The organism is Evansella clarkii, assembly GCF_002019695.1.
GTDB lineage: Bacteria > Bacillota > Bacilli > Bacillales > Salisediminibacteriaceae > Evansella > Evansella clarkii.
Window position 1 is genome coordinate 1 of sequence record NZ_KV917376.1, and the last position, 216,107, is coordinate 216,107.

Below are 216,107 nucleotides of genomic sequence, written 5' to 3' on the forward strand. Positions count from 1 at the left end.
CCGTTTGTTTCTGTAATGCTTTAAACAATTCCTTATAGAAATTAAAGGACTACATACTAAGAAGTCCAGGTGTATTAAATGTATTGTATCAGAAAATATTTACAATTTTTTATACAGTTAGTTATAATGTTAAATACCGATGTACCTTTGACTTAAACGTGGGATCTCTTAATAAGTGAAGCCTTGCCGTTTGTTTGAGGACATTGGTTCTTTTATTGGTACAAATATTGTAAAATAGAGATGTGCAGTGACCTTTATGGTGATTCCGACCTTAACTGGAATGGGGCTAGAACAACTAGACCTCTAATATTGGTGTGAGGCACTCCACAATTTATTGGCACTGCACTTATATAAAAAAGGAATCTACTCCTGTCATTTTAGGCAGGATTTTTTTATTTTCTAGGAGGATTTTTGAATATTTTGTCTTATATAAAAAATCAAAAAAAAGACTATATAGAGTCAGAACAAAAAAACAATATCAATTAAGCAGTTGAAACTCTACCGTTGATTGGGGCTATTACTAGACTCCTGTGTTAAATTTGAGATTTAATATCTGGCGATATAATCCTGACATACTACATTGGGCATAAGCTCTCACAGAAACTTGGATAGTCAGATATGTCATACTGCTGTACTAGGAGGAGAAATGACAAAAGATACCATTACTCCATTTAGTTATGGAAATGACGCACAAAACAGGCAAGAAGAACAACGTAAGTTTTATCAGTTTTATGTTGGTATTGATATTGGAGCGAGTTTTCATGTGGCTTCGTGTATCCAGTTTGATGCTTTTTTAGATCCAAAGGGGATTGCTTGGAAACGGACGAAAACCATGAAATTTAACTCTGATAGTGCTGGAATAGCCGATTTTCTAATGGCATTAGAAAAGATTGAAAAACAATTTAACCTTACTAAAAAAGACTTTTTAGTTTTACTTGAGCCAACAGGTGGACATTATTCTTATCTCATTCAACAAGTGCTTTTAAACAAAGGATATGATTTGTATCAAGTAGAAAATAGAGCTGTTGGAGAGTTTCGTAAGAATAATTTAGGTATCACTGAAAAGACAGATTCCATGGATGCGAAAGTAATTTCCTACATGGGGTGGCATAAGCAGTTACATCCACATATGCAGGGTGTATCCCTTATTCGCCCACAATCTGTTCTTCAATCCTTGTTTCGGACGGTAATGCGTGACCGCTGGTATTTAAATGTCCAATTAACACGTAGGAAAAATCAAGTCCAACAACTATTAAAGGTGACTCACCCAGACTTAAATAAGGCGTTTAAAAGCTTATCCAGTCCGTCTGTAATGAAGTTAGTTTTGGAATACCCTACTGCCCTTCACTTGAAGGAAGCTTCGGCTGAAGAGATTTACAATACATTATTAACGGCTGGTGCTAAAAGTGTAGCTAAAAAAGCAGCCAATGTATTGGCTAAGGTTACGCCTTATACGGTCGCCGTGCCAGTTGAACACCTTGTAGGAAGACAAAAATGGCTGATAGAAGAAGCCTTACGACTTGAGGAAAGCATTAAACTTATAGACGAAGAGATTCATACTCTCCTTTGGGGGAACGTTGAAAAGGGGATTGACCCCCACCCATATACCGAAATCCTTATGTCGCTTCCTTTCATAAGTGAAAATATTGCTTGTACACTAATTGGTGTTATTGGAGATATTGAACGATTTAACACATATAAAGAGTTCAAGAAATACCTGGGCGTTTCTTCAGAAAATAAGCAGTCTGGCACTTCAGTAACTGGAACTAGGCAAACGTACAGTGGTGTACGGGACGCACGTAGAGTTCTTTATCAAATCTCTTTAATTATATTGGCAAATGGTCAAAAAAAACCAACCGTTTTTAAAGCATATTATGACCGCAAAGTAGAGGAAGGAATGAATAAGAAGAAAGCTATCGGACACCTTTGTGGTAAAATAGCTGCCCTTATTTATACTCTTCTAAAAAATGGAGTGAAGTATGATCCTATAATACATGCGAAAGCATGTGGTATTAAGGCTGAGCAGTTATATGGCGATAATTTAGATAAAGAGCCACAGTTATTGAAATAGGTGAAAAGAGTTATATCTAACATTATTGTTTATGGATATTTATGTATATTTATGTATTTATTATACAGTTCTCTAAGTCTTTTAAATTGTAGAAACCCCTAAATTTTTGCATGGAATTAGGGGTTTTTCATTATTAATTTTTTATTTTTAATTTCCTAAAGGACTACACTACATTTAAGTGCCTTCTTTCACATGTTACTCCTATGCCTTATTATTAAGTACCACTTGGGCAATTTGTTTTTCTCCATTCTTCTCAAATATCTTATATGTATGCATACCTATTTTCTCTGCAACCTTCTGTGATGGGATATTTTTAAGTGTGGTGTATGAAAATATCTTGGAATAATTCAACACTTCAAATGCATAATTCTTACAAGCGTTCGCCGCTTCTGATGCATACCCTTTATTCCAATAGTTTTTTATAATATGAAAACCAATCTCTGGTACTAATTCATTTTCTATTTCTTGCATTGTAATGCCACAATCTCCAATTAATTTTTCTCCATCTTTTAGAATAACTGCCCATAACCCATGGTTATATTTTTTATAATTATCTATATTCCATTGAATCCAATTTTCTACCTTCTTCTGATTAAAGGGTTCAGGGTAATATTGCATTGATTCAGGGTCAGAAAGAACCTTACATAACTCTCGTGTATCTCCTATTACCAATTCCCTTAAATATAGTCTCTCAGTCTCGATTATTTTCATAGTTTTCACCCTTGTATTGTAATAAATGCTTTTTACTGAATATTCTATTCCAATTTTTTGTATCTCCTGCTTCGTTGGATTTAATAAAAAAATAGGATTGTTACTTATTATTTAAACTCCAAATCCTTTAATTATAGGAATGCTCCCTTTTGGAACAAGAGCAGCGAGAGCTTACTGAGCTCTTGCTACCCGATAGTTGAATAAGAGAAACGACACATTCTTATGCTATCGCTCCTCCATTTGTTTTCAACAACGTTAACTAAACTGCCATCCATACTCCTTAACATTATATATTTTCTATATTTGTCATTTATAAATTACAGACATTGTGTTTCACCGTTTACCGCAATACTTTAAGTAATTTCCTCACAAATTGATTATTTTAATTAAATATACTTTAACATAAAATGCCAACTAATAAGTTAAAAAATTCTGCAACTAGAATGGTTTGGGGAATTATTCAACAAAACAAAAAGACTGGATCACTTACTCTTTTCCAGCCCAAAATAAACTCATTCGAAATCTCGCCCCTTAAACCCCCATTCCACCGTCGCTTATAAAGTAAAGTTTTGCTGCCGAATCCCCGTTTTGGAGTTTTTCTGATTCAAAAATGCCCGTTTCCCCCCGCTTTTTTCAAGTTTTTTTGGGCAGTTAAAATAAAGTTTACCGATAATGGAAGGAAGAGAAAATCGAGAAAAGATAGATGGGGCAAGGGCTGGGCATGAAAAAGACCTGGAAATCGGAAATGTTTATTTTACCGAAAACCAGGTCTAAATCGGAAATGTTTATTTTGGTTAAGTAGTTTACTTTTTAATTAGACATTTACAAAGCAAGCTCCGAGACTACTTCCACTTGTGCAGTTTGTGGGAACATGTCCACTGGCTGGAGGGATTTTAGTTTGTATCCGCCCTTTGCCAGGTCGTTGACGTTTTTTGCTAAGGTAGACGGGTTGCAGGAAACATATACAATACGCTTTGGCTTCACACGGAGCAATGTTTCGATGAACGACCTGTCCAGTCCTGTCCTCGGCGGGTCTACTACAACCACATCCGGGTGCCAGCCTTCCTTCTCCCATTTTGGCAGCCATGTTTCTGCTTTGCCTGTCACATAGTGAGCATGGTGTACACCGTGCGCCTCGGCATTCTTCCTGGCATCCTGGATCGCTTCATCGATGACATCCATGCCTCTCAGTTCAGTCGCTCCATCTGCGAGCCAGAGTCCAATCGTCCCAACACCACAGTATGCATCAACGACTTTCTCTTTTCCTGAAAGTTTTGCTGCTTCTTTTGCCGCGTTATAGAGCTTCTTCGTCTGAACAGGATTGAGCTGAAAAAATGCCCTGGGAGACAGGTTAAAACTGAATTCGCTCATTTTTTCTTCAATTTTATCCTTCCCGAATAGGGTCACTGTTTCATCGCCAAAAACAAGGGATGTTTTTTTCGGATTAATGTTTTGCATAATAGAAGTCACATCCGGAAAGCGCCGTTTTATCTCGTCGATGAGTAATTTACCTTTCGGGATGTCTTTTTCTTTCGTTACGAGCACCACCTGGTATTCCCCAGTTTCAAAACCAACTCTCGTTACGATCGTTCTGATGACACCGCTTCTTTTTCTTTCATTATAAACGGGTATCTTCAGATCCTCGATGATCTGTTTTACTGTATTTGTCACTTTATTTGTCTGGGGGTGCTGAACGGCACAGTCCTCCAGGTCAATGAGCCGGTGGCTGTTTGTGCTGTACAGACCGGCGATAACTTTACCTTTTTCCGTTCCAACCTGGAGCTGGCTCTTGTTCCGGTAATTCCACGGGTCGTCCATGCCGATTGTATCCTTGAAATTGATTTTATCAAGATTAATCTTCGTATATCTTTCAAATGCCTGGCGGACGATATCCTTCTTTGATCTGAGCTGTCCTCCGTACGCCATATGCTGCAGCTGGCACCCGCCGCACTCTGCATATACAGGACAGGGGGGAGCTACTCTGTCTTTTGATTCTTTCCTGATTTTAACTATCTTTCCTGTTGCAAACTTGCCTTCCGCTTTCGTCACTTCACAAACGATTTCTTCGCCGGGAAGCGCACCGGGAACGAAGACAACCTGCCGTTTAAAAAAGCCTACTCCTTCTCCGTCAATGCCCATTCGTTTGATTGTGAGCGGGAAGCGCTGACCTTTTTTGATTTTCAGCTGGCTATTGTCTTTCCCGGTGTCTTTTCGCTGCTGCTTCACTCATTTCACCTCATTGATTAATCAGACTCTAAACTTTCCCATAAATATAATGAAGCATACGTCCTGTATGGCTTCCATGCTTCGGATTTATCTATCATTACCTCTTTAGATGGCTTTTTATCAAGTTTATAATACTTCTTCATCCCGTTCTGTATACCTATATCAGCAACCGGGAATAAATCCAGCCTCCCCAACCCGAACATCAGGAAATTTTCCGCAGTCCAGCGCCCGATTCCTCTAATGGCTATAAGGCGGCTTATTACTTCCTCATCATCCAGACTCTTTAAGCTTTCAAGGTCAAGAAGACCGTCAGTAATGAGCCGGGAAGTATCTATCACATATTCCGCTTTTCTGCGGCTGAATTGCAAGGCTATCAAGTCTTCCGGCTCAAGCCTGCTTACTTTATCTGGAGACGGATAAAACCAGACACCTTCGATTTCTGTACCAAAATTTTGTTTGAATCTGTTAGAAAGAACGAATGCAAAAGACATGTTCAGCTGCTGATGTATGATTGTTTTCATTAAACAGCCATATAATTGAAAATCACACACGAACGGCGTGCCCCGGAACTGGCTGAACAGCTGGTCTAATTCTGTATCCTGAAAGTACTGGTAAATTGTTTCAAGGGGAATATCCCAGTGGAATATTTCATTTAACCTTTTGAAAAGTTTGTCCTGGTCAACCTTGCTATCTGTCACTATTTCAAAAACAGGTTCCTCAAAGCTCCCAGTCTGTGTGACATCCACTACCGCTTGTTTTTCATCTATAAGAAGGGGGATCCTCAATGTTTGCTCTTCCACATTCGTCAGGGCAAGAGGATCAACTGTTAACCGCTTTAAAGCTTGTTTAAAGTTGTACGGACCTTGTACTTTTATTTGTTCGCGCATGGCTGCACCCACCTTTCCATTATACATATTACCATACATAGGCCTCTTCCTTAACTTGGCAGCCCAAAACTCCTTGTGTGTTTGTTAAAATAGAGTGCGACAACGTTATTTAGGGAGAGATGTGTAGTGTCAATCGCGACGGATATTGCCTCGCTGCAGATTATGGCAGAGGTGTATAAGAAAAAAAACTTACAGGACATTCTCGAGAAGACTGTAAACAGTCTTGTGGAACAAGTGCCTTATATTGACTGGTCCGGAATTTATTTTTACGAGAACGGAAAGGAAGTAAGCCTCCTCGCTGCTTCAGACAGTGAAGATGATCTGGCATGGGAATCAAACGGGGAACTGAAATTTCCAATTAAAAATTCTAAAAATGAAAATATCGGGATAATGATCGTACGGACACGGGAAGTGATTGCGTTTGATGTAACTGATGTGAGCACTTTGGAAACAATCGCATCAGCTATCGGTGAGCTTAGTCTCGCTAACTAAACATTTATGTTTCACTGCTGCAGTGCATTGATAAACCCCTGAGCCATTGTTCATGGCGCAGGGGTATTTTTAATCAATAAATCCTTTTTTAATCATCAAATCATCCAGGCTTTTAAATGTATATCCCTGGCTCTCCAGATCATCAATAATTTTAGGCAGAGCTTCCGCATTATCGCTGGAGACAGAATGAAGAAGCATTACCGCTCCAGGATGAATCCGGTTCATTACTGAATCATATGCATGCTTCCAGCCCTTCTGCTGATTTGTTTCCCAGTCTTTATAAGCGAACGACCAAAAAACATTTGTATAACCGAGCTCTTCCGATTTAACGAGTGTTCTTTCACTGAAAATTCCTCTTGGCGGCCGAAGATACCTCATGTCATCGTCACCTGTTACATTTTCATACTCTGTTCTTAAGCTTTCCAGCTCACGTACGAGCCGCTCATCGGACACTTCCGGTAAGCTCGGGTGGTGGTAAGAATGGTTCCCGACAATATGCCCTTCTTCCACCATTCTTTTAACTAAGTCCTCTTCTGTCTTTAAATAATGCCCTGTGATAAAAAAGGCTGCAGGCACTTGTTTATCTTTAAGCACATCCAGTACTTTCTCTGTATATCCATTTTCATAGCCGTTGTCAAACGTAAGATAAATTTCCTTTTTTGTCGTATCGCCGATATAAAATCCGCCATACGTTTTCAGTAACTCTTCAAAATGGGCTTCTGTCGTTGCCGGCTGATTATTTTTTGACGGATTAAAACTCCAGTTATAAGCTTCATTACTGTAGGCCATTACCTGGGAAATAAGCGACAAACTGAATAAACATAAAAGCACTGAATATACGATTGCTTTTTTCATTTAACACCCTCACCTTATTTCTCTTTAATATGTGATAGTGTTATTTTTCAGTTATTCTGGTGTTTTCATACATACCTTATATGTTACCAGCATATTTTTTTACTGCCTCACTCAGTTCGTCTTCAAGTTCTGTAAGGGTAAGTTCATATAAATGCTGATCTCCCTTTTTAAATATTCCTTGCTGGATAAGCTGGCTGATCAGATAATTCTTCCTTGCTCTTATGGCGATTTGAATGTATTTAGACATTTCGCCTTCCCTCCCTTTACTCAACAATGGTATTTTACAGGTCGAAGCTTAGGTCATATTTAAAATAACAAATGCTTCGCAGTTGAACAGTAACTTTGTCAGAAAGGCTGACGGAGAAATTTTACCGGCCTCCTGCAGAGACAAAAAAGAAGCAGTGCCCGTATAGGAGCTCCTGCTTCTTCTGCATATACTCAGACTTAAGAAAATACTTTTTCGCTGTATTGCTGCAGACGTTCGAACGACGTTTTATCCACGTCTTTATGAAGGCTGTTGCCGTGGGAATCCATCGTTACAATTGCTCTGAATCCTTCTACTTTCAGATGCCACATTGCTTCCGGAATACCGAATTCCATAAGATCAACGCCGTCAACTTTTTTAATGCACTCCGCGTAATACTGAGCAGCACCGCCGATTGCATTAAGATAAACTCCTCCATGTTCCTTAAGTGCTTTCAACGTTTTTGGACCCATACCGCCTTTACCCATGACAGCACGAATACCGAATTTTTTCATAATATCGCCCTGATAAGGCTCTTCCCGAATACTCGTTGTCGGACCGGCAGCTTTCACATGCCATTCCCCTTCTTTGTCCTTAAGCATTACCGGACCGCAGTGGTAGATAATCTGTCCATTAAGGTCGATTGGTGCGTCATTGTCCATAAGATGGTGATGAATAGCATCTCTTCCAGTATGAAGGTCGCCGTTAATTACTACCACATCCCCAACCTTAAGCTCACGAATCTGTTCTTCTGTAACAGGAGCCTGGAGGACAACTTCTCTTACCGGCTCTTCAGATGCGGCTGCTGTTTCTGTATCTTCTTTAAAACTGATTTTTTCTCCTTCTTTGTAAAGCCAGTTTTGGATTGTACCGGATTCAGCATCCAGTGTCACTCCGAGACGGCGGAATGCCCAGCAGTTGTATGCAACAGAGACGAAGAAGCTTGCTGGCAGACGGTTAGCTGCGCCGATTTTACAGCCGAGAAGTGTTGCTTCCCCGCCAAAGCCCATCGTGCCGATTCCTAGCGTGTTACCTTTTTCCATAATATAATTTTCCAGCTCAAAGAGTTTTGGATTGTCGTTTATATCGCTTACATCTCTTAGCAGCTGCTTCTTTGCAAGCTCATAGCTGGAGATTCGGTCTCCTCCAATTCCAACTCCGATAAAGCCTGCGCTGCATCCCTGGCCCTGAGCCTGGTAGACAGAGTGAAGGATACATTTGCGGATGCCGTCAAGGTCCCTGCCTGCACGGCCAAGGCCTTCGATTTCCATCGGCAGACTGTACTGAATATTTTTGTTTTCACAGCCGCCGCCTTTAATAATTAGTCTTGCGTCTATGTAATCATTTTCCCACTGTTCAAAATGAATGATCGGTGTCCCGGGACCGATATTATCGCCGCTGTTTTCTCCAGTAAGTGAATCCACAGAGTTCGGGCGAAGTTTTCCGTCCTTAGTCGCCTGGCGGATCGCCTCATAAATCTCCTTTTTCATCTCAATCTGGTTAGCACCAACCGGCACCTTGATTTCGAAAGTAAGCATTCCAGTGTCCTGGCAGATCGGCAGTACATTGTCATCTGCCATATCGATATTCTGTGTGATAGTCGCTAGAGAAAGCGCCGCTCTTGTGCCGGCATTTTCCCGCTCTTTAGCCGCACGGATCGCCCGTCTTACATCGTACGGAAGGTTAGTTGATGTTTCTGTTACGAGTTCATACATACTCTGGCGAAAGTTTTCCAAGTGAAACACTCCTTATATTTCTTCTGTCAACGATTACTATTATACTATGAAACCACTTTCAGTTGGCAGATAATTTCGAAACAGGAGGAAACATGGCAAAAGCACATTAAATCATTTTGCCGCTATCTTCAGTAAAGCACCGTTGAAGTCAGTGACTCTTCTTTTTCCTCGAGGTGCGCTGTCTTGTTTATATAATGAAATTTTGCCTTTCCTGTATCGTCTATTTCAACTTTAGTAATGCTTGTATTGCCAATGATAAAAGGCCGGTCCATTTTTGGCCACTCGTCTCCCGCCATTAAAAAGGTAAGAAGAATGCTTATAAAACCACCATGGGAAACGAGGACTGTCGTTTCATTCTGGTGTTTTTCCTTCAGCAGCCTGATAACTTCCCTGCATCTCTGTGTGATATTTTCTGCAGTTTCTGTGCCCTCCACACCGGAGGTAAGGAGTGACTCATGCTTCAGGTTAGGGTATTTTTCCAAAATATCGATTCTCGTCCGGCCTTCAAATGGCCCCAGACCAACTTCTCTGATTTCCGGCCAGGTTTTTACCTCGAGGCTCCGCTGATCAGCTATCGCCTCAGCTGTCTCTTTAGCACGAACAAGGTCTGAACTGTAAATATTGTCTGCTTTCAAAGAAGCTGAATATTCTCCTAAAATAGCTGCCTGCTTTTTCCCAAGACCGGAAAGAGGATAATCTGCATGCCCTTGAATAATTCCGTGAAGATTTGCTTCCGACTGGCCATGCCTTATAAGATAAAGTTCCATTTCGCCACCCTCTTCTATTTATTCAAGAATAATTGATTTTTTGAGGCTCTGTCAGCAACATAGCTAATAGACCCCTTATGAAAAAAGGACCACCTCTACCGGAGCCCTTTTGCTGGATATATAACTATTTTAACAGCTTACTTCCCATTGATGAAGCAGGGTTTAAGTGGGGGGGATGTTTATTACCAGGGTGGGTAAAAACTGAAAACAGATACAGCTGATTTTGGAGAGCGAATCCAAGCTGGAAAAAAAGGATGAAAACAAAAATTTACAGCAATGCGAAGATAATAACCCGTAAATCGATCTCCCCTTTTAATTTAAGATTATCAAGCTTCTCCTCTAACTCTCTCACTCTTTTTTCAAGCTTTGAAGATCTCGTTTCTGCAAATTATGCTGTTGTTAAGGCACCTGCTGCAACACAGAAAGCAAACAATCCCACTGGACCCACCTCATTTACCTTCAGAGTACGAAAAATTTCAATGCAGCGACATAAAGACTTACCATTACTGTTACAAGGCTGATTAAAAATATAAAGACAATTTTCCCTTGCCCTCTGTTCAGACTGCACAGATTAATTGCCTGGAGACCCATAATCCCTCCACCAACTATCCCTATAATCCCTAAATACGGGTTGACTGCAGACAAGGCAATCCCGCTTATAAACATCAGAAGGCCAAACCAAAAAAATACGTCAAGGCTGGCCACAGCTTCTTTCAGAACCATTTCTCTTGTTCACCTCGTTCCCTATCCATAAAAACCAAGACTGCTGAATAAAAACACACCAGCAAGCACAACGGCCGCCCCTGCTAAAAACACATACATTACTGTTTTCAGGTCTCTCTCCTCAATCCATACAAACACTATCACTATTAAAACAATAATTAACCCGAGAACTATTGCAGCATATGGATTCGACGGTGAAATCCAGTCATACCAGTTTACAGCATCCACTTTTCTGTCCTCCTGCAGTAAAGATTTGTGTTACAGCTTTTGTGTTATCTTCATCTTGTTAATAATCTGCTGGCTACCACATAAAGCCTATTCGCTCTTTTCATAATCATAACTTTATTATAAATTAAACGGTTCTGTACTGACTGAATCTTTATAATTAGTTAATAACTTTGGAAGCTGGATTCGGTAACCTGCTTAAATAGGGGGGTTTTAGTGAAATAACGTATTGAGGTCCTCTTTGACGGGAGGAACGGTTCCTCATTCCGTTATATTGCATATAAACACATCAGCTAAGAAGAAAGACAAGACAATAAACAAACAGAACGCCTGGATAATCCATTCCTGGCGTTCTTGTTTATATTAACTGTGTTTATTTCGATTGTTAATCAATCGTTTACTCATATTCCCGGCGATACTGCCTGCATTTTTCCTCAAGTTCATCAAGCATTGATATAATACGATCAATCTCTTCTACACCAGTTTTTTCCGGGTCGAGGGAATCAAGTGTAGAAACCAGATGGTCAATCCTCTCATTCAGGAGCGCCATTTTATCTTCTTTCCCTGCATGTCCTGCTTCTCTCATTGCCTTCCCCTTTCAAATATCCAATGAAATTTTCCATTATTTACGGTTTTTAATGCTATCCCATTTTAACAAATCTCTTCTCTGTGTCAAATAAAGGCAAACAGAGCCTGCTTTTCCGAACACAAGCCCTGCTCACAGCTTTTAGCTGTTTTCAAACCACTGAGAAGATTTTGTTCGTGGTACCTCTAAAATACCATACTGTGCGGGTTCATTCATTTGCAGTATTAAACTTCAGGTTTATATGATCCTGCAGTGGTATCCATGCTCCGATTCCCTGCTGTGTTACATTTTTTACTTCAAGCCATTTTTCTCCGCCTTTAACGCGAAGGTAAACTTCACCGTATGTTACTTTCCCTTTTTCATTAACAGCTGGCGCATATGCCGATAAGTACCCTACAGAGCCGGGAGCTACATTATAAACACGGTCTGTCTTTGTTCCATAACCAATGACAGTAGAAAAACTCAGCGGCATATTCAGCTTTTCCCTTGCCTTAATCATCATCATTTTCTGAACCATATCTCCGCTTTGCACTTCCGCTGTCAGGCCGCCTTTAATTCTCTTCTGCTGCTCCTGGTTGTAGTTAATCCGCTTCGCTTCCTGTCCGCCCCGGTTATCCACTCTATTCGTGTTTACCTTTTCAAAATCCCAGTTAATTTTTGTTTCGTCTGACTCGTATGCCAGAGGCCACTGTCCCAGATAGATGGATACATTCATGCCTATGGCCATTTTGGAGCTCCGGATGTCTGATTCATTAAACATTTTAATCAGCTCCGGATTCTCAATTTTAATCTCTGTGGACTCGAGCAGTTCACTCGCTAATTCACCAGGATGTAACTTAGGAAGGTCCTGGGCAGGGTTTGGATAGGTGTTATCTTTAGAAATATCCATGGCAGAGTCAGGGACAGAATTCTCCTCAGTCTGCTTTCCATCTTCAGCTGCTTCCACGCTGTACGAAACCAGTCCGCAAAAAAACAATAATGGAAGAAGAAGATATACAAGGGCCTTTTTCATTTTATCACAGCCTCCTAAATGCGCTATTTGAGTGTTAAGTTTCGCTTTTAATTGTAGTTTTACTTGAAAAACCAAAAATTATCCTGTGGAGAGGAAAAATTACCTTTGGAAGCTTCTCATTCAAATTTTGCTGGTCACAAATATTATTTTTGAATTAGACAAGCCCCCTCTGCAACGCTATAACAAGTGTTCGTTCAAAGAAAGGAATACTTATTTTGTCTCGTATTCTGTTCCCTTTAAATACATAACACACTTCTTTCTTAATATTTTTCTTCATTATTAATAGGCCGCCCATCCTGAAGCAGACAGACTGAACCATCTCCACAACACTGATCCCCCGTATAATAAACTATACTTTCTATACAAAAATGTATAATATCTTCAATTATATATTTTTTAGTAAATTCAGAAAAATTACTTTTTAAGTCTATTATCTTTTGATATAATGAACTCGTTAACACGTTTTTGAAACGTGAACATAAATTCGCATCATATAAAAGGGGGATTTTGGATGTTCTGGAGAATGATTGGAAGTAAGAAGTTTATGTTAGCAGCATTTGTAAGCGCATTCTTCATTATGCTGGCTGCATGTGCAGAGGATACTGGCGGAAATGAAAATGGCGCTGAGGCATCGGAAAATAACAACACGGCAGAAGAAGCTGGCAATGACAACGATAATAACAATGAGGCAGCTGCTAATAACAATGATGGTGTTGTTACCTCTGATGATGGAGGCGATCACAACCTGACTGTTTCACACTTCCTGCCGGCTAATCACCCGATTCATCAGAATGTACTTACAACACTTGCAGAGGATATGGAAGAGCGGACAAATGGAAGGATTACTTCAGACATATATGACAATAACCAGTTAGGTGCACCTGGTGCCCATTACGATATGGCTGTTACTGGGGAAGCAGACCTTAGTTTAAGTGTTCATGCTTATTCTTCCGGAAGATTCCCTATCGCTACGGTAATTGATCTTCCGTTCCTTGTAGAATCAGCAGAAAAAGGCGGCGAGATCTTCTGGACACTTTATGAAGAGTTTGAAGAACTGCAGGAGGAACATAATGATACAACTCCTCTCTTCTTATTCTCTGCAGAACCTGCCCAAATTTTAAGCCCGGACAAGAAAATCGAATCTCCTGAAGACTTACAGGGACTCCGGGTGAGAACACCATCACCTGCAGGAGCAGAAATGCTTGAAGCACTTGGAGCAACTCCGGTAACAATGCCAATGGGAGAAGTTTATGAAGCGCTGGAAAGAGGAGCTATCGACGCTGCTATGGCACCGTTTTCCACTCTCGCTGACTATAGTTTCTATGAAGTAGTGGATTATGTAACTGTAGGCAACTTCTCTGCTACCCCATTCTTTGGTGTCATGAACACTGATGTATATAACAGTCTGTCCGATTCTGACAAAGCAGTGCTTGATGACCTCACTCAGTTAGATATGTCCATGCATGCAGGAGCGGTATTCGATCAGGCGGGAGAGAATGGTTATAACGCCGGAGCAGAAAACGGTGTGGAATTTATCGAGCTTTCCGGCGATAACCTCGCAGCATGGGAAGAAGCGTTCCAGCCAATTGTTGATAAATGGATTGAAGATATGGCTGCCCAGGGAGTGCCTGCGCAGGAAATGTATGACAGAGCTGTAGAAATCAGAAACAACTAAACTGATAAAAGAAGTGATAAGTATGAAGAAACTAGTTCATATTTTAAGCAGCGGGCTACATTTAGTAGCCCAGCTTATTTTAATAGCCATGATGCTGATGATCACCTTTGATGTAGTAGGGCGCTGGCTGTTTAACATCCCGGTGACAGGGACTTATGACTTTACTCAGTCAGGACTTTCAATGGTTATATTTCTCGGCCTTGCATACACACACCAGGTAAAGGAGCATATAACAATTGATTTCCTCGTGGAGAAGTTTTCTGACAAAACGCAAACTATTTTTAACAGTGCTGTTAATTTCTTCATTGCTGGTTTAATGCTGCTGTTAACCTGGCAGCTATGGCAAAACGCCCTGCGTCTTTACCAGTCCAATACTGTGACAGGCGATCTTAATCTGCCAATATTTTTGTTTGCAATCCTGGCAGCTGTGGGAACTTTTGTTTTCTCCCTAACCGCAGTAATGAACGGAATTATAGACGCACAAAAGGTGGGTAAGAACAATGAGTCCTGAATTAATCGGAGTCCTGGGCCTGATCCTTTTGCTCATTTTATTTCTGCTGAAAATCCCTGTTGGCATCGCTCTGCTTCTCGTCGGTTTAGTCGGGACAGGGTTAATAAGAGGCTGGGATATCGCCCTTTTGCAGCTTGGGAGAACACCCTTTGATACAGCGTTCTCTTATTCTTTGAGTGTTATTCCATTATTTATTTTAATGGGTATGGTTCTGTCATATTGCGGACTTGGCAGAGACCTGTACAAGGCGGTGGATAACTGGATTGGCCATGTCCGCGGCGGCCTTGCTATGGCCACTATTGGTACAGCCGCTATTTTTTCAGCGATTTCCGGTTCCGTTAACGCCACAACTGCGACAGTTGCGAAAATAACATTGCCGGAAATGGAGAAATTCAATTACAAGCCTACCTTATCCACAGCTTGTGTGGCGGCAGGCGGTACATTGGGAATCCTGATCCCCCCAAGTGTAATTTTAATACTTTACGGAATTTTAACAGGTGAGAATATCGGTGCCCTGCTCATCGCAGGGATAATTCCTGGTATTCTGCAGATTATTTTATTCGTTATTACTATCGCTATTCTTATCCGCCGAAATCCGGACTTAGCTCCTGCACGGGCTGAAAAAGCGACAATGTCTAAAAGGTTTACAAGCTTAAAGCCTGTCTGGCCGATTCTGGCTTTGTTTATTATCAGTGTTGGCGGAATTTACGCTGGTATCTTTACTCCTACCGAGGCGGCCGGTGTAGGCGCATTCGGTGCCTTTCTTTTCGCTTTCGTCACAAGGCGGCTTACGTTTAAAAATCTGAGGGACTCTCTCGACGATACTGTCCGCCTGACAGCAATGATCTTTCTCATTTTAATTGGCGCTAACCTTTTCAGCCAGTTTCTGACAATCAGCCGAATCCCTGTAGAAGTTACAAATTATGTGAGCGGCCTGGATGTCAGCCCTTATATCATTTTGTTTCTGATTCTTGTTGTCCTGTTTATTTTAGGGCTCTTTATCGAGGGTCTGTCCATATTTGTTTTAACTTTATCCATCCTCCATCCTATCGTTACATCTCTGGGGTTTGATGGGGTGTGGTTCGGTGTTATCATGGTTATGGTAGTGAACATCGGCTTGTTAACGCCTCCACTTGGTGTCAGTATCTTTGTTATTAAAGGGGTGGCGAAGGACGTACCAATACAGACGATATTCAGAGGCGTAACCCCAATGGTTATCGCGATGATTGTCTGTACTGCAATCTTGATAGCGTTCCCTCAGATTGTCACATTCCTTCCTGAGCTTATGCGGAATTAGGTGTGTGAGGAGTCTGAAGTTGGGATTAAAAAAGTGTCCCGGGTATCTTACACCTGGGACACTTTTTTATTTTATTTATTTAATTTGGGGGAATGTTCTTGCACTCCCTGAGTGTGGGGTTCTCCTTCTCAAGTAACGAAAGGCATTCTTGCACCACTTGAGAGTGATAGTACCGCCTTCTCATGTACCGCAAGACCTCCTTGCACCCCCTGAGTGGCATGATTTCTCTTTCAAGTAACGCAAGGCCTTCTTGCACTCCCTGAGTGTGGGGTTCTCACCTTCTCAAGTAACGCAAGACCTCCTTGCACCCCCTGAGTGGCATGATTTCTCTCTCTCAAGTAACGCAAGACCTTCTTGCACTCCCTGAGTGTGGAGTTCTCACCTTCTCAAGTAACGCAAGACCTTCTTGCACCACTTGAGAGTGACAGTACCTCCTTCTCAGGTAACGAAAGGCATTCTTGCACCACTTGAGAGTAACAGTACCTCCTTCTCATGTACCGCAAGACCTTCTTGCACCACTTGAGGGTAACAGTACCTCCTTCTCTTGTGCCGCAAGATCTCCTTGCACTCCCTGAGTGGCATGGTCTCTCCTTCTCATATACCGCAAGACCTTCTGGCCTCCCTTATTTCCTCGTTTTTTCCTCGAGCTCCTCAAGCAGTTTCTCTTTTTCATCGTCCTTCCCGTCAAGGAGTTTGATTTCCCGCCATTTGCCATATTTGAAATAGCCGATCGCAAAGAGACTGCTAATAACAAAGCTGGCAGCCATCCCAACCGCAATACCCTCTTCCCCCATCCAGCTGGAGAACAGATATGTAAGAGGGTAGCGGAGGATCCAGAAGGAAATTGTATTCAGTACAAAAATCTGCATCATAGCCCCTGCGGCACGTACTACTCCATTTAAGACAAAATTGATTCCGAGGAACGGGTAAAAGAATGCAATAGTCTGTACATAAGTTTTTCCAAAGGCAATCGTCTCCTCGTCCTGAACGAATAAAGAGATTAAGAATTCCGCACTGAAAAAAATAATTGCACCAATAGAAAAGGAAACAAGTAAAATCAGGACCACTCCGTTTTTCGCCACTTCATTTACTCTGCCCCATAAATTTGCCCCGATATTCTGGCCTGCAATACTGTTTACTGCCGAGCCAAGGGTCATCGCTGGTATCATAATCAGACTATCCAGCCGCTGGGCAGCTCCAAACCCTGCAGTTACCTCTTCACCAAAGGAAGTAACCACTGTCATAATGGCGAGCACTCCACCGGAAATCACCATCATACTCAAACCAGACGGAAGTCCAAGGCGAAAGATCACTTTCATAAAAATGGCGTCAGGCCATTTTGGCATGGAGAAAGGGACATTCGCTTTATAAATGGAATAGAGAAGGCCATATACAAACGCTGTTCCCTGAGAGACGATTGTCGCGTACGCAGCACCAGCAATCCCCATATCGAACACCACAATAAAGACCGGGTCAAATATCGCGTTCAAAATAACCGCCAGGAGCACAAAACGAACAGGAGTTTTACTGTCGCCCAGTGCTCTCAAAACAGTAGCAATGAAATTATAGCCAAATAAAAAAATGATTCCGATAAAATTTATTTGCAGATAAGTGGTTGCAAGGGGAAGAATCTCATCAGGTGTTCCCATCCACTGCAAAATAGATTCTGACATAAGAAAACCAAAAAGACCGAGAGCCACAGTCATTATTCCTAGAATAACCACAAAAGCATTCAGTGATTTCTTCAGTCCCTCTTCGTCTTTAGCCCCCTTATGCTGGGAAAGTATTGTGAGGGCAGCGGTATTAATCCCGATAATAAATGAGAGAATGGTAAAAACCACTGTTCCTGAAACAGCGATTGCTCCAAGGGCATTGGCTCCCAGAAGGTTCCCGACCCATAACGAATCAATCAGCTGATAAGATGTCTGCAGCAGATTCGTAAGGAAGATTGGCGCCGAAAAGAAAATCATCTTTTTAGTTATACTTCCCTCTGTAAAATCATGCTGATTATTACTCATATAGACCCCTCATTTAAACTCCATATTATTTAAAAGGCAGCCTGCTGCTGGTCAGAAAATGCCTGAATAAGAAAAAGGAAGCTGTGCACTTCCTCATTCTCTCCTGCTGTTTATTCAGCTTACTTCTTAAACAATTTCAAAGCTTTCTGTCAGTTCCACAGATGCGATTATTGTCTGAGCCATTGGGCAGTTTTTCTGAGCCAGCTCCATCGCTTTATCTATTTTCTTCTCGTTCAGGTTCTCTCCGGAAATTGTATAATGAAGATGTATTTTCGTCAGTCGGTTAGCTTCCTCAGGATTTCTTTCTACATCAGCTTCCACTGTCAGCTCACTGATTGTCATTCTTTGTTTTTCAAGTACTTTTCTTAACACACCACCGCTGCAAACTGCCACAGAGCTGACCATCAGCTGATATGGGCGGAAGCCATACTGCTCGTCTCCTGAAACATGAAGCTTTCCATATTCAAATTCTGTTTCAAATTTGTTTTCATTAAATGTAAATTTCATAATCAAGTCACTTCCTTTTTATGCTTATGATATTTATTCTACCCCTTTGGTTTTGCCCAGTCATCCATTTTACTCAGAATGGCGTTTCTATCTCCCCCGGAAATGTTTTCTTCCCATAAATAAGTAAACGATTTACAATATACAGTGAATACTAATTAGTCTGATGCCCCGTAGGAGGAACTTTGTATGTCTGCTGCTTTAATTAACAGAGAAAAAAACAATCCGGTTTTCAGGTACTGGGTGCTGGTCGGGATGGTCCTTATAGCCGGTTTTTCGCAGGGAATGCTGCTGCCGGTTCTTGCAGTTATGCTGGAAACCTCCGGTGTATCGGCCTCAGCAAACGGTTTAAATGCTGCTGCTCTTTATATCGGGATTCTTCTTATATCTCCCTTTATTGAGAAACCAGTAAGAAAATATGGTTATAAACCAGTTATTATTATCGGTCTTATACTTGTTACTGTTTCATTAATTCTTTTTCCATTTTGGCAGGCTTTCTGGTTCTGGTTCATTTTGAGAATTATTGTCGGAGTGGGAGATAACTTAATTCATTTTTCAACCCAGGTCTGGATCAGCTCGACTAGTACTAAAGAAAAAAGAGGCCGGCAGTTATCTATATACGGTCTCGCGTTCGGCCTTGGATTCGGAATTGGCCCGATGATGACGAGGCTCCTTGAAATAAACGAGTTTCTTCCTTTTATCATCGCTTCCTGTTCCGGTGTAATCGCATGGGTGTTTATTTTGTTTCTCCGTAATGAATGGCCGGAAAGCGATTTTGAAACTGCAGGTTCGTTAAATACTTTCGAGCGTTATAAACAGGTAATTAAGTTAGCATGGTTTGCCCTGCTTCCTGGTTTTTGCTACGGCTACCTTGAAGCTTCATTGCATGGGAATTACCCTGTATATGCTATAAGAATGGGGCTTGATATCGAGTTTGTTACCATGCTCCTTCTCCCAACATTTGTGTTCGGAAGTCTGATTACTCAGCTGCCATTAGGCATATTGAGCGATAAGGTCGGCAGGAGTAAAGTGCTGCGGGCTCTTTTATTCGCCGGACTGCTGCTGTTCTTTTCCATGACGTTTGTGGAGCATATTAACTGGGCTCTCTGGTCATTATTCGCTATTTCCGGCATGCTACTCGGATCTTTATTTTCCCTTGGCATTGCCTACCTGGCGGACCTCGTTCCTGCAAACCTGCTTCCCACAGGCAATGTGATGACAGCCGTCCTCTTCGCTTTGGGAAGCATGATCGGCCCTCCCATCAGCGGCTGGCTTATCGGAGTAATTGGCCAGGGGGCGGTATATTATTCTATTAGCGGCATGCTGCTGCTGATTTTTATCGCCGGAACTGTCTTTGAGAAGGTTAACAAAGGGCAGCTTCAGAAAAAGCAGGGCATTGCGTAAAAAAACAATCAAACAGCAAAAAGGCGCCCTTTCAGCCTGGCCTGGCCGAGGGCGCCTTTTACTAAATATTAATTGAACACCTGTTCAAGTACTTTCGAAGTATCAACATTATTCAGATTCTTTTTCACTGATTTGTCTACAGGGACCCGCAACTGCGATTCCAGCGTATTTACTGGATCAGCCTCTCCAACAAGGTAGAGAGCTTCCCAGTTCCTGTCCTGCTTCAATCTTTCAATATTGCCAGCCATGTCCTTGTAAAATCTGTTCAGATTTTCCTGGAAACGCTGATCATATTTATCTGTGTGAGTGGCTCCGGACATAATTTTGTCCTCTGCGCCCATACCTTGTTTATAGTTCCAGTTCCCGGTATCTGGATCAAAAGAATAAATCCGTGTATCCTGTATTTCTCCAAGGTCCGTCTCAAGGATTTTAACTTCATCCATATTAGGAAGCACGATACCACTTTTCGGGAAGTCCTGCTGAAGCTTTGTCAATTGGTCCAGAACAGGAGCTTCTTCCCAGTGAAAGCTTGTTTCAACAGGGAGCTGCATGTAATGTACAGACCAGAGGTCATCCACATCGGAGGCAAAAATAACAACGCTTTTCTGAAGCTGGGACTGGTTTCCATTAACCTCGTTCTCAACTTTCTTCCTCAATTTACGGAAAGATTTCAGCTGATCTTTATTTTCTGAGGCCTCTAAGTATTCCTCATGCCGTTTGAGGCCGTTTTTGAGTCTGATTTTCCATTCGCCTTTTTGCTGTTCTGAATCTGCCCTGTCCGTGTTCAAATAAACAGACAATACACACTTGCCTTCTTCACAACGGAACTCCCTTAAAGCCTTCAATTCATCTGCCAAAGCCATCTGCGACATTCCTCCTTTGATTAGCATGTACAGGATATGTAACCTTTAAGAGGCTGTTTCAAACCTTCTTTTACAGCTTCCCGATGCTGACCTTGTCTTTGGCGGAGTTGTAAAAAAACAGCACAGATCCCTCCGTCCTGCTTATTGGCCGGCTAATAAAAAAATGGCCTGCATTTTTGCGGCCATTTTTCTGCGTGCCAACTGGAACCTGCAGCTGACAAATATAATTAAGTAAGCTTCTGGCGTTCTGCGGTAGGCAGTTCTTTCTGTAATGGAATGGTGCCTTCTGCTGGATCCGACAGAGGTGGTGCGCTCTCGGGCGCTTCAATTTGCGCAGTTGTTTCAGTCTCCTTTTCAAGACCTTCGGCAAGTTCCTCAAACTCTTCCTTCGTTTCCTGCAGTGCTGCGATAATAGCCTGGGAATGCTCTTTCATATGCTTAGAGACAGTAATTAATTTCTCTATATCATCAGAAGCATTTTCAACAATAGACTGGATTTTCTGCCCTGAAGTTTTTAGCTGCTCTATAAAGGGCTCGCGGTTTTCCTGCATAACCTCGATGAGCTGTTTTACTTTTGTCGCTCCTCCATCAAATGTCTCCGTAATCTTTGTGCGGCTTTTCCTGTTGGCAAAGGCATAAACCGTTCCGGCAACGGTGCCGATGACCAGTCCTCTTTTAAGCCACTTCTTGCTGCTGGATTCTCTTTCCATAATTGATTCCTCCATCCTGATTCACGATATGGTTGTCTCTTCCCTTATTTTACCCGTATTATTCCATACAACAAACTAAAAAGTCTGACTCCCCAGTTCATACGTATCTGGTCCGGACATTTTAAAGTAAATCAGAATCAGGAGATTGCGGTGTAATAAACTAATCCGTCTTGATAAAAATGCTTTATTTCCCCCCTGGATTCCAAAAGGTCAAGGTGCCCTAATGTCTCGGACAGGGTTAAAGCAGGCTGTTTTTCATAAATGTGGCTATATCTTTTTTTACAAAGCTCGAAACAAGTAACAGGCTCGTCCCCCATCAAATTTTTAAACTGCTTTGCTTTATGGTCCTGTTCCAGGAGCCTGTTTTCGATAAGTTCTCCAGGGTTCATCACTGGTCCTCCATGCCCGGAATAAGCAAAATTTACATGGCGGCATTTTTTCAGAGACTCCCTGTATTGCAGAAGCGTTTTTGGACGCTCCGTTTCTCCTTCGTACGGTGCTTCAATAATAGCGTTAGAAGATATATGCTCGATAATGTGATCTCCAGCAATGAGCACCCCGTCGCTTTCCCTGTATAATGAAATATGGCTCTGAGCATGACCTGGTGTTTCTATCACATTCCACCCATAGAGTCCCGGGACTTCTCTTCCTTCAGACAATTCCACATCGATATCTCCCTGTGCAGAAAGTGAGAGATAACCAGTATTTGTTTTATCAATATCTTCTATAAGTCTTTCCGGTACTCCGTGTTCTTTGTAGAGCTTCTCAAAAAAAGCATTTTTTTCAGCAATGAAGCTGCTGTCCATTTTAAGCCATGGCCGTACCTTTTTATGGGCGTATACTTCAGCATGAGGAAGAAACTCCCCGAGTAACCCGATGTGATCCGGATGATGATGTGTAAGGACCACTACCTCAATATCACGTATCGTTACGTTCTGCTCCTTTAACTGCTGCTGCAAAACGTTAAGCCCCTGCTCGTATTTTGCCCCTGTATCTACAAGAGTTAATGCGTCCCCTTTAATAAGATAAGTATTTACAGGGCCAACCTGAAAGGGAGTAGGTAATGTAATTGGTATAATATCTTTTGTCAGCTGCTTCATACTGGCGCTCATTTTGCTCTCCTTCCAACAGAAAATGAATGATCATTCACTCGGTTTTTCTATTATTTTAACTTATTTTTCCCAGGTTGTCATGAAACGATAGCCTGATTATACATATCCACAACATTGTGGACAATGTTAATAACTTAATTCCACCCTTTATTTGGCAAGCATTTTTTTCATCTTCCTGTTAGTAAGTTCTGATCTAAATATTTGTGGATAATGTGGAAAAACGAAACAAAAGCAAATAACACAGAGCATAACTCTGTGTATAATTCTGTGGATATTGTGGAAAAGCAGAAAGATTATTCACTGGAGGCCTTTATCAGCAAAAAATTGATCAAATTCATGTGCACATGTTCATCATTGATAAATGAAAATAGAAATAGAGTGTAGTTTCCAGGGAGATAATTAATCAGCTGTGTATAAAGCTTTATTTTCTTTGCCTTTCTCATCATAATACCTGAAAGACCCTCTTTTAATGTTTCAGGACGTATAAAGGTCAGGGCCTGCACCTGTAAAGGTACTCCTGTCAGATGCTTATACAGATTCTTTAGCATACTGAACTGTGCCCGTTCATCCGATAACACAGAATGAAGAATCCGTTCCGTTTCCGGATCACCCGAAATTACCTTCAGATAATCGTACAGAAGCTCTTCAGTACTCTCTCTTCTCGCGAGCTGCCTTATTACAGACAAAGCATATTCCCCGGAAGCCCCGTAATTAATATACTCAATCCTTTTACCAGACTGGAACACAGTTAAACCTCCTGATCCTTAAATTTTTTCGCTGAATTTCTTTCACATTTAAGTATATGCGTCCTGATTCGGTACATGTCCGACAAAGTTCGCAAAATTGTAACAAAGTAAGGCAGTTATCCATAGTAAAAAGTTATATAATTGAATTGAAAGAAAATTATGATTAATTATCGAAAAGGATGATATAAATGAGGAAAAAATTTAAGAAAAGTTTTGAAGAGCTTGTAAATGAGAATAAAGAGCAGCTACTTAGGGACAACAAGGAGCTGGAAAAAATAGAGGAAAAAGTAGATGAGAGATATCTGGAAAAACACCTCCAGAAATCATAAGCTTCCTTTTAAAAAACGTGACCAGGCTGCTGGTCACGTTTTCTTATTACTGATACTTTTTTAATAAAGAATGCAGCTTTAAGGCGAGAGAAAGGTCTCCCTTTACTTTAAGCTTCCCGCTCATATAAGCCATCGTCGGGTTGAGATCGTTCTCAGCCAGTTTCAGAAAATTTTTATCGCTCATATCCAGCGTAATCGTTGGCTCATACTTATCTTCCAGAGTATATTCCGCTTTCTTGTCTGCAATTCTCAGCTGATACGTACCTTCTTCGTCTCCGGTTAAATTAAACTTGTACACTGTGTTTAAGCCTTCCAGGTGACTCGGGTCTTCATTCATTCTTGTTGTCAGTACCTCGAATTTTTCTTTAACAGCCATCGTTCTCCACCTTCCAAAAAAATGATTAGTCATTCATTTTTAATAAATTAGCTGTTAATTTTAAAATTCCTGCTTTTTTTTGTAAAATTACTTAAAAATTTCCCGAACCAGGAGAAGTTCTGATCTGCAAGATTCAGTCAATATTCTGCATTTATCTACATATTCTGCTACCCTTAAATTTTGCCAGCCTTTTTCTGAGTGCCGGCCAGTGCCTCTTCAATCTGCCCTTTTACGATGTCAGCAAGCTGTTCCAATTCCATCCCGGGATACTGCTGATGTATTCTCACTGGCGGCAGAATCGTCAGATGGACTTCAGCAGGACGGATAATATTTTTATTCGATTCCATGGCCTTGTATGACCCGTTAATTGCTATTGGAAGAATAGCCGCTCCGGACTTGGATGCGAGCTTAAAGCTTCCTTTTTTAAACATCCCCACAGGGCCCCCTTTACTTCTCGTCCCTTCTGGAAAAATAACAATATTATGTCCCTCTTCAAGGTTTCTGGCACCATCGAGAATTGCTTTAATAGACTGGCGTCTGTTTTTCCGGTCCATAAAAATACAATGCATATGTTCCATCCATCCTGGAATAATAGGAATTTTTTTTACTTCAACTTTTGAAATAAAGCCTATTTTTCTTTCCAGGTTCGCCAGTAAGACAGGAATATCAAAATTCCCCTGATGATTGCTTACAATTAGGCAGTTTTCCTGATCAGGAAGGTTTTCTTTCCCATGTACATGTACTTTTACGCCTGCAACCTTTAACAAAGCAGCTGCCCAGTCTGAAGTGATTTTCTCCACATGTCTTTCGTGTTCTTCTGTTTTTCCCTGCTTTTTCAGCCTGTCTGCTTTCCAGAGAGATGGCATTGCCCAGACAAGATAGCTGAAAAAGTAAATAAACCAGAAAATAGTTCTCAGCATATTACCATTCCATTCTGTTTCTTTGTTTTATGATTGTAAAAAATAGTCGGATAATAATAAATTTCTCAACCAATATAATTTACCACATATTGTTTATTTCAGGGAGTCTCTTTTTTTCAATAATTTAGTCCGATTTAACTAGTTATTTTTGGCATTAAAAAGGGAAAAACGCGGAAGAGAGAAACAAAAGGCATTAGGACTGACTGGCAAGGAGGGTAGAGATTGCAAAGAATTCTTGGAGTAGTTAAAGGACGTGTTCAGGGAGTTGGTTTCCGATACTTCACACATAATCTGGCAGCTGACCATAACCTCAGCGGCTGGGTCAGAAACCGGAGTGATGGACTGGTGGAGTTTGAAATACAGGGTAAGGACACACAAGTAGACAGATTTATAGAGCGGGTAAAACAGGCAAAATACCCTGCAAAAGTGACAGATCTTCACCTTACTGAACTTGAAGTAGACGAATCCAGCGATTCCTTTCAGATAATAAAGTGAGCCTTCAATCCGCAGAGGGGGATTCACCGCCACTGAATATAAGCTGAACCAATCGGGATGTTAGCGTCCGTTACCTCCTGCCAAAGCATCTTTGCTTCAACTCATGTTTTGGCGCGGCAGTTATACGGACACGTTTTCTAGCTGCAATAGAGCAGAATAAAGCCTGTAAGCATGAGCTTACAGGCTTCTTTTAATATTCTTAATCTCTGAAGGTAAATGACTGAAACACCGTGTTATCCTGTTCCTGATAAACTTGTTTCCCGGCAATACTATTGATAATCGTTACATTTCTTCCTACAGAAAGTGCCAGGTTAGTTGCCCCAGCCCCATGGGAGTGTTCCAGATTAGTGAGAGAATATATTTTATGTGGCCTCTCTCGTTTAAAGGAAAGCTGATTATCTCTGGTCACTTTAAATCGTTTTTCATCCTCCCACTCTATCTCATCCCTCAGTTTATTAAGCCATTCCGGTATATTCGGTTTATATCCAGTTGCTAAAATGACTTTATCCGCTTTGAAAAGGTATTTCTGTTCTTCTTTCTTATGTTCAAACGTTAGTCTGTATGCTTTCTGCTCTCTTTCTATTTCTTTTAGTTCCATATTGGCCCCGATCGTAATTCCAGGGTCAATGTTTTGCACCGAGTAATGATACAGAAGATCATATATTTTATGAAACGTCTTCTGTTCTACCCCTTTCCTCAAATGATTCAGGTGTGGAAGCTCCTCCTGTCTTTTTTCAAACGGCAACGGGTGGAAATAATCTATATAATCATGGGAGAAAATTTCCTGTCCCAACTTTCCTGATTCAAGCTGAAAAAATCCAGGTGATCTGGTCAGCCATGTAAGTTTCTGATCACGTTTCTTTTTTTCCAGAAGATCCAGAAATACTTCCGCCGCACTCTGGCCAGAACCGGTAACAAGAATAGATTCCGCTTCTGAAATTTCCTCTTCTAAGTACTGATAGCTAGCCGTATGGAATACATCCTCTTCAGGAAAGTCACTGAAATTCCCTGGCACCATCGGCGTGCTACCTGTCCCCAGCGCAATATTTCTCGATGCAAATTTCTTCTTTTCCTTTGTCTCCCGGTTTTCAGTAACCACTTCATAATGAGGAGTTTCACTATCCTTATTATCAATGATATCAATTACCCGCTCCCCGAACATGCAATTGCTCAGCTGTTCAGCCACCCACTGGGCATAATCGTTATATTCACGCCGCGGGATATCGAACCTGTTAAAAAAATAAAATTTATAGAGTCTGTTATGTTTATGAAGATAATTCAGAAAGCTGAACCTGCTTGAAGGGTCTGCAAATGTTACAAGGTCTGCCAGAAAAGGGACCTGTAAATCAGTTTCTTCAATAAGCATCCCCGGATGCCATTGAAAGGAAGGAGACTCATCAAAAAATACAGCTTCCAGTTCATGATTATCCTCCAGCAAAGCCGCCATGCTAAGGTTAAACGGCCCAATCCCTATTCCTGCCAAGTCATATATTTTCTCTTCTTCAGCCATCATATCACCTTTGTTAGTAATTTTTTATTAAGCTATTACAATCAATAATACTTCTTTTTCTCGTTTTCTTTGTTTCCGAAACATACCTCATCTGTTTTTTTCTGATAAAATCAAATATTATAGTGACAGACTAATATTTTTTAAAAACAGGGGTGGGGTTTATGTACATAAGAAGACTGCGGGAAGAGGAAATGGAATACAGTATCCGTATGTCGGAGTTTGCATTTCAGTATGAACTTACTGAGAAGGAAAGGGAAGAACGTAAAGCGTGGGTTGCCCCGGAAAACACCTGGGTAGCTGAAGAAAATGGGGAAATTCTCGCAAAAAGCACTACCTTGCCCCTTTCTGTTTATATTTTCGGAGAAAAGGTGCCCATGGGAGGAGTATCAGGCGTAGTTACCTGGCCTGAGCACCGCCGTGGCGGCCTTGTTAAACATCTTCTCCTTCACAGCCTTGAAGAAATGAGGAAAGAAGGCCAGATCTTATCCTTCCTCTACCCTTTTTCCATTCCGTTTTACAGAAAGATGGGCTGGGAGCTCTTCGCCGAACAGCAGATCATAACATTAACAAAGGAGCAGCTCCCTGCTGGTAAGAAAGGCAGCGGTAAGGTGCGCCGGGTGGAGAATGACCTTTCACTAGTAGATGATGTGTACCAGACTTGGGCAAAACGCTACCTGGGAACACTCGCCCGGGATGAGCGCTGGTGGAATATCAATATATTTAAGCGTAAAAAAGGGACACTTGCTGTTTATTACAATGAAGGTAATGAAGCAAAGGGCTATATGATTTACCAGGTGAAAGAAAATAAGATGACAATAAAAGAGTTAATATGGCTGGATACAGAAGCACGTGACGGCTTGTTTGCTTTCATTTCAGACCACGATTCCATGCTGGATAAAGTGGAATGGAACACCATGCCCCACAGCGGCCTGCCGTTTATATTAAGAGACCCTAAAGTGGAGCGAAAACTAGTTTCATACTTTATGGCCCGAATCGTGGATGTGAAAGAGTTTCTTAAAATATATCCGTTTAATTTAGAGAAGGGGAGCGAACCGCTTGTGCTTCATGTTTCCGATGAATTTTGCTCCTGGAATAACGGCACGTACTTTCTTTCAGGCGGGAAAGATGATAAAGAGCTTAAATTTTTCCCGGCAAAAGAGTCAGGTGCCTGCCAGCACCCGCCTAAGAAAGGCCTAAGTCTGAGTGTGCAGACGCTCACGGCTGTTTTGATGAACGCGCAATCAGCCAGCACCCTATATGAGGAAGGGCTGCTCCTGGGGACTGAGGAGGAGGTACAGCACCTGGAAAGGGCCGTACCGGCGAAACAGCCGTTCTTTTACGATTTCTTTTAGAACTCTTTTTTGCCATTTAACGGCATGATAATCCGCTTGCATTGTTGCTGTTTTAAAAACACAAAAAAACACATGCGACTGCTGTATAATCGCATGTGTTTTTTAACTATTAATGGCTTATATCTGGCCTCTGGCATAAATTATCGCCAAATTCAGCCAGCCCGCTTTTTCTGTATTATTCCCACATTTTTTTCAATGCTTTTAACGATGTTTTTGATTTACTGTACCGCAATGGAATATCAAAAGTGGTGGTGGATTTCAGCACACTCTTTTGATGGGTAAAAGTATCAAAACTGAACTTTCCATGGTAAGCACCCATCCCACTTTCCCCAACGCCGCCAAACGGCAAATACGGCGTGGCAAGATGCATAATCGTGTCATTTACACACCCGCCCCCAAAGGAGAGGCTTTCAAGGATATACTGTTCCGTTCCCTTGTTCTCCGTAAACAAATAAAGAGCCAGTGGATTAGGTCTGTTCCTCACCTGTTCAATAACTTCATATTCATCTGAATAAGTAAGGATAGGCATGATAGGGCCGAAAATCTCCTCCTGCATAACCTGATCGTCCTGTGTGACATCGATCATTACCGTAGGCTCCATAAAGCGGTTTTCCGCGTTATATTCACCACCATAATACACTTTATCATTATCAAGGAGCTTTGCCAGACGCTCCACATGCTTTTCATGGACTATTTTTGGATAGTCTGCATTTCTGCCTGGATCCTCTCCATAAAACTTCTGAATATAATGAACGACATACTTAAGGAATTTCCTGCGCTTTTTTTCATGGATTAGAATATAGTCTGGCGCCACACATGTCTGTCCAGCATTAATGAATTTTCCCCAGACAATCCTTTTAGCTGCAAGCTTTATATTTGCATCCTTTGCCACAATCGCAGGACTCTTGCCTCCCAGCTCAAGGGTCACCGGCGTTAAATGTTTTGAGGCGGCTTCCATTACTTTCTTTCCTACCTGAACACTTCCGGTAAAGAAGATGTAATCAAAATTTTCGTCCAAAAGGTCCTTTGCCGTCTCAGCATCTCCTTCAACGACAGCAACATACTTTTCATCAAAGGTATCAGCAATCAGTTCCGTGATAACTGAACTTGTGTTCGGCGTCATCTCCGAAGGCTTTATGATCGCTGTGTTTCCTGCTCCAAGAGCACCAATCAAAGGTGCGATCGCAAGCTGGAACGGGTAGTTCCACGGAGCGATAAGAAGGGTAACACCGTACGGATCTTTATGAATAATACTTTTCGTCCCTGTATGAGTTAATGGGGTTTTCTCCTTTCTTGGAGCCGCCCATAAATCAACATTTTTGAGCATATCTTTTATTTCTGCGTAGAGGAAGCCGATTTCAGTGAGGAAGGCTTCATGCTCGGATTTATTTAAATCTTTTTTTAATGCGTCCAGTATATCCTGTTCACGCCTCTGTATTGCTTCTTTAAGGCGGTGGAGCTGCTTCTGGCGAAAGGATATATTTTTTGTTTCCCCGCTGTAAAAATAGTCCCTCTGTTTTTGTACCAGTGAATGAATTGCTTCGTTCATCTGTCCACTCCCCCTTTAGTAAAGGCAGCATTCAAAACTAACACAGCGTTAATGTGCTGCTTCTTTATATATAATTCAATTATAGGCGTTTACCGTGATTTATACAAAATAAGTTTTCCAATCGGCGTGGGATTTTGCTGGAAAAATGCCTTGGTTATCAGTCTAAGGGATCTTTGTTAATTCCATGTTTTAACACATCATATATAGCTTTTCCATCGGTTGGATTTCCTTTCCCTACTTCAACTGGAATCAGAGCGTAGACCATATAATACAGGGAAAAATAAACAAACTGATAGAAAAAAATATGCTCCTGGAATATCCCAAGATGGAGCAGGCTGTTCACAATCAAGATAGACAGTAAATTGAATAAAACCCCACCTGCATAAACAAGAGCATGGGAAAACTTATTACTTACATTCAACTCTTCAACCTGGCACCAGGAATCGAGAAAGAATACCCGGCGCACCTCAAAATCACCTGACTGGAAAATGACTTTCCCTTGCCCTATAGTAAACTTCAGTTTCCCTCCGAATATTCTGGCGGTCAGGTAATGTCCGGCCTCATGAATAAGTGATACCACAGGGAGGGAAATGAAAATCGCCCATATAAAAGTTGGTATATCCGATAAACCGAACATAAAGCCACCTCGTTTCCCATGGAGAGTCACTGCCTCTAGATGCTTTTCCTCCAGGGCCCCAACATAAAACATTTTTATTAGCTGGTTACCACGGATCGCGGTTGTCGATACGAGAAGTCTTCGACAAGGGCCAGACCCCCGAACTTTTTGTGAATATTTTCAGAAACTCTTGACTTTACCTGCAAGGCTGTTCTTTATAAGTTTAATTGTTTTACCGGGGGGATATAAAAGATTAGAATGATATCAGTAGATGTAACAGGCTGTAACAGGAGGATATTTTATGTTGTGGGAAACATTGTGGCAGTACATTTTGATCTTTGTTATGGCTGCAACGCCGTGGCTTGAGATATTAATAGTAATACCTATCGGAATAGCCATGGGCTTAAACCCATACATGGTTGGAATTGTATCATTTATAGGAAACTTTCTTCCGATTATCTTAATCGTATACTTGTTAAAATGGTTCCAGCAGACAAAATGGTATAAGGGCTGGCAGGAAAAGCGCCGTTCCAAAAAACTGCAGAAGCAAAGAAAAAAAGAAGCGGCCGGTACGAACGGGGATATGCAAAGTGACACCTATGAAACAATCCATATTGAGAGCCCTGTTAGCGGCCAGGATCTCAATCGGGAGAAGAATGAACAGGAAACAGATATGGATGACCAAGGCCCGGGTCAGAATCCAGCTGCAAGTAATTTACCGGCAAAGAGAAAGGCTTCTAAAAAAGAAAAAGCCGCAGCTATTTTCCACAAATATGGCCTGCCAGGTCTTGCATTTGTAGGGCCGATCATCACCGGCATTCATTTGGCAGCGGTTATCGCCCTGTCCCTTAAATCGGATAAGCTGAAAACTGCCGTATGGATGGGGGTCAGCCTCCTGATCTGGACTATAGTGATCACAGCAGCTTCTTATTATGGAATTGACTGGATTACAAGATGGTTTTAAAAAACAGGCGCAGCTTCTTAGTACCGAAGCTGCGCCTTTGTTTTTGTGGTAGTTTATCGGCGAGTCGCCGATAAAGTCTGGATTTCGCCGATAAAATCAATTTTTCGCCGATAAATTAGAGAGTATCGCCGATAAAATTAAAATTTAGCCGATAACCGCCCAACCTCCCCTAAAAAAATAATAAACCTACTGTGATTTACCCCTCGCATCTACTGCAAGAACCTCAATCCGGCCGTCCTGCAGCAATAAATTGTAATGATTAAATAAATTTACAGATACACACGCATGATTTGGGACAATTTCCACCTTGTCATTAAGCGCCAAAGACCCTGAAATGCCTTCAAAGCTCTCTGAATTATCCTCGTAATCTATTATGCCGTGTTCCTCTGAAACTCTGCTTACATAAAGTTCCCCGTTTTCTGTAATAACTCTTCCAAAACCTTTAACCGCCTCATTCCCGTGGGCGCCTTTTTCTGTGGTGAGAGCCTTGCTGCCTGCATCAAGTATGAGCCGGTCACCTTTTTTTGAAACTACTGAAGCCACAATAGTAAGAGCTGTTTCCTCCCATGATGCCACCCCTAAACCAGCCTGCATCGCATCGAAAAACACCGCATTTCCAGGCCTTACTTCGGTAATTCCTTTATACTTTGCCGCTTTTTCAAACGTAGGTGTGGAGCCGACACTTAGATGCTTCAGTTTAATGCCTGCTTCGCTGCAAAGCTCTGCGGATTTCAGCACACTTTCCGCTTCTTCTTCTGCAATTGCGTCAAGCTCCTCAGGACCAGAAGCTTTATATGAATGCCCCGCATGGGTGAACATTCCTGTCAGCTGCAAATGGGCACACTTTTTCACTAGAAATTCCGCCAGTTCCGCCGCTTCCTGACCAGGTTCTGTCCCACAGCGGTTCAATCCGGAATTTATTTTTATCCAGACTTCCGCACTAACCGATCTTTTTGCCGCTTCCTCTTCCACGATGCTCCCCTGCTCTATGCTGTCGATAGTTAATATAATTCTTGCCTTTTTTGTCCAGTCGAGCATTCTGCCGATCCTTTTAGGGTCTGTCACTGGAAAAGCAAGCAGTATATCGTCTACCCCGTTTTCAAGGAGCACCTCCGCTTCAGACACTGTTGCAACAGTTATTCCGCAGGCTCCTGCTTCCAGCTGCCGTTTGGCAATCATTACAGATTTATGTGTTTTAAAATGAGGCCTGACCTGAACACCGTATGTATCTCTGACTTTCATCATTCTTTCGATATTCCTGTTTAATTTCATCTTGTCCAGGAGTAGTGCAGGTGTTTCGATTTCATTAATATTTCGAACCATTTAAAAAGCCTCCTTTCCCGTTCCATTATAAAGCTTTTCATACAGGAGTTGTGGAAAAATAATAGGCATTCTAATTACCGGTAAGCGAGAAGTTTACCTACGGAATTCGAATTCACCCGCATAAACCATCTATCTCCCCCGTTTCAAATACATAAAGCTACTTCCCTCAAGCCACTTGTTTACCCTACTCCATCATCTTCCATTGTTCCTTTTCCAGCCAGATTGTGAGACGTTCAATATCCTCCGAAAATACCCTGTCTTTTGTTATGGAAGGGACAATTTTTCTTCCTTCTTCCCAAAGCATCCTTGTCGTCCCGCCCATTTTTACTTTCCCACGGATCTCTGCAGCCTGCATGGCACAAATCATCTCAATAGCAAGCACCCGCCTTGTATTTTTCACAATCTGCGCCCCATGCCGTGCTGCTATGGTTCCCATACTTACATGGTCTTCCTGGTTTCCGGAGGAGGGAATAGAATCCACACTTGCCGGGTGTGCCAGTGTTTTGTTTTCGGAAACGAGGGAGGCGGCAACATACTGCATGATCATCGCCCCTGATTCCAGGCCAGGCTGCGGGCTCAGAAAAGGAGGCAGGTCATTTAGCTGAGGATTTACGAGACGTTCAATCCGCCGTTCAGAAATATTGCCGATTTCTGCAACAGCGATTCCGAGATAGTCCATTGCAAGTGCAACGGGCTGTCCATGGAAATTTCCTCCTGATAAAATCTTTCCTCCTTTTTCAAAAATAAGCGGGTTGTCTGTCGCTGCGTTCATCTCTGTTTCCAGTACCTGTTTTACATATGCGAGGGTCTGCCGGGATGCTCCATGCACCTGAGGAATACACCGAAGAGAATAGGCATCCTGAACCCGCAGATCTCCCTGCCTCGTCACGAGCTTGCTGCCACGTAAATAGTTCCTCATCCTCCTTGCAACTTCAATCTGTTCCTCATGGCCTCTCGCAAGATGGATGTCTTCATCAAAAGCATCAATAATTCCCTGCAGCCCCTCCATTGTCATAGCGCTGATATAGTCTGCCTGTTCGGCTGCTTCTTCAGCATCCAGGTAGGCAAGGGCTCCGGCAGCGGTCATTGCCTGCGTTCCGTTAATAAGCGCAAGTCCTTCCTTCGCCTTCAGTATAACCGGATCTGTATTTGTTGCTGTCAGTACCTTGCATGTTGGTTCCCTTCGCCCGCTGTAAAACACTTCCCCTTCGCCCATTAACGCCAGTGCCAGATGCGCAAGAGGTGCCAGGTCTCCGCTTGCTCCCAGTGAACCTTGAGAAGGAATTACAGGATGAATTCCTTTATTTATAAACTCAATCAGTTTATCAACAAGCTCTTTCCGCACACCGGAATAACCTTTCAGGAGAGCATTTGCACGGAGGAGAAGCATAGCTCTTGAGACTTCCTCGCTAAAAGGATCCCCGACACCGCATGCATGGGAGAGAATCAGATTTTTTTGCAGAATTTCCACATCTTCACTGGCAATCTTTACATCACTTAGCTTTCCAAAGCCTGTATTAATGCCATAAATGATCTTTCCATTGCTGACAATCGCTTCAACCGCTTCTCTCGTTTCCTCCACTCTTTTTATTGCTTCACTGCCTGGTGCTACTTCCTCTCTGTCCCGGACTACCTGCTTAAGATCATTTAACGTCAGTGTGTCCCCTGTTAAAATAATCATTTTTTCTGCCACCTTTCCCCGTTCATTGTGATAAAGCAATAAAAAAGCAGTGGAGTGAAATCTGTTTACAGATCTCTCTCCACTGCCTTCGATTTTCGTTTTAACATAAATCCCATGCATAATACATTCATAACTCATCACTCATTTATATTTTTTCTGTTACCATTCTCTTCTTCCATTACCGCTTCTCAACTAAACACTCTGCTAAACAGCACCAGCTGCCAGGTCACTCCCACTCACCTTCTCTTCATCGTACTTACAGGAAGATCCCAATGTCAAGAACTTTCAGACTCCTCTGTTAAATACGCATCTATTCAAGTAAAATGAACTTAACAATCAAGCTGACAGGGATGTGGTAGAAATGGGAGCAACGGTTTTAATAGCTGACAGAGATAAAATGGAATGCCAGGGGACAAAATGGTTTCTTTCCCGCTCCTCTGCAGCAATAGATGCTGTTTATACTTCTTCCTGTGAACAGGAAAGTATTGAACTAATGGACAATTTGCAGCCTGACATTATAGTAATGGAAATTGAAATGTTTTCTGATGAGTCTATTAAAAGAATTTATGCTCTCGGGGAAAGGCCGGACATACAGTTTATTTGCACAACTGCCGAAGCCACCTTCGAACTGGCAATGAAAGCCGTCAAAATTGGAGCTGCAGATCTCCTTTTAAAACCTCACACTCCTGCACGACTCTACGCTTCAATTAAAAAGTCTTTAAATAAACTAAGCAGCCCGCCGCGGCAAAACAGCCATTCCCATAATAAAAATTCCCTCGGTAATGATCTGTTTTCATACGCTAAGCTATTTGGCAGAAATATGGAACCACTGCCCACCGGCTGCCTTATCTCTTATATTCCCGGCGATAAAAAAGCTGTTTTTTCCACAGCAGAACAACTGCAGTCCTTTTACTCCCCTGAAAAAATAAATATGCTGCCTCTTTCAGGAAAAGTACTTGTTTATTTACCGAAGAAAACCAAGCAGGAATGGGAAAAAGAGGCCAACCAGTTTCTCCATTTCTGGGAAGAAAAAAATGACACTCCTTTATCCTGTATTATTTGTGAAAATACCGCTCCTCCGTTAAAAACGTTGAAGGCACTCTATAAAGAATCGGAAGATATGGCTGAGATGGTCTTTTATCAGGGACAGAGGAAAGTTCTCTCTTTTCACGAACCGGTGAAATGGAAAACATACGACCCTTTTCTGTCTCCTGCTGAGCAGAGAAAATGGATTGATATGCTCAATCAGCAGGACCTTACAGCCATTAAAGAAGTTTTATACAGCGGTTTCCTGAAGATCAGAGAACCGTATCCTTCGCCTAATATTATAAGAACGAAGCTCACAAGCATACTTGCTCAGATTCGCCGTTTTATGCACCTTTTTAATTTGACAAAAGGAACCATTGAAACGCAGTATGAAGCCACCTATGAAACAATACTCAACCGGCCTGTCCTGTACAGTATTGTGCAGGAATTATACATATTCATTCAAAACGTTTTTGAGGAAGCACATTTGAAAGAAAAACAGTTAATTTTTGATGCAGTAGAACATGCTGTCTTTTATCTGGAACGAAACTACTGGAACAGCGAACTTAAATTAGAGGACGCTGCAAACTCGGTAAAGCGCAATCCTTCCTACTTAAGCCATTTGTTTAAAGAAAAAACAGGCTTGTCATTCCGGAAGAAATTATTAAATATCAGGCTGCAGGAAGCAAGACGTCTTCTTGCAGAAACTCCTTTAACTATTAAGGAAATCACTGTCCTTTGCGGCTTCAGGGAAGCCAGTTATTTCAGCCGTTGTTTTCACCAGCAGTTCGGTGTATCACCAAGCGCTTATCGTTTAAGTAAGGGGGCCATCTCCCAATCACCTTCCCAGAACAAAAATCATATCAATACCTGAAATTTTTACACTAACCTAAAATTTTTATCACTTTTACCAAGTCCTCTAATGATTCGTTTCTCGTCCCCTAAAATAATTCTGCTATTTCTCTGGTTATTCATCTGTAAACAGCTATGAAACTCCATTACGATGAAGGCAAATCAATAAAGGGGTGGCCAAAGATGAGTAAAAGAGTTATCCGGGCAAGTCATGGAACGGATCTGGAAACGAAAGGCTGGGTACAGGAAGCAGCACTCAGAATGCTCCGCAATAACCTCGACCCTGATGTTGCGGAAAACCCTGATGATCTTGTTGTTTACGGAGGCATCGGGAAGGCAGCGAGAAACTGGGAAAGTTATGAAGCTATCATTGAAACTCTGATAAACCTTGAAAATGACGAAACCCTTCTCATTCAGTCAGGCAAGCCTGTCGCTGTGTTTAAAAGCCATGAAAACGCGCCAAGAGTACTCCTCGCTAATTCAAATTTAGTACCGGCATGGGCAAACTGGGACCACTTTCATGAACTGGAGAAAAAAGGGCTCATTATGTACGGGCAGATGACTGCAGGAAGCTGGATTTATATTGGCAGCCAGGGGATTGTCCAGGGAACGTATGAAACATTCGCAGAGCTTGCCCGACAGCATTTCAGCGGCACTCTCAAAGGAACAATTACACTCACTGCAGGTCTAGGCGGAATGGGCGGTGCACAGCCTCTTGCAGTGACGATGGCTGAGGGAGTCTGTCTGGCTGTGGAAGCTGACCCTGTACGAGTTCAGAGGCGGATAGATACAAAGTATCTCGATGTGATGGCTGAGAGCCTTGATGAGGCTCTTCGCCTCGCGAAATCCGCCAAAGAGGAAGGACGCCCCCTCTCCATCGGGCTCGTGGGAAATGCCGCTGAAATTCTGCCTGAAATGCTTAAAAGAAAGTTTATCCCGGACGTTCTGACAGACCAGACCTCTGCTCACGATCCGCTGAACGGCTATATTCCGGAAGGGTACTCCTTATCAGAAGCAGAAAAGCTGAGAAGCCAGTTCCCCGGTGAATATGTAAAAAAAGCAAAAGCAAGTATGGCAAAGCATGTAGAGTGCATGCTTGATATGCAGCAAAAGGGTGCCATCACCTTCGATTATGGAAACAATATCCGGCAGGTTGCCTTTGATGAGGGTGTAGAAAATGCCTTTGATTTCCCTGGGTTCGTCCCCGCCTATATCCGGCCTCAGTTTTGTGAAGGAAAAGGGCCGTTCCGCTGGGTTGCTCTTTCCGGTGACCCTGAGGATATTTATAAAACAGACGAAGTTATTTTAAAAGAATTCGCCGAGAACGAAGCATTATGTAAGTGGATCCGTATGGCCAGGGAAAAAATCCAGTTTCAGGGACTGCCTTCCAGAATATGCTGGCTCGGATACGGGGAACGGGCTCGTTTTGGAAAAATCATTAATGACCTTGTTGCAGCAGGTGAGATTAAGGCTCCCATCGTCATCGGCCGTGACCATCTTGATTCTGGCTCAGTAGCTTCGCCAAACCGGGAAACGGAAGCGATGAAGGATGGAAGTGACGCGGTAGCTGACTGGCCAATATTAAATGCGCTCATCAACAGTGTTGGCGGAGCAAGCTGGGTTTCCGTCCATCATGGCGGTGGTGTCGGAATGGGTTATTCACTCCACGCTGGCATGGTAATCGTTGCTGATGGGACAAAAGAGGCAGAGGAAAGGCTTGAGAGGGTCCTTACCACAGACCCTGGAATGGGGATAGCACGGCATGCTGACGCTGGTTATGAAAAAGCGATTGAAACTGCTGAAAAAAAAGGGATTCATCTCCCGCTGATCACCAGGAAAGGAGCAAAATAAAATGGGTTATGTATTTATAAAAAACGCAAATGAACTTTTGACAGTAAAAGGACATTCGGAAAAGCCTGCACGGAAAGAAGCAATGAACGACCTTGGAATCATTGAAAACGGTGCCCTCCTTATTAAAGACGAGAAAATAGAAGCTGCCGGGGAAACCGAATTTTTAAAAGAAAAGTATTCCGATGAAATAAGACAGGCGGAAATCATTGATGCAAAAGGAAAAGTAGTAGCTCCGGGATTTGTTGACCCTCATACCCACCTTGTTTTCGCAGGTACACGAGAAAACGAATATAACATGAGGCTGCAGGGAGCTTCCTATATGGAAATCATGGAGCAGGGCGGAGGCATTCATGCCACAACAAGAATGACCCGCGAGGCATCCTTTGAAGATTTGTACGACCAGAGTTTTCGCAGACTCGATAAATTCCTTGAGCACGGGGTGACCACCCTGGAAGCAAAAAGCGGTTATGGGATGGAATGGGAAGTTGAAAAGCGGCAGTTAGAGGTGGCCCATGAACTGGATAAAAAGCACGCTGTTGATATTGTCCATACCTTTATGGGAGCCCATGTCATTCCCCGGGAATATAAAGACAGCCCTGATGAATTCGTACGGATTGTCACAGATGAAATGCTGCCAAAAGTAGCGGAATCAAATCTAGCTGAGTTTAACGATGTTTTCTGCGAGCGGGGAGTGTATACTCCTGAGCAGTCAAGGAGGATTTTAGAAGCGGGAAAAAAATACGGACTCCTTCCTAAAATTCATGCAGATGAAATTGAGCCGTACGAAGGGGCGGAACTTGCAGCAGAAGTAGGAGCAGTGTCTGCAGACCATTTATTAAAAGTTTCCGACCGTGGTCTGGAGATGATGGCAGAGCAAGGGGTAGTCGCCGTGCTTCTTCCTGGTACAGCCTTTTTCCTTATGGCGGAATCCGCAAATGGAAGAAAAGCCATTGATGCAGGTGTGCCTGTTGCTCTATCCACAGACTGTAATCCCGGTTCATCACCAAGCGTTTCCATGCCATTTATGTTGAATCTGGCGAGCTTAAAAATGGGGATGGCACCTGCAGAAGCCATCACGGCAGCAACGATAAATGCAGCACATGCAATTAAACGAGGGTCAACTATCGGAAGTCTTGAACCTGGAAAAAAAGCAGACGTAGTGATCTGGGATATTCCCCACCACCTGCAGTTTACTTATCATTATGGCGTCAACCATACAGAAACTGTTATTAAAAATGGAAGAATAGTTTATTCGAAAGGTGATAAACTATGAAAATAAGTCACGAGGGATTAACCCCTCCCTCCTTCACCTGGACAAGTGACAGGGAAAATACCGCAAAAGTCCACGAGTGGATTAAACCTGTAACGGAAATAAAATCAGAATCTGATTTAAACGAGGCGGATGCCCTTCTTTTCGGCATCCCTCTCTCCCGCTCTTCAATCAGCGCATCTGCAGCTTCAGAGTTCCCTGATTTTTTCCGGAGATCCTGGAAAGGCTTTGCAACGTATAATATAGATGCCGACCTGGATTTATCACAGCTTTCAGTGATTGACCTTGGAGATACGGTTCAGCATGTAACGAATATAGAAATATGCCACAGCAACATTATAAAAGCGATGAGAGATATAAAATCCAGGCACAGTCGTCCATTGCCCATAGCTATTGGGGGAGATCATTCCGTTACCGCTAAGCTGATTCAAGGATTAAAAGAAGCTGAGCCTGAGACCAAGATCGGTTTGCTGCAGTTTGACACCCATTTTGACCTCAGAGATCCTGCAGAACTTGGGCCGGCAAACGGGACTCCTGTAAGGCTGATGATTGAAAAAGGTCTTATTCAGGGAAAGCATGTTCACAATATTGGCCTCCATGGTTTTTTTAACACTATGGATCTAAAAGAATTTGCTGATACTCACAATGTGAACTATACAACGATGAGAACTGTCCGGAAAAAGGGGATTGAAAAGGTCGTCACCCAGGCTTTGGATGACCTCTCGAAAAAAGTGGATGTTATCTATTTAACTTGCGATATGGATGTGCTGGATATGACGTACGCCCCGGGAGTCCCAGCAGCAACACCAGGAGGAATGCGAACCGATGAGCTTTTCGAAGCTGTTTTTACAGCGGGACAGCACCAAAAAGTATCGGCCATGGATATTGTATGCCTGGATCCCCATAAGGATTTTGGACAGATGACGGTGAAAGCCGGTACCCATGTTTTCCTGAGCTTTTTAACAGGGTATGCGTTAAGAAATAAGCAAGTCTGAAGAAAAGGAAAGCCCCGTGAAAAAACGATAGTTCCAGTTTTCTCACGGGGTACTGTATTGTAATGCCTCCATGGCTTTTTTATAGTATAGCGAGGAAGATTGGTAGTCACCGCTTTTTTCATAATACCTGGCAAGTTCCCCGGCTGCTTTGGGCAAAAAGCCGTCCAGATCCATGTTTTCAAAGAAAGGTATAACTTCATGGGAAATAACCTTCCCAGCGTCTTTTTCGCCACTTGGATCAGAAAGCACCTGATAATAAATCAATTTATGCAGCGAAACTTTTTCTTTTACAGACAGCTCCCGCTCAGACCTGATGTTCCGGATAATCTCCATTCCATGTTCCACCCAGCTGACCATTTCCGGTTTGTGCCCTAAATAATTTAATTCTTCCAGGATAGCACAGATCGTAACTAACCGCTCTTCTTTTTCTCTTAGTCTGTAACTTAACTGGTACTGGTGGACAGCACCTTTGTGCCGTCCCATCGCAGAATACATTTCTCCCACTAACTGCTTGATTTCAGCTTCGAGCTTCTGGTCTTTCAACTGGCTGGCAATCCTCGAGGCGAGGCTGTAGTTTTCTTCGGCTTCTTTAAATTTCTTCAGCGCTTTATACGCTTTTCCAAGATGAAGCCTGCAGTCACCGCTTTTTATGTAATCATAGGAAGAATCAAAGGCATCAACAACCTGAGAAAGATAATAGATTGCAAGAGTGGAATTATTCAGTTTAGATGCACACAGCCCTGCCATATAGTACAAGTCTGTTGTTTCAAACCTTGGGTGAATAAAAATATCTATTTTTCCTTCAGCAAGTTCAAGCAGCTCTCCGGCAATAGCATAATTATTAATATAGTATTCCCTGGCCGCTTTAACTTTCAAGAAATAAAAGAAAAGCTCTGAATCATTTATGTCTCTTATTACATTTTCATTTTGAAAGATGATTTCTTTAGCACGAGCACCCTCGTTTATTAGAAGGCACATTCGCGCAAAAAACAGCTCGAATAATACAGAAAGCTTCCGGCGTTTTAAGGAGGCGACTTTTTGCTGCAAATCCACAAATTTTTCCTCAGCGTTATGTACTTCCCCATTAATGATCAGCCTGTGCCATTCGTGTAATTCTTCCTTTAGTTTTTTCTCATCATACAGATGAATTTGCTGCTGGTTAATGTTGAGTCTTTCCATGAGCATGTCAAGAACTTCGGGACTGGGATTCGCCGTGTCATTCTCTATCTTGCTGTAATAGGAAACAGAACAAATACCTTCACAGACTTCTTCCTGTCTTTTTTGCTGTCTCAGCCGGTTATATTTTAATACTTTGCCAAGCACTCAATACACCTCCGCAGCAATTAGTTAGTACAGGCCTTTTTCAGAAGAATAAACGACATGAAAAGTGCCTGTCCCTTCCTCGATAATCATCCTAGGACAAAAGTACCTTTATATAATAATATACAATATTAAACAATTAATAAATAATGTTAACTAAAGAAATTTTTCACATATTTCGTATTTATTTTCCTGAAGGGTTATTTTCTATTTTCTTAACCGCTCTTTTATTGTTATGACAAGGACTTTGCACCAGTAACTAACAAGTTAGTAAATTATTTTTGGTGAAAGTTGTCGAAATTTTTTTGTTAGTTTAACTGCTGGCGATTAGCAAATTGACCTGCATTCGTAAGTAAATAGGATCGGACTTCAAGAATTGGACGCTCGATTTCGAGAATAGACCATTGACTCCCCGGTTTCGAGAATTGAAACTGACTTTTTAACTCCAAGACCCTGCTTACAAGCATATTTGACCCTGAAAACCTGAAAAAAGAAAAAACTGCTGAGAACAATATCTCAACAGCCTTCTTTATCCACTTGCTGTTTTTCCAGCACCAGGCTAATCATCCCTGACTTTAACGAGAAACCATTTTTCATAAAACGAGCCTCTTCGTTCAGCTTTGTCTTCCCTTAAGCTTTCCAGTTCTTCCCTTGAATAGCCGTGATGTTCGCTGAGGCAGTATATGAGCTCAAGCAAATCCGCCAGCTCTTCCAGTGCCTGTTCTGCATTCCCCGCTTCTAAATATTCTTCCAGCTCTTCCTGCAGCTTCTTTTTAGCCTCCGTTTCAAACTCCCCTGTTTCCAGACGCCTGACGTCACACTCCGCTCCATTTTTTTCTATAATCTCCGGTATCCTGTCTCTCACAAGCTTGTTATATACTGGCATCTTTTCCCCTCCTTTTTTTCGCTCCGGTCAAACGGCAATCTGCCTCTCATGTTTATCAGTCAGTAAAACAGCGATTATATAAGACGCAAAAGAGATCAATATCGGCAGGACCACGGAATGCATTCCGAGTGGATTTGGAAAAAACTGATGGATAATGATATAGCTCGTTACCCCTGTAATCATGGAGGCTAGTGCTCCCCATTTGTTTCCTCTTTGCCAGTACAGTCCGAAAATCAGCGGCCATATAAAAGCAGCCTCAAGACCGCCAAAAGCGAAAAGGTTCAGCCATATGAGCAAATCAGGCGGGCTGAGAGCTAATGCGAACACTAGTACACCTAAAACAGCTGTCACAGAAAAACTTGCTCTTTTTACCTGCTTCTCTGTTGCCTCGGGCTTTATATAGTTTATATAAACATCTTTTACGACAGCGGAACTGACCAGAAGCAGCAGAGAATCAACGGTACTCATAATTGCTGCGAGAGGTGCCGCAAGCACTATCCCCGCAAGCCATGGCGGGAGAACCTCCATTGTAATCAGCGGCATCACCTGATCTGCAACCTCAAGTCCGGGAAGAATCGGGCGTGCAAACACGCCGATTAAATGCATTCCGAGCATAATCACTCCGACTACGATGGTCCCTACAATCAGCGCCCGGTGCATCGCCTTAGCATTTTTGTAGGACATGGCCCTGACAGCAACCTGAGGAAGAGCGACTACACCTACGCCGACGAGGATCCAGAAAGAAGATACATAGGCTGGAGTAAGGCCCCCGTCATGCCCGAAAGGAGTAACAAGATTAGGGTTTTCCGCTACCAGGTCATTCATTATATTGGTAATGCCCCCTCCGGCAATGATTGTTCCGATCAGGATAATTATCGTCCCGAAAAACATGACCACACCCTGGACCGTATCTGTAACAACTACGGCTCTGAAACCGCCGATAATCACATAAATAAGAACAGCTACTGCAAAAATAAAAAGTGCGCTCGTATACGTAAGGCCTGTTAATGACTCAATGAGGTAAGCTCCGCCTACCCACTGGGCTGCCATGGCTGAAAATAAAAATATAATAATACTGGCTGCTGAGATAAGCACTACTGCTTTGGATTCGTATCTTTTCTTCAGGAAATCAATAAGTGTGACAGCGTCATATTTTCTCGCCATAATCGCAAATTTTTTCCCAAGGATAAGAAGTACAAAATACCCCGTTGCCACCTGGGACATAGCGAGAAGCACCCAACCCAGCCCCTGTGTATACGCGGCACCTGGGCCTCCCAGAAAGCTGCTCGCGCTTCCGTATGTAGCAACCATTGTCATGGCCAGTATAAAGCCCCCAAGTTCTCTGCTTCCCAGGAAATATTCGTGGAGAAAAGAACCCTGTCTCCGGCTCATCTGTCTCGAAGACCAGAAACCGATAATAAATATTAATACAATAAAAATGAGTAATGACATAAGTACAGGTGTATTCATTTTTTCTGTCCCCAGTCGTCTTCAAAAGAGACTTCTTTCAGGAAACCTTTAACAATGATGATTACAAGAATAATCATTACAGCAAGCCCGAGAACACAACTGTAAAAAAACCAGGCAGGCAGTCCTAATATGTAGCTGTATTCTTCCACAGGGCCGGAGCCTAATCCATAGGCAAATCCATACCACCAGAGAAAATTAAAGACAACGAGTGCTACCCCGATAATAGCTTCGCGATTCGCAATCTTAAACCGGGGGTCCTCCATTTTTGGTTCTTTTTTATCATCCATTTGCTAAGCAACCTCCTCATCATATTTGGGCAGGAACTTCGGAACGCTGCTTTGTTAAAGAATTCCTTACTTTTACGGAAAATCCTTCAAAAAGAGTTGAAATGTTTTATAAAACCTGAGGTTTATTCCCTGTATCTTTCAGTTTTCCGCTGCAGACCGGTGATGCGGGACGACCCCGCCTCACCTTTCTCCAGTTAAATTTCTTATTCGTCAGGGGTGCGGGACACATCCATAATGGAAAAGAACAAAAGCCATCTTGTTTCGATTTATAAGAAAAATAAACAGACCAAATCCAAAGATTCGGTCTGTTTATTAGTTTTCATCTAATTCTCCACGGAAACGGATCTATTTCCTCCGCACGCCGTGCCTTGTTCTGTATCTTGCTAGACTTTAAAAGTATATGCTGCTTTTTCGGTCTCCACTTTTATACTATCGCCTTCTTTTGTAACTGAAACCGCTCCTGCCAGGGGGATTTCATACATATCGTTAGGGATCTGCGCCTCACCATTATCGCTTTTTATGCTGCCCGTTCCCTGCAGGATAAGTTCCTGGTTCTCCAGATAGTCGTCAATGTGCTCGTCCATGGATTCCCTCAAAGTTACTCCTTCCAGGCTAAGCTTTACTTCATCTGTATCCATCACTTCATTTAAGCCCGTGGAAAGCTCTTCCTTCTTTATAAAAACAGTGCTGCCTTTTATCTCCTGTAGCCAGTCCGTTAGTTCAGTAATAGAGTGTCCCATAATATTCCTCCTGTGTTTCATTTCTAGAGGTACTATTCCCATATTTTCGAAAATCATGCTGGTTTTTAAGTTTTTACCCACTGCCAACAGAATGGGCTGCTGTCCTGAATACTCCGATGGCATTTTCGCCTTCTGAGAAATCATTCCATTGCAGGGCATGCTATATATGAGAGAAAATCTGCGAAAAAAAATGATCGCTATCTTTGGTACTTTCCTGATATAATTTAAAAAATTACTTTTAATTTAAATTTAAAAATTTAACATGAGAGGTAACTAAATGGAACAAATAATAGAAATTGCGTACGCTAATTTATTTTCCCCAATGATTCTGTTTTTTCTATTAGGTATAATCGCAGTGCTTGTAAACTCTGATCTCAAAGTGCCAACGGCTTTTTATACAGGATATACAATGATTATCCTTTTTACTATCGGTATTAAAGGCGGAATGGAACTACGGTCTGTTTCCTTTACCGACATGCTGCCTTCTATAGGGGCAGCCATAATGCTGAGTGTCCTGATGCTGTTTATCTCGCTTGTAATCTTAAGAAAACTATATAAGTATGATATGGAAAATGCTCTGGCAATTTCAGCTCATTACGGTTCGGTCAGCGCTGTTACTTTTGTTGCCGGTCTTGCTTTTCTGGATAAAATAGGTGTTTCCTATGAATCATATATGTCAGCCATTCTTGTAATAATGGAAGGACCGGCAATTATCATTGCCATCATCCTGTATAAGATTTCTGCGAGAAAGCACCAGGATAAAATTAATAATCCACACACCAGCCTTGGATTTGTAGTGAAAGAAGCATTCTTTGGAAAAAGTATTTTCCTCCTCCTTGGCGGTATCTTTATCGGCATGACTGCTCATACAGACGGCCTGGCAAGTATTCAGCCTCTGTTTGGAGATCTTTTTTACGGTATTTTATGTATTTTCCTTCTCCATATGGGAATGATTGCAACTCAGAGCATGAAAAGGCTGGAGAACTTTAATCCACTTTCCTTTACATTCGCTGTTATACTCCCGTTAATCGGAGGCACGATTGGAGTATTAACTGCCAGCTTTATCGGCTTGTCAACGGGAGGAGCAATGATGTTTGGGGTACTGACAGGAAGCGCCTCATATATTGCCGCACCGGCAGCAATTGAGCATGCTATACCTAAAGCTAATTCAGGCCTGTATTTAGGATCCGCGCTGGGGATCACTCTTCCGTTCAATTTGATTTTAGGCATCCCGCTATATTACTGGATTGCAGTAATCCTCTGACAGGATGTTTTAACAATACAAAAACAGAGTGAAGATTATTCACTCTGTTTTTTATTATATTCACGCTAACTGTTTCTGGATACTTTCCCGCCATTTAGCTGCCAGTTCAGGTATGCTGCTGATCTCTTTCAGCGCTTCCTCGTTATGGCGGTCCTCATAATAAATATGGTTAACATAAGCTATAGATATTTCAGAATACCTCTTTACAAACTGAAGCGGGTTATCTGCCGAAACATAGCCTTCCTTTAATACCCTCATATAAAAACCAGTGTAACCTGTTTCTGCTATTAACTTGGGTAGTTCCTTTACACCAAAACGCATGCCTACTTTATAGCACGGCACCCTTGGCTGGCTTACCTGAACCTGCGCCTCTCCCCATTGGAAAACATCGCCTATATGCACCGCTTCTTCCACCAGGCCTTTAACTGTCAGATTTTCGCCGAATGCCCCAAGCGGCAGGCTTTGCCCAAGCTCTTCTTCCCAGAAAGGATAGTGGTCATAAGCGTATACGCAAACTGCTTTATCCTCTCCGCCATGGTTAGTTAAATCAGCCTGTCCATCACCTGCCAGATTCAGCCTCGACAAAAATATCGTTCCCTCTGCCGGAGTCTTTTCCAAAGCGGAAGTAACTGACTTCTCACCCCTCGACAGTGTTTGCGGCTTTCCAACATTGACTGAAATTATATTAGCCTTTAACCGTTTCATACGTGCACTCCCCTTTCAATCAAAAACACCCGGTTTCACAGCATGTACATTACTTATATATTTATATTTTTCTATGTATGCTGACATCGGCCAGCTAGTGTATCTGTTAAATAAAATAACCTGGCACTGGATTTCTGTGCTCTATTTAAGACTGCTATATCTTTCGCTCTGTATGAAGCCTTTATGGGGCATAATCCTTCATTTTACAAAATATTACTATTGGTTTTATAATACTGCTATGTTTTCATAGTGGCAATGTCTTTTCGTCAAATTTTTTGATTTATCTAAATATTATAGGAAGGTAACTTACTGTAACATGACTTTCCTACTACATGTTTTTCCTCTTTTTAATATCGGTGACTGAAAGTAAACCATTAGTCCTGTTAATTCGATTTAGTATCTTACAAAAAAACGCAAAGTGAAGTACACTTTGCGGCAGTTAAACTATTCGTATGCTTTTTTTCCGAGAATCTGCATTGTTACGTCATCTGGAGGCGGATTATGTAACCCGGCTCTCACATCACGATAATATCTTTCAAACGCATTCTTTTTGTGTAAACTTTGTCCTCCCGCTATTCTGAGAGCCAGGTCAACTGCCTTTACAGCTGAATTGGTGCACACTGTTTTAACCGCTGCCAGTTCTGCTCCCATTGCCGTTCTTTTTTCAGGGAACTCGTCCCACAGAGATGCAGTATAATACATAAAGTAACGAGCTTGAATAAGTTCCAGGTCGATTTCGGCGGTTTTCCTCCTCACTTCGGAGGTTTCCGAAACAGGATGCGGCAGGCTGGAAGGCTGATAGTTTTTTGCAAATTCAACCGCTTCGTTCCGGGCGGCTATAGCTATACCTAAATAGCAGGCTGGAATATGAAGCAGCCAGCCTTGTGGTGTCTGTCCGTGGCCCTGATCCCTGGTCGCAACCAGCGAATCTTCATGTATTTGCACGTTTTCAAGGATTAAGTCGTCACTCCTTGTAGCCCTCATGCCGAGCGTATTCCAGGTTTCATCGAAGCGGATCCCTTCTGTGTCTGTATCCAGAAGAAATTCCCCGATATATTCTATACTGCCTTCCTGTACCGTGGCGGTGATAATTACACGGTCGAGCACAGGTGCCAGGGATGTAAAGGTTTTCTTTCCGTTTATTAACCATCCGTTCTTATTTTTCACTGCTGTTGTAGCCGGCTTTCCACCCCTTGCCGGACTGCCTGTGCCCGGTTCTGTTGCAGCAGCGTTTACGAGAAGTTTTTTCTCGATAGTTTCTCTTGCAAGGTTTTCAAATTTATCCTGCGGCCATTTGCCAGTGTCTCTTAACTGCATAATAATCCCGTTATGCCAGCCAAGTGACAAAGCTGTAGCACCATCTCCCTGAGCGAGAGTCTCCTGTACGAGGAGAAATTCATATAAAGAGATACCTTCTCCTCCCAAATGCCTGGGGACTGTTAGAGCAGTCATTCCCTCCTCTTTTAACTCCTCAAAGTTTTCACGGGGAAACTGAGCAGTCTCATCATATTCAGCAGCACGCCGGCTGAAGCTGTCCAAAAATGATGCAGCACGGGAGTATAGTTGTTTATGCTTATCTGTTTTTATGAGTAGATCGTTGGTTGAAAACATTATTTCTCTCCTTTTTAACACGGGATTCGGGCATTAATCTGTCTGTTTTGTGCTATCTTATATCCCGGTATTTTCCATTTTAACAGACCTTTGGAGTGTTTTCATTTAATTGAAATCACCGTGTTTTAACGGCGGGAATAGTGGGAATGGGCAATAAGGGAGTTTTTTATATTCTATACTTAATTAACCTTGTTTTTACAACCATGAACATAATTTCGACGAAAGACGTAACAAAGTTTCACGAAAGCTACAATTGAATAAATTACCAGAAATTATCTTTGGTTTTCCCCCTATAAACTGGCTTATAATATAGAAGTTTATTATATAGTCAGGAAAACGAATGAAAGTTGGAGGAATTTAAATGTTTTCAAACACTCAAATTGGGATTGATTTAGGTACTGCTAATATCCTTGTATATACGAAAAATAAAGGGATTGTTTTAAATGAGCCCTCTGTTGTTGCTATCGATGTAAATACAAAACAGGTGCTCGCCATTGGAAATGATGCGAAAAATATGGTGGGAAAGACCCCGGAGCATATTGTTGCCATCCGTCCCCTAAAAGATGGAGTAATTGCTGATTACCAGGTGACGATTGATATGCTGAAGCACATTATGAGAAAAGTGAGTAAAACGGTTAATTTAACTTTAAGAAAACCTAATGTGGTCGTCTGTGCTCCATCAGGTGCAACATCGGTAGAACGCCGGGCTATTCATGATGCCGTAAAAAACTTTGGGGCGCGGCAGGTTGACCTTATTGAAGAGCCAATTGCCGCAGCTATAGGTGCTGACCTTCCAGTAGAGGAACCAATCGCAAACGTAGTAGTGGATATAGGCGGCGGCACAACTGAAGTGGCGATCATTTCGTTCGGAGGTGTCGTTACTTCCCATTCTCTGAGGCTTGGAGGAGACCAGTTAGACGATGATATCATCCAGTATGTAAGGAAGAAATACAACTTGTTAATAGGTTACCGTACAGCAGAGAATATTAAGATGGAAATAGGCTATGCGCTCATAGACCATGAAGAGCAGACAATGGAAATCCGGGGAAGAGATTTAGTAACCGGCCTCCCTAAAACAATTACTTTAAGCTCTATAGAAATCCAGGGAGCGATCAGGGAGCCATTGCTGTCCATACTGGAAACTATCAGAACAACTCTGGAAGACTGCCCTCCAGAGTTAAGCGGAGATATTGTGGACCGTGGTGTTATTCTTACAGGCGGCGGTGCCCTGCTTAACGGCATTCAGGAGTGGATTGCCGAAGAAATTGATGTGCCTGTCCATATAGCCCCAAGCCCTCTTGAATCAGTTGCTATAGGTACAGGCCGATCTTTAAACATCATTCACAAACTGCAAAAAGCTACTAAATAAAAATACAGTCATTAATACTCTTTAAACGAAGGCTCTGTTAAACTTTGTTATTGATTTTCGCTTCAAGAAGCTCTTGTCCTGCTGGCATTGCCTCAGCTTCCTCGGGAAAAAAGATGTGTCTCTTCCTCTGCGAGCCTCTCTTCGAAGTGTATACGTCGAGACAACTCGCAGCAGTTTCATGAGGTAATCGCTCGTCCCTGCGGGATCTTCGGCTAATGCTATTCCCGCAGGCAAGAGCATATGCTTCGCCGAAAAATCATCGATTTGTCTCGACGGATAATCTGCGAAGCTAAGCTGGCAGAGGAAGAGACAGTCTCGCTCGCATCTTTCGCGTAAATCTACAGTATTTCAAAGAACAACATCCGCCTTTAACAGAGCCAAACTAAAAACAAGCTGAAGTTTCCACATGAACTTCAGCTTGTTTAATCTCCTTTTATAAGTTCTGGCTGCTTTCGCAGGGCAGCTTAACTCCCTAAGGCTAACTTTCACTGGCTTCCTTTCCTTTTCTTGCAAACTTTATAATCAGTCCGATAACTGCAAGAGCCAGTAAAACCCATGCCACCCATCCAAATAGATCAAAGATGATAAAAACCATCGCAAGAATAAACATAGCAAATACTAAAGGACCAAAAATCAAAGCAACCCCTCCTATTTCAAGAATTCCCAGGAACTTTTATGACTCAGTGCCATTTTCTTTTCAGTGGATATACTCATATAGCTGTTTCGTTTTTGTCCTTGTAAATTCATTACCCTTGCTCTAAAAAAAACAAACCTTAGCGCAAAGATTCAGGTTCCAGGGATTGCATTTACATACGCTCAACCCAGCTTTAAAAGCACCTGCTCCATCTCTGAAAAACTGATAAATCTCGCCCCTCTCCAAATTTCCTTTCCGTGGAAAAAAAGAATTACAGCAGGAGCTGTCAGTACCATGTATTCGCCGGAAACTTTCTGGTCATCTTTAATATTGATCTTAACGGCTTTTAAGCCTTCTCTTTCATGAAGAAATTCATCTAGCTGCTGTTCAACAGCAGTACAAACAGAACAATTGCTTGTCTTAATAAGCAGCAGAACTTTTTCTTCCTCTTTTATGATGCTTCTTATTTCCTCAACGGATTCAGTTTTTTCCACGCCTGCACTCCTTTTCTTCGGGCGTATATGGATAGCTGCAAACTCTGAGAAGACGACCTAGTAAGCTTTCGACATTCCTCCATCTACGAGAAACATTTGCCCGGTGATATAAGTGTTTAACGATGAACCAAGAAATAACACAGTACTGGCAAATTCATCAGGCTTACCGTACCTGCCCAGCGGTATACCGGCTTCTGTTTCCTTTCTGACTTCCTCCGGGCTCGTGTTTAGCCTCTCAGCGCGTTTCCCATCCAGTTCCACAAGTCTCTCCGTCGCTATTCTCCCTGGACCAATCGAATTTACTAAAATACCGTACTGAGCCAGCTCCCTTGATAAAGTTTTTGCCAGTCCTGCTGTTCCCATCCTGAAAACATTGGAAAGAAGCAGTCCGTCCACCGGTTCCTTCATAGAAATCGAAGTAATATTAATTATTTTTCCCCTGGATTCCTTGAGATAAGGAAGCGCAAGACGCACTGTACGAACAACGCTCATCAAATTCTGCTGGAAAGCAAATTCCCATTCTTCGTCGCCCAGTTCCTCAAACATTCCAGGAGGAGGGCCGCCTGCATTGTTAACCAGTACGTCAATCCCGCCAAACTCCTGAACTGTGCTTTCAATAAGACTTTCCAGCTCTGCCGGATTTGAAACATCACAGCATTTCCAGGTGACTTTCCCTTCAGCATGCTTTTTTATGTCCTCAGCAGCCTTTTTCAGGTTTTCTTCTGTCCTGCTTGTAATCATCACGTTTGCTCCAGCTTTTGCATACAATTCAGCGGAAGCTTTACCAAGCCCTTTACTTGAAGCAAGCACGAGCACATTCTTGCCTTTGAGTCCCATATCCATTTCTATCATCCTTTCTTTTATACAGCTGAATGATTTCATAATTCACTATTTATCCCGATGTAACCGTCCGTAAAACTCCCGCCTCAAAACAGTAGTGGAAGCGAAGATGTTTCAGGCGGGAGATAACGGACGCGTTCTGCGGGCACGGCTTCAACTAATTTTTGACGGCAGTCGCCATCTTACGCTGCTATAGGAAAGATATGAAATTCATTCAGATATATTGAATTATGGAATAAGAGGTTTTAAACAACTGCATGCAGCAATTAGTCTTCTTTTTAACCTCAATTTACAATTTCACAAGAAAAGCGCCTTTTTCTTCACTGCCCCAGACAAGTTTCAATTCATCCTTATTTCCGATCGGCCCAACTCCCTCAGGCGTTCCTGTGTAAATAATATCTCCTTTTCCAAGGCAGAAGTAGTCGTTACAGTAGTTTATAATATCTTTAAAGCCAAACATCATATCATTAATGCTGCCTTTTTGAACAAGATCTCCATTTTTAATTAAGGAAAATTCAGTCTCTTTCATTTGTTGTTCACCAGGAAAGACCCAAAAATCCGTAATAAGGGCGGAATTCCTGAATCCCTTTGCTTTCAGCCATGGCTGGCCTTTTTTCTTCAGTTCAGACTGTTCATCCCTCAGTGTAAAATCTATTCCGAGTGCCATTTTCTTAACAACGTCAGACACTTCAAAGTCATGAGGTATTTCTTTTTCTATGTAAAGAACGATTTCCAGTTCATGATGTATTTCCCCTCTGCCTGCGGGAAAGACAATAGTTGAGCCATCTGCGTTGGCCAGGGAATGAGTCGGCTTTGAAAATAAGATCGGTTCATCGGGAACCTCGTTGCCAAGCTCTTTTGCATGTTTTGCATAATTTCTACCTACACAAAAAATATTTTTAATTTCCACCATCTTGCCACCCCTTTATTGTTTTTTGTAAATCATATCAACATGAGGAATACCATCTTCAAGATAGACTTCGGAAACAGGCTTGAACCCAAAGGATGCATATAAGTCCCGTAAATATTCCTGAGCCTGGAGTTTAATTTTATTTTCTCCCAGCTCTTCCTGGAGAAAATCCATCGATCTCTCCAATAGTTCCCTGCCTAACCCCTGTTTCCTGAATTCTTTGTTTACAAGAACCCTTCCTATGGATGCCTCCTCATATACTGTCCCTTGTGGCAGCAGTCGTGAATAGGCGGCTATTTCGTCATTTACTGTTTTAAAAAGGTGATACGCATTTCTGTCATGATCATCCAGCTCGGGGTATGGGCAATCCTGCTCCACCACAAATACATCCACTCGCTGTTTTAAAATACGATATAGCTCATCTGCTGTAAAATCTTCAAATTTTTTTAGCTTCCAGTCCATAAAACATCTCCCCTGACCTTGTATTGTTACCCCCTTAATTTTACCGGCTTTATTTAGAGAATGAAAATATTATTGCTTTTTTCTGAATTGAAGCTAAACAGTGCCTTATATGGTGCAGAACATTTCGTGAGGAATATCTTTTTGGCTGAACAGAACGGTCAAATAAAAAAGAGCTTGATCATTTGACCAGGCTCCTTTTAGCTACAACTCACCCACAGATTCAGGCTGCTGAATTTTGCTTATTGTTTTCCCGTATTTTCTTAACATCCCGTGCTGTTATCAAGGAAACGATGAAAGCGATTATAAGAAGGGCAGTAAATAAATAAAAAGTTGGGGTGTAGCTCCCTGATATTTCTTTTAAACTTGAAACAGCTATCGGCCCCATTACTCCCGCCATGGACCACGCTGTTAAAATGTAGCCGTGGATCGCCCCCAGTTGCTTTGTCCCGAACATATCGCCGATAAATGCCGGCAAAGAGGCAAAACCGCCGCCGTAACAAGTCATTACCACGATAATTACTAAAGGAAATAATACTGGGTGTGTGATAAAAGGCAGAATGAGAAAAGCGATAATCTGAATAATAAAGAAGACGGAGAAAACAGCAGGCCTCCCGATATAATCTGATATTCCTGCCCAGCCGATTCGCCCTGCACCGTTAAAGATACCCATAATACCGACCATTGAGGCGGCTGCAGCGACACTGAGGCCAGCCATATCCTGGGCCATTGGGGAAGCAACAGATATAATCATGATTCCGGCACTTATATTTATAAACATCATGACCCAAAGCAGCCAGAAACGCTTTGTTTTCACAGCCTCATTCGCTGTAAGCTGAGCAAGGTCTTCCTTGACCCGGTCTTTCACAGGACTGGAAGCCTTCTTCATTCCAGCAGGCATCCATCCTTGAGGAGGTCTGGCAATGTAGGAAGCTCCTAGTATCATCAGCAGAAAATAAAACGTTCCAAGAATAAAGAAAGTATTTGAAACTCCTGTAATGCTTATTAATTCAGCCGCCACAGGACTTGTTATCAGCGCCCCTGCCCCAAAACCGAAAACCGCCATTCCAGTTGCCAGGCCCCGCCTGTCAGGAAACCATTTAACTAACGTTGATACAGGTGCAATATACCCGATTCCTAATCCCATGCCCCCAACAGCGCCGTACATAATCCAGAATAATGGGAGTGATTCGATTAATACAGCGACCCCTGCGCCTATCTGGCCGGAGCTGAACAGCACCGCTGCAAGAATTGCTGATTTCCCTGGGCCATTATTTTCAACGAACCTGCCAAAAACGGCAGCGGAAAGCCCCAGAAATACAATGGCTATTGTGAAAGCCATTGTGATCTGGGTAGCACTCCAGCCGGCTAATTCGTTAATTGGATTCGTATACACACTATAGGCATAAGCGGAACCAATTGATAAATGGATTGCTACAGCGGACAGTGCGATAAGCCACCTGTTTTTTTCTTTTTTCATCATGGTCATCTCCTCACGGAACTTCTGCGTCCGCGAAGAAGCTCCCTGATTTAAATTATCGTTGTTTCTTACCGCTCAGCAGTTAGCAGCTGTTTTGCTTCGATAACTTCTTCTTCAGATGGGGAATTAACGTTTTCCAGCTCGTACTGAAGCCCCATTTCTCTCCATTTGTAAACTCCCATTTTGTGATATGGCAGCACCTCAATTTTTTCCACATTATCAAGAGTCCCGATGAACTCACCAAGCTTCCTTAAATCCTGCTCCTCATCTGTATAGCCTGGTACAAGCACGTGCCGGATCCATACAGGAACATCTTCTTTGCTAAGAAGGCTGGCAAACTCTTTAATATGCTTGTTTGTGACTCCAGTCAGCGTCTTGTGCTTTTCTTCGTCTGCATGCTTCAGATCCAGGAGGAAGAGGTCGGTTACTTCAAGAACCTGCTTCAATTTTTTCTGGAAAGTGGGATTCACAGAATAACATCCGCCGGAACTGTCGATAGTTGTGTGGATACCGAGCTTCTTGCACTCCTTAAAAAGCGCATACAGGAAGTCCAGCTGCAGCAGAGGTTCACCGCCGCTTACTGTCACTCCTCCCCCTGAATGTTTCATATAAGGGAGATACTTTTTAATATCCTCTATAAGAGATTCCACTGTTACGGCATTTCCCTTTTTTCGGTCCCATGTATCAGGGTTATGGCAGTACTGGCAACGAAGCAGGCACCCCTGGGTAAAGATCACATAACGGATTCCCGGTCCATCAACCATCCCTGAAGTCTCAACTGAATGTATTCTGCCTTCCATAGTTATTACCTCCAAAACAGAAGGGGAACCAGTTATCCAGGCTCCCCCCTGACTTTAATTAGTTACATACTTTCGTGGAAAGTACGGTTAATAACATCGATTTGCTGCTCCCGGGTAAGCTTAATGAAGTTAACTGCGTATCCGGAAACTCTGATAGTAAGCTGTGGGTACTCTTCCGGACGCTCCATCGCGTCAAGAAGTGTCTCCCGGTCAAATACGTTGATATTTAAGTGATGGCCTTCTTTTTCCATATAACCATCAAGGATAGCAGCTAAATTAGCTTTTCGAACTTCTTCTTCCCGTCCCAGAGCCTTAGGAACAATGGAGAAAGTATTGGATATTCCGTCCAGGGAATGTTCGTAAGGCATTTTAGCTACAGAGTTCAGGGATGCAAGAGCACCCTTTTTATCTCTTCCGTGAAGCGGGTTTGCTCCCGGGGAGAATGGTTCTCCGTCTTTTCTTCCGTCTGGTGTATTACCAGTTTTCTTTCCGTACACTACATTCGAAGTGATTGTTAAAATAGACATGGTAGTTTCAGAGTTACGATAAGTCGGGTGCTGTTTCAGCATTTTAGAGAACTTGACCACAAGCTCTTTCGCAATTTCGTCTACACGGTCGTCGTCATTCCCGTATTGGGGGTATTCCCCTTCAATTGCATAATCTACTGCAAGGCCGTCCTCATCGCGGATTACTCTCACCCTGGAATGCTTTATTGCGCTCAGGGAGTCAGCAGTTACTGAAAGACCTGCGATTCCTGTAGCCATGGTACGGCGGATATCTTTGTCGTGAAGCGCCATTTCAATTCTTTCGTAGCTGTATTTATCATGCATATAGTGAATAACGTTAAGTGTATTAATATAAAGTTCTGCAAGCCATTCCAGGACAACGTCGAACTTTTCTGCTACTTCTTCGTAATCAAGATATTCGCTGGTAATTGGCTCGATACCTGGTACTACATTCATTTTCTGCTTCTCATCCACTCCGCCGTTAATTGCATAGAGCAATGCTTTTGCCATGTTCGCCCTGGCTCCGAAAAACTGCATTTGTTTCCCGATTGTCATCGCTGATACACAGCATGCAATTCCATAGTCATCTCCGAATTCCGGTCTCATAATATCGTCATTCTCATACTGAATGGAACTTGTTTCAATGGACATTTGCGCGCAGTATTTTTTAAACGTTTCCGGCAGGTTAACAGACCAGAGTACTGTCAGGTTTGGTTCCGGTGCAGGGCCGAGGTTTTTCAGTGTATGCAGAAAACGGTAAGAGTTCTTTGTTACCATGTGTCTGCCATCAAGCCCTATACCTCCGATTGCCTCTGTAACCCACGTTGGGTCTCCACTGAATAATTCATTATAATCAGGTGTACGGGCAAACTTCACAAGACGCAGTTTCATAACAAAATGATCTACGAGCTCCTGTGCTTCCACTTCTGTCATTACACCGTTTTCCAGATCTTTTTCAATATAAATGTCAAGGAAAGTAGAAACTCTTCCTAAACTCATTGCAGCGCCGTTTTGCTCTTTAATAGCAGCCAGATAGCCAAGGTACAGCCACTGGAATGCTTCCACTGCGTTTTCTGCAGGGCGGGAAATGTCAAAACCATAGATCTTACCCAGCTCCCTCAGTTCCTGAAGTGCTTTAATTTGCTCAGAAATCTCTTCTCTCAGCCTGATGACATCTTCTGTCATCGTGCCGTTTAAGCTGAGCTTCTCTGCCTTTTTAGCTTCGATCAGGCGGTCCACACCATACAGTGCTACTCTTCGGTAGTCACCGATAATACGTCCTCTTCCATATGCATCAGGAAGCCCGGTAATAATGCCTGCTTTTCTTGCAAGAAGCATTTCCGGGGTATAAGCATCAAATACTCCCTGGTTATGAGTTTTGCGGAATTCCGTAAAAATCTTCTCGACTTCTTTATCAATTTCATAACCGTATGTTTCAAGTGCTGTTGCCGCCATTCTGATACCGCCAAATGGCTGCATGGAACGCTTAAATGGTTCATCCGTCTGAAAACCGACGATTTTTTCCTTAGATGAATCAAGGTAAGCAGGACCGTGAGAAGTTATCGTAGAGACGATTTCTGTATCAAGATTGTAAACTCCCCCTCGTTCTCTTTCTTTCTTGCTCAGGTGAAGAACCTTCTGCCAAAGATCTTTCGTAGCCTCGCTTGCTTCTGTAAGAAAGCTTTCATCCCCATCATACGGACGATAATTCAACTGGATAAAATCTCTAACATCGATTTCCGTTGTCCATTTACCTTCTTTAAATGCTTTCATAGTTTCCATAGTTTTCATATTTAATCCCCTCCGTCTTTAGTAAAAAAGGACTTATATTTAATTTTGCATGTTTGTTATTGATTTGTTTGTATGTACATTATCTCACAGGATCTAAAAAATAAATGTAGAGGAATTATGAATAAAGTTTGGCTAAAATGTGACGGACATAGAAAAAAATCGTTCCTGTATTAGTCATTCATGCATTACTGTTCTACACGACAATATCTGCAACTAACAAAGAACGATTTTTCTGTATGAATATATTTCTTTTTACTGTCCCTCTAACTTAAGAATTCATTTACGGAAGTGACCTGCCCATCCGGGAAGCTCTCCTTTTCAATTAAATACACTAAAACCTCTGCCACTTTTTCAGGAGGAAGAAGCTGTTTTTCTTCCTTATATTCTTTAAAACGTTCCACATCTGCAAAATCTTCCTTATCCGCTGAACGAATTTGTTTTTGCATATTCGTATCAATAATTCCAGGGGCAAAGGACACTGATTTTACGGGAAACTTCTTTTCTCTCTGTTCGACGCTTATTATCTGGCTGAACAGGTCGAGCCCTGCTTTTGAAGAACCGTAGCCTCCCCATCCGTATACAGGATGTCTGCCTGCTCCGGAAGAAATGTTAATGATTCTCTTCTCAGCCTGAAGGTCAGCAGCATGCTTCATAAATTCAGACACCATGACCATTGGTGCAATCAGGTTAATATTTATGTTTAATTTTATTTCTCTTGCGCTGCTTCTTTCGATTGGTTTAATTGGGTCAAGTATCCCTGCGTTATTAATAAGGTGAATTCCTTCCGCCTGATCTGTTTTTATATTTTTGAACACATCGTTCATCAGACCTGCTACTCCATCCGTGTCAGATAAATCATATTGAATATGAGATAAGGAAGCACCTTTTTCAGAGGCCTTTGCTGCCAGCTCTTCATTTTCAGAGCGGGCGACAGAAATCACATGATATCCATGGTCCAAAAGAAGCTCCGCTGTCGCTTTTCCCAGTCCTCTTGAGGCACCTGTTATAATTACATATTTCATATAAAACACCTCTTTCATTCATTCTGATCTTGTATTTATTTTAAACATGGAGCCAGGCAGGTTACAAAGGAATGAGCTGGTCTTACACATGCGGAAAGCTGCCGGTTTTAAAAAGTTTTCTCTGCCAGAGGATAATTAATCTTACCTATCCTTTTTCTCCCAGCCCTTTTTCTGCTATGATTAAATATACTATCAACCGGGTACAGCAAAAATAGTTTTTTATTAAGTGAACCTTCAATCAGTGGGGGGTGTTCATCCACCACCGATTGTTAGTTGGACTAATCGGATGTTAGCGTCTGCACATCATCGCTTCATTCATATTTTTGAGGCCGGGGTTTTACGGACGGTTACATCGTGATAAATTCAAACAGGAGGGCAGCATGACAAAGAGGCAAGGTTTAATCATAGCAAGATTTATACTTATTACTTTGCTGGGTGCGGGGCTTTTCTGGCTTCTCGGCTGGTTCTTCACTATCTCTTATCCATTCTGGATTTCTACTGCTTTAGTTTGGATGTTTATTCCTTTCATCCGCCTGCTCAGGGAAAAGCTCCATCTTCCAAACGGGCTGGCTGTTTTTGTGGCCCTGCTTTCAGGCCTTGGAACAATTATAGCTATTTTTACTGGTATTGTTTTTCTTATCATTATCGGCGTAAGAAGGATTTCAAGCCAGGTTCCTGGATGGATAGAAACAGGTGCTTTCCAGATACAGCAGTTTTTCAATGAAAGTATTTTTCCTATCTGGCAGCGGATAACAGGGGTAATGGATTCACTAACCCCTGAACAGCAAACAACTCTGCAGGAGGGTATCGCAGAGCTCGGCACCCAGGCTGCTGTCTTATTCGGAGAACTTGGACAACGTGTGGCAGACTGGCTAACGCAATTAATTATTGCAGTACCCGCCTTTTTAATTGCTTTTTTGTTTATCTTCCTTGCCTTTTATTTCATAGGAAAAGACTGGGATACCATCAACAGAAAAGTTAGGGACAGTGTTCCCCCGGAGATCCTGAAAATGTTTCAGCAATTTAAACATATGTTCAAATACCGGGTTTTCGGCTTTTTACGGGCCCAGATTATCTTAATGGCCATTGCATCCATTGTAGTCTTTACAGGGCTGTCCATCCTGCGTATTGATCAGGCTTTTACTCTTGCCCTCATAGTTGGGGTTGCTGAGATACTGCCTTACCTTGGCTCCGGAACTATTTTAATTCCCTGGTTTATTTATTTATTTCTTACCGGAAATATTAGCCTGGGGATTGGAATCGCAGTAGTATACGGGGTGACTGTAGCCATCAGGCAGTCGATTGAACCTAAGATTCTCTCTTCAAGCATGAATTTGAACGCATTATCAGTATTAATTTCTTTATTTATCGGTTATCAGCTCTTTGGAGTTGTCGGTGTATTTCTCGGTCCTTTCATCCTCGTCCTGCTGGTTATTTTAAAAGACGTTGGCGTCTTCCATTCTTTAGGCCAATTTGTCCGGAACGGCTGGAAAGAGGAGGATTCAAACAGCAGAAGGTAAAAAAGGAAGCGGGAAAAATATTGATGAAACAGCATACTGATTAACAGACCAAATCTGAGGATTTGGTCTGTTATTATTCCTTATACATAGGGTGCTTGGCAGAGGGGGTGCGGTTCCTGGTTCCATTAATCGCATAAATGGCGATGATTCCCGGGGTGAACCAGGCTAATAGGAATTAGGATTCTAAAACATGCTTAAACCAGGAATTTAACGAATTAGCGGAATGAGGATCCACAAAGTTGAACAAGACCCTATTACTATTCTGTTTTTAATACGGATTATCGGTGTTCTTTACCGGGAGCAGAAATACATCTTCTATACGCTCACCCTTAAGCTCGACCGGCCACTCCACCGGCAGCCTGTTCCATGATTTCCCTTTGGTCACAGAACGATAAATTCCTGTGTTATTTACTGCATAAAACGCTCCTGGTTCTTCTGGATTGGAAAGAAGATGGAACACGGTTGAGCCATGAGGAGCCGGAAGACCATCAGTGACCCTCTCCCAAGCATTAAACTTACTATCTCTTCGGAACACCACTGTTTCTGCGTTCTCAGGAGCGTATGCCTTCGAAGGCCCTTCGGCTCCTGACACTACAATTGTTTCCGGGTCATCAGGATCAACAGCTCCATGGACGAGGTAGGAAAAGTTTCCAAGACCTTTATTCTGAGTTTCCCATGTTTTTCCGTGGTCCCTGCTTTCTGCAAAACCGCCTCCACCCGTTTCATAAATTCTTTCATGAGCTTCCGGGTGAAGGATAATTTTATGGCAGTCAAATTGAGAGCCTGGCTTTCTGTCTTCAAATGCCGTACCTCCATTAATGCTGCGCATTACCCCGCCAAGCTCGATTCCTGCAAGAATAAAATGGTCGTCTTCATAACCCACAGCTATATCCTTCACATGATGAGTCTCCGGCCTTGGCGGAAAACTCCAGTCTTCTTTTGAAGGCAGTTCAAGCAGCGCAGGGAAATCCTTCCATACTTTACCCCCATCTGAAGAACAATACAGACCGCTTGGTTCTGTACCTGCGTACACCAGATGAAATCCAGTGTCTCTGTCTTTGTGGGGGCTTATATGCAAAGACATTACTCTGTTTGGAAGGATTTCCTTTCCTGCCTGCTCCCAGCTGCCGCCTTTGTCGGTACTTTTCAGTAACCCATGATCAAAGGTTCCTGCATAAATCACATTTTTCTCCGGGTCTGCAGCTACTGCCTGAATTTCCTTATCAGGCAAAACTGCTTTATTTAAATTCCAGCCTTCTATAGTCTGCTCGATTATGAAAATATTTTCTGATGCAGCTACAAAGAATTTCATCCTCTCTCACCCTTTACAGTTCGTGTTTTTCCTAATAAAAGCGGTTTTAACGTTTGCTGTTGGCGTCTCCCCTAAACGTTCATTTTACTTCAGTCAATACGGCATCTAAATTAAAAGTGTCCCCTGCATCCTAAAAAACAAAAGTCCTTCAGCTTGTCCAGAGCGGAATAAAAAAAGCATGCTTACGAGACGAAGCATGGCATCAGATCTATATAAAGGGATAGTAATAACCCGCTTTCCCATAAGACGTAATTTTCTGTCTCTGCCTTAAGGGACCAGGAATAATTCTTCGGAAAAAATTCCAAAGAAATTACTATCCCGCTTTTTAATGAGCATCCTGGTCGTATGATCCACGCATAGCTTCTTTTGAAAACCTGTATGCTTCAGCTATTCTAAGCTCTTCAATAAAGGTAAAAACTATTCTTCTTTCGTCTTCGGTTAAAGAATTCGCCAGCTGGAGAAATTCCTCCTTCGAGATATTCATAGATGCCGCCTCCCTCTAGATAATATCGCCCCTTTGTATATTCTTATTATGGCTTTACCCCCCATTAAATTATGTTAATCCTGTTTACAGGCCCAGAACCCGGACAAATTTGTGAACATAAAAAACAGTGTCATAACGAATTTTATGACACTGCCTGAATTACTATATTTTTTGCGGGGCTGCCTGGTCAATCATTGGCATCTCGCCGGCGCAACTTTTCTCTTTCTTCATCCCCTTTTTCTCTTACTTCCTCCCTGAGCCTGTTTCCAATTTCCTGTGCCTCTTCGCGCATTTTTCCATGCTCATTTTGGAAATATTCACGGATACCGTTAGATCTGGCATCAATGAGCTTACGGATTTCACCAGTGTCTGCATCTTCCATAATACTATTCATGTAATACGTAAGGTTTTTCTGGCGGCTTTGTTCACCATAGGATTTATTTACTGCTGTTGACTGCTCACTGTATGAGTTATTTACATATTCTGATTGCTGTGAGTAAGCATTATTAACATTTTGCGACTGCCAGCTATACCACTCGTTAATCAAAGCACCTCTTTCCTGTTCGAAGGTGTTGCGCAGCTCCTGTGCTGTATTCGCGCTTAAATATTCCCCTGCTCCAGCCTCAGCAATAGCTTCCAGTGCTGCACGCTCAGAGGCTTCAATATCAAAACCGATAATATTTACTACTGCTTCAATATCGGAGTCCTGAAGCTTTTCCGCTTCTGCGACCGGATCTCCTCCACAAGTTTCCTCACCATCGCTTACGACATAGATTACACTTTGTACTCCTTGTTCATGGGCCATCATTAAATCTTCGCCTGCGGCTTTAATTGCAGCAGCCAGCGGAGTAAACCCAACAGGTTCAAACTTGTCCAGTGCTTCACTAAAGCCTTCTTCTTCATACGGACCTAAAATATATACTTCCTCTGTCGATCCACACGATTCCTCTTTCCCGTCTGCACGGTTATTTCCTTTGTGGCCATATACTCTCAACGACACATTAGCTTCCTCAGGAAGTTCTGCCGCAAAGTCAGCTACAGCTTCTTTAGCAAGCTCCATTTTTGTACGCCCTTCCAGCTGTCCTGCCATACTGCCGCTGGCATCAAGCAATATTTGTACATGAAGTTTTCCTTCCTCGTCCGCCTGGCCTGCTTCCATATCGCCTGGTCTTGCAGAAATCTCATTAAACAACACTTCTGTTTCTTCAAGGAATTCCTGGTGCTCCGTGTAATCCTCTGCCGTTAACGCCAATAAATAGTGAAAATACTGTTCAGGCTCTAATCCGTCTGGCCACTGATCAATCTCTTTCCGTGCAGTAGTTTCATCATAGTCTTCTCCACTATATTTTCCAGGCCCGAGTTTGAGCCATGGGAGGACCTCATTGGGATCGTTAGCAAATCTCTCATAATCCAGGTCAATCTCATACACTTCTTCTTCATTTTGTTCATCATTTTCTTCAGATACGGCGTCTTCAGTTAAAGATTCTTCCACAGCTTCATTATTCTCTACTGCATCAGCATTCGTTTCACTATTTTCTACTGCATTACTCTCACTGTCAGTACACCCAGCAGCAAGAACAAGAGATAAAGACAGTAAAATTAATAAAGAATTTCTGCGCACTCTTCCCACTCCCCATTTATTAATCGCTTTTATAATTATAACAATATTTTAACATTGTGAATAAATTTTAACAGTTTAAAAGAATGTGCTTATAGAAGGCAGTAACCTATAGGGATTTTGTATCATCTGTTTTGTGTTTGTGCACCTAGTGCCGGAAATGGAACTTTTTATATTGGGACGGCACTTCCCTGCCGCTAAATAATACATACTACTACGCTACGCTGCATACAAAAAAACCCTCGTGAATTTTAATCACGAGGTTTTTCTGATCCCCATTTAATTATTTCCTGCTTCCATTTCTTCGACGAGAAGAGAGAGTTCTTCCCAGCGTTCCATTGCCTGCTCCAGCTCCCCTTCCACTTTATTCTGCTCCTCATAAAGATCACGTGCCTTGTCAAGATCACTTCCTGACTCCATTATTTCTTTTTCAAGCCGCTCTTTTCTTTCTTCAAGTGCTGCGATCCGGTCTTCAATACCTTCCCATTCTTTCTGGTCTTTATAAGAAAGCTTCTTCGGCTTGCTTTTTTCTTGTTTTCCATGGGAAGCCGAAGATTCACTCTTTGGTGCTTTTACAGGAATCTGCTGTTTTGTCTCCTCCATAAATTCGCTGTAAGAACCTTGATAGCGGGATACATTGCCTCTCCCTTCAAAAACAAGGAGATGGTCCACTACTCTGTCGAGAAAATACCTGTCGTGGGAAACAGTAATTACTACTCCCGGAAACTGGTCAAGATAATCCTCAAGGACGGAAAGTGTCTGGGTATCCAGGTCATTTGTTGGCTCATCCAGGAACAGTACATTCGGCTCTCCCATTAAAACTTTTAACAAATAGAGCCTTCTTCTTTCTCCTCCTGATAACCGGTGAATATGCGTCCATTGCACCGGACGGGGAAACATAAATCTTTCAAGCATCTGTTCTGCAGTGATTACCCTTCCATCTGCTGTCTGAACAACTTCGGCAACCGCCTTAATATACTCAATGACCTTCAGGGAACCGTCCAGATCTTCATGATCCTGTGTATAATAGCCTATTTTTACAGTTTCTCCTGTTTCAACATACCCGCTGTCAGGCTCCGCTCTACCCGCCAAAATATTCAGTAATGTTGACTTCCCGGTACCATTGGGGCCTATTATTCCAAGCCTTTCGCCAGGGACAATAAGGTAATTCAGATTTCTGATCAGCTGCTTTCCTTCGTAAGCTTTACTCACTTCTTCCAGTTCGATAACTTTTTTTCCGAGCCGAACAGAGCCAATCGCAAAGTCCACTTCCCCTTTTTCAGCTGGCCCTTTTTCATCCTGCAGCTTCTCTGCCCGCTGAATTCGCGCCTTCTGCTTTGTAGTCCTCGCCTTAGCTCCCCGCTTCAGCCAGGCAAGCTCTCTCCTGAGCAGATTCTGGCGTTTTGCCTCTCTTTGTTCTGCAACCTCTTCCCGCTCGGCCTTTTTCTCAAGGAACAATTCGTAGTTCCCTTCATACTGGTAAAGCTCCCCCTGGTCCAGTTCAAATATCCGGTTTGTCACACGGTTTAAAAAGTAACGGTCATGGGTGATCAGCATTAAAGCTCCCCGGTACTGAGCAAGATGCTGTTCAAGCCATTCAATTGTTTCATTATCGAGATGGTTCGTTGGTTCGTCCAGAAGGAGCAGATCAACAGGCTGAATGAGTGCCTTTGCTATTGCGACCCGCTTCTTCTGGCCGCCGGACAAATACTTTACTTGTTTTGAAAATTCTGTGATACCAAGTTTCGTTAAAATGGTCTTCGCTATTGTGTTAGCTTCCCAGGCCTCTTCTTCATCCATTTTCTGCTGCATTTTGGCAAGCTTTTTCTGTTTCCCTTCATCAGCAGGATCTTTCTCAAGTTCCAGAAGAGCCGTTTCGTAACCGCGCATTGCTTTCATAATCGGAGCATCTCCAAAATAAACCTGGTCCAGCACAGTGAGACCTTCTTTTAATTCAGGCTCCTGAGGCAAATATTCAATTTTAAAATTATTTGCATGGTACATTTCCCCTGCTTCTTTACCTTCAATACCAGCCAGCACCTTCAGTAGAGAAGACTTGCCTGTTCCGTTGACACCTATCAGGCCAATCCGTTCCTTGTCCCCTACTGAAAATGTAATATGATTAAATAAAACTTTTTCTCCGTATGTTTTATGAAGATTTTCAACTCTGAATATGCTCATCAATCATCAAATCCTTTTTTCAAATTAACCTGTACAGACTGTTACAGTCAGTCTCTCTACTTTATTGTAACTGAAACTTCCCCTTCAGGACAGCAGCAGACTTTTTCAGGAAAATCAAAGTATGTGTAAATGGGGAGCAACGTGCGGGCGGGCAGCATTCCCGAACTTCCGAAAAATTGTGAGTTCGGGCACGTTGGAGCTTCTCGCATGCCCGAACTTCCGTTGAATCACTGAGTTCGGGCGCGATACCGCCTCATATTGTCCGGAACGGTGAAAAAACTTCTCTCTTCTATTTGCATGAAATTCACATACCTTTGCCTGTTTTCATGATAAAGTATAAATAAGAAGTTTTATATAACGAAACTATCAGAGCTTCTTATCCGTAAAAAGAAATAGCTATCATACAATCAATTAACTTACAGAGGTGAAAAAAATGCTTCAGATGCTCATCCTGAGCGCTTTACTTGCAGTATTGTTCCTCCCATTCCAGCTGGAATGGTGGAGAACACCCGAATTCAAAAAATGGCTTGTCCCCCGGTATTTATTAGGATTGTTTTACGGTCTGGCTATCTTTTATTTAGGTCTCCTTGACCAAAGTATTTCAGCAATTACAGCTTATTACTTACCAATTATCGGAATCAGCTTAATGGCTGATAACATACTGGCTTTTTCAGTAAAAAAAACATTCCGCAGACAGCCGGCAGTTATGGGGGCCAGTGTCGGCCTTGTCATCCTTGCAGGCTTCATCGTGTTCTGGGTTATTCAGCCTTTATTTCTCGCGGATGCTAAGTATGATATTGCAGGCGGCGAGGAAGTAACTATTGAAGAAATGCAGCCTGTAAATGAAGCCAACATACCTGTTGTCCCGAGAAGCTATGCAGAATACCGTTCTGACGTGATGATGGGCCAGCTTGATAACCCGGCGTTTTATAATTTAGGAAAGACGAGAATTCAGCGGGTTGACGAAACTTTATTTTGGATTACCCCAATTGAATACGATGGTTTATTCCGCTGGTACCGGAGTGATGCTGCTCCTGGATACATTGCAGTAAATGCGGAAAACTCCCGCGCTGAGCCACAGCTCGTTTTAACCGAAATGAAATACGTGCCATCTGCTTTTTTCCACGAAAATCTTGAAAGGCATGTACGAGCCCAGTATCCTGATATATTGATGCTTGATACTACATTCGAGGTGGATGGAGACGGAGATCCATACTATATTATAAGTTACGGACATTATACGGAGTTCCGAAGAGTAGCGGAAGTTGATGGGATAGTTATCGTAGATCCGGCAACAGGGGAAATGGAGAACTATGCTAAAGAGGAAGCCCCTGATTGGGTGAACAGGATTTATCCGCCCCATATTGCTGAAGAAAGAAATCACTGGTTTGGTGTTTATAAAAGCGGGATCATTAACCGTTTCTTCGCAAGGGAAGGGCTGACTGAACCAACTCAATGGGGTGCGGACGATGCCGTAACCGGTGTAGTTGACCGTGAATTGCAGCAAAACTGGTTCACAGACCATATGCGCTTGCGCGGCGAAGGGGAAGCCTCCCGTTCTATGGTTGGTTTCACGATGTTTGATGCACGAACGGGAGAACTTAATTACTACCGTGATGCGAGCGGCTCATTAAACGGACGTACCGCAATGGACCTTGCTGAAAGGACGTTTCGGCGGGACGATTATGTTGCGGGAACACCGACGCTGTATAATATTTATGATAATTATACATGGGTGGTTCCACTAATGGACCGAAATGCTGTACTGCGTCAGATTATGCTCGTAAACGCCCGCAGTGAAAATGTTTATGGCTATGGTGAAACAAAAGCTGAGGCGTTCAGAGCCTATCAATTATCTCTTTCCGGTGCAGGCGATGATGATGCCCAGCCAGGAGCTGTAGGAGATGTTATTGAACTAACAGCCACAGTTGAAAGGGTCTATAAATGGGACAGAGAAGATAATGTTACTGTTCGCCTCTTATTGGAAGGGGAAGACCGCATCTATACTGTTAACGCCTCCTCTTATCCAAGAGCGGTATTTATTGAAGAAGGCGACGAAGTAACCATCACTTTCCTCGATACTGGCGAAGAAGTACAGGCAATCGATGAGCTCGATTATTAACTAAAAAGGATTAAGGTAAGAGGATGCATCAAAGTTGATGCACCCTCTTTTTTTCGGTTGATTTCCTTTTCGTTGATTGAACCATCGATTTCGATGATTAAACGTCTTTTTTCGTTGATTGGCCCTCCGATTCCCTATAATAAATTCAACTTCGCTGATTGGATTCCTGATTTCCCCGATTGAACTGCCATTTTCGCCGATTAAACCACCTATTTCGCAGATTAAATTCACCTTCCCGTTTAAATACCTGATTTCATATTAAAAGACGCACCTCCAAATCGAAGATACGTCTCTTTTCATAAACTTATTTCGTCCCGCTCAATAAGTGATCTTTTAACTTATCTCTGAGTGATCTCTTTAAAAACTTTCCGACAGATGTCTTCGGTATTTCATCTAAGAAAACGATGTCGTCCGGGAGCCACCATTTAGCAAACTGAGGTTTTAAAAACTCCTGCAAGTCCTCTGCAGACACAGTATCTTTATAAGCATCTTTAAGGACGACGCAGGCAACAGGGCGCTCCTGCCACTCCGGATGTGCTACCGCCACGACGCTTGCTTCGAATACTGCTTCATGAGCCATAAGAGCATTTTCCAGATCTACCGAGGAAATCCATTCTCCGCCGCTTTTTATTAAATCCTTTGTCCTGTCGACAATTTTGATAACACCTTCGTTATCTACTGTGACCACGTCTCCTGTATGAAGCCAGCCGTCACGGAAGGCTTCCTCTGTACGCTCATCTTTATAATACTCATCTGCGATCCACGGGCCACGGATAAGAAGTTCTCCCATTTCTTCCCCATCCCAGGCTACTTCGCCGTTTGCGCCAAGCACTTTCATCTCGAGCCCTGGCACAAGGAGCCCTTGTTTTGCCCGGATATCCAGTTTATCCTGTTCGGGCAGGTCTTCCTGGTAACTCTTCAGCCTTGATAATGTTACAAGAGGACTTGTTTCTGTCATCCCGTAAGCGTGCAGGAATGGCATTTTATATTTCGTTTCATAAGCTTTAATCATTCCTGAAGGCGCCGCGGAACCGCCGCATAAAACAGCACGGACGCTGCTCGTATCATAATTCCCTTCGTCGAGCTCCTTAAGGAGGCCAAGCCAGATCGTTGGGACACCAGCTGTTACAGTTACTTTTTCTGATTCTATGAATTCTGCTAACAGTTTAGGTGTGAACTGCGGACCAGGCAGCACCTGTGTAGTACCAAGCCATGTTGCCGCAAACGGAAGCCCCCAGGCGTTTGCATGGAACATTGGAACAACAGGCATGCAGCGGTCCGATTCAGAGAGAGCAGCTGTATCCGCTAATGCCATCGCAAAACCATGGAGCACAATTCCCCTGTGTGAATAAACTACCCCTTTTGGATTTCCTGTAGTTGCGGAAGTATAACACATTCCTGCCGGAGCGTTCTCGTCAATATCTTTCACAAATTCATAGCTCTCATCAGCCTCTGACAAAAGCTCTTCATAAGAATAGACAGGGGATAAGGACGTTTCAGGAAGTTCGTCGTTGTCGCTCATTATGATGAAAGCCTCAACTGACGTTAATCTATCTTTAATACCCTCAATCAGCGGAAGGAGATCTTCATCAATCAGTATAACCTTGTCCTCTGCATGATTAATGACGTATACAAGATGCTCCTGGGAAAGCCTCAGATTTATTGTATGAAGAACTGCCCCCATCCCTGGCGCAGCGAAATAGATTTCAAGATGGCGGTGATGGTTCCAGGCCAGCGTCCCTACCCTGTCCCCTTGAGAGACCCCTATACGTTCCAGAGCACTGGAAAGACGCCGGGTTCTTTTTCCAATTTCCTCATAAGTAAACCTGTGGACCCCTGATAGTGTCCTGGAGACTACTTCTTTCTTCGGAAAAAACTTTTCTGCTCTTTCAAGCATCGATCCTACAGTTAAAGGCATGTTCATCATATTCGCATTTCCCCTTCCAAAGGTTTAGTTTGATAATCCTTATTTCTGTTCTTCCTGGGTCCTGTTCTTATCTTTCTGAATAGCTTCTTCCGTATGTTCTCCTGTCTCAGGGGGAGGTGTCAGGCTGCTTACCTGGACATTTCCAGAATGCACCTGCCTGATGCCCCATCCTGGATCAGAAATCACCTGTCTGCTTCCTGTAACAGGCGACTTGGAAAGCTCACTCGTTTCCAGTACAGGAGTAAGACAGCAATCTGTTTTCAGCCCGAAGTCCGTCCACTCCTCCATCGACCTGCTTCGAAAAAGCGCTTTCATTTCTTCGTAAACTGAATCGCCGTCTTTTGCAGCGGCATACTGCCCTCTCAGGAGATCTTCTCTTCCAATCCCTTTACAAAAATTTTCCCAAAACTTTTTTTCCAGTGCAGCAAGAGCCATATAACGGTTGTCTTTCGTCTGGTAGATTTGATAGGAAACAACACTGCCGCCAAGAAGCGGGACTCCATTTTCCTCACCAGCTCCATCCAGATAAGCAAGATGATTTGTCATAAGCGATGTCATTACATCGACTATCGCCAGATCGAGATAGCACCCCTCACCCTTACGTTCTCTCTGAAGCAACGCGCTTAATATCGCTTCGTTGGCACCTATCCCGCCGACGAGATCAGCAAACGTGTTTGTGGGATGAACAGGCTCGCCGGCGTCATTCTTCATCTGTGCAAGGGCTCCGCTAACAGCCATATAATTTAAATCATGGCTTCCGAGAGTACTCATTTCTCCGGACTGCCCGTAGCCGGAGATGGAACAATAAATGATATCCGGCTTGTCCTTTTTCACAGTTTCATAATCGATTCCGAGCCTTTTTGTAACACCGGGACGGAAACTTTCGATGACCACATCCGCTCCCTTGATTAACTTTCTTGCCGCCTCCTGGCCGTCCCCGTCCTTCAGGTTCAGAGTTACACTCTTCTTATTTCTGTTATTCGCTAAAAAAACTAAGCCTGTGCCATCTTTTTTCTCCCCCATATGACGCGCCGGTTCTCCATCCGGCGGTTCCACTTTTATCACTTCCGCACCCATGTCAGCGAGCCGGAGTGTGGCATAGGGCCCTGGAAGGTAAAAAGAAAAATCGATGACCCGGATTCCCTCAAGCATGGCATATATCCTTTCCGCAGTTAATGCGCAGTGTTTGCCTCCTGAAGCTGCTTCCGCAGCATGAACTTCTGAATTTTTCCGCTTGCGTTTCTCGGCAGCTGTTCTGTGAAAATGTACTGGCGCGGCCGTTTATAGCCTGCAAGACGGTCACTGTTTTTACAGAACTCTTCAAGCTTTTCTTCTGTGAGAGCTGGGTCTTTTTTTACTATGAGCGCAATGACTTTTTCGCCCCATTTTTCATCGGGCACACCGATAACAGCTACATCCAGCACACCCTCATGGTCATAGAGCACATCTTCCACTTCACGAGGATAAATATTTTCACCACCGCTGATGATCATGTCGTCCACTCTGTCCGCAATCCATAAATAGCCTTCTTCATCGAAGTAGCCAATATCGCCCGAGTAGTACCAGCCTTTATAAATCGCCTTGTTTGTTGCCTCTTCCCTGTTAAAATATCCTTGCATCATGCATGGTCCCTGAACGATAATTTCTCCGGTTTCCCCTGGGGCAACTTCCTCATCCGGTTCTGAACGGCCATCTTCACCTGCACGTACAACCCGGATTTCATGATTTAAAATGGCTTTCCCAGCAGAACCCGCTTTTCTGATCTGTTCATTCTCTTTAAGGAAAGTGACAGCCGGCCCCATTTCCGTCATTCCGTACGCCTGAATCAGCTTTACTTTGAAGTTGTCATGGATGGCATTCACCAAAGCAGGAGCCATCGGAGCTGCTCCGTACAGGCCAAGCCTCAGAGAGGTAAGATCATACTGCTCAAGGTCTTCCTGGAGCATCATATTCCACATCGTTGGCGCCGAGAAGAACAGGGATATTTTTTCCTGTTCAATGAGCTCGAGTGTCTTCACTGGCTCGAAGTGGTGGGTGATAATATTTGCCGCTCCGCTATGGACCCGAGGAAGGAAGGCACAATGAAGCTCGGCACAGTGGAACATCGGTGCTGTCACCAGGCCTCTGTCCTCTTCTGTCAGGTTCATGCCGGCAATGATGATCAGGCTTTGCTCCACCATATCCCGGTGCCGGTGCATAACTCCTTTTGGCCTGCCTGTTGTGCCACTCGTGTACATAATCGCATACAGATCGTCCTCGGTAACCTCATCAGCTTCAGGCCGATCCCCGGAAGCCCCTGCAACTGCTTCATGATAGCTCTCTGCGTAGTCCGGAGCCTCATCATCCACATACCAGAAGCTCATTCCGGAAAAATACTGCTGAATTTCTGAAACATGGGGAGCGAGCGCTTTTTCAAAAAGAATAACCTTCGGATCCGCGTCTTCCAGAATGAACTTCAGCTCATTTGCTGCCAGCCGGAAATTAATCGGGTTGAATACAGCTCCAATCTTTGCACAGGCGAAAAATACGGTTGCCAGTTCCTCTGTGTTGAATAAATAAGTGGAAACCCTGTCCCCTTTAGCCACTCCAGCGTCTTTTAGAGCATTAGCAGCTTTATTAACCTGTCTGTCCCACTCCCTGTACGTGTAACGCACATTCTTCTGCACATAATATAATGCTTCTTTGTCCGGATATTTTCTGACAGTCTGATCAAATAATTTGCCAATTGTCGTGTACATAGTAATATCCTCCTCAAAAATTAATTGCCTCCGGTTATTGTTCCGGCTGCTTACAACCCCATTTTTTTCGCAATGATCGTCTTCATAATTTCATTCGTTCCTGCGTAAATGGCGGAAACTGGAGTGTCCCTGTATCTTCTCGCTATTTTATATTCCTCCATATAGCCGTAACCACCGTACAGCTGCATGCACTCTGTTGCAATATTCCGGGCCATTTCTGTCAGCTTCCATTTTGCCATGGACACCTGGGTAACTACGTCTTCCCCTGCCATATGTCTCGCGATCAGCTGATCAAGGAAAGTTCTCCCGATCTCTATTTCCGTGGCCATTTCCACTAACTTGAACTGCGTATTCTGAAACTGGCTGATCGTCTTGCCGAATGCTTTTCTCGTTTTCACATATTCCAGTGTCATTTCCAGCATATCTTCCGAGGCTGTCTGGGCGCCAATAGCAACCAGGAGACGCTCCTGCTGCAGTTTATCCATTAAATAGAGGAACCCTTTTCCTTCTTCGCCGAGAAGATTTTCTTTCGGGACCTTGCAATCTTCGAAAATCAGCTCGGCTGTATCCTGGCTGTGAAGCCCGATCTTATCCAGCTTCCTTCCCCGGGAGAATCCCTCCATCCCTCTTTCCACTACGAGAAGGCTGATCCCTTTATGTTTAGGCACAGCATCCGGGTCCGTCTTACAGGCAACAATAACAAGATCTGCATGAATACCGTTCGTTATAAACGTTTTCTGCCCGTTAAGTACATAATGGTCTCCCTCTGAAACTGCTGTCGTTTTTATATTTGCCAGGTCTGACCCTGCTCCAGGCTCTGTCATCGCAATGGCAGTAATCGTGTCTCCTGTTACACAATCAGGCAGCCAGCGGTCTTTTTGCTCCTCTGTACCATAGGCAGTGATATAAGGGATAACAATATCGTTATGGAGCCCTATACCTATTAAACTAGTCCCCACTCGTTCAAGCTCTTCATTAATGACTACGGAGAAGCCCCAGTCTGTACCAGATCCTCCATATTTCTCATCAACATCAGGGCAGAGAAAACCCTGCTCCCCCATCTTCTTCCAGAAGGATCTTGGTATCAGCCTGTCTTCCTCCCACTTTTCAAAATGAGGAGACGCCTCTTTATCAAGAAATTTCCGCAGCGCTTTACGGAACATTTCATGGTCTTCTGTTAAATAAGGATGTTTCATTTTGTTACCTCCGTTTTGTTTTAAATCCAGTAGTGTATTTTCTAGGATTCTATTTTTTGCTGGAATTTTTCCCGAAGATGGTATTTCAGTATTTTTCCTGAAGCGTTTCTCGGAAGCTGCTTTTCAAATATAATCCGCCGCGGGACTTTGTAGCCGGCTAATTTTTCCCGGCAGAAGCTCCTGAACTCTTCTTCATCAATCGTCTCGCCTTCTTTTGGCACAACGATGGCTGTCACTGCTTCGCCCCATACTTCATCAGGGAGGCCGATCGTAGCCGCGTCAAGAACCTGGGGATGTTCAAACATCACCTGTTCCACTTCAATGGAATACACATTCTCGCCGCCTGATATGATCATGTCTTTTTTCCTGTCCACGAGCGTAATATACCCTTCTTCGTCTCTGACTGCCAGATCGCCTGTATAAAGCCATCCATCTTTTAAAGTCTTTTTCGTTTCTTCCGGTTTTTTGAAATACTCTTTCATGATGGATTCTCCCCGGAGTATAAACTCTCCTACCGAGCCTGGCTGTGAATCTTCCCCTGCCCCATCTACAACTCTCGCTTCTGTGCCAAATATAGACTTGCCGCCTTTGCCAAGATGGTTTTTATGTCCTTCAGGATCAAGTAAAATACCTCCTGGCCCCGCCTCCGTCAGTCCACAAAGATTAAAGAAACGATCTGTTTTGAACAATTCCATACTTTTCCGGACGATTTCAGGTGCCATTGGCGCTGCTCCATAACCGCACCGCTGTATGGATGACAGATCGTATTCTTTTGCGTTCGGCACCTGCAGCATAAAATTGTACATAGCCGGCACGCCAAAGAAATGGGTGATTTTATGGTTCTCAATTGCCTTTAACGTTTCGACTGGGTGAAAATCCCGGTGGATTACATGATAGGCTCCCAATACAACACCAGAAACGAGAAAAAGATTAAGCTGGGCTGAATGGAAAAGTGGAGCGATATGGAGGAATCTATCATGCTGATTAATGCCCATCCCAACAATCATCGTAAGTCCAACATGGAATACTCTCTTATGGTCGAACAAAGCCCCTTTAGGCCGGCCTGTTGTTCCGGAAGTGTACAGGATTTCAAGGTCGTCTGAATCCTTTACGTTAACAGTAGGTTCTTCTGTATTGTCCGTGAGTAGTTCTCCATAGGAAACATGGGAAAGTACTTTCGGCTGCCCGACGGTAAATATTGTTTTTACTTCCGTCTCTGTTGAAGCTTCCTCCATCGTTTCATCAAATTCCTCATCACAGAAAACCACGGCTGCTTCTGACTGCTTAAGAATGTACTTCACTTCAATAGCTGTCAGGCGGAAATTAATCGGCACCGCGACAGCACCAAGCTTGGCGAGAGCGAAATAGGCAAAAACGAAATACTCGGAGTTCTTCATCATGAGAGCGACTTTATCTCCCTTTTTAACAGGAAGCCCTATGAGACCATGGGCAAGCTTATTTACTTCTTCGTTAAACTCCCGATAAGTGTACTCTCTTCCTTCACAGCTGATGGCCTTTTTTTCACCGATATTCCTGGCATTTACAGACAAATATGACCCTATATCCAAACCCCATTCCTCCTTTTTAATATCAGGTGCATTCTTCTCTCACCTTTATTTAATGCAAGGACTGTGCCAGTTAAGGGGATTCGTATGGGAACCCCTTGAATTATCAGAAAAATAAATTATTACGACAAGAAATAAAGTACCGTGGCTTCTTTTATTTGCAGGCTGTGGAGAAAATCTGTACACAACGGAAAAAAGAGTGTCCAATAAATAGACACTCTTTTTAAAAGCAAGTAGATGCGGTATTGTTCGGGTGATCCGTAGCGACTGTGCTTATTGCGGATGTCTGAATCACTCTTTTCCTTGGTTTAACCGAATGAGGAACCGTTGCAATTTCTTTGCGGATTCTCATTCCGCTATCTCAACTATGTAGTCATTACGCAACAACGTTCCGGATCCACACCATTCGCAAAGCAATGTAATCCTGATAAATCAAGAACTTAGCAGACCAAATCCCCCGATTTGGTCTGCTTTTTAATCTGCTGTTTCATGAATTTCCCCACAGAAACAAACCCTTTATTTATTATCAAAGTTGATATTTCTTTAGCTTTTCATAAAGTCCGGACCTGCTGATCCCCAGTAACTGCGAAGCTTTTGTTTTATTGCCGCCCGCATTGTCCAGTGCCCTCTGAATCACTGACTTCTCAGCACTTTCGGCCATTTTGAGCTCAGGCTCCTCAGCAGCGGGCAGCTTTATATTAATCATGTACTCGGGAAGGTCTTCCAGGATAATTTTCCCTGTCTCAGCAAAAGTCATTGCTCTTTCCAGGACATTTTTTAATTCCCTTACATTTCCGGGCCAGTCATAGTTCATCATCACTGCTTCCGCGTTTTTCTCAATCCCAGTAATACTCGTGCCAAGCATGCGGTTCAGCTGCTTAATAAATGTGTCCGTAAGCAGGTAAATATCTGCCTTTCTTTCCCGAAGCGGCGTGATTTGAAGGGATATGACATTCAGCCGGTAGTACAGGTCTTCCCGGAATTCCCCTTTTTCCACCATTTCCTCAAGTGAGCGGTTAGTCGCGGCGATAATCCGCACATCCACATGGATTCTCTGCGTGCCTCCCACCCGGTAAAACTCTCTTTCCTGAAGCACCCGAAGCAGTTTCGCTTGCAAAGCCAGCGACATGTCTCCTATCTCATCTAAAAAAAGAGTGCCTCCGTTTGCCAGGTCAAATTTGCCTATTTTCCCTTTTTGCCTTGCTCCAGTAAAGGCTCCGTCTTCATAGCCAAAAAACTCCGATTCCAGCAGGTGCTCCGGGATTGCCGCACAGTTTACAGTGACGAATTTCCCATCCTTCCTTACACTGCTGCCGTGAATCGCATGAGCAAAGAGTTCCTTCCCAGTACCGCTCTCTCCTCTGATCAGGATGGTAGACCGGCCTTTTGCCGCTTTTCTGGCACTTCTCTTCAATTTTTCTACATAGGGGTCGCTGCTGATGATTTCATCCCATGTAAAACGCGCAGTCTCCGTTTGCTGGAGCTGGGTCTTATAATAAGCCGCTTTCTTTTCCGCTTTTTCCAGTTTATTAAATAATTCACTCACCTGGTTCAGCTGACGGAACATCACTTTCCCCAGAGCGCCGATGATTTCCCCATCTTGTTCAACTGGTATTTTGTTAACAATATATTTGATCCCGTTCACTTCCAGAAAGTCGCTCAGTTCCGCTTCCCCGCTTTGAAAAACAGAGCATAAGTTCATCTGCGGCAGTACCTGTTCTATCGGTCTATGTAACACCTCTTCTTTTTCCAGTGAAAATAAATCCAGAAGAGGGGGGCTTACCATTGTTACTTTTTTCTTTTCGTTAACCATTAAAATGCCGTCGTAAGCATGTTCAATTGCCGTATCAAGTGTCTGCTTCAGATTTTTCACCGTCTTAAGTTCCTGAGCCATCTGTTCCAGCTCGGAAATATCCTGAAGCAATGCAATCAGGCCCCGGCTGTTCTCACCTGTCTTAAACGAGGAAAGCCTGAGCATCGCCTGCTCATTTCCTATATTAACTTTAGAGAAGAACAGGGAGTCTATTGAGTCGCAGTCCAGGTCCGGAAAAAGAGTGACTAACTGTTTTCCAGCAAGGCCGTTCAGCTCCTGGCCGGACATCCTGATAAACTGATCATTAGCATATACAATTCGTTTGTCGCCATCTGTCATCAATACTCCGAGATGGGATATTTTCAGTACCGTCTCCAGCTGCTCTTTCAAGGCATTAGAGGAACGAAGCAAACCCATTACCATATCAGTTTTTCGAAGGAGTCCGATCACCCTTCCGTCTTCTTCGGTGATCACTCCTGTACCTACCCCGCTTTTTTCCACCATTTCTTTCACCGTCTCAAAAGGGGTACGGTAATCTACTGCAACTGCATCTCTTTTTAAAAAATTATGGACAGGTTCGGTTAATGGTTTGTTTTCCAGAATCATGTCAAAGAGGGTGCTTCTTGTAAAAATTCCGTCCAGTTTACCTTCCCCATTCAGGACAGGCACAATATCCCACTTTTTCTGTTTCATTACAGCAACAGCTTTTAATACAGTCTCCTCCCTTTTTATACTGCAGTCAGCCGGAGTCATAATTTCTTTCAGGTTCACCACCCTATCAATCCCCTTTAAATTTGTCTTACTGCTATTTTATAACAAATTAAGGGATTTTTCCGAATAATTAAATAAAAAACACCCCCGCAAAATTTTGTGTCCCTGTCAGCAGATTAGCTGGCGGTCCAGGTAACAAAAAATCACGGGGGGTTGTTGCTTGAGTGATATTCGGCTAAAAACTTATTTTGGCTGCATTCTGATCGCGCCGTCCAGGCGGATTACTTCCCCATTTAACATCGGGTTTTCAATAATACTGCCTGCGAGCTGGGCGTATTCCGCCGGCTTTCCAAGACGTGAAGGAAATGGTGTCATTTTTCCGAGCGCTGTCCTCGCCTCCTCCGGCAGAGAAGAAAACATAGGTGTATCGAATAATCCTGGAGCGATTGTCATCACCCGGATGCCGAAAGCCGCAAGCTCCCTTGATAAAGGCATGGTCATGGCGGCTACTCCGCCTTTTGAAGCACTGTAGGCTGCCTGCCCAATCTGCCCCTCAAAGGCAGCGACTGATGCTGTATTAATGATCACGCCTCTTTCACCAGATTCATTTGGTTCGTTTCCTGTCATTTTCTCTGCTGCCAGCCTTACAACATTAAACGTGCCGATGAGATTCACCTCAATCACTTTGGAGAATGACTGAAGCTCATGAACTCCTTTTTTGCTCAATACTTTTTTTGCTACTCCAATACCAGCGCAATTAACAACAGTGTTAATATTCCCGAACTGTTCAACTGCTTTGTTCAGAGCATCCTGGACACTGGATTCCTCTGCTACATTCGTTTTTACAAAGAGAGCGGTGCTTCCCAATTCCTCTGCCAGTTCAGTCCCTCTCTCTTCAGCTAAATCAAGGATTACTGCCTTGCCTCCGTTTTCCGCCACATATCTCACTACTGCTTCCCCAAGGCCTGAAGCCCCCCCGGTTACTACCGCTACTGTATCTTTTATTTTCATTTCTGCAACCTCCCAGTTATATGAATGCATCTTATTTATAATGCAATATTCATACCAACTATGCGGAGGGCCGGAAAAAGGAGGCGGGGCAAGATTTTCAGGGGGAGCTGTTTATCCTCCGTCCATCTTCTGCACATATTACTGTACAGAAAATGGACAAAAGCTGAACGGACGCCAATGCTTTTGAGAAAAATTAATTATTCCTTTTTGTTCTGAGTAAAATAGTGTTTCCAGAAGGGTCCACTGTTTTGTACCCTTCTGAAACCTGTTCCACAGTTGCATCTATAATTTCCAGCTTCTGCACCGCATCTTCAGCAGCCTGTTCGCTATACTCAAGAACAAACCAGTTCAGCCCTGCACTGTTTTTGGCCGGAGCGGGAGCGCCTTCTCCATTCCAGACATTCAGTCCAATGTGGTGGTGGTATCCGTGCGTTGACATAAACAGCGCTCCTGGATAATTAGTAACAACCTTGAAACCTAGCTGATTATAAAATTCCTCTGTTTTTTTCAGCTCTGAAACGTGCAGATGAATATGCCCCATAACTGTTTCTTCCGGAAGGCCGTTCCATTTTTTATTGCTCTCCGCAAGGACTCCCTGAGCGTCCAGAGGCTCAGTAGCCATGGTCACGTTCCCATTAGTCCAGCTCCATTCAGAGGATTGGCGGTCTCTGTATACTTCAATACCATTGCCGTCCGGGTCAGTTAAATATATCGCCTCGCTGACAATATGGTCTGAAGCGCCGATTTGCACGTTGTTTTCCGCGATATGCCTCAGAAAGGAGGAGAGATACTCCCTGCCTGGAAGCAGTATTGCAAAGTGGAACAAACCTGTAGTCCGTCCTTGTTTCGGAATCACGTCTTCCGGCTGTTCCAGCACAAGCAGCGGCTTCTTCCCGTCCGCAGTCAGCACAGCACTTCTTTCTGAACGGTCCAATGTTTTGAAGCCGATAATTTTTTCATAATACTCAATGGACCTTTCGATATCAGTGACATTTATATTAACTTCCCCTACATATACTGCCGGTTCCTGAAAAAACTTTTTTTCCATGTGTAATTACCCCTTTTTTTAATAGTATTTATCTTCTAACGTTTCCTGATTAGAAAGCTTTCATAAAATTTTCAAGTTACTTTATGTAAGTAATTATATTTTAGTAACGTAATTTAATCAAGTAATAAATTTAAATCTATTTGTTTATATGGAAAAAGCACCTTCCGCTGAAGGTGCTTTGCATTAATCATTAAAATTAAATCCCTGGTTTTTTAACGCCGGAATCACATTATCGGCAAAAATTTTATATCTCTCAGAGTAAAAGACTGCTACATTGCCGGACCACTCTGCTGATTTTTCACCGTTGGTCCGCTCAAGCATGTAGTTGGAAAAAGTGTCGTCAAACTGGTCAATATACTCTTTAAGATTTTTATTATAGCTCTCTTTATGATGCACCACTGCTACTGGCAGTCTTGGCTTTTGTCCAGGGTCGGATGCCGGGTGCCCCAATACAAGGCCTGACACTGGAAACACATATTCCGGAAGCTCCAGCAGTTCAATCACTTCCTGCGGATTTCTTCTGATGCCTCCGATTGGCACAGTTCCCAGACCCATTGATTCTGCAGCTGAGGTAGCCGTACCGAGAGCAATCCCCACATCAGTTGCTCCAATCATCAAAGCTTCCGCCCCGCTGTCAGGAAGATTGAACTCTTTGCCTTGTTTTTCAGCCGCAAGCTTCGCCCGGTAAAAATCAAGGCAGAACACAAAAAATACAGGTGCTTCGTCCACATATTTCTGGTTTCCTACAAGCTCAGCAAGCTTTGCTTTACGTTCCTTGTCCTGTACTTCAATAATCGTAACCTGCTGCCCGTTAATCCAGTTTGCCGACGACATTGCAGCCTTCACAATCTGGCTGATTTGTTCATCTGTAACCGGCTCATCTTTGTATTCACGGTACGAGCGGTGGTTTGTCAATAAGTTGATTACTTCATTCATTGTCATCTCTCCTGCTTCTCGTTGGTTTGTGAGTAGTATAACAATTCCTGGCTCACCTTATCGAATGAAATGCATTTAAGAACGCTAAACCCTTGCCCTTCTGTTTATTTTTTCCGCACTTCTGTACGCGTCAATCATACCGTAGATCCAAAAGATCGGGTACGTAATAAAACCGATTAACACATACATTAATAGTCCATTAATCGCCTGGATAATTATAAAAAAGATTCCCTTGAAAATCTGGCCGTTATAAATCTGGCCAATCCCTGTGAACAGCGCGCTAAGCACTGCGGCCACTCCAGGGCTTTTCGGTGGCTGACTGTATGCCATTTATCTTCACGCTCCTTTTATCGTCTCGCCTGCAAAATAATATGCCGTTTCTCTGTACTTTATCCTTTTTTAAAAAAGAAGAAACAAAATACCAATTAGTTTATATCTCGAAAATTAATATCGGCTTGCTTCAAAGTTGGATGCTCTCTAAACGGCCACAAAGAGTGGCTTTCGTTACCTGAGTGACTAGTTTGCCCTGGGCGAGGGGACGAATGTGCCGCTTTCGTTACCTGGATGATCAGTTTACCCTGAGCGAGGGAACGAATCTGCCGCTTTCGTTATCTGAGAAGCGGAGCTGCTCCTCCACATAGCTGCAACACCCCTTGCATTCCTATAGACATTCCCTATGCAGATGTAAATTAAGTCTGTTAAAAAAACTGCTGCGGAGCATTACTCCACAGCAGTTCAACTAATTAAATTATTTATTCCGGCCGCCTCGGTTGCGGTCACGGTCTTTCTTGCCGGAGCGTTTGTTTGCATTAATCTTCAAACCGCCACCGCTTCCGCCACGATCGTTCCCACGGCCTCCACGATAGCCACCGCCGCGGTTTCCACCGCCGCCGCGTTTGCCGCCACCTTTTCCGCCGCCGCCTTTTCCGCCGCCCCGTTTAGAGCGGACAGGTGCTTCACCTGTTATTTTAACCTGCTTTTTGCTTGGCTCTTTAGTCACCATTTGCAATGCGGCAGATACTAAAGTCAGTGCATCAAACTCTTCAAGAAGCTTTGCTGCTTCATCTTCAAGCTGAGCTCTTCCTTCTTTTCCAACAGAGCTTCTTAGCTGTTCTACTGCTTGTTCATAACGACCTTCAAGTGCATCGTTGTACGTTGGCGGTTTAATTTCCGTCATCCGCTTTTTCGTGCTGTTCTCAATATAATGAAGATGGTCAGTTTCCCTCGGTGTTACGAAACTGTATGAAATACCCTTTTTCCCTGCACGCCCAGTACGTCCGATTCTGTGCACGTAGCTTTCAGAATCCTGAGGCAGGTCAAAGTTAATAACATGAGTAACGTTATTAACATCAAGTCCGCGGGCAGCTACATCTGTTGCAACCATTACATCGATTGCTCCGCGTTTAAATTTGCGGATAACCAGGTCACGACGCTCCTGCTTCATGTCTCCATGAAGTCCGTCTACCGCAAACCCTCTGATGCTCAGGGATTCCATTAATTCATCAACGCGGCGTTTTGTGCGTCCGAAGATGATCGCCAGTTCAGGCGTTTCCTTATCAAGGAGGTTACAAAGTACGTCAAACTTATCTTTTTCCGGGAGTACCATATAACGCTGGTCAATGTTTTCCACAGTCAGCTGTTTCGCTTTTACTGCGATAGAAACAGGGTCTTTCATAAACCTGTCAGCAATCGTTCTGAGCTTAGGAGGCATTGTTGCGGAAAACAACAGTGTCTGGCGCTCATCTGGTACTTCTTCAAGAATTGTTTCAATGTCTTCAATGAAGCCCATGCTAAGCATTTCGTCCGCTTCGTCTAAAACAAGGATATCAAGATGCTCCGGGCGGATCGTTTTCCGGTTCATATGGTCCATGTAACGTCCTGGTGTAGCTACAATAATTTGCGGTCGGCGCTTTAACGCACTAATCTGGCGCGTGATCGCCTGTCCACCGTAAATAGGAAGCGCCTGCACACCTTTGTCACGCCCCAGTTTGTTCAATTCTTCCGCAACCTGGATAGCCAGTTCACGGGTTGGTGTAAGAACCAGTGCCTGCGGATGCTTTTCATCAGGACGAATTCTTTCCACACACGGAATACCGAATGCTACTGTTTTTCCTGTTCCTGTCTGTGCCTGGCCGATAATGTCCTTGCCTTCTTTACCAAGAGGAATAACTTGTTCCTGGATCGGGGTCGTTTCCTCAAACCCCATGCGTTCAATTGACTTCAGTATTGTTTCATCAATGTTTAAATCTCTAAATAATGCCACTTTTTTTATTCTCCTTTCGCATTTTTCTATACGATCTGAACATGCGAAAAATAACCTGTGCTTTACATATTATCTGTCCATATAAAAAAGCTTATTCTTCAGCACGGAATAAGCTCAAAATACATTCGATGTCCTATTCGTATAAAAATATTCATTTACGGAGTCTTACTGGTTAGTTTTTCCCCGAAATGAAAGTTCATGCAATTAATCAACCTGTTAACTCTACCACATCTTGCTGCAATAAGCGAACTTTTTTTATTTTTCATGCACAGCAGTGGAGCAGGAGCCTATTCCTTATCACCTAATTTCATTATCCCCTTCCTGCCTCTGAAATAAACTTTGATTAATATAAAAACCACCGATAATTACTACCGGTGGTTTTCTTACTGCTGTTAAATTTCCAGAAGCTCTTCAATATCTTCCTTGCTTAGGGAGGAGATCATCTGCTCACCTGGCTGGATGACACGGTCGAGAAGTTCCCGCTTCTGGCCTTGCAGCTTATGAATTTTTTCCTCTATAGTCCCTGTTGTAATAAGCTTCGTCACCTGAACGACATTCTTCTGGCCGAACCGGTAAACCCGGTCCGCTGCCTGCTCTTCCACAGCAGGATTCCACCAGGAGTCATAGAGAATTACTGTATCTCCCCCTGTTAAGTTCAGCCCGGTCCCGCCGGCTTTGAGAGAAATCAGGAACAATTCTTTTTCTCCGCTGTTGAACCGGTCCGCAAGCTCGACCCGATCCTTTGAAGGAGTGGTGCCATCGAGATAATGATAATCCCAGCCATACTGCTTGAGTCGTTCTTTAATAAGGCCGAGCATGGAAGTGAACTGGCTGAACAAGACCACCCGGCGCCCGTTTGAAATCGCTTCTTCCAGATATTCAAATAGCCTCTCCATTTTTCCTGAGCCGCCGCTGTACTCATTAACAAACAGGGACGGGTGGCAGCAAATCTGCCGGAGACGTGTGAGCCCGGCAAGTATCTTCATCCGGTTTTCCTGGAATGTTTGTGATTTTATCGCTGCCTTAGCGTCACTCTGGATAAGCCGGAGCTGAGCCAGATACATTTTCTTCTGCTCGCCCGTAAGCTCTGTATATTGTACGGACTCCATTTTGTCCGGAAGTTCTGTTAATACATCCTTTTTGAGTCTGCGTAAAACAAACGGCCGGATCCGCTTTGCAACCTTTTCCTGATCCATTGCCTTGAATGCAGCTTTGTTTTTAAACAGGCCTGGGAGGACAAGGTCAAAAATCGAAAATAATTCATTCAAATTATTTTCAACAGGTGTACCACTGAGAGCGAAAGCCTGGTTCGCCCTGACAGATTTAACAGCTTTAGATGTTTTCGTCCAGTCGTTCTTCACATATTGAGCTTCATCAAGAATGAGCGTTGTAAACTGTCTTTCTACATATGCTTCCAGGTCACGGCGGATAAGCGGATAGGATGTTATCCAGATATCCGTTTCTTCACCTATATCGAGTGCTTCCCGCCTTTCCTCTACGGAACCGCTGATGACAACACTCGAGAGTTCAGGAGCAAACCGCTCGATTTCCTTCTGCCAGTTATATACAAGGCTTGATGGGCAGATAATCATTGTCTGGCCAAGCTTACCGTCCCTTTTTTGGGCAAGAAGGTAAGTAATGACCTGTAAGGTTTTTCCAAGCCCCATGTCGTCCGCGAGAATACCGCCAAAGCCATAGTAGGAAAGCGTACTAAGCCATTTGAAGCCTGTTTTCTGATAATCCCGGAGTACTGATTCCAGCTCATCAGGAATATTTACCTCCACTTCCTGAGGATGCATGATTTTCTCAACAAGGCTGCGGAATGCTTTTCCCCGCTTAATATCAAAGCCTCTGTCATCAGTCAGCTGGAATGCCCGCATCATTGGAAGCGTTGTCTGGTGCTGCACATCATTTTTTCCAAGATTCAGCTCTTCAAGTATCCCCTTCATATCCTTGAATTCGTTATCCTCCAGATGAAGAAATGAACCACTGGAAAGGCGGTAATATTTCTTATTATCCATCAGTGCTTTAAGCACCTGGTCGATTTCCGATTCTTCAATGCCTTCCATCTGAAATTCCACTTCAAGAAGGTTGAGCCGTTCATCCGCATCTACCTTTACAGACGGACGCTCCATCGGATCATAAATCAGTCCTTTGACCCGTGAGGTTGCAAATACATCGAGCCATTGGGAAAGTTGCGGAAGTTCCTCCATGACAAAGTCGAGAATAGCATCAAAATCTTCGAGATACAGTTCCTTACCGTTATACTTAAAGGGAATACGTTCTATATGAGACAGCAGGAACAATTCTTTTTCCACATCTCTTACTGTCACCCTCCCACTGTATGGCTGCGGCGGGTCAAAAGGAGAATATTGTTCTTCTCCGTACTGAAAAATCAGCTCTGCCGTAAGTCTGTCGTCCTGATAATCAACATACAGCTTTCCCTTCAGCGGGGCCATCTGAATTTTTTCCCGGATATTCTCGCTCACATCCACGTCACCAAGCTTCTGAAGCTGCGGTAACACGAGAGAAGCGAAGTTCTCCAGCTGATCCTGTGTAATTGTTACTTCTGCAGGATGATGGGTTGCAAGATGGTTTAACAGCAGATTAACAGATTCCGCCTGCGCCGGCTCCATTGGAAAAAAACGCCCTTTATGAAAAAGAATATTATAGTCTGTGCCGAAGAAGGAGATATCCTCCTCATTATCCCAGCGAAAATGAAACTGGCCAGGATGCTCCGAAGAATTGCCGATACTGAATTCAAGGGGAAGAGTTCCATTGTTCTGCTCCATTACTTCGAACCCATTATATTCCCTGTCAGGGAGGTGAACCACAGTATCTCTTGTCTGCAGTTTTTCCAGTAGCTCTGTTACAACGGGAGCAGGGATATCCAGATAACGGCGCTCATCCTTGCCGTAACTGCCGTATGTGTAATAGGTCCGCTTATGCTGATCATCCCTTAGATGGAAGAGCCGCCAGAGCCATTGAAGAATTTCCGTGTCTTCCTCAGAAAATACGTAATCAGCAGGGTCATATGTGAACAGTTTCGCAAACTTAAGTGTCTGGTCTGTATGCACCGCACGCAGAAACTCTTTCAGGTCTTTGACCACATAGAGCCGCTTCGGTCCCACTTTCAGTTCCAGTTCAAAAGAAGCCTGCCGGAAGGAATAAAGCTTAGGCTCAAGTTTTAAATGATACTCCACCTGGAGCGTCTCACGCTCATGGTATGTTTCCTGCTTCTTCATATAAATTTGCTGAAACGACTGAATCATATTGGTCGCTTTCATTTTTTCCATATAATCTATTTCATTACTGATAGTGTGATCTTCCTTTCCTGCTGCTTTTTCCGTAAAATTATTGTTTATGGTTGTTTCAAAGAGAGCAAAATCGGTATCCCTGCTGCTAAGTTCCAGCAGAAATGCAACGATGTGTTTACATATCCCCGGGTACGTTTCAAATGCAGGGCATGTACAGCTGTGCCCCCATAAGTCCCCCTTCTGGTCCACTAAGGTCTCTACCTCATATATTTCTGAACCATGTACTTCCGCGGCAAAGAGCTTTTGCTCAGGGAAAAACTGAATTCCCTTCACCGCATCCCTGTAATAATATTTTTTCCCTTTGCCGAATATTACCGGGCTGCACAATTCTTCTATTTTCTTATCAGTTATTTCATTTATTTTCATCTATATCACCCTGCCTGGGATGGTCTTTTACAAAATGAGCATTGTTACTTATTTCTAACATTCTTTCATTTTAACAAGAATTCTATACAAGATTATAAGATTTTATTATTTTTCACACTTTATAAGTTTTAAATTATTATTTACTCAATTTCATTCCTGTTTCAATGGATAGATTTGCAGGTTACTTCCTGCCATTCACATTGAAACTTTTTCCAGTTAATAACGTATCATTAAATAACATACATACTCAAGGAGGCAAATATGAAACAGCTTACTTATACTGTTTTTACCGTAATTGTATTTTTTATATTAACGGGGTGTAACGGGGAAAATGAGCGTGTTGTTTTTGAAGATTCACAGCTCGGAGCCGCGGTAATGGCGGAAATTTCTTCTGAGGAAGAATCCATTACACCGGAAGAAGCAGCCTCACTCACAGAGCTGGATGCTGCAGGCCGGGAGATTGAAAGCTTGGATGGGATTGAAGCATTAACTTCCCTGGAAATTCTCGATATTAGCGATAACAACATCTCTGATTTCTCACCTCTGACAGAACTGGAACAGCTGGAGATGGTCTTTGTAATGAATAATCCGGTTGACCTGGAAGAAAATCCGGACCTTTCAGCACTAGCCAGGAATGGTGTAACAATAGAATACGAAGAAGAAGAGGTGGAAGAAGTTGTTTTTAACGAAACAGGTCCTCCATCCGAAGGGGTCTTTTATAAAATTGAGGAAGGCAGCAATACAGTCTATTTGTTCGGTTCGATTCATGTAGGAATGGCTGATATTTATCCCCTGCACGAAGAGATAGAGTCCGCGTTCGCAGAGGCGGATTACCTAGCAGTGGAAATAGACATGACGGAGATAAATGAATTTGAAATGGCCCAGCAAATGAGCCAGCAGGCAGTCTTTGTTGATGGCAGGACATTGAGTGAAGTTATCGGTGACGATCTTTTTGAACAGACACTGGAAAAAACACGCTCCTTTGGCTTTAACGCTGAAATTCTGGAAATGTATAAACCTTGGTTTGTTGCCACGTTGGTTTCCAACCTTGCGATTATGGAGGCAGGTTATACAGATGAATATGGCATTGATAATTATTTTATGGACCGGGCTGACGGGCAGATTGACATTATCGGGCTTGAAACTGTAGAAGACCAGCTTGGTGTTTTCAATGTGTTATCCATGGAATCACAGCGGGAATATCTGGCGGAAACGCTTGAAGAATATGATGCTGTTTCTGAAGAGATGGATGAATTAATGGCTGTTTGGCGCGCCGGTGATACTGAAACTCTGAGCGAAAACCGGGAAATCGATGAATCATGGAGTGACGATTACCAGGAATTTATGCGGGCAATGCAGGACGATCGTGATGAAGATATGGCAGAAAAGATTGAAGAATTCCTGCTTGGAGACAACGGGGAAACTTACTTCGTAGTTGTTGGTGCACTCCATTTAGTAGGGGAAACAAGCATCACCGGCCTCCTTGAAGAACAGGGGTATGATATACAGGAAGGAATTCAGTAAACTGCTGTTGCTGGACAAAATTTCGGGAAGTTGGCCGGATTTGTCCAGCATTTTTGTTTAACGAGGTAAATTTATACTCCCGAAGCCAAAGTTGTCCTCATTGGGTAGATGCTATCCCTTTTCTCAAGGGATGCAAGGCGCTCTTGCGCCACTTGAGTGCAACCTTTCCTCTTGCTCATGGGATGCAAGACCCTCTTGCACTACTTGAGTTCATCCTATCCCCTCTCTCAAGGGATGCAAGGCGTTCTTGCACTACTTGAGTGCACCCTTTCCTCTTGCTCATGGGATGCAAGACCCTCTTGCGCTACTTGAGTGAACCCTTTCCTCTTGCTCATGGGATGCAAGGCGCTCTTGCGCTACTTGAATTAACCCTTTCCTTTTGCTCATGGGATGCAAGGCGCTCTTGCGCTACTTGAATTAACCCTTTCCTTTTGCTCATGGGATGCAAGGCGCTCTTGCGCTACTTGAGTGCACCCTTTCCTCTTGCTCATGGGATGCAAGGCGCTCTTGCGCTACTTGAATTAACCCTTTCCTTTTGCTCATGGGATGCAAGGCGCTCTTGCGCTACTTGAATTAACCCTTTCCTTTTGCTCATGGGATGCAAGGCGCTCTTGCGCTACTTGAGTGCACCCTTTCCTCTTGCTCATGGGATGCAAGGCGCTCTTGCGCTACTTGAATTAACCCTTTCCTTTTGCTCATGGGATGCAAGGCGCTCTTGCGCTACTTGAGTTCACCCTTCCCTCTTGCTCATGGGATGCAAGGCGCTCTTGCACTACTTGAGATCATCCTATCCCCTCTCTCAAGGGATGCAAGACGCTCTTGCACTACTTGAGTGCACACTTTCCTCTTGCTCATGGGATGCAAGACCCTCTTGGACTACTTGAATTAACACTTCCCTCTTTTTCATGGGATGCAAGACCCTCTTGCGCTACTTGAGTGAACCCTTTCCTCTTGCTCATGGGATGCAAGACGCTCTTGCGCTACTTGAGATTATCCTTTCCTTTTGCTCATGGGATGCAAGACGATCTTGCACTACTTGAGTGCACCTTTTCCTTTTGCTCATGGGGTGCAAGGCGCTCTTGCGCTACTTGAGTGCAACCTTTCCTTTTGCTCATGGGATGCAAGACGATCTTGCACTACTTGAGTGCACCTTTTCCTTTTGCTCATGGGGTGCAAGGCGCTCTTGCGCTACTTGAGAGCATCCTTTCCTTTTGCTCATGGGATGCAAGACGCTCTTGCGCTACTTGAGATTATCCTTTCCTTCTGCTCATGGGATGCAAGACGATCTTGCACTACTTGAGTGGACATTTTCCTTTTGCTCATGGGGTGCAAGGCCCTCTTGCGCTACTTGAGTGCACCCTTTCCTTTTGCTCATGGGATGCAAGACGATCTTGCACTACTTGAGTGCACCTTTTCCTTTTGCTCATGGGGTGCAAGGCGCTCTTGCGCTACTTGAGTTAACCTTTTCCTCACGCTCATGGGATGCAAGGCGCTCTTGCTCTACTTGAGTTCACCCTTTCCTCTTGCTCATGGGGTGCAAGACCCTCTTGCGCTACTTGAGTGCAACCTTTCCTCTTGCTCATGGGATGCAACGGGGCTGCGCATAAGAAAAAACCAGGAATTATATTTATTCCTGGCTTCTGGTTAACACCTGAGGGGACTCAACCATTTTCACATCATCCACTTTTCTGCTCCTTCGGAATTAATCCCACTTTCCAGATAATTCCCTCCAACTTAACGGATATGTGTTTGTTGCTTCCTCGTTTCGCATTCCACGATGCTTACTTTATTTTTTAAACATGGCTGTTTTCTCTCAAGCCTGGAATGCTTTTTCGAGTCCACTTAAGAATTACTTTCTTAAGCAGCTCACTCATTGGGACTCTTCGACTTTTAGGTTTCAACTTAGAAGATAAAGTTCTTAAACTTTTTCCATTTAGTCTTTAGTCTCAGAAGTCAGGATTCATTCAACTTCTCTTCATTATTTGTTTTCCAACTCAGAAGCGAAGTTTTCTGCCTCTTTCTCCTTTTGCTGTTCGACTAGTGGAAATAAGTTTTGTTAACTCTTTCTCCTTCGGTTCTCAAACTAAGAAGTCAGATTCTCTTAATTCTCCCTTCACTTTTCGTCTTCAAACTCAGAAGTGAGATCAATGTCGTCCAGCTTCTTTCGTTTTCCAACATTAGGAACCAGGAGTTTCACGAACTCTTCTCCTTTGTATAAAACTAAGAAGTAAGGTTCTTGTTAAGGAACCAACCTTATGGCTGAGTCTCCTCCGGTGTTAACTTTTGTTTTTTTATTCTGTTTTCCTTTCACTTATAGTATACCCCGGATAGTCAGAATAGTGCGTGAACTATTTGTGAACTTTTGAGCAAGTATTTCTGCACTCGTTCTACATGTAATAGTCTGCCCTTCAAATACAGCTGCTTATCCTCGCATAAACCCCTCAGCCTGCAACAGGATTTCATTCCAAAAATATGGGAACCTCCCCTGGTCTTCAGCCGTAAAACTAATAACGGTTATATGCAGATTTTTCAGAAAAATGTTTAATTATTTTGTTATAATAATATTTATTATTAAATCTTATGGCCATTAATCAAGAAATGAAGAGGGGCGAAACGATGCGCAGACAGGAAGAATTTTTGCAAAAGATGAAACAGTCCGTAGGTACAGTACTGACAGGAAAAGAAGAAATGACTGAACTCATAATGATTGCTCTTTTAAGCAGAGGCCATGTTCTTCTGGAAGATGTGCCAGGTACCGGAAAGACTATGCTTGCTAAAACCATCGCCAGATCGATCAATGGAAAATTTAAACGCATTCAGTTTACTCCGGACGTTCTACCAAGCGATGTAACCGGTATCCAGTTTTTCAATCCTAAAGAGAAAAACTTTGAAATGCGCCCCGGGCCTGTAATGACAAATATCCTGCTCACAGATGAGATCAACCGGGCAACACCAAGAACTCAGTCAAGTCTCCTGGAAGTAATGGAAGAAGGGCAGGTCACGATCGATGGGGAGACATTGCCGCTCCCAAAACCTTATATTGTAATAGCTACACAAAACCCAATTGAATCACAGCAAGGTACTTTCGCCCTGCCGGAAGCTCAGATGGACCGCTTTCTTATGCAAATTAAAGCTGGTTATCCTACATATGAAGAAGAACAGAAAATGCTGAGAATGTACAGAACACAGGAACCGATTGAAAACCTTTCTTCGGTCATTTCACTGGAAGAGCTGGCATCCATGCAGCAGGAGCTCAGGAAAGTTGAAATAAGCGAGCCTGTAGAAAACTATCTTCTCTCTCTGATCAGAGCCACCAGAAATTCAGAGAAAGTGGAAGTCGGTGTGAGTCCAAGGGGAACAATCGCGCTTATGCACAGCGTACAGGCCAGAGCCTATCTAAAAGGGCGGGACTATGTGATTCCGGAAGATGTAAAGGTTTTGGCACCATACGTTCTAGGCCACAGGCTTGTACTCACCATGGATGCATCCATGAGAACGACAAAAGAAGACGTCCTGCTCGGCATTTTAGAAGATACAGCGGTTCCGGTGGAAGCAGGGGCAGTAAAAGAATGAATCAGTGGAAAACAAAAGTAACCTACTCACGAAGATATTCCCTGATTTTTTATTCCGTACCTGTTCTCGTTCTGCTGGCTATGATTAGTCAGGAACCTCTTTTGTTCAGCCTTGCCATATTATTCGCCTTGTTTATTGCTGTAAATAAATACTATTTAAGTTATACCGCTAAAAAGATTGCTATCAGTGATGAAGAGAACGTCCAGGTGTTAAAGCTTTTTCCTGGTGATGATGGTGCTGTTAAAATCCCATTCGAAAACCGTGGCAGGCTTCCAGTATTTAATAGCGAGCTGAACCTTGTCATCTATGACCTTGAGGAAGCTGTTACTGTAAAGAATATTGAAAGGCTTAACAGCGAGCAGGCGAACTATACAGCACCTTTTTCCATACCTTCCAGGATCAGGCGTCCTTTTACAGTGGAACTAACGGCAAAAAAAAGAGGTGTCGTGCAGATTCGTTCGCTGAAAATCATTGTGCGGGATTTACTTAACTTAAACAAAATGACCTTAGAATATAAAGGACGCTACCGCGGAGAAGCAATCGTGTACCCTGCTCCCCTGCCAATACCCGGACTGGAGAAAGTATCAAACCAGCAAAAAGGAAACCAGCACGCTGCCTTTTCCATGTATGAAGATGTTATGCTCACCCGTGGAAACAGGGATTATATTTCCTCAGACCCCTTTAACCGGATTAACTGGAAGGCGTCGGCACGGAAAGACAATCTTCAGACTAAAGTTTATGAAAAAGTAACTTTATCGAAGTGGACATTCGTCATTAACGTCAGGCACCCGGATCCCCACAGAGTCACAATCGAAAATCTTGAAGAGGTTCTGAGCCAGGCTGCGTATGCCTGCCAGGTTGCCAGTAAGCAGAATATAGCCTTTGAAATGTATATTAATATTAGAGTACCTGGTGAAACTTCCGGTTTATATCTTTCTCCAGGTCAGGGGATGGAACATCTGACAAGGGCTCTGGAAATACTGGCAAGAATCCGCCGTCTTGAATTCACCATCCCTTCCGGCCATACGCTTTACCGGCTCGTAAATCAGCCGGAAAAACCGCAGCTTATTCTTCACTTTGGAAAATATGGCGAGGAAGAAAAAAAGGAATATGAAAAGTTAACAAGGCTTGGTTCAAAGGTGGTACTGGTGGCAGAACAAAACTCTGAACAGGAAACGACCGGGAATGCAAGGAGGGCGGACAGTGAAAAAATTGCAAACTGAATTCCTTCGCTGGACTCAGTATCTCCTTGAACTGGTTACTATTTATGTGCTTCTCTTCCCATTTCATGTTAACGGCGGGGAAGGTTTTTCTTCTTATCCGCCATTTATTATTACAGCACTTTCCGCTGCTGCCATATACGGTTTTTTTTACGGCAAACTCAGATCTTTAAAGCTGGCGGCAGCAGCAATCCCGCTCATCGCATGGATTTCATTTTTTAACGGCTATTATCTGTTTATTGCTATATTACTTGCTGTCGTATTTTTCTGGAGGGTGACAGCAATTCAGGATGAACATGACCAGGAAATTGAATACCGCCTGTTTTTTATCACCCTGACAGCAGGTATTTTTTACTATCTCACCATGAATGCTGTGCCTGCGAGGGAACATTTACTGGTGCTCATTCTGTTCAGTTTTCTCTTAACAGCAATTGTAAAAGCATTATCTGTGACGCTACGGTCAGGAACTGGCGGAAAGGAGACCATAAAATACATCAGCTATGCTGCCGGCCTCCTTGGAGCACTTGCAGTTTTTTCAGCTGCTGCCGGGCCGTTATATATCTGGCTTCAGACTGCAGTCCTTTTTGTGGTGAGAATCGCAATACTTTCTATTGCATTGCTCCTCTCTCCCCTTGTGTATTTGTTTCAGTATATACCACCGCTGGAGATTCCTGAGCAAATGGCAGAAATCAATGAAAGTACTGATGAATGGGAAGCTTTCAGAGAGGAAAGAGAAGCACAGTACACTACCAGCCTGGTGGACTGGGAGACCATCGGCCTGGTTACAGGCAGTATCCTTTTGCTTTTGTTCTTAATTTATATTTTAAAGCGGGCAAAAACGAAGAAAAATAATGTTTTAATGCATGATAATTCCCTGGACGAAAAACTTTCTGCCGTAAAAAAGGATTCTTTCCTTTCCCGGTTTATTTCACAGGTAAAACCTGCCCACGAAGTTCGGCGGCAGTTTCTGGCACTGGAAAATGCCCTTGCGAAAAGGGGATATGGCAGGCGACCGGATCAGACTGTTCAGGAGTGGCTGAACAGCCTCCCGGTAGATCGGGAAATAAAAACTCAGATCGCCGCTGTATATTATAAAGTCAGGTACAGTAATGGAAATGTCAGCAATGAAGAACGGGAAAGTTTCAAAGAAGCTGTAAAGAATGCCAGACAGCAGATGGCCGAAAAAAAGACGGGTTAAAAGGGAAGTGGAAAGCATCTGGGGAGAGGTCCAGGTGCTTTTGCATTGTGCTGGTAGTTTGGTCTATGTGACAAGTAAATAATATAATAGTGGTTGATTTTTTTGGTGATTTGTTCAGTTTCGCAACTAACACCCCTGGATTCGCAACAACCTCCTTCAGTTTCGCAACTAGACCATGCTTTTTCGCAACAACAATCTCATTTCGCAACTAACACCCCAGATTTCGCAACAACCTCCTTCAGTTTCGCAACTAGACCATCCTTTTTCGCAACAACAATCTCATTTCGCAACTAACACCCCTGGATTCGCAACAACCTCCTTCAGTTTCGCAACTAGACCATCCTTTTTCGCAACAATAATCTCATTTCGCAACTAACACCCCTGGATTCGCAACAACCTCCTTCAGTTTCGCAACTAGACCATCCTTTTTCGCAACAATAATCTCATTTCGCAACTAACACCCCAGATTTCGCCACAACCTCCTTCAGTTTCGCAACTAGACCATCCTTTTTCGCAACAACAATCTCATTTCGCAACTAATACCCCAGATTTCGCAACAACCTCCTTCATTTTCGCAACTACCAGCCCCTTTTTCGCAACAAGACCGGCACGTTCACCAAATCCCCCCCTCTTTTCTGAAAATGAACACTTGATTCATTACTTTTAAAACAAAAATAAGACTAAAGTCCGAGTTATACTCATCAATTTTCCGGGGATATGCATGTGTAGCTGTTAAAGCTGAACTTATACTATACAAAAAGCTACTGCGGAAGGAGTAATCAACATGAAAAAATTTGCGTTAAGTATAGCAACAGCAGCAGTAATCGTAAGCGGCTGCGGTGATGGTAACGAGGAAACAGGCGGTAACAACCAAAATGACCAGAACAACCAGAACCAGGAAGTCAATGAGGAGCCGGAAGTTGATCTGGCAGATAATGAGGATAACGAAAACGATGAGTTGAATACTGACCTGGATACTAACGATGAAAACGATGGTCTGGACACCAACGACAATAATGCAGCAGACGGCCTTGATACAGAATCCGATGAAGAGGCGGAAGCTGTGCTGGATCAGGACATTGAAAACTTCAGCCTTAATGTGACTCTCGTCGATGATACACAGTGGGACTTCAACTATACTCCTGCACAGGAGGAAGGTGAAGAGCCGGAAGCAAACATTACCGGTTCCGATATAGAGCTTGAAGGGGAGCAGGCAGCGGAAGAAATGGAAACATATCTTTCTCACTTCCATGTAGATGCTGCTACAGAACAGGAAGAAATCACATCTCAAATTGCGGAAACATTTGAGTTTAACGAAGAAGATATCCAGGAATATACCCTGACAATTGACTTCCCAGAGCAGGAAAACGAAACTGAATGGAGCTGGAGCCAGGATCAGGAAGACAATGGTGAAGATGACCAGGATGCAGAAGATAACAATGATGGAATGGACATCGGCAATGACGATGAGAACAATAACGGATAATAACTTTATCCGTTTATAATATAAAGAGAGACCGCAGCCTTTGAGGTGCGGTCTCTCTTTTCTTATGAATCAATTATCGACAGTCAGGTGTCCTTTATACAGCCTGCCTTCTTTCAAAGTAATACCTAATTTTTTCCCCAGCTTCTCAAGTTTATTAACTTCGAGGCCTGTTACGATAGAGACAACCGTCCCTTCTCCTCCGGCTCTCCCTGTCCGGCCGGCCCGGTGGGTATATTGCTTCGTATCCTTTGGTACGTCAAGCTGAACAACATGGGTAAGCCCCTTAATATCAAGTCCCCTGGACGCAACATCTGTTGCCAGAAGAAGAGGATATTTACCGTCCCGGAATCGTTTAATCGAAGTTTCCCGCTCCTGTTTTGTTGTTTCACTATGGAGGACTCCGAGGGGCAGTCCGTTATATTCTAGCTTAGCAGCATAGGTGGAGAGAAGATTGACGTCATTGGAAAAAGCCAGCGCCTTCATTCCTTCGAGATTCATTATCTTCCTCAGAGTCGTAATTTTCTCCCGCTGCTCTACCGGGATATAAATATGTTCCACTTTATCAGACATGGCAGCTTCCTGCCCGATACGCACCACTTCCGGCTGGCTCATTCGTTCCTTTGCCTTCTCCTCTGTTTCTTTATTGAGAGTTGCTGAGAAAACAAGAATCTGTCTGTCTTTTAATGTTGCTTTAATTATCTGGTCCACCGACTGCTGATGCTCCCGGGAAAAAAGCTGGTCTCCCTCATCAAATACAAGGGTTTTGACTTCATGGACCTTCAGTTTTTTCGTCTTAAGAAGTTCTGAAATTCTTCCAGGTGTGCCTACAATGACCTGAGGCTTCTTTTTTAATTTTTCAAGCTGTCTTTTTACATTTGCCCCGCCAATTAACGCAGCTCTTTCAATTCCCCTGCCCTCTGTCCATATGCGGACTTCCTCAAGTACCTGCATTACCAGCTCCCGGGAAGAAGCCATGATAACTGCCTGAGCATCTTTTTTCTCCGGGTCGATTTTGTCCAGCACTGGCAGAAGATATGCGAGAGTCTTCCCCGTGCCTGTCGGGGACTCAGCGATAACATCCTTCCCCCCCAGGATTTCCGGAACTGTTTTTTCCTGTACAGCTGTCGGACCTTCAAAACCTGCTTTATTCCACGCTTCTTGTAAAAAAGGCTGTAAATTGTTAATAATAGTCCAGGAATTGCTCATTTATATTCTCCTTTTTAGCCTGTATAATAGTAATTGTTTGTTTTTTGCCGTATGTTTCATTTTTGATTTTAACTTACTTTGGGCACGGAACCAAATTTTATATAAAGGATGTTGCACTTTGAGTATATTAACTGTAAAAAACTTAAGCCACGGCTTCGGTGACCGGGCTATTTTTAATGATGTGTCATTCCGCCTCCTGAAAGGGGAGCATATCGGCCTTATCGGGGCAAACGGGGAAGGGAAATCTTCCTTCATGAATATCATTACCCGCCAGCTGGAGCCTGATGAAGGAACGGTCGAATGGGCGAAAAATGTAAGAACCGGCTTCCTTGACCAGCACACTGTCCTCCAAAAGGGGCAGACTGTCCGGGACGTATTGAAAAGCGCGTTTCAATATTTGTTTGATATGGAAGCAGATATGAACGGCATGTATGAAAAAATGGGCGATGTGACTCCTGAAGAAATGGAAAAGCTCCTTGAAGAAGTTGGGATTATTCAGGACATGCTCACAAACAATGATTTTTACACAATTGATGCTAAAGTGGAGGAAGTTGCCCGGGGACTAGGTCTTGATGAAATCGGTCTTGACCGGGATGTTAATGATTTAAGCGGCGGCCAGCGTACAAAGATTCTTCTTGCTAAGCTCTTACTGGAAAAACCGGATATTCTTCTTCTTGATGAGCCGACAAACTATCTCGACGAGCAGCATATTGAGTGGCTGAAGCGGTATCTTCAGGATTATGAAAATGCATTTATCCTGATCTCTCACGATATTCCATTTTTGAACAGTGTCGTTAACCTGATCTATCATATGGAAAACCAGGAATTGAACCGCTATTCAGGTGACTATGAGCACTTCATGCACGTTTATGAAGTGAAGAAGCAGCAGCTTGAAGCAGCATACAAAAAACAGCAGCAGGAAATTTCTGATCTTAAGGATTTCGTTGCCCGTAACAAAGCTCGTGTGGCTACAAGAAACATGGCAATGTCCAGGCAGAAAAAGCTCGACAAAATGGATGTCATTGAGCTTGCGAAGGAAAAACCAAAGCCGGAATTCCATTTCAAGACTGCGCGTACGCCGAGTAAAACGATTTTTGAAGCAAAAGATCTCGTGATTGGTTATGATGAGCCGTTATCCGCACCGCTGAACCTTCGCATGGAGCGTGGGCAGAAAATAGCTCTGACTGGGGCGAACGGTATTGGAAAAACAACGCTTCTCCGCAGCCTTCTTGGGGAAATCCGCCCAGTGAGCGGCTCTGTTGAGCGTGGTGAATTCCTTGAAATCGGCTATTTCGAACAGGAAATTAAAACAGAAAACAATAACACTTGCATTGAAGAAGTGTGGAGCGAGTTCCCGGCGATGAACCAGGCCGAGGTACGTGCCGCCCTTGCAAAATGCGGACTGATGACAAAGCATATTGAAAGCAAAGTCGCAGTGTTAAGCGGAGGGGAAAAAGCGAAAGTCCGCCTCTGTAAATTAATTAACAGAGAAACGAACATCCTTGTTCTCGACGAGCCGACAAACCACCTGGACGTTGATGCAAAGGACGAATTAAAACGAGCACTTAAAGAATATAAAGGAAGCATCCTTCTAATCAGCCACGAACCTGAATTTTATCAGGATGTCGTGACAGATATCTGGAACGGAGAATCCTGGACTACGAAAGTATTTTAATACGAACTGTAAAAGGAGCTGGTCCCGCGAAAAAATGCGGGCCGGCTCCTTTCTGTTTTTACTTATTCCTCATCATAAGCGTTTAACGCATTCACTGCATGGGCTGCTGCTGAGCCTGCTTTTAAAGCCGACGCTACAAAGATGCTTTCTGCCAGTTCCTCTTTGGAGACCCCCTGCTTCTTCGCCCCTTTTGTATGTACATCGATGCAATAAGAACAGCCAGTTGTATGGGCAACTGCCACTGCAATAAGCTCTTTCTCTTTCGCCGTAAGGGCTCCGTCTTTCATTGTTTCATCACTGAAATTCATAAAGCTGCTGAATCCATCAGAGGACAGCTCACCTAATTCTTTGAATCTGTTGAAATGGGATGCTTTATATAATTCTTCTCCGCCGGATTCATCATACGCATTTAAGGCGTTAACACCATGGGCTGCTGCTGAACCTGCTTTTAAAGCCGCTGCAACAAAAATACTTTCAGCCATCTCTTCTTTTGTTACTTCCTGTTTTTTCGCCCCATTCACATGGACGTCAATACAGTAAGGGCAGCCTGTTGTATGGGCAACAGCCACAGCAATCAGTTCTTTAAGCTTTCCAGTAAGTTTTCCCGGAGCCATCGCAGCTTTGTCAAATTGAACAAAAGCTTTGAAAGCATCCGGTGCCAAATCGTTTAGCTCAGGAAGTCTTGAAAAATATGATTTCTCATACAAGTTTTCTTTACTCAAATGAATCCGCTCCTTTACAATAATTTCAACCACCCTTCATTATACAGGGATTATTTCCATTTTTCAGTTTCTTCGGTATATTTGCTCAGTAAATTTATTAGGTCTGATCATTCTGATTATCTCTTTTTACAGGGGAGAAGGATTTCGGACCATTAACTGCTTTGAAAGAAAAAATGAACACTGCTGGCATACAAAGAGGAACTGGAAATAATAAAAATAGAACTTCTCAAAGTAGTACCATCTTCATCCGTATACAGACAGACGCTTTCCGCGGGTTATGCTTAAGCTATCGCTTTTCCCGCAGGAGGCGCCGTCTTTCAATTAAATAACTATCCATAAGAAGCTAGTCTTGTATTTATTTCCAGAATTCCCACCATTTCCTTCGGGGCTTTTCTCTACTATTTTTGGGAGCAACTAACAGCTGTTTCGCTTCTTCTATTTCTTGTACAGTCGTCTCCTTTAAGTTTTGTTCTAATTCAGTAGTTTTTCTGTCTTTTTCTATTTCCCTTTTCCGGTCTGAAATTGTTCTCACTAGGAGGCTTTGATTAAACCCAATGTTTCGGGCAGTAACGCCGGGGTTGGCAGAATGAACAGATGGATTAGGTATGGCTTTATTAGTTGCTAAAAAATAGGCATACTTAAGTGGCATGGCATATAATTCCCAAGTTAATTTAGGGTCTCGTACACGTTTAAGGATACTGATTTTTTGTGGTTTTCCATTCACTTCAATAAGCCATGGTTTCCCTTTTTGATCTATCCCAAAGTCTATTCCTAACTCACCCATGTGGCCTAGGGTCTTTTCTAGTTCTTTTGCAACTTTTACACTTATTTTTTTGATCGTATCCATTTGATTAGCAGTCAACATATTATTACTCTTAAGAATACTAGAAAGACTTTTTATTTCGGAAGCCATATTTGTAATGTAGGACGTTTTGGTGCCTATTCTACTAACAGTGCCGGTGATAAACCATTTCCCTTGCCCATTTCTATGAACATATACTCGAAGATCATAAATTTTCTGCTCAGTTTGATCAAAGGGAATAAACTGTTGAACAAGAAACTTCTTATTTTTGATTAACTTTTGAATGCTTTTTATAAACTCCTCTTGATTATGGGTATTTATCTTTGCTGGGTCATATAACCTTTCATCATTTAGTAAGGCATGTAATTTCTGTTTATTTATTTTATTGCCAACCTTAAATAGTGCACTTCTTTTAACTGTTTCAGTCTCGTGTTGGGATACTAGTTGAAAAGTGTTCTGCTTTTGTGAATTAATATATAATTTATACCTTTTGTCATCGGTCAACTCAACCAAGTAAACCTGCTTCCCTAAGCTACCTTTGCAAGGTTTTAATATGAGTTTACTGTAAGTTGTTAACAGGTATGGAAGTTTTTCACTCCGATATATAGAGGTGTATGGTAAATACTTTTTTATAGAGGTTTTTTGTAATATCTGATGTGTATCCCACTTATTGAGCCACGTAATGGTGTTAAATACTTTTCCCTTGCCAATAACTTTTTCTATTCTCTTTACGAGATTTTTCTTTGCTGAGTAACGCCGGTTATATACAGCTGAAGGAAAAGGGCAACTTTTTCGCTGCCAAGAACGTCCGTTAAAAAATAAACCTCGAATTCTCTTTTTCTTCCAGTGTATCCCTTTGGAATTAAATACTAGTAAGTCGATGTTTAGTGATTTTGCTATTTCATAATATCGTAACTTGGTAGGTTTCCTTACTAAGATACCGATCAAAGGTTTTTTTCCCATATATTTTACACCTCCTTTTATGTATTTTTAAATGGTCTCTATCATGATGTTTAGGCAATAGCAAATTTAAACTTGGAACCATATAAACAGTTTGCTTTTATATACAAGGGTTGCTAAGAAGCAACCCTTCTTACTACAAAGACAGATATTTTTAAGCGCCCTCTTCTACCGTGATTGATAGCGTGAGCACTCCAATCCCTGCTGCTTCAACGGTTTCTTCAACAGGCTCAATAGTTGGACAAGGTGCAGTAACCTCTTCTCCAAATACTTCAAACGTTACTGTGCCATTATCTGAGGGAAAAGATTGTTCTGTAAATACAACAATTGGATCTACAAGGTCTACGCCATCAATCGCTGTAATTTCTACCGTGACTAGACAAAAACCTACAACTCCCATTTATCTCCCTCCTTTCATAGGGTATATTTAATATTATGTTGCTTATATTAAAATGGTTTGGATAGTTAACATGAGAGAAAGACACATTTTAGAAGAATGACTATCTCTATCATGGTCTAACTAGAATAAATCAGGTCGAGTATCTAGCAATACGTAACTAACGGAAATGGGATAATTCTAGGAAAAGTAAAAAAGACCAGGGAGATCGGATCCCTGGTCTTTTTTACTTCTTAATGATTGATTAATTTTCAATGTTTTCTGCTAGAAAGCCGGGCGGGCTTTTGTATAACTTAAATCACAGTCTTAATCGCATCATCTTCGTAATTCTGTTCACTGCCATCCCCCGCAAACAGCCCCATTCAAGTGTCACTGCCCAGGAAATATTTTCACATCAAGCGTCTCCATTTGCGACACTAGCAGTTCCTCATACTGCTGGCTGGCTATATGCTCCAGCTCTTCCCCTTCCATTCCAGGGCGTTCGCTTTGTACTTCCTCAAGCACATCAGCATATACAATCCTTGCCAGGAGCCATTCTTCCGTATAGTCATAAAGCTGCTCCTGGAACAGCTCCGTGCCGTAATCCTCAATTAACGCTAATGCAGCCGGCTCAGATTCATACTGTCCATAAAACAAAGCTGCCTGCTCCTCCACTGCTTCCTCCCCCATCACATACCCTTTTTCCTCAGCAAGTTTCGCCATGGCAATGGTCCTGATCACATTCGTTAATGTATGGTTCATATTCCGAACCTGGACTTCCTGTTCATCCCAGAATTCGCTCATATACTCAAGGGTTTCCTCGTCCATTTCCGCTCGCCCCTCGGTACGGACCAGTTCTAAGTGAAGCAGTCCGATAAGCTGCTGGAATGCCGCTTTATCCGCTGTGATTTCCGTATCATTTACTTCTGCAAGTACCGTATCACCGCTGCCTCTGCTGCACCCGGAAATGAAAACTATACTTCCCAGCAGCAAAACAGCGAGCAGAAGACTCTTCCCATTAATCTTAATGCTCATTTCCTTCACCCACCTCAAAAATTACTGTTTCCGTCCAAATATCATTACCGCCTTCCGAGGCAGTCACACTGGCAATCCATTCTCCTGACATGGCAAAAGCCGCTTCACCCGTATAAACACCGTCATCGATGTCAGTGAAAACTGCTTCAATATGGCCATGGTCCATCCGGTTCATTTCAAACAAAGCAGAGATCTCCAGGCCGGAAACTGGCTGGCCGCCTTCCAGCACTTCAAAAGTGATCACTCCATATTCTCCCTTTTCGTAAACAGGCTGTTTGATTACTGAAACCTCCAACGCTGATGAATTACATGCTGCCAGCACAAGCAGCAGAGTAAACAGAAGTAACTTTCCCGCGGACTTTCTGATCTTTTCCACTGTCTTTTTCCCCCTCTTTCATAACTTCCATAAATTCCTTCACCGTATATTTTTTAATCTTTCCTTCTTCCAAGTAAGCTACATGAGTGCAAATCTGCTGGATTTCGTCCAAGTGATGGGACGAGAGAAAGATCGTTTTATTCTGCAAAGACTGAAGAATGTCCAGTATTTCTTTCCGGCCGATCGGATCAAGACCGCTTGTAGGTTCATCAAGAATCAAAAGCTTCGCTTCATAATAAAGCATAAGCGAAAGGCCAAGCCTCTGAAGCATCCCCTTTGAAAAACCCTGGATTCTTTCATCTCTTTGTTCATAAAGGCTCACTTGCTTAAGAACGTCATCAATCCGGTCATTATCCGGCTTTTCTTTCTGAAGGGAAGCGAAAAAACTCAAGTTTTCCCTGGCAGTCAAATGAGGATAAAGATGAAACTTCTCAGGTAAATAAGCAACTTCTTTTTTCCATTTCTCCGTACGGCGCACATCGTGGCCGGCAAGTGTAACCATTCCTTTTCCTACAGGCAATACACCAAGCATCGTGTGTATCAGGGTAGATTTACCTGAGCCGTTCCTCCCTACAAGGGCACAGCGTTCATTTTCAGCCACATATAAACTAACATCGTTTAAAACTGTCTTTCGCCCATATTTCTGAGACAATTGTTCAATATTAATCATAACGAAGCCCCTTTCGTCTGAGCCACACGGCAATTTCGAAGAACACAATAAGAAAGACTGCAAGATTAATCAACAGGAAAGCCTGTGGCGAAAGCCAAATCAATTTATCCATTAAGTAGGACATGTATTCCATAGAAAACACGCCTGCTGAAGTTTCCAGATAAAGGCGCAGTGTATTTAACGGCTGCAGAAAAAACAGGACAGAAAAGATCAGGATATTATCATGTGTAACTGCCGGAAGCTGATAAAGCAGGGCAAGATCAAATAAGAATATAAATGCGAACCATACGAAAACCGCCGCCCCGACAGCCTGCATTCTGTTGGTGCAGATGGTGCCAATGAAAAAGCCGATTTGGTTAAAAATAAGGATAAATACAATTACAGTTATCAAAAATGATAAAAACGCTGCTGCATCAAAAGCTAAAAATAGTCTCATAGGCACAGCCAGCAGGATATACCAGCCGGTGAAAAGTGCCAGCATGACGAGATTTACAGCAATACTTTTTTTAAACAGAAAAGACCTGTAAGATTCTTTTTTTGTAACGATCATCATTAACGTTTTAAGTTCCTTTTCCTGCAAAACTGCAAAGGATGCCACAAACAAGCAAAGAAGAGGCAGCAGGAATACGTGCATTTCATGGAGGGAAATTAAGACAGACTGAAATCCGTGTTCAAAGGGAGTGTTCATCGCTTCCATAAAGATGAATAAGGACATGATGACCACTATCCCAAGCCCGAACCACAGACCTTTGCCTCTCGTCTGTTCCATCCACTCCTTCCATACATAATTCATGCTGACCGCCTCCTTCGTTGTACACCAAACAGTGCACCGCTGATAACTAAAATTAATGCTGAATATTTCATAACCGGGAGAACCTCTCTGTTTTGCAGAGGGAAGTCGTCCTGGAACATTGTCCGCTGATTATTCATCCACTGATTCATTTTTTCATATACTGCAATACTTGGACTGTTAAGCAATAAGTAGGAAAGTTCGTTTTCTTCCAGAAGCTGATGGAGTGATGACTGATACGCGACAGAAAAGTCTCCTGTCCCGTTCTGGTCAAGGTCCGCCAGAGGAAAATCGCTCCCCCAGTCATTACCTCGGCCAGCCTCATTCCAGCTGCTTTCTGATTCTCCGCCTACCTGAACGACCGGGCTCCTGTTTTTATAGAACTTGTTCTCTGTAAAAATTTGCTGGCTGGAGCTAGCCCACATTTCCACACCAATGTCATTTTGGCTGAACTCATTATTATAAATATAGTTCCCTCGCGCCTGTTCAACGAGAAGGCCTCTTTTATTCCTGATGAACTGATTACCTTCTAAATGATTCTCGCTGCTTGCCTGAAGCATAAAGCCAAAAGACCGGGAACTCTGATTCATGGAAAATTTGTTTCCAGTAAATTCATTCCTGCTGGAGTGCATAACTGCCGCACCCCCGATATTAAAAGTAAAGGAATTGTCCTGAAATCTGTTGTCGTCTGAATACATGTAATGAAGCCCGTACCTCGTATGGCTGATTTCATTTCCTGAGATAGTATTTTGGTGGGCGTACTCGAAATACATACCGTCCCTTGTTCCCTCTATATAGTTATCTGTAAGTGTATTTCTCTCAGAATAGTAAACTTGTATGCCATTACCTTGCCCCGCGATGGTTTCCTGATCCATCTGGCCGTGTATCTCCACCTGGTCGATTATATTTTCGTGTGCCTGGCTGAGGTAAATACCGTGATAGGAATCCGTTATTATCAGTTTTCTGAAGGAGTTTCCGTCCGTATTTACTTTTATGCCTGAATATTCTTCTCCATCGCCCCTTGCAAAGCTGCTGTTTTCGATTTGCAGCTGTTCAAGGTGGACATCGGGTGACTCGATAGTAACTACGTTGCCGGTTCCATCGCCCCGGATAACCGTTTCTTCCGCCCCTGTTACAATGAGGGGTTTTCCAATGACTATATTGCCTTCATACACTTTGTTTTCCAGCAGGATAGTTTCATAGTCATCTGCTGCATCAATCATTTTCTGCAGCTCCCCACCAGCCATAGCCCTTGCCGGAATAAAAAAGAAGATCAGCAGAAAGCATATAAACACTAGCCTTTTCATTGGTGCCTCTCCTTCCAGAGAGGAAACAGCAGCAGCAGAAATACTAAAAGGAGCAAAAAGGAACCGTAAGAAAAATAGCTGTTGGTAACAAAGTTAGCAATCGTGTTTTCTCCGATAATCGGCGGTACAAAAGGATCTACCGTTATTGGAGCCATAGGGTCAAGGTCGGTTCCGAAGCTCACAAGCCACCGGCGAATATCATAGATTCCGAGAATGCCTCCTAGAATAAAAAGCCCGATAAGCCCATACAGCAAACTCATTTTTCTGAGCAGTCCTGTGAAAACAATCAGTAGGGCGAGACCAGCTATGATCCATGGAAGAAACTGAAGCTCCGGAAAACTTTCCTCACTGAACTGGGCCATTCCGATATAATGATTCAGGCTGTTAACAATGTCAATTTCACCTGCAAGCTTATAAGGGTAGACGATGATATTCAGACCTTCCTGATACTGTGGCGCATAAAATTTCATTCCCCACCAGGGCAGAAATATAGTAATAATTAGCAGCCCGGCCGCAATGAATAGACTGGTTGCCGACTGAAAAGACATTTTTTTGGACATGATTCTCATCTCCTGGAATCATCAGCGGGAAAGGGAGCATTCCTCCCTTTCCTTAGCTGACTTTTTTACTCTTTAGGTTTAACCATCAGGTACCCTGTCATTTCCTGATGAAGTGCTGAACAGAAGTTTGTACAATAGATAGGGAATACTCCGGCTTTATCTGCAACGAATTCCAGAGTTTTTGTCTGCCCTGGCATTTGTTCAAAGTTAAGATCATAGTCCATGATTCCCAGCCCGTGTACGATATCCTGGTCGAAATCCGTGTTCGTGATATGCATGGTTACCGTATCGCCTTCGTTTACCTCAATCACGTCCGGACGCTCAGAAGCTGCATCGAAGATAAATTTCGAACGCATTGATATACCATAAACAGTTACATTGTCCCCATCCCGCTCAATCCGTGTATCGTTTTGGTCGTAAACCGCGTTCGGATTTGATTCATCCATTTCATACACGTGGAACGGATTAATAACGTCCCTGTGCACCATCTGGCCGTAGTGAGGCTCAGGATTCACTGGCACTGACATTAAGTGCCTCATTTCATCGCCGCTAATATCAAATAAGTCCATGGATTCCGGATGTGACGGACCTACGGAAAGGAAGTTATCCTTAGCAATTTTATTTAAAGATACAAGATATTTTCCTTGCGGATCAGCTGTATCTCCATGTGGAGTTACTAAGTGCCCAGGTGAGTAATAAACATCATGGCGGTCAATCACTTCACCAGTTTCATACTCCCACTTTACAACTTCTGAAGAAATGAACATTGTAGTATACGCATTTCCTCTTTCATCAAACTGAGTATGAAGCGGCCCAAGTGCTCCTGGAGGATCAACTTCACGCTCCATTACTGAGTCGTAGTTCAGTACTGGCAATCCGTTTCGCTCACCGGAGAAATCTTCATTTTCAATTGCTTCAAAAGCTTTTTCAAAGCTGAAAACTGTCATTGCCGGAGCAAGCTTTCCGGAAGCGATAAAATATTTTCCGTCTGGTGATACATCAATACCGTGCGGTGACTTGGCTACAGGCACCAGGTAAATATCCCCTTTATGCTTTTCAGGATAAATCATTTTCTCACCGTTGAACTCTTCGTATTCGCCGTTCGCAACTCTTTCCTCAAGGTTTTTCCAATTAAACAGAACAATATAGTCCCGGTCTGCCTGTGATGCATTAATTTCCAGATTTGTTGTAGCTTCTTCCGTGTTGTAAGTGGAAATTACCGCCCAGTCGCTTGAATCTCTTTTACCGGCCCGGGCTTTGTCATAGCTCCACGGCGGAAGTGCAACCTGGTAGGCTACATCAAATTCCTTGCTTTCCTGGTCAAAGGTTACTGCTGACATTACTCCCCGGAACTCTTCACTATAGTCGTCCAGTGAAGCATAATCTGTGTCGAACGGGAGTGAAAAACGAGTAGGGAGGAATATATATTCCGTATTTTCAGTTACAAAAGCCGCACAGTGCGGACCGCCGATATTCGGTACTTCAAGAATGTCCACTGTATGAAAGTCTTCCAGATCAATAGCTGCAACCCGGTTATTAGCTACATCTGTAGCAAAAAGGAAGTTGCCGTCATAGTCTCCGTTTGTTTCTGATAATGCAGGGTGGTGAAGATCTCCCCATGTATAACCGCCAAGCATTTCTTTCGATTCTTTATCAAATCCGTAGCCTGTGGCTGGGTCAGGCGTAAAAACCGGGATCGTACGTATATGTCTCATGGATGGGACTCCGTATACAAACAATTGTCCCGAGTGTCCTCCTGAGTTAATTAAGTAATATTCATCATGTTCGCCGTGAGGGACATACACTGCTTCCGCATTGCTCTTGTTTTCCGATGAAAGGGCCTGTTCCTCGGCCCCGAGAGATGAGCTGCCAAAGAATACGAATGCCACTAGCAGTCCGGCAAGTATCCCCCCAGCTCCTGAAAAAAGCTTCTTCATTTACTTCCACCTCCGTATAATGATTACTGGTTTTCTGCTATTTGCAATACCTCCGCGATAGCCTCGATTTCTTCTTCAGTCAGGGGATTCTCTCCAAGGACCGTTGCCATTACAGCTGATGTTGGCTCCGCAAGAAACTCTTCCATTGTCTTTCCATGTTTCCCTTCCATAATGCTGTACACATGTGATAAATCAGGACCAGTTGGAGGGCCCTCAAGGCCGATTTCAGATACTGCGTGACATGCTACACAGCCCTTTTGTTCAAGTACTCTTGATTCTAGCTGAACTACATTTTCACTGTTTTCTTCTGATTCTGCGTTCTCATCTGCATGGCCGTTCTCTTCCGCCGCCTCTTCAGCATGCGATTCAGGTGCAGCTTCTGCAGGTTCTTCTTTGGAAACAGTTTCACCTTGGAAGATAAAAAAGCCCGCTGTAAGCGCTATCACGAAACCAGCTATAAATATAACTAAATTTGATTTCACTGCTGATTGCCTCCTTTATTAGATTGAATTTATAAGTCCTCTTTCAGGATTTATACTAAAGGAGCCCAGAGAGAAACAAAGTGACTTATATCACAACATTTCCAGTGTTCGATTTTCGTTCATAAATGTGAGCAGAATTACAACAATTCAGTGACAATTGTCACTTTTTCACGCTAAAAAGAGGACCTGAATTTTCTTCAGGACCTCTTACTGTTATTGCTATTGAAGCTTTATTTAATTTATTCAGGCCGGTCCAGTGAAAACACTTCGCCGAGCTTTGTATAATCACGACCGCCAAGTCTTGCTACAGGGCTTAGCTGGTGTACATCGATTTTTCCGTCTTTTAACACTTCATCCGCAAGATGATAATGGAGCACCCTGCCAATAATCAGGTCTGTCTTTGTGTCTCCCTCTTCAAAAACGAGATGCTTTTCTAATTTGCACTCAAGCCTTATCCGTGATTCCTTTAAACCTGGCACTTTAACCGCAGTGCTTTCTACAGGAATGAGCCCGGCTCTTTCTGCTTCACTTTCATCAGGTGCAAGGCTGGCCGCAGTTTCATTCATTGCTTCTGCATTTTTCTCATCCGTTATATGAACCACAAATTCTCCCTGCTCCAGAATGTTTCGTGCTGTGTCCTTCTGCAAGTTACCTCTGCGGCCTATAGATACAGACAGCAGTGGCGGCTGGGCGGAAAGAACGTTAAAAAAGCTGAACGGAGCAGCATTTAACGTGCCATCTTTAGCCAGTGAAGTTACGAAAGCAATAGGTCTGGGAAGTATGGCTGATGTTAACAGCTGGTAATTTTCCTTTTTACTCAGTTTTTCTGAATCTATCGACTGCCACATTTTTATTCCGTGCCTTTCAGCTTAGTCATATACCAGGCCGCTGCCTGGTTAACCTCATCCTGTGTCAGCTGGTGTCCGTGTTCAGTCCAGTAAAGCTCAACTTCCGCACCAGCCTTCGTCAGCGCTTCATTCAGCTCCTTCGCTTCGTCTGCCGGACAAATCGGGTCATTTTTCCCTGCACCTATAAATACTGGCGTATTATCTTTTCCGGCAACTGCAATGTCACGGCGGGGTACCATTGGATGGAACAGCGCCGCACCTTTTAATGGATTATCATAATGATATAAAAGACTCCCGGCAATGTTTGCTCCATTTGAATAACCCACAGCAACTACATGCTTTCTGTCAAAACCGTAGTTAACAGCCGCCTGATCAACAAAATCCTTAAGTTCTTTCGTCTTTAACACCAGATCTTCCTGGTCAAATACACCCTCTTCAAGGCGCCTGAAAAATCGGTTCATATTCCCTTCCCGCGAATTGCCGCGCACACTGAGAATAGCTGCTCCAGGGTCAATTAAATTTGCAAGAGGCAGCAGATCATTTTCATCTCCACCTGTACCATGAAGAAGTAACAGGGTATTTTTATTTCCTGGCTGACCCTCTTTAAAAATGTGTTCCATATCCATAATTAACACTCTCCTAACTTGAATTAAATAGTATACTCTTTTAATTTTTTGCTGCCGGGGAAAAGACAATACTGTCTTTACCTGGCTGTTTTAATTTAATTTCCCTATACCCGGAGTGTTTTAATTAAATGCAGCACTCTGAAATACGAGTAATACGGGCAGTTTTACTAATTAGCAGACATTTTTCCACACTGGAGTAAATTGCCTAAGCTTTCAAAAAGTAAGTACCTTGATTGTAACCATAAACCGGCCTTTAATTCAAAGTTTTTGATTTTCTGTTGTGGAAAGCAGGTAATTTTTTGGCTTATCAATGGGGGAAGGTTGAGATATCGGCGAAAAAATTATTTTATCGGCGAAATCGAGGTTTTATCGGCGAAATTTTATTCTTATCGGCGAAATCGGACTCTTTATCGGCGACCCGCCAATAAACTCATAGTTCCGAACCAAAAAACAGCCTGCAGTCATGTTTTCCAGACTGCAGGCTGCATTCAGCTATATAAATGTGCTTAGTATAGATTGAACATACTGATAGTTCCTAATAAACATATATAAAAATACACTGCCGATCAGAAAAACAGGCACTACAGCCAGCATCAGATCGTTAATATCCGCCCTTGTTTTAGGGAGAACCGCAATTTTCCCCTGAAAGATTTTAATAATCAGCATCACCGTTATCGGGACGATAGAGTAAAAGACAAATGCCGAGCCCCTTAACTGGTCAATATTGTAGGTGATCAGGGATATCCCCAGCTCACTGGCATCCTCTGAATTTACTTCATAGCTGGTTGTCAAAAACAGTCCTTCATGGACAATCAGCCCGGCTTCTGTTTCCTCATATGTATAGTTAAACGGATAAATTTCATATACTTCAATCAAAAAAGCTATTAATACTGTTGCCAGCAGAACAGCCGCACCGGCAATTATATTCCCCCGGGATAATGTAATATTCGTCTTCTTATCCTGTTCTTCACTAATTTTGAACACCTCGCTTCATATATGCTCTGACTTTCCCTTAATTATATCATTGTACATATAGCAGAGCCCCACCTTAGTTTTTTATCACAAAACTGCAGGAATTATAACCTCTCATTTACAGTACAAACATCATACCTTCTATTACAGTGGAACGCAAAAATTCTTTTCCACAGACCCCATGATGACTTCACCCAGCTGAAAAGACCAGAATTTCTTTTCATACAGCAAAAAATACACACAGGCAGAAATGAAGTACCCGTGTGCATTCATAATACTCTTAATAGTCCTGCAGTTCTTCCAAACTTACAAACATTGGAACCAGTGCCTGATTATACGCTTCAAGAAGATAGTTTTCTACATCTTCCTGCTGGTATAGCTCTACAACTCTAAGCAGTGTTTCATCGTCCTGGCGCTCCGCCTGTGCAGCGATAATGTTGATATAAGGATCTGCCGTTGCACCTTCAATGTAAATCGCATCCTCTAAAGGACTAAAACCTGCTTCTCTCGCAACACCATTATTGATTACTGCAGCATCAACATCTGGCAGCGCACGTGGTGCGTGGGCAGCCTGGATTTGCTCGAATTCAAGACCGAGGGGATTTTCTGTAATAAATTCAGGTCCGCCTACTCCTTCAAAGTCATCTGCCAATCCAATAAGGCCTGCTTCTTCCAGTAAAAGAAGTGCTCGTCCCTGGTTTGTTTCTTCCTGGTCAATTGTGATTGTAGCACCTTCCGGGATATCTTCCGGTGATTCATGTTTGTCGGAATACAGTCCCATTGGCGCAAGATATGTCGCTCCGAGAGGCACAAGATCAAGATTATGCTGCTCTTTAAAATGGTCAAAATAAGAAACAGTCTGGAAAGCATTGATATCAATTTCACCATCAGCCAGCGCCTGGTTTGGCCGTACATAGTCGGCAAACTCCACGATGTCGATTGTTATATCTTCTTCTGCCGCTTTTTCTTTCATGTATTCCCAAACCGGAACTCCGGAACCGTTAACTCCTACCGTTACTGTGTCATCGTCACTGCCGCATGCAGCTAAGATTGTTCCTGCTGTTATTAAGCTTGTTAGTGTTAAAAATAGTTTTTTCATCTGATTTGTCTCTCCTTTAGTGTATATGTAAATTGTTTAACTCCTGCTGATTTTACCGCCGCCGGATTGCCTGGGAAAAACGGTTCCCTGCCATCTGCAGCCCTTGTACAAGCAAGACAAGAATGATTACTGTAACAATCATGACATCCGTATGGAACCTCTGGTAACCGTAAGCTATCGCCAGATCTCCAAGGCCGCCTCCGCCAATCGCTCCAGCCATGGCAGAAGCACCGATAATACCAATCGTTGCGATTGTTAAGTTTAAAATGAGTGAGCTGAGAGCCTCAGGCACCATAAAACGGAAAATAATCTGCCACGGTGTCGCCCCCATCGACTCTGCCGCCTCAATAATTCCAGGGGATACTTCAAGAAGGCTGCTTTCCACAAGACGGGCAATAAATGGAGCCGCGAATACTACGAGAGGTACAACAGCAGCTGCTGTCCCAATAGAAGTTCCGACTACAAATCTCGTAAAAGGTATAATAGCTACCATCAAAATAATAAACGGGATAGATCGGAAGATATTAACAATGGTATTAGTAATTGTAAAAGTTATATTGTTTTGAAAAAGTCCGCCCTTTCTTGTAACAACGAGAGCGATCCCGATAGGAATTCCGAGCAATGCAGCAAAGAACAGGGAAAAACCTGTCATAAGCAATGTTTCAAGGGTAGCGTCCCATACGCGGACCCAAAATGTACTCCAATCAATCTCCATTCCGTTCTACCTCCTTTATGATTAAGTTCTCTCCAATTTCCGCTGTGGCTTTGCGGATGTTTTCCTCCGGGCCATAAAACTGAACTATCAGGTTTCCGAACGGCTTGTCCTGGAGCTCTGTAATATGTCCATGCAGCACATTCACATCAAGTTCATATTTCCTTGCGATACTGGACAACACAGGTTTACCAGCAAGTCCCCCTTCAAACAGAATCCGGTATAGAGTCGAATTCTTATCTTCCGGTGCAAGCATATTGAGAATAGACTGGGGAATATCATCCTGCATTACCGAGTTAACAAAGTTTCTCGTCGTCCTGGCCTGCGGTTTTGAAAAGACATCAAAAACAGAACCTGATTCAATGAGCTCTCCGTTTTCCATTACAGCAACTTTGTTGCAGATCTGCCTGATCACGTGCATTTCGTGAGTGATCATTAAGATCGTGATGTTGAGCTCTCTGTTAACTTTTTTCAAAAGCTTCAAAATTGAATCTGTAGTCTGCGGATCAAGGGCTGAAGTAGCTTCATCACAAAGCAGGATCTCAGGTGATGTCGCAAGTGCCCTTGCTATCCCAACACGCTGTTTTTGTCCCCCGGAAAGCTGATCCGGATACTGGTCTGCTTTATCTCCAAGTCCGACGAATTCCAGCAATTCAGTTACCTTTGTTTTTACTTCTTCTTTTGGCACCTTCGCCAGCTGCAGCGGGATAGCTACATTGGCGAACACTGTTTTCGTTTCAGCAAGATTAAAATGCTGGAAAATCATCCCGATATTTTTTCGTTTATCTCTCAATTTAGCAGGCGGGAACTCCGTAATGTCCTCTCCATTAATTAACACTTTTCCTGTAGTAGGGCGTTCAAGGAGGTTTACACAGCGGATGAGCGTACTTTTACCTGCGCCGCTGAACCCGATCACTCCGTATATATCTCCTTTTTCTACTTCAAGGGAGACTTCCTTAACAGCGGCAACCTTTTCTTCTCCTTCACCAAACACTTTCGACACCTTATCAAAAACAATCATGCTTTCCTGCTCCCTTCTTTCCCCGCAAATCGTACGGGACCGCTCCATTTCCATCAATTTAACGAATCTCGCTTAGTACGGGGCCAGACCCCCGACGATTTTGTGAACAAATAAAAACCCCTCTTCTTTTAAGTAAGAAGAGGGGCGACATAAACAGGATTTATTATGTATCCACACTCTTCTTATCTCTCAAACCTCTGTAAATACAGGAGTTTGCAGGAAGTGGCACAGTGTTCCGGGAATTCACATTCTCCCGGAACCCGCTGCCGAGACTTCACAGGGCCTTGTCCCTCCGTCTCTCTTAATAAGAAGATGTTTTTATTTTTTATTATTGAAATATAATTTAATTTTGTGTTTTTTAGATATTCGCAATATTACTCTTAATAAATAATTCTGTCAAACTATTTCTTAATAATTTTCTCTAGCCGCCATTTTTGTCACCGCTTACATTGCTGCCAGATAAAGAAAAAGATTTCTTTAAATAAAATTTATTATCCTGCACAAAAATTAGCCTATGTTCCTCCGGCTCTATCATGTACAATAAACCTAGTCCAAATCTATCGAATAATTTTTTACTGGGGGACGAATGCTAATGAGTATCAGAGCTATGACAAAGGCAAATCATCTTCTTCATCAGCATTACGGATATGATACATTCCGGCCGGGACAGGAAGAGATAATCACTAATATACTGCAAGGCAGACGGAGCATGGGAATTATGCCTACAGGGGGCGGAAAGTCCATCTGTTACCAGATTCCCTCGTTGATGCTCCCTGGCCTTACCCTTGTAATTTCTCCTTTGATTTCCCTCATGAAGGACCAGGTGGATGAACTGAATGAAGTTGGCATCCCTTCTACCTTTATAAACAGTACTTTATCCGCTGAAGAAGTTAACGAACGATTGCATTTAATGAAAGAGAGAAAATATAAACTTGTTTATATAGCTCCTGAGCGCCTGGACGCACCTTCATTTTTACAGCAGATAAAGCGGCTGGAAGTCTCCCTCGTCGCAGTAGATGAAGCCCATTGTTTATCTCAGTGGGGGCACGATTTTCGTCCAAGCTATCTGAAAACACCAGGGCTTATAAGTGAGTTATTCCCTGAGCCTGCTGTACTGGCACTTACAGCTACAGCAACACCGGAAGTTACTTTGGATATTTGCGATGCTCTGAATATTGAAGAAGACAATGTGGTCCAGACAGGATTTGCGAGGGAAAACCTTTCTTTCCATGTTTTAAAAGGACAGGACCGGGACGCGTATTTAAAAGATTATCTGAACAGGAATGCTTCCCATTCAGGTATTATTTATGCTGCTACAAGAAAAGAAGTGGAACGTCTTCACAGTTTTCTCGAGCAGAACGGTGTCCAGACCGGCAAGTATCATGGAGGTATGACAAGCAGTGAAAGAGACGAAATGCAGGAGAAATTCGTCTATGACCAACTGCAGGTTATGGTCGCCACGAATGCCTTTGGTATGGGGATTAACAAGTCTAATGTCAGATTTGTTATTCATTATCAGATTCCGCGAAACATCGAAAGTTACTACCAGGAGGCTGGCCGTGCCGGCAGAGATGGAGAAGAAAGCGAGTGCCTGCTTCTTTTTTCACCGCAGGATATCCGGATTCAGCAGTTCCTGATTGATCAGTCAAACTTAAGTGAACAACGGAAAGAAAATGAATATAAGAAACTACAGGCCATGACCAATTATTGCCACACAGAAAGCTGTCTCCAGACATACATTCTTGACTATTTCGGGGATGAAGCTTCCAACCCATGCGGAAAGTGCGGCCATTGTACAGATGAACGGGAAACTGAAGATGTTACGCGAGAGGCACAGATGGTTTTTTCCTGTATTAAACGAATGAGAGAGCGTTTCGGAAAAACAATGGTGGCACAAGTGTTAACCGGATCAGGGAATAAAAAGGTAAAAGAGCTCTCTCTGGACAAACTCCCTACATTTGGGTTAATGAAGGAACGAAGCCAGAAGGAGGTAAGCCAGTTCATCGATTATCTCACAGCTTCCCAGTTTATCTCCATGAGCGACAGCAGTTATCCTGTGCTTCAATTAACAGAAAGGGCACTATATGTATTAAAGGGCGACCTTACTGTTGAGCGGAAAAAAGAAAAGCAGCCTGTCGAAATCGCACCGAGCCATCCGCTGTTTGAACAGCTCAGATCTCTCCGTTCCCGCCTGGCTAAAGAAGCTGGCATTGCTCCATACATGGTTTTCTCAGATAAGACATTAAATGAGCTATGCTTAAAACTGCCTGATACTAAAGCAGAAATGCTTTCTGTAAAAGGAGTCGGAGAACAGAAGTTTGAAAATTACGGGGAAGAAATACTTTCCGAAATTTCCCGCTTTAAAAATGAGCACCCAGAACTGGCCAGGAATTCGGCGCAGTATACGCCACCTGTACAGCGGCCAGCGAAAAAAAGAAGCCCAGGGGAAAAAGCAAGTCATCTGGAAACGAGTGAGCTGTTTTTACAAGGGAACAATATGGAAGAAATCGCCGCCCACAGAGAGATCACTCTCTCCACTGTCCAGGGGCACTTGTTAAAAGCCATGGATGAGGGTGTTGAAATTAATCCCATGGAGCTGGCGGATGAAACAAAACTAAAAATGATTCAGGAAAAAATAGCCGAAATCGGTCTGGAAAACGGTTTAAAACCGTTAAAAGAAGCCCTTCCTGAAGAAATAAGCTATTTTGAAATTAAACTTGCAATGAAGTGCGGGGGCTAAGCTCCCCGCACAGAAATGTATTTTACGTATATAATGTTCAGCATACCATTCAGATAACCTGGGTTCACCTCAGTCAAAAAACAGTTTTGCCGTGGTTCAGGTCTTTTTTTATACCCTGGACTTATCACCTGGTTATAATTTTTCATTGACTCTTCCACGAACTGTTGTTAGGATAAATGTTAGGAAGTCTGTAGTGCAGGTTTTGCTGTTTATTGTGCTTCCATTGAAAATGCACAGAAAGGGAAAACCGCCACTTACAGATTTAAATTACCTTTAATATATTACATGCAGAAGCAATTAATATCTGCAATAAAACCTTAAAAAAAGCTGAAAGAAAGGGGCCAAAAATGAAGGATCTTCACACGTTTGGCTGGTACGCCGCTCGCGTATCAAAACATTTACCGAAAGAAGCTTTTAAACCAGTACCAACCCGCTTGTTCGGAGGACTCGCCTATTTAATAACAGTGGTTTCCGGGTTCCTTATGATAGGGTTACTTAACCTGCATCCACTCCTCAACCTTTTAATTTCAGGCGTAATCGGCCTTAGTTTTGCCGGGCTTGGTTTTTTAGGCCACGAAATTCTGCACGGGACAGTAGTAAGAAAACCATGGCTTCGCGATTTTCTTGGTGCAGTGGCATTCTGGCCGCTGAGCACCGGGCCGCAGCTCTGGAGAAAATGGCATAACCTTACTCACCATGTTCATACACAAAACGATGAAAAAGACCCGGATTCCTGGCCTACACTGGAAAAAATCTCAAAAATGAAGTTCTTAGTCTGGATTTACAAGCTTCCTTTACCTGTTCGTGCTTTTTCAGCCTTTGCATCACTCACGGTCCAGTTTACAATGCATTCCCTTAAGTGTTTTATAATGTATATTAAAGAATTCCAGCCAAAAAAGCGCCCGAAGGTATGGCTGCAGGCAATACTGCCGTGGGCCACATGGATTGGTTTAATGTTTGTTATGGGATTTGAAAAATGGCTGTTCGCCTTTCTCATTCCATTATTAATCGCAAACTTTGTGGTGATGGCCTATATCTCAACAAATCACAGGCTGAACCCGATCACACCGGTGAACGATCCGCTGGCAAACAGCCTGACTGTAACAGTGCCTAAGTGGGTAAATGTTCTCCACTTTAATTTTTCTTACCACACTGAACATCATCTGTTTCCAGCAATGAGTTCTAAGTATTATCCGCTTGTTAAAGAGCAGATAATTAAGATGTGGCCTGAGCGTTATCACGAGATGCCTATGCATAAGGCACTGGCAGCACTCTGGAAAACTCCGCGGGTATACTTCCAGCAAAATGAACTGGTGGACCCACAGGGCGGAACAATTTATGGCTCACTGGGCCACGGGCTGGATCCGGAAAATATTTCACCGAAACCGCAAAGCAGCAACAAAGAGGAAAACAAATCTGGATAATAAAATAGTAAAAGGGTTCGGTTATTGTCTGATAGACATAACCGAACCCTTTTTGTTACCTGTCGCGGGGCTGAAGATGGAAGACTGCCCTCCATAAATGATAGGCCAGCCTGTCAAACCAGTGAATTGTCTGCACCGTTCGAATGGCTGTATCAAGAAAAAAACGCTTATTAGCGGGGACTATGATAGATACGTTTTCATCAGATTACATAATATGGCTTGGCCTGGCTGAAATAATTAGGCGAGATCACCTCATTATTATATTCAGAATGAAAAATATGGGTTGCAGCAGGGGAAACTGGCGGGATAAGCCAGGTCCAGTCACCTGTTAGCTGTCTGCCATGCTTTCTTTCCAGTTTCTCGAACTTCCTGAACTGCTCAGCGGCTGTATGATGATCAACAATACTCACCCCTGCTTCCTGGTATGAATGCAGGACTGCTCTGTTTAATTCAACGAGAGCCCTGTCCTTCCAGAGAGAGGAATTTCTTTTTGGTTCAATCCCTATCGCTTCTGCTACAGCAGGAAGCATATTATACCGGTCTTCATCTGCCAAATTTCTCGCTCCTATTTCTGTACCCATATACCAGCCATTAAAAGGTGCGGCAGGGTACTTTATTCCTCCGATTTCCAAAAGCATATCGGAAATTGCAGGAAGAGCATACCAGCGAAGGCCAAGTGACTCTATTCCTTCATATTCCGGATGCCCGATCGGGACTTCCAGAATTTTCCCCCGGTTTAATTGCTTCCAGACCGGCTGCTCTCCCCTTAACTGAATTACCAGCGGCAAAATATCAAAAGGGGTTTTCTCTCCCTCCCACCCCAATCCTTCACAAATGCGTGTGAAATCAAGAGACATGGGATCCCCGGTAATCCCGCTGCCGGAACTATATCCTGCATATCTTATAAGCTGGTGATTCCAGATTCTCAACGGTGCAGCCACTTCTGTCGTATGGGGTGCAAAGACAGAGATAGTGGGTCTGATTTTCCCCTGATTTTCAGCAAAGTATATATGAGATTCCAGCGCAGAAAAAACTTCCTCTTCCTCGGACAGATGTCTGTAATCCCTTACTTCCAGACTGTTCCAGAATAACCTGCCAATACATTTGTTGCTGTTCCTCCAGGCCATTTTCGCACCATAGGCAAGCTCTTCGTACGTATGAATATAAAACCCTGTATCCTTTACTTGCTCCTTAACTTCTCTTAAACGACCATACAGTTTGTCTTCTATTCCCAGCTCACGATAAGCTGTTTTTAAAAAGACTTCTGCTTCTCTATAAATATATTCCATTACTTCCCCCTGTAACTACTGTAGGCTTTCTTCTAAAGATTGAGGCCAGCAGCATTTTGGTTAATTTTCATTTTACCACTTAAGATGTGTTCCTCAAAAAGCCTTGCCAATATAGTTGCTGAAATCGTAATCACAACTAAAAATTGGCCTCCTGCCAATTAGGCAGAAGGCCATATATAAGGGGGGGTAATACACATAATTAATAGCTTCACAGCTTAACTGCTGGCGATTTGATAAATTTCACCTGACTGGATGTTCAAACCGTAGGTGCCCCAGCGGTTTAACACATCAATCTCAGGATCTGACTTCTTTTGCTTATGCTTAATCTTAGCCCAGTTTTTTCTGGGCTGATCCCATTTCTTCCAAAGCTCAGGCTGATTCATTAATTCTTCTTCAAAAATGGTATAAAACATCTGCATAGTATCCTCAAGATTTTTATCATGAAGCCATAAAGGCTCGTATGCTGTCAGAACGGCTCTTCCCTGCTCATCCTGCTCCGCCAGTAAAAAACAGACTGGCTTATTCAGTTTTACTGCAAGGCGTAAAATTGAGCCTGGTGTTTTAATTCGGTTTCCAAGAAAATTTACCAGGACAGGATCAGAGCCTTCTTCATAACCTGCATCACCATCAAGATAGAAATAAAGGCTGTCATTCCCTGCCATCAGGCTGGACAATCTTTTGTCAGTACTGATGGTACCTGGAATACACTCATCTACATTATTATCCATGTAGATTTCATTCCAGTCCTTATCCTGTCTTTCTTCATTATGAGTCGCTCTATCAATCACTCTGTACAGGCTTTGGTCTCCTTCTTCTGCATTTGCTCTTATTTCCAGAGGGATAAACCGGTGGCTTCCGTACTGGAATGAAACGAACAGCCCACCGAGATCCAAGACCTTTTTAATATTTTCTTTCCCATTTACCTTCCTGAACCCGGAGAACATTTCCGGCTGTTTTGCATAAAACTTCTGCACCTGGCGGTAAATTCTGTATTTAACCCATACTTCAAGAAGTTCTGATTCAGTTAAGCTCGTTTTCCTGGCCAAGCCTGAGGACATATTGGACAATGTCAGTAAATGGTCGTCAAAAAGCCCGTCACAAAAATCTTTCTTAACCTGTTCCGTCATAATAGGATAAAGGTCTTGAATTAGTTCTTTTTCATCAATGACCATTGAATATCTCCTCCTTCTTAACTGTAAATGTTGTAAAGAATAGTACCTTGTTTCCTTCCTGAACAGTAATTTATGATAAGTATAATAAGTCGTGGCTTAATCAATTAACAGTTCTGTACAATAGTGATAAAATAAGGATAAATAATTTTTTGAAATAGTGTATTTACTTGTTAATTAAATTCTAGCATCTTTTCTCTTTTTGCGAATCTTTTGTACAGGTGCAAAACAAACAGGAGGATGAAGGGGCTATCACTGGCGGGAAGCTGTTGTTCTCTATTTTCATAAAACATAAAGTCGTCAACTGCTAATTTAGTACCTTTTTTCAAATCACTTTCGATATACTTCAAAACTATTTTTAAAAACACCAATTCATTTAGCTAAGGAGGGGAAAGTTTTGCATATCGGCAATAGATTGAAGAAAATACGCAGTTTAAAAGGGGTTCCACAGTCAAAAGTTTGCAAAGGTATCGTTTCACCCTCCCATTACAGTAATATAGAAAGTGGACGATATGAGGCATCTGAGGATATACTAGAGTCAATAGCAGAAAGGTTACACGTCCCCACCAAATACTTGGTAGGTATTCATGACGATTCTCCTACAACTTCTGAGTTACTCCTTGAGTATGAGAACCTGGTTGAACAAGATACGGAGCAAGCTGATGCGTTTTTCGAAAAGAGAAAAAAACAGCTTGAATACATACCATCAATCCACCAGGAAATGGAATACCTGCTGATCAGGTGTATGCATCATCTGAAAAAAGTAGAAATCCCTGAAGCCAAAGAGCGCCACGAAGAATTAACCTTTTATGTACAAGAGGAAAATCTGGGGGCTTTATCGAATAAGACTAATTACAAGTTTTATTATGTAACCGGCCTGTTAAATTTTTATCTTCGTAATTATATCAAAAGTTATAATTTTTTTTACAAGGCATCTAAGCACGCGAAAACCGAACAGGATGAAGCGAGAATTCATTTTAACCTGGCTTTAAATTATTATGAAATTAATGATATTCATAAAGCATTATTATATGCCCAGGACGCTAAAAAGATCTATATGGATCATCATCTCTGGAAGGAAACTATCGAGGCCTATATAGTACTTGGAGTCCTACATATTGAGATTGAAGACTTCAGTTCTGCAAAAGAGGTTCTTAAAAAAGCATTAAACTTAGCGACAGAGAAGGAACTCCAGGTTCATTCAGCTAAAATTTTGCATAACCTCGGTCTCATTTATTACAAAACAAAAGAGTATGAGACTAGTCTTAAATACTTAAAAGAAAGTTTAGAAAAGAAGGAAAAATATGATAACAGTGAGATTTTTGTAACACACTATGTTATCTCCAACATTTATTTGGAAACTCAAGACTTTCGGAAACTAATACTACAACTTTCTCAAGCTAACAAAATATGTAGAAACAATATTGATAATTACCAGCTAAAGACTATTGAAGCCAACATGGAGTACTTATTATTTAATGTTGATAAATATGAATCTTTAATAGAGGAATGTTTAGAATTCTTTAGTACAAACGAACTCTGGGATGACATAATTGAAAATGCTAAGCAATATAGCAATCATCTTTATGAAAATAGGAAATACAAAAAAGCTTTTCATTATCTGGATTTAGAGCTTAAAGCTACTAAAAAAATTTATAAGGAGAGATTATAATGAAAAAATTATTAGCAAAAGTATTGGTCATAGCCGCCCTAGGAGCATTTTTAGTTGGAGGCCCGCTTAGCGAATCTGCAGGAAAAATGGGAGATATGCCAAGACCTCATAGTACTTTTCAGCTTATGTAAGTAAAAAAGTGATGCATCCTGCATCACTTTTTCTTTTTATAAAATGTATAGGTAAGACCATGAAATATTACAATATATTCCTATTTATTTTTTTAAGTAGTATTGGTAATGTTAAAATAATGAAAAAAGAGTACAAAGACACCTCAAGTAGAAGTTCCTACAAAGCGCCATACATAAATTAACTTTACTTACAAACACCACATCAGGAGAATAGTACTTTTCCCGGGAGGAGAGATTTCCATTGCAAATTGGAGGCAGATTGAAACGTCTCAGAAAAATTAAAGGAATAGGACAATCTAAAATCTGTGAAGGTCTGGTTTCCCCTTCCCACTACAGCAACATAGAAAGCGGAAGGTATGAGGCTTCTCCTGAAGTTCTCAAAAGTATTGCTAAAAGACTGGAAGTTCCTAAAAATTACCTGATCGGTATAAATGAACACTCAAATGAAGTTTCTAAATTACTGAATGAATACACAGAATTAATAGACTCAAACCAACTCGAGAAGGCATCTTACTTTATAAACAAAAATGCTGAAACACTGATTTATATCTCCTCTCTTAAACAGGAGACCGACTATCTTTTATTACGGAGCCTACATGAGATAAAAAAATACAACATAGAAGAAGGCCGGCAGTTATATAATGAAGTCTCCCTTTATGTTACTAAAAAGAATTTAATACACTTTTCAAACAGAACTAAATTTAATTATTACTATATCAGCGGGCTTCTTTACTTTTATGAGCGAAAGTATAAGGAGAGCATTAATATGTACTCTCAAGCACTCCGAAGAGCAGATAATGCAAGAGATGAGGCGAAAATGCTTTATAATAGTGCTTTGGCTTATATAAGATTAAATGAAATGAGAAAGGCTTTATCTAATACAAAAAAGACAAAAAACATCTTTTCACAAGTTGGCTCAATAGAGGAACTAATTCATATCTACATTCTTCTCGGGGTTATTTATTTTGAGCTATCAGAATTCGATCCTGCTACCGAAGAATTAATGAGTGGCCTTAAACTTGCTGAAGAGTACAATTTTGAAGAAGAAAAAGCAAAAATTCTCCATAACCTCGGTCTTGTTTTTTACAAGACAGAAGATTATATGGAAGCATTGGAGTATTTTTTTAAGTCCCTTAATATTAAGACACGTATAAGCTCGCCAGATAAGTTTATTACATATTATTCGATACTTAATATATACTCCCTGAAGAAAGATACTGAAAACTTAAAAAAATACTTAAATCTGGCAAAAAATGAAGCAAAAACTGCCCATGAAAAAAATCGTTTAAAGACTATCGAAGCAGATATGGAGCTATTTAACGGAAATGAAGATAAATACGTGCAGTTAAAGGAAAAAAGTTTAAATTACTTCTATGAAAACGAACACTGGCTTGATATTGAAAACGAAGCGAAAAAATTAAGTAAGTACTTTTTCGATCTTCGTAAATACAAAAAAGCATATCAATATCTGGAGATGGAAAATCAGGCACTTGAGTATTTATACAAAGACAGGGCCTGAGTGGCCAGAACCCAAAACGGAGCCGGGGGCTCCGTTTTTTTTTGCTGTGGATTCCAGACTTACTAATCCACCACGATATATGCGATCATCGGTCCGTTATTCTCTTTGTCTTTATGGGTTGCACAAATAAGCCGGTATGTCCCCTCTTTCTTGAACTTCAGAGGGACAACGGTTTCTTCTCCTTGTTTCACGATCCCTTTTATGTTTGTTCCCTCTATATAAAAAGGGTGTTCTTTCCCGTTAACACCGTAAATCACCAGATTTACCCGCTCGCCTTCTTCCATATAAATTGTTCCCGGATCCCATCTGTAGGATTCGATTTCCTGCCCATTCACCTCAGCCTTAAACTCTCCCGTTACCATATGGATTGTCCGTACTTCTTCCTTACTTTCTCCTCCGCCAGGTCCGAAAACCGGCATTCCCTTATTCATCACTTCAAATGACAATAGCATTCCGGCAATAATAATTACAGATGTCAGTAAAAGTATGACCTGCTTTTTTTTGACTACGAAAAATTTCATTTAATCTCCCTCCCTCCTTCTGATTAATGTATATGCACGGGCAGGGGGAAAACTTGTCACTTTTATCGGACAACTTCTTTATTAAAGTATATATAGTTCTTTAGGATCAATAGTTTGTTATGGGGGATCTGTCGAATAATAATTGAGCTATAACACTGTTAAACTTTTATTTATCTGCAAAATTCCATATAAAAACTGTTTTTTATTTTAGAAAATTTTACTAGATTAATGGTATAATAGTAGTAATTATAAAAGATCTGTAAAGGGAGGTGGAGTCTTTGTACTGTCCTAATTGCAGAAATGCTCTGCAGGAAAAGACCCGTTATTGTCCTGGCTGTGGAAGTAAGAAAAAGAAAGGTACTGTCTGGCTCATTGTATTGTTTTTCTGCTTATTTTTATCCGGCGGTGCATTCAGCGCATTTTATTTTTTACCTTTTGGAGAGGAAACTGCATCACAGCAAACCGCCTCAGATCCGGAGCCGGTAAAGCAGGAAGCGCCTCCTGAGAAAGAAGCTGCTGAACCACCACGAAAGCCTGAAAAACAGGAGCTTAAAGAGGAACAGAAAAGAGAGCTCACTGATATTATTGCAGATGCACAGGAAACAGTTTACACAGTGTTTACCTCGTACAGCCAGGGATCAGGTTTTCTGTACAATGACCAGGGAGCTGTAGTAACCAATGCCCATGTAGTAGAGGGAGAAATCAATGTTTACGTCAAAACAGTAAACGGCACAGAGCTCCCAGGAAAAGTGGTTGGCTACTCCAATGAAACTGACATTGCAGTAATCCATGTTCCTGAGCTGGCTGGTAAAAAGCCGTTCCCAATTGAAAAAAGTGAACCATATCTTGCCGGTGAAGAAGTTATTGCATTAGGCAGCCCCCTTGGCTACGAAAATACAGCAACCATGGGATACATAACCGGAACAGACAGAAATTTTGTGATAAACACCTGGATTTTTAACGGGCTGTATCAAATCTCTGCCCCCATTTCTCCAGGAAGCAGCGGCGGTCCTCTGCTGTCTAAAAGCTCCGAAAAAATTATCGCAGTAAATTCGGCTAAGGATACACAAGATACATCAATAGGCTTTAGTATCCCTATTTATAATGTAGCTAATCTTATTGATTCCTGGATCGACTCCCCTATGAGTGAAGAGGAAATATACGAACAGTTTTACGGAGCAAGCGGCAGATATTTCTTCGAGGACCTCTGGTCATATGGAGACTGGTACTTTGAAGGAGGCTACTACTCCGAAGAAGACTATTATTACGATTACTGGGAATACGGCTACTATGACTTCTGGGAAGATTACGGCTATGATTACTGGGATTACTACTGGGACGAAAACTACTATTACGATGACTGGTATGACAGCTGGTTTGAAGATTACGAGGGATGGGATTCCGAGTGGCATGATAGTAATTATGGCTATGAAGAAGACTGGAATTATGATTATGATGAAGAATGGAACGAGGAATGGGAATACGAATACGATTACGACTATAATTCTAACGACGAGCCATACGAGGAAGAAAATTATTACTATGAGGAAGACTATAATTACGATGATGAGAACTGGCATTACAATTATGATGAGGACCTCTGGTATTACTTTGATGAGTATGAAGGCATCTGGTATTACTACGACGAAATAACAGATCAATTGTATGAGGTAACCACGTTTGAAAACATAGAAGATAATTTTGGCAACTAAGAAGGCGAATACAACAGGAATAGTAATGGAAACCAGATAGTTACATGGAAGATGCTTTTACAGTAGTGGGGCCGTATGAATCATTCATACGGCTTTTTTGTACCTGCGGTGATTCTTTATAATATGCACTTTCCTTCAAGGTCTTTCGCTCCATAAGAAGGAAGTTTGCTCCAGGTCAGGTAACGAATCAGCTGCTTGCGTGACCTCAGTGAAGAGGTTGCACCAACTCAGGTAACGAATTAATTTCCCGTTGTGAAAAGGGCTGATAGATCACTTCTCTATCGGCCCTTGTACCACTCTCCTGCCTTGAAAAGGAATCACACCGCTGCCTTTTTCAGCTGGCTGTTATAAAGCTCTGCATAAAATCCTCCAGCTTCCAGCAGCTCTTTATGGCTTCCCTGTTCTATAAGCTGTCCTTCTTTCAGAATAAAAATCTTATCTGCTTTCTGAATTGTGTTTAATCGATGGGCAATAACAAAACTTGTGCGTCCTTCCATCAGCCTTTCAAGAGCCTCCTGAATTTTAATCTCTGTGACTGTATCAATGCTGCTCGTTGCTTCATCGAGAACCAGAATTTTCGGATTGGCCAGCAACGCACGGGCGATAGATAAAAGCTGCTTCTGCCCCTGGCTTATGCCTCCCCCATCCTGGTCGATTTTCGTATCATATCCTTGAGGGAACCTTTTGATAAATGAGTGGGCGTTTGCAAGCTTTGCTGCTTCTTCTACTTCTTCGTCCGTGGCATCAAGCCGCCCATAGCGGATATTTTCCCTAATCGTCCCGTGAAACAAAAAGGAATCCTGGAGAACAAATGCCATGTGCTTGCGGAGGCTCTCCCTTTTTATCCCCTTCGTATTTTTACCATCCAGAAGTATTCTTCCGCTGTCAGGGTCATAAAAACGGGAGATTAAATTAATCATTGTTGTTTTACCAGCACCTGTAGGTCCCACAAAGGCTGCCGTCTCTCCAGGTGCGACCTGAAAGCTGACATTGTTTACTGTGTCTCCGCCCTCTTCATAGGAAAACGACACGTCTTCAAAAATCACCTCGCCGGTAACCTCTTCAATCTCAGCTGCTTCCTTATCTTCAGCCAGCTCTTCTTCCTCATCCATCACGTCAAACACCCGCTCGGCACCAGCTATAGCTGACAGCAGCGTATTAAACTGGTTTGCCAGATCATTGAGCGGACGCGTAAACTGCCGCGCATATTCCGCGAAGATAACAATGACACCGATAGATATGAGACCGTTAAGGGCGAGAATACCACCGACTCCGGCTACAACCGCAAAACTGAGGTTATTCAGCATGTTCATCAGTTTCGGAATAAACCCTGAAAAAGTCTGTGCCCAGAATCCGGCAATCTTCAGCCGGTCGTTTCTTTCTTTAAATTCACTGATTACCTTTTCTTCCTGAGAAAAAGTTTTGACGATTCTCTGTCCCGAAAGTGTTTCCTGGATGTGGCCGTTCAAGTCACCCAGATGCTTCTGCTGCTCCTTAAACAGTTTTCCTGTCCGTTTCGTGATCCATTTCATTCCAAAGAACATCGCAGGAATAATCAGCATCGTTATTAGCGTAAGCAATGGGCTGAGCCAGAGCATTACAGCAACTGTTCCTACGAGGGTGAGGATACTGGAGAAAATCTGTATCACCGAACTGTTCAGTGTTGTGCTCACGTTCTCAATATCATTCGTAACTCTGCTCATCAGCTCCCCATGCTGCCTTTTATCAAAAAATGGGATTGGGAGCTTATGGAGATGGCGGAACAGCTGGGTTCTCATAGAAAAAACCGTTTTTTGAGCTATCCGGATCATCCAGTAATTTTGCAGCCATACAGAAAGAGAATGGAATATATAAACAGCAGTGAGCCCAAAAAGAAGCACCACCAGCCCGTCTGTATTTTGTTCTACAATAAAATCATCAATGGCCATCCCCACGAGAAAAGGTCCGTACAAAGCAAGAAAAGAACTTACTACAACCATCAGAAGTACGAGAGACAGTCTCCCTTTGCTTTTCGCAAGATAGCCGGAAATCCTTGCAATTGTTGCCCGCCAGTTTTTCGGCTTTTCCTTCTTTTTCCCTGGAGCCGCTGTTTTCCTGGTATTTAATTTATCTAAATCGATTTTTTCATGCTGGAAAGGTTCCTTAAATTCTTTAAGCATAGCGGTTATCCTCCCCAAATTGAGACTCATAGATCTTTCTGTACAAACGGGATATCTCCATCAGTTCCTCATGGTTTCCTTCTGCAATAAGCTCCCCGTCTTCCAGAAGCAAAATCTTATCCGCATTCATGGTCGTACTGATTTTCTGGGTAATCATCAGAGTAGTGCAGGAATAGCTGTCCAGTGCATCGAGAAGCCTTTTTTCCGTCTTAACATCCAAGGCACTCGTACTGTCGTCCAGAAGGAGAATCTTTGGCGCCCGGATCAGAGCTCTTGCAATAGAAAGCCTTTGTTTCTGGCCGCCTGAAAGATTTACTCCTTTCTGCCCAAGAAGCGTCTCATATTTTTCCGGAAGCTCCATAATTGTGTCATGGATTTGGGCATCCATGGCCGCTCTTACAATCTCATCCATGGAGGCATCTTCTTTCCCCCACCTGATATTATCCTTCAACGTCCCTGTAAAAAGCATCGCTTCCTGAGGTACAAAGCCAATCTGCCTTCGTAATGTTTTAAGCTTTAGTTTCCGAATATCTTTTTCGTCTATTTTTATCGTTCCTTCATCTAAGTCATAAAGCCGGGGAATAAGCTGAAATAAGCTTGTCTTTCCTGAACCTGTAGCTCCCAGGATTGCTATTCTTTCCCCTGGCTTCGCTTCAAAACTTATGTTTTTCAATACGAACATGTCTGTCTCAGGGTAACGGAAGGAAACAGAATCAAAGGTGATTTTCCCGGCTGTAATCTTATTCCCGGTGTCACTTTCTTTTGTATCAAGAAGGTCTACATCTGTTTCCAGCACATCTGCAATCCTCTGAGAGGAAGCTTTTGCTCTGGAAAAAATCATAATGATCATCGAAAATACGGACAGCGCTCCGGTCATCCTGGTAGTGTAGTTGATAATTGCGACCACTTCCCCCACCGTGGCCCCGCCAGCAGCGGTTTCGAAGCTTCCAAACCAGAGAATCGCCATGATACTCACGTTCATAATAAGGAGAAGGACAGGCATGGCAATCTCTATCAGCCTTAACGCAGCTACGGTTTTATCCCGCAGATTTCTGCTTGCTTCAGTAAATCTCTCCGCTTCATGTTTTCTCCGGAGGAAAGCTTTGATCAGTCTGATTCCCGAGAGATTTTCCTGTACCACACTGTTAACGTTATCCAGCTTTTCCTGTACTGCCCGGAACAGCCTTCCAGCTTTACTCATTATCCACATTAAAAACATAATCAAAAGCGGTACGGCTACAACAAGAATAAGGGCAAGCTTTACATTTACAAGCAGAGCCATAATGACAGAACCAATGACAAGCAAAGGTGCGCGCAGCATAATCCGTAAACTCATAAACACAGTGTTTTGAAGCTGGGTCACATCGCTCGTCATCCTTGTAATCAGTGATGATGCCGGAAACTGGCTGAAATTAGCGAATGAAAAAGACTGCACCTTTTCAAACACCTTGCTTCGTATATCGTATCCCATACCCTGGCTGGCATGAGCCGCATAGAAAGAGTTCAGGATCCCCGAGGCAAAAGCGATCAGCGACATACCGATCATAATGCCTCCCCAGAGCATGACGACTGATAAATCCCCCTGCATAATCCCGTCGTCTATTATTCTCGCCATTAAAAACGGCTGCAGGAGTTCCACAGCCAGCTCTGTTAAAGTGAAAAAAAGAGCCACGAATACCGCCAGCCGGTAGGGCCCCAGAAACATTAATACCTTCTTCATGGCTGTACCTCCCGTGTTGTTCTTCGTATCGCAAAAAGTCTTTTGTTAATATTCAAAAAATTATATGTACAATTTCGCTCATCGAAATAATTCTATAATAAAGAATATCATAAATCTGCTGTACAGGCGCCTAAAAACACATTTTTATTTATTTCAGCCTGCTGTATTTTTATCAGAGAAACTTCTGGCGATTTCCAGAAATTATGTGAAAATAAAGGACTATTCTTTTCTGCCGCCGAAGTAATGTAAAAAAAATGCAGAAAGGAACATGAGCCTGATGAAAAAAGAACGGGAGATTACCGAACCAGTTAAACTATGTGATGAAAACGGCAGTCTGAACGCGTCGAGTGTGGGCTGGTCACGCCGCCCACTAATAACAAGCAACCTGAAAGGCCAGTTTCTGAGAAAGAAAAAATGGCATTACTGGTGTGTAAACGGGCAGGACGCCTTATTTTCAGCAACCATAAGCCACTTTGATTATGCAGCCGTCTGCTTTGTTTATTATTTAGATTATAAGACAAAAGATTTTTATGAAAAAACTGTTCTGATGCCTTTAGGATTAAAGACGAAAATGCCGGAAGAAGTTCTGGCAAGTGCAGAAACTCTTCATAAAAACATGGGTATATTTTTTATCTGGGACGGAAGAAATACGCACCTGAAAGTCAGCATCCCTGATTTTGGAGGAAAACCTTTAACGGCGGACATTAAAGTCCATTACCCGGAAGACCATGACACCCTGAATGTGGTAATACCGTGGAGCAGCACGAAGTTCCAGTACACTGCCAAGCAGCAATGCCTTCCGGCCGAGGGAGCATTTTCTGTTGGTGACAAAACGTACACCTTTGATAAAACAACAGACTCAGCTATTCTGGATTATGGGCGGGGTGTCTGGCCCAGGACAAGCACATGGAACTGGGGTACAGCCTCTGGCAGGAATAACGGGGATATGATCGGCCTGAACTTTGGCGGGCAATGGACAGACGGAACTGGTGTGACTGAAAACGGATTTCTCGTTAATGGACGCCTTGTTAAAATCGGCGAAGACGTGGAATTCAAGTTTAACAGAAATAATATGATGGAGCCGTGGCAGCTCAACACTAAAGAATCCAGCCAGGTCCTGTTAAACTTCGAACCTTTCTTTCACCGTAAGTCTGCCACCTCCGCCCCACTGGTCAAGTCGGAAATGCACCAGATGTTCGGGCATTATTATGGGGAACTGACTGATGAAGACGGCAGTAAAATTACCCTTAACGGCCTTCCGGGTTCTATAGAAGACCATTTTGCCCACTGGTAAATACCTGTAACAATGGCCTGGAAACTACCAGGCCATTTACCGTTTTTAAAAGATCAATCTGTAATGAAAGAAATCGAGTTTTTCTCCTTTGTATACGGCCCCTGCTTCTTCCACCCGTTCCAGCTTAAAACCGTTTCTCTCAAGCACCTTTCTTGAGGGGATGTTATTTCTTGTTGTTTTTGCCGTAAGCCCTGTTATTTTCCCATCATCAGAGCCTGCCTCAACAAGTATCCGGACCGCCCTGCCTGCCACCCCTTTTCCCGCGGACATTTTTCCTACACGATAGCCTAGTTCGCCTACCCCGTTTTTATCCACGTCGGCAATATTAATCCTGCCAAGAATCTCGCCGGAAGTGTCTTTTATCAGGAAAAACTGAGATGTTCCCTCTTCCTGTTCCTTCAGCAGGAGGACGAGCCTTTTGAGAAAATTCTCATACACAAAGTAGTCATCGCCCCTGTCTGGAACCATAGAAGAAAAATACGTTCTGTTAGCCAGTTCAAACTGGAATAACGCTTCGGCGTCTTCCAAAGCAAGGTCCTGAATTTCAATCTCCAATTCTCTCACACTCCCATGAAATATCCTGTTAGAAAAAGAATATCATATTTTGACCCCTTCAGACTAAGACAATTGTTTGTGATAGAATGTAAGTGACCAAACTGGAGGTACTATGATGGATAATAGATTCTCACATATAGAAATTTCCCTTGTCATCGGTGGTACAGCTGCTGTATTAATGCTCGCGGTCCTGTTTAATTTTCCACTTGCAGCTGCTATAGTTCCCGGATTTTTGATGCTCACGGTTATTGCTTTGAAGAAAGGCTATAAATCAAGTGAACTCTGGCAGTTTTCCATAACCGGGATTAAGAGGAACAAAAACATTGCCTGGCTGCTCGCTTTCATTGGCGTTATTCTGCCTACCTGGTATTATTCCGGAACGATCGGCCACTTAAATGACTTGTTTCTCTCACTAATATCTCCGGAATATTTCTTTACAGCTGCCTTTATCGCTGCAGCTGTAATGAGCCTGATTATTGGATCAGCTGTAGGGAGCCTCAGTATCATCGGCCTGCCTGTGATGGGCGCCGCTGAAGCTCTCGGAATACCTGCCGCACTCACCGCCGGAGCCCTGGTGTCCGGTGCTTTCGTTGGAGACAGGACCTCTCCTCTGTCCAGTTCTTTTCAGCTTCTGTCCTTTTCTGTGGAACTGGAACAAAGAAAGCAGCTCAAAACGATCGTTCCGACGATGCTCATCAGTGCTGCATTAACAGCCTGCATCTTTTTTGTCGTTGACCAGATTGTTGATAAAGGGTCTGCAGGCGCATCAGTGGAAGGGATGAACGTGAACGAACTTTTAACTGGATCCTTATTTGTTTCATTAATCCCTCCTCTTGTTTTAAGTATTATGATTTTACTCGGAAAAAATATGAAACTTTCATTTTCAGCTGGAATCGGTTCAGCAGCCGTCATCCTTCTTTTCAGAGGAGTGCCTGTTTCTGAATGGCTGTATGGCAGTATATTTGGTACCGGAGCTCTCGGAGGCTTCCAGGGAATGTTCCCATTCATCATTTTTATTCTGATCGTCGGGGCATACTGCCAGATAATCGAAGACACAAAAATGATTCAGCCATATATTAATAGAATATTCAGGGACACCACCTCCCTGCCGAAAAACACAGCAAAAACGATCGGAGTAGCTGCAGGAGTTTCTCTTATTTCCCCAAATCAGTCATTTCCAATTTTGCTGGCCGGCCGTTCCTTACTTCCATTCTGGAAAACTCATTTCAGCAAAGAACATCTTGCCAGGATTCTTGCTGATTCAACGGTTGTTTTCGCCGGCATCGTCCCATGGAGCCTTCTGGCAATTCTTTGCAGCACGATTTTAAGTGTTCCTGTTCTTGCCTACGCCCCATACGCCGTCTTTCTTTATTTAACATGTGTCGTAACCATGCTTTATTCCATGCGAAAAAGCCGGCAAGCCAAAAAGACAGTAAGCGCTGCTTCCTAAGCAGCGTTTGCTGTTTTTTTGCAACCTGGCACTTGGGGCGTCATAGTGACAGTTGCCTAAGAGCAACTTTTAAAACCCCTTGTCTAGCAAGGGGTTTTACTTTATATTCCGGAATTTAACCTGATGTCACTATGACGTGTGTCATAGTGACAGTTGGGGTAACGCAACTTTATTTCCCGGAAACAATTTTTAAGTTGAAACAGGGAGGATAAGGGAGATTTAGGGAGGTTGTTATCCTGGCACTCGGGTTCCTGGAACCAACGTTCCTGGAACCCAAGTGCCATATTAAATCAAGGAGAATTCTCGAGGATAAGGGAGATTTAATGAGGCCCGCAACCTGGCACTTTTGTACCCGGTACACTGGAACCCGGTCCCGAAGTGCCACGTTGCCAGGACGAGGATTCAAAAGAAAAAGCGAGTAAACAAGAGGTGTCTCACTACCTCCTGTTTACACGCATCTAATTTAAGAGCCTGCCAGATACCAAACAACCCGCCACTTAATTTACACTTTCCCGCTGCAGGCCATGCCTCCCCAAAATAATCAAAGCATTTCTTCCCGCATCATCGCCAGAATATCGCTGTCTGCCTGCAGAATATCTTCCCGGCCTCGTTCGGCGATGCCTTCTGCTGCTTTTTGTGCTTCTCTTACTGCCTGCTTCACGTCCACAGTTAACAGCTGCCGATTTTCCATAACGACTTTTCCATCAATAATTGATGTTTCTACTTCATGCCCTCTCGCTGAATATACGAGGTTAGGAATGATGTTCCGGACAGGACTGGTAAAAACTGGTGAAAGGGACGGCTCTTCCAGGTCAATCAGAATGATGTCTGCTTTTTTCCCCGCCTTTAAGGAGCCTACTTCATGATCGATGCCGAGAACCTTAGCTGCTTCAATCGTTGCTGAACGGATGGCGAGGGTTGCTGAGAATACCGCTGGATTGCCTCTTTTCACCTTATTTAGTATTGCGGCGAACTTCATTTCGTTGAACATATTGTTAGAGTTATTTCCTGGTGCCTGGTCGGAGCCGAGTCCAGCGGTCCCGCCGCTTTCCACAAATTTCAGCATCGGAGGCACAAGGCCATCGATAATACCGATACTGCCGGCACAGTATGTCATGCTTGCACCGCTTTTGGCAACGATCTCTGTTTCTTCGTCGGTGGCCTCTGTCAAATGGACGGCAATTAACCGTTCATTTAAAAATCCATTTTCCTCTAAAAATGCGATACTTCTTTTTCCGTACCTTTTTTCCATCTGATTAATTTCTCTGTCGCCCTGGGCAACGTGCATATGTAGTTTTGTATCATATTTTTCCCCGAGTCCCTTTATCTCGTTAAGCAGCTCAAGGCTCATCATATCAGGGCCCTGAGGTCCTAGAATACAAGTGATTCTGCCATTTTCCGTCTCGTTATACTTCTCCATTAATTCCAGGTTTCGGGCAAGCTTTTCCTCACCCACAGACTGTTCCAGAGGATATAAGTCACCGACCGGAGTACTGCTGATGTCAGGCGGCATTTCGTTTACCATTTCAGCAAGACGGGCTCTTGCCCCTGCCTTCACATAATTATGGACAATTTCCGTCATGTAACTGTCATAATCGCCAAAAGTAGTTGTCCCTGACTGAATGCCCTCAATGATATTAACCATGGAACCCTTTACTGCATCTTCTCTTCTCACATGCTTCATAAACGGCCAGATGCCTTTTTGCATCCAGTCGTTCATATCCTGAGCCACTCCGCGAATAATCGACAGACCTGTATGAATATGAGCATCAACCAGCCCTGGCATTACGACTTTATTTTTTGCATCCATCAGCCTGTCAGCATTGTACTGGCTTTTTAATTCATTGGTTTTTCCCACGGCCACAATCTTATTTCCCTTTATTGCCAAGGCACCGTCTTCAATCATTCCGACACCCTTGCCTTCCATCGTTACAACAAAACCATTTGTAATTAATATATCTGCATGCAATGAAACGACCTCACTTCATTCTATTTTTATTACTTTCGTTTATTTAGCTTCTATAAAAATACTTCATTTCCTTCTCTGATTATTGAATCTATGTACCGCTTACTTCCTGCCATTTCCTCCTCTTCAGGAAAAAACAAGAAACCGAACCAGGATAAAAGTCCTGTTTTCCTGACATGCCAACAGGGCGTTCCTCACCCGAAAATAACGTCTGACTCCATGTATAACAGGACTATACTTTTTAAAACTTAATAAATTCCAGCAATAATCAAAATACGGTAGTTTTTACTTATTTTTCTAATAATTATATATTTTTCGACAAAAAAGTTATAAAATGCTAACTAAATGTCCTCTGGTAACAGAGGAATATTTTACCACTACACATAAAGGAGAGGAACATATTGCAAAGTAAATTACGGCAATACTTTATTTATTCGCTCATATTGCTTCTTGTGTTATCCACATTCAGCGGGGCTGGGTTTGCAAACGGCTCAGGACAGAATGCGAGTCTTTCATCTGTTCACCTGGACTTAAATGAAACTTCATCTGAACCAGTGACTGTTATTGTGGAACTGGAAGCAGAATCAATTGCAGAAGCTAATTACAGAGGTAAATCACAATCTAAAGAAGGCCTTGCCGCAGAACGTGAAAATGTAATTTCTTCTATTGAAGCTGCGGTATCTTCTGCAACAATTAACCAGGAATACGATTATGTTTTTTCGGGATTTTCAGTTGAAGTAGCTCAGAATGAACTTCATGAGCTGGCTGCTGTTGCAGGTGTAAAAGCTGTTTATCCAAACGAAACTTATGAAGTTTCTTCTGTTGACGAAGCTGAACTTATTGATGCAGAATCGTTCAGCCCGGCTATGATGGACAGTGCTCCATTTATCGGCTCTGATCTTGCATGGGATGCAGGCTTTACAGGAGAAGGAGTAACTGTAGCAGTTATTGATACTGGTGTAGATTATACACATCCTGACCTCGCTGATAACTTTGGCGACTATAAAGGCTGGGACTTTGTTGATAATAATGACAGCCCTCAGGAAACTCCTGCAGGCGATCCACGGGGCGATTCAACTAACCACGGTACACACGTTGCCGGAACAGTTGCGGCAAACGGTGATATTAAAGGGGTAGCTCCAGACGCTACACTGCTTGCTTACCGAGTTCTCGGCCCAGGGGGCAGCGGAACAACAGAAAATGTTATCGCAGGTATTGAACGTGCAGTGGAAGACGGTGCTGATGTTATGAATCTTTCACTTGGAAACACAACGAACGATCCTGATTTTGCAACGAGTATCGCCCTCGACTGGGCCATGGCTGAAGGAGTTGTTGCTGTAACTTCAAATGGTAACAGCGGGCCGAATAACTGGACAGTCGGTTCTCCAGGAACATCCCGCGAAGCCATTTCCGTAGGTGCTACACAGCTTCCTTATAACCTTTTCAGTGCACAGATAGCTACTGAAGGAGGAGCAAAGCTTGAAAGTGCTGCCGTTATGGGGCACCCAGGTGAGGATAAGCTTAAAGAATTTAACGGTGATTTCGAATTTGTCCATGTGGGCTATGGGGAAGCCTCTGACTTTGAAGGTGTGGATGCTGAAGGAAAAATTGCTTTAATCAGCCGCGGAGAAATCCCGTTTGTGGATAAAGCAACAAACGCGAAAAATGCCGGAGCAGCCGGTGCTATCATTTACAACAATGTGGAAGGCGTTCAGCCTGACGTTCCAGGCCTGGCTGTTCCAACCCTAAAAACATCACTGACAGACGGGCAGAAGCTTCTCGCAGAACTGGAAGCAGGCAGCAATACGGTAAATATTAATGTTGAATTTGACAGAGAAGTCGGAGAAACAATGGCTAACTTCTCTTCCAGAGGTCCGGTTATGAACAACTGGATGATTAAGCCGGACGTCTCAGCTCCTGGTGTAGCAATTGTAAGTACTATCCCTACACACAACCCTGAGAATCCATACGGTTATGCATCCTTACAGGGAACGAGCATGTCAGCTCCTCATGTTGCCGGTGCTGCAGCTCTTGTTTTACAGGCTAACCCGGACTGGAGTGTTGATTTTGTTAAAGCAGCTCTTATGAACACTGCGGAAAAGCTTTACGATGCAGATGGCGTTATTTATCCTCATAACAGCCAGGGTGCAGGAAGTATCCGTATCCTTGATGCTATTAACGCTGAAACACTAATCACACCTGGCAGCCATTCTTTTGGGGTGTTTACTAAGGAAAAAGGAAAAGAAGTAAGAAGCCAGAGTATTACAATTAACAATCTGTCTGATGAGCGTAAAAGATATTCCTTTAATTTTGAAGGAACAGAAGGAATAAAAGTTATGAACAGCAATAACACACAGGTTCAGCCTGGAAGAACGCAGGATATTAATTTCCGTGTACAGGTAGATGCTTCAAAAACAGAGCCAGGGTATCATGAAGGAGTTATTACAATCAGCAATGGTGATGAGACTTTACAAGTACCAACGATTGTTTTTGTTCAGGAGCCGGATTATCCATTATTGAACACTTTATCACTTGCTCTTGAAGGTGGAAACCTGGTTGGTACTGTAAACGCTCCAGGCGGTGCCGAGCATTTTAATCTTCGCATCAGAGACGCGGATACTGGGGAGCTTCTCGCAGAACCAGCTGCTGCGTCTGATATAGCGCCGGGCATCCACAGCTTCAGCTGGGATATGACCATTGATGGCCAGCCGCTTACTGAAAGAAACTACCAGATTAATGCTTATGCGAAATCTGGTGAATTTGAAACTGAATTAGCTGGACCTACGTTAACTATTGAATAGGAACGATGAAAACCTCCGGAAGCAAAAGCCTCCGGAGGTTTTTCATACATAATCTGAGGGGTCCACTACCGCGCTGTAAATTAGATATACTACTGCACAAGCAGCCATTGTGATAAATCCCCAGCCAAGTGTTATCTGCTCAATTATCAGGTAGTTATTGCACAGCTGCTCAGGCGACATGATATAGAGAAGTCCCATAGCGAAAAACATCACTGTAAAACTGATTATGAGTGCATTCTTGCTTTTATCTCCAAGCTTTTTCCAGCTGTCCCTTAGTGGTATCCCGGCTAAAAAAGGAAGACTGATATACTTAAAAATAGCAACGCTCTGTACTGTCAGGGCTTCGTCCATTGTCCGGGGAATCATCCAGTAGACCATTATGATTATAAAAAGCAAAATCCCCGGCACACCGTTACTGTTCCAATTTTCAAAAAAAACAGGAAAGCGTTCCTGCACCAGTTTAGCCATCAGAAAACCTGCAATTACAAGGAGCGGCATTTGCATATGCATATGGACGACCATAATTGATTCGAGCAAATTGGCGACAGGGGGGAGAGCCAGAAAGATAAGCAGAAACAGACCGGCTGTAAATTGATTCATTTTCTATTCCCCCTTGTCATTTTCTAAGATAGTATTAACCCTTTCCGCGGCTTCACCGATTTCCGTATAGTCCATTACATCAATGAGAGTTCCTTCTCTGTCCACAAGATAAAAGGCTGAGTTATGGGCAAAATCCCCATTTTCATAAGGGATAACCACAACGCCGAATTCTTCAAGCAGTGAGTCCAGCTCCTCCTGGTCGTTAATCCGCGCCATTCTCCAGGTATCGCCGTCTGCGTTAAAGTGTCCAGTATATTCAGCCAGTGTTACCGGGTCATCTCTTTCCGGGTCGAAACTGATACTTAAGAACACAATATCCTCACCAATATATTCTTCAGGCACCTGACTGTAAACCTGCCCCATATTCATCTCCAGAATCGGGCAGACAGTGGAACAATAAGTGTACATAAAAGTGATAAAAACATACTTCCCGTCAAACTCAGAGACCGGGTAAACCCGACCTTTACTGTCTTCGAAAGTGACCTCTGGGAACTGCGGCTGATTTTCTATAAGGCTGTTGACTCTCGCTGTCTCCGCTGTATAAGCTTTAAAACCGTCTGTACCGATATAAAACAAGCTCAAACCAAACAGTAAAACTAATGCCAATGCAAACGGAGTATGCCAGTTTTTTTTCATATTGACCACTCCTGTAATGAAGTAGATTTAATTCCAGTAGGCCTTGCATTCTGTTTCGTAAGTTGATATAGCTCTGATTACGCAGGCTGGGCATCCATTTTCGCAAGTTGGGACCCCTTTTTCGCAGGTTGACTATTTAATTTCGCAGGTTGACCTCATTTTTCGCAGGTTAGCCTCCATCCAATTTAGCAGGTTGGGATCCCTTTTTCGCAAATAAACTAGTTTTTTACAACCGGGCTCACCTTCTACATATCGGGAGCCCGGCTTATAACTAGATTCCTATTTTCCTTACCAGGTCTGGAATGGCGGCGATCCTGGCGGTGCATTTCCGATAAACTCCACCAGTGGTATTACATATCCCATAGCTACGAGAAGAAGGAGAAGGACTACTACTCTGCCCCAGCTTTCTGTCCACATAGGTGTCTTTGATGCATTATCTTCTACATCAGCGATTGGGAATTCTGTTTCTCCTTTTGGCGCGAAGAACATGAGATGTACTACTGCATATACTTGCAGGAGTACACCGATCATCAGTAAAGTTCCTCCGACTGCCAGGAACATCAGGTACGGATCCCAGCTTAATGCTGTCGCATTGTCAGCGTAGGTAGTGTATGAGGTTCTTCTTGGCGAACCGAGCAGCCCTACCCAGTGCATTGCGATGGCCATAAACGACATTCCTGCTGTCCAGATAAGAGTTGTAATTACTCCAAGCTTATTAATCTTTGGCGTCAGCACTCTCTTAGAGACATAAGGTATAAGCCAGTAACTAATTCCAAAGAAGGTAAGGACAACGGTCGTTCCTACTGTCAGGTGGAAGTGTCCTACTACCCATAAAGTATTATGGACTACCTGGTTTAACTGGTTTGTGCTTTGAACGATACCGCCCGCTCCTCCAGGAATGAAGGCAATCATAGCGATCATTGGAGCAAGGAACCGGACGTCTCCCCATGGAAGCTTTTTGAACCAGGCGAAAATTCCAGTCCCGCCTTTTTTCCTCGCTGTTTTCTCGAATACAGAGAACATAGCGTAAGCAGTCATTAATGAAGGGAAGCCAATTGCGAGACTCATAAATACGTGCATATATTTAACTGATTCAGCAATTCCCGGGTCCACAATCTGGTGGTGGAACCCTCCAGGTATATTCATGATTACTAACAAAATGATTACTAGACGTGTAAGTGTGTCACTAAAACGTCTTCCGCCGATAATTTTAGGTACTACCACATACCATGCGGAAAGCGCTGTCAAATACCAGATGTTAACAAGTGTGTGGCCGAATGCCCAGAATAGTGTTCTGGCAAGCATTACATTAATAGTTTCAATCCAGCCGATGGACCAGGGGATGATGTAAAGAACCTCGATCGCTACTGGAACACTTCCGAAGAACAAGAGGACGAATACACCTGTTGCAAAATAACTGATAATCGGCAGATGCTGGCCCTTGTTGTTTTTTCTCCAGTTCGCCACCTGTATAAATGCTCCGAAAGCACACATCCAGACACCCAGAACTATAAATACGAGACCTATATAGAACCATGGTGATGCTGCCATTGGCGGGTAAAAAGTGAACATTACTGTTGCCTGATTTAAAAGAATTGGTATAACTGCCATAACGAACCCGACTATCTTCATTCCAAAGCCTATCCATGCCATCTTTCTTACTTTAGGGAGCAGCCCCCCCAATGAATGGGACATCGCTGCATAAAAGTAACCTATCGTAAAGAATGCAGTGAGTACCAGTACAAGCAGCAAACCGTGTGCTGTTAAAACCTGATAGTAGTTAAACCATACCGGGAGCTCAAGCAGGCCAGCCCGGTTGAGCCCTTGTAAGAGGCCCAGTGTTCCCCCGATAAGAAGAGCCGTAAACGCTACGAGCATATATGTTTTTGTAATAAGGGCGTCCTCTTCATTTATGCCTAAGGCCTTATTGGTTTTGTCCTGAAAATTTAATTTTAATGCCTCCATTTTTTCTCCCCCTCCCTACTTAACAGTTATCGTAGTTGCCATGAACTGATGCCCGGTTCCGCAGTATTCATTACAGAGCATTAAATACTCACCTGGCTCACTGAATGTCTGGGTAATCCTCTGCACATGCCCTGGTGTAACCATCGCATTCATGTTAGTTCCGGCGATCTGTACTCCGTGAATAACATCTTTTGAAGTCATTGTGAAATGTACTGTTGAGCCTGCAGGTATTTCAAAATCTCCTGGATCAAAACTGAATACTTGCAATGTCATTACAACTTCATACTCGTTTTCACCAATCTGGTAAACTCCCGGCTCATCAAATGGTGCGGTTGTTTCCACTGCTTGCGGATCGATCGTATCCATACCACTCGGTGGCCCCATGCCAAGAACTAATGTCTGATAACCTGTGATTAACATAAAACCCATAATGAGACCGAAACTTAACGTAAGCCAAATTTTTTCATCTTTATGCATCATTTTTTCTCCCCCCTATACTCTGCCCATGAAAATCCAAAAGAATAATATATACGTGAGAAGTATGAACAATCCCACAATCCCTACAGAAAACCAGGTTCCAATTAAAGGCGCTTCCTTTTTTTCAAGCTGCTTTTCGTTTTGGTTCGCTTTAGGTGCTCCCATTAATAATCAACCTCCCTTTAAGTTCTTACCTAAAGTTTAATTGGTAACGATTATCAATGAGGTGAGCTGAATCACCGAGACTTAAAAAAAATCTATTTTTATGAGGATTTCAATTTTCAGACACAATTATGGGGTTGGGAGGGTTTTGGTACTTAGTTTTGGTACTTAGTTTTGGTACTTAGTTTTGCTTACTTAGTTTTGCTTACTTAGTTTTGGTACTTAGTTTTGCTTACTTATTCTCCAGTTTTCTGGCTCTCGCAACCTGGCACTTCCGGACCGGGTTCACTCGGACCGGGTTCATCGGTGCCAGGTTGAACTGCTCTCGTATTCTCGCTTTTCCTCGAGGATACTACTTCTCGCAACCTGGCACTCACGGACCGGGTTCATTCGGACCGGGTTCATTGGTGCCAGGTTGAACTGCTCTCGTATTCTCGCTTTTCCTCGAGGATACTGCTTCTCGCAACCTGGCACTCACGGACCGGGTTCTCGCGGACCGGGTTCATTGGTGCCAGGTTGAACTGTTTTCGAATTCTCACTCTCCCAATTGCTCTCTCTCGTTCTTCCTGGCACTTTGGTTCCAGGTACGATGGAGCCAGGAACCGAGGTGTCAGGTGTAAGTGTCCCTTATGTCAGCGAGAAGCAACTTTCCCGAGATGCAACAATACTAAATGCCAGGTGTGTCGTACCCGTATACCAGGAAACTCCCGCCCACCCAAACAAAAACCCCGGCGCTCTGACAATCTCAGAACGCCGAGGCTGTATCGGTTATAAATATATCAATGCCGCTACTGATTAATTCAGGAACGATGGGGCTATCCCATTTACCTGTAAATGCGAATAACATTTAATTAAACAACGGCAGAGTTACGACTGCCATGAGTACATACATGATCATTATATAATTGATGGAGCTAAAGAAATTTACCTTCGCCCATTTTAAGTCATCTTTTGAAAACAGGCTGTATACAGCAACGATCAGCCAGACTGTATTCATAAGTACCGCCGTTACCACAAATACCGATCCGAGAGAGGTTAAAAAGAATGGCAGTGGGAACAGGCACGCTACATAAAATAAAATATGCCTTTTTGAAACCTTGAAGCCACGGACGACCGGGAGCATTGCTACACCTGCTTTCCGGTACTCTTCACATTTTCTCATCGCAATTGCATATGTGTGGGGCATTTGCCAGATGAAAAGAATCAGGAATAAAATGAGAGGCACAATATCAAAACTTGATGCGACGGCTGCCCATCCAATTAAAGGAGTGACCGCACCGGAAACACTTCCGATAATTGTATTGAATGTATATCTTCTTTTTGACCACATAGTATAAAGCACTACGTACGTGAACCAGCCGATAAATGCATAGATTATTGCTTCCAGGGTAGTAAAGAATAGCAGACCAAACCCCGCACCGCTCAGGACAAGACCAAACGTTAAAACAGATTTTAACGACATCGATCCCGTAACCGTCGGCCTTTTGCTAGTCCGATCCATTACCCTGTCAATATCTGCATCATACCAGTTGTTTATCACAAGCGCGCCTGCAATCACCAGGGTGCTCCCAGATAAAGTAAGCAAAAACAAAACCCAGTAGTCAGCGAAAGATGCCCCTGTGAGAAACAATGCCAGCCAGAAACCGGTAAATACTGGTACTGAGTTAGAAATTAACACTCCTAATTTTAACAGAAGCTTCAAATCAGAAATAAAGCTCGATAATGTCCGTTCGTTTTGTAATACAACTGTTTCGGCCACCTGTGTGAATGCCCCTTGTTTCCCCATCTGAATCCCCCCAGAATCTCAGAATATCACCGTAATTATACTGCGCAGATGCATTTAAGTCAGTAATCTGTATCACAGCGTCACACAATCTACAAACTCCGGAAACGAGACACGCCTCCTGTAAACTTGTATAATAGAACATAATTACGTAATAGGAGAGCTGGTTATCATGTACAGAAATATGGAAGAATGCATCAACGATTTGGAAAAAAACGGCCATTTAATCCGGATAAAGGAAGAGGTTGATCCTTACCTGGAAATGGCTGCTATACATATGAAGGTTTATGAGGAAGGGGGCCCGGCACTTTTATTTGAAAATGTGAAAGGGTCTGATTACCCGGCAGTTTCTAACCTTTTCGGCACGATGGAGAGAAGCAAATTTATTTTCCGCAAAACATGGGAACGGACGCAGAATGTGATCGGACTCCGCAACGATCCGGTGAGTGCACTTAAAAGCCCGTTTAAGCATGTTGGATCCGGAGTTACTGCGACCAAAGCCCTTCCTGTGAAAAAATCAGGTACAGGGGATTTTAAGGAGATTAAGATTTCTGATATGCCGCTTATTCAGCACTGGCCGGATGATGGAGGAGCCTTTGTCACTCTTCCCCAGGTGTATTCAGAAGATCCGGACAAGCCTGGCATAATGAATTCAAACCTGGGGATGTATCGGGTTCAGCTAAGCGGAAATGAGTATGAACTGGACAAAGAGGTTGGACTTCACTACCAGATACACCGGGGAATCGGTGTCCATCAGCATAAGGCAAACAAAAAAGGCGAGCCATTAAAGGTAAGTATTTTTATCGGAGGGCCTCCCGCCCACACACTTGCAGCAGTAATGCCTCTACCTGAAGGGCTTAGCGAAATGACAGTGGCAGGTATGCTTTCCGGCAACCGTTTCCGTTACAGTTATGTAGATGGATACTGCCTGAGCCTTGATGCGGATTTTGTCATTACCGGGGAAATATATCCGGACGAAACAAAACCTGAAGGCCCATTCGGAGACCATTTAGGCTATTACAGCCTTACACACGAGTTCCCGCTGATGAGGGTGCACAAAGTGTATGCCAAAGAAAATGCAATTTTACCTTTTACAGTTGTCGGACGTCCTCCTCAGGAAGATACCTCCTTTGGAGCGCTTATCCATGAACTTACTGGCGGTGCGATAAAGCAGGAGATTCCAGGCGTAAAAGAGGTCCATGCTGTTGATGCAGCAGGAGTTCACCCTCTTCTGTTTGCAATCGGAAGCGAACGGTATACTCCATTCCAGAAAGTAAAACAGCCTGCCGAACTCCTTACTATTTCCAACCGGATTTTAGGAACAGGACAGCTTAGCCTTGCCAAATATTTGTTTATTGCGGCAGAAGAGGATAAGCCTCTTGATACTCATAAAGAGGAAGAATTTTTAACATACATTCTCGAACGGATGGATTTCCGGAGGGACATTCATTTCCAGACGAACACTACGATCGACACACTTGATTACTCAGGTACCGGCCTGAATACAGGAAGTAAAGTTGTATTTGCAGCTGCCGGGGATAAAAAAAGGGATTTATGTACGGAAGTGCCTGAAGAACTGAAGGATATCCCTGGCTTTAAGAACCCACGCCTGATTATGCCGGGAATAGTTGCCATTGAAGGAAGTGAGTTTTCTTCATACGAAATAGCGCAGGAAGAACTGAATAACTTAACAGCTTCCATTGAGAAAAAAGGCGGGCTCGACTCCTGCCCGATGATTATTCTTTCTGATGACAGTGAGTTCTTAAGCGCTGAGTTAAATAACTTTTTATGGGTGTCCTTTACGAGAAGTAATCCTTCCCACGACATTTACGGTGTGAACAGTTTTTATGAAAATAAGCACTGGGGATGCGATAACGTCATAATCGATGTCCGTATTAAGCCTCATCACGCACCGCCGCTTATTCCGGATCCCGCGGTGGAAAAAAATATCGAAAGGTACTTTGCAGATGAGGGCAGCCTGAGCAAAGTTGCAAAATGAGACAGATTGCCCGCAGTTATTAATTTTGATCAAGTATCATGTTAAACCCAGGGAGGTATAAAATGAGCATCCATCAGTTTTCCGCACAATTAATAAACGGTGAAGAAAAACATTTAACCGATTATGAAGGTAAAGTATTGCTTATTGTTAACACAGCGACGAAATGCGGACTGGCTCCACAGTTTAAAGAGCTCCAGGAGTTACATGAGAAGTATAAGGAGCAGAATTTTGAGGTTCTCGGTTTTCCGAGTAATCAGTTTATGAATCAGGAGCCAGGGGACGATGAAGAGGTAGCTCAAAGATGCGAAATAAATTTTGGAGTTACATTTCCCCTTTTTAAAAAGATAGAAGTAAAAGGGGAAAACGCTCACCCTCTTTATCAGTATTTAACCGAAGCGAAAAAAGGCGTGCTCACCTCTGATATAAAGTGGAATTTCACAAAGTTTCTAATTGATAAAGACGGCAAAGTTGTTAAGCGTTATTCTCCCACAACTGCTCCAGGGAAAATCGAAGCCGATATTAAGAAGCTTCTATAATGAGAATAAAACGGGTAACGGAGCTTATGCTCTGTTACCCGTTTTTTCATTTCCGGATCACGTCCCGCAAAAAGTCTGGTACGGCCGGTCTGACGGTGGCGGCGGTTCGGTGTAGGCTTTCTTGTCTTCCGTATGCTCATAAGGGGTTGAAAGAACTTCCAGAAGACGCTCCATTACATTGAAATCATTCTTGCTCACCGCTGCATCCAGCGCTTCTTCCACCCGGTGGTTGCGGGGAATGACTGCCGGGTTGGATTTGTGCATTAGCTTCCGGGCTTCCTCGATTGATTGTTCCTGTCGTTCAAGCCTCTCCTGCCATTTTTTATGCCAGTCGTTATATTTATCTGTTTCTGAAAATACAAGATCCTCAGTGTTATCATAAGTTAAGGCAAGGAAGCTGTTTGTGTAGTCAGCATCATGCTTCTGCATCATGCCAAGCAGGCTGTCGATCAACTGTTTATCTTCCTCTTCTTCATTAAACAGCCCAAGTTTCTTCCTCATCCCGCTGAAATAATAATCCCGGTATAAGTCGCCAAATGCTGAAATAGCATCCTGAGCCATCTCCACTGCTTTTTCATCATCCTTATCAAGGAGCGGTACGAGAGCTTCTGCAAATCTGGCGAGATTCCATCCGCCAATATATGGCTGGTTTCCATATGCGTAACGCCCTTGTACATCAATGGAGCTGAAAACGGTTTTCGGGTCGTACGTATTCATAAATGCGCATGGTCCGTAATCAATTGTTTCCCCGCTGATCGTCGTGTTGTCCGTGTTCATTACGCCATGGATAAAACCAGCAAGCTGCCATTTAGCAATCAATTCCGCCTGACGGTTAATTACACTTTTTAGAAGTGTCAGGTAAGGATTTTTCTCACCTCCAGCTTCCGGGTAATGACGTTCGATCGTGTAATCCGCCAGTTCCCTGAGTTCTCCTTCGGAACAATATCTTACTGCGTACTCAAAAGTCCCTACCCGAAGATGGCTGCTGGCTGTGCGGGTTAAAATCGCCCCTTGTTGTTCTGTTTCGCGATAAACAGGATCTCCAGTTGTTACTACAGCAAGGCTCCGGGTAGTTGGAATTCCCAAAGCATGCATCGCTTCACTCATAATATACTCCCGAAGCATCGGTCCTAATCCTGCCCGGCCGTCTCCGCCCCTGGAGTATGGCGTTCTCCCAGAGCCTTTAAACTGTATATCAATCCGCTCCCCTTCAGGCGTAATCTGCTCGCCAAGAAGATGGGCCCTGCCATCACCAAGCATTGTAAAGTGGCCGAACTGGTGGCCCGCATACGCCTGCGCCAGTGGAGAAGCGCCTTCCGGAATTTTATTTCCTGCAAGAACTTCCGCTCCATCACCTTCTTGAAGTTCCTGAGCGTTAACTCCAAGCTCCTCTGCCAGCGGATTATTAAAAACAATTAATGCCGGTGCACTCACAGGGGCCGGGGTTACACTGGAGTAAAACTTTTCGGGCAGCCGGGTATAACTGTTGTCAAAGTTCCAGCCTTTTTCTGTTGCTCCTGTATTTCTTGTCATTGTATCACCTTTCATTTTTGCCTAAGATAGTCTTCAGGATCTGAAGATGTTTATTTATCCCGATGTAATCGTCCGTAAAGCTCCCACCTCAAAACATGAGTTAAAGCGAAGTTTAGGCGGGAGATAACGGACGCTAACATCCCGATTGGTTAAGCTAACAATCAGCGGGGGATGAAGCCCCCCACTAATTGAAGGTTCACTTTAGTATACCCTTACACAACTTGATTTTAACAGAGTTTCAAACCTTCACATACTATCTTAACTAAGTTTAATCGCAACACGTCCTAAACGAGTATCTCTTGATGTAACGTGCAATCAGCATCGTCATAACTGTGTGGTTTGTCCTCAAATCATTTATTGTTAAAATCTTTTTCAGCTGCCTTTATAATTTCATCTGAAAACAGCTCCAGGAAATATTCTCCCCATTCTGCTTTTGCTTCTCTTGGATCACCAATAATACCCACTTCAGTAATTCCAACTATTCCGTTTTCAAACAGACTTTCCAGCTTCTCTTCCGTCATTTTGCCAATGTATCCTGGTGTTGCTTTTTCCATATCAACCTGTTCAGGAGCGACGTGCAGCATCACTGAGGTCTCCATTGCTCCACCGTGGCCAGTGCTTCCTTCAGCCAAACCGTATTTCTTTTCGAACTGTCCGAGTAGAGCCATTAATTGCATCAAAGAGAGTCCTGTGCTGAATTGCATTTCCGGATGATCCTGGCGAAGATTTTTAACAATTTTTTCATTCTCAGCAAAATTCCCTCCGTGAGAAGAGAAGATGATTACTTTTTTGAAGCCGTGCTTCTTATAGCTTGTGACATAATCCTCTATAATCCCCCGGTAAACCTCCGGACGAAGCGTAATGCTTCCAGCCATCGGAATATGGTGTTCAGACAGCCCTGGACGGATAACCGGAGCAACGAGTGCGTCCCCAAGCTTTTCGGCTGTACGCAGCGCTGTCGCCTGGCCAATCACCGTATCTGTCAGTTCTGATAAATGATATCCATGCTGTTCCACGGATGCAGTACAAATAATCACCGTATCCATTCCCTTTTCTATTTTTTCCTTAATAACCGGCCAGCTCATTTGCTCAAGCAAGTATTCATTAGTTTTCACAGTATCTCCTCCACATTATTATTTACAGTTCACCTAAGTATTTCTTCCTTACTTACAGCTGAAAATCCTTTATACTCCAGCTTATCTTTTTTGGAAAACCAATAATAATAAAAAAAAGAGCGAAACAAATTAGTTTCACTCCAGGGCAAACCGCCTGCAGGACGTATATCATGTTCTTTGCCACTGCCTCCTTTTAAGTCCTGTTCCAGAAACGCTGTTGTGCAACCGCATAGACAAATTCTTTTTCAAAATCGGGGGTATTCCGAGCCCGCACCACTCCAGCCAGGTTATTGTGTTCTGATGGCTGAAAATGCGCCTCTCCTGTAGTTGCAATGCCAATGGGTCTGTAATGTTTGTATGCCCCGTTAATATATTCAGCAATATTCGTATTAAATGCTGCCTGGTTGTCTGACTTTCCGCCCACAACGTAAAGGGAATCAAAAAGAGTATGGTGCGTGGTGAGAAATGTCTTGTTAACTTTAAGTTCTACACCGTCCTGCCCAGTGACTGTTCCGAGCTTATCGCTAACAATATCTACAAAAACACCTTGCTGCCTGAGGTGAGTAACAACACTCTTTACCTCCTGGCCGTTAAAACCGTCGCCTATCAGGACACCAACCTTTTGTGAAAAAGCATATTTAGGGGTGCTTTCCTGGCTGAGGGAAGGTGAAGAGGCAGTAACAGGAACATGGCGGCCTGCAGGAGGGTTCGCTCCTACATTTTCAGCAATGGTTGTCGCCATTTCTTTATCCACATTCACGAACATATCGATGACTTGCTGACGGACAGACAGACGTTCAACCTTTGCAAGCTGAAAACTGAAGGAGTCAATAATATGCTTCTTTTCAACAGAAGACATGCTGTTCCAAAACAATCTTGCCTGTGAAAAGAAGTCTTTGAAAGATTCACTGCTTGCTTTAACTTTGTACCCTTCCACTTTCTCCGGGTAGTGTGCAAACCCTCCTTTTTCCGGTCGCGTTGGCCCAGGAGTATTACCGGCTATGGAATTTTTAAAATAGTTTACCTGATCAACATCAATCCTGTGCCTGCTGAATCCGTCCCGCTGGTTATTATGAAACGGGCACAGTGAACGGTTTATCGGCAGGTCAGGATAATTAGAGCTGCCTAGGCGATGCTGCTGGGTAATTTTATAGGTGAACGTCCTTCCCTGCAAAATAGGGTCGTCTGTAAAATTAATTCCCGGCACGAGATTTGTTACATCAAAAGCTGATTGTTCCGTTTCCGCAAAGAAATTATCCACATTCCTATTCAATGTCATCTTACCGATAATCTCCACTGGAACTGTCTCTTCCGGCCACAGCTTTGTTGGGTCCAGCACATCAAAATCGAATTTATGCTCATCCTCTTCAGCAATCATCTGTACCCCTAACTCGAATACGGGATATGCCCCCGCTTCAATGGCGTCTCTCAAGTCCTTCCTGTGAAAATCCGGATCCACACCTCCAATAATCTGCGCCTCTTCCATTAAAAAAGAATGAACGCCGAGAATCGGTCTCCATTGGAACTTCACAAAGGTTGCTTTTCCTTTTACATTTTCAAACCGGAATGTGTTAACCGCGAAACCCTGCATCATCCGCCAGCTTCTTGGGATCGCCCGGTCTGACATCACCCACATGATAAAGTGCGCTGACTCCTGGTTATTAGCAACATAATCCCAAAAGTTATCGTGCGCCCCGGAAGCGGTGGGGATATCGGTACGTGGGTCAGGCTTCAAGGCATGCTGGGAATCAACGAACTTGAACGGGTCATGTACAATAAACACTGGAAACGGAAGCCCTAACATATCATAGTTACCTTCTTCAGTGTAAAATTTGACAGCAAACCCACGAACATCCCTTGCAGTATCCTTCGAGCCCTTTCCTCCCTGTACAGTGGAGAAGCGGACAAAAACGGGAGTCGTTGAACCAGGTTTCTGCAGAAAGCCTGCCTTCGTATACTTGCTCATAGACTTATATAATTCAAATTCACCATGCACCCCAAACCCTCTTGCATGCACAACCCTTTCCGGAATTCTTTCCGTATCAAAATGCATTTGTTTCTGGAAAAAATGAAAATCCTGCATCAGTATCGGACCACGGTCTCCTGCCTTTAACGTGTTTTCATTGTTGGCAACCTTAAGACCCTCATTTGTGGTAATCTTTTTTCCTGTGTTTTGTATGCGATGCGGATCCAGCTGCTTTTGTTTTCTATTATCGCCAGAACCGCTGCCTTTTGCTGAATTTTTCATAGCCCCCACCTGCCCTGTTCCATGTTAGTCAGCCAATTATATGTATATGTAAAACTTTTGGGGGCTTAGAACAGTCTACTGCTCATGAAAAATGAAAATCATTATGTATTTTCTAAAACAGGCTAGTCTAACAGGCAAATGGGGAATCTGGGGAATCTGGGGAATCTGGGGAATTTGGGGAATCTGGACAAATATTTGGAGTTTGGTTGATATTTGTCCAGGAAATTGCGTTTTCTGGACAAATTTCACTCGGATCAATCAGATTTGTCCAGCAAATCCCCTATGCCGGACAAATTTACTCTATTTTTTCTGAAATTTATCTAGTGAAATCCCAGTAAATTGTATAAATCCTAAAAAAAGGATCTTAATCTGGACAAATCTTTGGATTTTGGTTGATATTTGTCCAGGAAATTGCGTTTTCTGGACAAATTTCACTCGGACCAATTAGATTTGTCCAGCAAATCCCCTATGCTGGACAAATCACTCCATTTTTCTGAAATTTGTCTAGTGAAATTCCAGTAAAATGTAAAAATTCTAAAAAAAGGAGCTTAATCTGGACAAATCTTTGGAGTCTCGCTGATATTTGTCCAGGAAATTGCGTTTTCTGGACAAATTTCACTCGGATCAATCAGATTTGTCCAGCAAATCCGTGTACTCAAAACCTTTTAACATCTTCCTTTGAACTAAAAAACACACGGTAACCCGATATAATGGGATTACCATGTGCCAATTTCCATATTAATTATTTCCCTCACGTAAAACCAGCTCCGCAACCACTTCCACATGCACTGTCTGCGGGAATAAATCCACAGGCTGTACTGTTTTTAACTCATACCCGAAAGGTTCCAGTTCTTTAATGTCTGTTGCGAAAGTATCAGGATTACAGGATACATAAACGATTCTTTCAGGCTTAGCCCGGCCGATTCTTCTCATTACTTTGCCTCCTGCTCCTGACCTTGGAGGATCAAGCAGCAACAGTTCCGGATGACCGAAGCTTTCAAGCATCTTATCAATCCCGGTTCTCGCATTCTCAGCTAAGAAGGTAGTGTTAGAGATACCGTTATCCGAAGCATTCCTTTTTGCTGATTCAATAGAGCTTTCAACAATTTCAATTCCTGCAAGCTTACCAACTTTACTTGCAAATGGCAGGGAAAACGTTCCTACTCCACAGAACAGATCAATCATCTTTTCTGTTTCCTTTGGTTTTGCCAGTTCAACTGCTATGTCCACCAATTTCTGCGCCTGGGTTGGATTCGTCTGGAAGAATGTATCAAACCAGAGGCGGAAGCGGTAACCGTCCATCTCATCATAAATGAAATCCCGTCCTGACAAAAGATGTGTGTTTTCCGACTGTGTACGGTCAGCCCAGTCCCTGTTTTCAAGCCATAACAAGCTTTTCACTTGCGGGATCTTCTCCTCCACTCGTTTAACAAGATTGTCAGCAGCTTCCTTTAAAGGCCCGTCTGGTGATTCAGTGGCAAAAATACCAAGCATCATCTCTCCGGTTACAAATGACTGTCTGACCATAAGATGGCGAAGCAGCCCTTCATGAAGGTCTTTATTATAACCTTTTAACTCATATTCCTTGGCCCATTCAGCTACATCCATTGCAGCTTCCACCATTTCTTTACCAGCGATTAAACATGTTTCCAGGGAAATTACTTTTCTGAAGTTTCCTTGTTCATGGAGACCCAGCTCGCCTTCCGGTGAAAAAGTAAACTCCATCTTGTTCCGGTAGTGCCACGGCTCGTCCATGCCAATTGTGTCTGAAACAAGATCCGAGTTAAAGCCTTGCGCTTCAATTGCCTTTTTCACATGATTCGTTTTCGCCTTTAATTGCCCGCTGTACTGCCAGTGCTGCCATACACAGCCTCCGCATCTGTCAAAATGAGGGCAAGGGGCTTCCACCCGCTCCTCATGTGCTGTGATAATTTCTTCCGGGAAGGTCCTCCACCGTCTTTTCGCCCGCTGTCCAACCCCTACACGCACTTCTTCTCCTGGAAGAGTCTGCGGAATCGTAAGCTTTATTTTCTTTTGATTCCCCTGCTCATTTTCACGCCAGACTTCCGCCCTGCCCGATCCTCTTTCGTCAAGTGTGCGGATTTTAGCAACCATTGATTCTGGTGTCACTTTATTTTCCTCCTTCATTAAAACCCTGGTCTATTATTAAAAATACCTTGATTTATAGTCTATAAATTTTTCTCACATTCTTTCTATTATAAAGGAGGTTTAAACAATTTGAAACGGGTTCATTTTTGTATTTATTAACAGTGCTTTATAATATTGTTTATGGCGGAAATAGCGCAGGGAGGTTATCCGAATGTTCTTCTTCGAAAACTATGAACAAAGCATTCTGAAGTTACCAATCAAAGAAACTTACGATAAAGAGGATTTAATGACTGATGAGTTTATGTACGAAAAAGACAATAAGCTGGAGGTTTACTGGGCACCCTTTGAATCGATCAACAGAGACGCAAAAGTGATTATGCTTGGTATCACCCCAGGGTGGACGCAGATGCAGCTTGCTTATAATTATGTCCGAAAAAACATTGGCGGGGAGAAAACCGATGTTTTACTCTGTAATGCTAAAAGGGAGGCAAGCTTTGGGGGATTAATCAGAAAGAACCTTATTGACATGCTTGATGGAATAGAACTGAATAAGCATCTGAATATAAACAGTTGCGCCGAGTTATACGGAGAGAAAAACCATCTCCTTCACTCCGCTTCGGCACTCCGGTATCCTGTTTTTATTAACAGAAAAAATTACACAGGATCCAGTCCATCGATGCTTAAGCACCATGTGCTTTTACAAATGATCCATGAGCTGTTAGTTCCAGAGTTAAGCGAAGTGAAAGAGGCGGTAATCATTCCTGCCGGAAAAGCTGTGTCGGAAGTGGTTCGCCGTTTAACGGAAGAGGGACAGATCCGTAACCAAACCATTCTTTATAATTTCCCTCATCCATCGGGGGCTAACGGACACCGGAAAAAACAATATGAAGAAAACAAAGGTTATTTTAAAGAGATGTTAAATACCCATTTCTCATAAAAATGCAACGGCTTACTTGTGAGGTGTTAAACGGATATTGCCTCGGAATTTGAATCGCCAGTTAAATTTTTTCTGTATATCTCTTAAAATTGTCTAAAATCGCCTGCCACCCCGCCTGCTGCATTTCAATGGGCTGAGTGCTTTCAGCATCAAAAATTTCAACGACTTTCGTTTCATTACCATTATCGACGAAGGTGATATCGACTTTTCTCCCATCTCCTACTGTGTATGAAATTTGCTCATCCTGCTTCACTACATCGTATATCCCGGAGAAATCAAAGCCCATACTGCCGTCTTTCGCTTCCATCCTTGTAAGAAATTTGCCGCCAACCCGCAAATCATTTTCCGCTCTTGGCGAGTGCCATGTCTCTGAAGCCTGATTCCACTTCGTAATGTGTTCTGGTTCAGACCAATACCTCCATACTTTTTCTCTTGGCGCCTGGATGACTGCCTGAACAGTAACTCTTGTTTTTTGATTACTTGTTTCCATGTTGAAGCACCTCACTTAGTTATAGTTTTTTGATTCTCATCTATTTAGACGAAATCTGTTTGCAAAATTCATCGGTCTATTCATTCAGGCAGCCCAAAGCAGCAAAATTTAAATTTGTGGTGATAATATTTTCAATTTGGAATTTCTTCTTGGCACCTCTCACAACGACAGCGTGTATGTGAAAAAAAGTTGAACATATTGACTTTGCCCTCCCCCACATTGTGAAAGGTGGCATCGACATTGCCTTCATTACGAAACAAGGCTGCCAGTGCATGGCTGTCATATCTTTCAAAAGCTTCCACATACCGTGAGACCAGCTCTTGCTCTTGCTCACGCTCTACATTCACCAAGCTGTATTCTTCAGAACCTGGCTTCGCCTGGTCCATCGTTTTCCTTGCTCTTTGCAAGGCGCTGTTAACTGCCGCTGATGATATTTCTAAAGTTTCAGCAATTTGTTTAGATGGCCACTCAAATACATCTTTTAGAATAAGAACAGTACGTTGACGCAAAGGCAAAATTTGCAAGAGTGTAACAAAACAGAGTTGAAGGGTTTCCTTACGAATGAGTATATCTTCCGGATTTTCTGAAATTGTGGGGGCCGGCCAGATCCAGGTTGAGTCAGTTAGCGTTTCGCTGGGTGTCAAATTGGATGCCTCAAGGCTGGAAAAGTCAACGGGACGAGTACGTCGTTTAACTTGTCTCAGCTTGTCAACACATATATTAGTAGTAATTCGATAGATCCATGTTTTGGAAGAGGATTCCTTTCTGAATGAGTTCCAGTTTTGCCAAACACGAATTAAGGTTTCCTGAACAGCATCTTCCGCATCCTCCATCGATCCTAGCATTTTGTAACAATACGACTTTAACTCTGGCTTCAACCTGTCAAATAACTGAATTTCTGGTGCATGTTCCGGTACTGTCTCGTTCATCTCAGCCTCCTTTTAGAGGTGCGGCTCCCTTTTCACACACCCTTACAAAGCAATTTCAACTTCTTGTACTAACGCTCCCCTTTTGTTATCTGGCAATTTATTCATCCTTCTCTTGAGTACTAACACTCGAAACTCTGTATACACTGGTCATTAATATAAAACCTAAAATAATCCCTGAACTCAGCGCCATTTCAATACTAATGAGCTTCATAGCTGAATTTCCTGAATCTATATTGATGAAGAGTGATATTACAAACTAACTCTCCTAGTACATACCTTTTATTTTATACTGAAAATTATGAAAATTAAACCATTTATGAATGGATAATATTCGTAAAGTAGTTTTAATCCTCTCCACTTTAATTACATTATTTTTCACGATCGATGTCTCTTTATTTTTTCAATTATATTTGAAATCACCTGTGTTTTTCCTTTGGTCTGCTTAATTACAAACCGGACCGGATTTTAGTCCCTCATTTCCCCCTTTTGCACCTGTTCTTTGAGAAGAACCACGCCAATTAAACCAAATGCAGAGAAAATCACCGGAGTAAGGAAGCCGTAAAAGTATCCATCAGCCAAATTGCCGCCCCCTGCCTGGAAGTGGTCCAGTATATATCCAAAAATGCCCGGCAGCAGTACAGCGCTCAAAAATCCCCCTGTATTCGCAAAACCTGTGACAAGTCCCGATTCACTAACAGGAAATGAATGGCGGACAGCTGCAAAGGTTAAAGAATTCGATCCGAATCCAAAACCGATAATGAAAAAAAGAATTACAAATAAGCTAAACGGAGGTTCCCCTCTGAACAGGAGAAAAGCAGACCAGCATAATAACACTGTGAGATGAAAAATAATATAAGGCCGTTTAATCATATTTAAACAGCTGGAAATCCAGCCAATAAGAGGGGCGCCAATGAGTGCGCCAGCAAGGCTGAGCATAACAAGCTGGCTCGCCCCTAATAAAGTAATGCTGTGCACATCCATCATATAAGGCACCGCCCACGATCCGATAAACCCTATATACCCTCCTACAATTCCAAAATGGCAAAGGAATAACGCCCATGCCTGCCGGTTTGAAAGCATTCTCTGTAAAACAAGCGTTGGTTTCTCCCTCTGAATTTTATTTCTTATGACAGGCCGCCGTTCTGCCTTTTTCACAAGAATAAAATAGAGAAGCAGACTGCATAAACATAAAAGAACTCCAGCTGAAAGAAACGTCCCTCTCCATCCGAAAAGAATAATCAATGTGGAGACTGGCACAGTTGCCACTAGAAATCCGAGGCTGCCTGTCATCCCTGCCACCCCAATTAACCGGGTAAATTCCTTTTTATTAAACCACTGGCTTAAGATTAACACCATATTCACCCATATCGTCGCATCGCCGATCCCTGTCAGTATTCTGGCGAAAAACAGGATAAATACATGTGTGGCAAGGCTGTACATAATAATACCTGCACCTGTCAAGGCTGCCCCAGTAATAAGAAAAAAGTTTGGTCCGTACCGGTCAGCGAGAATTCCCATCGGTATTTGCAAACTCGTATATACAAAAAACTGAATGCTGGCAACTAATCCGACAGTTGCTGCCGTTACACCAAAGTCATTCATCAGCTGGTCTGTAATTAACCCAGGCGCTGTCCTTTGGCTAGACATGATCACATACGTAAATAATACAGATGCAAATATAACCCATCTGAACTTGCTGCTTTGTCTTCCCAATACTCTCTCTCCTGTTAGGTTTTACCCTATGTATATGGGTGAATCTCCGTCTCAGGAACTGATTTCAATACATATAAGGAAAACCTTCAAAACATCGTTTAAGTACCCGTAAGTAAATAAGATTATTTTAAAGAGTTTATATTTTTCAACCTGGAAATAACTTTCACTGCATATAGTTTGTTAAGAGTTTGAAGAGCAATTGGAAGAAATGATGAAGTTATTTGAGGATAAAGAAAGTAATGAATAAAAAGACAGAAACTGCCGCATTCTATTCGGCAGCTTCTTTTTTCTCAGGACGGAGCCGGACGTTACCCTGTCACGATACAGGAATCCGCTGGTCAATAATTGATTTTACGATATGTATGGAATCCCATTCTCCAGCTGAAAAGATTGTAATAGGATATTTTTCAGGAAAAAGCTCCTTCTTAATCTCTTCTGGTCTCTTACCTTCCTCGTAAAGCTTTAAAATATTGCCCTGGAGGTCCGTCAAATAATCCAGCTTTCTGTTTAAGGCCGTTCGTCCATCTCTCAAGGGACCAGCGTGGCTGCAAAAAACCTCATCAAAATCAAACGCTAAAACCCTTTTCAGAGATTCAATAATGACAGGAATGCTTTCTTCACGAAGAGCTACCTTAGTGCGTACCTGGCAGTAAAGGTCTCCAGTAAAGAGCTGGCCAGTTTCCCGGTTAAAAAAAGCAAGATGGTCAATTGCATGGCCCGGGGTTTTAATTACACTCCATGTGGCATTGGCAGACTGAAATGTATCTTCAAGGGGGCTGGCATGAAAAGGTTTACGCTTTCCCCAGAAAATTTGCCTGTACAAGAGATAATCGGCCTTCTCCCTGCAATCTTCAATCATTGTATTATCCATATAAAGCGGGACCTGGAGCTTCTCTTCTATGTGCGCCGCATTTCCTGTATGGTCTTCATGAAAATGAGTGAGAACCACCTTATCAATATTAAGCTGATTTATATAAGGAACGAAGTATTTTTCCAACGATTTCGCGCCTGTATCAATTAAAATCCCATCGGTGAAAAAGCAATGGATATTCATTTGAAAGCCACGGAAGCCCACCTTGCCTTCTCCCATCCTGACACCGTTCACTGCATCCTGAGTAAAGCTCTTTTTAAATATCACAATCTCTCCCCTCCCCCGTGCGTCTTTTCCTTTTACTAATATTATCATATGGTGAATGGTTATTCATTCATTTAATTTGTAGGATACTGGTTATTTATTAATAATGGTTACCGAGTGTGATGAGTCGAATATATGTCAGCATTTTAATAATGTCAGGGTCATTTAGAACGGGGAGCCAGAGCTAAACGAACCGCTTATGGAAACTAACTAACTGAAGCTAAATCAACACCAAAGTTTAACAGAGCATAAAAAGTAGAGAGGCCCACCCAACCAAAAATATCTGAATGAGTGCCTCTCTATTTTTTATTTACTCGGTTTTGTCCCAGCCTCATGATCCTTCAAAATACGTTTGAAGTCTGTTATTTCGCTCTCATGCTTAATAGAACGGGCTGCAAGAGTATCAATGACCCTTTGCTGGTCTTCTAATGTATATTTAATTTCACGGGTTTTCTCATCGACATGCTTCTCAATTTGTTTAAAGTAAGGGCCTAGTCCGTTAATAATATTATCTTTCAACTGGTCTTGTCCTGAGAAGAGCCTTTCCTGGCCTGCATGGAGTTTTTCCTGGCCTGAGCGGAGGTCTTCCTGGCTTGTCCAAAGCCTTTCCTGGCCTGCGCGGAGCTCTTCCTGGCTTGTCCAAAGCTTTTCCTGGCCTCCGCGAAGGTCTTCCTGGCTTGATGAAAGCTTTTCCTGACCTGAACTAAGTTCTTCCTGGCTTGATGAAAGTTTTTCCTGACCTAAGCGAAGGTCTTCCTGACCTAACCAAAGTTTTTCCTGACCTAAGCGGAGGTCTTCCTGAACTGACCAAAGTTTTTCCTGACCTAAGCGGAGGTCTTCCTGAACTGACCAAAGCCTTTCCTGGCCTGAACGAAGGTCTTCCTGGCTTGAGGAGAGACTTTCCTGGCCTCCGCGAAGGTCTTCCTGGCTTGTCCAAAGCTTTTCCTGGCCTGCGCGGAGTTCTTCCTGGCTTGACCAAAGCCTTTGCTGGCCTGAACGAAGGTCTTCCTGACCCGAAAAAAGCATTTTCTGACCTGAAGAAAGACTCTCCTGACCTTGGTCTAAGCCGTCAAGCCGTTTATTAACTTTGTGGATTTCACTAAGTATCTCCTTTAGAGTTTCTTCCACCATAACCACTCCGTTTTAATTTCTTTTATTATATCATGGTTACATTACCCAAACAGCACTTGCACACTACCTTCTTCTTGCGCAGTGGATAAACAGTTTTGCAGGAAATCCAGAATTTGTTTTCCATCCCACTCCATGAAATCACTGCCGGCGGGTGAAGCTTTACTCATATACAATTCTTTAAACATTTTTAGAGCATTGTGAATTTGTTGTATGGAGAAGACAGAACTGTCTCCTGTCCCGCTAACTCCAGCATAGTATTCATTTGCCTCCAGTAAACTGTACAATATGGTGGCATTGTAGTTCCCCATACTAAAACGAGCATACGCAACTTCCTCACCAGCTTTGTTTCGTCCAATAATATCGTGCCCCATAAAAATACCCTCCTTGAAATTAAATTTTGTTTCACCTGGCATGGACAGCTTACCGACCGAAAAATCTGATAATAATTATATTTTTGGGTAGCACCACTCCTGAGCGATTATTTTATATTAAAATTTGGATAAAACCATTTGGAAGAAAAATAGGGTATTATGGCTGAATAAAACGAAAGTTTAATAAGAGGTGCTGCAAAAATGACAGCAAAATCCGAAGCTAGTTAAAAAGCGGTTAATTAAGAAAGAGTGATAATACTATGAATTGTTTGGTGTTCAGGTATTTAAGAGGTTAAATATTTTGCGGATAGGTGTCCGTGGTAAAGTGAGGTTATTTCTATAATAATCCCATGACCGGCCAGTCTTGTCAATAACCAATAATTCGACAAAACTCCTTTGTAAGGTCAATGAATAAATTTTAGCATGGTTATTCTTTCTTCCACCTCATTTAGTAGATTTCAGATATATATTCAAAAAAAGACTAACAAATCGAACTCAATTTGTTAGTCTTTTTAGCTGCGTTACTGAAAAATTTAGTTTCGGGTCAGTGTACCGCCAAGCACTTCCATTTCGGAAGAGCCTCTTTTTACATAAGCGATGATTTGATAACGTCCTGCTGGTGCTAATTCACCGTTAAGCGTCTGATCCCAGCTTACGAAATAAGTTCCTGCAGAAAGGCTTGTACCTTGTGGGATTTCTCTTAAAAGTTCCCCTGTAGCTTCACTTCGGACACGTAAACTAAGCTCGTCTGCTCCAAAAGGAACATTTACGTTACCTACTACATTCCCGCCGGAGATTCCGATTGCCTGCCATGTTGCCAGACGAACGTTTTCCGGTAATTCAACAAACAGAATTGTTGGAACTTCCACTGTCTGGCCACCGTAACTTAAAGTAAATGTACCTTCATAATTCCCTGGATCCAGCTGTCTTGTATCCACTTGAACGTTGAAAGTTAATTCCTGAGTCTGCCCAGGCTGTACCATCAGGTTATTACTTGTCATTACCTTAATTCCTTCATTGCCAGTGTGATTAAGAGAGAATCTTTTGCGCTCAGAAGACACGTTATGAACGGTGAAACTTTGTGTTCTTACTTCTCTTTCTCCTTTTTTATCAAAGATTCCAAAAGCATGGCTTCCTGGTGTAACAAGTACATCTGTATTGATTGCATCCAGTACCCGGATGCTTCCTGCACCCTGGCTGTTATGTGGATATAGGTTTCCATTTGCATCATAAATGTTTTCTGCCGTGTTCATCAGCGCTGCTTTTACAAATTCCACACTCCAGTCTGGATGTGCTTCAAGAATAAGAGCTGCTGCCCCTGCAACGTGAGGCGCTGCCATGCTTGTTCCCTGCAATGCCGCATAACCATGAGTGTGCGGGCCAGCAGCATGGTGTAATGGCACAGTACTTACAATCGCAACACCTGGTGCCGATACATCAGGCTTAATCATCCATGTTCCCATTACCGGGCCGCGGGATGAGAAGTTTGCCATTGTTTCTCCAACTTCTTTTACAAATTCAATATCAAAGGAAATCGTATTGTTCCCTGCTTCTAATTCAGCAAGCAGCTTCTGGCCGTCTGCCTGGGAAGTCATTACCATAGGGATTGGTGTGCCAGGGATTTCCGGCTGCACTCCCGGCTGGTTATTATAAATAACCGCTCCGATAGCGCCATGTTTTTTTGCATTCTCTGCTTTTTCCTGGAATGCATAGTCTCCACGGCTCATTAACGCGATTTTACCTTCTAAATCTTTCCCTGCAAAATCTGCATCAGTACCTGCTAAACCAACATCAACAAACTCAAACTCTCCTTCATTTAAAGCAAGCAACTCCTCTTCAGAAGGGAAACCCATGATTCCTGCGCTTGGATATTCTACTCCTTCAGATGTGAAAATCTCTGCACTGAACAGGTTGTACGGAAGCATCGTCGCCCCTACAGAAATAGCTTCACGGGACGATGCTGGTGAACCAACTGTCCAGTCGTTCGGACCACTGTTTCCGTTTGCTGCAACTGCGACAACTCCATCTGCCATTGCACGGTCTAACGCAAGGCTTGTAACAAAGTCTGGGTTGTTATTTGAGTTACCTAAGGAAAGGTTCATAATATCTGCGCCGTCCTGGACAGCACGCTCAATACCAGCTACGATGTTTGTTGTTGTACCGCTTCCCCCAGGACCAAGTACACGGTAGGCCAATAATGTTGCATCCGGCGCTACCCCTTTAATTTCACCGTTTGCAGCAATTGTACCGGCAACGTGAGTACCATGGTTCGTTCTGCGGTTGATTGCTCCTGTAATAGTTTCCTGTGGGTCTCCATTGTTATCAACAAAGTCCCAGCCTAAATAGTCTCCAAAAGCATGCGCCAGGTCAGGGTGCGTGTAGTCAACACCAGTATCGAGAACCGCAACTGTAATGCCCTCACCTGTATATCCTGCATCCCAGGCATCCTGTGCTCCGATAAATGGAGCGCTGTCAGCCATTGCCGGGGTATATACTTCAGGGTCTAAAAATTCTGCTTCGTCCACGGAAGTAACTTCATGAATGACGTTAGGGTAAACCGCTTTAATACCGTCAACGGTTAATAGATTATGAACCTCATTTTCAGGAAGATCTAAAGAGATTCCTGAAAAAACATAGTCGTATTCTCTGTTAACAGTAACTTCAGCAACTTCCTCAATTGCTGAAATAACAGCATTTCGTTCTGCTTCTAAAGCTTCTTTAGACTGCCTCTTGCCATTATGTTTAGCTTCAAGGATAGATTCTTCTTCCAGCTCAACAATTACTGTAATAGATTCGGAGGAAACACCCTCTGCTTCCAGGTAAAAATCAGGTTCTGCAGGCTGCTCAGCGTTTCCTGCAGCTCCAACACTCGCAAAGCTGGAGAAGAACAGCATGAATATTAAAGAATAAATAAATACGAAATTATTTTTGCCTTTTACCAATTAAATCCTTCCCTTCATTCTTTTTTAGCAATTATTCTTATGGTGGCTAGTGAAAGGTAACAAAGAATATTAATATCTATTAGCTGAGTCTGCACACTCCCCCTTTAAACCGGTCTGCTCTATCGGCAGCCTGCTACTTAGATAACTTTATTTCAAAATATTATAAATTGTCAATCTAGTTAAAATTTATGTAAATACTCTTGAAAGGTATTTTTACAGAATTATCGTGAAAAAGCTTTGACTTTATTTTCAACATGCTATATATCTCATGGAAAACTCTATTAAAAAATGGTAGAAATCCTTTTATTTACCAAGTAATTTACTATATCAATATATAAATAACTGTATCTATCAATCTTTAAACAAGTCAGTAATTCAGACATTTCTGATAAACTTGGTTATATTTTCGCAGTATTTGTCTGATAGTAATCTTATATCTTTTGAAAAACAATAAACTAGTACTGTTTTTATTTGTGCTTCTTTAGGCTTTTTATCCTGATTTTCATATACACTTCTAGTAAATACGTCCTCCATCAAGTCGTTACCTTACCAAATATTTTCCACAATCCACCTACTTAACTTTAATAGCTGCAAATTTATAAGCGTCCTCAATTCCTGAATGAGCCTCATTCATACGTTGAGCCGCGGCGTTCAACCGTTTCAGTTCCTGAATGGGCCCCATTCGTGCGTTGAGTGGCTGCATCCAACCTACTAACTTGATATAGTTTCAAAATGCCAGCATAGCCTCTTATTATTCAGCCGATATCAATCTGCCTTATCACCTCCACCCTTTCCACAATCCGGTGCTAACGGAAAAACTCTTATCATACTATTCTGTATGGGAAACAAGCAAAAGGGGGAAGTGTGGGTGAAGAAGGTGAGGGTGTCTTTACAGCCAATTGTCAGCAATATAAATTTGCCTACTGTTATAAAAACAGCTGTACTTCCAGGCGACACACATGAAAGATTATTTATTGCCACCCAGACAGGAGAAATTTTATATGCCGGAAACGGAGAGATGAGGACTTTTTTGGACATACGTTCACATATCATCGAACTCGGTGCTTCCAATGGGGGTTACGATGAACGTGGACTGCTGGGACTGGCATTTCACCCGGGGTTTTATTATAACGGCCTGTTTTATATCCATTATTCAAAAGCTGGTACGCAAGGCCCTGGTGCTGGTTCCTATGAGCCGGACCCCTGTGACCCGGAAACTTTAAAGCTTGAATGGAACGACAGGGAAACCAAATATGATCATGTTGATACAGTTGAAGAATGGGTTTTACAATCAAATGGCCGGCCTGCAAGGCGACGGACATTACTAAATTTAAGAAGACCCTTCTATAATCATAATGGGGTCAACAGCTTAAACTTTTCACCCGAAACTGGAAATCTTGTTTTATCAAACGGGGATGGCGGGTCTGGTTTTGATCCTTTCAATTTAAGCCAGAATGCCATGGAAATCGCCGGAAAAATCATTGAAATTGACGTAGCTAAGAATGGATTTAACCATAATCCGAAAGCTGTTACACGTTTTGATGAGCTGCCCGTATCTGTTCAGGAATCGCTTTCAGTCTTCGTAATTGGCTTCCGTAATGGACCTGGCATTTCCTATCAGCGATTTAATAATCAATACATTAAATATGTGGGCAATACTGGTCAGGAACTGGTGGAGTCGGTTTTTTCTTTTGTTTATAATAAACCGGTTCCAGCTAGAAAGATTGTTCAGGCATATTCAGCAAACACTGAACCTGACCTGGAAGGGATTATTAACTTAGGATGGCGAGGCTGGGAAGGTAGCTTTCCTTCTCCGGTTTTAAGAGAGTGCGGTGAAAATGCTGATTTGGACGAGAAAATAATTTCTTTTTATGATGAGGCTGTTATTATTTCTCCTAAGCGTATCTATCCCCTTATAAGTTACTTTCATCAGGATCCCCGCCCGGATAAATTTGAGGCAACCGCGCTTACAGGTGTTCAGCCATATATGGGAAACAGCATCCCTGATTTAACAGGAAGTGTTTTGTTTACCGACTTTGCCAGAAATGATGAATCTCAGGAGCCGGAAAGAGGTGTTTTAGCTTATACGAGGGTAAGGATGGATGGCCGTCCGAATGATTACAGTGTTATTGACATTGATTATAATTTCGGCTCCCAACCTTCCAACTTTGTTAGTTTGGGGACTGATTTAAATCAAACGAGGCTGTTTTTAGGTGTCAATGGCTCCAGAAAGGTGACTGATTTTAACAAAGGGTCAGTCTTTGAAATTCTGCCATAATTTTAAGGCATTAAGTTTGGACTAATGCGGATAATCCTTCATGAATATAACCAATCATTATCTGGAATGAGGTATTTCATTTGAAAAACATGAGTCCAGCCAGATTTATCAGCATTGGCGGTCTGTTGACAACGATGGCTGTAATATTTCAGTCTGCGCCTGTATTCTTACCAGTGATTGGCCTCGGCTTTAGCCCTTTAAGTACACTGCCTGTCGCAATTGCTGCTTTCCTGCACATACCACTTGGAATTACTGTATACTTTGCTGCCGCATTAATTCTGGCGTTTATTTATATACAGGAGGCAATCATTCTGTTTTTTACCACCGGCCTTCTTGGCATCGTCATCGGTACCTTCCTTTACAGGAGGGGATTAGTCGTTTCCATAATTCTTTCTGGCGTAATATTATCCCTGGGAATGGTGTCATTAACATATATAGCAGGTATTGCGGCGTTCGGAGATTTAACCAGTTCCCTGTCCATTCCTCATACCATCGTAATCTTCTTAGCATTTTCACTTGTTTATGTTAGCATCTGGAATATATGCCTCCGAAAATTAATCAACTACCTGGTCAGAATAAAAGCCTTTGGAAATGTTGTCAGTTAGACATCTCCAAAGGCTTTTTTCCTAATAAACCAGATTCTAATGATCTCATAACTCAATTGGTTAGATGTATTTACTTTTTTTCTTCCCTCAAACTAAAAGTTAGTGCGTGATTTCGATATTTACAATAATATCTTCTCTATTGTAAATGAACTTTAATGGGGACTTACCAATTGGGACAAACAGAGCAATACAGCCCCTTGACCTGAATAAGCCAAGTACATGCTTCCTCAAAGTAAAATAAGCGATAGATATGTCAGTATATTTTTATGGTATAATATACCCAATACATATTGCTCAATTACATATAAAAGGAGAAGACAAAATGAGAAAAGTGCTTTTTATTGGTTTACTTTTTATCTTATTTTTATCGGGGTGTAATCAGGAAGTATACAACAATTCGATCCAAAAGGGATTGGATTTCATCGCGAGTGAAGAATTTAAAAAGGCGGAAGGTGCATTCGAAATAGCTCTCAGTGAAAAAAAACAGGATGAAAGAGCAACGGCATTATTAGAACAAACGAGAAATTACCAGGATGCTTTACAAGCTTTAGAGGAGGGAGATTTGGATCTTGCTGCTAATAACGCAGAAAAAGTCACTAAAGAAACAGAAGGTTCAGAGGCATTAATAAAAAAGACGGAAGAAATATATTTATTAATAGAAGACTTCCAAACAACATATTCTGAAATAACCGAGCAAAATGAGTCAGTGTTGCAATTATTAGAATCAGAAGAATATGAAAAAGCTGCTATATCTATTGAAGAAATATTAACTGCAGATTTGAGCCACATGTTTTTTCAATCTTTAAGCGAAGATGTTGAGAATTTAAAGAAAGACATTGAAACAGCTTTAATTGCCCAAGAAAAAGCTGAAAGAGAAGCAGCTGAAAAAGAGAGAGCTGCGATAGAGGAGGCTGAAAGAGAAAAGGCTGCAAAAGAAGAAGCCGAACGGACTGCTGCAGAAGAAACAAAGGAACAAGTGAATAAAAGAGAAGAAACTGTTACAGCTAATATTTCTGCGGACGATGCACTAGCAATAATTAAAAATCTCGGCACGTGGAGTTCCACTACGAGTTTTAGCTTGGATGCTTTTGAAATGGATGGAGTTAAGTATCATTATATTTATGTGGAGGATGCTGCAAATGAAAGCTATTCTTCAAAAGTTCATTACTTAGTGCACCCTGTAGATGGCACGGTCTATGACTATAGCCGTGGAAGCTTAGCTCCGTTAAATTAATATGCGGGAAGCAACAGGTGAAATACTAGTCTGTTTAGATAGGAATATCTCTCTGTCTGATTAACAGGGTAAAATTATTACTTCAATACTTAAGCTTTTAACCAGCATATAAAAAAATGGCTGGCATGATTACGGTTCAATACCGCCCTTCACGCCAGCCATTTAGCTTTTTAGTATAATCTCTAACTATTTTTTGGGACACCAGTTTAATGTCCTGCTTTCCTTCTGCTTTGCATCAGGGTACTTCTACTGTTCATCAAGAAACTTTGCCTCAAAATCATCGAGCATAGCATGTGCTTCAGCTGTTGACTCTGTGGTCATCAGTTCATTCCTTAATGCACTGGCCCCCCGGAATCCTTTGACATATATCTTAAAAAAGCGGCGAAGAGCATTGTACGAACGCAGGCCCAGGTCTGAATATTTATCATGAAGGTCCAGATGCAATCGTAAGAGATCAAGCAATTCCTTGCTGCTGTGGTCTCTCTTCTCTTTTTCAAAAGCAAATGGATTACTGAAAATACCTCGCCCAATCATAACTCCGTCAACACCATATTGTTCAGCCAGCCTCAGGCCAGTTTCCCTGTCAGGAATATCCCCATTGATGGTCAGGAGTGTATCTGGCGCTACCTCGTCACGAAGTTTCTTGATCTCCGGGATCAGTTCCCAATGAGCATCTACTTTGCTCATCTCATCCCTTGTCCGCAGATGAATAGAGAGATTAACAATATCCTGCTTCAGTATGTGTTTCAGCCAGTCCCGCCATTCATCTACCTCCGAAAAACCGAGCCTTGTTTTTACACTAACGGGAAGTCCTCCTGCTTTTGCAGCTTGTATTAGTTCCGCTGCAATTTCCGGCCGGCGGATAAGACCGCTTCCCTTCCCATGCCGCGCCACATTAGGTACAGGGCAGCCCATATTAATGTCGATACCACGAAAGCCCAGTTCCGCCATACCGATACTCATTTGCCGGAAGTTTTCAGGCTTATCCCCCCATATATGGGCTACAATTGGCTGCTCGTCCTCTGTGAAAGCAAGACGCCCGCGCAGACTATTTATCCCCTCAGGATGACAATAACTCTCCGAATTTGTGAACTCTGTAAAGAATACATCAGGCCTCGCTGCTTCACTGACTACATGGCGAAAAACAACGTCGGTCACATCTTCCATTGGTGCTAATATAAAAAATGGTCGTGGGAGTTCACGCCAGAAATTATCTTTCATAATAAGTTCAAATCCTCTCATGAATGTGTTACCAGGCAATCTTTTAAATAAAGAAAACTTGGCAAGCCAAGCCTTAAAAGAGGCGAAGGATTGCCTTAGTTGCACTTATACTATAATCCTAAAAATTTTGTCAGCGTCGAGACGGCTACGTTGCAAAATTTTTTTACTTTCTTATAGTGCAAAATTAAAAACAGAATTCCTCTGTTTCTTTTACACTTATACCATGCATAAGCACTTTTTATCAACCTGATCTTAATCGGTTATCCTTACAACCTGAATAAGACTGCTACATACGCTATTATCCAGTATTCCACCATTCGGGGGAAAATAAAGATTCGCTGAAAAAGACTGGATACCTTGGCTGTCCAGGCTGAGTCAGGTTTAAGCATGAGAACTTAAAGGAATTATCATTAATACTTTAAAATGCATTTGTTTTTCAGAACATAAAAAGAATTGCCTCAGGCTCTTAAATTTACATTAATTAGTTCACGTGGTTTTTTTATTATGCAACCGAAGTACGTACTATCACATATCTCCAGGAGGCACATGATGAGATTTGCGGGTGTTGGTTTAGTTATGCTTGCCGCTGTATGCTGGGGCATTAGTGGGGGAATTGGCGATATTTTAATGAACAAGGGCTGGGACCCAATTGTGATTTCCTTTTACCGGGGTGCTGTTGCTTTTATATGTTTTCTTGCGTGGTTTCTCATTCGCTTCAGAAAAAATTGGCTCTTTTCTACTCGTTTATACATATGGTCCCTCCTAGCAGGTGTTGGAGTTGCTGGAAATTTCACTTTTTATTTTCTCAGTATCCAGGCATCAAGCATCGCTGTTGCTGCTACTTTAATGTACACCGCACCTGTGTTTGTCCTTTTAATTTCCTTTTTATTACGGCTGGAACGTTCGACCTGGTTTAAATGGGGCTGCATTTTTGGTGTGCTTCTGGGGATTATCCTGCTTACAGGCGCCTACAGTACCGATTCGATTTCAGTGAGTTTTCTGGGAGCGGTAGCGGGGCTTGCTGCTGGTCTTTCCTATGCCTTGTTTATATTCGGGTTCAAAAATGCTTCTTCTATCGGAAATCCTCCGACCACCTTAACGATTGCATTTTTTTCATTTTGTCTCATCCTTTTTCTTTTTGCGGACAATGAGGAAACAGCCAGTGTGCTGACGTCAAGCGACATAGGCTGGTTTCTTCTCTTAGGGATCGTGGGCGCTGGACTTTCATTTATACTTTATGTGATTGGAATACGGCGGACTGCTCCGACAACTGCTTCGATGGTCGCTATGGTCGAGCCGGTCACAGCTTCATTATTTGGCGTTCTGCTTCTAGGAGATCATTTGACCACCATTCAAATTATTGGAATGGTAATCATCCTGCTAACGGTCACCATACTTAGTGTGAAGCGGTCCGACTGAGGAGGTTTATTTCCAGGAATATAATTAAATTGGAATAATTCAATTATGTATAGCAATCAAAAAGAGTCCCATTGGGGCTCTTTTAATCAATTCTCACAATGACCGCACCGCTTTCCACATGGTTTGAGAAGTGTGCTTTCTTTTTTACATTGGATAGCATTTTGTACTGTTGCACAGTAATTAACTTTAGGTATTCTTTGTTCTTCTATAAACTAGAGGATTCTTACTTTAACAAAAGCTTATATACTCAGTTTATACTTATAAATAAACTCCTTCACCCTAAGTAGATTTTTTTCAATAAAATTACTTGGATCTTCGCTTACCAGTAAAATATAGTTTAAAAAATTCACCCTTCTTGCGGTCATTAACAAATCTAAATCAAATTCTGTAAACTCCGGTAATGGTCTAATTTTTTCATAACCTTTGAAGAAAAGCTGCTTTACGTTATCATATTTGAATTTTTCCTCAAATCTGTAATAGTATAATAAAATAGCAATGTCATGCAGGGGTAATCCAAGCAGTGTATCTTCAAAATCAATAATATGCATCTCATTTCCATTAACTAAGACGTTCCAAGGATTTAAATCACTATGAATGAGTTGAAGATCTCTTTCATTCATTTGATAATACTCAGATAATCTACTATTTAAGTAAGGAATAATTGTATCCATTACTTCATGGTATTCTTTGGATAAATAACGCTGGTACTCACTTTGTTTATAAACCATTTTGTCTTCTTTATAATAAAAAACATTATCCCATCCTTTTGGCGAAAAAGTCTCAGGAACCTTTTCACCATATGTAGCAACATGTAACCGTGCAGTTAGTTCTCCTAATTGAATAAACCTATCTTCATTTTCATTACCATCTAAATCTTCTCCTTCTAACCAGCTGTAAATAGCAACCCGTACAGGGGACCTGCCTTCATCTATCTTTATTTCCTGTATTTCACTCCCGTCAGCAGCTGGCAGGATGGATGGGATAGAAATTCCACCTCTTTTGCTTACTAGATTCATCACATATACTTCCAAATGATTATCTTCTAGCGTGCTAGAGTTTTCTTGAAAAATTTTCATTAAAAACGTATTCCCTTTTGTATCAGTCAATTTGTATAGAATATTTGTTTCTTCAGCTAAAAAATACAAATCTTTAAGCTTGAAATCGTACCTATCGATAGCTAGTTTTGCTACATCTGCGAACTTTTCAGGGTTGTTCATCGCGCTTCTCCTCTCTTTAACGAAATAATTACATATATTCTGTATATGGAAAGTAAAATCCTCCAATTTCAGGTGTTTATAATGAAGTTCACTGCTCCTCAATCTAAGTCCCCTCTCAAAAAATCTCCCTAAATCCCCCCCATCAAATCCATATTCCACCATTGTTGATAATCAAAGTTAGGTAATGGAAAGAAGAGTAAGTTGAGAAAAGATAGATGAGGCAAGGGTTGGGCATGAATAAGACCCGGAAATCGGAAATGTTTATTTTACCGAAAACCAGGTCTATATCGGAAATGTTTATTTTGTTTAGGAAAGTTTATTTTTGGGTTACAACTTTCTTTCAATGACCGCAACGCACTCAACGTGTGTCGTATGCGGAAACATATCCACCGGCTGGACTTCCTTCGTTTCATAACCGTGTTCATCGAGATATTTCAGGTCACGGGCCAGTGTTGCCGGGTTACATGATACATAAACAACACGGTCCGGATTCATATTAACGATTGTTTCAAGGAGTGACTCGTCACAGCCTTTCCTTGGCGGGTCAACGACGATAACCTCCGGCCTTACCCCTTGGGCGTACCACCATGGGAAGACCTTCTCTGCTTCCCCCACTGCAAAATCAACATTTTCAAACCCATTAAGCCTCGCATTTTTCTTTGCATCGGATATTGCTTCAGGAACAATTTCCACACCGTAAACATGCTTTGCTTCCTGGGCGAGGAACAAACTGATTGTGCCGATGCCGCAGTATGCGTCAATGACAGTTTCCTTCCCTGTAAGCTGGGCGTATTCCAGTGCTTTGTCATAAAGCACCTTTGTCTGGTCAGGGTTTACCTGGTAAAAAGACCGGGCTGAGATAGCGAATTTAATATCGCCAATATAATCGTGGATAACTTCCTCGCCCCAGAGCACTTCTGTTTTATCTCCAAAAATAACGTTTGTCCTGCTCGGATTAATATTCTGGATAATCGATTTTACATTCGGCAGACTCTCCTGAATTTCCCGGACGAGATTCTTCTTATTAGGAAGCTCTTTTCCTTTCGTTACGAGAACAACCATCAGTTCACCAGTAACTTTACCATGCCTTGTTACTACATGCCGGAGTGTCCCCTTATGGGTTTTATCATCATACCCGCGAATCCCGTATTTCATAGCGAGGTTTTTCACTACCTGGACCACATTATCGTTTTCAATATGCTGGATATCGCAGCCTTTCATATCGACGATCCGGTGGCTCCGTTCCGCAAAAAATCCTGCAATTAGGCCTCCTTCTTCCTCCCCAACAGGCACTTGTGCCTTATTGCGGTATCGCCATGGCTTATCCATTCCAAGTACAGGATGGACATCGACGGAGGTAAGGCCGCCAATTCTTGCGAGAACCTCACGGACATGCTTTTCTTTATGGCGGAGCTGCCCTTCATAAGTGAGATGCTGCAGCTGGCACCCGCCACACTGCTTAAAGATTGGGCATGGGGGCTCTATGCGATCCTCGCTTTCCTGCTTTATCTCCATTAATCTGCCAATGGCAAATTTTTTCTTCACATTTATTATTTTTACATCGCCTGTTTCCCCTGGAAGCGCCCGAGGAACAAAAACTGGAAATCCATTTATTTTTGCAACCCCGGCACCGTCATGAGTGAGGTCTTCAAACGTTAATTCTAACATTTGATTTTTTTCTACTGGCAAACTCTTTGCTGACATAATTAAAAGTCCTTTCCCGTGCATGTTTTTCTGCTTTTGATTGTACCATATTGCTTATAGTTGAAAAAAATCATTAGACTGATATGATATAGAAGGTGATTTTAAAGATGAGGTGTTTAACATATGGCTAAAATAAACAGAAATGAACCGTGCCCATGCGGCAGCGGCAAAAAATATAAGAAATGCTGCTTACATAATAATGAAGCCAGCCCGCTGAGCTTCACGGAGGAGGACAGGAAAACTTTCCAGAAGCTTCTTCCATCCTTATTTGATTACAGCAAGAAATTTGATGACAAGCTGCAGCCGCTCTACCAGCGCTATACTGCTTCGTTTGAAGATATCAGAGAACAGGATGCTAAAGCGTTCTCCCAGATTATTTTTCACTGGCTGATTTTTAACGCGCCAGTGCTTAACAACTCAGAAACGATTCTCTCTTCTTTTATCGAAGAGAACCGCGAAACCAGTTCTCCGGCTCTTCAGAAATTACTGGATCGCTGGAAAGGGATCAAACCATCATTGCTCATTGTCACAAAGGAAGATAATAACACAATTCAGCTGAAGGACAGTCTCGATCCGGCAGCAATCATTCCTGAAAAAACAGCAGCTTTAGCTGATTTATCAGATGGGGATCTTCTTATCGGATATATTTATCCTACCCCGGATGGCTCTGTATTAGGCACAGATGCCCTGCTCGTTCCTGCCAGCATGAAAAGTGCTTTTTACCAGGAATATGACCGGCTGACTGATTCCTTTAACCGGAACGGAAAGCCGGAAAAAGAATTCTTTGTTGACTGCTTCCCTGCCTTTATTTCTCTAATATCATGGTTCCTCTCCCCAGAGAATGATAATAAAGCTGATGCTGAAGCGGAAGAAAAACAAGCAGAAGTAATTAATGTTCTGTTTAACCAGATTGATCTCATGGCATATCCATACAGTTTGCTGCTGAGGGCTGAAAAAATGTGGAACAGTTACTACGGGGAGAAAAATCCGCGAATCCAGAAACCTGCTGTTTTTGCAGCCTCTCTTGAATACTGGATGTCCAAACAGCCAGGCCAGTGGACAAACCCTAAACAGAAGGAACTGGCGGAAAAATACGGGGTTTCCCCGGCCACTATATCTGCAAAATACAAGGATTTTACAAGCAGTTTAACCGAAGAACAACCTGTAAGAGTGCCAAGAGGATAATAACGTAAGAAACGCTTTATTTTACATAAAGCGTTTTTTCTGTGTAACAGCCAGATTAATAAGAGAAGTCCTGGTTTTTACTGCTTTGAAAAAGGATATTAGCGAATTTTCTCGAATATTTATTTTAAAGAGCACTTATTTTTCAGCAAATCTGGAGGAGGTATATACCAGGAAAAGAAACTTGGATGGATAGGCCCCTTTGTGCTTCAAATGAGATGAACTTTTTAAAAAAGGAAAAACTGTTGGAAGTTCTATGTCTAAGCTGGACATATTAGAAAAAAGTCCATTGCAGCAAATGAAAAGCGCTTTTGACAGTAAGCTGGCATTACAGTATTTTTGCCTCCTGTTCAGCTCTGAACGGCTGAATGGGAAAGTTTACATTCCCGGTGAGCGGGGTATTGGAATAGCACTTACAGGTATGAAACCACTGGACGGTTTTAAGATGAAGTAATGGATAACAGAACGCTTGTTATGGTACGGTGATTTAATTTGAACTACAATATAAACTAAAAGAGGTGGTACATATGGATTGGCTCGGTATTGGCGTTTTCATACTCGCATTAGGTTTTGCAGTACTCGTTTTCTTTCTCATTCCCGTACTTAAAAAACTGGAATCAACATTAGGATCTACCGCAGAAACAATTGATAAAACACAAAAGAGCCTGGAGGATATCACCAACGAAACAACACTTATCCTCTACAACACTAACGAAACATTGCTTGATATCAACAACAAGATGACAAAACTGGATCCTTTATTCCAGATTGTCCATGATACCGGGGAGTCTGCGCACCATCTGACAAGCACCATGGCGAAAGTAACTATGGATAAGTCAGAACGGGCGAAGCTGGGAACCGAAGTACTCGATGCAAACAACTTACGGGGAATTCTCCGGGGCGCTGCTTTCATCTATTATTTGAAACAGGCGAAAAAGGAAGCAGACAAAAAGAAGCAGAAAACCGAAGGCGCAACATTAACAGACGTGAATATGCATTAATATTTAAAAGGCTGCATCAGCATTTGATGCAGTCTTTTTTGCTGAAAGATATTTTAAGGTTGTTTTTCATTGCCAGCGAAGCTTTTACACAACTCCTGAATTGCTGTACGATATTAAAAGAAGAAAAACGAGACGCAACCAGCGCAATGATGAAAGCTATAGAAAGAAGGGATAATTACATATGAAGGATGAGCAGCAAATGAGTGGCAGCATAAAAGAGATGTCGCCGCTTGATTCATCAGACAGACTGAACCACATAGACAGTCTGCGGGGCTTTGCCCTGTTTGGAATATTAATGGTCAATATGCTTGCGTTCCAATACGGGACAATCGGTTTTAAATTTATCTATCCGGGTCTAACATCACCTGACCAGTCCGCCCATGTATTCATTGAGTGGTTTTTCCAGGGCAGCTTTTATCCCGTTTTTTCCATATTTTTTGGTTTTGGTGCCGTAATGATCTGGGACCGGTCCACGGAAAAACAGCGTCCATTTAACCTCATGTTTATACGCCGCCTGCTGTTGCTTATGGCTATTGGTTTTGTTCATTTGTATTTTATCTGGGACGGAGATATCCTCTTAGCTTACAGTATAACAGGATTAATTTTTTTCTTTTTTATAAAAAGGGCTGCAAAAACATTGCTTGTATGGGCTCTTCTCTTAGCAGGCTTTATGGCGTTGCCAGGGCTGTTCCCAGGTGACGACGGGGCTGTCCCTCCAGGCCTTAAAGAGTTTGGGGCTTCCGAACAAGAAATACTTGCGGAGGGCAGTTATGCCGATGTGGTAACCCATCGTTTTACATCGAATCCTTATGAAGCAATCGATTACGGGCCAGGGGTTGCCCCGGAGGAACAGGAGCTCCTGGCTTCGGCCATGTCGGTTATTAATTTTATTACGATAACAGTACAGACTTTATTCCTGTTTTTGCTCGGAGGGTTTATCGCGAAAAAAAGGTGGCTCCATCGCCCGCAACAGAACAGTGGAATTCTGCTGAGAGCTTCGGTGGCAGGTGTTACAGCGGGCCTTATCCTTAAAGGTGCCATGGTTTTTACTGATAATGCTTCTCTTGATTATCTTGGATATATTATCGGCGGTCCGATATTGGGAGTAGGGTATATTGCTCTTTTCACACTTGTATTTGTTAAAACCGGTGCAGCGTCCATCTTCCGTGGCCTTGCGTACACTGGACAAATGGCGCTTACAAACTATCTTTTTCAGTCAGTAGTGATGACCACTATTTTTTACGGATACGGATTTGGATTATTTGCATCGCTTGGAACATTGGCGGGTATTCTGCTCGCGGTTGCCTTCTTCGCTGTGCAGATGCTGTTGAGCAAATGGTGGCTGGGAAGGTTCAGGTTTGGTCCTGTGGAATGGATTTGGAGATCAGGAACATATTTGAGGAAACAGCCAATTAGAAAATAGAATAGCTGGCGCTTACTGGACAAATTTTTGAGTTTTCATTGAAATTTGTCCTGCAAATTACTTTTGCTGGACAAATTTACTTTCCTACTGACATATTTGTCCCGCAAATTCTCTTTTCTGGACAAATGCGAGCGATTCACAGGCAATTTGTCCTGATAATCGGTATAAAAAGGAATATAATAGAAATCGTTAAGCTGTTGCTGGACAAATTTTTAGCTTCTCCTTGAGATTTGTCCAGCAAATCATTTTTTCGGGACAAATCTGCCTTTCAACTGACACATTTGTCCAGCAAATTCTCTTTTCTGGACAAATTCAAACGATTTACAGGAAATTTGTCCAGATAATCGGTATAAAAAGGAATATAATAGAAATCGTTAAGCTGTTGCTGGACAAATTTTTGGCTTCTCCTTGAGATTTGTCCAGCAAATCATTTTTTCGGGACAAATCTGCCTTCTAACTGACACATTTGTCCAGCAAATTCTCTTTTCTGGACAAATTCAAGCGATTTACAGGAAATTTGTCCAGATAATCGGTATAAAAAGGAATATAATAGAAATCGTTAAGCTGTTGCTGGACAAATTTTTGAATCTTCATTGAAATTTGTCCAGCAAATTACTTTTTCAGGACAATTTCGGCTGCCCTCTTCAAAATTTGTCCTGTATATTTTTTGCTTGAAAAATCATCAAATTCCATTAACAATTTATCTTCATGTTCACACCCTCAGCACTACGTAGTTTTTCAAACAAAAAAGAGGACCGAAAACATTCGTTTTCCCGGTCCTCTTTTCATTTAATAAAGCCGCTGGAAACAAGCAAGGTCCTTATCCGGCACAATCATTTCTATATGATTATGAAGGTTTACAAACTCTCCTGGCAGTACTCCTCCGTACTCCCCGTCGAGGTTCAACTGCATTTCCTGTTCGGAATGGACTTTAATTCTGCTGGCCTGCACGTAAATAACGCTTTCATCCCTGATATGCTCTCCGCGCATCGCGGCACTTACAAGCCTAACAACATCTGCAAGATTTGACTTCTTAAGAATCAGCAAATCAAAAAGCCCATCATTCAAGTATGCTTTTGGCGCAAGCTTTTCAAAACCTCCAACCGAGTTAGTATTGGAAACAAGGAACAGCATGATTTCCCCTTCAAACCACTTTCCATCATATTCAATCGTTACATTGCTCGGTTTGATCCGTGGCAGTTTTTCAAAGCCTTTTACATAGTAAGCTACCTGCCCCATCATCGTCTTCAGCCTGCTAGGAACTTCATATGTCAATTCCGTAAGTGTACCACCGCCGGCAATGTTAATAAAATACTGAGTCTCTACCTTTCCGATATCCACGGACTGAATCCTGCCGTTACACAGCACCTCACACGCCTCATTGACCTCTCTTGGTATGTGAAGAGCTCTGGCGAAATCATTGGTTGTACCTGCAGGTATAATTCCGAGGCGGGGTCTGACTTCCATCTCAGCCATTCCATTCACCACTTCATTAATTGTACCGTCCCCGCCTGCAGCAATGATCAAATCAAATTTATTTTGACATGCTTTTTCTGCAGCCCGTTTTGCGCAGTCTTTACCTGTAGTCGCATGTGCGGAGGTTTCATAGCCTGCATTCTCAAGGCGTTCCAGTATAAATGGCAGCTGTTTCCTGACCTGTTCTCTCCCTGAAGTTGGATTATAAATTAATCTGGCCCGTTTCATTTTTATTTCCTCCGTGTTCTGCTGACTTCCACGATTTAACAAGACCAGTATATCACTATTTTACTGAGTTTAATATTTTAATCTACCGGCCTGGCTATAATCAAGTTTACCTTATTTCTATTTAAAAGCCTTGATTATCATTCTGTCAAATATGGTCGAAAAAATTATTTCAAAAAAATAAGTAAAAGTTTTCTACTAACTCTCAAAATGAGCTATTATAAAAATAAGAGGGGGGTTCACAAAAATGCCAAAATTCTTTCACAGGTTGTTCATATCTGTCTTATCAGTGGTGATTTTCAGTGCGTTAGCTGCAGCGTATCAGCTCGTGTTTTCAGGGGGAGACCAGTTAGGATTTGGCTTATTGACCGGGATATACACCTTCTATACAGCACCGGTGTTTATTCTTGGGGGTATTCCAGCTTCATATGCAGCAGACCATTTTATTAAAAAACATAAGGATACAATAACTTCTGCAGTTCATGAGTATGTACGTGCCTTCAGTTTATACGCAGCAGCAGGTGTAACTGTTTCTATCGTGTATTTCTCACTTTCAGCTCTTTCCCGAGGACAATTTTATTTTACTCCAGGTGAATCATTGACCAGCATCCTGATTGGTGTAGCCGGAGCTCTAGTTTACTACCACATCAGCCTGTTACTGAAAATCAACTGGGAAAAGTTAAAAGAACAGCAACACAAAAAAGAGCAGGAAGACCAGTCATACAGTTCATAAAGCAATAAAATTATATACTTATTAAAGTATCAGCAATTTGCTGGTACTTTTTTTCGTTATTCTTTTTAGGAATAAAACTGGTTAAAAATAAATAAAAACAGGGAAGATATATATAGTATGCAATAAAGCCCCAAGGATTAATCCAGACCCATGGCGGCGGGGCATTTGAATATACTATTAACAATAACATGCAGAAGTATTTATTTTAATTGAATATGGAGGAGAACTATGTCTTTAATCTCGAAAAAAAACCAAAAATCATATTGCAAAAGCGAGTACGATACTTTACAACGAGTTATATTATGCCAGCCTGAGCATATGACAATACGCCAAGTAATCAATGACACTCAGAAGCACTTCAAAGATGAAGGCATCCATATTAAAAAAGCGATGGAGCAGCATGAAGAATTTGTTAAAGTCCTTAAAAAACATGGGGTGGATGTCGTTCTTCTTCCTGCTGACAAAAATTACCCCGAACAGGTTTTTACAAGAGATATCGGCTTTACGCTGGGCCAGACGATTTTCGTCGCTGAAATGGCTGCTGATGTGAGGAAAGGTGAAGAGGATTTCTTAAAGAAATGGCTGGAAGATGAAGAAATATCATATTACAATCTTATCGGCGACCAGATTGAAGGCGGAGATGTAATTATTGATGGCCAAACAATTTACGTCGGCCTCAGTAACCGGACTAATAAAGCTGCTACTGAACATCTTCATACATTGCTTCCTGAATTTGAAGTTATCAGCGTGCCATTTACTGAAAAATACTTACACCTGGATTGTGTTTTTAACGTTATCTCACCAACAGAAGCTCTGATCTACCCTGGAGTAATCGAAAAAGAGAAAGAGGAGCTGCTCGCCTCAAGATATAATTTAATCGAAGTTTCTGAAGAGGAACAGTTTACATTAGGCACCAATGTTTTATCACTAGGAAATAAGAAAATCTTAAGCCTGCCTGTAAATCAGAACGTTAATAAACAGTTAAGGGACAGGGGCTATGAGGTAATAGAAGTGGATATCACCGAGATTATTAAATCTGGCGGTTCCTTCCGCTGCTGTACAATGCCAGTTTTAAGAGAAGCAAAATAAAATAGTTCAAGGTTTAGTTTAAACCTCCCGCTGAATGACGAACCGGCGGGAGGTTTTTTCTGCTTTATTCCCCTGGTCGCACCGTATAGCCCGATACACTGGTTTTACATAATAAAACGTGTATTTCGGTCTGGAATGGGGAAAAAGTTAGTCGACTGAAACATCCAATTATCTTCAACAGCAATCAAGGAGGCGTTACAATGAAAGCGTACGTACATGGAACTGTACTTGACGGGCTTGGAGAAACTTACGAAAACGGTACAGTCCTTGTAGATGATGGCAAAGTTGTTGCTGCTGGGCAGCATATTGATGTTCCCTCAGATGCTGAGGTCATCGATTGCAGCGGCTATTTTGTAACACCAGGACTTATTGATGTGCACACGCATTTAGGAGTGTATGAATCAGGTCTTGGAATTGAAGGACACGATGCAAATGAGACCTCTGAACCAGTAACTCCTTACACAAGAGCTATTGATGGAATTAATCCTACAGAAAAAGGCTTTGAATACGCACGGGCAAGCGGAGTAACGACTGCCCAGGTGATGCCCGGCAGCATTAACGTAATGGGCGGACAGATGGTTGTGCTGAAGACAGTAGGGAATATAGTGGATGAAATGATTGAACGCTTTCCTTCCGGTATGAAAATTGCCTACGGAGAAAACCCAAAACAAGAATACCGGGACAGGAATCAGCCACCTAACTCCAGGATGGGGATCGTTGCCCTGGTCCGCCAGGCTCTCATGGGTGCACAGGATTATCTTAAATTGAAAGAGGCCGGTCAGGTGCTTGAGAGAAACCTTCATATGGAACATCTTCTCCCTGTAATTAAAAAAGAGATTCCTCTACGCGCTCATGCACACCGTGCCGATGACATTATGACTGCCATCCGGGTTGCTAAAGAGTTTGATGTAGACCTTACCATCGAGCATTGTACAGAAGGCCACTTCATCGCTGAGCACCTGGCAGAAGCAGGCATAAATGTGGCTGTCGGCCCTACACTGACAACACGGTCTAAAGTGGAACTGTCTAATAAGGGGCATCATACACTGCCAATCCTTGAAGAGCATGGTGTACCATTTTCTCTTACTACCGACCATCCGATCATCGGCATCGATTATTTAACAACCACTGCCGGAGCAGCAGTTAAATGCGGCCTGTCTGAAGAGAGCGCTCTAAAGGCGATAACAAGCCAGGCGGCCCGTCATATTGGAATGGACCACAAGGTTGGAAGCCTCGAAAAAGGAAAAGACGCCGACATTGTACTCTGGACCGGCCATCCATTCCATTCATATACCTCCGTCGTAGAAACGATCGTTAACGGAAAAACTGTTTATCTTAATATTAATGCTCCTGAAGTGAGAGGAAATGATGCGACGCTTTAACTACAGCGAAAGAAAAACGCTTTGGCAGGTGAGCCAAAGCGTTTTTTAGTTTGTGTGATGACGCTCTTGCGGTATTTGAGTTTATGCAGTCCTCTCTCTCATGGGACGCAAGACGCTCTTGCACTACCTGAGTCAATGCAAGCCTCTCTTTCATGGGATGCAAGACGCTCTTGCACTACCTGAGTCAATGCAAGCCTCTCTCTCATGGGATGCAAGACGCTCTTGCACTACCTGAGTCGACGCAAGCCTCCCTCTCATGGGATGCTAGACGCTCTTGCACTACCTGAGTCCACGCTAGCCTCCCTCTCATGGGACGCTAGACACTCTTGCACTACCTGAGTCGAGGCAATCCTCCCTCTCATGGGATGCTAGACGCTCTTGCACTACCTGAGTTAAGGCAATCCTCTCTTTCATGGGATGCTAGACGCTCTTGCACTACCTGAGTCGACGCTAGCCCTTCTCTCATGGGATGCAAGATGCTCTTGCACTACCTGAGTCCACGCTAGTCTCTCTCTCATGGGATGCTAGACGCTCTTGCACTACCTGAGTTGACGCAAGCCCCTCTCTCAGGGCTTGCAAGATGATTAAAGTTTTTTATCCATTGGCCTACGTTTTTATCATGAGTAATTTTTAATACTTCGCTACAAAGGAAGGCTTTTAGTAATATTTCCCTCCCCAGTATTCAGCGGGTGCAGCAAACTCAGATGGATGAAACTGAACCGCCAGAGGGCGTTCTCCTCTTTTTTCAAGAAGCTCCTGCAGCTCTCCATTACTGCCTGGTTCCATAAAAATAAATTGTGATTCTCCTCCATTTACCGAATATGCAGTACCGCTGCTTTCCCATAAACTCATCTCTTCATACTTATTTACCGGATTGCCAATAAGCCACGACCATTTTTCTGCTGCAGCTTCGGCAGCATGGACGTTAATGAAAATCCTGTTAATAGTGGTGGAGTCATGTTTTTCAGAAAGTATTCCTTGCTCTTTCAGCTTGCTGAACCTTATATTATCCTCTTCCTCCCATTGAATAAAAAATGGAACAGGGAGCTGCCGGCCAGGCTGCTCTTCTGCAAAAAGCATCTTCCAGCGAATCCATTCACCTGAACTGGTTTTTCTTTCCCCATCAAAAACCTTTGTTTTCCATCGCTCCTGAAGTTTCCTTTCAACAGCTTTAATATCATCACAACGGAGGCAGATCTGGCTGATGCCTTCACCTTCAGTTAGATCGTACAGCAGCTGGTGAATCAATGGATTTTCCGCTTTCTCTGCAGTCTGCCTGTCTTTCACTGCGAGAAATTCAACATAGCTTGACTGGAGATAAAACAGGCTGTTATGTGTCCCCCACTTTATGTGTTCCCCTCCGTTGACTGCATGGAGCCCCGCTTCCCTCAGAGTGGTAACACATTCGTCAGGGGAGCGGTTAACTGAGTGGACTATATGATCCAGAATGAAATTCATTTGTTCGCCTCCCATATTATTAGTTGACCAGATTTTCATACATGCATTTTACCAGGTAATCCTTTGATGCCCATCCCATCCTCAATACATGACTCGAATTATAAAAGACAACCCTTTGTCCGCCTGAAAGGCAGCAAAGGGTTGGGTTAGTCTCGTGATAGTTATCGTTTATTAATTTCTTCAACAATTATTTTATTTACAAGCTGCGGGTTTGCTTTACCTTTTGAAGCTTTCATTACTTGCCCAACAAGGAAACCGATTGCTTTGCCTTTTCCGTTTTTATAATCTTCGACGGACTGTTCATTGTTGTCGATAACCTCGTTCACCATTTGACGAAGTTCCCCTTCATCGGAAATCTGAACGAGACCTTTATCTTTAACGATCTGCTCAGGGTCTCCCCCATTTTCAATCAGCTCTGCGAATACATCTTTGGCGATTTTGGAAGAAATCGTGCCTTTCTCAATGAGCTCGATGAGTTTAACAAGACCCTCGGAGGTTAAAGGAACATCCTGTATCTCCTTGTTATTTGCGTTAAGATACCTGCTTACTTCACCCATGATCCAGTTAGAAGCCTGTTTCGGCGGCGCCTCATGCTGCAGGCACTCCTCAAAGAAATCGCTGAGGCTCTTTTGCTGTGTTAAGACAACAGCATCATATTCAGGCAGACCAAGGTCTTTTACATAGCGCTCTTTTCTCGCATCAGGGAGTTCAGGGATTTCCGCTCTCACCTTTTCCTTCCATTCTTCTTCAATCGTTAAGTCAACGAGATCAGGATCAGGGAAATATCTGTAGTCGTCAGAGCCTTCTTTTATACGCATCAAAATCGTCTTTTTCCCCTGGTCATCCCAGCGGCGGGTTTCCTGAAGAATTCTTCCTCCTGCTTCCAGTTCTCTTTCCTGCCTCTCTTCTTCATAGGCAAGGCCCTTCTGAACGAAAGCAAAGGAATTCAGGTTCTTCAGCTCCGTTTTTGTACCAAATTCTTTCTGCCCCAGAGGCCTGATAGAAACGTTGGCATCACATCTTAGGGAGCCTTCCTCCATCTTGACATCCGAGACTTCGATATACTGCATAATTGCTTTTAGTTTTTCCAGATAGGCGTATGCCTCTTCAGGCGAGCGTAAATCAGGCTCGGAAACAATTTCGATCAGTGGTGTTCCTGCCCGGTTGAAATCTACGAGGGAATAATCAGCCCCGTCAACATGAGTCAGTTTTCCCGCATCCTCCTCTAAATGAAGACGCGTGATGCCTATCCTCTTCTTTTTTCCCTCGACTTCAATGTCTATCCAGCCATGTTCCCCAATAGGCTTGTCAAGCTGAGATATCTGATATGCTTTCGGGTTGTCGGGATAAAAATAATTTTTCCGGTCAAACTCAGTTACTGTTGCAATTTCACAGTTAAGTGCCATAGCCGCCTTCATTGCATATTCTACTGCCCGCTCATTTAACACTGGAAGAACTCCCGGATGCCCCAGACAGACAGGACATGTATGTGTGTTAGGCGGAGCTCCAAATTCTGTGGAGCAGCCGCAGAAGATTTTTGAATTCGTCTTTAATTCTACGTGAACTTCAAGTCCGATTATTGTTTCATAGGCCATTATTTTCCCCCCTTACAGCTCAGGTTTCTGTTTATTAAATTCTGTCGCTTGTTCAAAAGCGTAAGCTGCCTTATAGACAGTCTTTTCGTCAAAGTGATTGCCAATAATCTGCAATCCTACCGGCATACCTGTATCCTTGCCCAGCCCGCACGGAACACTAATGCCTGGTACACCAGCAAGGTTAACTGGTATCGTCAGGACATCATTGGCGTACATAGTTAAAGGCTCGTCCACCTGGTCTCCAAGTTTAAATGCAGTTGTCGGAGAGGTAGGCCCTATTACAACATCATAATTTAAAAAGATCTCTTCGAAATCCTGTTTAATTAAAGTCCGCACTTTTTGCGCTTTCTTATAATATTCATCATAGAACCCGGAGCTTAAAGCGAAAGTACCAAGCATAATCCGGCGCTTCACTTCATCTCCAAACCCTTCGCTTCTCGTTTTCTTATACATTTCGATCAGGTTTTCTCCCTCAACACGCTGGCCGTAACGCACACCGTCAAAGCGTGCAAGGTTTGCAGACGCTTCTGAAGAGGCGATCACATAGTAAGCAGCCGTAGCATACTGGGAATGCGGAAGGGAAACCTCTTCCACAACGGCCCCTAATTCTTCAAAGCGTTTCACAGCCTTTAATATTTGCTCCCGTACTTCCTCATGGACTCCGCCTGTAATATATTCTTTCGGGAGCGCCACTTTAAGGCCTTTTATATCTCCTGTCATCACTTCTGAGTAATCAGGAACAGACTCATTCACACTAGTGGAATCAAAATGGTCATGCCCGGAAATCGCATTTAAAACCAGGGCGTTATCTTTCACAGTTCTTGTCATTGGCCCGATTTGATCCAGGGATGACGCGAAAGCAACCAGTCCATACCTGGACACCCTTCCGTACGTGGGCTTCATGCCGACTATGCCGCAGAATGCCGCCGGTTCCCGGATAGATCCGCCAGTATCGGATCCAAGGGAAAACAACACTTCCCCAGATGCCACTGCAGCAGCAGATCCGCCGCTTGAACCTCCTGGTACTCTATCCGTGTTCCAAGGGTTTCTCGTCAGTTTATACCCTGAGTTTTCTGTGGAAGAACCCATAGCAAACTCGTCCATGTTCAGCTTACCGATATTAACGAAGTTTTCTTTGTTGAGAAGGTTCATTACCGTTGCGTCGTAAACAGGGTCATGTCCATCCAGGAGCTTACTTGCGCAAGTTGTCGGCATACCTTTTGTCATAATGTTATCTTTAATGCCGCCTGGAATCCCGAATAATGATCCCTTTATTCCATCGGACGACAGAATTTCGTCCAGCTCAGAAGCTTTTTTTCTCGCCCCTTCTTCTGAAAGGTGAAGGAAAGATCCTACCTTTTCACCCACTTCATTCACCCTCTGTATGGACTCTTCTGTTAAGTCGCTTACAGAAATTTCTTTTTTATGTAACAGCTGATGAAGCTCATCAATACTGTGGTCGAATAAACTCAAACTAACCCCTCCCTTTTACTCTATAATACGAGGAACTTTAAACTGGCCGTCTTCATGATCCGGCGCATTTTTAAATGTGTCCTCCCGTTTAATCGATGGTCTTGCTTTATCTTCCCGTATAACATTCTTCACTTCCAGTACATGGGCAGTCGGCACTATCCTTTCTGTATCAAGCTCATTCAGCTGCTCTGCATAGTCAATTATCTCATCCAGCTGCTTTGCGAACTTTTCTACCTCTTTTTCCGACAGCTCCAGCCTCGATAAATGCGCGATATGCTTCACCCGTTCTTTTGTAATTCTTTCCATCAGTTTCACCTCTCTATCTGTAATCTGAATATTCCACAAGGTTATAATCAATAAGTATGATAATACCAAATTCCCTACCTCCAGGCAATGAACTAAGCATTGCCAGCCTGTCATTTTCATAATTCACCATTGCAATGTGTTTGAAACAGACAGTCGGAAAAAAATTCGGCTTTTAAATGATAAAAGAAAACTTGGCAAGCCAAGCCTTAAAAGACGCGAAGGATTGACTTAGTTGCACTTATACTATAATCCTTAAAATTTTATCAGCGTCGAGACGGCTACGTTGCTAAAATTTTATGCTTTCTTATAGTATAAAAAGAAAACCGCCCTCCAAAAAGGAAGGCGGACTTCTCCTGGAAGATATTAATATTCACTGGAATTGACTGAATCAAATTCCTCCTGAATTTCAGCTGAAGGTTCTTTTCCAGCAAGACTTACTGCCATAATAGTAATCCATCCGAGAACGAACCCTGGAACTATTTCATACAGGTCGAATAACCCGCCCTGTAAATTACTCCAGATGATTACTGTTGCAAACCCTACTATCATCCCTGCAAGAGCTCCGTTACCAGTCATGCGTTTCCAGAAAAGGGCTAAGATGATAACCGGCCCAAATGCGGCACCAAACCCTCCCCAGGCATAAGCAACGAGGTCTAACACCGTGCTTTCAGGATTGTATGCTAAGAATACAGCGATCAGCGCTATAACAAGCACACCGAGACGGCCGACCCAGACAAGCTCAGTCTGGCTTGCGTTTTTACGGAAGATTGCTTTGTAAAAGTCTTCAGTGATCGCACTTGAAGATACAAGCAGCTGGGAGTCGATCGTACTCATAATAGCTGCCAGAATAGCTGCCAGAAGGAATCCTGCAATCCATGGGTTGAACAGTAGTTGTGTAAATGCAATGAAAACTGTTTCCTCAGACCCTGCTGCTAAAGGAGCACCTGGCCCCCCGCCTGCAAAGTATGCAATACCAACAAATCCTGTGAAAATAGCTCCAAACAATGCCAGGACCATCCATGTCATTCCGATCAGCCTTGCTTTTGGAACTTCCTTTGTAGACCTGATTGCCATAAACCTTGTTATAATATGCGGCTGGCCGAAGTAGCCAAGTCCCCAGGCTACATTGGAAAGGATCGCTATTGCACCCACTCCTGCGAAAACATCCAGATGGGCAGGATCAATATTTCCGACTGCGTTTACTGTTTCACTCCAGCCGCCCATTTCAGAGATCGCTACAAGAGGTACAATGATCAAAGCCAGAAACATAAGAATACCCTGGAAAAAGTCCGTCCAGCTTACAGCGAGAAAGCCTCCTAAAAATGTATAAGAAATAATAACGATTGCACCTATCCATAAAGCCTGTGTATAAGTAAGGCCGAAAGAGGTTTCAAATAACAATGCTCCGCCCACAAGGCCTGCTGAAGTATAAAAAGCAAAAAATACTAAGATTACAAATGCAGACACAACCCGAAGCATCTTTGTTTTATCTCTGAATCTGTTTTCAAGAAAATCCGGAACAGTAATGGAGTCCCCGGCATATTCTGTGTACTTTCTTAACCGTTTGGCAATAAACTGCCAGTTCAGGTACGCCCCGATCGCAAGACCAGCTGAGATCCATATCGCTTCCATTCCTGCAACATAAGCATATCCCGGCAGCCCGAGCAGAAGCCAGCTGCTCATATCTGAAGCCCCGGCGCTTAATGCTGCCACGCCCCCGCCAAGTCTCCTGCCTCCAAGAACATAATCTGATAAGTTGTTTGTCATGCGGTATGCAACCAGTCCAATTGCCAGCATACCTACTAAATATACGATAAATGTGACGAGTGTAGCTGTTTCCACGTTTACTCTCTCCTCTCAGTGAAATAAGTAATAACAGATAAAATAATTAATAACGGCATAGGCACTAACAGCCAGAACCATGTTGCTGCAGTCAATGTATGTTCCATATGTTCACCCCCTCTTACCTAGGATAAAAGGCACAATAATAATATATTCGACAATCTGTTCAATTGTACCTTTATGCATTAAATGGAATTTTCTTCTGTCCGATTTCCTTTCACACTAACGAGATAACGTATAATATAGCATAAAAATACTTAAAGAGTATTCTTAATTTTAAATTTTCTTAGGTGTGAGTGAATATTTATACGTTATTTTTCTATATTTACTGGCTATATATACCTACTGGTAATAAATATTCGCCTTAGAAAATGAAAATGAATTAAATTATTTCTTAAATCGGACAGGCTTCCCCCTGTTTTTCCTGGATAAATTACTCATGTCTGGAGAAGTTCATTAATGTACAGGCAGGCCTTATTGAACAGAATTGAATCATAATTCAAGATTTACAACTTTAATGCGGCCATTATCTTAAAATGTTGCTTTGTTGTTCGATTTACACTTCAGACGGACGCGTTCTGCGGGCACGGCTTCAACTAATTTTTGACGGCTGAATGCCGTCAAAAGTGGATTTTCAGCTCGCGCTTTTCCCGCCAGAGAGTCGCCGTCTTACGCTGCAATCGAAAAGAAACATTTTTTTTATATAAAGTCTATAAAAGAAATTCATTCAACTACAGGATTAACTTTTATTATTAATATATATATTTGTCCGGGATTAAATGCAAAAAATCCTGAAGACATTTGTCTTCAGGATTTTGTCTTATTTATATACATGAACATATGGATCATGACCCGGATACTGGACGATTAAGCTTTCTGGCCCGTTAACCGAATTAACATAAACATAAATGGGCGCTTCATCAGGGAACAGATTTGTTACTCTGCTGCTGATAAACTGAGTCAGCGCTATAATTTCAGCTTTACCATGGGACTGGAGATTGAACTCGATTGTCATCTCTTCCAATGATTCATTTTTATAGCGCCCTTTCCCAACGATGCCAACAGAACGGTCAAAAAATTCATCTACTTCATCTTTGAATTGAGAAAATGCCGCTGCCTGGTTTGGGAAGACTTCCCTGGCCTCCCTTGACGGGAAAAAGTAGAACTGTTCGTTTATCGCTTCCCAACTTTGAATATCCGACTGGTTTTCCCCAACATGCGTAAGGGAGATAAAGGATCCCGGAACAATTGCTCCACGAGGATTTTCCTGATAAAGAGCTATTGTAACTGGGACCTCAGCAAGCCTCTCATCCTGTCTTATTCTGCTGAGGAGTTCCTGGGCTATTTCTTTGCCCCGTGCTTCCGCTTCTTCAGCATCAATAGACTGCTCATGATTGTAAATTCCACCCTCATCGTTTTTGGTCTGGAAATAATACACGGAATTCAGGGACAGCCCTAAAACCACTCCTCCGAGCCTGACTTCTTCGTCATCTGTAACATACATATAATTATGCTCCATGATATGGGAGAGGATGATTGGATTTTTTCTCATTCTCTCCTCAGCACTGTCTCCTTCTGCCAATGGAGGGTTAAGGCCTTCTTCAAAGCCTTCCTCATCAGGGTTATACCTTCTGAGCCAGCGGTTCATCTGGCTCCCGCTTATGAACTCCCCTTCCTGGAAATAATACTGATCCCGGTCAAAGGCTGTTGAAGCAATTTCCATTAATCCCAGTTCAAACTGGTTAATATCGATTCTTTCCATAGTATGGGCGGTGGAGCCCCTTGCTTCGCTCCGGTTATACGTACCGCCTCTAAGTACATTCCTGTAGTGGTTTTCCGGTGTATTTATAGTCGGTGTCAGCACATATTCTTCTTCTTCGGCCGCTTCTGACTCCTCTACTACTATTACCTCATCTTCCCCTCTGTCAAGAGTAGGGATGCACCCTGTCAAAATCAGCACGAAAGACATCATTAATAAGCTGATTTTTTTATTCATCTATTTCACTCCTCACCCAGCACCGTATGGCGGCGGGTTTCCCCTGTTATTTTTCCAGTTCTTCAAGAAACCGGGCTTCATCCCAGATTTCTATGTTTAAGTCCTGTGCTTTCTTAAGCTTTGATCCTGCTTTTTCACCGGCGATTAACAGGTCTGTTTTACTGCTGACACTTCCTGTTACACTCCCGCCTCTTGCTTCTATTTCTGCCTTCGCTTCACCTCTGGCCATCTGTTCCATCGTACCAGTGAGCACGATTGTTTTACCAGAGAAAATTGTATCATTTTGTTCCGTTTCGTCTATCTTTGGTCCTTTATAGGACATGTTTATGCCAAGGTCTATCAGCTCATTCAGAAGTTCAGTTACTTCCGGCTGTTCAAAATACGTTACAACCGCATCTGCCATTTTTGTCCCAATTTCATTGATGTTTTCAAGGTCTTCTTTTGTGGCAGACTGAAGTTTATCCATCGTTTCGAAATGCTCTGCCAGAGTCCTTGCAGCTTTCGATCCGACATAGCGGATACCCAGCCCGAATAAAAGCTTTTCCAGAGAATTATCCTTCGTTGCTTCAATAGCTTTCAGCAGATTATCAACTGATTTTTCACCCATTCGTTCCAGTTTGAGCAGTTCTTCGCGTTTTAGCTTATAGAGATCAGCCACATCCTCAATAAGTTCATGCTCAAACAGCTGTATGATCACTCTTTCGCCAAGTCCGTCTATATTCATAGCATTTCTGGAAACGAAGTGGATCAGTCCTTCAACGATTTGGGCAGGACATTTTGGATTTACACAGCGAAGAGCCACTTCCCCTTCAATTCGCACCAGGTCGCTTTCGCATGCCGGACACTCTTCAGGCATTTGAAAGGTTGTTTCCCCGCCTTTTCTGTACTCGGGAAGAACGTTAACGACTTTAGGGATAATGTCTCCCGCTTTTTTAATTGTGACTTTATCACCTATCTTCAGATCTATCTCCCGAATAAGATCCTCATTATGAAGGGACGCCCGTTTTACAATTGTGCCAGCAACCGGGACTGGTTCGAGGATGGCAGTAGGAGTGACAACCCCGGTACGACCCACGTTAAGCTCGATATCAATAAGTGTCGTAACTACCTCTTCTGCCGGGAATTTATAGGCAGTCGCCCAGCGGGGGCTTTTTGCTGTGAAACCCAGCTTCTCCTGTTGCTTTAGTGCATCTACTTTTATTACAATCCCATCAATTTCATATGGCAGGTCTGCTCGTTTATCTGCCCAGCCCTCACAATATTCTACTACCTCTTCGACGGTTTCGCAGTATTTATATTCTTTGTTCGTCTTAAAGCCCAGTTTCTCAACATACGAGAGGGCTTCATGATGAGAAGTGACCTCTCTGCCGTTAAGCTGGCCTATGGAATAAATAAATATATCCAGATTTCGTTTTGCAGCTATTTTCGGGTTAAGCTGCCTTAATGAACCTGCCGCAGCGTTACGAGGATTAGCGAATGGAGGCTCCTCGTTTTTCTCCTTTTCTTCATTAAGCTTTTCAAAGGATCGCTTAGGCATGAACGCCTCTCCCCGGACTTCTATATCTACCTCTTCTTTAAGGCGAAGAGGAATGGAAGGGATCGTTTTCAGGTTGCTTGTGATATCTTCCCCTGTTGTTCCGTCACCTCTTGTTGCTCCCTGTACGAAACGTCCCTGTTCATATTTTAAGTTAACTGCCAGACCGTCAATTTTCAGCTCGCAGATGTAAACAGGTGATTCCCCTTCTCCTAGTCCCTGGCGGACACGGCGGTCAAAATCACGGATTTCCTGCTCGTCAAAAACGTTTGAAAGGCTGAGCATCGGCAAGTTGTGCTGAACTTTATTAAATTGCTCTAATATCTCTCCGCCAACACGGATGCTTGGAGAATCATCACGCATTAATTCGGGATGCTGTTCCTCCAGCTTAGTAAGCTCCCGCAGCAGGTGATCGTATTCTGCGTCTGAAACCTTTGGTTCATCCAGTACATAGTAATGATAAGCATAATCGTTCAGTATTTCTGTTAAACGGTCTATTTCCTGTTTTACTTCTTCAAATGCAGCCATTAAGCTCTACCACCTTACTGTTTCGTTATCGGTGCAAATTTAGCAAATAATCGCTTTATGCCAACTTTAGGAAAAGCAATATCAAGTTCAATATTTTCCCCTTCGCCCTTCATGCTTACAACAGTTCCTGTTCCCCATTTTTTATGGGATGCCTTGTCCCCTACAGACCAGCTGAAAGAGTCTCCTCCAGTCATTGTAGTTGCTGCCCGCTGCTGTGTTTGACGGACCGGAGCCGCGGCTGATGTTCGTCCACTCATGCCTCTGTTTGCTGGCTGGGCAGCTCTCCCGCCGCCTCGTGATGTTTCCATCCAAGGGGGAACCGGTTGTTCCTTCGGTTCGTTGAGGCAGTTTACCAGGTCTGAAGGGATTTCGTTTAGAAACCTTGAAGCTGGATTCATGTTTGTGCGGCCGTATAATGTTCTCATTTTCGCCCGGGACAGGAAGAGTTCCTGCTCTGCACGTGTTATCCCCACATATGCCAGGCGCCTCTCTTCTTCCATTTCCGCTTCTTCCATGAGAGAACGGCTGTGAGGGAATACTCCTTCTTCCAGTCCAATCAGGAAGACGACAGGGAATTCCAGCCCTTTCGCAGAGTGGAGAGTCATGAGCAAAACGTGCTCCTGTGCATTTTCATCTTCATTATCTACTTTATCAATATCAGCTATGAGGGCTAAGTCGGTCAGAAAAGCCACAAGAGATTTATCTTCATTCGTTTCCTCAAATTCTTTTGTTACGGAAAGAAACTCGTTTATATTTTCCAGCCTTGCTTCCGATTCAAGGCTTTTATCATTTTTAAGCATTTCCCGGTAACCGGTTTTCTCAAGTATTTCTTCTACCAGCTCTCCTACAGATAAATAATCCTGCATTTGCACCCAGCCGTTTATCTGATCGATAAATCCTGCGAGAGTTTTTTCAAACCTTGCACTCAAACCGATCTGGCTGACTTCCTGTAATGCCTGAAAAATCGAGAGATCGTGCTGGGCTGCATAAGCTTCAACTTTTTCAAGAGTAGTAGCTCCGATTCCCCGGCGCGGTACGTTAATTATCCTTCTGAAGCTGATATCGTCATCAGGATTTGCCACAAGACGCAAATATGCCAGCAAGTCCTTAATTTCTTTTCTGTCATAGAACTTCGTGCCGCCGACAATCGTGTATGGAAGGTTAGATTTAACAAACATTTCCTCAATTACACGGGACTGGGCATTTGTACGGTATAAAACAGCGATGTCTGAAGGACGGTATCTTCCGGAGTCGGTCATTTCTTTGACTTTCCCAATGACGAAACGGGCTTCATCATGCTCATTGTCCGCCTCATAAAGACACAGCTCCTCTCCGTCCTGATTTTCAGTCCAGAGTTTCTTAGGCTTTCTGTTAAGATTGTTTTCTATAACCTCGTTTGCAGCTTTAAGTATCGTTTTCGTTGAGCGGTAATTTTGCTCAAGAAGAATTGTCGCACATTCCGGATAATCTTTTTCAAAGGAGAGGATATTTTGAATATCTGCCCCGCGCCAGCGATAAATAGACTGGTCTGAGTCCCCTACTACACAAAGGTTCCGGTGCTTATCCGCAATCATTTTCACAAGCATATACTGGGCACGGTTCGTATCCTGATACTCATCCACCATTACGAAACGAAAGCGGCGCTGATAGTATTCCAGTACTTCCGGAACCTGTTTAAATAGCTTTATCGTTGTCATAATCAGGTCGTCAAAATCAAGAGCCTGATTTTTCTTCAGCTCTCTTTGGTAAGCCTTATAAACTTTCAGAACGGTGTCCTCATAAGGGCCTTCCGCGGTTTTTTCATAGTCAGCTGGTGTTTTCAGCTCGTTTTTCGCAGAGCTTATCGTCCCGAGAATTGACCTTGGTTCAAAGCGTTTCACGTCAATATTCAATTCCTTCATAAGACGCTTAATGACAGTCAGCTGGTCCCCGGCATCCAGAATGGTGAAATTCCTGTTGAATCCAATCCGGTCGATATCTCTTCTCAGGATTCTGACACATAAGGAGTGGAAGGTGGAAACCCAGATTTCTTCGGCCTTTGTCCCGCCTACAATACGGGCCACACGTTCTTTCATTTCCTTTGCTGCTTTATTAGTAAAAGTTATTGCTAATACAGACCAGTGGGGGACACCAGTCTCTTCAATTAAATACGCGATACGATGTGTAAGAACCCTTGTCTTTCCACTTCCTGCACCAGCCATAAGCAGAAGCGGGCCTTCTCCGTGTTTAACAGCTTTTTGCTGTTCAGGGTTCAGTCCTTTCAGGAGACTGTCTTTCATTCGTTCCATATAAATCACCTTCCAAACGTATGTTCTTGTTTATCCCTAATTTTATCTTATCCTGACGGCTTTGTATACTTTAAGACTGAATTGCTTTTACTGTCTTCAGGGCTTCTTTAAAATCATCATAAATGACGTTTCCAACAACGATCGTGTCGGCAAACTGCGCCATTTCCTCCGCCTGTTTTTTCGACGTAATGCCACCACCGTAAAACAGACGGCTGTCTTCGATAACTTCGCCCACTTCCTGCACGATTTCAGGGTCGCCATATTTACCACTGTATTCCAGATAAAAAATCGGCAGACGGAACAATTTATCTGCCATACGCGCATAGGCGATAATGTCTTCTTTATCGAGGTTTACCGAAGCATCTGTCAGCTGGGCTACTTTAGAATCGCCGTTAAGTACGCAGTAGCCTTCAGTCAGTACTTCTTCCCAGTTCATGATATCCCCGAACTGTTTTAAAGCACGTTGATGCAGACCATTAATCCAGGTCGCATTACTCGTGTTGAGGACCGATGGAATTAAATAATAATCAAAGCCAGGTACGATAGAGTATAAATTCGATACTTCAAGGACGCAAGCAACAGAATAGCGCCTGATACGCATGAGCAGGCTGAGGGTTTTATCTTCTGTCACCCCATCGCTTCCGCCTACTATAACTGCATCTGTACCTGACTCACAGAGCTGCTCCAGTTCTTCGTCACTAATTTCTTTATTCGGATCTAATTTAAAAGCATGTTTCCATTCTGTATATTCAAGCATTGGCTGCCTCCAACTCTTCATTTACTCATCTCCTTAGTATACCAAAAATACTGTCTCACCTCATTAAAGGAAAGACAGTATTTTGCAGGAAAGTAAAGTAATTTTTGTGGGGGGGCTTGGGAGAAGGTGCGGGAGTGTTTTCTCATTGGTTGATGATGGCTGCTGGAGGGCGAGGGATGAGGGAAAAAAGGAAAGGCCATTTCTCATTTTGTGGTGAGACGCTCTTGCACTACTTGAGTTCCAATTTCCTCTCTTTCAAGTAGTGCAAGACGCTCTTGCACTACTTGAGTTCCAATTTCCTCTCTTTCAAGTAGTGCAAGACGCTCTTGCACTACTTGAGTTTCGATTTCCTCTCTTTCAAGGGATGCAAGATGCTCTTGCACTACTTGAGTTCCAATTTCATCTCTTTCAAGGGATGCAAGATGCTCTTGCACTACTTGAGTTCCAATTTCATCTCTTTCAAGGGATGCAAGACGCTCTTGCACTACTTGAATTTCGATTTTCTCTCTTTCAAGGGATGCAAGACGCTCTTGCACTACTTGAGTTTCGATTTCCTCTCTTTCAAGGGATGCAAGACACCCTTGCACTACTTGAGTTTCGATTTCCTCTCTTTCAAGGGATGCAAGATGCCCTTGCACTACTTGAGTTCAACCTCTTCTCTCTTTCAGGGGATGCAAGACGCCCTTAAATATAAGAAAAACACCTCCACATAAGTGAAGGTGTTTTCAGAAAACCGTTATTCTTTATTGTCATGCACTCTCTCAAGAGTCATCTGATAGCCGTCATTTCCGTAATTTATACAGCGTTTTACGCGGGAGATCGTCGCAGTGCTTGCCCCGGTATCCTTTTCAATACGCTGATAAGTAAAGCCATCCATCAGCATACGTGCAACTTCCAGACGCTGTGCAAGTGACTGGATTTCATTCATCGTGCAGAGGTCATCGAAGAATTGATAGCATTCTTCCACGTTTTTAAGGCTTAAAATAGCTTCAAAAAGCTGATCTAACTCTTTACCTCTTAACTTATCGATTTGCATTAGGGTAAGTCATCCTTTCCGACTTATTAATTTAATCTATTATGTTGACGTAATTTCCAAGTCCGCCCTCTTCAGCAGGAATGATATTTATCCATGTTTGTCCCGACAGAAAAGGTACTGCGTTTCCATCCTTCACAGGGATAATTTGATTATCTCTGTTTTCCCAGTCAACTTCCTGGAGAAACCCTCCCTGGATAAGGTATCCTTTTCCGTTTCCGGAGAGATCAATTGCCCGCCTTCCCTGATCATCTATGACTTTATGGGGTGCGGCTACGATAAAGACATTTTTAGGGGCCACTGGATTCCCAGTCTCCAGATCTTCTGAAGCCTGTCCTCCATTATACCTTAAATATCTCTCAGCTTCAGTGTCATACCTGAACTGGACATTGTTTGAAGCACCTCCGTAAACTACTTCCACTTCTGCAGCTCTTGCCAGGGAGTCGGAAGTTCCTTCCCCAAGATTGTCTGTGAAGGTAAGCTCAGGAAAATTATAAACAGATTCGTACCCTGTTTTTCCAAAGGCTTCTTCTAAAGCACTATAAGAAGTGTACATATTATGAGGTGCTTTTCTCTCGCTGGAACGAGTAAAATATGTCCCATCATAATGAAGTCCGCTTATGTGGTCCACGAATCCCTGTTCAATCTGAGCAAGGGCATCAGGGCTGCCTCCTGCTGAAACGTATACAGCATCATACCCGTTATTCAGCGGAAGATAATAATCTCTTGCACTTCGCACAGGGCCGATCACTTCGGGCTGTTTACTGTGATAAAAAGCTAAAAATCTTGTGATTGTCGCTTCTGTCAGTACTTCATAAACTATATCTGCCTGATAAAGGCCGCTTTGCGGCCTTGCTGCTGCAGAGTTTTCTATCATTACACCAAACGGGCGCATATCAGGCTGTTCAGCTGTTTTTTCTCCAGTCAGCGGAAAAATATATGGAAGATTTTCATCCGGGATATTTTCTTTATCCTCAGTATCCTCCAGGTTTTCCTCATTTGATTGGTCTGCTGAATTTGCTGCTTCCTTAGCGCCAGCTGCTTCCTCTTTTGCTTTACATGCGGTAAATAGGACTATTATTAGAAAACAAATTATAATTATTGTCAGGTTATTCCGCCGTGCCACTTGAACCAGCCTCACTCTCTATTCACTTTTATAGTTTAACGCATAATCGAAGGAAAGAGTACTCTTTTCTTCTTCACGTCAAAGATCCCCCTCTGGGTAATTCTTACGTATGGCAAATGAGTGGCTGAAAAAAACAGAAGGGAATATACAGGATCACTATAACGGTAACCTCTTTCTTTTAAGGCCAGTTTAAGCTCCCGTTCCTTCTCCATTAGTTCAGCCATGTCTGCCGATGAAATCATCCCCGAGATATCAAGAGGAATTTTGCACACTGGGCCTGTTTCATCAAGAAGCACAATGCCTCCCTGCTGTGTCTTAAGCTCTTTAAATGCATCCTGAAGACCTTTCTTGCTCTTTCCTATCAGGATAATATCTCCCGTATTGGAGAATGAGCTTGCAAATCCATAAACATTATCTGCAAATCCCTTGACTGCAGTACTTACAGTCCACTTTCCATTCCGGTCTGCAAGCATGATAAAGCATTCGTCTTTCTCACTGCTCAGAGTTTCACTTGTTAAGTCCTGTTCGATCCGGTATGGTTTAACGATTACCTCGTTCACCATTTCCAGGCCGACTGGAGTAGAAAAATCCATATCCTTATCCGTAAGATTCCAATCAGGAGCAAATGGAGCGAAACCGTATTTTTCCCAGTCCACATCTATTTTTGGATAACAAGGGACGTTGTCTCTCCTGACAGTTTTACCTTTCGCAATCACATCCACCGGCAATGGGTTATCCAGTGACGAAAGGAGGTTTATACTCGCGATTCTCCCTGGGGCAATCATTCCCAGTACGTCCTCCATGTGATAATGCTTTGCTGCATTATAAGTAACCATTCCAACTGCATCAATAAATGGAACGCCCTGATCCAGTGCAATCTTAATAAGGTGATCCACAAACCCTTCACGAAGAAAATCAGGAGGCGAACCATCTGTAGTCATCATCAGCCTGTCATAACTATCGAAGTCCATCGACTGTAACTCTTCAAGCAGTTTCGGAAGATCCGGCCTGATGGATGAGTACCTTAAGGAAGCAGCCATTCCAAGATCAAGACGGCGGATTACATCTTCACCTGTCATGGATTCATGGTCTCCATCTACTCCCAGCAGAGCCATCTGAGTGAGCGTTTTCTCCCCTGCTCCCGGAAAGTGGCCTTCAATAGGCTTGCGTACATCCTTCGTCTCAAGCATCCAGTGTAAAATACAGTCGTCTCCATTTAGCACTGCCGGCCAGTCTGTAAGCTCTCCTCCCTGTACGACATAGGGGTGGTCAAGCCAGGACCTCATATTGGAAAAGGAAAACAGATCATTATCATTTACCAGCTCAGTCTGCCCGTCATATCTCGCCCACCATAACATCGCCGCCGGCATCTTTTGCATGTCATCAAGGAAAGTAAGCGCTTTCTTTTTATCTAAATGTAAAAAAAGCGGCATGTTGTCATTTATCAGGGTAGTTGTTCCCCGTTCTGACGCATATTGAGCGAGTGTAAGGGGATTATATAACTGAAACGGGTGAGCATGGTGTTCAATATAACCAGGGACCGCGAATTTTTCGGTGCCATCAATAATCTGAGTCTTTTCTGAAATCTTTGGAGGAACTTCTTCTCCCACATAAACAATACGGTCAAAATAAATCCAGATGTTGCCCCTCATCCAGCATTTCCTGGTGCTGTTTAACCAGCGGACATTTTTAATAACCTTTGTGGGCGCAATGTTTCCGCGGATTACTTCAAGCTGTGTCCGTATTTCTTTTTTTGTCCAGTAATGTGAAAATCCTTTAACCATCTAAATCACCCAATTCACTCTGTTATAAATTAATGTTTCTACTATGGTAACATATTTACCCTTTAATTCACTAAAGAATTTCAACAATTTTAAAAATAAAATTGGAGGTATGCGAAGTGAGACAGAATATTGGAACAGTAAATGCTCTTGTGCGTATCACTTGTGGTTTTGCCTTGCTGGCCTGGAGTACAGCAAGAATGGTTAAAAAGCCTAATCAGACATCTCTGATGGTTATTGCGATTGCAGCTGCAATGAAAATAGCAGAGGGCTTTACACGTTTCTGCCCATTGACTTATCTGTTTGAAGAAAATGTCATGTATGAAGGTGACGAAGACTATTATGAAGATTACTCTCCTTTGAATCCTTCTTAAAGCAAAAAGAAAAGCTGACCCTGTCCTTTGTGCCGGGTCAGCTTTTAAAAATCATTAACAGGAGGTAATTTGATTATGCTGAGGTTTAGCATTGACCTTTTATTTATTTATTTTCTTATTGCTGGCAGCCTCGTTTTGCTCATTTACCTGTTTTTTCGCTACCGGAAGCATCGGCAAGATTAACTGCTCTTCTGCCAATATCATTTCGGTAAAACAATCCGTTCCAGAACTGGGAATCGAGTGTTTTATAAGTAGAGGAAACAGCCTTTTCTAAATCTGCTCCCATAGTGGACAGAAGAATGACTCTTCCACCATTTGTTTCCCAGCCTGTTGCATGTCTTTTTGAACCGGCGTGGAACCATTTTTGGTCCAGGTGAGGTGAAACTTCAGGAAGTCCGAACGCTGCCCCTTTTTCATAATTTCCCGGGTATCCCTCAGAAGCAAGCACTACACCGACGCATACGTCTTCTGACCATGCAAGCTCTGTTTCTTCCCCGTTCATTAAGTTTATAACTACTTCCGCTAAATCGGACTGTAGCCTTGGGAGTACAACCTGTGTTTCCGGATCCCCAAAACGGACATTAAATTCAATAACCTTAGGGCCATTTTCAGTAATCATCAGACCAGCATATAATATGCCGGTAAACGAAGCGCCTTCCTTTACCATGGCATTCGCCATCGGCTTGAGGATTTGTTCTTCTGCTTCTTTGATGATGGATGAGCTTATGTACGGAACTGGGGAGTAGGCGCCCATCCCCCCTGTATTCGGGCCTTTATCTCCGTCAAAAGCACGCTTATGATCCTGAGCCGGAACCATTGGAATAACTGTTTCCCCGTGCACAAACGCCATTAAAGAAACTTCTTCTCCTTCGAGAAACTCTTCGACAACAACCTGGGATCCAGCTTCTCCAAAAGCTCGGTTTTTCATCATTTCATCCAGGGCTTTAAGCGCTTCCTCTTCGGTCTGGGCCACAACTACACCCTTACCGGCAGCAAGTCCGTCCGCTTTAATAACAATTGGGGCACCTTGCTGGAGGACGTAGTTTTTCGCAGGCTCTGCCTCTGAAAAAGATTCATATGCTGCTGTAGGGATATTATACTTATGCATGATTTCCTTAGCATACTGTTTACTGCCTTCCAGCCTGGCTGCAGCCTTGGAAGGACCGAAAATCATTAGCCCTTCATTTTGGAACAAATCAACAATTCCATTAACAAGAGGATCTTCCGGGCCAACTATCGTAAGACTGATATCATTTTCTTTAGCAAAATGAAGTAACCCTGTATGATCTGATACAGCAATGTTTACTGAAGTAACCCCTTCATCCGCTATTCCATCGCTGCCAGGAGCCGCGAATACTTCAGTGGCAAGCTCTGATTCCTTCAGCTTCCAGCAAAGGGCATGTTCCCGCCCGCCGCTGCCAATTACTAAAATTTTCACTGTTATCGCTCCTTTTTACACTCGTAATTGCGAGTGAATCTATTAGAATTCTTTTGAGGAGTATGTTGGGATTTTCGGGTGGCATTTGTTAAATTCAGTTCGGGTATGGTAGCCACTCTAGCATGCCCGGACTCGGCAGTTCTCGGGAGTTCGGGTATGCTGGACACTCCTGCGTTACCGCTCCCACTCAATTTTCTTCCATGCGGGCACGCGAGAACTTCTTGCGTTACCGCTCCCACTCGATTTTCTTCCATGCGGGTACGCGAGGCACTCTTGCGTTACCGCTCTCACTCAATTTTCTTCCAAGCGGGTACGCGAGAGCCTCTTGCGTTACCGCTCTCACTCGATTTTTCTCCAAGCGGGCACGCGAGACCTTCTTGCGTTACCGCTACCACTCGATTTTTCCCCAAGCGGGCACGCTAGCCCCCCTGCGTACCCTTTCTCAACGAATTAATGTTTAAAATGCCTTACCCCTGTAAATACCATCGCGATTCCGTACTCATCAGCTTTATCGATGGATTCCTGATCCCGCTTTGAACCGCCAGGCTGAATAATTGCTGTGATGCCTGCTTTTGCCGCAGCTTCCACAGTATCGCTCATCGGGAAGAAGGCATCCGATGCGAGAACAGAGCCTTTTGCTTTTTCACCAGCCTGTTCAATAGCGATTTTCGCCGAGCCGACGCGGTTCATCTGGCCTGCGCCGATACCGATTGTCTGATCTTCTTTCGCTAAAACAATAGCGTTCGATTTCACATGTTTAACTACTTTCCAGGCCATCTTCATCTGTTTCCACTCGTCTTCCGTAGGCTCACGCTTTGTTGGGTTCGTAGCCGAAACATCCTCGAAGGTCAAAGTATCTGTTTCCTGCATGAGCGCTCCGCCGGAAACACTTGTAATCCTGCGCTCAATACGGTGTGTGTGTTTGAAATCGACAGTAAGCAGACGAAGATTCTTCTTCTGGCGCAAAACTGCAAGTGCTTCGTCTGTAAAACCAGGAGCTATGATGATTTCAAGAAAAATTTCTTTCATTTTCTCTGCAGTCTGCTTATCAACCTCACGATTGGAAGCAACGATTCCGCCAAAAATGGAAACCGGATCTGCCTCGTAAGCTTTCGTATACGCTTCGAATACAGATTCACCTGTGCCTACTCCGCACGGATTCATATGTTTTATTACAGCAACAGCCGGCTCCTGGAAGTCCCTAACTACCGCGAGGGCAGCATCAGCATCGTTAATATTATTATAAGAAAGCTCTTTTCCGTTCAGCTGCTCAGAACGGGCAATGGAAGTAGGGTTTCCTAATGGGCGTTCATAGAAGCAGGCGTTTTGATGAGGGTTCTCTCCATACCTGAGCATTTCTTTGCGGTTATATGTAACAGTAAGTTTTTCCGGAGCTTCGTCCCCAACCTGCTTTGTTAGAAATTCAGCGATAAGCGCGTCATAAGCCGCTGTGTGGCGGAACGCCTTCGCTGCCAGCTTCCTTTTCCGCACCTCAGTCAGTTCCCCATCCCGCTCGAGTTCTTCAATAACAATATCGTAATCTGCAGAATCGACAATGACGCCAACAGAAGCGTGATTTTTGGCTGCGGAACGGAGCATCGAAGGACCGCCAATATCGATATTCTCGATCGCATCATCATACGTAGAATCAGGATCTTCAATCGTTTTCTGGAATGGATAAAGATTAACTACCACAAAATCGATCATTTCCACATCATGTTCGTCTGCTGATTTCATATGTTCTTCATTATCCCGGACAGCAAGCAATCCTCCGTGGATTTTCGGATGCAAAGTTTTTACCCGGCCGTCCATCATTTCAGGAAAACCAGTTACTTCCTCAATGCCGATTACCGCTACTCCGGCTTCCTGTAATATCTTTTTCGTTCCCCCTGTAGAAATAATCTCTACTCCTGAATCTTCAAGTTTTGTTACGAAGTCCACGATTCCTGTTTTGTCAGAAACACTGACCAGCGCTCTTTTTTTCATCTCCGCACGCCCCTTTTCAAGTCTTCAATGACACGCTGTACTATTGCTGGATACAACTGGTGTTCAACCTGCTGTATCTTTTTTGTAACCTCATCCAGCGTATCTCCATCTTCTATTTTAACAGGTTCCTGGGCAATTATTGGACCTGTATCCATTCCTTCGTCAACAAAATGTACAGTTACCCCGCTCACCTTCACTCCTGCATTCATCGCCTGGCCGATTGCATCCAGCCCTGGAAATGCCGGCAGAAGAGACGGATGGATGTTAATTATCCGTCCCTCGTATGCTTTAAGGAGAACCGGGCCAATGAGCCTCATATACCCTGCCAGCACAATTAAGTCAATCTCGCACTCGTTAAGCTTCGCAATTATTTCCTGCTCATAATCAGCTTTAGAAGCGAAATTCTTCGGCTGGAAAACAAAGGACTGTATCCCGTGGCTTTCTGCCCTTTCCAAAGCATATGCCCCAGGTTTATCACAAACAAGAAGCTTCACTTCTGCACCAGCCTGTACTATTGCTTCAAAGTTGCTTCCGTTTCCGGAGGCGAACACTGCTATGTTCATCGGTCACCCTCCGCAGCAAACTCTATTCCTGACCCTTGTTTTACTTTCCCAATCACAAAAGCTGTTTCTCCCTTATCATGGAGCGTGTCCATCACATACTGTACATCTTCTTCCCGGACAGAAAGAACGAGTCCAATCCCCATATTGAATGTTTCATATAAGTCCTCATGAGAAAGATTACCTTTTTCCTGAAGCCACTTAAACACCTGCGGCACTTCCCATGCAGCCGTGTTAATCTCAGCTCCAAGCCCTTCCGGGAGCATGCGTGGAACGTTCTCGATCAGACCGCCCCCTGTAATATGCGCGGCAGCTTTTACCCGGTCACCGGAAAAAAACGGCTGAAGAGCTTTCACATATATTTTTGTCGGCGCAAGCAGCACTTCTCCTAATGTCTTCCCGGAATCCTCAAAAGTATCGTTCCAGGAATAATGATTATCGGACACAATCTTTCTCACAAGGGAATAGCCGTTGCTGTGAATGCCGCTGGACGCTACGCCGATCAGCACGTCATCTTCCTGAACATTTTGCGGGTTAAACAACTGGCTTTTTTCCGCGATTCCCACAACAAATCCGGCAACATCGTATTCCTCCGGCTTATACAGCCCCGGCATTTCTGCTGTTTCCCCTCCGATTAATGCACAGCCCGCCTGCCTGCAGCCCTCTGCTATCCCGGCAACAATATTTTCAACCATTTCCGGTTCGTTTTTCCCAAGGGCCAGATAATCGAGGAAAAACAAAGGGGATGCTCCCTGTACGACGATATCATTTACACACATCGCCACTGCATCAATACCGATAGTGTCTTGAATGCCTGTTTCCTGGGCAATGAGGAGTTTCGTCCCAACCCCGTCTGTTCCTGAGACAAGGACGGGTTCTTTATAGGAAAAGGATGACAGGTCGAACAGCCCGCCAAAGCTTCCTAACCCTCCCAGAACCTCAGGGCGTCTTGTAGATTCTACGTGTTTCTTAATACGACGGACTCCTTCGTACCCTGCTTCGATGTTTACGCCTGCTGATTCATAAGCTTTTGACATGGATATTCCCCTTCTTCCTATACTTTTACCTTTTCATACGGATGGTCTGATTCCGGGTAGATTTCCGTTGGATACTGGCCTGTAAAGCAGGCAAGACACTGGCCGTGGTTTTCCTGGTCCCCAGGTCTTCCAATCCCTTTCATGAGGCCTTCCGTGCTTAAAAATTCAAGGGTATCCGCTCCAATTTCCTGGCGGATTTCCTCTACTGTTCTGTCCGCTGCGATTAATTCGCCTTTTGTAGATGTATCGATTCCGTAAAAACAAGGGTTCGTAATCGGCGGCGCGCTAATGCGCACATGAACTTCTTTCGCTCCCGCTTCACGCAGGAGGCGGACAATCCGCCGGCTCGTTGTGCCGCGGACGATGGAGTCATCAATCATGACGACTCTCTTTCCTTCCACCACTCCTCTTACTGCGGAAAGCTTCATTTTTACCCCTTGTTCTCTCAGTTCCTGTGACGGCTGTATGAAAGTTCTTCCTACATAACGGTTTTTAATTAAACCGAGCTCGTATGGAATTCCTGTATGTTCCGCATAGCCAATTGCTGCTGAAATACTGGAATCAGGAACTCCGGTTACCACATCCGCTTCAACAGGAGCTTCAACTGCAAGCTGTCTGCCAAGATTCTTCCTCGCATGGTGTACGTTAATCTTGTCAACGTTGCTGTCAGGACGGGCAAAATAGACGTATTCCATGGAGCAGATGGAACGTTTCGGCGATAAAGCGAAACGTTCGCTTTGAAGTCCATCGTCATCAATAATAATTAATTCTCCCGGCTCAACCTCACGCTCGTATTCTGCGCCGATAATATCAAAAGCACATGTTTCAGAAGAAATAACATACGCATCTCCAAGCTTGCCGATGGAAAGAGGACGGAGTCCATTCGGGTCAAGAGCTGCCATCAGTTTCCCCTCGACCATAACCATGAAAGCATAGGCACCTTTAACCATTGTCAGCGCATTTTTCACCCGGTCTTTTATATCCTCAAAACCGCTTCTTTTAATAAGGTGGGCAAGTACTTCCGTGTCTGATGTTGTCTGAAAAATACTTCCCTGCCTCTCCAGCTGATGCTTTAATGCGCTGGCATTTACGAGGTTCCCATTATGGGCTAAGGAAAGACCGCCTGTCTGCGAGTTGAAGAGAAGCGGCTGAACATTGATAAGGTCACTGTCGCCGGCAGTAGTATACCTTACATGGCCGATAGCCCCTTTGCCGCTGAGCTTCTCGAGAGCTCCGTCATTAAATACATCGTTAACGAGTCCAAGGCCTTTATGGACTTTCAGCTTTTCGCCATCAGTAACAACAATTCCCGCGCCTTCCTGTCCCCGGTGCTGCAGGCTGTGCAGGCCGTAATAAGTGATAGCGGCCGCATCTTTATGCCCCCATACTCCAAACACTCCGCATTCTTCATTTAATCCTTTGATTTCACCAAACATGGGATGGCACCTCTCCAAATATCTTCCAGTTCCACTGTCTGTTCCTGTAAAATCGGTTTTCCATTACTATCAAGCACTTTCAGTTGTGCTTCATCAGTTACTTCACCGATACAAACAGCTTCCGGAATGTAATTTTCAAATCTGCTCTGCTGCTCTTTTGAAACTGTAAGGATGTAACGGGACTGAGTTTCAGCAAAACATTCTGCAAGCACGTCGTCTCCGGTCAATTTCACTTCTGCTCCAAGTTCTGTTCCAAACAGAGATTCTGCAAGAGCCACAAGGAACCCACCCTCAGCCATATCATGGGCTGAAGCAACTGTCCCCCCCTGGATTGCTTCGAGTACCTTTTCCTGTCTGTCCTTTTCAACTGCCATATCAATTTTTGGAGAATGGCCGAAAATGGATCCTTCCTTCATTTTCTGAAGCTCGCTTCCTCCAAAATCATTGCCTGCTTCCCCGACAATATATATTAAATCTCCAGGCTTTTTAAAACGCTGAGTTGTAATATGCTCTGTTTGTTCAATAAGGCCAACCATGCCGATAACCGGTGTTGGATAAACAGCCGCACCGCTTCTTTCGTTGTATAAAGAAACATTTCCGCCGATTACTGGTGTTTCAAGCTGTTCACAAGCTTCACTTAAACCATCTGTAGACCTTTCAAGCTGCCAGAAGATTTCCGGGTTTTCCGGGCTTCCGTAGTTAAGGCAGTCTGTCACTCCAAGAGGCTTCGCACCTGAACAGACAAGGTTTCTAGCAGCTTCTGCAATCGCAATCTTACCGCCATTGTACGGATCAAGATACAGATACCGTGAATTACAGTCCGTTGTCATCGCCAGTGCTTTATCCGTTTCACGGATTCTCAGGACAGCCGCATCAGAACCAGGTGCAACAACTGTGTTTGTTCGTACCATATAATCATACTGGTCATAGACCCATTCCTTGCTTGCAATAGTCGGCTGACCTAAAAGTCCTTTCAGAGTTCTGCTGAAATCTTCCACTGCCGGACGATAATCTTTCTTCTCCTGGAATTCCCGGAAATAAGCCGGCTCAGAAGATGGCTTATGGTAAACCGGTGCCTCTTCAGCCAGGGCGTCAACCGGAACATCCGCCACTACATCTCCTTTATGAACAAGGCGCAGTTTTTTATCATCAGTAACCCGGCCAACGATCACAGCCATCAGGCCCCATTTTTCAAAAAGCTCGATCATTTCCTGTTCACGCCCTGCTTCCACTACAAGGAGCATTCTTTCCTGTGATTCGGAAAGCATCATTTCATAAGGAGTCATGCCTTTTTCACGCTGTGGTACTTTATCTAAATCCATTTCAATTCCAGATCCTGCTTTACTCGCCATTTCTGCAGAGGAAGATGTGAGGCCTGCTGCTCCCATATCCTGAATACCCACTAGTGCATCATTTTTGACTGCTTCCAGACAGGCTTCCATAAGAAGCTTCTCCATGAATGGGTCTCCTACCTGTACTGCAGGACGCTTTGCTTCAGAAGCTTCGCTAAGCTCCTCGGAAGCAAATGTTGCCCCGTGAATTCCGTCGCGTCCAGTGCTCGCCCCTACGTAGATCACAGAGTTGCCGACACCCTTTGCCTGCCCCTTCTGGATATCCTTATGGTCAATAAGTCCGACACACATAGCATTTACAAGAGGGTTTCCTTCATAGCAAGGATCGAATTGCACTTCTCCGCCTACAGTCGGGATGCCGATACAGTTTCCGTAGCCTGCAATACCTGCAACAACTTCTTCAAACAAGTACTTAACACGGGGGTTTTGAAGTTCGCCGAAACGGAGGGAGTTAAGCATCGCAACAGGGCGTGCTCCCATGGAAAACACATCACGGATAATTCCTCCAACACCAGTAGCTGCCCCTTGATATGGCTCAATAGCTGACGGGTGGTTGTGGCTCTCAATCTTGAAAACTACTGCCTGCTCGTCGCCAATATCAATAATGCCCGCGCCTTCTCCTGGTCCCTGAAGCACTTTTTCACCGCTTGTCGGGAACTTTTTCAGAAGCACCTTTGAGTTTTTGTAGCTGCAGTGCTCAGACCACATCACTGAAAAGAGGCCCGTTTCTGTGTAGTTGGGAAGCCTTCCAAGAATAGACTCCACTAAAGAAAACTCTTCGTCTGTAAGTCCCATTTCAGCGTAGATTTTCTGATCCTTAATTTGCTGGGGAGATGGCTCATGAAGTAATTGCATTTCGTTCCCTCCAATGGCTTAAAATCGATTTAAACAAAGTAAGTCCGTCTTTTGAACCCAGCAGTTCATCAACCGCCCGCTCAGGGTGCGGCATCATGCCGAGAACATTCCCTTCTTTATTAACAATTCCGGCAATTCGCTCAACAGATCCGTTAATATTCTCTTTATATTTGAAAACAATCTGGTTATTTTCAGTTAACGCTTCAAGAGTCACCGGATCACAGTAATAGTTTCCTTCACCGTGCGCTACCGGAATCTTAATTTCCTCGTCTTTTTTATAGCCTTCTGAAAAAATAGTTTCATTGTTTTCCACAACAAGCTCAACAGAACGGCATATAAATTTCAGGTTTTCATTTCTTCGCATTGCACCAGGAAGCAGCCCTGCTTCAAGGAGTACCTGGAAGCCGTTGCAGACACCGAGGACAGGCTTCCCTTCTTCCGCTGCTTTGATTACTGCATCCATGATCGGTGAGAACCTTGCAATCGCTCCGGATCTTAAATAGTCCCCGTATGAAAAGCCCCCCGGAAGGAGTATACCGTCAAAGCCTTCTAAACTTGTTTCATGATGCCATACGTAAGAAACTTCCGCACCTAGCTCATCTTTTACCGCATGGTACATGTCAATGTCACAGTTTGAGCCTGGAAAAACGATTACTGCGAACTTCATTGGGAGACGACCTCCTCAATTTCATAGCGGTAATCTTCAATTACTGTATTAGCAAGAAGCTTTTCACACATGTCCTTCACTTCAGTCTCCACTTTTTCTCTCGACCCTTGTATCTGAAGCGTCATCACTTTACCGATGCGCACTTCTTCAACTCCTTCATAGCCAAGGTGATGAAGTGAATTTTGAACTGCCGCTCCCTGAGGATCCAGTACGCCTTCTTTTAAAGAAACATATACTTTTACTTCGAACATGTGTCTACACTCCCTAGTCGTTTTAATATAGTTTCATAGCCATCCTGCAAGTTTCCTGTACCGAAACGGAATAAATCTTTATCAAGTGATTCGCCTGTTTCTTCGTCCCACAGACGGCAAGTATCCGGGGAAATCTCATCTGCGAGGAGAATCCTGCCTTCAGCATCCCTGCCAAATTCCAGCTTAAAATCTACTAATGAAGTCCCTATAGCAGAGAAGATAACCTTCAGTTTCTCATTAACTTTTAAAGCAATTTGCTTAATTGTTTCCAGCTCTTCTTCAGCCGCAAGCTCCATCACTTTGATATGTTCATTGTTAATCAGCGGATCTCCGAGACTGTCATCCTTGTAATAAAACTCCAGTACTGGCTCAGGAAAAACGGTTCCCCGTTCCATACCAAGGCGTTTTACCAGGCTTCCTGCGGCGATGTTTCTCACCACTACTTCCAGAGGTACGATCTCCACTTTTTTGACAAGCTGCTCGTTTTCAGAGATTCGTTTAATAAAGTGGCTGTCAATACCGTCCTGCTTGAGGAGGGAAAAAATAAGAGAACTGATCTCATTATTAAGTCGCCCTTTTCCTTGCAGAACATCCTTTTTTTCACCGTTAAAGGCAGTTGCATCATCCTTATATTCCACCCAGTACTGGTCCGGGTACTCGGTTGCGTAAATCCGCTTTGCTTTTCCTTCGTAAAGACAAGCCCCTTTATTCAAAGTAATCCCTCCGTAAGTCAAAATATTAGCAATCTTTTTTATGGGGGAGGGGGAGTTCCCCTCCAGATCTTTTTATAAAAATCATGTCGCTCGCAGCTTAATTTAAACCAAGCCGGTCAAAGATGGTATCTACGTGCTTCAGGTGGTGGTTGTAATCAAAGCAGTCATCAAGCTCTTCTTCTGAAAGATGCTTCATAATCAGTTCGTCTTCTTCCACGAGAGAACGGAACTGCACTCCCTTTTCCCATGCCTCCATCGCTTTCGGCTGTACGAGGTCATAAGCTTCTTCTCTTACCATCCCTTTATCAATCAGTGTTAAAAGCACACGCTGAGAATAAATCAGGCCGTACGTGCGTCCCATATTACGTTTCATATTTTCCGGGAACACAGTCAGGTTTTTGACGATATTTCCGAAACGGTTCAACATGTAGTTAAGAGCGATTGTCGCATCTGGCAGGATGACTCTTTCAGCGGAAGAGTGGGAAATATCTCTTTCATGCCAGAGAGCCACGTTTTCGTAAGCTGTCATCACATGCCCGCGAAGGACTCTCGCAAGGCCTGTCATATTTTCCGAACCAATTGGGTTACGCTTGTGAGGCATCGCGGACGAGCCTTTCTGGCCTTTTGCGAAAAACTCCTCCACTTCCCTTGTTTCACTTTTCTGCAGACCGCGGATTTCCACTGCCATTTTTTCAATGGATGAGGCAATCAGAGACAGGGTAGCAACATAGTGTGCATGACGGTCCCGCTGCAGCGTCTGAGTGGAAATTGGCGATGCTTCAAGACCCAGTCCTTCACACACATATTTTTCAACGAAAGGATCGATATTCGCGTAAGTTCCTACAGCACCGGAGATTTTTCCAACACGTACAGATTCAGCAGCATGACGGAAACGCTCCAGGTTCCGTTTCATTTCCTCATACCAGAGTGCAACCTTCAGCCCGAAAGTAGTCGGCTCGGCATGGACTCCGTGAGTACGGCCCATCATGACAGTAGTTTTATGTTCAATCGCTTTATTTTTCAGTATTTCAATGAAGTTCAGGATATCTTTCTCAAGAATTTCATTGGCTTGTTTCAGTAAGTATGAAAGTGCTGTATCAACTACGTCCGTGGATGTAAGACCATAATGTACCCATTTTCTTTCTTCACCAAGAGTTTCAGATACTGCTCTGGTGAAGGCTACCACATCGTGGCGTGTCTCCGTTTCGATTTCAAGGATTCGTTCCACGTTGAAACCTGCGTTTTCTCTGATTTTTTTCACATCTTCTTTTGGAATGTCCCCAAGCTCGGCCCAGGCTTCACAAGCTTGTATTTCTACCTCCAGCCATGCATTAAAACGGTTTTCATCCGTCCAGATTGCTCCCATTTCCGGTCTTGTATAACGTTCAATCATCTTAATTTCCTCCTGTTGTAATTCGTCTCATGCTTTCTTCGCTGCTCCAGATTGGAGAGTCATTTACTTCTTTCAGCGCTTCTTCAGTTGTTTCGGCAAGAACATTCACATGCCCCATTTTCCGGCCTGTCCTCGCTTCGGCTTTGCCATACAGATGGAGGTGGGCGCCCTTAATTTCACGCACATGCTCCATGACTTTTTCCATGTGTTCTCCTAATATGTTAACCATGACGACAGGTTTTAACAGCTCCGTGCTGCCAAGGGGCCAGCCGCACACCGCCCGTATATGCTGTTCAAACTGGGATGTTGCACAGGCATTTATTGTGTAATGCCCTGAGTTATGCGGCCTCGGTGCCAGCTCATTCACATACAGTTCCCCATCCTGCCCCAGAAACATTTCCACAGCAAGTGTTCCGATTAAGTTAAAAGACATAGCAAGGTGCTTGGCAAGTTGTTCAGCTTCTTTCTCTGTCTCTTCTGTTATCCTTGCCGGGACAATTGTTTTATGGAGAATATTATTTTTATGGATGTTTTCAGCTACCGGAAAAACAGAAAGCTCCCCATGGACACTTCTCGTTACGATCACTGAGATTTCCTTCTCAAAACTAATCCATGATTCTAAAACGAAAGGCCCTTTATCCTGCATTTCTCCCCATGCCGCTTCCAGTTCAGCTGCTTCCCTGATGACCCGCTGCCCTTTTCCATCGTATCCGCCTCTTGTTGTCTTTAGTACTGCCGGGAGACCAAGATCCTCCGCCGCTTCCTGCAGCTGAACGTAAGTTTCCACAGGCTGATAAGGAACAACCGGAACACCGAATGAAGCTATCGCTCTTTTTTCCTGGATTCTGTCCTGCGTGATTGCAAGAAGATCGCTTCCCTGCGGCAGGTACATTTGCTGTTCCAGCCACGTGGCGGTTTTTGCATCAATATTTTCAAACTCATAAGTTAGGATGTCACAAAGCTCCGCAAGCTTTTCTGCTCCCGCGAGGTCATTGTAAGCCGCTTCAACCTGTACATCCGCTACCTGCCCGCATGGAGAATCAGGTCCTGGCTCCAGTACAGCTACTCTGTAGCCCATCTCCCTCGCAGACAGAGCCATCATTCGCCCGAGCTGTCCGCCTCCGAGAATTCCAATTGTCTTTCCTGGTTTAATCCAGTCCTGCTTCATAACAGTTCACCATTTTCCAGCACATCTTTTCTCTTTGCCTCCCGGCGTTCTTCCAGACGCTGCCTCAGTTCCTTATCATAAACTGCGAGCTGCTGCGCTGCCAGGAGAGCAGCATTTATCGCTCCTGCTTTTCCAATAGCTACTGTGGCAACCGGCACTCCTGCAGGCATCTGTACAATGGAAAGAAGGGAGTCCATTCCGTTCAGTGCCTTCGACTGGACTGGTACGCCAATAACAGGCACTGTTGTTTTCGCCGCCACCATTCCTGGAAGATGAGCAGCACCTCCTGCACCTGCAATAATGACTTCGATCCCTCTGTCTGCAGCTTCTTCGGCATATTGAAACATGTAATCAGGTGTTCTGTGCGCCGAGACTACTTTTTTTTCATATGGAACTTCAAGCTCTTCAAGCGTTTCCGCTGTGTGTTTCATAGTTTCCCAGTCTGAAGTTGAGCCCATAATGACACCAACCTTAGCCGACATAACAATGAACCTCCTTATTTTACCCCTTTTATGAATTACCTTGCCGCAATTGTCTTATATTTTTCCAGAGAGTACCTTAACTGCACGACTTTTGCCAGTATCCCTGCCTCAAAGCATAGACAATCCCGCCCTGTCCGGGCAATAAAAAAACGTGTCCATTTGGCCAGTGAGGGGACAAACGAACACGTGTGTACAAACTTCGTTGCAGTACAAACTCCCTCCAATTGTCCCGAATTATTCGAGCAGGAGCAGGCACTCTACGCGCAGTCACCCTCATAGTCCGGTGATTTAAGGTCTCCGGGTAGAAACTTCTGGGCCATATTCCCATGATTATATGAGGTCGTATATTCATTTTTAACTGGTTCTATCATAACAATACCAGATGAAAAAAGTCAACCAAAATTCGAACGATTTTTCATGTCTCCGGTCTATTGTTCGTGTTTTGACTTAATTACATTGTGGTTTGTCCTGTATTTGTTCACACTTGTCCTCTGTATAAGAACAAACGGTTATTTCCTCAGGCGGTTATGCAGAAAGATGGACTCAGCCTTTTCATCCTGCTACGCTTTAAAGATAACATGGAACGACTTTTAAAAAGCATAACAAAGGTCAGATATTTATGAAACCTTATATCTTATTAAACTTAACGATAATTTTATTTTCCGGAAATATTGTGGCAGGAAGGGCAATCAATGAACTCCACAGTGGCAATTTCAATAATGGAAAACAGTCGGTTTACTTTAATCTATTAAATTGATAAAATATCAAAAACCTTCATTACTCTATATACAGAAAGAGGCTGACAGATGGAGAATCCGAAACTGAAAAAACTAAGCGAAGAATGGCTTCCTGAAGCAGATATTGAGCAGCTGCAGGAGAAAATGGAAAACGGGGAAATAACATCGAGAGAGCTTGTATTAATGTATTTACACCGAATAGCTTCCATTGACAGACACGGCCCTGCCCTCAACTCCGTCCTCGAGATTAACCCGGACGCACTGCAGATCGCTGAGGCTTTGGACGCTGAAAGACGGCAAAAAGGAAGCCGGGGTGCCCTCCATGGAATTCCAGTTCTTATTAAAGATAATATTGCCACACATGATAAAATGCACACAAGCGCCGGCTCACTCGCTCTTGCTGACTCCTATGCCAAGGAAGACTCCTTTGTTGCAAAACAGCTCAGATACGCTGGTGCAGTTATACTGGGAAAGACTAATATGACAGAATGGGCCAATTATATGACGGTGGGCATGAAAAACGGCTACAGCTCCCGGGGAGGCCAGGTTATCAACCCTTACGGCAGTGACTTCGATACAGGAGGATCCAGTTCAGGGTCTGGCGCTTCCATTGCCGCCGGACTTGCAGCACTAGCTGTCGGAACAGAAACATCAGGTTCGATACTTAGCCCTGCAAGCCAGCATTCTCTCGTAGGTGTAAAGCCCACAGTCGGTCTGATCAGCCGGACAGGTATCATTCCTATCTCCCACACGCAGGACACCGCCGGTCCAATGACAAAAAACGTGAAAGATGCTGCCATTCTGCTCAGCAGTCTGTCTGAAATTGATTTGGAGTACCCAGTTACGGAATCAAACACAGAACTAGCCGGAGTTGATTTCACTGAATTCCTTGATGAGAACGGCCTAAACGGCGTTAAAGTCGCAGTGGCACGGAAGACGTATTTTGAATACCTGACTGAAGAAAAAAAGGAAATCCTCAACAGGGCGTTAAGTGTTTTGGAGACGCAGGGGGCAGTTATTATTGATAATGTGGAGATCCCAACCACTAAAGCGAAGTGGACTTACGATGTACTTACTTATGAATTTAAAGCCGGATTAAATGCATATCTCGAGCGATTTGCCGGAAACCCCGAAATCCGTTCTCTGGCAGATGTAATCAACTTTAATTTTGCAAATCAGAAAGCAATGCTCAAGTATGGCCAGTCACTGCTCCTTGCTGCGGAAAATACGAGCGGCACATTAACAGAGCCGGATTATATTTACGCTCTCGAACGAGACCAGTATTTATCAAAGGAAAACGGAATTGACGCAGCATTGGCAAACAACGGAGCGGATGTCCTTGTTTTCCCGAATAATTACGGGGCTTCTATTCCAGCAAAAGCAGGTTACCCGTCAGTAACTGTTCCGGCAGGCTACACAGAGGAAGGGGAACCAGTAGGATTAACATTTACAGGAAAGGCATATTCTGAAGCGCAGCTGCTGAAGTGCGCGTATGCCTTTGAACAAGCTACGAAGCACCGGAGAGCTCCGGTACTGTAGTCAGGAATTTCTATTAAATTAAACTTCTAAGAAGAAGAGGGTGTCCCAAAAGCCTAGCTTTTGGTGACACCCTCTTTCTTACCTTTAGTCAACGCATTTTTGTTAATTTCTTTTACATTTCATTTTTGGGTGTAGGAGGAAGGGGGACCCCGTCCTCCTACACCCAAGTTTTTGTATCACAAAAAGACCTTACGCTTTCCTGTTTTTCGAAAGGTCAATGTGCTATAGTTGAATCAAACTTCGTTACGATCTTTGAGCTGGTAGTGCGGACTCATAATCGTACAATATGCCGTGTGTGATAAGTTGAAACGTCACTTTCAGGAACTTATTCATACACGCCACAACAGCGACCTTATGAGGCTTACTCTGAGGTTGCTTTTTTAATTTGTAATAATAGTCCACGAAGTGATTAGGTTTTCCTTTTGCCATAAGCATTGAACAAATCATAAAAAATAAAATTTTCCGCAGCTTCTTATTACCTCTTTTATTTATTCGATCACGATATTGCATATTACCGGATTGATAGCGCATGATATCAATGCCCGCGTAAGCGTTTAACTGTTTGGCGTTTTTAAAACGGCGGATATCCCCTAGTTCGCCAATCAGTCGACACGCTGTTGAATCTCCGATTCCTGGAAATGAACGCAAGACCTTATATTCTTTTCTCCCTTCTGAGATAGTTACCATTTGTTTGACGAGCTGAACCTTTTTCTCCATCAAATCCGCAATACGTCGAGCATAATCCCTTGCTTGATCACAACGAATGTCCGACGGATCAATAGCTGGATACGAATTTTCGGCAGCTTTCAATAATACAATGGCTTTCTCCTCTGCGCGTTTTAAAGATAAATTCTTTCGGGTGTTCTCTTTCAAACGGTTTTTAATAATCGTTTTTGAAAGTGC

177 protein-coding genes and 2 riboswitches are annotated in these 216,107 nt (G+C 43.0%); of the genes, 49 read left to right on the plus strand and 128 right to left on the minus strand.

The window, feature by feature from the left end; all coding sequences use genetic code 11:
• Positions 1-646 precede the first annotated feature (646 nt).
• Positions 647-2,071, plus strand: a complete 1,425-nt coding sequence (locus BK582_RS00005; RefSeq protein WP_078592407.1) for an IS110 family transposase — start codon at positions 647-649, stop codon at positions 2,069-2,071.
• Positions 2,072-2,272: 201 nt separating this feature from the next.
• On the opposite strand, the gene BK582_RS00010 is transcribed toward BK582_RS00005, so the two are convergent.
• From BK582_RS00010 to BK582_RS00020, 3 genes are all read right to left on the minus strand, one after another.
• Positions 2,273-2,782 (minus strand): GNAT family N-acetyltransferase, encoded by a 510-nt coding sequence (locus BK582_RS00010; RefSeq protein WP_078592408.1) that lies wholly within the window; start codon positions 2,780-2,782, stop codon positions 2,273-2,275.
• Between the two features lie 822 nt (positions 2,783-3,604).
• On the minus strand, positions 3,605-5,008 hold the full coding sequence (gene rlmD, locus BK582_RS00015; protein ID WP_078592409.1) for a 23S rRNA (uracil(1939)-C(5))-methyltransferase RlmD: 1,404 nt from the start codon (positions 5,006-5,008) through the stop codon (positions 3,605-3,607).
• 17 nt (positions 5,009-5,025) lie between these two features.
• A complete protein-coding gene (locus BK582_RS00020) occupies positions 5,026-5,895 on the minus strand; it encodes a DNA-3-methyladenine glycosylase family protein (RefSeq protein ID WP_078597702.1) in 870 nt (289 codons plus the stop codon).
• 126 nt (positions 5,896-6,021) lie between these two features.
• Between BK582_RS00020 and BK582_RS00025 the strand changes: the two genes are divergently transcribed.
• Entirely contained in the window at positions 6,022-6,387 is a 366-nt protein-coding gene (locus BK582_RS00025; RefSeq protein WP_078592410.1) for a GAF domain-containing protein, read from the plus strand.
• A gap of 69 nt (positions 6,388-6,456) precedes the next feature.
• On the opposite strand, the gene pdaA is transcribed toward BK582_RS00025, so the two are convergent.
• The 8 genes from pdaA to BK582_RS00065 form a co-directional block, all read right to left on the minus strand.
• Complete coding sequence (gene pdaA / locus BK582_RS00030) at positions 6,457-7,242, minus strand: delta-lactam-biosynthetic de-N-acetylase (RefSeq protein ID WP_078592411.1); 786 nt, start codon at positions 7,240-7,242, stop codon at positions 6,457-6,459.
• A gap of 76 nt (positions 7,243-7,318) precedes the next feature.
• Positions 7,319-7,489, minus strand: coding sequence for a Fur-regulated basic protein FbpA (locus BK582_RS00035; protein WP_078592412.1), 171 nt, complete (start codon positions 7,487-7,489; stop codon positions 7,319-7,321).
• Between the two features lie 197 nt (positions 7,490-7,686).
• A complete protein-coding gene (locus BK582_RS00040) occupies positions 7,687-9,201 on the minus strand; it encodes a fumarate hydratase (protein ID WP_420841240.1) in 1,515 nt (504 codons plus the stop codon).
• 149 nt (positions 9,202-9,350) lie between these two features.
• Positions 9,351-9,989 (minus strand): histidine phosphatase family protein, encoded by a 639-nt coding sequence (locus BK582_RS00045; RefSeq protein ID WP_078592414.1) that lies wholly within the window; start codon positions 9,987-9,989, stop codon positions 9,351-9,353.
• Between the two features lie 459 nt (positions 9,990-10,448).
• The gene (locus tag BK582_RS00050) at positions 10,449-10,712 is read right to left on the minus strand and encodes a hypothetical protein (protein WP_078592415.1); all 264 of its coding nucleotides are present in this window, start codon (positions 10,710-10,712) and stop codon (positions 10,449-10,451) included.
• Between the two features lie 21 nt (positions 10,713-10,733).
• Complete coding sequence (locus tag BK582_RS00055) at positions 10,734-10,940, minus strand: hypothetical protein (protein WP_078592416.1); 207 nt, start codon at positions 10,938-10,940, stop codon at positions 10,734-10,736.
• 394 nt (positions 10,941-11,334) lie between these two features.
• Positions 11,335-11,523: an SE1561 family protein gene (locus BK582_RS00060; RefSeq protein ID WP_078592417.1), complete on the minus strand. Its 189-nt coding sequence runs from the start codon at positions 11,521-11,523 to the stop codon at positions 11,335-11,337.
• 208 nt (positions 11,524-11,731) lie between these two features.
• Entirely contained in the window at positions 11,732-12,535 is an 804-nt protein-coding gene (locus BK582_RS00065) for a YfkD famly protein (RefSeq protein ID WP_078592418.1), read from the minus strand.
• Positions 12,536-13,046: 511 nt separating this feature from the next.
• Here BK582_RS00065 and BK582_RS00070 point away from each other — a divergent pair.
• Genes BK582_RS00070 through BK582_RS00080 form a run of 3 tightly spaced genes read left to right on the plus strand, consistent with a single transcriptional unit; the run spans position 13,047 to position 16,018 of the window.
• Positions 13,047-14,210, plus strand: a complete 1,164-nt coding sequence (locus BK582_RS00070; RefSeq protein ID WP_078592419.1) for a TRAP transporter substrate-binding protein — start codon at positions 13,047-13,049, stop codon at positions 14,208-14,210.
• 22 nt (positions 14,211-14,232) lie between these two features.
• Positions 14,233-14,721: a TRAP transporter small permease gene (locus tag BK582_RS00075; RefSeq protein ID WP_078592420.1), complete on the plus strand. Its 489-nt coding sequence runs from the start codon at positions 14,233-14,235 to the stop codon at positions 14,719-14,721.
• Complete coding sequence (locus BK582_RS00080; protein ID WP_078592421.1) at positions 14,711-16,018, plus strand: TRAP transporter large permease; 1,308 nt, start codon at positions 14,711-14,713, stop codon at positions 16,016-16,018. The genes BK582_RS00075 and BK582_RS00080 overlap by 11 nt, the downstream gene beginning before the upstream one ends.
• A gap of 623 nt (positions 16,019-16,641) precedes the next feature.
• On the opposite strand, the gene BK582_RS00085 is transcribed toward BK582_RS00080, so the two are convergent.
• Both BK582_RS00085 and BK582_RS00090 read right to left on the minus strand, forming a co-directional pair.
• Entirely contained in the window at positions 16,642-18,036 is a 1,395-nt protein-coding gene (locus BK582_RS00085; RefSeq protein ID WP_078592422.1) for an MATE family efflux transporter, read from the minus strand.
• A gap of 126 nt (positions 18,037-18,162) precedes the next feature.
• Positions 18,163-18,543, minus strand: coding sequence for an OsmC family protein (locus BK582_RS00090; RefSeq protein WP_078592423.1), 381 nt, complete (start codon positions 18,541-18,543; stop codon positions 18,163-18,165).
• Positions 18,544-18,729: 186 nt separating this feature from the next.
• Between BK582_RS00090 and BK582_RS00095 the strand changes: the two genes are divergently transcribed.
• Complete coding sequence (locus BK582_RS00095) at positions 18,730-19,944, plus strand: MFS transporter (RefSeq protein WP_078592424.1); 1,215 nt, start codon at positions 18,730-18,732, stop codon at positions 19,942-19,944.
• A gap of 68 nt (positions 19,945-20,012) precedes the next feature.
• Here the strand turns inward: BK582_RS00095 and BK582_RS00100 are convergent, their stop codons facing one another.
• From BK582_RS00100 to BK582_RS00115, 4 genes are all read right to left on the minus strand, one after another.
• Positions 20,013-20,807: a VLRF1 family aeRF1-type release factor gene (locus BK582_RS00100; RefSeq protein ID WP_078592425.1), complete on the minus strand. Its 795-nt coding sequence runs from the start codon at positions 20,805-20,807 to the stop codon at positions 20,013-20,015.
• A gap of 227 nt (positions 20,808-21,034) precedes the next feature.
• Complete coding sequence (locus BK582_RS00105) at positions 21,035-21,517, minus strand: hypothetical protein (protein ID WP_078592426.1); 483 nt, start codon at positions 21,515-21,517, stop codon at positions 21,035-21,037.
• Positions 21,518-21,654: 137 nt separating this feature from the next.
• The gene (locus BK582_RS00110) at positions 21,655-22,629 is read right to left on the minus strand and encodes an MBL fold metallo-hydrolase (protein ID WP_078592427.1); all 975 of its coding nucleotides are present in this window, start codon (positions 22,627-22,629) and stop codon (positions 21,655-21,657) included.
• A 293-nt stretch (positions 22,630-22,922) separates the two neighbouring features.
• Positions 22,923-23,375 carry a ferritin-like domain-containing protein gene (locus tag BK582_RS00115; protein WP_078592428.1) on the minus strand — a complete coding sequence of 151 codons (453 nt, stop codon included), beginning with the start codon at positions 23,373-23,375 and terminating at the stop codon, positions 22,923-22,925.
• A gap of 188 nt (positions 23,376-23,563) precedes the next feature.
• Here BK582_RS00115 and BK582_RS00120 point away from each other — a divergent pair, with 188 nt between their 5' ends.
• Complete coding sequence (locus tag BK582_RS00120; protein ID WP_078592429.1) at positions 23,564-23,704, plus strand: FbpB family small basic protein; 141 nt, start codon at positions 23,564-23,566, stop codon at positions 23,702-23,704.
• Between the two features lie 46 nt (positions 23,705-23,750).
• Here BK582_RS00120 and BK582_RS00125 read toward each other — a convergent pair whose 3' ends face one another.
• Together BK582_RS00125 and BK582_RS00130 are read right to left on the minus strand one after the other, a co-directional pair.
• Complete coding sequence (locus BK582_RS00125; protein ID WP_167553279.1) at positions 23,751-24,080, minus strand: SCP2 sterol-binding domain-containing protein; 330 nt, start codon at positions 24,078-24,080, stop codon at positions 23,751-23,753.
• A gap of 173 nt (positions 24,081-24,253) precedes the next feature.
• A complete protein-coding gene (locus BK582_RS00130) occupies positions 24,254-25,000 on the minus strand; it encodes a lysophospholipid acyltransferase family protein (RefSeq protein WP_078592431.1) in 747 nt (248 codons plus the stop codon).
• 222 nt (positions 25,001-25,222) lie between these two features.
• On the opposite strand from BK582_RS00130, the gene BK582_RS00135 reads away from it, so the two are divergent.
• The gene (locus BK582_RS00135) at positions 25,223-25,495 is read left to right on the plus strand and encodes an acylphosphatase (RefSeq protein ID WP_078592432.1); all 273 of its coding nucleotides are present in this window, start codon (positions 25,223-25,225) and stop codon (positions 25,493-25,495) included.
• A gap of 199 nt (positions 25,496-25,694) precedes the next feature.
• Here the strand turns inward: BK582_RS00135 and BK582_RS00140 are convergent, their stop codons facing one another.
• Positions 25,695-27,008, minus strand: coding sequence for a lysine N(6)-hydroxylase/L-ornithine N(5)-oxygenase family protein (locus BK582_RS00140; RefSeq protein ID WP_244895299.1), 1,314 nt, complete (start codon positions 27,006-27,008; stop codon positions 25,695-25,697).
• Positions 27,009-27,166: 158 nt separating this feature from the next.
• Here BK582_RS00140 and BK582_RS00145 point away from each other — a divergent pair, with 158 nt between their 5' ends.
• Positions 27,167-28,357, plus strand: coding sequence for a GNAT family N-acetyltransferase (locus BK582_RS00145; RefSeq protein WP_078592434.1), 1,191 nt, complete (start codon positions 27,167-27,169; stop codon positions 28,355-28,357).
• A 175-nt stretch (positions 28,358-28,532) separates the two neighbouring features.
• On the opposite strand, the gene BK582_RS00150 is transcribed toward BK582_RS00145, so the two are convergent.
• Both BK582_RS00150 and BK582_RS00155 read right to left on the minus strand, forming a co-directional pair.
• Positions 28,533-29,906, minus strand: coding sequence for an aldehyde dehydrogenase (locus tag BK582_RS00150; protein ID WP_078592435.1), 1,374 nt, complete (start codon positions 29,904-29,906; stop codon positions 28,533-28,535).
• 157 nt (positions 29,907-30,063) lie between these two features.
• On the minus strand, positions 30,064-30,543 hold the full coding sequence (locus BK582_RS00155) for an RIP metalloprotease (RefSeq protein WP_078592436.1): 480 nt from the start codon (positions 30,541-30,543) through the stop codon (positions 30,064-30,066).
• A 280-nt stretch (positions 30,544-30,823) separates the two neighbouring features.
• On the opposite strand from BK582_RS00155, the gene BK582_RS27740 reads away from it, so the two are divergent.
• Complete coding sequence (locus BK582_RS27740) at positions 30,824-31,486, plus strand: small multi-drug export protein (protein ID WP_244895300.1); 663 nt, start codon at positions 30,824-30,826, stop codon at positions 31,484-31,486.
• A gap of 186 nt (positions 31,487-31,672) precedes the next feature.
• Here BK582_RS27740 and BK582_RS00170 read toward each other — a convergent pair whose 3' ends face one another.
• Both BK582_RS00170 and hutH read right to left on the minus strand, forming a co-directional pair.
• The gene (locus tag BK582_RS00170) at positions 31,673-32,809 is read right to left on the minus strand and encodes an alanine racemase (RefSeq protein ID WP_078592437.1); all 1,137 of its coding nucleotides are present in this window, start codon (positions 32,807-32,809) and stop codon (positions 31,673-31,675) included.
• Positions 32,810-32,993: 184 nt separating this feature from the next.
• The gene (gene hutH, locus BK582_RS00175; RefSeq protein WP_078597704.1) at positions 32,994-34,490 is read right to left on the minus strand and encodes a histidine ammonia-lyase; all 1,497 of its coding nucleotides are present in this window, start codon (positions 34,488-34,490) and stop codon (positions 32,994-32,996) included.
• 361 nt (positions 34,491-34,851) lie between these two features.
• On the opposite strand from hutH, the gene BK582_RS00180 reads away from it, so the two are divergent.
• The 4 genes from BK582_RS00180 (at position 34,852) to BK582_RS00195 (ending at position 40,484) form a co-directional block, all read left to right on the plus strand.
• Positions 34,852-36,390: a helix-turn-helix domain-containing protein gene (locus tag BK582_RS00180; RefSeq protein ID WP_078592438.1), complete on the plus strand. Its 1,539-nt coding sequence runs from the start codon at positions 34,852-34,854 to the stop codon at positions 36,388-36,390.
• Positions 36,391-36,551: 161 nt separating this feature from the next.
• Positions 36,552-38,219 carry a urocanate hydratase gene (gene hutU / locus BK582_RS00185; RefSeq protein WP_078592439.1) on the plus strand — a complete coding sequence of 556 codons (1,668 nt, stop codon included), beginning with the start codon at positions 36,552-36,554 and terminating at the stop codon, positions 38,217-38,219.
• 1 nt (position 38,220) lies between these two features.
• On the plus strand, positions 38,221-39,492 hold the full coding sequence (hutI, locus tag BK582_RS00190; RefSeq protein ID WP_078592440.1) for an imidazolonepropionase: 1,272 nt from the start codon (positions 38,221-38,223) through the stop codon (positions 39,490-39,492).
• Positions 39,489-40,484 carry an agmatinase family protein gene (locus BK582_RS00195; protein WP_078592441.1) on the plus strand — a complete coding sequence of 332 codons (996 nt, stop codon included), beginning with the start codon at positions 39,489-39,491 and terminating at the stop codon, positions 40,482-40,484. Before hutI ends, BK582_RS00195 begins: the two co-directional genes overlap by 4 nt.
• 42 nt (positions 40,485-40,526) lie before the next feature.
• On the opposite strand, the gene BK582_RS00200 is transcribed toward BK582_RS00195, so the two are convergent.
• The 5 genes from BK582_RS00200 to ymzB form a co-directional block, all read right to left on the minus strand.
• Positions 40,527-41,807 carry a helix-turn-helix transcriptional regulator gene (locus BK582_RS00200; RefSeq protein WP_078592442.1) on the minus strand — a complete coding sequence of 427 codons (1,281 nt, stop codon included), beginning with the start codon at positions 41,805-41,807 and terminating at the stop codon, positions 40,527-40,529.
• Positions 41,808-42,363: 556 nt separating this feature from the next.
• On the minus strand, positions 42,364-42,690 hold the full coding sequence (locus BK582_RS00205; protein ID WP_078592443.1) for a nucleoside triphosphate pyrophosphohydrolase: 327 nt from the start codon (positions 42,688-42,690) through the stop codon (positions 42,364-42,366).
• 27 nt (positions 42,691-42,717) lie between these two features.
• A complete protein-coding gene (gene panF / locus BK582_RS00210; protein ID WP_078592444.1) occupies positions 42,718-44,160 on the minus strand; it encodes a sodium/pantothenate symporter in 1,443 nt (480 codons plus the stop codon).
• Complete coding sequence (locus tag BK582_RS00215) at positions 44,157-44,447, minus strand: YhdT family protein (RefSeq protein ID WP_078592445.1); 291 nt, start codon at positions 44,445-44,447, stop codon at positions 44,157-44,159. The genes panF and BK582_RS00215 overlap by 4 nt, the downstream gene beginning before the upstream one ends.
• A gap of 383 nt (positions 44,448-44,830) precedes the next feature.
• Positions 44,831-45,187, minus strand: a complete 357-nt coding sequence (gene ymzB / locus BK582_RS00220) for a protein YmzB (protein WP_139368191.1) — start codon at positions 45,185-45,187, stop codon at positions 44,831-44,833.
• A 277-nt stretch (positions 45,188-45,464) separates the two neighbouring features.
• On the opposite strand from ymzB, the gene BK582_RS00225 reads away from it, so the two are divergent.
• Positions 45,465-46,451 (plus strand): sodium-dependent bicarbonate transport family permease, encoded by a 987-nt coding sequence (locus BK582_RS00225; RefSeq protein ID WP_078592447.1) that lies wholly within the window; start codon positions 45,465-45,467, stop codon positions 46,449-46,451.
• A gap of 60 nt (positions 46,452-46,511) precedes the next feature.
• Here BK582_RS00225 and BK582_RS00230 read toward each other — a convergent pair whose 3' ends face one another.
• Both BK582_RS00230 and BK582_RS00235 read right to left on the minus strand, forming a co-directional pair.
• Positions 46,512-47,156, minus strand: coding sequence for an MOSC domain-containing protein (locus BK582_RS00230; protein WP_078592448.1), 645 nt, complete (start codon positions 47,154-47,156; stop codon positions 46,512-46,514).
• A gap of 444 nt (positions 47,157-47,600) precedes the next feature.
• The gene (locus tag BK582_RS00235) at positions 47,601-48,767 is read right to left on the minus strand and encodes an acyl-CoA dehydrogenase family protein (protein WP_078592449.1); all 1,167 of its coding nucleotides are present in this window, start codon (positions 48,765-48,767) and stop codon (positions 47,601-47,603) included.
• A 361-nt stretch (positions 48,768-49,128) separates the two neighbouring features.
• Between BK582_RS00235 and mreBH the strand changes: the two genes are divergently transcribed.
• The gene (gene mreBH / locus BK582_RS00240) at positions 49,129-50,136 is read left to right on the plus strand and encodes a rod-share determining protein MreBH (protein WP_078592450.1); all 1,008 of its coding nucleotides are present in this window, start codon (positions 49,129-49,131) and stop codon (positions 50,134-50,136) included.
• 478 nt (positions 50,137-50,614) lie between these two features.
• Here the strand turns inward: mreBH and BK582_RS26670 are convergent, their stop codons facing one another.
• From BK582_RS26670 to BK582_RS00280, 9 genes are all read right to left on the minus strand, one after another.
• Positions 50,615-50,773, minus strand: a complete 159-nt coding sequence (locus BK582_RS26670; RefSeq protein WP_167553281.1) for a hypothetical protein — start codon at positions 50,771-50,773, stop codon at positions 50,615-50,617.
• A gap of 179 nt (positions 50,774-50,952) precedes the next feature.
• A complete protein-coding gene (locus BK582_RS00245; protein ID WP_169910685.1) occupies positions 50,953-51,264 on the minus strand; it encodes a thioredoxin family protein in 312 nt (103 codons plus the stop codon).
• Positions 51,265-51,321: 57 nt separating this feature from the next.
• Positions 51,322-52,107, minus strand: coding sequence for an SDR family oxidoreductase (locus BK582_RS00250; protein ID WP_078592452.1), 786 nt, complete (start codon positions 52,105-52,107; stop codon positions 51,322-51,324).
• Positions 52,108-52,393: 286 nt separating this feature from the next.
• Positions 52,394-53,017 carry a fumarylacetoacetate hydrolase family protein gene (locus BK582_RS00255; protein ID WP_078592453.1) on the minus strand — a complete coding sequence of 208 codons (624 nt, stop codon included), beginning with the start codon at positions 53,015-53,017 and terminating at the stop codon, positions 52,394-52,396.
• Positions 53,018-53,029: 12 nt separating this feature from the next.
• On the minus strand, positions 53,030-53,476 hold the full coding sequence (locus BK582_RS00260) for a GNAT family N-acetyltransferase (RefSeq protein WP_078592454.1): 447 nt from the start codon (positions 53,474-53,476) through the stop codon (positions 53,030-53,032).
• Between the two features lie 220 nt (positions 53,477-53,696).
• The gene (locus BK582_RS00265; protein WP_078592455.1) at positions 53,697-54,953 is read right to left on the minus strand and encodes an L-lactate MFS transporter; all 1,257 of its coding nucleotides are present in this window, start codon (positions 54,951-54,953) and stop codon (positions 53,697-53,699) included.
• A 68-nt stretch (positions 54,954-55,021) separates the two neighbouring features.
• Positions 55,022-55,753 (minus strand): pyruvate formate-lyase-activating protein, encoded by a 732-nt coding sequence (pflA, locus tag BK582_RS00270; protein WP_078592456.1) that lies wholly within the window; start codon positions 55,751-55,753, stop codon positions 55,022-55,024.
• Positions 55,754-55,815: 62 nt separating this feature from the next.
• On the minus strand, positions 55,816-58,050 hold the full coding sequence (gene pflB, locus BK582_RS00275; protein ID WP_420841217.1) for a formate C-acetyltransferase: 2,235 nt from the start codon (positions 58,048-58,050) through the stop codon (positions 55,816-55,818).
• A gap of 263 nt (positions 58,051-58,313) precedes the next feature.
• Entirely contained in the window at positions 58,314-59,072 is a 759-nt protein-coding gene (locus BK582_RS00280) for a (S)-benzoin forming benzil reductase (RefSeq protein ID WP_078592457.1), read from the minus strand.
• 380 nt (positions 59,073-59,452) lie between these two features.
• Here BK582_RS00280 and ytvI point away from each other — a divergent pair, with 380 nt between their 5' ends.
• Entirely contained in the window at positions 59,453-60,592 is a 1,140-nt protein-coding gene (gene ytvI, locus BK582_RS00285; protein ID WP_078592458.1) for a sporulation integral membrane protein YtvI, read from the plus strand.
• Positions 60,593-60,860: 268 nt separating this feature from the next.
• Here ytvI and BK582_RS00290 read toward each other — a convergent pair whose 3' ends face one another.
• The 4 genes from BK582_RS00290 to BK582_RS00300 form a co-directional block, all read right to left on the minus strand.
• A complete protein-coding gene (locus BK582_RS00290; RefSeq protein ID WP_078592459.1) occupies positions 60,861-61,904 on the minus strand; it encodes a WD40/YVTN/BNR-like repeat-containing protein in 1,044 nt (347 codons plus the stop codon).
• Positions 61,905-62,229: 325 nt separating this feature from the next.
• Entirely contained in the window at positions 62,230-62,388 is a 159-nt protein-coding gene (locus BK582_RS26675) for a hypothetical protein (protein WP_167553283.1), read from the minus strand.
• Between the two features lie 187 nt (positions 62,389-62,575).
• Positions 62,576-64,009: a VWA domain-containing protein gene (locus tag BK582_RS00295; RefSeq protein WP_078592460.1), complete on the minus strand. Its 1,434-nt coding sequence runs from the start codon at positions 64,007-64,009 to the stop codon at positions 62,576-62,578.
• Positions 64,010-64,285: 276 nt separating this feature from the next.
• Positions 64,286-66,187, minus strand: coding sequence for an ABC-F family ATP-binding cassette domain-containing protein (locus BK582_RS00300; protein ID WP_078592461.1), 1,902 nt, complete (start codon positions 66,185-66,187; stop codon positions 64,286-64,288).
• A 433-nt stretch (positions 66,188-66,620) separates the two neighbouring features.
• On the opposite strand from BK582_RS00300, the gene BK582_RS00305 reads away from it, so the two are divergent.
• The gene (locus BK582_RS00305) at positions 66,621-68,309 is read left to right on the plus strand and encodes a hypothetical protein (protein ID WP_078592462.1); all 1,689 of its coding nucleotides are present in this window, start codon (positions 66,621-66,623) and stop codon (positions 68,307-68,309) included.
• A 304-nt stretch (positions 68,310-68,613) separates the two neighbouring features.
• On the opposite strand, the gene BK582_RS00310 is transcribed toward BK582_RS00305, so the two are convergent.
• From BK582_RS00310 to BK582_RS00365, 12 genes are all read right to left on the minus strand, one after another.
• On the minus strand, positions 68,614-70,236 hold the full coding sequence (locus BK582_RS00310; RefSeq protein ID WP_078592463.1) for a long-chain fatty acid--CoA ligase: 1,623 nt from the start codon (positions 70,234-70,236) through the stop codon (positions 68,614-68,616).
• 39 nt (positions 70,237-70,275) lie between these two features.
• Positions 70,276-71,388 carry a CaiB/BaiF CoA transferase family protein gene (locus BK582_RS00315; RefSeq protein ID WP_078592464.1) on the minus strand — a complete coding sequence of 371 codons (1,113 nt, stop codon included), beginning with the start codon at positions 71,386-71,388 and terminating at the stop codon, positions 70,276-70,278.
• 20 nt (positions 71,389-71,408) lie between these two features.
• Positions 71,409-72,974 (minus strand): fatty acid--CoA ligase, encoded by a 1,566-nt coding sequence (locus tag BK582_RS00320; protein WP_078592465.1) that lies wholly within the window; start codon positions 72,972-72,974, stop codon positions 71,409-71,411.
• A gap of 50 nt (positions 72,975-73,024) precedes the next feature.
• A complete protein-coding gene (locus BK582_RS00325) occupies positions 73,025-74,170 on the minus strand; it encodes an acyl-CoA dehydrogenase family protein (RefSeq protein WP_078592466.1) in 1,146 nt (381 codons plus the stop codon).
• Positions 74,171-74,211: 41 nt separating this feature from the next.
• Positions 74,212-75,738 carry a class I adenylate-forming enzyme family protein gene (locus BK582_RS00330; protein ID WP_078592467.1) on the minus strand — a complete coding sequence of 509 codons (1,527 nt, stop codon included), beginning with the start codon at positions 75,736-75,738 and terminating at the stop codon, positions 74,212-74,214.
• Between the two features lie 523 nt (positions 75,739-76,261).
• Positions 76,262-78,319 (minus strand): sigma-54-dependent Fis family transcriptional regulator, encoded by a 2,058-nt coding sequence (locus tag BK582_RS00335; RefSeq protein ID WP_244895301.1) that lies wholly within the window; start codon positions 78,317-78,319, stop codon positions 76,262-76,264.
• Positions 78,320-78,502: 183 nt separating this feature from the next.
• Complete coding sequence (locus BK582_RS00340; RefSeq protein WP_078592468.1) at positions 78,503-79,270, minus strand: 3-hydroxyacyl-CoA dehydrogenase; 768 nt, start codon at positions 79,268-79,270, stop codon at positions 78,503-78,505.
• Positions 79,271-79,463: 193 nt separating this feature from the next.
• On the minus strand, positions 79,464-80,318 hold the full coding sequence (locus BK582_RS00345; RefSeq protein ID WP_078592469.1) for a VOC family protein: 855 nt from the start codon (positions 80,316-80,318) through the stop codon (positions 79,464-79,466).
• A 183-nt stretch (positions 80,319-80,501) separates the two neighbouring features.
• Positions 80,502-81,254, minus strand: a complete 753-nt coding sequence (locus tag BK582_RS00350; protein ID WP_078592470.1) for an NADPH-dependent oxidoreductase — start codon at positions 81,252-81,254, stop codon at positions 80,502-80,504.
• Between the two features lie 84 nt (positions 81,255-81,338).
• Positions 81,339-81,584 (minus strand): hypothetical protein, encoded by a 246-nt coding sequence (locus BK582_RS00355; RefSeq protein WP_078592471.1) that lies wholly within the window; start codon positions 81,582-81,584, stop codon positions 81,339-81,341.
• A gap of 418 nt (positions 81,585-82,002) precedes the next feature.
• Entirely contained in the window at positions 82,003-83,517 is a 1,515-nt protein-coding gene (gene cshA, locus BK582_RS00360; RefSeq protein WP_088036064.1) for a degradosome RNA helicase CshA, read from the minus strand.
• Positions 83,518-83,909: 392 nt separating this feature from the next.
• Complete coding sequence (locus tag BK582_RS00365; RefSeq protein WP_078592472.1) at positions 83,910-87,200, minus strand: DEAD/DEAH box helicase; 3,291 nt, start codon at positions 87,198-87,200, stop codon at positions 83,910-83,912.
• A gap of 261 nt (positions 87,201-87,461) precedes the next feature.
• On the opposite strand from BK582_RS00365, the gene BK582_RS00370 reads away from it, so the two are divergent.
• From BK582_RS00370 to BK582_RS00390, 5 genes are all read left to right on the plus strand, one after another.
• Positions 87,462-88,724, plus strand: coding sequence for a TraB/GumN family protein (locus BK582_RS00370; protein ID WP_078592473.1), 1,263 nt, complete (start codon positions 87,462-87,464; stop codon positions 88,722-88,724).
• A gap of 2,616 nt (positions 88,725-91,340) precedes the next feature.
• Positions 91,341-92,297 (plus strand): AAA family ATPase, encoded by a 957-nt coding sequence (locus tag BK582_RS00375; protein WP_078592474.1) that lies wholly within the window; start codon positions 91,341-91,343, stop codon positions 92,295-92,297.
• On the plus strand, positions 92,294-93,520 hold the full coding sequence (locus BK582_RS00380) for a DUF58 domain-containing protein (RefSeq protein WP_078592475.1): 1,227 nt from the start codon (positions 92,294-92,296) through the stop codon (positions 93,518-93,520). The genes BK582_RS00375 and BK582_RS00380 overlap by 4 nt, the downstream gene beginning before the upstream one ends.
• On the plus strand, positions 93,501-94,715 hold the full coding sequence (locus BK582_RS00385) for a DUF4129 domain-containing protein (protein WP_169910689.1): 1,215 nt from the start codon (positions 93,501-93,503) through the stop codon (positions 94,713-94,715). Before BK582_RS00380 ends, BK582_RS00385 begins: the two co-directional genes overlap by 20 nt.
• A 784-nt stretch (positions 94,716-95,499) precedes the next feature.
• On the plus strand, positions 95,500-96,201 hold the full coding sequence (locus tag BK582_RS00390) for a YusW family protein (protein WP_078592477.1): 702 nt from the start codon (positions 95,500-95,502) through the stop codon (positions 96,199-96,201).
• A 69-nt stretch (positions 96,202-96,270) separates the two neighbouring features.
• On the opposite strand, the gene BK582_RS00395 is transcribed toward BK582_RS00390, so the two are convergent.
• Positions 96,271-97,407, minus strand: coding sequence for a DEAD/DEAH box helicase (locus BK582_RS00395; RefSeq protein WP_078592478.1), 1,137 nt, complete (start codon positions 97,405-97,407; stop codon positions 96,271-96,273).
• Between the two features lie 118 nt (positions 97,408-97,525).
• On the opposite strand from BK582_RS00395, the gene BK582_RS00400 reads away from it, so the two are divergent.
• Positions 97,526-99,082, plus strand: a complete 1,557-nt coding sequence (locus tag BK582_RS00400) for an ABC-F family ATP-binding cassette domain-containing protein (RefSeq protein ID WP_078592479.1) — start codon at positions 97,526-97,528, stop codon at positions 99,080-99,082.
• 62 nt (positions 99,083-99,144) lie between these two features.
• Here the strand turns inward: BK582_RS00400 and BK582_RS00405 are convergent, their stop codons facing one another.
• The 17 genes from BK582_RS00405 to BK582_RS00485 form a co-directional block, all read right to left on the minus strand.
• Positions 99,145-99,804 (minus strand): carboxymuconolactone decarboxylase family protein, encoded by a 660-nt coding sequence (locus tag BK582_RS00405; protein WP_078592480.1) that lies wholly within the window; start codon positions 99,802-99,804, stop codon positions 99,145-99,147.
• A gap of 355 nt (positions 99,805-100,159) precedes the next feature.
• Positions 100,160-101,569, minus strand: a complete 1,410-nt coding sequence (locus BK582_RS00410) for a YheC/YheD family endospore coat-associated protein (protein ID WP_078592481.1) — start codon at positions 101,567-101,569, stop codon at positions 100,160-100,162.
• Positions 101,570-101,720: 151 nt separating this feature from the next.
• Complete coding sequence (locus BK582_RS00415; protein WP_078592482.1) at positions 101,721-101,966, minus strand: hypothetical protein; 246 nt, start codon at positions 101,964-101,966, stop codon at positions 101,721-101,723.
• 366 nt (positions 101,967-102,332) lie between these two features.
• Positions 102,333-102,977 (minus strand): hypothetical protein, encoded by a 645-nt coding sequence (locus BK582_RS00420; RefSeq protein ID WP_078592483.1) that lies wholly within the window; start codon positions 102,975-102,977, stop codon positions 102,333-102,335.
• On the minus strand, positions 102,967-103,353 hold the full coding sequence (locus BK582_RS00425; protein WP_078592484.1) for a FixH family protein: 387 nt from the start codon (positions 103,351-103,353) through the stop codon (positions 102,967-102,969). The genes BK582_RS00420 and BK582_RS00425 overlap by 11 nt, the downstream gene beginning before the upstream one ends.
• The gene (locus tag BK582_RS00430; protein ID WP_078592485.1) at positions 103,283-104,023 is read right to left on the minus strand and encodes an ABC transporter ATP-binding protein; all 741 of its coding nucleotides are present in this window, start codon (positions 104,021-104,023) and stop codon (positions 103,283-103,285) included. Before BK582_RS00430 ends, BK582_RS00425 begins: the two co-directional genes overlap by 71 nt.
• Positions 104,016-104,816, minus strand: a complete 801-nt coding sequence (locus BK582_RS00435; RefSeq protein WP_078592486.1) for an ABC transporter permease — start codon at positions 104,814-104,816, stop codon at positions 104,016-104,018. The genes BK582_RS00430 and BK582_RS00435 overlap by 8 nt, the downstream gene beginning before the upstream one ends.
• Complete coding sequence (nosD, locus tag BK582_RS00440; RefSeq protein ID WP_078592487.1) at positions 104,813-106,120, minus strand: nitrous oxide reductase family maturation protein NosD; 1,308 nt, start codon at positions 106,118-106,120, stop codon at positions 104,813-104,815. Before nosD ends, BK582_RS00435 begins: the two co-directional genes overlap by 4 nt.
• Positions 106,117-106,680, minus strand: a complete 564-nt coding sequence (locus tag BK582_RS00445) for a hypothetical protein (protein ID WP_338066787.1) — start codon at positions 106,678-106,680, stop codon at positions 106,117-106,119. Before BK582_RS00445 ends, nosD begins: the two co-directional genes overlap by 4 nt.
• A 65-nt stretch (positions 106,681-106,745) precedes the next feature.
• Positions 106,746-108,617 carry a Sec-dependent nitrous-oxide reductase gene (gene nosZ, locus BK582_RS00450; RefSeq protein WP_078592488.1) on the minus strand — a complete coding sequence of 624 codons (1,872 nt, stop codon included), beginning with the start codon at positions 108,615-108,617 and terminating at the stop codon, positions 106,746-106,748.
• Between the two features lie 23 nt (positions 108,618-108,640).
• Positions 108,641-109,099, minus strand: coding sequence for a hypothetical protein (locus BK582_RS00455; RefSeq protein WP_078592489.1), 459 nt, complete (start codon positions 109,097-109,099; stop codon positions 108,641-108,643).
• Between the two features lie 239 nt (positions 109,100-109,338).
• Complete coding sequence (locus tag BK582_RS00460; protein ID WP_078592490.1) at positions 109,339-109,947, minus strand: flavin reductase family protein; 609 nt, start codon at positions 109,945-109,947, stop codon at positions 109,339-109,341.
• A 2-nt stretch (positions 109,948-109,949) separates the two neighbouring features.
• Positions 109,950-110,573: an alpha/beta hydrolase gene (locus BK582_RS00465; RefSeq protein WP_177344629.1), complete on the minus strand. Its 624-nt coding sequence runs from the start codon at positions 110,571-110,573 to the stop codon at positions 109,950-109,952.
• Positions 110,574-111,065: 492 nt separating this feature from the next.
• Entirely contained in the window at positions 111,066-111,557 is a 492-nt protein-coding gene (locus BK582_RS00470) for a hypothetical protein (RefSeq protein WP_078592491.1), read from the minus strand.
• A 268-nt stretch (positions 111,558-111,825) separates the two neighbouring features.
• A complete protein-coding gene (locus BK582_RS00475) occupies positions 111,826-112,644 on the minus strand; it encodes a MetQ/NlpA family ABC transporter substrate-binding protein (protein ID WP_078592492.1) in 819 nt (272 codons plus the stop codon).
• A gap of 52 nt (positions 112,645-112,696) precedes the next feature.
• A complete protein-coding gene (locus BK582_RS00480) occupies positions 112,697-113,359 on the minus strand; it encodes a methionine ABC transporter permease (protein ID WP_078592493.1) in 663 nt (220 codons plus the stop codon).
• On the minus strand, positions 113,349-114,377 hold the full coding sequence (locus tag BK582_RS00485; protein WP_078597716.1) for a methionine ABC transporter ATP-binding protein: 1,029 nt from the start codon (positions 114,375-114,377) through the stop codon (positions 113,349-113,351). Before BK582_RS00485 ends, BK582_RS00480 begins: the two co-directional genes overlap by 11 nt.
• Positions 114,378-114,556: 179 nt before the next feature.
• A riboswitch (SAM riboswitch) is annotated at positions 114,557-114,688 on the minus strand.
• Between the two features lie 281 nt (positions 114,689-114,969).
• Between BK582_RS00485 and recQ the strand changes: the two genes are divergently transcribed.
• Together recQ and desB are read left to right on the plus strand one after the other, a co-directional pair.
• Complete coding sequence (recQ, locus tag BK582_RS00490) at positions 114,970-117,117, plus strand: DNA helicase RecQ (RefSeq protein ID WP_244895302.1); 2,148 nt, start codon at positions 114,970-114,972, stop codon at positions 117,115-117,117.
• A gap of 347 nt (positions 117,118-117,464) precedes the next feature.
• On the plus strand, positions 117,465-118,541 hold the full coding sequence (gene desB, locus BK582_RS00495; protein ID WP_078592494.1) for a Delta(10) desaturase DesB: 1,077 nt from the start codon (positions 117,465-117,467) through the stop codon (positions 118,539-118,541).
• A gap of 200 nt (positions 118,542-118,741) precedes the next feature.
• Here desB and BK582_RS00500 read toward each other — a convergent pair whose 3' ends face one another.
• Together BK582_RS00500 and BK582_RS00505 are read right to left on the minus strand one after the other, a co-directional pair.
• Positions 118,742-119,830: a nitric oxide synthase oxygenase gene (locus BK582_RS00500; protein WP_078592495.1), complete on the minus strand. Its 1,089-nt coding sequence runs from the start codon at positions 119,828-119,830 to the stop codon at positions 118,742-118,744.
• Between the two features lie 215 nt (positions 119,831-120,045).
• Positions 120,046-121,002: a lysophospholipid acyltransferase family protein gene (locus BK582_RS00505; protein ID WP_078592496.1), complete on the minus strand. Its 957-nt coding sequence runs from the start codon at positions 121,000-121,002 to the stop codon at positions 120,046-120,048.
• A 394-nt stretch (positions 121,003-121,396) separates the two neighbouring features.
• Between BK582_RS00505 and BK582_RS00510 the strand changes: the two genes are divergently transcribed.
• The 3 genes from BK582_RS00510 (at position 121,397) to BK582_RS00515 (ending at position 124,321) form a co-directional block, all read left to right on the plus strand.
• A complete protein-coding gene (locus BK582_RS00510; protein WP_169910693.1) occupies positions 121,397-122,671 on the plus strand; it encodes a helix-turn-helix domain-containing protein in 1,275 nt (424 codons plus the stop codon).
• Positions 122,671-122,802 (plus strand): hypothetical protein, encoded by a 132-nt coding sequence (locus BK582_RS27970; RefSeq protein ID WP_276328182.1) that lies wholly within the window; start codon positions 122,671-122,673, stop codon positions 122,800-122,802. The genes BK582_RS00510 and BK582_RS27970 overlap by 1 nt, the downstream gene beginning before the upstream one ends.
• Before the next feature lie 241 nt (positions 122,803-123,043).
• Complete coding sequence (locus BK582_RS00515) at positions 123,044-124,321, plus strand: helix-turn-helix transcriptional regulator (protein ID WP_078592498.1); 1,278 nt, start codon at positions 123,044-123,046, stop codon at positions 124,319-124,321.
• A gap of 62 nt (positions 124,322-124,383) precedes the next feature.
• Here BK582_RS00515 and BK582_RS00520 read toward each other — a convergent pair whose 3' ends face one another.
• Positions 124,384-124,842, minus strand: a complete 459-nt coding sequence (locus BK582_RS00520; RefSeq protein ID WP_078592499.1) for a cupredoxin domain-containing protein — start codon at positions 124,840-124,842, stop codon at positions 124,384-124,386.
• Between the two features lie 278 nt (positions 124,843-125,120).
• On the opposite strand from BK582_RS00520, the gene BK582_RS00525 reads away from it, so the two are divergent.
• The gene (locus tag BK582_RS00525) at positions 125,121-126,554 is read left to right on the plus strand and encodes a trypsin-like peptidase domain-containing protein (protein ID WP_078592500.1); all 1,434 of its coding nucleotides are present in this window, start codon (positions 125,121-125,123) and stop codon (positions 126,552-126,554) included.
• A gap of 317 nt (positions 126,555-126,871) precedes the next feature.
• Here BK582_RS00525 and BK582_RS00530 read toward each other — a convergent pair whose 3' ends face one another.
• Together BK582_RS00530 and BK582_RS00535 are read right to left on the minus strand one after the other, a co-directional pair.
• Positions 126,872-128,713, minus strand: coding sequence for an ABC transporter ATP-binding protein (locus BK582_RS00530; RefSeq protein ID WP_078592501.1), 1,842 nt, complete (start codon positions 128,711-128,713; stop codon positions 126,872-126,874).
• A complete protein-coding gene (locus BK582_RS00535; protein WP_078592502.1) occupies positions 128,706-130,433 on the minus strand; it encodes an ABC transporter ATP-binding protein in 1,728 nt (575 codons plus the stop codon). The genes BK582_RS00530 and BK582_RS00535 overlap by 8 nt, the downstream gene beginning before the upstream one ends.
• Positions 130,434-130,710: 277 nt before the next feature.
• Between BK582_RS00535 and BK582_RS00540 the strand changes: the two genes are divergently transcribed.
• Positions 130,711-131,727, plus strand: a complete 1,017-nt coding sequence (locus BK582_RS00540; RefSeq protein ID WP_078597721.1) for a DUF2804 domain-containing protein — start codon at positions 130,711-130,713, stop codon at positions 131,725-131,727.
• 45 nt (positions 131,728-131,772) lie between these two features.
• Here BK582_RS00540 and BK582_RS00545 read toward each other — a convergent pair whose 3' ends face one another.
• A complete protein-coding gene (locus BK582_RS00545) occupies positions 131,773-132,282 on the minus strand; it encodes a GNAT family N-acetyltransferase (protein WP_078592503.1) in 510 nt (169 codons plus the stop codon).
• Between the two features lie 112 nt (positions 132,283-132,394).
• On the opposite strand from BK582_RS00545, the gene BK582_RS00550 reads away from it, so the two are divergent.
• Positions 132,395-133,732, plus strand: a complete 1,338-nt coding sequence (locus BK582_RS00550; RefSeq protein ID WP_078592504.1) for a Na+/H+ antiporter NhaC family protein — start codon at positions 132,395-132,397, stop codon at positions 133,730-133,732.
• A gap of 541 nt (positions 133,733-134,273) precedes the next feature.
• Here BK582_RS00550 and BK582_RS00555 read toward each other — a convergent pair.
• Entirely contained in the window at positions 134,274-135,701 is a 1,428-nt protein-coding gene (locus BK582_RS00555; protein WP_139368193.1) for an amidohydrolase family protein, read from the minus strand.
• Between the two features lie 398 nt (positions 135,702-136,099).
• Between BK582_RS00555 and BK582_RS00560 the strand changes: the two genes are divergently transcribed.
• Entirely contained in the window at positions 136,100-138,499 is a 2,400-nt protein-coding gene (locus BK582_RS00560) for a S8 family serine peptidase (RefSeq protein ID WP_078592505.1), read from the plus strand.
• Between the two features lie 42 nt (positions 138,500-138,541).
• On the opposite strand, the gene BK582_RS00565 is transcribed toward BK582_RS00560, so the two are convergent.
• From BK582_RS00565 to cyoE, 6 genes are all read right to left on the minus strand, one after another.
• Positions 138,542-139,099, minus strand: a complete 558-nt coding sequence (locus BK582_RS00565) for a DUF1404 family protein (RefSeq protein WP_078592506.1) — start codon at positions 139,097-139,099, stop codon at positions 138,542-138,544.
• A gap of 3 nt (positions 139,100-139,102) precedes the next feature.
• Entirely contained in the window at positions 139,103-139,735 is a 633-nt protein-coding gene (locus tag BK582_RS00570; RefSeq protein WP_078592507.1) for an SCO family protein, read from the minus strand.
• Positions 139,736-140,023: 288 nt separating this feature from the next.
• Complete coding sequence (locus BK582_RS00575; protein WP_078592508.1) at positions 140,024-141,700, minus strand: cbb3-type cytochrome c oxidase subunit I; 1,677 nt, start codon at positions 141,698-141,700, stop codon at positions 140,024-140,026.
• A gap of 15 nt (positions 141,701-141,715) precedes the next feature.
• Entirely contained in the window at positions 141,716-142,180 is a 465-nt protein-coding gene (locus tag BK582_RS00580; protein WP_078592509.1) for a cytochrome c oxidase subunit II, read from the minus strand.
• A gap of 12 nt (positions 142,181-142,192) precedes the next feature.
• Positions 142,193-142,342, minus strand: a complete 150-nt coding sequence (locus BK582_RS26680; protein WP_169910699.1) for a hypothetical protein — start codon at positions 142,340-142,342, stop codon at positions 142,193-142,195.
• A gap of 844 nt (positions 142,343-143,186) precedes the next feature.
• A complete protein-coding gene (gene cyoE / locus BK582_RS00585) occupies positions 143,187-144,125 on the minus strand; it encodes a heme o synthase (protein ID WP_078592510.1) in 939 nt (312 codons plus the stop codon).
• A gap of 169 nt (positions 144,126-144,294) precedes the next feature.
• On the opposite strand from cyoE, the gene BK582_RS00590 reads away from it, so the two are divergent.
• Together BK582_RS00590 and BK582_RS00595 are read left to right on the plus strand one after the other, a co-directional pair.
• Positions 144,295-146,121 (plus strand): UbiD family decarboxylase, encoded by a 1,827-nt coding sequence (locus tag BK582_RS00590; RefSeq protein ID WP_078592511.1) that lies wholly within the window; start codon positions 144,295-144,297, stop codon positions 146,119-146,121.
• Between the two features lie 62 nt (positions 146,122-146,183).
• Positions 146,184-146,657: a glutathione peroxidase gene (locus BK582_RS00595; RefSeq protein ID WP_078592512.1), complete on the plus strand. Its 474-nt coding sequence runs from the start codon at positions 146,184-146,186 to the stop codon at positions 146,655-146,657.
• A gap of 57 nt (positions 146,658-146,714) precedes the next feature.
• Here BK582_RS00595 and BK582_RS00600 read toward each other — a convergent pair whose 3' ends face one another.
• From BK582_RS00600 to rlmD (BK582_RS00615), 4 genes are all read right to left on the minus strand, one after another.
• Positions 146,715-148,190, minus strand: coding sequence for a protein adenylyltransferase SelO (locus tag BK582_RS00600; RefSeq protein ID WP_078592513.1), 1,476 nt, complete (start codon positions 148,188-148,190; stop codon positions 146,715-146,717).
• Positions 148,191-148,540: 350 nt separating this feature from the next.
• On the minus strand, positions 148,541-149,305 hold the full coding sequence (locus BK582_RS00605; protein WP_078592514.1) for a creatininase family protein: 765 nt from the start codon (positions 149,303-149,305) through the stop codon (positions 148,541-148,543).
• A gap of 193 nt (positions 149,306-149,498) precedes the next feature.
• Positions 149,499-151,553 carry a catalase gene (locus BK582_RS00610; RefSeq protein ID WP_078592515.1) on the minus strand — a complete coding sequence of 685 codons (2,055 nt, stop codon included), beginning with the start codon at positions 151,551-151,553 and terminating at the stop codon, positions 149,499-149,501.
• Positions 151,554-152,291: 738 nt separating this feature from the next.
• On the minus strand, positions 152,292-153,668 hold the full coding sequence (gene rlmD / locus BK582_RS00615) for a 23S rRNA (uracil(1939)-C(5))-methyltransferase RlmD (RefSeq protein WP_420841241.1): 1,377 nt from the start codon (positions 153,666-153,668) through the stop codon (positions 152,292-152,294).
• Positions 153,669-153,873: 205 nt separating this feature from the next.
• Between rlmD (BK582_RS00615) and BK582_RS00620 the strand changes: the two genes are divergently transcribed.
• Positions 153,874-154,599 (plus strand): hypothetical protein, encoded by a 726-nt coding sequence (locus BK582_RS00620; protein WP_078592517.1) that lies wholly within the window; start codon positions 153,874-153,876, stop codon positions 154,597-154,599.
• A 61-nt stretch (positions 154,600-154,660) separates the two neighbouring features.
• Here BK582_RS00620 and BK582_RS00625 read toward each other — a convergent pair whose 3' ends face one another.
• The 7 genes from BK582_RS00625 to BK582_RS00655 form a co-directional block, all read right to left on the minus strand.
• Positions 154,661-155,089, minus strand: coding sequence for an SRPBCC family protein (locus tag BK582_RS00625; protein WP_078592518.1), 429 nt, complete (start codon positions 155,087-155,089; stop codon positions 154,661-154,663).
• Positions 155,090-155,220: 131 nt separating this feature from the next.
• Entirely contained in the window at positions 155,221-156,018 is a 798-nt protein-coding gene (locus BK582_RS00630) for an RNA polymerase subunit sigma-70 (protein ID WP_244895303.1), read from the minus strand.
• A gap of 465 nt (positions 156,019-156,483) precedes the next feature.
• Positions 156,484-157,731 (minus strand): MFS transporter, encoded by a 1,248-nt coding sequence (locus tag BK582_RS00635; protein WP_078592519.1) that lies wholly within the window; start codon positions 157,729-157,731, stop codon positions 156,484-156,486.
• A gap of 316 nt (positions 157,732-158,047) precedes the next feature.
• Positions 158,048-158,869: an MBL fold metallo-hydrolase gene (locus BK582_RS00640; RefSeq protein ID WP_244895304.1), complete on the minus strand. Its 822-nt coding sequence runs from the start codon at positions 158,867-158,869 to the stop codon at positions 158,048-158,050.
• 303 nt (positions 158,870-159,172) lie between these two features.
• Positions 159,173-159,997 (minus strand): hypothetical protein, encoded by an 825-nt coding sequence (locus tag BK582_RS00645; RefSeq protein WP_078592521.1) that lies wholly within the window; start codon positions 159,995-159,997, stop codon positions 159,173-159,175.
• A gap of 41 nt (positions 159,998-160,038) precedes the next feature.
• Positions 160,039-160,368, minus strand: coding sequence for a hypothetical protein (locus tag BK582_RS00650; RefSeq protein ID WP_078592522.1), 330 nt, complete (start codon positions 160,366-160,368; stop codon positions 160,039-160,041).
• Positions 160,369-160,901: 533 nt separating this feature from the next.
• Entirely contained in the window at positions 160,902-163,262 is a 2,361-nt protein-coding gene (locus BK582_RS00655; RefSeq protein WP_078597725.1) for a S8 family serine peptidase, read from the minus strand.
• Positions 163,263-164,178: 916 nt separating this feature from the next.
• Between BK582_RS00655 and BK582_RS00660 the strand changes: the two genes are divergently transcribed.
• From BK582_RS00660 to BK582_RS00670, 3 genes are all read left to right on the plus strand, one after another.
• Positions 164,179-165,588, plus strand: a complete 1,410-nt coding sequence (locus BK582_RS00660; RefSeq protein ID WP_078592523.1) for a PQQ-dependent sugar dehydrogenase — start codon at positions 164,179-164,181, stop codon at positions 165,586-165,588.
• 80 nt (positions 165,589-165,668) lie between these two features.
• Positions 165,669-166,193, plus strand: a complete 525-nt coding sequence (locus BK582_RS00665; RefSeq protein ID WP_078592524.1) for a hypothetical protein — start codon at positions 165,669-165,671, stop codon at positions 166,191-166,193.
• Positions 166,194-166,515: 322 nt separating this feature from the next.
• Positions 166,516-167,427, plus strand: a complete 912-nt coding sequence (locus BK582_RS00670) for a hypothetical protein (RefSeq protein WP_078592525.1) — start codon at positions 166,516-166,518, stop codon at positions 167,425-167,427.
• Positions 167,428-167,673: 246 nt separating this feature from the next.
• On the opposite strand, the gene BK582_RS00675 is transcribed toward BK582_RS00670, so the two are convergent.
• Positions 167,674-168,648 (minus strand): tRNA dihydrouridine synthase, encoded by a 975-nt coding sequence (locus BK582_RS00675; RefSeq protein ID WP_078597727.1) that lies wholly within the window; start codon positions 168,646-168,648, stop codon positions 167,674-167,676.
• A gap of 549 nt (positions 168,649-169,197) precedes the next feature.
• Between BK582_RS00675 and BK582_RS00680 the strand changes: the two genes are divergently transcribed.
• A complete protein-coding gene (locus tag BK582_RS00680; RefSeq protein WP_078592526.1) occupies positions 169,198-170,067 on the plus strand; it encodes a DMT family transporter in 870 nt (289 codons plus the stop codon).
• A 239-nt stretch (positions 170,068-170,306) separates the two neighbouring features.
• Here BK582_RS00680 and BK582_RS00685 read toward each other — a convergent pair whose 3' ends face one another.
• A complete protein-coding gene (locus tag BK582_RS00685; protein ID WP_169910702.1) occupies positions 170,307-171,284 on the minus strand; it encodes a phosphotransferase enzyme family protein in 978 nt (325 codons plus the stop codon).
• A gap of 327 nt (positions 171,285-171,611) precedes the next feature.
• A complete protein-coding gene (gene rlmD, locus BK582_RS00690) occupies positions 171,612-172,988 on the minus strand; it encodes a 23S rRNA (uracil(1939)-C(5))-methyltransferase RlmD (protein ID WP_078597728.1) in 1,377 nt (458 codons plus the stop codon).
• A 123-nt stretch (positions 172,989-173,111) separates the two neighbouring features.
• Between rlmD (BK582_RS00690) and BK582_RS00695 the strand changes: the two genes are divergently transcribed.
• From BK582_RS00695 to BK582_RS00710, 4 genes are all read left to right on the plus strand, one after another.
• The gene (locus BK582_RS00695; RefSeq protein WP_078592528.1) at positions 173,112-174,173 is read left to right on the plus strand and encodes a YecA family protein; all 1,062 of its coding nucleotides are present in this window, start codon (positions 173,112-173,114) and stop codon (positions 174,171-174,173) included.
• A 253-nt stretch (positions 174,174-174,426) separates the two neighbouring features.
• The gene (locus tag BK582_RS00700; protein ID WP_078592529.1) at positions 174,427-174,624 is read left to right on the plus strand and encodes a hypothetical protein; all 198 of its coding nucleotides are present in this window, start codon (positions 174,427-174,429) and stop codon (positions 174,622-174,624) included.
• 73 nt (positions 174,625-174,697) lie between these two features.
• Positions 174,698-175,171 (plus strand): DUF948 domain-containing protein, encoded by a 474-nt coding sequence (locus tag BK582_RS00705; protein ID WP_078592530.1) that lies wholly within the window; start codon positions 174,698-174,700, stop codon positions 175,169-175,171.
• A 199-nt stretch (positions 175,172-175,370) separates the two neighbouring features.
• The gene (locus tag BK582_RS00710) at positions 175,371-176,594 is read left to right on the plus strand and encodes a DUF418 domain-containing protein (RefSeq protein ID WP_169910705.1); all 1,224 of its coding nucleotides are present in this window, start codon (positions 175,371-175,373) and stop codon (positions 176,592-176,594) included.
• 789 nt (positions 176,595-177,383) lie between these two features.
• Here BK582_RS00710 and BK582_RS00715 read toward each other — a convergent pair.
• Positions 177,384-178,298: a diacylglycerol kinase gene (locus BK582_RS00715; RefSeq protein ID WP_078592532.1), complete on the minus strand. Its 915-nt coding sequence runs from the start codon at positions 178,296-178,298 to the stop codon at positions 177,384-177,386.
• 244 nt (positions 178,299-178,542) lie between these two features.
• Here BK582_RS00715 and BK582_RS00720 point away from each other — a divergent pair, with 244 nt between their 5' ends.
• The 3 genes from BK582_RS00720 to BK582_RS00730 all read left to right on the plus strand — a co-directional run bounded on the left by BK582_RS00720 (position 178,543) and on the right by BK582_RS00730 (position 181,499).
• Positions 178,543-179,028 (plus strand): hypothetical protein, encoded by a 486-nt coding sequence (locus BK582_RS00720; RefSeq protein ID WP_078592533.1) that lies wholly within the window; start codon positions 178,543-178,545, stop codon positions 179,026-179,028.
• Between the two features lie 228 nt (positions 179,029-179,256).
• Positions 179,257-180,117 (plus strand): dimethylarginine dimethylaminohydrolase family protein, encoded by an 861-nt coding sequence (locus tag BK582_RS00725; RefSeq protein WP_078592534.1) that lies wholly within the window; start codon positions 179,257-179,259, stop codon positions 180,115-180,117.
• A 200-nt stretch (positions 180,118-180,317) separates the two neighbouring features.
• The gene (locus tag BK582_RS00730) at positions 180,318-181,499 is read left to right on the plus strand and encodes an amidohydrolase (protein WP_078592535.1); all 1,182 of its coding nucleotides are present in this window, start codon (positions 180,318-180,320) and stop codon (positions 181,497-181,499) included.
• A 657-nt stretch (positions 181,500-182,156) separates the two neighbouring features.
• On the opposite strand, the gene BK582_RS00735 is transcribed toward BK582_RS00730, so the two are convergent.
• The 13 genes from BK582_RS00735 to BK582_RS00795 all read right to left on the minus strand — a co-directional run bounded on the left by BK582_RS00735 (position 182,157) and on the right by BK582_RS00795 (position 199,219).
• Positions 182,157-182,957, minus strand: coding sequence for a VOC family protein (locus tag BK582_RS00735; RefSeq protein ID WP_167553290.1), 801 nt, complete (start codon positions 182,955-182,957; stop codon positions 182,157-182,159).
• A gap of 161 nt (positions 182,958-183,118) precedes the next feature.
• Positions 183,119-184,552: an Asp-tRNA(Asn)/Glu-tRNA(Gln) amidotransferase subunit GatB gene (gene gatB / locus BK582_RS00740; protein WP_078592537.1), complete on the minus strand. Its 1,434-nt coding sequence runs from the start codon at positions 184,550-184,552 to the stop codon at positions 183,119-183,121.
• 12 nt (positions 184,553-184,564) lie between these two features.
• Positions 184,565-186,025, minus strand: a complete 1,461-nt coding sequence (gene gatA / locus BK582_RS00745; protein WP_078592538.1) for an Asp-tRNA(Asn)/Glu-tRNA(Gln) amidotransferase subunit GatA — start codon at positions 186,023-186,025, stop codon at positions 184,565-184,567.
• A 15-nt stretch (positions 186,026-186,040) separates the two neighbouring features.
• Positions 186,041-186,331 carry an Asp-tRNA(Asn)/Glu-tRNA(Gln) amidotransferase subunit GatC gene (gatC, locus tag BK582_RS00750; protein WP_078597729.1) on the minus strand — a complete coding sequence of 97 codons (291 nt, stop codon included), beginning with the start codon at positions 186,329-186,331 and terminating at the stop codon, positions 186,041-186,043.
• Between the two features lie 363 nt (positions 186,332-186,694).
• Positions 186,695-188,173, minus strand: a complete 1,479-nt coding sequence (gene putP, locus BK582_RS00755; RefSeq protein ID WP_078592539.1) for a sodium/proline symporter PutP — start codon at positions 188,171-188,173, stop codon at positions 186,695-186,697.
• A gap of 820 nt (positions 188,174-188,993) precedes the next feature.
• Positions 188,994-190,169, minus strand: coding sequence for a CamS family sex pheromone protein (locus tag BK582_RS00760; protein ID WP_078592540.1), 1,176 nt, complete (start codon positions 190,167-190,169; stop codon positions 188,994-188,996).
• Positions 190,170-190,215: 46 nt separating this feature from the next.
• Positions 190,216-192,231 carry an NAD-dependent DNA ligase LigA gene (gene ligA, locus BK582_RS00765; RefSeq protein WP_078592541.1) on the minus strand — a complete coding sequence of 672 codons (2,016 nt, stop codon included), beginning with the start codon at positions 192,229-192,231 and terminating at the stop codon, positions 190,216-190,218.
• A 14-nt stretch (positions 192,232-192,245) separates the two neighbouring features.
• The gene (gene pcrA / locus BK582_RS00770) at positions 192,246-194,519 is read right to left on the minus strand and encodes a DNA helicase PcrA (protein WP_078592542.1); all 2,274 of its coding nucleotides are present in this window, start codon (positions 194,517-194,519) and stop codon (positions 192,246-192,248) included.
• A gap of 70 nt (positions 194,520-194,589) precedes the next feature.
• Complete coding sequence (pcrB, locus tag BK582_RS00775) at positions 194,590-195,276, minus strand: heptaprenylglyceryl phosphate synthase (RefSeq protein WP_078597730.1); 687 nt, start codon at positions 195,274-195,276, stop codon at positions 194,590-194,592.
• Positions 195,277-195,479: 203 nt separating this feature from the next.
• Positions 195,480-195,914: a hypothetical protein gene (locus BK582_RS00780; RefSeq protein WP_078592543.1), complete on the minus strand. Its 435-nt coding sequence runs from the start codon at positions 195,912-195,914 to the stop codon at positions 195,480-195,482.
• 98 nt (positions 195,915-196,012) lie between these two features.
• Positions 196,013-196,312: a YerC/YecD family TrpR-related protein gene (locus BK582_RS00785; RefSeq protein ID WP_078592544.1), complete on the minus strand. Its 300-nt coding sequence runs from the start codon at positions 196,310-196,312 to the stop codon at positions 196,013-196,015.
• Positions 196,313-196,343: 31 nt separating this feature from the next.
• Positions 196,344-197,435: a DUF3048 domain-containing protein gene (locus BK582_RS00790; RefSeq protein WP_078592545.1), complete on the minus strand. Its 1,092-nt coding sequence runs from the start codon at positions 197,433-197,435 to the stop codon at positions 196,344-196,346.
• A gap of 35 nt (positions 197,436-197,470) precedes the next feature.
• Complete coding sequence (locus BK582_RS00795) at positions 197,471-199,219, minus strand: adenine deaminase C-terminal domain-containing protein (protein ID WP_078592546.1); 1,749 nt, start codon at positions 199,217-199,219, stop codon at positions 197,471-197,473.
• A gap of 116 nt (positions 199,220-199,335) precedes the next feature.
• Here BK582_RS00795 and BK582_RS00800 point away from each other — a divergent pair, with 116 nt between their 5' ends.
• Entirely contained in the window at positions 199,336-199,590 is a 255-nt protein-coding gene (locus BK582_RS00800; protein ID WP_078592547.1) for a YgaP family membrane protein, read from the plus strand.
• 139 nt (positions 199,591-199,729) lie between these two features.
• Here the strand turns inward: BK582_RS00800 and purD are convergent, their stop codons facing one another.
• The 12 genes from purD to purE form a co-directional block, all read right to left on the minus strand.
• Complete coding sequence (gene purD, locus BK582_RS00805) at positions 199,730-201,028, minus strand: phosphoribosylamine--glycine ligase (RefSeq protein ID WP_078592548.1); 1,299 nt, start codon at positions 201,026-201,028, stop codon at positions 199,730-199,732.
• Between the two features lie 450 nt (positions 201,029-201,478).
• The gene (gene purH, locus BK582_RS00810) at positions 201,479-203,014 is read right to left on the minus strand and encodes a bifunctional phosphoribosylaminoimidazolecarboxamide formyltransferase/IMP cyclohydrolase (protein WP_078592549.1); all 1,536 of its coding nucleotides are present in this window, start codon (positions 203,012-203,014) and stop codon (positions 201,479-201,481) included.
• On the minus strand, positions 203,011-203,577 hold the full coding sequence (gene purN / locus BK582_RS00815; RefSeq protein ID WP_078592550.1) for a phosphoribosylglycinamide formyltransferase: 567 nt from the start codon (positions 203,575-203,577) through the stop codon (positions 203,011-203,013). The genes purH and purN overlap by 4 nt, the downstream gene beginning before the upstream one ends.
• Positions 203,574-204,611 (minus strand): phosphoribosylformylglycinamidine cyclo-ligase, encoded by a 1,038-nt coding sequence (gene purM, locus BK582_RS00820; protein ID WP_078592551.1) that lies wholly within the window; start codon positions 204,609-204,611, stop codon positions 203,574-203,576. Before purM ends, purN begins: the two co-directional genes overlap by 4 nt.
• A 17-nt stretch (positions 204,612-204,628) precedes the next feature.
• Positions 204,629-206,047, minus strand: coding sequence for an amidophosphoribosyltransferase (gene purF, locus BK582_RS00825; RefSeq protein ID WP_078592552.1), 1,419 nt, complete (start codon positions 206,045-206,047; stop codon positions 204,629-204,631).
• A complete protein-coding gene (purL, locus tag BK582_RS00830) occupies positions 206,023-208,254 on the minus strand; it encodes a phosphoribosylformylglycinamidine synthase subunit PurL (RefSeq protein WP_078592553.1) in 2,232 nt (743 codons plus the stop codon). The genes purF and purL overlap by 25 nt, the downstream gene beginning before the upstream one ends.
• On the minus strand, positions 208,238-208,921 hold the full coding sequence (purQ, locus tag BK582_RS00835) for a phosphoribosylformylglycinamidine synthase subunit PurQ (RefSeq protein WP_078592554.1): 684 nt from the start codon (positions 208,919-208,921) through the stop codon (positions 208,238-208,240). The genes purL and purQ overlap by 17 nt, the downstream gene beginning before the upstream one ends.
• A complete protein-coding gene (gene purS, locus BK582_RS00840) occupies positions 208,918-209,172 on the minus strand; it encodes a phosphoribosylformylglycinamidine synthase subunit PurS (RefSeq protein WP_078592555.1) in 255 nt (84 codons plus the stop codon). Before purS ends, purQ begins: the two co-directional genes overlap by 4 nt.
• Positions 209,160-209,891, minus strand: coding sequence for a phosphoribosylaminoimidazolesuccinocarboxamide synthase (gene purC / locus BK582_RS00845; RefSeq protein WP_420841242.1), 732 nt, complete (start codon positions 209,889-209,891; stop codon positions 209,160-209,162). The genes purS and purC overlap by 13 nt, the downstream gene beginning before the upstream one ends.
• A 91-nt stretch (positions 209,892-209,982) precedes the next feature.
• On the minus strand, positions 209,983-211,278 hold the full coding sequence (purB, locus tag BK582_RS00850; RefSeq protein ID WP_078592557.1) for an adenylosuccinate lyase: 1,296 nt from the start codon (positions 211,276-211,278) through the stop codon (positions 209,983-209,985).
• Between the two features lies 1 nt (position 211,279).
• On the minus strand, positions 211,280-212,446 hold the full coding sequence (purK, locus tag BK582_RS00855; protein ID WP_078592558.1) for a 5-(carboxyamino)imidazole ribonucleotide synthase: 1,167 nt from the start codon (positions 212,444-212,446) through the stop codon (positions 211,280-211,282).
• Positions 212,443-212,928 carry a 5-(carboxyamino)imidazole ribonucleotide mutase gene (gene purE / locus BK582_RS00860; RefSeq protein WP_078592559.1) on the minus strand — a complete coding sequence of 162 codons (486 nt, stop codon included), beginning with the start codon at positions 212,926-212,928 and terminating at the stop codon, positions 212,443-212,445. Before purE ends, purK begins: the two co-directional genes overlap by 4 nt.
• Positions 212,929-213,184: 256 nt before the next feature.
• Positions 213,185-213,286: riboswitch (purine riboswitch) on the minus strand.
• A 448-nt stretch (positions 213,287-213,734) separates the two neighbouring features.
• On the opposite strand from purE, the gene BK582_RS00865 reads away from it, so the two are divergent.
• On the plus strand, positions 213,735-215,204 hold the full coding sequence (locus BK582_RS00865; protein WP_078592560.1) for an amidase family protein: 1,470 nt from the start codon (positions 213,735-213,737) through the stop codon (positions 215,202-215,204).
• 243 nt (positions 215,205-215,447) lie between these two features.
• On the opposite strand, the gene BK582_RS27745 is transcribed toward BK582_RS00865, so the two are convergent.
• Positions 215,448-216,107 (minus strand): transposase (locus BK582_RS27745; RefSeq protein WP_244895305.1); only part of this gene is annotated, 660 nt, incomplete at its 5' end.

Excerpts from the sequence above, each read along its gene's own strand:
- purK (WP_078592558.1), bottom strand. The coding sequence starts at position 212,446 with ATGAAGCAGGACTGGATTAAACCAGGAAAGACAATTGGAATTCTCGGA.
- BK582_RS00445 (WP_338066787.1), bottom strand. The coding sequence starts at position 106,680 with ATGTCCAAAAAAATGTCTTTTCAGTCGGCAACCAGTCTATTCATTGCG.
- BK582_RS00380 (WP_078592475.1), top strand. The coding sequence starts at position 92,294 with ATGAATCAGTGGAAAACAAAAGTAACCTACTCACGAAGATATTCCCTG.
- BK582_RS00180 (WP_078592438.1), top strand. The coding sequence starts at position 34,852 with ATGGGAGCAACGGTTTTAATAGCTGACAGAGATAAAATGGAATGCCAG.
- BK582_RS00205 (WP_078592443.1), bottom strand. The coding sequence starts at position 42,690 with ATGCCAGTATATAACAAGCTTGTGAGAGACAGGATACCGGAGATTATA.
- BK582_RS00650 (WP_078592522.1), bottom strand. The coding sequence starts at position 160,368 with ATGGGGCACGATATTATTGGACGAAACAAAGCTGGTGAGGAAGTTGCG.
- BK582_RS00125 (WP_167553279.1), bottom strand. The coding sequence starts at position 24,080 with ATGGCTGTTAAAGAAAAATTCGAGGTACTGACAACAAGAATGAATGAA.
- BK582_RS00580 (WP_078592509.1), bottom strand. The coding sequence starts at position 142,180 with ATGATGCATAAAGATGAAAAAATTTGGCTTACGTTAAGTTTCGGTCTC.
- BK582_RS00100 (WP_078592425.1), bottom strand. The coding sequence starts at position 20,807 with ATGGCTTTGGCAGATGAATTGAAGGCTTTAAGGGAGTTCCGTTGTGAA.
- rlmD (WP_078597728.1), bottom strand. The coding sequence starts at position 172,988 with ATGTCAGCAAAGAGTTTGCCAGTAGAAAAAAATCAAATGTTAGAATTA.
- BK582_RS00045 (WP_078592414.1), bottom strand. The coding sequence starts at position 9,989 with ATGGAACTTTATCTTATAAGGCATGGCCAGTCGGAAGCAAATCTTCAC.
- BK582_RS00415 (WP_078592482.1), bottom strand. The coding sequence starts at position 101,966 with ATGGGAGTTGTAGGTTTTTGTCTAGTCACGGTAGAAATTACAGCGATT.
- BK582_RS00410 (WP_078592481.1), bottom strand. The coding sequence starts at position 101,569 with ATGGGAAAAAAACCTTTGATCGGTATCTTAGTAAGGAAACCTACCAAG.
- BK582_RS00520 (WP_078592499.1), bottom strand. The coding sequence starts at position 124,842 with ATGAAATTTTTCGTAGTCAAAAAAAAGCAGGTCATACTTTTACTGACA.
- BK582_RS00315 (WP_078592464.1), bottom strand. The coding sequence starts at position 71,388 with ATGCTTGAGGGAATCCGGGTCATCGATTTTTCTTTTTACCTTCCAGGG.
- BK582_RS00215 (WP_078592445.1), bottom strand. The coding sequence starts at position 44,447 with ATGGATGATAAAAAAGAACCAAAAATGGAGGACCCCCGGTTTAAGATT.
- BK582_RS00645 (WP_078592521.1), bottom strand. The coding sequence starts at position 159,997 with ATGGTGGAAGAAACTCTAAAGGAGATACTTAGTGAAATCCACAAAGTT.
- BK582_RS00150 (WP_078592435.1), bottom strand. The coding sequence starts at position 29,906 with ATGAACGAAGCAATTCATTCACTGGTACAAAAACAGAGGGACTATTTT.
- BK582_RS00280 (WP_078592457.1), bottom strand. The coding sequence starts at position 59,072 with ATGAAATATGTAATTATAACAGGTGCCTCAAGAGGACTGGGAAAAGCG.
- purL (WP_078592553.1), bottom strand. The coding sequence starts at position 208,254 with ATGCAATTACTTCATGAGCCATCTCCCCAGCAAATTAAGGATCAGAAA.
- BK582_RS00260 (WP_078592454.1), bottom strand. The coding sequence starts at position 53,476 with ATGGACTGGAAGCTAAAAAAATTTGAAGATTTTACAGCAGATGAGCTA.
- mreBH (WP_078592450.1), top strand. The coding sequence starts at position 49,129 with ATGTTTTCAAACACTCAAATTGGGATTGATTTAGGTACTGCTAATATC.
- BK582_RS00060 (WP_078592417.1), bottom strand. The coding sequence starts at position 11,523 with ATGAGAGAAGCAGGACATGCAGGGAAAGAAGATAAAATGGCGCTCCTG.
- BK582_RS00685 (WP_169910702.1), bottom strand. The coding sequence starts at position 171,284 with ATGAACAACCCTGAAAAGTTCGCAGATGTAGCAAAACTAGCTATCGAT.
- BK582_RS00420 (WP_078592483.1), bottom strand. The coding sequence starts at position 102,977 with ATGAGCATTAAGATTAATGGGAAGAGTCTTCTGCTCGCTGTTTTGCTG.
- ytvI (WP_078592458.1), top strand. The coding sequence starts at position 59,453 with ATGACAAAGAGGCAAGGTTTAATCATAGCAAGATTTATACTTATTACT.
- BK582_RS00355 (WP_078592471.1), bottom strand. The coding sequence starts at position 81,584 with ATGGCATACAGTCAGCCACCGAAAAGCCCTGGAGTGGCCGCAGTGCTT.
- pcrA (WP_078592542.1), bottom strand. The coding sequence starts at position 194,519 with ATGGAACGAATGAAAGACAGTCTCCTGAAAGGACTGAACCCTGAACAG.
- BK582_RS00035 (WP_078592412.1), bottom strand. The coding sequence starts at position 7,489 with ATGTCTAAATACATTCAAATCGCCATAAGAGCAAGGAAGAATTATCTG.
- BK582_RS00680 (WP_078592526.1), top strand. The coding sequence starts at position 169,198 with ATGAGATTTGCGGGTGTTGGTTTAGTTATGCTTGCCGCTGTATGCTGG.
- BK582_RS00340 (WP_078592468.1), bottom strand. The coding sequence starts at position 79,270 with ATGAAAATAAAAGATACAGTAGCGGTAGTAACCGGGGGGGCTTCAGGC.
- BK582_RS00250 (WP_078592452.1), bottom strand. The coding sequence starts at position 52,107 with ATGGATATGGGACTCAAAGGCAAGAATGTGCTCGTGCTTGCTTCAAGT.
- BK582_RS00590 (WP_078592511.1), top strand. The coding sequence starts at position 144,295 with ATGTACAGAAATATGGAAGAATGCATCAACGATTTGGAAAAAAACGGC.
- BK582_RS00255 (WP_078592453.1), bottom strand. The coding sequence starts at position 53,017 with ATGGTGGAAATTAAAAATATTTTTTGTGTAGGTAGAAATTATGCAAAA.
- recQ (WP_244895302.1), top strand. The coding sequence starts at position 114,970 with ATGAGTATCAGAGCTATGACAAAGGCAAATCATCTTCTTCATCAGCAT.
- BK582_RS00395 (WP_078592478.1), bottom strand. The coding sequence starts at position 97,407 with ATGAGCAATTCCTGGACTATTATTAACAATTTACAGCCTTTTTTACAA.
- pflB (WP_420841217.1), bottom strand. The coding sequence starts at position 58,050 with ATGAAAACTATGGAAACTATGAAAGCATTTAAAGAAGGTAAATGGACA.
- BK582_RS00365 (WP_078592472.1), bottom strand. The coding sequence starts at position 87,200 with ATGAAAATAAATGAAATAACTGATAAGAAAATAGAAGAATTGTGCAGC.
- BK582_RS00505 (WP_078592496.1), bottom strand. The coding sequence starts at position 121,002 with ATGGTCATTGATGAAAAAGAACTAATTCAAGACCTTTATCCTATTATG.
- BK582_RS00600 (WP_078592513.1), bottom strand. The coding sequence starts at position 148,190 with ATGACAAGAAATACAGGAGCAACAGAAAAAGGCTGGAACTTTGACAAC.
- BK582_RS00325 (WP_078592466.1), bottom strand. The coding sequence starts at position 74,170 with ATGAAACATCCTTATTTAACAGAAGACCATGAAATGTTCCGTAAAGCG.
- BK582_RS00480 (WP_078592493.1), bottom strand. The coding sequence starts at position 113,359 with ATGGAGATTGATTGGAGTACATTTTGGGTCCGCGTATGGGACGCTACC.
- BK582_RS00095 (WP_078592424.1), top strand. The coding sequence starts at position 18,730 with ATGTCTGCTGCTTTAATTAACAGAGAAAAAAACAATCCGGTTTTCAGG.
- BK582_RS00140 (WP_244895299.1), bottom strand. The coding sequence starts at position 27,008 with ATGATGGCTGAAGAAGAGAAAATATATGACTTGGCAGGAATAGGGATT.
- BK582_RS00085 (WP_078592422.1), bottom strand. The coding sequence starts at position 18,036 with ATGAGTAATAATCAGCATGATTTTACAGAGGGAAGTATAACTAAAAAG.
- BK582_RS00170 (WP_078592437.1), bottom strand. The coding sequence starts at position 32,809 with ATGGTTCGAAATATTAATGAAATCGAAACACCTGCACTACTCCTGGAC.
- BK582_RS00370 (WP_078592473.1), top strand. The coding sequence starts at position 87,462 with ATGAAACAGCTTACTTATACTGTTTTTACCGTAATTGTATTTTTTATA.
- BK582_RS00610 (WP_078592515.1), bottom strand. The coding sequence starts at position 151,553 with ATGAAAAATTCAGCAAAAGGCAGCGGTTCTGGCGATAATAGAAAACAA.
- BK582_RS00735 (WP_167553290.1), bottom strand. The coding sequence starts at position 182,957 with ATGAATTTCATTCTGGATCATATAGTCCACTCAGTTAACCGCTCCCCT.
- BK582_RS00120 (WP_078592429.1), top strand. The coding sequence starts at position 23,564 with ATGAGGAAAAAATTTAAGAAAAGTTTTGAAGAGCTTGTAAATGAGAAT.
- BK582_RS00075 (WP_078592420.1), top strand. The coding sequence starts at position 14,233 with ATGAAGAAACTAGTTCATATTTTAAGCAGCGGGCTACATTTAGTAGCC.
- hutH (WP_078597704.1), bottom strand. The coding sequence starts at position 34,490 with ATGATTATTTTAACAGGGGACACACTGACGTTAAATGATCTTAAGCAG.
- pflA (WP_078592456.1), bottom strand. The coding sequence starts at position 55,753 with ATGGAAGGCAGAATACATTCAGTTGAGACTTCAGGGATGGTTGATGGA.
- BK582_RS00110 (WP_078592427.1), bottom strand. The coding sequence starts at position 22,629 with ATGAGCGCCAGTATGAAGCAGCTGACAAAAGATATTATACCAATTACA.
- BK582_RS00230 (WP_078592448.1), bottom strand. The coding sequence starts at position 47,156 with ATGAAACGGTTAAAGGCTAATATAATTTCAGTCAATGTTGGAAAGCCG.
- purF (WP_078592552.1), bottom strand. The coding sequence starts at position 206,047 with ATGTTTGGTGAAATCAAAGGATTAAATGAAGAATGCGGAGTGTTTGGA.
- rlmD (WP_420841241.1), bottom strand. The coding sequence starts at position 153,668 with ATGGTTGCTAAAATCCGCACACTTGACGAAAGAGGATCGGGCAGGGCG.
- nosZ (WP_078592488.1), bottom strand. The coding sequence starts at position 108,617 with ATGAAGAAGCTTTTTTCAGGAGCTGGGGGGATACTTGCCGGACTGCTA.
- BK582_RS27740 (WP_244895300.1), top strand. The coding sequence starts at position 30,824 with ATGTTGTGGGAAACATTGTGGCAGTACATTTTGATCTTTGTTATGGCT.
- purB (WP_078592557.1), bottom strand. The coding sequence starts at position 211,278 with ATGATTGAACGTTATACAAGACCGGAAATGGGAGCAATCTGGACGGAT.
- gatB (WP_078592537.1), bottom strand. The coding sequence starts at position 184,552 with ATGGCCTATGAAACAATAATCGGACTTGAAGTTCACGTAGAATTAAAG.
- BK582_RS00390 (WP_078592477.1), top strand. The coding sequence starts at position 95,500 with ATGAAAAAATTTGCGTTAAGTATAGCAACAGCAGCAGTAATCGTAAGC.
- purS (WP_078592555.1), bottom strand. The coding sequence starts at position 209,172 with ATGTTCGAAGTAAAAGTATATGTTTCTTTAAAAGAAGGCGTACTGGAT.
- ligA (WP_078592541.1), bottom strand. The coding sequence starts at position 192,231 with ATGGCTGCATTTGAAGAAGTAAAACAGGAAATAGACCGTTTAACAGAA.
- BK582_RS00070 (WP_078592419.1), top strand. The coding sequence starts at position 13,047 with ATGTTCTGGAGAATGATTGGAAGTAAGAAGTTTATGTTAGCAGCATTT.
- nosD (WP_078592487.1), bottom strand. The coding sequence starts at position 106,120 with ATGAAAAGGCTAGTGTTTATATGCTTTCTGCTGATCTTCTTTTTTATT.
- BK582_RS00535 (WP_078592502.1), bottom strand. The coding sequence starts at position 130,433 with ATGAAGAAGGTATTAATGTTTCTGGGGCCCTACCGGCTGGCGGTATTC.
- BK582_RS00630 (WP_244895303.1), bottom strand. The coding sequence starts at position 156,018 with ATGAACGAGACAGTACCGGAACATGCACCAGAAATTCAGTTATTTGAC.
- BK582_RS00705 (WP_078592530.1), top strand. The coding sequence starts at position 174,698 with ATGGATTGGCTCGGTATTGGCGTTTTCATACTCGCATTAGGTTTTGCA.
- purQ (WP_078592554.1), bottom strand. The coding sequence starts at position 208,921 with ATGAAGTTCGCAGTAATCGTTTTTCCAGGCTCAAACTGTGACATTGAC.
- BK582_RS00620 (WP_078592517.1), top strand. The coding sequence starts at position 153,874 with ATGTTCTTCTTCGAAAACTATGAACAAAGCATTCTGAAGTTACCAATC.
- BK582_RS00350 (WP_078592470.1), bottom strand. The coding sequence starts at position 81,254 with ATGAATGAAGTAATCAACTTATTGACAAACCACCGCTCGTACCGTGAA.
- pdaA (WP_078592411.1), bottom strand. The coding sequence starts at position 7,242 with ATGAAAAAAGCAATCGTATATTCAGTGCTTTTATGTTTATTCAGTTTG.
- BK582_RS00145 (WP_078592434.1), top strand. The coding sequence starts at position 27,167 with ATGTACATAAGAAGACTGCGGGAAGAGGAAATGGAATACAGTATCCGT.
- BK582_RS00695 (WP_078592528.1), top strand. The coding sequence starts at position 173,112 with ATGGCTAAAATAAACAGAAATGAACCGTGCCCATGCGGCAGCGGCAAA.
- desB (WP_078592494.1), top strand. The coding sequence starts at position 117,465 with ATGAAGGATCTTCACACGTTTGGCTGGTACGCCGCTCGCGTATCAAAA.
- BK582_RS00550 (WP_078592504.1), top strand. The coding sequence starts at position 132,395 with ATGATGGATAATAGATTCTCACATATAGAAATTTCCCTTGTCATCGGT.
- hutI (WP_078592440.1), top strand. The coding sequence starts at position 38,221 with ATGGGTTATGTATTTATAAAAAACGCAAATGAACTTTTGACAGTAAAA.
- BK582_RS00235 (WP_078592449.1), bottom strand. The coding sequence starts at position 48,767 with ATGTTTTCAACCAACGATCTACTCATAAAAACAGATAAGCATAAACAA.
- BK582_RS00465 (WP_177344629.1), bottom strand. The coding sequence starts at position 110,573 with ATGGATATGGAACACATTTTTAAAGAGGGTCAGCCAGGAAATAAAAAT.
- BK582_RS00430 (WP_078592485.1), bottom strand. The coding sequence starts at position 104,023 with ATGATTAATATTGAACAATTGTCTCAGAAATATGGGCGAAAGACAGTT.
- BK582_RS00670 (WP_078592525.1), top strand. The coding sequence starts at position 166,516 with ATGAGAAAAGTGCTTTTTATTGGTTTACTTTTTATCTTATTTTTATCG.
- BK582_RS00785 (WP_078592544.1), bottom strand. The coding sequence starts at position 196,312 with ATGCAAATCGATAAGTTAAGAGGTAAAGAGTTAGATCAGCTTTTTGAA.
- BK582_RS26680 (WP_169910699.1), bottom strand. The coding sequence starts at position 142,342 with ATGGGAGCACCTAAAGCGAACCAAAACGAAAAGCAGCTTGAAAAAAAG.
- BK582_RS00225 (WP_078592447.1), top strand. The coding sequence starts at position 45,465 with ATGGAACAAATAATAGAAATTGCGTACGCTAATTTATTTTCCCCAATG.
- BK582_RS00375 (WP_078592474.1), top strand. The coding sequence starts at position 91,341 with ATGCGCAGACAGGAAGAATTTTTGCAAAAGATGAAACAGTCCGTAGGT.
- BK582_RS00320 (WP_078592465.1), bottom strand. The coding sequence starts at position 72,974 with ATGTACACGACAATTGGCAAATTATTTGATCAGACTGTCAGAAAATAT.
- BK582_RS00020 (WP_078597702.1), bottom strand. The coding sequence starts at position 5,895 with ATGCGCGAACAAATAAAAGTACAAGGTCCGTACAACTTTAAACAAGCT.
- BK582_RS00460 (WP_078592490.1), bottom strand. The coding sequence starts at position 109,947 with ATGTGGCAGTCGATAGATTCAGAAAAACTGAGTAAAAAGGAAAATTAC.
- BK582_RS00105 (WP_078592426.1), bottom strand. The coding sequence starts at position 21,517 with ATGGAAAGAGAATCCAGCAGCAAGAAGTGGCTTAAAAGAGGACTGGTC.
- BK582_RS00500 (WP_078592495.1), bottom strand. The coding sequence starts at position 119,830 with ATGGAATATATTTATAGAGAAGCAGAAGTCTTTTTAAAAACAGCTTAT.
- BK582_RS00575 (WP_078592508.1), bottom strand. The coding sequence starts at position 141,700 with ATGGAGGCATTAAAATTAAATTTTCAGGACAAAACCAATAAGGCCTTA.
- purN (WP_078592550.1), bottom strand. The coding sequence starts at position 203,577 with ATGAACATAGCAGTGTTCGCCTCCGGAAACGGAAGCAACTTTGAAGCA.
- BK582_RS00305 (WP_078592462.1), top strand. The coding sequence starts at position 66,621 with ATGCTTCAGATGCTCATCCTGAGCGCTTTACTTGCAGTATTGTTCCTC.
- gatC (WP_078597729.1), bottom strand. The coding sequence starts at position 186,331 with ATGGAAAGAATTACAAAAGAACGGGTGAAGCATATCGCGCATTTATCG.
- BK582_RS00570 (WP_078592507.1), bottom strand. The coding sequence starts at position 139,735 with ATGAAAAAAAACTGGCATACTCCGTTTGCATTGGCATTAGTTTTACTG.
- purM (WP_078592551.1), bottom strand. The coding sequence starts at position 204,611 with ATGTCAAAAGCTTATGAATCAGCAGGCGTAAACATCGAAGCAGGGTAC.
- BK582_RS00795 (WP_078592546.1), bottom strand. The coding sequence starts at position 199,219 with ATGGTTAAAGGATTTTCACATTACTGGACAAAAAAAGAAATACGGACA.
- BK582_RS00265 (WP_078592455.1), bottom strand. The coding sequence starts at position 54,953 with ATGAAAAAAGAAAAAAACAGGTGGCTTATCGCACTGTCCGCTGTAGCA.
- cyoE (WP_078592510.1), bottom strand. The coding sequence starts at position 144,125 with ATGGGGAAACAAGGGGCATTCACACAGGTGGCCGAAACAGTTGTATTA.
- BK582_RS00700 (WP_078592529.1), top strand. The coding sequence starts at position 174,427 with ATGTCTAAGCTGGACATATTAGAAAAAAGTCCATTGCAGCAAATGAAA.
- BK582_RS00865 (WP_078592560.1), top strand. The coding sequence starts at position 213,735 with ATGGAGAATCCGAAACTGAAAAAACTAAGCGAAGAATGGCTTCCTGAA.
- BK582_RS00540 (WP_078597721.1), top strand. The coding sequence starts at position 130,711 with ATGAAAAAAGAACGGGAGATTACCGAACCAGTTAAACTATGTGATGAA.
- BK582_RS00595 (WP_078592512.1), top strand. The coding sequence starts at position 146,184 with ATGAGCATCCATCAGTTTTCCGCACAATTAATAAACGGTGAAGAAAAA.
- BK582_RS00130 (WP_078592431.1), bottom strand. The coding sequence starts at position 25,000 with ATGCTGAGAACTATTTTCTGGTTTATTTACTTTTTCAGCTATCTTGTC.
- panF (WP_078592444.1), bottom strand. The coding sequence starts at position 44,160 with ATGAATACACCTGTACTTATGTCATTACTCATTTTTATTGTATTAATA.
- BK582_RS00655 (WP_078597725.1), bottom strand. The coding sequence starts at position 163,262 with ATGCTGTTCTTCTCCAGCTTTGCGAGTGTTGGAGCTGCAGGAAACGCT.
- BK582_RS00730 (WP_078592535.1), top strand. The coding sequence starts at position 180,318 with ATGAAAGCGTACGTACATGGAACTGTACTTGACGGGCTTGGAGAAACT.
- BK582_RS00435 (WP_078592486.1), bottom strand. The coding sequence starts at position 104,816 with ATGAATTATGTATGGAAGGAGTGGATGGAACAGACGAGAGGCAAAGGT.
- BK582_RS00005 (WP_078592407.1), top strand. The coding sequence starts at position 647 with ATGACAAAAGATACCATTACTCCATTTAGTTATGGAAATGACGCACAA.
- purH (WP_078592549.1), bottom strand. The coding sequence starts at position 203,014 with ATGAAAAAAAGAGCGCTGGTCAGTGTTTCTGACAAAACAGGAATCGTG.
- BK582_RS00010 (WP_078592408.1), bottom strand. The coding sequence starts at position 2,782 with ATGAAAATAATCGAGACTGAGAGACTATATTTAAGGGAATTGGTAATA.
- BK582_RS26675 (WP_167553283.1), bottom strand. The coding sequence starts at position 62,388 with ATGAATATCTCGAAGGAGGAATTTCTCCAGCTGGCGAATTCTTTAACC.
- BK582_RS00195 (WP_078592441.1), top strand. The coding sequence starts at position 39,489 with ATGAAAATAAGTCACGAGGGATTAACCCCTCCCTCCTTCACCTGGACA.
- BK582_RS00625 (WP_078592518.1), bottom strand. The coding sequence starts at position 155,089 with ATGGAAACAAGTAATCAAAAAACAAGAGTTACTGTTCAGGCAGTCATC.
- BK582_RS00345 (WP_078592469.1), bottom strand. The coding sequence starts at position 80,318 with ATGGAAAAAAAGTTTTTTCAGGAACCGGCAGTATATGTAGGGGAAGTT.
- BK582_RS00090 (WP_078592423.1), bottom strand. The coding sequence starts at position 18,543 with ATGAAATTTACATTTAATGAAAACAAATTTGAAACAGAATTTGAATAT.
- BK582_RS00080 (WP_078592421.1), top strand. The coding sequence starts at position 14,711 with ATGAGTCCTGAATTAATCGGAGTCCTGGGCCTGATCCTTTTGCTCATT.
- BK582_RS00065 (WP_078592418.1), bottom strand. The coding sequence starts at position 12,535 with ATGAAAAAGGCCCTTGTATATCTTCTTCTTCCATTATTGTTTTTTTGC.
- hutU (WP_078592439.1), top strand. The coding sequence starts at position 36,552 with ATGAGTAAAAGAGTTATCCGGGCAAGTCATGGAACGGATCTGGAAACG.
- BK582_RS00290 (WP_078592459.1), bottom strand. The coding sequence starts at position 61,904 with ATGAAATTCTTTGTAGCTGCATCAGAAAATATTTTCATAATCGAGCAG.
- BK582_RS00530 (WP_078592501.1), bottom strand. The coding sequence starts at position 128,713 with ATGCTTAAAGAATTTAAGGAACCTTTCCAGCATGAAAAAATCGATTTA.
- BK582_RS00040 (WP_420841240.1), bottom strand. The coding sequence starts at position 9,201 with ATGTATGAACTCGTAACAGAAACATCAACTAACCTTCCGTACGATGTA.
- BK582_RS00155 (WP_078592436.1), bottom strand. The coding sequence starts at position 30,543 with ATGTTCGGTTTATCGGATATACCAACTTTTATATGGGCGATTTTCATT.
- BK582_RS00725 (WP_078592534.1), top strand. The coding sequence starts at position 179,257 with ATGTCTTTAATCTCGAAAAAAAACCAAAAATCATATTGCAAAAGCGAG.
- BK582_RS00675 (WP_078597727.1), bottom strand. The coding sequence starts at position 168,648 with ATGAAAGATAATTTCTGGCGTGAACTCCCACGACCATTTTTTATATTA.
- BK582_RS00760 (WP_078592540.1), bottom strand. The coding sequence starts at position 190,169 with ATGAATAAAAAAATCAGCTTATTAATGATGTCTTTCGTGCTGATTTTG.
- BK582_RS00565 (WP_078592506.1), bottom strand. The coding sequence starts at position 139,099 with ATGAATCAATTTACAGCCGGTCTGTTTCTGCTTATCTTTCTGGCTCTC.
- BK582_RS00715 (WP_078592532.1), bottom strand. The coding sequence starts at position 178,298 with ATGAAACGGGCCAGATTAATTTATAATCCAACTTCAGGGAGAGAACAG.
- ymzB (WP_139368191.1), bottom strand. The coding sequence starts at position 45,187 with ATGGGACACTCTATTACTGAACTAACGGACTGGCTACAGGAGATAAAA.
- BK582_RS00310 (WP_078592463.1), bottom strand. The coding sequence starts at position 70,236 with ATGATGAACATGCCTTTAACTGTAGGATCGATGCTTGAAAGAGCAGAA.
- BK582_RS00050 (WP_078592415.1), bottom strand. The coding sequence starts at position 10,712 with ATGGTTCTGAAAGAAGCTGTGGCCAGCCTTGACGTATTTTTTTGGTTT.
- purE (WP_078592559.1), bottom strand. The coding sequence starts at position 212,928 with ATGTCGGCTAAGGTTGGTGTCATTATGGGCTCAACTTCAGACTGGGAA.
- BK582_RS00485 (WP_078597716.1), bottom strand. The coding sequence starts at position 114,377 with ATGATTGTTTTTGATAAGGTGTCGAAAGTGTTTGGTGAAGGAGAAGAA.
- BK582_RS00475 (WP_078592492.1), bottom strand. The coding sequence starts at position 112,644 with ATGAAAAAACTATTTTTAACACTAACAAGCTTAATAACAGCAGGAACA.
- BK582_RS27970 (WP_276328182.1), top strand. The coding sequence starts at position 122,671 with ATGAAAAAATTATTAGCAAAAGTATTGGTCATAGCCGCCCTAGGAGCA.
- BK582_RS00720 (WP_078592533.1), top strand. The coding sequence starts at position 178,543 with ATGCCAAAATTCTTTCACAGGTTGTTCATATCTGTCTTATCAGTGGTG.
- pcrB (WP_078597730.1), bottom strand. The coding sequence starts at position 195,276 with ATGCTTGAATATACAGAATGGAAACATGCTTTTAAATTAGATCCGAAT.
- BK582_RS00710 (WP_169910705.1), top strand. The coding sequence starts at position 175,371 with ATGAGTGGCAGCATAAAAGAGATGTCGCCGCTTGATTCATCAGACAGA.
- BK582_RS00300 (WP_078592461.1), bottom strand. The coding sequence starts at position 66,187 with ATGAGCATATTCAGAGTTGAAAATCTTCATAAAACATACGGAGAAAAA.